The sequence below is a fragment of the Halobacillus sp. H74 genome (assembly GCF_052246715.1).
GTDB classification, from domain to species: domain Bacteria; phylum Bacillota; class Bacilli; order Bacillales; family Halobacillaceae; genus Halobacillus; species Halobacillus litoralis_A.
Map to the genome: position 1 here is coordinate 1 of NZ_JBQQCI010000005.1, position 230,686 is coordinate 230,686.

The following is a 230,686-nucleotide window of genomic DNA, read 5'->3' on the forward strand; positions in this document are numbered from 1 at the left end:
CAACAGCCTTCTAAGCTGTGGGTCGGGGGTTCGAATCCCTCCTGGGACGCTAACTAAGAAAACGCTGAAACCTTTGCGAGACAAAGGATTCAGCGTTTTTGTTTTATTGAGTGAGTTTGGGTTGTAGCAAGTGAAAAACCCCATTTGGGGCAGAAATGGGGCAGAATTTTTGGGGTTACTAATTTGGTTTTATAAAGTCGAACTGATCAAGTGCATCTACTGTGAATTTTTCGGAGACCTCGTTTTTATGCTCTTCCAAGTATCTTATGACTTTTGGTCTTAAGTCTGACATTAATTCATTGTAATCGTCTATGTAATCGCTAAAGTGAGAATGGAAATAAGATAAGAAACGCTTTTGGAATTTTTCTGTTAATTCTCCTTTGCTCTCATGTCCTGTAAATGGGTCCATTATTTTGGGAACATAAACGATGTTCCAAGGAGCTGTAAATAAAAACGGGTTTTTGGTTTTACCAAAAATATGCGACACTTGAAAGTTTCGAATGCGTTTATACTTTGAAGAAGGCTTTTCTTGCCTTGCATAACCAGTAAGTCTTTTCAATAATTTGGTTGGCTCAGCGTTATTTGTGGGGTCTTTATAAAAGTTATTATGTCCAAACAATTCTTTGTATAATTTAAGATACTGTTCAGTCCCTCTAGCATCTCTGCCATATCCGCGAACATACACTTTGTTATTACCATGATAGACATTTTCCTTTAAAATACTCCACTCAGATTTTACCTCATGGTCAGGTATTGTTAGTGTTTCTTCTATACCGAATTGAATCATTTGTTCATCGCTGATATTAAATTTCTCCATAAACATCTTGTACCCATCAATCATTTGTTATCCCTCTCCATATACCTAAGAATAGGTGTATTTAAAAAAAGGCGTGCAATCTTTGATTGCACGCCTTATAATACTATTATTTTACCATAGGATAAAGGATTATTTTCAGGAGTTTTTTTGCTGGAAGAAGACATCGAAATGTCCTGCAGCCACCTGATCCACTTCTTCAATATGGTGACCATAAATATCCATAGTGGTTCCGATTTTACGGTGCCTTACACGTTGACTAATGGATTTCGTAGGGACGTTTTGCTGAATCAAGTAAGTAACTGAGTAGTGCCGCAAATCATGGAAACGAATCTCACCGATATCATTTCGTTTCCTAAAACGGCTCCACCACTGACTGACACTATCTGGTCTCATGGGTTTACCTTCCTCGTCAGAGAATAAGAATATACGGTCAGGATCGTACCATCGATCCCTCAGCATAATATACTCTCTTTTACGCTCAGACTTAATTTTAAGTATCATTTTCAATAGCTCATTAGGAATAGCCACAGTACCGTCCATGCCATTCTTTATGGATTTGATTTTAAGTTCTCCGCCAGATAACTGTGTAAGAGACTGTTCAAATCTGATTGCTCCTTTTTTCTCAAGTATATGCTTGTCTTCTAAAGCGACTAGTTCACCTTCTCGGCATCCAGTCACAAATGCAATCCAGAACATGACTTGCTTTATATAAGGCTCCTCGGAGATGCTGCTTATCATCTTATCAATTGTGTCTTTTGTATATGCTACTGACTTCTTCCTGGTTGGAGAGGGTAGCTTAATATTCTTAGCAGGGTTATTCTTAATTAGTCCAAAGTCCGTTGCGACTGATAAAAGGCTGTTAAAGGCTTTGTAGCAGTTTCTAATAGTAGAGGGTGATAAAGGATCCTCCTTACCATCCAAACGCTTCTCACCCCGATTGAGGCCGTCAATAAAGTCAACTATGTGCATTGGCTTGATCTCAGCCAATTTCAAATGACCATATTGCGGTAGAATTCTTTTCTCAATAATATTAATGTATTCACGTAATGTCCGAGGAGAAAAATGATCTTCAGCAAATTTCTTTGTCCATTCTTTATAGAAGTCTTCTAACCTGGTATATGTGGGTCTGGTGTAATCGCCAGATAAAATCTCAGCCTCAAATTTTGCTAGCTCTTGTCTAGCTAGTGTTTTATTTTTAACCTTAATGTTTCTGCGCTCTCGAACAGCCTTTCCCTTAGAATCATAACCGGTTACTACTGATAGTCTAAAGGATCCTTTACCGCGTTTTTCAATACTTCCCATGGGAATCACCTCCATTTTATATTTTAATAGCTGAAATAATATTGGCTGGTACAATCTGAACGCCTTTTAATTTGCTCCAACCGTTCCTCACATAGCTCATAAGACACTTTAAAGTCATAAGCCCATCGATCAAGCAGCTCAGGATCATTAAGGTCATATCGCTTTATCATGTGATATGGAAGAGCAGCATAAAGACTAAAATGTCTTGCGTCACGTTCTTGAAGTTCTCGGAATGCTTCAGGCATCATTGATTGTTTGCCAACATGTCTAATTGCATGACACAACTCATGAAAAAATTGTTCTCGTTGCTGCAAGGAGTCCAAGGCAGTATTTAGAACGATTTCTCTATAGCGTCCAAAGCGAATATAGCCACTTTGCAACGGCTTGTAATGAACGAAGATTTCATATTTCATTGCAATTTTTCTTAGGCTTAAATCCACTGGATATTGGAATTTGTGTTTTATGTACCAATTAGATATCCAGTCTTCTAGGGCTGTTGTAGTGTATTGAGGGAAATTCATACTAGTCACCTTCCTTGGTGATATTATACGAACGTATGTTCTATTTTTCAATTAATATGACAAAAAAAGTGTCTGGAAATTATCCAGACACTTTTCTATCACTTTCATTTCGTAATTTTTTTAGAAGGTTTTCTGCTTTCTTTTAAGCCTTAGTAGTAGCGGATGGATATTTCAATAAACCATCATTTCTAAACTGTACATTTAAGAAGGCGCCTTTTTATGCATTAGAGGGTAACAGGAACTGTATAATGAATATCCTCCTTGTAAAATTATGTATTAATATGAACATGTTATCATACTAAGGGTGGTATCAAGCAGAGATATTTATGTATTATGAACTAATTAGATGCCCAAGCTTCAAATTCAGTAGTAGTGTATTCGGGAATTTCTTACTATCACCACCCTAAATGAGATTTTACTATCGAGTGTTCGATTATGATGGAATTGATTATGGTTGCAAAATAACCGGAAAATGTGTAAAATGTGTGCATGGATGAAAATACCGAAAGGCGGACTGGTTATGAAAGAATATATAGTCCCAAGTACTGTGAAAACTATGATTCAGGATAATGTTCCAGTTAAACTTCGGTTAGATATCGTAAAAGGGGTAAAAAAAGCATATAAAATTGTATATCAGTTAGTAGAGGATATTCCATTATTTAATTGGGAAATCGGTGAATATCATATAGGTTATTTGAAACACATCGCTGTTCAGTACGTTATTCAAAAAGATATTCAATTCGAGGATTATGAATTTAAGACCTCTATTCAGAGAAATGTACAAGGGTACCCTTACTTAGTATTGCACAATGATAATTGTGAAATTACAATTAGCCAGACTTCAAGCCCAGAAAAAATAGCTAGACCTGCATACTTTCGAGAGAAAAAGCAACAAGTTAATCAAATTCGTTTAAATTTGTTTGATGAGAATACTCAAAGTACTACTGATTCACAATCAAGCTATTTTTTGTTATCCCACGGTTACCAAACGAAGGTTCCTGAATTTATTAATTTAGGTATGCCAAACGAATATGGTTGGATAGAACGAATAAATTTGATAGAACAACCATTTATTGTTGAAGATGAGTTGGAAAATGAAGAGAAAATCAACGAAGAAACGTTGGTTGGATTTAAGGACTATTTAAAAGGAGTGGAAACAGGTGAATAGAAAGTTTACATCTGAAGTTAATTCATTTCAACCTGACAGACTAAGAGAGGCTCGTGAATCTAGAGGGTTGACTATCATTGAATTAGCAGAGGGTGTAGGAATTTCTCACCAATCAATTTCGAAGTATGAAAATGGTAAAGCAAATCCAGGCCATTTAACTCTAAACAAAATTTGTAATGAATTGAATTTCCCTGTACAGTTTATGCTAAAGTCGCCTTTGAAACGTAACGAAAAGGTTACCTACTTTCGTAGCAGAGCTAATGCCACTGTAAAGTCCAAAAAAATTCATCAATCGAGATTAGGTTGGGTTGAAGAAATATACTCCTTCATCCAAGAAATACTGCAGTTACCAGAAACAAATATACCTATTATAAATGATTCTAAAAGTTTTGAGCCAACCCCGTATGGAGAGATTGAAAATATAGCCCAAAATTTAAGAAGGCGTTTTGGAATTGGTAATGGGCCAATATCTGATGTAGTTCTTCTTTTAGAGAAGAATGGGGCGATAATCTCCAGGTCAGAGTTTGGTGATTTTCGAATTGATGCATGTTCAAAATGGAACGATACAAATCAGCGTCCTTTTATTATGTTAGGAAATGATAAGAATTCAGCAGCTAGATCTAGATTCGATATAGCCCATGAACTTGGTCATTTAATTTTACACCCAAACCTCACCTGGGCTGAATTTAATAATAAGACTAATTACAAAATTATAGAAAAAGAAGCAAATTACTTTGCTACAGCTTTTTTACTGCCATCCTCGTCATTTGGCTCTGAAATATACTCTACTTCTATGGAAAGTTTAATTAATTTAAAAAAAAGATGGAAAGTTTCGATTCAAGCTATTGCTTATAGAGCTAGGGAGTTGGACCTCATCACACCTCATCAATTTGTGAATGTAAGAAGGAGATTAGCCAAAAAAGATTGGTTACAAAAAGAGCCTTTAGATGATGCTTTGAAGGTTGAAGAACCAAGAATTTTAAAAGAAGCTATAACAATGATAATTGATCATCATGTTATCTCAAGGGAAGAATTAATCGCTACAATTGGATTATCAACCAGTGATATTGAAGTGTTGGCTAATATTCCATCTGGTTATTTAATTGAAGAACCTATAGTGGATGAGAGTGTAGTGATAAATTTTAAAAGAAGAGGGAGTAGATAATCCTTCTCCCCTCTTTTTTATGGAGTGATATAATAATGGATGTCTCTTGGACTCCTATAATTACAGTAGCTGGCGCTTTTAGCGCTGCTTTTGCTGGTCAATATTTTGGGCATAGATTCACATCCAAAAGAGAGAGAATTAATAAGGACACACACCGTTTACAATATCTGTATTCTCCTCTTGTACATAAAGTTATGGATTATTTGAATGAAGAAGGTGAGACAGCTCAATTAACTGATAATCCTTTCTTGGATGAAAGTGAAGTTTATATTAAATTAATTGTAAATGGCGACCCAAATGAATATTTTCAACTTATGAGAGACTTAATTGGGGAAAATCTAGTCTATGCAAATCAAAAATTGATAATGCTCTATGAAAGAGGAAAATTCTTCGGGGATTATAATTATGGAAAAATAAAACCAACTTTATTAGGTCCCATACATACTTTCCATTTTAGAATTGAATTTTGCAGTGAATGTCTTAGTGAGTATCTTATGATAAATGAGAGTTTAAATACTTTGTCTGTAGAAATCAAAGAAGAGGTTGAGAAGTCATACTTTTTTTGCTTAATTTTATTGATAATGTTCGAATTACGTTTACATGAATTAATATTAAATCATAGCCTTAGGGCTAAATTATTTTTAGAAGCATTGTATGAAAAGAAAGGTTATTTTGAAAAGGCTAAGTCTATATATTCAGACTTTAGGAAATTTAGCAAAGATATTAAGAACTTTAATAATATTATATTGGATGATCTAGAAGCTGATGCAAGTGAATTGATATTTAGAATTATAAAAGACTTAAAGTATTTTGAACCTGAAATAGGAGGGGTATGGGAAGAAGAATTAATTAAACATCCTATAAAAGAAGAATATATAGAAAACAAGGTACTAGAGAATTTAAAAATTCGTAAAAAATAATAGTCAAAATAAAAAACCCACGGCCATTATTATGTATAATCGTGGGTTTTTTTCATCTGGAGAACATCCTCAATTTTTACTACTATGCTTGTATCACTATCTTCATCGAGTCCATTATCAGTTAGAGTTCTAAAACCTTTTGTCGCTATTCCAATAACTTCATCGCTATCATTTAGTACTGGTCCGCCACTATTACCATCAACAATTCTTGCACTAACAATAAACCTTTCTTGGAAGGAGCCCAATTTCCCTGTCTTATAATTAAAAGTCTCTTTTAAATAGTTATCCCTATATTGCTTTATTTCTCCCGAATCTGTACCTAAAGAATCCCTTTTATTATGGTTAGGGTAACCCATAACCCTAATTTTTTGCCCGATTTCATTTTCTGTATTATAAGAATATCCATAATTAATATCAAATTCTTTCACTTTTAATATAGCTATATCTAAATCCCTATTGTATTTCACTAATTGTGCCGTTATAGAAGTATCCGAGTATCTAGATCGATGTAATCTAATTTCATAAGGGATGTCAGTATTATTTAGTTTTTTATATTCCTCAACTACGTGAGCATTTGTAATAAACCCTACTCCACTTAAGAAGAATCCCGTTCCTTGTGCACCGGGTTCTTCATAAAAAACTCCTTCGTCCAGCATTCCGCATTCAACTACGTAGGTATATAAGTTTCTTAAATCCTCTTTTGACTTGTAGGTATCAATTAATTTTTCTCCAAGTGCTTTGTTTAAACGTTTGGCTAATTTATTAAATACAGGATCTTCTTTTCCTCTAACCATTTTTAAGTAATTTAACTTTCCAACCAATAAATTTTCTATTTTTGGTGGTGATTTCAAATAGCTTTTATTATATTTATCTTCTAATATTTCTTGTGCTGGTTCTTTTCCGTATTTTTCTATACTCCTAATAATTGCTCTAATATTTCTAATATATTTTCTTCTTACATTAGGTTTTTCATTTACTGTTAGGCCTGTAACTTCCATTCTCTGATTTCTATTAGTCACTCTAGTTTTAGAATTTTTAGCAACAAATCCATTTTCATCTAAAATTTTTGTTATATTACTACTTAATTTGTATGTCCCTTCTTCTTTATATGCTAACGAGATTGGTAAGTAGTTTTTGCTAGTTGAAAATGATAAGTCATCAGCGTACCTAGTATAAATACATGAATGCTTTTTTGCCAATGAGTGCATTTCTTTATCTAACTTAAAGCAAATCATGTTTGATAATATAGGAGATGTTGGTGCTCCTTGGGGAAGAGAATTATTATAACAGCAAATATTTGCAATTGTTGTAGCAGCTACGTTAGATATACCGAAGAAACTTGCCAATATACCTCTTATTCTACCAAAGTTAATTGAATTAAAAAAATCTTCTATATCTAAATTTAATATGTAATTTTGTTTAACATGTTGTTGAGCGTTAGTCACAATGCTCTTACCGTTTATAAAACCATGGGATGTAAAACGTGGGTTGTAATGTAAAGATAGAATATGGTTGAGCTTCTGTTGCAAAATTTTTAGTGAGATATTGGGAGCGGAAATTTCTCTGAATCCACCTGTTTTTTTAGGAATCTTAAACTTTTTATACTTGTTTGGCATTTTAAACATTATATAGTGAAGGTGTTTTGGGGTTATTTCAAGAAGGTTACTTACGTCACTAAAAGTTTTTAAATTCTTAAATTTTCTTTTTATCACTTCATCGCTACATTGAAGTTCCGGTAGGCTTTCAAATTCTTGTTTCATACTGTTTCTCTCCAATTTGTAGAGATTATGGGCGGTAAATTCTACCTTTCTTTAAAACGGAAAATACGAAAAAATTAACGTTAAAATATACTATCGGAACATGCGGAATGTCCACTCAACATTTTCATACAACACTGCAGTAACAACAGTGAGAATCAATTTACCGCCCAACAATCTCTAAGATAATATTATATTATGAATTTGATTATATTTTCAACTGATTTCTTATAATTAAAATTAATGAGCACATCAACTTGATGTGCCTAATTTTTATCTATTTCTTTAGATTTCTGTACCAAATACTGAAAGTAACTCTCCAGCTCCTTAATCTGTTCAGGACTCATCGATTTCCATTTCTCAATATCGAAGAACGACATATCATCGATTTCGTACTTCTCCAGTAACCTATTTATTTCATTTAGTGAATCAAACTCGCTGCTATCCTTTGAAACTTCGCTATGAATTGAAGTCCTACCAAATAGATGATCTGTGGATACTTCAAAATAGTCTGCAATTTTCTGGAGTGTTTCATAATCAGGCTGTCTAAACCCTCTCTCGTAATTAGAAAGATTCTGGTGAGGTATTTTAAGTTTTTCAGCTAGCATTTTTTGAGTTAAATTCTCTTTTATTCTTAGATGTTTGATTCTTTCTCCTAAAGACATTACAACACTCCTTTCTATCTTAAATTTTACAGTATTCTTCAAAACGAATAAAATAATTCTTCGAAAAGTATATTTTTTATTGACATATACGAAACGAAGAATTAATATGTAGTTATAGTTCTTCGTTTCGTATATTAAATGGGAGGTGAAGATTTGAAAGTTAACGAAGCAATTAGATTCATAAGAAAGTCAAAAGGTGTGACTCAGGTCCATGTTGCGGGCAAGTTAGGGATATCTCTTCAAACCTATAATGGCTATGAGTTAGGTAGAAGACAAATAAAAGTTGAATTAATTAAAGATGTAGCAAAAGCGTTAGATGTACCAGTAGAATATTTTTTTGATCATAAATTATACGAAACGAAGAATTATTTGGGTTCTAAGGAGGTGATCTAAATTAACAGACGAACAATGACCGTGAATGAAGCAGCAGAATATCTCGGTGTATGTAAAGACACAATCTACACAATGGTCCGAACAAACGAAATACCACATTTCAGACTTCGTCGAAGAATTTTCTTCTCTCAAGAAACCATCGACGCTTGGATTAATGAACAAGAACAAAACCTCATGGAGGAATCAGAGGCTATGTAATAACTCAACTTTAGATTAGCACCATGACAACTAAATAATGGTACCTCTTTAGGTACAAAAGGAGTGCTCAAAATGAAGAAAAGCAAGGCAGCAAGGTTGATGAAAGAATCGAGAATCCAGAGTGGGAAGACCCAGCAACAACTTTCCATGGACATGTTCCAGTCAAGAGAATATGTGGCTAAGCAAGAGAACGGGGAGAGAAAGCTTACACCTTCAACAGTTCAACATTTCACTGAGACATATAACGATCCTTGGTTGGCACTGGAGGCTGCATTTGAATACACAGGTTGGGGAGTCACTCGCTTAGATGGACCAGCTGTTGACTTGCATCGTTCCTCGGTTCGAGAGAAGGCATTGGAAGAGCTGAGGGAAGCTATTGAGGCTATGGAAAATGTAAAACTCACTAAGAATCCTTCTTTCGCACAGTCTTTTGAAATACAAGACATTGAACGTTCTGCAAGAGAGCACATTGATGTGATTGGAGCATCCATTACTTATGTTGCAACGCTATGTGATCAATATGGCTTAAGTTGGAATCAACTTTGGGAGGATCACTATAGAAAACTTCAATCAAGGGGGTACGTCACGACATGAACAATTTGGACAACTACTTAGAGCGAGATGCCGGTAAGGCAGCTAAGGAAATCAGCTGTTTGTATGATCTTAAGAAAAAACAAGAGGAAGCGATTGTACAAAACGATTTCACGCAAGCCAAACTACTTGGCGCAGATATCCTTAATAGTTTGAATGAATTGGAGTTCTTAAGAGAACGCAAGATTAATCAAGACAACTTACGAAGAGTTGCGGTGGAAATGGAAAATAACGGCATCACAGTTGCGATTGTGAAGCATTCGTATGAGTAGACCTAAGACGAAGCTTGATATTACTTACATCATTTTGTTTATTGCAGCGTTTTTGTTTTTATATTTTTCAATTATTGATTAAGAAAGGAAGAGATTAATGAAGGCATTAGGTATTGTAAGAAAACTAGATGAACTTGGGAGATTAGTTCTACCGAAAGAAGTAAGAGATTCCCATGGGTGGGAGCAGGGGCAACCATTCGAAATGTTTATGGATGAAAAATCTTTAGTTATTCGACCTTATGGAAAAGAAAAAGAAAAACAGCTAGTACTCGAAGAGTTAAATCAGATCAAGAGGGAACTTTCCGGGGAATCACAGGAGACGATTCAAAAGGTGATTGATTATGTACAGAAATAAAAATAGTCACCTGGATGGCGGTCCAGATGACTAATAACAAATGAATAGTGTTGATATCCCTACTATAGCATGTCTCTTATTCTAAGGGCAAGATGAGGGCTATCAAACGACAGGTTCAGCCTGTCGTTGAGACCAGGAACGAACTCCTCCAATTTTATGTATAAATGTGTCGTCCATACACGTTCCTGGTTTCAAAGATGCGCTGGCATCAGAAAGGTGGTGAAACAATTGAATCATCCTGTGATTGATCAGATTGAAAGGACAGGTCATCCCTTTGGGATCCCTGAACCGGAACATTATGGTTTGGACGGTCTAGGGAATGAAGTGTTCGCCGGTGATGAAATTTATATATTGAACGAAGAGTTTTTCTTGAAGGAAACGCTCATGTATGAATCCAGAGAGCTATTGAAAACTCTCGGAGCAGAAGAAAAGAAGGCATAAAAAAATCCGCACAGCCATGCGGACTCTTAAGAAAGTATTTTGACAATATTATATCAGAAATTTTGAGGAGGTCCAATATGGGAGTAAAAGCACAGGTTCTTCAAAGCACAGCTGACATGGAAGAAAGAGAGTGGCTGGAGTCTCGGAGGAAAGGTATAGGGGGATCGGATGCAGCAGCTTTAGCTGGCTTTAACAAGTGGAAATCTCCAGTGGTAGTTTACATGGAGAAAGTCGGCGAAGTGAAATCAGAATCTTCCAATGCAGAAGCTGCCTACTGGGGCAATGTGATGGAGGCAACGGTTGCGCAAGAATTTTGTAAAAGGACAGGCTTGAGAGTACGGAAAAGGAACGCGATTCTCCAACACCCTGAACATGATTGGATGCTTGCAAATGTTGATCGTCTCATTGTTGGCCAAAACGAAGGGCTTGAATGTAAGACGGCTAGCGAGTATCTCAAAAACGATTGGGATGGAGAAGAAATCCCGATGGCTTACTTACTCCAATGTCAGCATTATATGGCCGTCACTGGAGCTGATGCTTGGTGGATTGCTGTTCTCATTGGTGGCAACAAATTCGTCTACAAGAGAGTGGAAAGAGACGAAGACTTGATTCAGAATCTCATTGCTCTAGAGAAGGAGTTCTGGGAAGTAAATGTTTTAGCACAGAATCCACCAGACATTGATGGGTCAGCTGCATCCGTTGATTTTATAAAAGCCATGTATCCAGATGCAGATCCAGACAGTGAAACGGAATTGGATTCAGATTCGGATAAACTGCTGAAGGCACTGGAACAAATCAAACAAGAAGAGAAAGAACTGAAGACCAAAAAGAACGAGTATGAGAATCGTTTGAAACAAAAACTAGCAACCTATGAAAAAGGTTTTACCAACCACTATGTAGTTACCTTCAAAAATCAGGAACGACGCACGGTTGACTCCAAGCGTTTGAAAGCTGAAAAGCCGGAACTGTATGAAGAGTACTCGAAGGTCAGTACTTCAAGACCATTGAAATTCAAGGAGGCTAAATAATGGCTACGAATTCCACGGCAAAGAACCATTTAGCTAATAAAAAGAATAAAAGCAATGCTCCGCAACAATCAAATAATCAGGTGAATACGATTCAAGCATATCTCAAAAAAATGGGTCCGGAGTTTGAAAGGGCCCTTCCAAAACATATGGATGCGGATCGTTTGGGGCGAATAGCAATGACCACGATTCGCCAGAATCCCAAATTGCTTGAATGCTCAATACCATCTTTGATGGGAGCTGTGATGCAAGCTGCGCAACTCGGACTTGAGCCAGGTCTGATCGGCCACTGCTATCTGGTTCCATTCTACAACGGAAAAATGAAAGAAACGGACGTGCAGTTCATTATTGGATATAAAGGAATGATTGATCTTGCTCGACGTTCCGGCCATATTGAGAGCATATACGCTCATACAGTCCATGAAAACGATGAGTTTGAATATGAACTGGGACTCCATCCCAAACTCATTCACAAGCCTTCTACGGGAGAAAGAGGAGACATGAACTTTGTGTACTCTGTCGCTCATTTTAAAGACGGTGGGTACCAATTCGAAGTCTTCAGCCGTAATGACGTGGATAAGGTGAAAGAACGGTCCAAAGCTGGAAAGTTTGGCCCTTGGCAGACCGATTATGAGGAAATGGCTAAGAAAACTGTTATACGTCGGATGTTCAAATACCTGCCGATCAGTGTGGAAGTTCAGAACCAAGCAACCCATGATGAAACGGTCAGGAAGGACGTTACAGAAGATGCTGAATCGATTTACGATCAAGAATATATTGATATTCCTACTAACGAAGAGCAGCCACCACAGGAAGAAGAGAAAGATCGATCGGATGTATCGGCAGAGAAAGCTGCTATGGATATTGAATAATGGAAAGAAAAATAGCCATCCCGCATTGTTATGTGTGGATGGCTCAAGTCAATGAGGATCCTAAAGATTTATTCAGGTCTTATGTTTCCGGCTATGTACGGAATACGCATCCAGGTTGGCAACTGGTTCGAATAGAGAAGATGTACGCAGTGATTTCAGAAAAACACGAGAGGCGGTGACAGTATGGTACGACCATTTAAAGAAGGTATTGATTACTTCCCGTTAGATATTGATATGGATCAAGATGACAAAGTCGCGATCATTGAAGCTATGCACGGCATTGAAGGTTTTGGAGTGTTAGTAAAGCTGTTAATGAAGATTTATAAAGAAGGCTATTATTATGAGTGGAACAATCGTGAACAATTACTCTTCTCGAAACGAGTTAATGTCAACATAAACCTTGTTCAAGAGATTGTTAATGATTGCATTGAGGAAGGTTTATTCGACAAAAACATCTTTAATGAGCACCGCGTGTTAACAAGTAAAGGTATTCAGCGACGTTATTTGGAGGCAGTAAAGCGTAGAAAAGAGGTTCGATTTATTGCCGATTTCTTTTTGATCCAAGATGTGAAATCAGTCCTTGGAAACTCTAAAACAGCCGTTTTATTGGTTCATGATGACGGAAACGAAGTTAATGTCAACAATAACTCGAATAATGACAGCAATAGTACACAAAGGAAAGTAAAGAAAAGAGAAAGTAAAGAAAAGGATAGTAAAGAATATCAGAGTAAAGAACTTGCGCGTGAAAAGACACCTGCTGCTGATAACGATGCTCTGGTATTCTACCAGCAAAATTTCGGCTTACTTCGGCCGAACATGTCTGAAAAGATATTGGCATGGATTGAAGACCTCAGCGATTCTATGGTGATTAAAGCCATGGAAAAGACGCTTGAGCAAAATAAGAGCAGCTGGGCATACACAGAATCCATACTCAAAAACTGGATGGACAAAGGCATCACCACTCTCGAACAAGTGGAAGCTGAGGACACTCAATTTCAGAATCAGAATAAGGCTAAGCATTTGCCTAACGGCAATAAAAACCAAGAGGTTGTACCAGCGTGGTTTAACCAGCAGCAATCCGAGAGTAAACCTAAGCACAGTATCGATTCTGACGCTCAAGCATTGAGTTTGGGTATCAGGCTGAATCGTCCTCTTGAGGATCTCCTAACAGGATCCTTGGAACGCTATGGGCTTTCTAGTGAGGATATTAAGGACGTTAAGAACGGGACCATAACTGCTCTTGAGCTTCTGCAATCAAAGTCAAAACTTAGAGCTGTTGGAGATTAGGAGGTGAGCTTATGGGTATGACGTTATCGGAAAAACAGAGGGTGAGAGAAGTTGCTGACCGTAAAGAGGACTTGAAGAACTATCTTTACCGTCGGGGTCTCACGAAAGCTCCTGATGGTCGAGATATTGAGGAATTGAGCTTGTTTACATTGGAACATGTTGCGATCACTGTGAAAGCCAATATTGCTAGAGGGCTTATTTGATACATTCGAGCGTGCGGACTCAAGTTAAAAAGGCCCGAGCAAGAAGAATGCTCAGGCAAATAAGGGTGATTTAGTTAAACTCTAATTACTTCTAAAGCCGCCGAGAGTCTATGGAGAAGGGGCTTTTCAATAAAGTCAGTAACTCCTAATGATGCACATCGATCAAGAATGTAGATATCACTAACTTCAGAACAAACAAGCACTTGTGCTATAGGGTACTTGCCGTGTAGGTTCTCTAAGCATTCTAAGCCCTGCATCTCCGACATTGAGATATCAATAAGAACTAGGTCTGGATGATAGCGATCGTACAGTGAAAGGACTTCCGTACAATAATCTGTTTCCGCCAAAACTTTATAGGAATGTCTTTCTAATATTTCTTTTAGTCTTGTCTTGTGACATGAATCATCGACTAATATTGCTGTAGGCATATCATCTTCCTTACGTCGAATAGCTTATCTATCTTTTTGCCAGTGTATATTTTCACCCTTAGTAATATCATAGCAGAACTGGTTGTTTTTGGAATATAAAATAGTGAAGAAATGTTCGTGGAAATATCCGGGGAGCAAGAAAATGGCCAATCTATGAAAAGAGAAGATGGTGCTTAATGATTCAATTTACAGTTTTAGGAGAACCGGTCGCCCAAGGAAGACCAAGGGCTGGTAAGACAAAAAGAGGTAAAACGGTCCTCTATGATCCTCATAAATCTAAGGATTTTAAACAATATGTCGGGTTAATTGCTTCTCAGCATGCTCCGTCAGACCTACTAGAAGGGCCGCTGAATGTCAGAGTGAAAGTTTATAAGCCATTGCTCAAGAGCTTCTCTAAAAAGCGTACAGCGGAGGCTGAGGCAGGGTTATACCGACCAGTGACTAAGCCTGACGTTGATAATTATGCTAAGGGAATCAAGGATGCGTTGAATAAGGTGATTTGGAATGATGATAGTCAAGTTGTCGAATTCACAATTAGCAAGTGGTACAGCTCCAAGCCGAGAATTGAAGTGGAAACTAGTGAAGTGGCTATATGAACTCTGAGGGGCTATTTACTTTTTATAGAATTACAGAGATATAATAAGCCCCTTAAAGAAATTCACACAAAAAAGCCAGAGCACTGTGCATGCTCTGGTACTAGGGTTTTCCGCATTTACGCGGAAATATTGGGCTGCTCTAAGAGAATACCCCGCATGTCGAATAATAAACAGGTAGATTTAAAAACTCATAGATATCTTAAGAAATTCTCATTGTGAGAGTAAGTAAAGGAGAAATGATGATGGAACAAATGGCATTATTTGAATCAGTAGAAATCGAAGTGCCTAAATCAGTGAAGTCACCATTGGAATGTAATAAGAAAATGAACTCACAGGCTTTCGTGGCAAATCAGAGGCTCTTTGCTGAGTACGTGAAAATGATTCAGAGGCAGCAAGGTTGCGACTGGTTTGAAGCAAAAAAGATGTTCTTTGAATTAAGAGACAAATAAAAAGCCAGAGCAAAAGCTCTGACCATAGTAACGGGGACTCTGGAACCTCACGGTATTAGAAGGGCATTTTATAGAGTTACAAATCTTCGGGTGTGAGTTCGCTATCGTTTGTCCCACATTCGGGGCACTGAATCCAAAGGATGTATGCAGATTTTTCTTTAAGGTCTTTCTCAGTAACTTTAAGAATTATCATTTCATTATGAAAACATTCCATGCACCTTTTTTGGATAAGTTGACCTGCTTGGTAGTTGCTCATGTGAAAACCTCCTATTAAAGGGATTGGAATTTGCTTCATGGTAAAGATAACTATTTTTTTATCGGAACGCAATAGTAAAAAGAGCCACTTGAGGAAGTGGGAGAAATGGAGCAAATAAAAAAGCCAGAGCTTATGCTCCAGCACAGTAAGAGGAGAACTCTACCGTATAAACAAAGTTGATATCGGTAGCCCTCCGTCATTATGGACATTTTGAAGGATAGATAGACACTTAGAAGGTTAATGGACAATTGAAGGTTAGTACGGGTCAAGTACCTATAGTGATAGCTCTTATAAAATTCCTAAAGTAAAACGCTGCTTAGTCTATTTAGCAAGGAATCAAGTTCTTGAGATAGTTTCACCACATTGTTGTAATCGGATCCGTTCAGGTATGCGTCATACATCTTCTGTCTTTTTTCTTCAATTTGTTTTTTTAAGAAGTCATGGTTACTCATAACAACCCTCCTAAACAGATTTTAAAATAATTATATCTAATTTGGATAAGAGGGTGAGCATTTAGGTGGAAAGTTCAAATAACTGTCACAAATATAGTTCATGTGGTGCCACAATAGGACAAAAAAAGCCAAGAGCAGCGCCCTCAGCTTGAATCTGACAATTCAATTATAACACGGGGGTCTGCTCTATGCGATTAAACAAAGTGCAAACTGATATTGAAAATGGAAAGCTTAACATTGAAATGGACATGCCGGAAGGGAATGCCCCGTTCTGTGTCCTATATTGCGGAGGGAAGGCAAAAATAACTACTTTACCCGATCATGGTGAGACGAAGGTGATCACGCACCAAGGGAAAGTTAAGAGGGTTAAGTTTGATGAGGGGGAAGAGTTTTAAAATGATACACTCTTCTAATATTAAACCAATTAACTACTGAAATATTGTAATAATTAACGAAGGAAATGATTACAAAATTAGAACTAATGAGACATTAAATACAATATGAAATGACAAAGTTTTTTGTGTTTATGGTATAAACTTAATCATATTAAATAATGTTTGGGGGAGTTCTAAATGAGCGATAATTGGGAGTTAATTAAGTTTTGTCTAATATTAAATCAAGAGGCTATGGCGAAAGGGTTTAAATTAGAAGTTGAAGATAATTCGATCCGCATTAACCACTCCACACTTTCATTTACCAATAAAGTGGAAAATGAAGAACAACTATATAGATTGACTGCTGATATTATTAACTGGAAATCTTGAACTTAATTACAGATAAATGTACAAGAACCTATGATTTGATGTAAGATAGGGTTATGTACATAAGACTTTTCGAAAAATATGTAATTAAGGGACGGGTATTATGCTGGTTAGTTTTACAATGAAAAATTATCGCTCATTCAAAGACGAAACAACACTTACTATGCAAACAGCTCCTTACTTAAAAAAGCATAGTGACTCTAATACATTTACTACAAGTACTGGCTTAAATTTATTAAAAAGCTCAATAATATTCGGTGAGAATGGAGGTGGGAAATCTAACATATTTGAAGGGATTTCCGCACTAAGTAAAATTTTGCTGAACTTTGGTGTTTCACCAAAATATGAACTTGAGAGTTTTAAACATAAACCATTTGCTATGGAAGAAGAAACAATAAAAAGTCCAACAGAATTCGAAATAATATTGAACATAAATAACAAAATTTTTCAGTATCATCTTTCATATGACATGGAACGTATAGTCAAAGAATCGCTGGTTTTACTTGGAAAAAACAATGATGAAACTTATTTTAAGCGTGATTACAATGTGTTCGATGAAAAATATGAATATTATTTAAGTCCTTCTGTATCTGACTACAAGGATAAGACGAGAAAGAACGCTACTTACCTATCAGTGCTTAGCCAGTTTAATGATGAGTATGCTGACGAAATATTAGATTGGTTTCAAAATAGTTTTGTTCTAATAGGGACAGATTATGACGTAAGAGAATACGAAGGGTTAATTCAAAAACTTGAAAATGATAAATTCAAAAAAAATGTACTTAAATTATTAAAAGTAGCAGACTATAATATTATTGACCTTGAAGTTAGAAGGAGTAAACATGAGTTACCGGAGAGTGTAATGGAATTTATTAAGGAAAGTAATAATAAGTACATTGAAATAACTAATCTATACACTGTTTACAAAAAGTTTGATCATCAAAATAATAGAATTGGGAGAGCTGCAATTCACTCTAATGAAGAATCTAGAGGAACTCAAAAAATGATCCTCATTGCAATTGTGCTGTTAGATGCCTTTAGAGAGGGCAAGACCTTACTAATAGATGAATTTGATAGCGCTTTTCACTTAGCTATTTCGACATTCTTACTTAAACTGTTTAATTCTAAAATTTACAACAAAAACTCTCAATTCATAATGAACACCCATGAAACCTCCTTATTAGATAATAGTATTTTAAGAGTTGATCAATTTTGGTTTGTAGAGAAAGATAATAAAAACTCCTCACAACTTTATTCGTTGTATGATTTTAACGGCACTAGTAATAGATCAAGAAGTGATATTTCATTTGCAAAAGACTATCTTAAAGGGAAATTCGGAGCACATCCAGTCATTAATGAATCGATACTTGACTATGACTTTCTTCATGAGGAGGCGGATGATTAATGCCTCTACCAAGACGAAAGAGAAAAGGTTTAAAACAGAAAGATACTATCCTGATAGTTTGTGAGGGAGAAAAAACCGAGAAACTTTACTTTGAAGGTTTGAAACAATTGTTAAATTCACCTAATGTTAAGGTGAAGGTTTTTGGTACAGGCAAGTCCTGTATGAAACTATTAGATCATGCAATAAAAAAATATGAGACTATGAAAAAAGATGCTGAAAAAATTTGGATAGTCTTCGATAAAGATGATATACGAAGAGAAGAGATCGAAAAGACTTTAAAAAATGCTAGAGAAAATGGAATTAACTATGCTTTTTCTAATGAATGCTTTGAATTATGGCTTCTATTACATTATGAACGTGTTGAAAGACATATAGGTAGGGCGGTATTGTATGAGAAAATGTCCAAATATACTGGATATAATAATTATGAAAAGAATAAAGGCAACCCAGATATGATTGATAAGGTATTACCATTTTGGGATAGTGCAGTAGAAAATAGTAAAGAATTATTTGATGATCAAAAAGACTTGTTTAAGAATCCATTTTCAAATGTACATATGCTTGTTGAAGATTTAAAAAAATGAGGTCCTAATAACCGCAGGACACAGATTGAGAGCAAAAGCTCTTAGTTTGTGTTCTTTTTTATATCTTTAAATCTTTATTTAGTTACCGATATTTAATAGGGAAGTTATAGCAAGGGGGAAATTGTTTTGAAGGGGAAAATTTTAGATGTAATATTAATAAGTGGGACTTCATTTTTTATAACTTTGTTTTATTTCCTTGCTTTAAAATCTAGAGATTTACAAGTAGTTCAATACGGAAAAGATATAGCGACGTTTAATATCACTTCCTCAATAGGTTTAGGTGCGTTGTTAATTGCCACTGTTAGTCTGATACAGAAGTCTCAGCTTAAAGGGATAAGACCGCAGATTATTACGTTTCTTAATGAGTTTGTAGGTTTTGTATTGGTTAATTTTTTATTATTGTTAGCTACATATACGGACTATGATTTTGTAATACATATTATGGTGATTGTAGCGTTAATATGTAATGTTATAATAATTATGGGTTCACGAGCTATGTTTAAACTTTTTTATTCAAAGGTAAATTAGTCTCATGAAATAAAGGGGGAGGGTATTTCCCCTCCCCCTTTATTTGTTTTTCTTTTTGATTTTTTCAAGCAAGCTTTCAGCTTCTTGATTTCTACACTTTGTCTCTTCTTTTAAAGGTATATACCTAGTAATACCATCAATAGCAGTCTTCTCAACTATATCGCCCTCGCTTACATCCTCAGTAAAATACTTCAAAGGCACATCTTTTTGTATAGTTTCATTGCCTTTTTTCAATATTACAGCAAGTTCTCCTTCGAATCGATCAATTGTGTACTTGATATTATCACCCCAGAGTAATATAAGGTCTCATCTCTTCAAGAGTTGCTGGACCAATATATTTTACGTTTAATAACTCTTCAATAGTTTGGAAAGGACCATTCGCATTCCGATAATCAATGATATTTTGAGCAATAGCTGGTCCTACCCCTTTGATGAGCTGAAGAGTTTCATGATCAGCTTTGTTTACGTTGATTGGGAACTGCGGTTCGGGATCCGGTTCAGGTTCTGGCTCCGGGTCCGGATTAACATTGGTGCCACAGCTATCATTCCCCATAAATGGGTCAGCATCTACGTTATAACTATTCCCGTTTGTAGTTACAGTGATGGTTCCGTGGTCACATGTTGAGTATAGTGTCGCACCTGCATCCCACATACGGTTTACAACGGTAGGGTTAGGATGTCCATAGCTATTAGGGCCATAAGACAGAATGCCGACTTCAGGATCCACTGCATTTACAAATGAGGAAGAAGTAGAATTCGATGCACCGTGGTGCCCCAACTTGAGAATCTCAGCTTCAACATCGTACTGCTGAATCATTTCTTGTTCAATGTCTACAGAGGCATCGCCTGTTAACATAAAATCGATTTGGTTATGAGAAACCTTCAACACAATAGAAGACTCATTGTTATCACTTGAGCTGTGCAAGCTGTTAAGTACTTTGATGTCTAGAATATCATCTAAGTTCAGTGTGTCTCCTGCTGATGGTGTTTCAAAAGGTATGTTCTTTTGGTCAATAAGAGTTAAATACTCCATGTAAGTATCAGTTGTATGAGATTTTCCACTATCTACAACTTTTTTAACATCAACTTGCTCAAGAACGTCAATTAGCCCGCCGATATGATCAGCGTCTGGGTGAGTAGCAACCATTATGTCAATACTGTCAATTCCAGAAGAAGCCAAGTAATCTACGATCTCTTCTCCAGCAGATTTACGGCCGCCATCAATTAAAATAGTTTTTCCGGAAGGTGATTCAATTAGTGTGCTATCTCCTTGGCCAACATCAAGGAAATGTACTTCCAAGTCATCTATTGAGCGGAAAGAAGGCTCAATCGTTGCTGCTAAAATCTTAGCGAATTCCGCACGCGTAATATCGTTATATGGCTTGAAGCTACCATCTGGTGTCCCGTTGATTATGTTTTGAGAATACAGATCCATAATGCTGGTTGTAGCCCAAGAGATATTTTTAGCATCTGGCACGCCATTAACAGTACCATTTCTCTTAATATCGTAGGCTCGGTCTACCATTACTGCAGCTTCAGCACGACTGATAGGATCTGTTGGCCTTACTTTATTCTCATATCCTGTAAGAATACCTTTTTCATAAGCTATTGCGACTTCATTATAGTAATATTTCCCTTTAGAGAGATCAGTGAAAGGGGGAGTAGATGTAGGGCTTGAATTAGGGAAGAGGTCACGAACAAGCATAACGGCCACTTGCGCTCGAGTAACTTTCTTTCTAGGTCCAAACGTCCCGTCCGGTAATCCATTAATTATTCCTTCATCCGTTAAGTATATGATTTCTTTCTTAGTCCAACTTACCTGGTCAAGGTCTGGGAAGCTACTAGCACTTACACTTTGATTATTGAGTGAAAATACAAATGCTAGTGAAAGCAAAATAGAAAAAAGCTGTTTCAATATTATTCCTCCTTTTTTAGTATGTTCGTTATTAAGTATAGTATAAAAATACAGTTCTTTGGCAGTAATTTGGAAATTAAACTATTAAATTATTGAATTTTTTAGTAGACTAAAGGTAGTTATTTAGAAATGGATACGTTCTACTGGCTAACCAGAGGACACAGATTGAGCATACACTGCTTGATTTGTGTCCTCTTTAGCAATTCGAGAGGATATGCCTCGTTCTTTGTCGTGTATTACGGAGGGAAGGCTAAAATAACCACGTTGCCTGATCATGGTGAGACTAAGGTCCTCAAGCCTCAAGGTAATGTGAAGAAGGTTAAGTTTGATGAGGGGGGAAGAGTTTTGATAGACATATTAAGAGAGTTCCAAGCCATAATAGGAACTTTACTAGGGGTATTCTTAACTTTAATTACAACACACTTTCTTAGGAGTACCGGTCGAGTAACTGTAAGATTGAAAACCCACCAGTTAGATTTAAGTAAGCAAGATGATATAGGAGGATTCGAGCCGGTTTATTCTTATAAAAACACAGAGAACGCACGCTTGAACTTAGTGGTTGAGTTCTATAACTCTTCTGAAACGATGAAAACTATCGATGACATAAAACTAGAATTTTTAGACAATAAAAAGAAAAGTTACTTCTCAACTAAATTGAAAGACTCCGAGACAGCTAAGAGATTAGGTGGGGGAATACAAATGGATGAAATAACTCATTTAAATCTAGAACCAAAAAGATTAGTTGTGAAAGACCTATCCCAAAGGTTTACTAGGGAAAATATTTTACTTCTACAACAAAGTGAGTACTTGGCTATAAGCTATAAAAAAAGAAAGTTAAACGGTAAGCTTTCCAGAAAAATATCAATAGATTTCAAATTTAATTAAGTTCTACCAGCTAACTGGAGGACACAGATCGAGCGTATTACACGCTTGGTTTGTGTCCTTTTTTATTTGCAAAGGAGAGGTCCAATAATGATTACATTCCATGTCCTGTTACTGTTTATCATTTTCGTCGGCTTTGTTGGTTCCATAGGATTTGGAAGAATTAATGGGTAAATTCTTCGTCCGACATACAGAAGAGGTCGTGGCGGGGCTATGAAGCAAAAATAGGAGGGGTCTTATGGATATTTGGGCAGATAAATTAATTCGTGAATATGAAATCGGTCGAAGAGGCCTTTCCGAAAAGAAGAAGAACTTCAATGATTCTGTTATGGATCGTCAGGATAAAACACTGATTAATAGCATGATGAACGGGATGTCTGAATCAATCGAATGGATGACAAAAGGCAGTGAGCCAGGTAAACATCGAGGTGCTGATAAACGCGGAATCTATCAGAAAAAATCAATAGCTGAAATGGATATGTTTCCATCGTTGGATATTGCTCCAAAAGAACGAGAGTTATCCGAAGAAGAAAAACAAGCCATTTATGATGTGCTTATTGAATTATCGCCACGCGAACGGCAATGCTTCCTGTTGCATAAGGTTTATTTTCTCACATTTAAGCAAATCTCCGAGGAATTAAAAATCGGGCGCAGTACTGTTCAAAAATACGTCGAACGCGCAAAAAATAAAATTTCTTGTCGTGCAAGTGTTGTGCAATGTTCTTAATTAGTGAAGGGGTTTTTATATAGAGCACTGATTATAGTAAGTGTTTATATGGTTTAAAGACCGAGAGGTCTATATGATATTAAGACTATATATGTTAGAAAGTGGGAGGAGATTGTCTCTTTTTATCGAATTTACTTTGTTAAAAGGAGGTGGATATTTTGGATAAAATAGAAGTAGAAAAAATCATATTGGAGCATTTAACTAATAACCAAAAAACATCGACTGATGAAATCGAAGGTGCTGTTAAAAAGGTTTTAAGGCAGAGAGGTACTATAGGCCCCCAAAGCAGACCTCAATATGGTGCCGTTTTAAAATGGGACGAGAGGATTACTGATGAAGATGCCTTACTCATAAATGAGGTTATTTATGATTATCTTTATAAACGTATTATTACTCCGGGAGTGAACAGCGATAACCTTAATCTACCTTATGTTCACGTTAGTGATGAAACAAAATTAAATAATCGGAAAGTAGAAATTAAATAATTATTTTACAAGGCATCCCACATCGGGATGCTTTTTTCATATTTACAAAGCGACAAAGCAACTAGTATAAGGGGGAAGGTGTTATGTGATGGCTAAAATGACAGAGAAGCAGAAGCGTTTTTGTGAAGAGTATTTGATAGATTTAAACGCCACTCAATCTGCTATAAGAGCTGGATATAGTAAAAAGACAGCCAGACAGACAGCAAATGAAAACCTGACAAAACCTTACATCAAGGATTACATCGACAAGCGCCTCGAAGAAATTCAAAATGAGAAGGTTGCTGACCAACAAGAAGTGCTTCAATACTATACGAGTGTCTTACGCGGAGAGGAATTAGAGGAGCATGCTTTTACTGTTACAGATAAAGAATTTGATGATGATGGTGGCATGTCGATGACCGAACGCATTGAAACCATAAAGCTTGAACCAAAGATTAGAGATCGTAACAAGGCAGCTGAAATGATTGGTAAACGATACATCATGTGGACCGACAAACAACAAGTAGAAAACGTGACTCCTGTTTTTGTTGAGGATGTCCCCGATGAAGACTGAGCAACCTAGAATCTCAATTAAACAAAAAATCGGTGTAGGCTATAACCGGTTCTGGAACAATAAACAATTTTATCGAGTTGTGAAAGGTTCTAGGGGTAGTAAGAAATCCAAGACAGCCGCACTCAATTTTATTCACCGAATCATGAAGTATCCTTGGGCCAACCTTCTTGTAGTCCGGAGATACTCAAACACTAACAAACAATCAACCTATACGGATTTGAAATGGGCAACCTCACAATTAGGGGTTGCTCATTTATTTAAGTTCAATGAGTCCATGCCTGAGATCACCTACAAGCCTACGGGTCAAAGGATATTGTTTCGAGGGCTGGATGATCCACTGAAAATAACTTCAATCACCGTTGATGTTGGCATTTTAAGTTGGATGTGGATGGAAGAAGCGTACCAGGTGGAAACAGAAGAGAAATTCAGGACGGTAGTAGAATCGATACGTGGTTCGCATCCAGCGCCTGACTTCTTTAAACAGATTACAGTCACCTTTAACCCTTGGTCCGCTCGACATTGGCTTAAAGCGATGTTCTTTGATGAAGAGACAAGAGAGAAAGATACATTCGCAACCACTACCACATTCCGAGCCAATGAATGGCTGGATGATGTGGATAGAGAAAGATATCTTGATCTTTATCGCACTAACCCCAGAAGGTCTCGGATTGTTGCTGATGGTGAATGGGGAGTCGCAGAAGGACTTGTCTTCGAAAACTTTGAGGTTCAAGAGTTTGATATTCAGCAAAAGATTAAGGAAATACAAGAGACTGCTCACGGAATGGATTTTGGTTTCACGAACGATCCGACCACAGAAGTGAGCTCAGTTGTTGATTTAGATAACAAAGAGCTCTGGATTTACGATGAGCATTATGAAAAGGCCATGTTGACCAAAGATATTTACAACATGTTAGTCGAAAAAGAACTGAAAGAAACGTATATCACTGCTGACTCAGCTGAAAAACGCTTGATTCAGGAATTAATTAACAAAGGTATTAGGCGCATGAGAGCTTCAGTGAAAGGGTCCGGCAGCATCAATCAAGGGATTCTTTTCATTCAAGGATTTAAAATCTATATCCATCCTCGGTGTGTTCATACGATTGAGGAATTCAACACGTACACCTTCGACCAGGACAAAGAAGGAAAGTGGTTGAACACACCGATTGATGCGAATAACCACATTATTGATGCTCTCCGGTATAGCCTCGAGCAATACCATTTAGGTGTTGAGAAGAAGTCCAATACCTACAAAGCAATACAGAACCTAGGATTATAGGAGGTGGTAATGTGTCAGCAGCTCAAGATTTCGAGCGAGCCCTTAACGGAGTTGAAAATACTAAGCGTCGATTCAGTCCTGAGGCGAATATTCAGTACACTTATGAGTCATTGGAAGAGTTATTGGTTAACACAAAAGACTTATCAGCAATGATCAAGCACCATATTGAGCACCAGCAACAAAGACTAAATGTATTAGATGATTACTATAAAGGTGAGAATACTTCCATTTCGGTATTGAAGCGACGTAAAGAAGATGACAAGGCAGATCACAGAGCGAGGCATAACTACGCTAAATATGTTTCTAACTTCATGCAAGGTTTTCTGGTAGGCGTTCCTATTTCTATGAACCATACAGAGGATGCAGCTCAGAAGCGTATAGATGAGGTGAATAAGACGATAGAAAGCAATGCACTGAATGCGGACTTAATTCTGGACTTGTCCATATACGGGAGAGCCTATGAGCTAGTTCACCGCAATCAAAATGATGAAACGAAAGTTTATCTATCCTCACCATTAGAGACATTCTTAATTTACGACAATACCATTGAAAAGAACATAGTCGCTGGTGTGAGATATTTCATTGTGGGCTATGGCCATGACAAGAAATTGAAGGTGCTGCTCTATACACCGACTAAGATTCACACGTTTTACACATCCAACTTTGGCGATTACAACCTTACTTTGGATAGTGACGTTGAGCACCCTTTTGGGGATGTCCCTATCAATGAACATTCCAATAATCGATTCCGGCAGGGTGACTTCGAAAACGTGCTGGACCTCATCGATTTATACGATGCAGCACAATCAGACACGGCCAACTATATGACGGACCTGAACGATGCCATGTTAAAGATTGTTGGAAATGTAGAGTTGGATCCAGAGGAAGCGAAAAAGATGAAGGAAGCCAATATCATCTTTCTAAAACCTTCAGCAAACAACTCAGAAGGAAGAGAGAGCAATGTCGATGCTGATTATATATACAAGCAATATGATGTCTCAGGGGTGGAGTCTTACAAGGATAGACTTCAAACAGACGTTCATAAGTTTACCAACACACCGGACCTAACAGATGAAAACTTCAGTGGTCAGCAAACAGGTGAAGCCATGAAGTATAAACTCTTTGGACTTGAGCAAATCCGCATTAATAAAGAGCGACTCTTCAAACGGTCACTCAATCGCAGGTATCAAATGATTGGAAATGTCATGAGTCTTGCAAGTGAAGCTAAGAAGGAAGAATTCACCGGCATCACCTATAAGTTCACGCCGAACCTTCCTAAGTCTACAAAGGAAGCTGTTGAGATGTTCAATGCTCTTGGTGGGGAACTTTCTCAGAAGACGAAACTTAAGACGATTCCAATGATTGTAGAGAATCCGGAGGAAGAAGAACAGCTTATTGAAGAAGAACGAAAACAACAGCGACAGCCATCTGGTTACATGGAGAATTGAGGTGGTTAGATGCCAGAAGGTAAGGACTACTGGATAGAGCGAGAGAAAGAAAACATCAAGCGTGAGCAGATGAAGGATGCAGAGGTCGCTGAACGACTAAGACGCATCATCAATCAAGCTCTCCGGGAAGCTGAGAAAGAGATTTATTCGTTCTATGCTAAATATGCTGATAAGAATCAAATAAGCAAGGCAGAAGCGAAGAAGCGTGTATCTGAAATGGATATCCAGGCATTCGAGGAAACAGCTGAGAGGTACGTCAGAGAAAAGAACTTCAGTGATTTTGCTAACCAAATGCTTATGACTTACAACACGAAAATGCGTGTTAATCGACAGGAACTTCTCATGATGCAGTTGAACGCTCATTTAGTCGCTATGGCTAGTGATCAAATCAATGTCTTCCAGAACTATCTTGAACAAGCAGGCGTTTCTGAGGTCGCCAGGCAAGCTGGTATTCTAGGCGCTAACATCGTTATATCTCAAGAAACGCTCCTATCTATCGTGGGAGCTTCTTTTTATGGAGCAACATGGTCAAATCGAATATGGAAAGACATGCAAGCCCTTAGAGGTGAGCTAGAAGTCGTCATCAATAATTCCATTACTCGTGGTGTTCATCCTTATCGATCAATAGCCAAAATTAAAGAGCGATTTGAAGTGACCACCTTTGAAGCGCGCCGATTACTGATAACAGAAACCGCCCGGGTTCAGACAGATGCTCAGAAACTCTCATTTGAGGCTTTAGCCGAAGATGAAGAAGACCAGGAATATGAGTTTTTAGCCAAGAGGGATGAAAAAACTTCAAAAACATGCGAAGAGCTTGATGGTAAACGATTCAAAGTAAGCGACATGATGCCTGGAATAAACGCTCCACCAATGCATCCCTTTTGCAGGTCTGGAACGATGTTGGTCTTAGGGGAATGGAGAGAGAAGTTCTTTGCTGATCGTGAGAAAAAATACATCTTGTGAGGAGAGGTTTTATGAAACAAGAAGAGTATTTAAAGTCGATTGATTATTCGTTGAAGGTTATTGCCGGTGAGTTAAGGAAGATGAACAACAGTCAGCCAAAACCCACAAAGGACTCTAAAGTCTACAAAGGGAAGCCTCCAGATGGAAGGTCCGAGAAATCTTGTCTTTGAGCAATAGACATTAAACAGGCTTGCAAAATACTATACTAGCTGGGCTTTAACCAATAGCTGAATAGTCTCATAAGCGTAAGCACTGGACGGGCTGCAATGGACTGTACGGGGCTTATTTTTTATGGAGTGAAACGTTAGCTGTTAAAGACTGGATGGGATAAGGAGAATGAAAATGACTGAATTAAAAAGTAAGCTATATCGATTGAATTTGCAGTTCTTTGCTGATGGCGACAACCAAGATGACAATAGTAACACTGACGATGACAACCAAGATGATGACAATTCAAGTGACGACAACACGAATGATAACAACCAGGATGATCAGACGTTTACTAAGTCAGACGTTGACTCAGCTATCAGTAAGGCGGTCAATACGGCTCTGAAGAATCAAGCAGCGAAGTTAGAAAAAGAGAAGCAACAAGCCATTGAAGATGCCAAGAAAGATGCAGCTGCTTACTCTAAGATGACGAAACAACAACAGCAAGATGCCGATTATCAAAAGCGTATGGAGAAGCTGGAAAATCGGGAACGCGAATTGAATCTAAAACAGCTTCGAACTGAAGTGGAGGGGGATCTGAAAGAGGAAGGGTTGCCACCAGATTTTGCTGAGTCCCTTGTAGCTATGGATGATAACGAAAAGATTAAAGAATCAATTAGCCATATTAAAAAGACCTTTGATGAGGCGGTCAACAATGCTGTTAAAGAGAAATTGAGACAAGATCCACCTCAAGGCGGTCAATCATTTAAGGAGCGAAAGTCAGCTGGTAATAAATCACGCGCTGAAATGGCTAAGAAAGCAAGAATCATATAAATAGTAGGAGGAATAGGAATGACAAAAACAAAACCATTTTTGAAACTAAATATCCAGCACTTTGCTGAACAAACCTTTAATCCAGACAATGTTATGATGAGCGATTCGAAGGACGGTACCATCCCTAAGGAGTATGGAACCCTGATTATGAATGACATGATGCAGAACTCGAAAATCATGCAGCTTGGTGTTTACGAGGAAATGAATAAACAGGAAAAAGAGTTTGATTACTTTGCTGAAGGACCTGGAGCCTACTGGGTCAATGAAGGGGAACGCATTCAAACTTCTAAAGCCACTTGGTTGAAAATCGCCATGCAGGCTAAGAAGCTTGGTGTCATCCTACCAGTGTCTCGAGAGTTTCTACAATACAGCATGACCGATTTCTTTGAACAAATGCGTCCGAAGATCAGTGAAGCTTTCTATAAGAAGTTTGATGAAGCCGGTATTTTGAATGTAGGAAACCCATTCAGTCAATCGATTGAACAATCGGTTGTAGCGGCCAATCATGTGGTGGAAGGTGACATCACGGGCGATAACATTCTTCAGTTAGAGGATCACCTTTTAGATAGTGACTTTGAAGCTAATGCCTTCATTTCTAAAAATCAAAACGCTACGGCACTCCGCCAGGCGACGGTTGGTTCCGGTAATTTAGAACAACCCATTTATGATCGTTCTAATAAAACCCTCGATGGTCTTCCTACCGTGAATCTTAAATCTTCGAACCTGCCAAAAGGAACGCTTTATGCTGGTGATTTTGATAGTCTTCATTACGGAATTCCCTTTGATATTTCTTATAAGATTGCTGAAGAGGGTACAATTTCGACCATTACAGATCAGGACGGTAATCCGATTAACTTATTCGAGCGTGAAATGGTTGCCCTCCGAGCCACTATGGATGTTGCGGTGATGATTGTTAATGACAATGCTTTTGCTAAATTGATGCCAGCTCCTGAAGTTTAATAGAGAAAGGATGAATTTAATATGCCCTATCGAGTGATTAGAGCATTCAGAGATAAAGAGAATGGCCATCATACCTATAAAAAAGATGATATTTTCCCGGTAAGTGGAGAGGAATCTCAGGAACGTATTGATTATCTTCTTAGCCCTCACAACAAATTAAAGGAGCCTCTAATTGAAAAATTGAATGAGGCTCCTAGTACTCCTAAAGCAAATTCAGGCGAGGAGGAACCGCAGGGAGATGCTCCTGAAAATGAATCTGAGGGTGAAGAGGAAAAGATTGAAGAAGGTTCTGACGATGGAGAAGGAGAAAGTGACGGCCAGACAGAGAGCGAGTTCCCTATTCACACAGGCGGTCCCTGGTATGAACTTTCTAATGGTGAAAAGATTCAGGGTAAAGAAGAAGCTGTTCAAGCTGAAGAAGATTTGAAGTGATGGTATGGCTGCTACTAAAGATAATGTAAAAACGGTCCTGGGGTTACAAGATAATCTCCAGGACAACGTTTTAGATATTATCATCCGAAACATTGAATCACGTCTCACAGTCTGGTTTAAACAGCATACTGATTTAACAACTATCCCTGATGAGCTTCAGTTCATTGTAGAAGAAATGGCGGTCAATCGTTTCAATCGTATCGGAAGTGAAGGGATGGAGTCCGAGTCTGTAGAAGGGCGATCCGTTTCATTTAAAGAGGATGACTTCAAACCTTATCTCAATATCTTGGAATCATACATTCCTAAACAAGATGGTTCCGGAAAAGTGATGTTCTTCTGATGAGATATGCAGAGCGTGTCACCTTACACCAGACCATCGGAAGTGGATATAACCCCGAAACAGGAAAGAGCGAAGTCCAGGTCGATGAAGGGGTAACGCTACCTTGCAATTCTTCGCCTGTGAGTTTGGAAAGAGTAAAGACGATATTTGGGTCCATCGAGAAGGAAGTCACCTCAGTAAGGCTCCAACGTCCATTTAAAGGTAAGGCTGATAAAGCCATGATGGACGGTAATAAATATAACGTTCTTCGACATGTGCAACATCGTTCGGAGAGCGTTTTTTATATGGAAGAGGTGAGCGCATGGAACTAGAAGGATTGGATGCATTGCTTGCCAAATTGGAGCAGATGGAAGACGGGGTCGAAGAGGATGTAAATACTATCGTCAAAAACAATACGATCGAGATGACTGGGGAAACGCAAGAGAATGAGAGAGCGCGTTTCATTAAAGGATACTGGACCGGTCACACGTTAAGGAATACGAAGACTCAAAAGCTTGGTGCTCTACATTATCGAACATTCGTAGATTCTGAGTATGCGGGGTATTTAGAATTCGGTACCCGTTATATGGATCCCACTTGGTTCCTCAGAGATGCGTTCTATAAGCAAAGGAAAAAATTCCAAGAAGATCTTGATAGACTCGTAAAGTAGGTGGATGAATGCTATCACCGCAAATTCAATTATTTAATGCAATATTCGCCGCATCGGAAAGTCTTGATTATAAGACCATTGATTATTCTCCGACGAATGATGAAAGCTTGCCTTATCCATTTGTATTTGTCGCAGAGACGAATAGTGATGATGTTATCAATAATAAGGATGTTATCACAGGAAGACTTAGACAAACGGTTCATGTCTGGGGATATGCTCATTATCGGGCGATGTTTACAGATATGGTTTATCAGCTCGAAATGAAGATGAGGCATTTAACAAGACTTAAAAACTATCACCTGGAGATTGCAGGGCTAAATTCCAATCAGATATTCGATAACACCACGACGGATAACCTGCTCCATGGAATGATTGAAGTCGAATATAAATTAACTTAGGAGGAAAAGCCATGAGTGAAATTGCAAAAGGGGTACACAAGGTTCTGTACTTCCGTAAGCTTGGGGAAGCTGCAGAAGGAGCGAAGCTTGTCTTTCAAACAGAACACTCCAAATCTTATTCCAGGGAACGTGAAAAAACGGAAACGAAGGATGGAGCTGTATCAGGTTCATCTACATTGGAAAACGAAGTGAGTATTTCAGCACTTCAATCCACAGATGATCCGACGTTTAAAATGTTGGAGGATTCTATTGTAGAGGATTTCCCTGTGGAAATGTGGGAAGTAGACCTGGCCACTAAAGAAGTGGATGACAGTGGCACTGAACCGGTAACGACGTTTGATTCTGAGTATCGTCAGGGCTACGTGACTGAATGGGAGCCAGCAAGCCCGGCTGAAGGGGATGCAACTGTTGAAGGGACATATATGACCGAAGGGACCAGGCAGAAAGGAAAGGTAACTCTTCCAGATGGTGACCTTCAGACCCTATCATATGTGTTCCACGACTTAGTTACAGATGACCCTGCGGATGATGGACTAGCACCTGAAGAACCGGCTGTATAAAGGAGAGGGAGAAAATCCCTTCTCCTATTTTTATGTCAAAAATAAAAAAACGAAGGTGGAAATTGATTTATGCATATCAACTTTAACGGGAGAAATATTCAACTTGTATTCGGATTGCGCACACTTACGGAAATTGACCGTGAATTAGGTTTCGAAATTGAGGGAGCAAGTCTTGGAGAGGGACTGGAAATGCTTATTCCTAAACTGCAAACCGGTAACATTGTGGGCCTATCTAAGATTATTAAAGCAGCATCTTCCCACGACAAGAAACCTCCAAAAACGTTTGATGAATTAGAAGAAGTATTGGATGGTATTGCGGAAAATGAAGGTTTTGAAGCGTTTGGTGAGCAGATTATTGAAGAGTTGGGAAAGCGACCTATGACCCGAAGTCTTCTACCAGACGATCTAAAAGAAGTTCAAGAGAAAGAGGAGGAACCAACCAATCTAGAGACGGTTTAACCTACGACGAAATTGTGGTCTATGCTCTCCGTAAGCTGGGCATGGAACGCTTGCGCGACGTGGAAATGATGACATTATCGGAATTTCACTATAAGTACTACGCTCAAGAATATAAGGAAATCGACAACGAATATGAGCTACACAAAATGGCATTTTTAATACGCAATGCCAAAGCAACGAAGAATGTCGGCACGGAGAAGAGTCCAAAAGAAGAGTATGTATTCAAAGAGTTTAAGGATTTCTTTGATTATGAGAATGCATTAAAGCTCATCGATGAACCTTTCGAAGAGAAAAAAGAAGAGGTGGCCACTTCTAAGCTGTCACCTGCTCAATTAGCAGTTCAACACAACAGTAGAAAGGGGTGATGAGATGGCGGAGTATTCGATTGAAGCCGAGTTAAAGGCGAATGCCAGTAAGTATAAAAGAGCGATCCAGTCTGCCAAACGGGTAACTGAAAAGTTTAAGCGTGAGTCTGAATCAATTAAAGATGCTCGCTTAGGTGCAGACACAACGCCTTTGAAAAGGAACCTGAAAAAGGCGCGTCAGATGATGAATTTGTTTTCGCGTAAGAAGTCAAAAGCCGAAATCAATGTCGGTGTCGATGACTCTGAGGCTAAACGTAAGATGGGACTCTTACAAGCCGTCAAAACAGCCCTCAATAAGAAAGTAATTATTCCGGTAGAAGTGCGAGTTAAGAGATTTCAAAAGGCTATTGGGCGAATCGCTAATACTATTGAAGCCTTCGGGACTGTGGGGCGAAATACGTTTCGTGGTATAGGGATTACAATCTCGTCTATGCTTGTACCTATTATAGCTTCTATGGTTCCAGCAATTATGGCAGTCGGTAATGCTCTTGGAGTTGTCGGTTCAGGTGCGGTTGCCATGGCTGCAGCGTTTGGAATCGCTGGTGGTGCAGCCATTGCCTATGGTGCAGCTGCGGCACCTACAATCAAATCGATTATCGATGGAACAGCCGAATCAACGAAAGAAAATATCAAAGCAGCCAAACAGCTGAATTCCCTTAAAGATGCTTGGAGTAAAGTCCAGGAAGCCATCGCCCCTCAAGTAGCCGTAGCTTTCGGTAATGCCATGGAAGGATTAGAGACAATAATTGAGTCTTTAAATCCAATGTTCACGAACATAGCAGATACCGTAGCAAGGCTATCCGAAAGATTTAACACGTTTTTCGAGTCTTCTTCAGCTCAAAGTTTCTTTGATTATCTAAACGGAAGCGCGTCTCCTATTCTTGAAAAAATAGTCAATGGGGTTACTGGATTCATAGAAGGTCTTATGAACCTTACAGTAGCTTTCGCGCCATTAACAGATTTCATGGCTCAAGGCTTTGAAGATATGGGTGGCTCATTTGCTGAATTTACTGAGAAAGTAGCTGGTTCACAGGAGTTGCAGTCTTTCATTCAATATGTGAAAGAGAATCTTCTAAAGATTAAGCAGATATTCGGTGATGTATTCCGAGGAATTATAAATTTATTCACAGCTTTCAGCGATAATAGCTCTACTATTTTCGATTCATTGTCCACTATGGCGGCGAAGTTTAGAGAGTGGTCCTCAACAATCGCTGAGTCAGATGGCTTCCAGAAGTTTATTCAGTACGTGCAGGAGAACGGCCCTAAGGTAGTCGCTCTTATCGGGAATGTCATATCGTTCATTTTCAATCTAGGCATAGCTCTAGCTCCTATGGGCGCTAAGATTTTGGAAATTGCTAATAAATTCATTAGCTGGACGAACTCCATGATGGAAAGTCACCCGATCATTGGTAAGATCATCGCTATTGCCACAGTTTTAGCGGGGGCATTTATAGCATTAATACCAAATATTTTAGCCGTAATCAGCGCCTTTCCTGGTTTAGGTGGCGCAATCATGAAAGTGTTACCTATAATAGCTCGAATTGGCGGCACCCTCATTCGGTTCGCAGGCGGTCCTATTGGTCTTGTTATTCAAGCCGTTATTTTGTTGGCTACGATTATTTATAACAACTGGGACTCCATTAAAGCCTGGACGTTGCAGGCGTGGGGCGCAGTAAAAGACTTCCTAATCTCAACCTGGCAGAAAATGAAAGCTTTCGTAATCAAATATGCTACCCTTTTGTATCTGAAAACACGTTATTATTTTAATTTGGCGAAAGCTGCTATCGAATTAGCCATGTCTAAAGTATGGAGCATAATAAAGGAAATTTGGAGCAGCATTAAGTCCTTTTTTGTCGATACGCTAGGTGGCATAGTGCGGACAGCGAAGAATAAATTCAGTGAATTTGTTGGTTCCGTACGCGATAAAATGAACGATGCTTGGAGCAAAGTAGAGAGCATTTGGGGCAAAGTTCAAGGTTTCTTTGAGGGAATCAACCTGCGTAGTGTCGGACAAAACATCATTCAAGGATTAATTGATGGTATTGGATCTATGTTCGATTCAATTAAGAGTATGGTTTCTAGAGCAGCCGACCTTGTGCCGGATTGGCTCAAGAAAAAATTAGGAATAGCTTCTCCTTCCAAAGTTACGACTCAGCTAGGTCAATTTACTGGAGAAGGAATGGTCGTAGGTGTTGGCAAGATGCTTCCTAAGATTGCTAAGAAAGCGAAAGAAATGGCCAGTGCAATTAAACCTAATAAGAAAGATATGACCCTAAATCCTGCTCTTCAGATGAAGACATCCAAAATTTCTTCTAGTCTCAGAAGTCTTAAAAGAAAGAGTGTGGGACAGGTGGAGAGTGCTGTTCATGCAGATGTACGTTTTAATAATCGACAACCGGCAAATATCAATCTTCATTTAGGTTCAAGAAACTATCGAGGGTTTGTGAATGACATATCAGACCAACAAGAATTAGAAGTAGATTTAGAGGCTGAATTTGCGTAAGGAGGTACGCTATGTACGATTTTGTGGATTTTTCAGAAGTAGGTACTAGACGTTCCTTTTCGTCTATTCAAACCATATTTAAAGGCACTAACTTAGATGGAGCATTAACCGATCAAACAGGAAAGTTTCAAACCCTAACAGTATCGGGGCGCAGTGACACGACGAATCGAATTAATACTGTTGAGATCCCTGGTAAAGATGGCTTGCTTGAGGTGGAAGGTAACACAATGAAGGAAAGAGAAATTACCGTCAAGTATCAGATTTCTGATCAAACGAATGAAGGATTCAGAAACAGATGTAATCGACTTAGTGCTTTTCTGGTTGGGTCTGGTGAAGTTGTAGAATTCACGGATGAGGATGCTCATTTCATAGGAACGGTTTCATCCAATCTCCTTCCAGAAGAAGACAGCAATACGTTGGTTGGTACTCTAACCTTCTTGTGTACGAACCCTAGAAAATATGGCAAACAGAAAGAAGCAAGCTTTAATGATGGTTATTTAACTCTGAATAATGAAGGAACAGCCTCAACAGATCCCATCTTTGAAATTGATGTCCAGGAAGATCTGACTCATATCGATTTAGTCAAACAGCTGCAGGATGACATTGAATTTATTCGAATAGGGCGACCACCTCTGGCATCTGAAAATGTTTACGAACGTGAAACTTTGGTGATGCACGATACCTGTTCGACGACCAATGGTTGGACGGAAGCAGGTTATGTAGACAGTGGTTATGTTGAAGGAAATATTGTGTCCGAAGGCGGGCGTTTCACACCGGAACTATTCGGTGGAGCAATATCTCCTTATAAATGGCAAGGTCCAAGTATTAAGAAATCTATAGGAAAGTCCTTGGATAGTTATCGATTGGATGTCTCCCTTGAAATGCAAAACGTAGGGAAAGGAACCGGGATGATAGAAGTTTATCTCCTAGATGCAGATAATAACACGGTTGCAAAAATCGGCATTGAGGATATATGGAGAACCCTTGATAAAATTCAAGCGAAATTCCAATTGGGTCCTGATGATGACGATCGATTTCATCATTATCGCGAAGCTGATTATGCCTGGGGATGGAATGACTTTAAAGGAGTTCTTAGAATATGGAGTCACGACCATTATGAAGGAGGGAATAGGAGAATCCGCCCCTACTTTGCCATTGTAGAACCAGACGGCACTCATAACTGGGTATCATCTGAGTTTATCTATATAGGTCCTCAAGGGTTGCACGACACTCCTATTACTCAAGTTCAAGTTGCATTTCGAGTTTGGGCGCCTACATCAAATAAAGCAGGCATGTTTATAGATGATATTAAAGTTTCAGAAATTAACCCTCCACCAGCTGAAGGTATTCAATATTTAGCTCTCGCTGGAGACAAAATAATTGTCGATACGGCAAAAGAAGAGATGTTATTGAATGGAGAGTCTATACGCATGGACCGTTCCTTTTGGTCGGAGTACTTTGAACTTGATCCAGGCGGCAATGTTTTATATCAATACCCAGCAGGTGCCCTGAATACTAAAGTGAAATACTCGCCGGCATATAGGTAGAAAACACAGTCCCCAAAGGGGATTTTTTTAATGGAGGTAAATAGATGAGAAAGGGAGCTCAAATCCATGTTACGGACAAGAAAACAGGATCCTTCCTAGATACACTTTCGAATAAGAAGAAAAATGTCTTTTGGGGAGATGAGCACGAGAGAGCTTTGAAAAACAACGCAGAAACTTTTAAATTCGTTACACTGCCAAATGCAAGAGCTGCTAAATATCTGCACGGCCGAAATCGATTATTAATTCCAAATGAAGATAACCGTCTTCACGAATTTATCATTCGTAATATAAAGCAGAACCGTAAGGAAAGGCAGGTTCATTCGGTTGCTTCCTTTACCGAATTGAAACGAGGTAAACCCATCATGCCTGGTACTTACACAGGGGCTACGCTCAATACAATGATGGACCATGCGTTATTTGGGACTCGTTGGACGCGAGGGTTTACGGAGTATGCCGGAACAATGGAATTTACGATAGAAGAGGTCATTACTCCTTATGATTTATTAAGGAAGATTGCTTCTGAATTTGATAGGGAGCTTAAGTATTACATTGAGGTGGATGATGGAAACAACGTCATTGCTCGAAAGGTTGATGCTGTGGAAAAAGCGGAGGAGTGGAGAGGCAGAGAAATCACTTCTGGGAAAGATTTGATCAACGCGGAATGGGAAGAAACCAATGCCGATGTTGTTACAGCTTTATATGGTCTAGGACCAAAGCGTGCGGATGGTTCAAGAATTATCGTTGAAGTAAGAAACGAAAAAGCTCGACAAGTCTGGGGTATCGACGGAGAACATGAATGGGCCATCCATATTATAGATTCTGAGAATGAGGACATGACCGAGGAAGAAGTGAGGAGTTATACCAAACAAGAATTAGATAAAAGGATAACTGCGAAAGTTCAATATACAGTTGATGGGGCAGATTTAGAGTATATTCTAGGTCGTTCTCATGAAAAAATTCGATTAGGGGACCGCCTATGGATTAAAGCAACGGAATATAAACCTGCGCTATATCTGAATGCTCGAGTCATCAAGATTATTAGTCCAATTACAGATCGAAGTAAGAAAAAATATGTGCTGGGTGAGTATATCAGATATCAAAAAGAAGACTTGTCATCTTTGAAGAAGTCCCTTCAAAAACAAATCGAAAAGAAAGCAAGGGTGGTATTTTCAAACACACCACCTCTAGATAAAAATGTCATCTGGATTGATACTTCTGGTGAGAAAAACACCGCAAAGGTCTTTAACGAGAGCAGCGAATTATGGGAAGCCGACAGCATGAAAGGACCTAAAGGAGAACGCGGTCCCCAGGGTTTGCAGGGGATTCAGGGAGAAAAAGGTGACCAAGGAATACAAGGACAGCCGGGAGAAGACGGCCAACCAAGTTATACACATATTGCCTACGCAAATAGCTCAGATGGATCCGACGGTTTTTCTGTAGGGGACTCGACAGGTAAAACCTATATCGGTATGTATGTGGATTCGAATTCGACCGATTCAAATACACCGTCTGATTACGTCTGGTCGAAAATTAAAGGGGAAAAAGGTGATCAGGGTGTTCCTGGGCCGGAAGGTGACGATGGTCAAACGCCGTATTTCCACACCGCATGGGCTGATAGTGAGGACGGTTTTGTTAACTTCTCCACCACTGTCGCAACTGAGCGTGATTACATCGGTACCTACACAGACTATACGCAGCCGGACTCGAATAACCCGGAGGATTACAAATGGACAAAGATTAAAGGGGAGAAGGGAGAAAAAGGTGAGCAAGGCCCTGAAGGCATTCAAGGTCCGCAGGGTATCCCGGGGGAAGATGGAACAGACGGTCAAACGTACTGGACTTGGATAAAGTACGCGGATGACAGTTCGGGAAATGGTATGGCAAATTATCCAGACGGAAAAGAGTATATCGGTATCGCGCACAACCAAACGACTTCTACTGAGTCTACGAATCCTGCTGATTACACCTGGTCGAAGATTCTAGGCCCTCAAGGTCCGACTGGCCCAGAGGGTGACCGTGGACCTACTGGACCCGAAGGGCCACAGGGTATCGAAGGACCTCAGGGACCAGACGGGCAGCCCACCTACACATGGATACGTTATGCCGATGATGCTCAAGGAAACGGCATGTCTAACTTTCCGGATGGTAAAAAGTATATTGGGATTTCTTCGAATCAATCTACTCAGACCGAGAGTAGTGACCCGGATGATTATACGTGGGCCTTGTACGAGGGTCCGAAAGGGGATAAGGGTGATGAAGGTCCTAAAGGCGACAGAGGTTCTCAGGGAGATACCGGCCCTCAAGGCGCAACAGGTCCTGAAGGCCCGCAAGGGGAACCTGGGTTCCGGTTGAACTGGACGACGACTGGTGGTGTCACTGTTGACAACCAAAACCGATTACGTCGTTCATCTGGCTCTGGGTGGGATTCTCAAGCCTTCTCAGCCGAGTCTTATAAAGATGGAGCATTCCTAGCGTTCAAGGTCTATGATCCTAACGGGCGTTTCATGTTTGGGTTAAACACAGACCCCACGACGAACGACTCGTATAGCTCTATCGACTATTGTTTCTACATTCGGAGTAACGGTGAGTTTAATGTATATGAAAGTGGAAACTCCCGGGAGTCAACGGCAACGGTAACCAAGGGAGACGTATTTGCTATCACGTATGATAATGATAAAGTACGATACTATCATAATGGTTCTCTTTATCGTGAAGTAAATGCACCTTCTGGCCAGCGTTTTTATGTTGATTCCTCATTCAACTATACGCATCCAACCTACCAAGTGTACGACCTTTACTTCTCTCCCCTTGGAGCCAAAGGGGATAAGGGAGAAACGGGTGCACAAGGTCCTCAAGGAGATCGAGGTCCACAAGGCCCAAACATCGTAGACAGTACAACAGAAATAGAGGCGAATGTAATCAGATCCAACCATATCAGCGTTTCAAGCCTTGCCGCCATCACTGCCAACTTAGGATATGTTACAGCTGGACGTATTCTTTCCAATTCAGTGATAGACGTCAAAACTGATGCTAAGATCGGCAAAGTTTTGGAATTAAAATATGATGAAGCATCAGACAACACCGCCTACATTCGTTTTGTTGACCAGTACGGAATAACCGCAGCGAATATAGCCTTTGATAAAAGCACAGATTCCTTAAGACTGTTCGCCATAAATGGAGTAGCTATTGAGAACGGCGTTTATACACCGTCGTTATCTTCCTATGGATCTTCAGGTGACATCGAGGTAAGAGCTCCCTTGGAAACGAATAAGTCCGAAGCAGCCAAATGTGGGATTGGTAGCTATGATCCTAGCTCAAGTACAGGAACACAGTTCGCGGGTTCTTTTGTGAAATTTAAGATCAAAAAAACCTATGTCCCTTCCTCGGTCAATCTTACTACCGTCAGTTCCTTTGGAGCTGATGCATTTGTGGCTGATATAAGCGAGGATGGCTTTTGGTTATATCTCAAATCCACAAGGACAAGTCAAGGATATCGTTACTGGAGAGGGGTGTATGAGGCATGATCAAGAGTGTGAAAAGTACTGTGATTACGAATGAATGCTATAGGTGCGGAAAAACAAACATTACAGATGTTGAAGGGAGAGTCGTTCCATGGAACAGCGAATTCCAAGAATGGGAATCCTTTCGAATATCCTGCCAATGTGGGAACAAAGAAATCTTAAATCTGAACACTCCTTTGGAAGAGGCGGATTTAGATCAGGAAGAAGAAAGGGAAGTTCAAAAACAGTTCATTAGAGAGATAATAAAAATGATTCGTCAGGACTTCGTAGAGTAGAGAGCGATCAAAAATTATATATCTAGGTATAAACCTATTTCTTAGTTAATTCCACTTTTCAACCATACCAACTGATAGATTCCCTCATATGTAAAGTTAAGGGGGATGATTATTTGCCTTGTTAATTATCGGGGAAATTAGAATATATAGTATGAGTGGTGGAGTTGTAAATTTTGGAGATTCATTGTATATTGCTCCAGAAAATATAAGTATATCTAGGTTTGGTGATGGAGCGGTAGATGGAAGTCAAGCCACCTCCCCAGCTTTGAACACTGGTACTGGCCAAGCAGTTACAGATCCAAATATAACATAGAAGTTAAAGGTTCTAGAATAATGTAATTGATTAAAAAATAAACAATTGAGTGGCTCACCATAATGGTGAGCCACTTTTATTTAAAATAGGAGAGGACTATACCTCTTCGAATTTAATGATGTTATTGAGGGGGTCAATTATGGAAGGACAATATGTGACACGTGAAGAGTTTAGCAGGTTGGACGATAAGGTGGATGAATTGCAGAAGGAGCAAACACAAACCAAACAAAGAGTCCGTCACGTCGAGCAGAAGTTAGACAAAATTGAAAGTAATACAACGTGGATTTTGCGCCTGATTTTAGGCGCTTTTATTTTGGGCATTTTAGGTTTGGTATTCAAATCACCTGACCAGGTGACATCTTTAGGAGGGCTCATTTATGGAAAATGAAATCATGACGCAAGTGTTGTTGTTTGCTACAGTTATCAGTCCTTTTGTGGTTGGATTCTTGGAGGTTGTAAAGCGATTGGCAGCTTTACCTAAAAACTATATTCCACTGATTGCTGTAGTTATTGGAGTGGTTTTAGGGGCTGTCGCTTATCCGTTTACAGACATGGATGTGACGATGAGGTTATGGGCCGGAGCTGGTGCAGGATTGTCAGCAACCGGTCTTTTTGAGTTGGTGCAAAAACGTAAGGGTCATACCAAAAAAATTAAGGAGGATGCTTAATATGGGGCGTGTAAAACTGCAATCGCTTCTTAGTCGATCGATCAGGAACATGGGGGAAGTTCATTCATCTGTTAAAGATAAAGCTATTCTCATCGTCAGAAAAGCATATTTTGAGGGGATCAACGTTCAAATAAGTTCAGGTTTCCGTTCTTTCGATCGTCAAAGAGAGTTGTTTAATCAGGGGCGTTATGGGAACTCGGGCAACATCGTTACTCATGCGGAACCAGGGCAATCTGTTCACAACTATGGTTTGGCCATCGATTACTTTCTCACCACTTGGGATGGATCCACAGCTAAGTGGACTGTGAACAATGATTGGAAACGCATTGCTGAAATCGGTAAGTCCCTTGGGTTCTCTTGGGGAGGTGATTGGAAATGGAAAGACTATCCTCATCTTGAGCTCACTGGTGGGCTATCCTGGAGAGACTTGAAAGCTGGAAAACGACCTGACCACCTCTTGAATAAAGGGACTACTCAGGAAGGACATTCGGGTTACGAATCCTACAAAACTCAAAAGGATTTAAAAGACGCTGGCTATAATCTTTCGGTCGATGGAATCTTTGGTCCGGAAACCGACCGAGTGCTACGGAAGTTCCAGAAAGAGCACGACCTTGAAGTTGATGGTCTCTATGGGCCAAACACGAAAGCCATGGTGGACAAGGTAAAGAAGGGTTACGTTGCTGCAGATAAAATAACAGAGGAGGAGAAACAGATGGAGAAAAACTTGAAAGAAACAGGATTTAAAGACGTAGAAAAAGATTCACTCTTACAGAAAGAGATAACAAAGGCTAAGAAAGCAAGAATAACTGTAGGTGTCGGAAATGATTTATTCAAACCAGACCAAAAGGTTACACGGGCTGAGGCAGTAGCTTTTGCTGTTCGTGCAGTAGAATCTGCAACTGGACAGGAAATAAAAATCTAATTGTTCAAAAGGAAGCCATTAGTGTGGCTTCCTTTTGATGTATATTGTTTGATTTATCTTTTGTTATTGATCAGGAAGAGAATTTTTTAAACTTTGAGCTACTTGGCTATTTTGAATATTTTGTCCCGCTTGCTGTACCCCACCATTACGATTCATTCTATTCATTCCATACATAGCTGCTGCTCCAATTGCTCCTGCTGCCCCTAATGCTAGCCAAGAATTTCTTCTGCGTCCCATATTTATCATTCCTTTTCAGTAAATTGGTTAAAGAAAGTACACGTCTATTTTGCCGCGAACAAAGTATTTTATTTTGGTTTATTTAGGAAGGACCATATGTATGATAAATGAATTTCTGTAGATATTAGAGGGTGAAATAGGAGGTGGAAAAATGAAGTTTAAAGTAACTTTTTTGTCGTGTTTATTACTAACCAGTGTTTTGACCGGTTGTGCAGTTAACGAACAACATGAACCAGAAGATATTAATTACGAACCAACTCGTTATGATCAAAGGGATCGTATGGATGATGGTAATGGCGGTGATATGGGACCGGACTTTAACACTCCAAATGTCGATAGAGATGAACAGGAACCTGATCTTGGTGAAGAACCTTCTGAAGAGAGAAACAACAATAACAATGACAATAATAACAACAACCGAGAAATGGATGAACGCTTAAGGTAAGTCGGTAAGTGAAATAGTTGTATTTAAAGAAAATCAAGTGTGACTGGTTCTATAACTAATTAAAGACTAGAAATTGATCGCTCTAAACACACCAAACTGGAAATGGTGAATAAAATAATAATGTGGTTCCAACATTCCGAAGAAAAATTCATCTGGAACCTCCTTCTATATTAGCCTATATGTGCGAACGTGCCTCGCCTTCCTCCAAAGGCGGGGCTATTTTATTTAAATGGTTAATGACGAAAATTACATGAGGATCTTTTAGATGTAAAATAGCAGCCCGTCCAATCGGATAGGCTGCTTTCATGTTGAATTTCTAATGTTCATCCTCGGGCAGATAAAATTCGTCTACAATTAAATCTCCTTGACCAAGCCCCTCTAAGTATCCTTCATACGTAAGTACTTTCACTTTCAGACGGTTGATTTCATAATCTTGATCCCCGAAATGCATATAGATCTCATTTAAAAGCTGGCGTACCTCCTCATTTAAGTCTTGCTTCGCTAATACTTCTTGCCACTTGTCCATTTTTAGCACGGTTTTATTCATAACTTTTCGCCTCCTTATTCTATAATCGTTAAAAAGGAGGGTTTTGGTGTCATTTTTTTCGAAATTAATTTTAAAAAATTTTCTATGTTAATTTTTGACCCATTTATTAATGAATAAAATTAATACTTAATAGCTTGGTTAGTCATGATCTTAATTAAAGTAAGATGAATAATCCAACTATCGAAGCTAAGATTCCACCAACCCGATTTGCAATTAATGCAAGTTCACTAGGCTCAGCATCACGTAGTTGCCAACCAATTTCTAAATACCAAGCTGATTGTGGGAATAGCGCGCCTAATAAACCGAATATAATGATTACTATACCTAGTGGATTGCCAGAAGAATTATTATTAGATGTAGCACCCTCATTTATTTGCTCATATTTATCAATAGCCTCTTCAGCCAATTCGATCTCTTCCATAGTAAATTCCACAGTGCCACTACCAAGCCCCGTACTTCCTGTTTTTTCATAAAAATATTTATGACCATTTTCGAATTCAACTTCATAACTGTAACCATTAGAGTGTTTCTCAAAGAATACCTTTACTACCTCTCCATTCGATAATTTAATCTCTTCTGGAGATTCTGCTGATGTATTAATGGGGATGAAAAGGCTGAAAAATATAATTACAATTACTTGAAGGGTAAGTCTCATTAATCCACCTCCTTCAGAAGATTAAAACTTAATATAGTCTGTCTATATCTAATTTACGCAGGCAAGTCAAAAAAGTTTCATAATTGAACAACCTGTTTCGTTAGTTGTGTAATTTTTGGCTTACTCATATATAAGCTCGAAATCCTTTACATCATCACTAAACTCCACAGGGATTCCCATAAAGTTCATGGAAAGGATAGCGGGGTCTCCATTTACATCAAGCACAGGGTGTAACATCATCTGTTTTTCCAACCACTGTTCATTCATTTTTATTTTATGAGAATAATCATTTTGGAAAATTGCCAGTTCCAGATCCTTAAAAGTCAGCATGTTAACTCCTCCATTTTCCAGTTTACTTCTAATAATGTTGTGATAACATATATAATAACAGAACAAACGTTCGCATTAAAAAGAGGTGACTATAAATGATGGGAATATTGAATCGAGCTGTAGATACTAAGAAAAGTCTTGAGATGATCTATGTAGATGGGAAAGGGAATATGACTCAAAGGAAAATCTGTGTTGTAGAAGTCCGTGAAAATCAAATCCTCGCTTATTGTTACAGTCGTAATCAAGTACGCTTATTCAGTAAAGACGGAATTCTCTCTGTGTACCCTTGGAAGGAAAGGAAAGGAGCAATTAATGGATAATCGCAATCGTGACCGAGGGACAATCAAATGGACATCACTAATGTTGCCTGAACATGTGGAGATGATTAAGAAAGTTTGGAAAGAGGATGAGCGAATTGAAAAGCCTATTTTAGATGAGCAGCAGTTAGAGGAGATTGGACTTACATTGCAACGTGTAATGTCGGATAATGAACCAGTAGTTGTTAAATATCATAATGGCTTTAGTTTCAGTGAAGATAAAGTCAAGGTGTTGCAGATTGACCTTAACGGTCGAAAAGTGAAATGTATAACTGTGAGGGATAAATTGCATACCTCATTTAATTTTGATCAGATTATGGAAGTAACGATTTTATGAGCTTGATACTGTGGAACCATAAGGTGTACATTATAATGTAGAAACTCGACATAAAAATAGGCATTTGGGGCAGAAATGGGGCAGAATTTTATTATTACTGCCCCATTTCTAATTGTATATATCATTTTAAATCCTTAAGAACGTTGACTTAATAGTAATTAAACCAGTATGAGCGTGTGCTATCCAACCTACACCAACAGCCTTCTAAGCTGTGGGTCGGGGGTTCGAATCCCTCCTGGGACGCTAAATGAAAAAACGCTGAAACCTTTGTGAGACAATGGTTTCAGCGTTTTTTATTTTGGTAGTACGTGGGCAAGAAGAATGGGGAGGAGACAGCCATTTTGTGCGCGAAATTACACGCCTACATGGCAAAGAGCTCTACTTGAAGCTTCCGCCAGTAACTTTTCGATCATGTTTTATTGTAAGTGTCAGCATAATAATGCTGAAGATTGTAGAAAGCAAGGTGCTCCCTATAATCATCCAAATAACTGTGCTCGTTTTGTCATCCATAAAAAAGCTCCTATTTACATTGATGGTTAGTAACATCTGTATTTTAGTTCAAGATTATACTTTCACAAATACAATAAAATATTCTTCGCATTTTTAGAAACATTGCAGATAAATAATTGTTCAGTGATTAAATGGATAGAGAGTAAAAAAGCTGCACATGGTAGATGGTACACGGGCGGGTATAACGGAAGCCCATTCTGATGGGAAATGATTCCAATGATTTTTTTGAATTATCCAAAGAATTTCACCCCAAAAAGGGTATATAACTTTTGGGGGTGGAATTATTACTGACCTAGAATTAGAAAAAAAAATTGAACAAATGAGACAAGAGATGCACAAACTCTTTCTCGAAGATCCTCAAAACCCCCAGGTAGTTAAAGTTTCGCAATCGTTAGATAAGCTCTTGAATGAGTTTAATCGCCGAAAAATTGCTCAAAAGAAGAAATAGGTAAATCAGGGGGAAAAGCAATTTGTTCGAATACGATGGCGAGTGGAAAGCCACCCCACATAGGTGAATCTATACACTTACAACAAAAAAGTGTGGCTTTCCCCTTTGCTGCTTATGATTTTCTAACTTCTAGGTCAGGAAATTATTGTTTCTACTAACGAATGGTTGAAGTGTTTCAGGATATTGCCTTACTTTCATCTGATATCTTTTTGGAAGTTTTTACGAAGTGCCATATGTACCTTTTTAAATGATATTCCAGCTTTTGAATTTTATGGTGGAATAGTGAAAGGGAAAGGTGAAAAATTTTTCCCAACTCACAATATGTAAATAAAAACACTAAGCGTGGACCATTCATATCTTAGTCTTATAAAGGAGTGGTTCTAGTGCTGGCGTTTACGTATATACTCTTAGGGATGTTCTTTTGTTTTTTTCAAAAAGAACCCATCCATCATAATAAAGAAGAACAGACATATTATATGTTTTTCTTACTAGCTTGGTTGTTGCTTTGGCCGATATTCCTCATAAATAAGATCATCAAAGGTAAATAAAAGCATGGGATGTGGAATTTAACTCTCATATCTTCCGTCCATTCCTCACACAATAAAGATGGCTTCATGCAAGCCAAGCGATTTGAGGAGTGGTCATGATGGAGAAGAAAAATGTCCAATGGTTGCCGATAGTCGCTTCCATCGGTATTGGGGCAGCTACGTATAGCATGATGACAGGGCAGGCAGGCCAGTTACAAAATGTCATACCAAGTCTAGCTAAGATGTCGGGGCAACGACAAAATAATCAAACCTCTAGTCAATAATAAAAAGCGGGCAGTCTTAATGACTGCCCGCTTTTCCCATCTAAAAAACGTTACCTGAAAAGTAACGTTTGGTGTATTTCATGTATGTAAGTTTTTCAAAGGCAATTCAATCGATCTTTTGTCAATTTCTTGAGTAATTAAGTGAACAAATTCATCATCTAACTGGAGTTTGACTGACTCCAAGTACGTTTCAAGTAGGGTTTGATCATCAAGCAGTGACAAAACGATACATCTCCTTAAGTGTTTAATTCGGTGAAATTTTATTCACATTTACTAATTCTAACAAAAAAAATTAATTCATCATGAGTCTAAAGTCCTGTTTTGGGGAGGTTTATACATATTCAGATATTATTTTAAAATAAAAGTCAGGGAAGGTGTAAAAACATGTCAGCTCATGTCCTTATCGATCATAAATTGCAGGAGGTGGAATAAGATTTAGTCGAAGTGAAAGTGCATTTCATTGTATTTCGTCTGAATATACTTTAGTATATCCTAATAAGCTAAGTGTCCATAGGTTTGAAATGGGCGGTTTAGGGTAACAATGAGGGGAGTATAAACTTCAGGGAAGGGTGTCTTATGGAAAATAATAACGGGAACATAGTCATGTTCCCAAAGTGGAAAATAACACTTGAACGAGTGGGTCTTGAGGCTTTAAAAGAGAAGCGGTATAAAGAAGCTGCAGAAGCCCTGGAACCTTTAGTCGAATATGATGTCGCTAGTCATGATGTGCTTACTGGATTATTGATGAGTTGGATTGAACTGGGGAAATATAATCAAGCGGAAGAGTTATGCCAAGAACAGATGAAAGAGGCTATTGAACAGTACTATCACTATTTACATATTTATATAACTATTTTATTCCAAAGCAATCGATACCAGGAAATTGTGGACCTGTTGGATGAAGTTTTTGAATCTGAGGAGATCCCCCATCAGAGCCGTACTCAACTTTGGCAGATGTATGAAGTGAGCAGAAAGTTGATGGAAGACCATAAAAGAGAAAAAGGGAATAAACTTTTCAGTGATTTCACTGAAGCATTGGAAACTGATGACATACATAAGCAGTGGCAAGCCTTGGAACAATTAAAGAAGCAGGAACCGGATAGTCATTTGAACTATTTTGAAACGATGCTCGGTAAAGAGTCGGTTCACCCGATAATAAAGTCTTCCATTATTGAGTGGTTTAGAGATAGTGCTGTGGACCATAAAGTCATGCTGACGAAGTTCGGTCAACAAATTGAAGTCATCCCAGCGGATTTGACTAAGCTGCACTCCGATTACATTATTAAACAAATCCAAATGCGTCTTGGGCAGATAGAGCAAAGTAACCCGACAATGTATGAGATGATTGACCAGCTTTTATATCACTACTGTTATGTAAGGTACCCGATTTTTCCTAATGAAGAAGAGGTGCCAGTCCTCGTTGAAGCATTGAAGCAGCTTGGCCATGGTTATTTGCAGACTCCATTTAAACCGAATGAGGGTATAGCGGGTGTGGAAAAGTATAAAGAAGAAATCGAGTTGTGTGAACATCACTATGTGTTGATTGTCGGTGAATAAGTTCCAATGTTGACCATGCCTTGAAAGGCTATAGGAATATGTTATAATGTAGTGGTTGCAAAAGAGATTCGTATGTAGAAGAGTCATAGAATCATCAAAACATCGTCTTATGGCGAAAATGAATGAATAGATGTTGGAGGGAATTTTTTATGTCAGCAAAATGGGAAAAGCAAGAAGGCAACACAGGTACTTTAACAGTAGAAGTACCAGCAAGTGAGTTCGATAAAGCACTTGACCAAGCCTTCAAAAAAGTCGTACAGCAGGTTCAAGTACCTGGTTTCCGTAAAGGGAAAGTACCTCGTAAGTTGTTCGAACAGCGCTTCGGAGTGGAATCACTTTATCAAGATGCTCTTGATATCATTCTTCCACAAGCCTACACAGATGCTGTAGACGAATCAGGAATTGAACCTGTGGATCGCCCAGAGGTTGACGTTAAGCAGATTGAAAAAGGTCAGGATCTTGTTTTCACTGCTGAAGTAACCGTTAAACCTGAAGTACAACTTGGGGAGTACAAAGGTTTGGAATTTGAAGAAGTAAGTACAGAAGTTACAGAAGAAGATGTTCAAGCTGAATTGACACAAATGCAAGAACGTCAAGCGGAGTTAGTCGTCAAGGAAGAAGGAGAAGTTGAGAACGGCGATACAGTCGTTATGGACTTTGAAGGTTTCGTTGATGGTGAAGCATTCGAAGGCGGTCAAGCTGATAACTACTCCCTTGAAGTAGGGTCTGGTTCATTCATCCCTGGCTTTGAAGAACAGCTTGTCGGTAAGAAAGCAGGAGAGGAAACAGACGTTACTGTTACATTCCCTGAAGAATACCATGCTGAAGATCTTGCTGGTAAAGAAGCTACTTTCAAAGTCAAGCTTCACGAAGTAAAAGGAAAAGAACTTCCAGAGCTTGATGATGAATTTGCTAAAGATGTCGATGAGGAAGTTGAATCTCTTGAAGAGCTTAAGACAAAGACTCGTGAACGTCTTGAAGAACAGAAGAAAACAGAAGCAGAAAACAACAAGCGCGATACTCTAGTAACAAAAGCTTCTGAGAATGCAGAAGTAGAAGTTCCTGACGCGATGGCAGACACTGAACTTGATCGCATGGTCCAAGAGTTTGAACAACGTCTGCAAATGCAAGGAATGACGAAAGATATGTACTTCCAATTCACAGGTCAAGATGAAGATGCTTTGCGCGAACAGATGAAAGAAGATGCTTCTAAGCGCGTGAAGACGAACTTGACACTTGAAGCAATTGCTCAGGCTGAGAATGTTGAAGTATCTGATGAAGATGTGAATGCAGAGCTTGAAAACATGGCTGGCATGTACCAGACAGACGTTGCTCAACTGACTCAGATGCTTGGTGGCAATACGGACATGATTAAAGAAGATCTGAAAGTTCGTAAAGCGATCGACGTTCTAGTTGCAAATAGTAAATCTGAATAATAAACTAAGAAGACAAGGTGCGGGAGTGCCTTGTCTTCTCATATATTTCTCTGTTACAAAGTATAAGGGAAGAGTTTTATGGGGAAGATGATTGATACTTCTCGTGGTTTTTACATACAATAGTAAGGGTGTACAAATGTTTGACTTATCGGGTCCATATCTACATAATGAGGTTGATGCAAAAGAAGTTTCGCACACCTCTAAAAGGTATTGCTTTTTTGTTTGCTGTTAATTTGGTATGATGAGCAAAAGAAACGGAAGCGTTAGCGTCATATCACGAAACTTCAGTCGCAACGATTGCGTCATTATATTAAGGGGTGAAACGTATGTTTAAATTTAACGATGAAAAAGGACAACTGAAGTGTTCTTTTTGCGGTAAAAGTCAGGAACAGGTCCGCAAGCTTGTCGCAGGTCCTGGTGTTTATATATGTGATGAATGTATTGAACTATGTACGGAAATCGTTGAAGAGGAATTAGGTAACGAAGAAGAAGTGGAATTCAAAGAGGTCCCTAAACCTCAGGAAATCCGCGAAATCCTCAATGATTATGTAATTGGTCAAGATCAAGCGAAGAAAAACTTATCTGTCGCCGTTTATAACCATTATAAACGAATCAATGCAGGGGTTAAGAATGATGATGTCGAACTGGCGAAAAGTAACATCCTCATGCTGGGACCTACAGGTAGTGGTAAAACATTGCTTGCCCAAACATTGGCTCGTATTTTGAATGTACCGTTTGCGATCGCAGATGCTACATCTCTAACGGAAGCTGGCTATGTCGGGGAAGATGTGGAAAACATCCTTCTTAAATTAATTCAATCTGCGGACTATGACGTAGAGAAAGCTGAAAAAGGAATTATTTACATTGATGAAATCGATAAAGTAGCCCGTAAATCAGAGAATCCATCAATTACAAGAGATGTGTCAGGTGAAGGTGTTCAACAAGCCTTGCTTAAAATTCTGGAGGGTACTCAGGCAAGTGTCCCTCCTCAAGGCGGACGTAAGCATCCTCATCAAGAATTTATACAAATTGACACGACGAATGTCTTGTTCGTCGTAGGTGGAGCTTTCGATGGTATCGACCAAATCATCAAACGGCGTCTTGGCAGGAAAGTCATCGGCTTTGGTTCTGAACAAGCAGCTGATGAGGAAGAGAAAAAAGAATTGCTTACAAAAGTACTTCCTGAAGACTTGTTGAGCTATGGCTTAATTCCGGAGTTCATCGGTCGTCTTCCGGTTATCGGCAGCCTTGAACAACTGGATGAGGAAGCTCTTGTGGAAATACTCACTAAACCGAAAAATGCACTTGTTAAACAATATCAAAAGCTCTTCCAAATCGACCATGTCGAGTTAGAAATGGAAGAAGAAGCACTTCGCGAAATTTCGCGCTTGGCGATTGAACGTAAGACAGGTGCCCGCGGCCTTCGCTCAATCATAGAAGGGATCATGCTTGATGTTATGTATGAGCTTCCTTCTCGTGATGATATTGAGAAATGCATTATCACGAAGGAGACAGTAACAGCGGAAAACGGCCGTCCTAAGCTTGTTTTGACGGATGGAACTGTCGAAGATGAGAATAAAGAATCTCCTAAAGAAAGTGCATAAAACACTTTCGGTGGATTCTTTCTTGAGAAGCCGTGCTACAAGTACATGTAGCGCGGCTTCTGTTTTATAAACGATTGTATTTAAACGGTACCAGATTCTTTACATAAGCATGAAAGGTATTTTTCTGCTCATAATATGGATATCCTTTCTATGATTCCCCTTGGCGCTAAGGTGTTAAGGGATTTCGGTGTTGGCATCTATTGGTATCGTTTCGTTTACTTTCCAATCACATTTATATATGATAATAATACGTATTTGCATTAAACGGAGGTGCAAGTGATGACAGACAAACAAAGAAAAATGATGCCTCTACTTCCTCTCAGGGGATTGCTTGTGTATCCATCGATGGTTCTCCATTTGGATGTAGGCCGTGAAAAGTCCGTCCAGGCATTAGAACAATCGATGATGGATGATAATGAAATCTTTCTTGTATCACAAAAAGAAGTAAATATTGATGAGCCGTCACACGAAGACCTTTATACTGTTGGGACCGTAGCACGTGTTAAACAAATGGTCAAACTCCCGAATGGGACTAACCGTGTGTTGGTAGAGGGGCTTTATAGGGCAAGTATAGAAAAGGTGACTGATGGAGAAGAGTTCTATCAGGCCGATATTCTCCAGTTTGAAGATGAACATGGGGATGGAAATGAAGAAGAGGCTCTTATGCGTACTTTGATGGATCAATTTGAAAAGTTTGTTAAAGTTTCCAAAAAAGTAAGCAAGGAAACTTATAATACCGTTTCAGACATAGACGACCCCAGTCACTTAGCTGATATGGTTTCTTCTCATTTACCAATCAAGTTGAAGGATAAGCAAATGATGCTGGAAACAAGAAATGTCAAGGAGCGTCTGCAAAAGCTGATTGATATGATTGGTAATGAACGTGAAGTATTGCAAATCGAACAAAAGATCGGTCAAAGGGTAAAAAAATCGATGGAAAAGACCCAGAAAGAATACTATTTACGTGAACAAATGAAAGCAATACAAAATGAGTTGGGCGATAAAGATGGTAAATCGGGAGAAGTTGCTCAACTGAAAGAAAAGATTGAAGAAGCAAGTATGCCTGAACGTGTGGAAGAAGTAGCATACAAAGAGTTGGGGCGTTATGAGAAAGTACCTCAGAGTTCAGCAGAAAGCTCTGTGATTCGGAATTATATCGAATGGTTAGTGTCACTTCCTTGGTCGGAAGAAACAGAAGATAATTTAGATGTAAACCATGCCGAAACGATATTGGACGAAGATCATTACGGCTTAGAAAAAGTGAAAGAACGAGTATTAGAATATTTAGCTGTTCAAAAGTTGACACAATCCATCAAGGGGCCGATTTTATGTTTAGCAGGCCCTCCAGGAGTAGGTAAAACATCCCTGGCTAAATCAATTGCCCGTTCTATCAACAGAAAATTTGTCCGGATTTCAGTGGGTGGAATAAGAGACGAAGCGGAAATACGCGGGCACCGTAGGACTTATATAGGGGCTATGCCCGGCCGGATTATTCAAGGCATGAAACGAGCGGAAACCATCAACCCGGTATTTTTATTAGACGAGATAGATAAAATGGCAAGTGATTTTCGTGGTGATCCTTCTTCAGCCATGTTGGAAGTTTTAGATCCTGAACAAAATGGTACGTTCAGTGACCATTTCATTGAAGAGCATTATGACCTTTCTAAAGTGATGTTCGTAGCCACAGCTAATAACATCTCTAATATCCCTGGTCCATTGAGGGATCGTATGGAAATTATAACAATCGCCGGCTACACAGAAGTTGAAAAATTACACATTGCGAAAGAGCACTTACTTTCTAAACAAGTAAAAGAGAACGGTTTGAAAAAGAACCAGATTCAGTTGCGAGATGAAGCTCTACTTAAGTTAATTCGCAGGTATACGAGAGAAGCAGGTGTACGTGGGTTAGAGCGAGAGCTGGCAAGTTTGTGCAGAAAAGCAGCTAAGATTATCGTCGCAGGTGAAAAGCAACGGGTCGTAGTAACTGAAAAACAGTTGGAAGAACTATTAGGTAGACCGAAGTTCCGTTATGGACGGGCAGAGCTTGAGGACCAAATAGGGACAGCAACTGGGTTAGCCTACACAACAGCAGGTGGAGACACTTTATCGATCGAGGTATCGATTTATCCAGGTAAAGGCAATTTGACTTTAACGGGTAAATTGGGAGATGTAATGAAAGAGTCAGCACAAGCCGCTTTCAGTTATATCCGCTCCAGAGCGAAAGAATTGAATATTGATGCTGATTTTGTAGAAAAAAACGATATTCATATTCACGTACCTGAAGGAGCTACCCCAAAAGATGGGCCATCTGCTGGAATCACAATGGCTACAGCGCTGGTTTCGGCTCTGACGGGGCGTCCTGTACGTAAAGAAGTTGGAATGACAGGGGAAATCACTTTAAGAGGCAGAGTACTGCCTATCGGAGGTCTGAAAGAAAAATCCTTGAGTGCTCACCGGGCTGGGCTGACGAAAATCATCATCCCAGATCAAAATGAGAAAGATTTAGATGATATCCCGGAAAGCATCCGGGAAAATTTGACTTTCGTACCTGTAAAACACTTGGACCAAGTATTAGAACAAGCATTAGTGGAGGATGTAAATGAAGGTTAATTATGCAGATATCGTCATCAGTGCGGCGAGTAAAAAGCAATATCCTAAAGCACCGATTCCAGAAATCGCGCTTGCGGGAAGGTCTAATGTGGGGAAATCATCTTTCATCAATCGGATGATTCAACGAAAGAATTTGGCCAGAACCTCATCCAAACCGGGAAAGACCCAAACACTAAACTTTTATATCATTAATGATAAGTTTCATTTTGTGGACGTCCCTGGTTATGGCTACGCCAAAGTTTCTAAAAAGGAACGGGCTAAATGGGGAAGGATGATGGAGGAGTATTTTGCAGAACGTGACCAAATCAAAGCGACTGCACTCATCATTGATATTCGTCATAAACCTACAGAAGATGATAAGATGATGTATGATTATTTAAAACATTTCGAGCTCCCTGTCATGGTTATAGCCACCAAATTGGATAAAATCAAAAAAGGCCAACGACACAAACAGGTGAAAATGGTTCGTGAAGTATTGGAAATGGAAGAAGAGGATACCCTTATCCCATTTTCTGCTGAGACAGGAGAAGGAAAAGACGTAGCCTGGCGGACAATGCTTTCTCACCTTAACATGTAAAGGTCTGTTATATAGAATATAAAAGTAGATTCTTTAAGATGTGAAAGCCACTTCTCGCAATGAGAGGTGGTTTTTTTATACATGAATAAGCATATTTTGTGCATATTAATACAAATCAAGATTATTTTTAAGAAATTTCGTGTATTTGTAAGGAAGGGCAAGTATTAGATCCTCCAGAGGGTGTGTTTACATTATTTTGACTATATTTGACTCCTCTTTAATTTTGGGAATAATTAGATAAATCTATATAATTTAAAGTGTCGCTATTATTACAGAAAGATGACAAACCTATGAAGGGAAGAGTTTAGTGATTATGAAGAAGTATTTATTAATGATCACCCTTAGTATTTTAACTATTTTTGCACTTGCCGCTTGCGGAAGCAGCGAAGATGATGGTGAAACAACAGGAGATAATAATGAAGATACGACAGAAGGGTCAGCAGATAAGGAATATAATTTAGTTGAAGATGGGAAATTTACTTTTGCTGCATCTGGAGAGTTCCGACCATTCAGTATGACAGATGCTAGCGGAGAAATGACCGGCTACGACATTGACGTTGCGAATGCAATTGCTGAAGAGCTTGGTTTAGAGCCCAATCCCCAAAAACAGAAATTCGCCAGTATTGTGGAGGGCGTAAAGACTGAACGTTTCGATGCAGCAGTTGCCAGCCATACCATTACTGAAGAACGGCAAAAGGAAGTCGACTTCTCCACACCATATTATTACTCAGGAGCTCAAATCTTTACTCGTCCTGATAGTGATGTTCAATCTCTTGAGGATTTAGAGGGTATGGAAATTGCCATTTCAAAGGGTTCTACCTATAGCAAATACGCTGAGGAAGTAACCGACAATGTAAAAACATATGACAGTGATGTCGTAGCTTTGCAGTCTTTAGCTAAAGGACGTCATGATGCAGTCATCACAGACTTCCTGACAGGTAAAGAGGCTTCAGGTGAAGGTCTTGAAATCGAAGCAAAAGAAATGATTGAGCGTAGTGAGCAGGCGGTAGCCGTATCTAAGGAAAACGAAGCATTACTGGAAGAAATCAATGCAGCTCTAGATAAACTTCGCGAGAATGGAACTCTTACTGAAATAAGTGAAGAATACTTCGGAGAAGATATTACGACCGTTCCTGAATAAAGTCGCTGTTTTAGAAGAGAACGAAGTCAAAAGAGTGCGCAGCTGCGTACTCTTTTTTGACCTTATGGAGGAGTTGAAGGGAATTGTATTTAAATTTTATTAACTTTTGGGATTCGTTAGTAAGCAGCCGGGGGATTTTCTTCGAGGCTGCCCAGATGACGTTGGCATTGACTGCTGTTTCTATTTTTATTGCGATTTTTATCGGTTTAATGTTTGCATTTATGAAAATCTCAAAGATTAAACCACTGGAATGGATCGCAAATATTTATATCTATGTGGTCCGCGGAACTCCTTTGATTGTGCAAATCTTTGTGTTCTATTATGGGCTTACTGAAATATGGATGATCAGCGGCTTCTGGTCCGTAGCTTTAGGACTAGCTTTCCACAATGGTGCCTATATAGCTGAAATCTTCCGAGGTTCCATCCAATCAATTGGAAAGGGCCAATCAGAAGCGGGTCGTTCGGTAGGGATGAGCAGAACATTGACGATGCGCCGTATTATATTGCCTCAAGCTTTCCGTCGCGCATTGCCTCCTTTGGGGAATCAGTTTATCATTGGTTTGAAGGATTCGTCTCTTGCCGCCTTTATCGGGGTCTCAGAGATATTCGCCGTAGCTACAACACAAGGTGCGAATACATTCGACTATATGACCTGGTTGCTCGTGAGTGCTGTATGGTATTTGATTCTTGTATTCATACTGACTCTTGCTGTCGGTATGATTGAGAAGAAAATGGCTGTAAGTGATTAATAGAGGAGGAAATTATTTTGGCAGAGCAAATGATCCATGTAAATAAATTAAATAAATACTTCGGTGATCTGCACGTACTCAGGGATATTGACTTTCATGTAGAAGAAAGCGAAGTTGTCGTACTTATCGGAGCTAGTGGTTCTGGGAAAAGTACGATGCTCCGCTGCCTCAATTTTCTTGAAATGAAAAATAGTGGCGATCTATTTATCAAAGGAAAAGAAGTGGACCCAAAGAAAGACAATTTAAATGAAGTACGTCAACAAATCGGGATGGTTTTCCAACACTTTAACTTGTTTCCCCATAAAACAGTTTTAGGTAACGTGATAGAAGCGCCAATGCAAGTGAAAAGAACTCCAAAAGCCCAAGCAAGAAAAGAAGGGAAAGAATTACTTGAAAAAGTCGGCTTAGCTGAAAAAGCAGATGACTACCCTTCTCGATTATCAGGTGGACAGAAGCAAAGGGTTGCCATTGCTCGTGCCCTTGCGATGAAACCTGAAATCATGTTGTTCGATGAACCCACATCAGCCCTGGACCCTGAACTTGTCGGAGAAGTATTACAAACGATGAAAGATCTTGCCCAGGAAGGGATGACCATGGTAGTAGTTACACATGAAATGGGCTTCGCTCGTGAGGTGGCAGACCGAGTTGTTTATATGCACGATGGTAAGATCGTTGAGACAGGAGCACCTAAGGACATCTTCGAAAACCCTCAAGAAGAGCGTACGCAAGCATTCTTAGGATCTATATTATAAAAGGGATAAATGACCATGTTTCCACTTTCCTATCCCTTTAAGAACCAAAAAAGGAGCGCGACATTCACTGTCGCGCTCCTTTTATTTTTTCTTCAATAAATAAATTCCAAAACCGATTATTACAAGCGGCCAAAAACTCTCAATTAAATCGAATATCTGTTGGACCCATAGTAACCACATTGGAGTGGTAGGTGTAAACAAGGCAAATAAACCGAGCCCTAATAATATAAGTGCTGGAATCAGGTTATGTTTTGTTTTCTGATAATGCAAAAGAAAAGCGATGCCAATGATCAGTAAGTAGGACGCCCAATGGTCGATCCAAAAGAGGAAGTGCTGTACTGCTAAGAAATGGAGACCGAATCCGAAGAGCAGAGCACCTGTGAAAAGGTTTGTGTAATCCTTAGCAATATAGCTATGTAAAAGAAATGAGCCGCCGATAACCAAGATCAGCGAGGGCCATGAGTAAAATGGACTCAACTCGGGTATATTGAGATGACGAAGGAAAAAATAGGCACCTAATCCGATTAGTAAAAAACCGAGTAATGAATTTTGCTTGTTCAAAGTGATCACTTCCTGACTGACATGATTTCCAATCTCGTTTCCTTGCGCTTTGCGCCTTGTTTTGATATATTACAATCGGATTATAATTAAAAGTGTTTCTAAATTGTTCGTTATGATTTATTATTCAATGTAATCTTATCCTATCATAACAGTTTCAAAACCTGTTCATATTTCAATAAAAAAATTGTCGGGATTTTGTGCTATAATAATGGATAAGTGCTAAGTGTTGAACGTTAAATGGGGGTAGATGAAATGCATATTTTAGCTGTTGGTCTTAATTACAGAACAGCCCCTGTGGAAATTCGGGAAAAGCTCACATTTTCTGAGGGTCGCCTGGAAGAAGCTATGTCACAGCTTAATACACAGAAAAGTGTATTGGAGAATGTGATTATTTCTACATGTAATCGTACTGAAATTTATGCCGTCGTGGACCAGCTCCACACTGGCCGTTATTATATTAAGCAATTTTTAGCAGATTGGTTCAATGTCGAAAAGGATCAGTTTTCTCCTTTTCTCTCTATTTACGAAACGGACGGGGCGATTGAACATTTGCTTCGTGTGACCTCAGGGCTTGATTCCATGGTTCTAGGAGAGACGCAGATTTTAGGACAGATGAAACAATCTTTTCTCCGTGCTCAAGAAGCGGGCTCCACAGGTACGATTTTCAATCAATTGTTCAAACAATCGGTTACAATGGCAAAGAAAGCCCATAAAGAAACGGAGATTGGAGATAATGCGGTTTCTGTAAGCTATGCAGCTGTAGAGTTAGCTCGCAAAATTTTCGGAGATTTAGTCCACAAGCATATCGTAATTCTTGGGGCTGGAAAGATGGGGGAGCTTGCTGCTAAAAACCTGCATGGTTCAGGTGTGCGGAAAGTTTCTGTCGTGAATCGTACGTTGACGAAAGCCCAACAGGTAGCAGACCAGTTCAGTGGAGACGCCAGAACAATGGACGAGTTGGAAGATGTTTTAAGTGATGCTGATATTGTCATTAGTTCCACAGGAGCCTCGGAATATGTTATTACACGGGAGCTGATGGAACCGATTCACCGTAAACGAAAAGGGAAGCCTTTATTTTTCGTGGATATAGCTGTTCCCAGGGATTTGGATCCAGCAATGGAAACGCTCGAAAGTGTCTTTTTATATGATATCGATGACCTGCAGGGAATCGTCGATGCGAATTTAGCTTTACGTAAACAGGCAGCAGAAGAGATTGAAGTCATGATTGAAGCGGAAATCGTTGAATTCAAACAATGGCTCCAAACCATCGGTGTTGTTCCTGTCATATCAGCTTTGAGATCAAAAGCTTTAGGTATTCAAAATGAAACGATGAAGAGTATTGAACGTAAAATGCCAGACTTATCTGACCGTGAACGGAAAGTACTCAATAAACATACGAAAAGCATTATTAACCAAATGTTGAAAGAACCGATCTCTCAGGCTAAGGAGCTGGCTGCCCAGCCTGACTCAGAAGAGTCCTTGCGCTTATTTACTCAGATTTTCGGTATTGAAGAACAAGTTGAAAAAGAGGTAGAAGAACAGGAAAAGAAAAGCAACGTGACAGTGAAACACAGTTCAGAGGCAAGTGAACCTATTTCGATCATCAACCCCATGGTCAATTCATAAGGGTGGACATGTAAATGCTTGAATTCAAATGGGTTTATGAACTCATTCTATTCCTCTACGGGCTCAGTCTAATTGGATACTTCATCGACTTTGTACAAAATAACCGGAAGGCTAATATTGCTGCCTTCTGGTTACTTAGTATGGTCTGGATTTTACAAACGTTTTTCCTGTTATCTCAAGTGTTCATTAAAGAAAATTTTCCGATTATGACGGTTTATGACGGACTTTATTTTTACGCGTGGATTCTGGTTACGTTTTCTTTGATCATCAATAAATTGTTCCGGGTAGATTTTCTTGTCTTTTTCACTAACGTAGTAGGGTTTCTAATTATGATTATCCATATATCGACAAGAGCACAAAACATTTTAGATAATCGTGGTGTCGCTCTAGTCAATGAACTCTTAGTGATTCATATCAGTTTAGCCATCGTTTCTTATGGCTTTTTCACATTATCGTTCATTTTCTCGATAATGTATTTACTGCAGTACCGGCTTCTAAAAAAGAAAAAGTGGAATGCAAAGCTGTTTCGGCTGGGAGATTTGACGAAGCTCGATCATTTTTCTTACATTGCCGTCATTCTGGGTGTTCCTTTACTGCTGATTGCGATTATACTTGGAGTTGTCTGGGGGTATGTATCAACAGACGTATTCTATTGGTATGACTCTAAGACTCTGGGTTCTTTGTTGGTATTAACCGTTTATATCATTTATCTGATATTGCGTGTCGTCAAGGGTTATCAAGGAAGAGCCATTTCGATTTTCAATTCAGCTGCGTTTCTATTTTTATTAATTAATTTCTTTTTATTCGGTTCATTATCTAATTTTCATTTCTAGTAATTGAGGAGGAACTCATGTGAGAAAAATCATCATTGGTTCACGTAAAAGTAACTTGGCCATCACTCAAACAGAATGGGTGATAGAACAGCTGAAAAATATCGACCCATCTTATGAGTTTGAAATTAAGCGGATTACTACGAAAGGAGATCAAATCCTGGATGTTACGCTTTCAAAAGTGGGTGGGAAAGGTCTTTTTATCAAAGAAATAGAACAAGCCATGTATGATGGTGAAATTGATATGGCCGTCCATAGTATGAAGGACATGCCTGCAGTGGTGGCTGAAGGACTGACTGTTGCTTCTGTACCGATCCGCGAAGATCACAGGGATGCCTTTGTATCGAATGATGATGTCCGGTTGAAAGACTTACCTGAAGGCAGCATAGTAGGGACAAGCAGTTTGCGTCGCGGTTCTCAAATCAAAGCTGTCCGGCCAGACCTTGAGATCAAGTGGATTCGTGGGAATATCGACACACGTCTTAGAAAGTTAAAGGAAGAAGACTATGACGCCATCATACTTGCAGCAGCAGGTCTTAAAAGGATGGGCTGGGATGATAACCTCGTCACCGAATATTTAGAGCCTGATGTATGTGTTCCTGCTGTCGGGCAAGGTGCCCTGGCGATTCAATGCCGTGAAAATGATTCTGAGCTTAGAGACTTCCTCATGAAGCTTAATCACGAATACACACAAACCACCGTAGCAGCTGAACGTAAGTTCCTCCATGATTTGAATGGAGGGTGTCAGGTTCCAATCGGGGGATACGCATATCGTCAAGGAGAAGAGATCACTTTGAATGCATTAGTAGGTACCCCGGATGGCAAAACGATTCTTCATGAAACAGTGACTGGAAAAGATCCATTAGCAGTGGGGAAAGAAGCAGCTGATCGACTGAAGGCTCAAGGCGCACAAGAAATCGTCGATGATGCCAAAGAGGAGTATGGACAATAATGAATGCATTGCAAGGGAAGAGCATTCTCATTACGAGAGAAAAATCCCAGGCAGAGCCATTTACTGAACTGATTGAAGGGCAGGGAGGGGTCGTATATCAGGCTCCTCTATTGACCTTCCAATTGAATGACTCAGGGTCTAATCGTCAGATCCTCTATCATCTTCACGACTATTCTTGGGTTTTTTTAACAAGCTCTAATGGCGTGAAGTTTTTTTTCGAGCTGCTGAGTAATAGTGATGTTGCTGTTCCGGCGCACCTTCGCTTTGCAATCATAGGAGAAAAGACAGAACAAATGTTGATTCAACATGGTCACAGGGCTGATTTCATACCAGAGCGTTTCAATGCTTCATCAATGGTGAGTCAGTTTTTTGAACGGTATCCACGACCTGGGAAGCTCCTATACATACGAGGCAGCCGTTCAAGGGATGTTATACCAGGGTCCTTTAAGGAGAAGGGCGTTTTTTTTCAATCCATTACCGTGTATGATACGCTATTAGTAAAAGATGAACACGAACAAGTAAAGGGCTGGCTTGAAAAAGACATTCTTGATGCTTTGACTTTCACAAGTCCATCAACTATTCATGCATATATGTCAATTGTAAGAAATATAGAACTGAATGGGCTTGACCTGCCATGTTTTTGTATAGGCCCGACCACTGCTGAAACAGCTAGGCGTTATGGTTTCAAACATGTCTTTACCCCGGAACAATATACTGTGGACAGCATGTTTGCCCAACTTGTCCATTACTTTTCATATGAAGGAGAACGATAACGATGAGAGACATAAACTTTAAGCGACACCGGCGTCTGCGCAGAACAGAATCAATGAGAGCGTTAGTAAGAGAAACGCACCTTCGTACAGAAGATTTGATTTTCCCTATCTTCGTGCTTGAAGGAGAAGGAGTAAAAAATCCAGTAGCTTCTATGCCTGGTGTTCACCAAGTGACATTAGACTATTTAAATGAAGAGATGGAAGAACTCGTGGATTTAAATATCCGCTCTGTCATTGTGTTCGGGGTGCCTAATGAAAAAGACGAAGTAGGTAGTCAAGCTTATCATGAAGATGGAATCGTTCAAAGGGCCATCCGTCAGATAAAAGAGGACACGCCATCACTGACGGTGGTTGCTGATACCTGTCTTTGCCAATATACAGATCATGGCCACTGTGGAGTTGTACGTGAAGGAGATATCGCAAATGATGAGTCCCTATCCTATATCACGAAAACTGCTGTCACTCAAGCACAAGCAGGAGCAGACATCATTGCTCCTTCTAATATGATGGACGGCTTCGTTGCTGCCATCCGTAAAGGGCTGGATGAAGCAGGATTCAGCCATGTTCCGGTCATGTCTTATGCTGTGAAATATGCTTCCTCATTTTATGGTCCATTCCGTGACGCTGCTCATAGCTCCCCACAATTCGGTGATCGTCGCGCCTATCAAATGGATCCATCAAATCGTCTTGAAGCGATTCGTGAAGCAGAGTCAGATGTAGACGAAGGGGCGGACTTTTTGATTGTTAAACCAGCTTTGGCCTACCTTGATATCATGAGAGAAGTGAAAGATCGGTTTAATTTACCATTAGTCGCTTATAATGTGAGCGGAGAGTATTCGATGATCAAAGCAGCTTCTCAAAATGGATGGGTCAATGAGCAAGAAATCGTCCTTGAAAAACTGACAAGCATGAAACGGGCTGGAGCAGACCTGATTATCACTTATTTTGCTAAAGATGCAGCACGTTGGCTGAATCAATAAACGATACTCAATGGTTAGAAAGGATGCGTGGTTATGAAAGATTTTAAACGTTCTTCAAATGCATATAAAAAAGCAGTAGACTTAATGCCTGGGGGAGTGAATTCACCTGTTCGTGCATTCACTTCAGTAGAAATGGATCCGATTTTCATGGAAAAAGGTTCAGGTTCGAAGCTTTATGACGTGGATGGAAATGAGTATATCGATTATGTCCTGAGTTTTGGACCTTTGATTTTAGGTCATGCAGATGAAAAGGTGACAGAGTCGTTGAAGCAAGTCACTGCTAATGGGACGAGTTTCGGTGCGCCGACAGAAATAGAAAACCAACTTGCTGAACTTGTAAAAGAGCGGATACCTTCAATTGAAATGTTACGTATGGTCAATTCAGGTACAGAAGCGACGATGAGCGCGTTGCGAGTGGCCCGAGGTTATACGGGCAGGGACAAGATTTTAAAATTTGAAGGCAACTACCACGGCCATGGGGATTCTTTGCTGATCAAAGCAGGTTCAGGTGTAGCAACACTCGGTCTCCCCGATTCACCTGGTGTACCAGAATCAATTGCCCAAAATACGATTACAGTTCCTTATAACGACCTTGAAAGTGTGCGCTATGTATTTGAAGAATTCGGTGATGACCTTGCAGCGGTCATTATTGAACCAGTTTCCGGTAATATGGGAGTCGTCCCACCGAATGAAGGCTTCCTTCAGGATTTACGACAGCTTACGGATGACAATGGGACTGTGCTGATTTTTGATGAAGTCATGACAGGCTTCCGTGTTGGTTACCATAGTGCTCAAGGCCACTTCGGTGTTACCCCGGACATGACCTGTCTAGGTAAAGTGATTGGCGGTGGACTTCCGGTCGGTGCTTATGGTGGCAAACGTGAAATCATGGAGCGTGTAGCCCCGGTAGGAGATATCTATCAGGCTGGAACTTTATCAGGTAATCCTCTTGCGATGACCGCTGGTTACGAGACGATTTCAGCAATGACCAAAGATGCTTATGCAGCGATCAATAGGAAAGTGGATCGTCTTATTGAAGGTTATCAGCAAGCAGCTGAGAAGCATGGAGTTCCTTTGACAGTAAATCGTGCGGGTTCCATGGTCGGTTTCTTCTTTACAGATGAACCTGTGACTAATTTTGAAACAGCAAACCAATCCGACTTAGCAATGTTCACCCGCTACTTCCAGGGGATGGTTCAGGAAGGTATTTATTTGCCTCCTTCTCAATTTGAAGGTTTGTTTTTATCAGTCAAGCATTCAGATGAAGACATTGAAAAGACAATTGAAGCGGCAGAAAAAGTATTCTCCACCATTAAATAAGAAAAAAACGCATGGAGTTTGAACTCATGCGTTTTTTTTAGCTTCTATATTGACTTGATGTATATAACTCCAACCTCCGCATAAGGTGATAATAGAGAATAGTTTTTATGATCTTAGGGAGGGGACTAAAAATGCAAAACAAACAAAATGTATTTTCATTTTATTTAGATGAATCGATATGGTTTAAGGAAGGACAGGGAGTACGTGAGTTGATAGGAATATCGCTTGAGCCCGAAATAACCATTGAAGAGCTGGGGGATGAAGTACGGCTGAAAGGCACAGTGGAACTGGCCGGCGAATATATACCGACTGGAGAAGCTTCCAATCAAGAGGATGGGTCATACGCTCAGTCTGTACGGGTTATGGATCATGTAGAGCCTTCCGAAGAAGGGGTTCACTTGTTTACGCATGCCTTCCCTGTGGAAATCACGGTTCCTTTAGAAAGAGTTTCAAATTTAGAAGATGTATTGATCGATATTGAAAGCTTTGACTATGAACTACCTGCAAATCGTCAACTTCGGCTGCATGCCCACTTGAATATCAATGGAGTAGAAGAAAAGCAGACGCCGGCAGCCAATCCGCATGACTTCGATGAGTCTGCAGGGGTTGGACCAGTCAACATGGAAGTGCCAGCTCAAGAAGATCGCCCAGTTTTTCCAGAACGTGAAGCACCGGTATTTCGGATTAACGACGAAAATGATGCTGGAAATCCAAATGATCAGGATGATGATGAAGGTGGGAGATGGCTTTATAAGAAAACGCAAAGCTTTCCTGAGTTTTTTGGCCATGCCCCTGATATGCATCAGCAAAGCCCTCCACCCGAAGAGAACTCCTATGAAAATACTGATAACTGGGGGGAAGTGAAGGTTGAAGATATGAATCCTTCTTCTTCTGAATCTGTTTCATCACGAGAGAGCGCAGAAGCCCCAGGAGGTATGGACGGGATCAAGCAGATCTTTAAGCATCTGTTCCCGAACAGAGAAGAAACGTACACTCAAATGAAGATGTATATTGCCCAGGAAGAGGAAACCATGTCCTCTATTGCTGAGAAGTATGACGTTTCTGTAAAACAGTTGGAGCGCGTCAATGATTACGCAGAAGATGTTTCTCCTGGACAAATCGTTTATATTCCAAGTTAAAGCCATTTATATTTGAAGGCAAGGAAGATACCCAACACCAGACCCAACAGGAAAATATCGAAGGTAGTGGGGAAAATAAGGGTTCTGATCGCTTGGAAAATTACGATTGGCAACATCGATTTTTCAATGACATAAAGCCAGTTTCTACACCATGGTGGCAAACGGTAACGATAAAAGCGGCTCACTCACAGCACCTCTTTTCTGACAGATTCAAGGATGGCTCCTGGATATTCGTCCAGGGGCTTTTGTGCATTTTTTGATCCATAGTTGACTAAATGAGTCATTTCTATATACAATATGTAATATAGTCTTTATACGTGAAATGCTTAGATAGGGAAGAGTACGTGAACAATTCCTTCAGAGAGGAAAACATTTGGTGAGAGTTTTCCAGGAACCCTGTTGATGGAAGGTCGCCCTTGATGCAGCTTCTTTGAACAATGAAGTAGGAGAAGCCGGTTAGAAGCCGTTATCTTAGTCGAGTGTACAGGAGTGATTCCTGTAAATTAAGGTGGTACCACGGAAATGAATCCCTTTCGTCCTTTTTTGGATGGAAGGGATTTTTATTTTGATAAAGAAAATAGAAGGAGGAAGGTCGAAATGAGTCAAGAAGATCTTTCGATGCCCACGAAATACGATCCTGCCACAATTGAAAAGGATCGGTATCGATATTGGGTAGATGGTAAATTTTTTGAAGCTACAGGTGACAAGAATAAGGAACCTTATACAATCGTCATTCCGCCCCCGAATGTGACAGGTAAACTTCACCTTGGTCATGCATGGGATACGACATTGCAGGATATCCTTACTCGTGTGAAACGAATGCAGGGCTATGATGTATTATGGCTTCCTGGTATGGACCATGCAGGGATTGCAACTCAAGCGAAAGTGGATGCGAAACTGCGTGAAGAAGGGGTATCACGTCACGATCTTGGCCGTGAAAAATTTCTTGAAAAGTCGTGGGAATGGAAGCATGAATATGCGAAGTTCATCCGCGCACAGTGGGAAAAAATGGGCCTCGGATTAGACTATTCCCGTGAGCGCTTCACACTTGATGACGGCTTATCTGACGCTGTAAAAGAGGTTTTCGTCACCCTTTATGAAAAGGGGATGGTTTATCGCGGAGAATACATCATCAATTGGGATCCCGCCACTCAAACGGCGCTTTCGGATATTGAAGTAGAATACAAAGATGTCCAGGGTGCATTTTATCACATGCGATACCCGTTGAAGGACGATGAAGGCACCATTGATATCGCGACCACTCGTCCAGAAACAATGCTTGGTGACACAGCCATTGCTGTACATCCAGAAGATGAACGCTACAAACATTTGATTGGTAAAAAGGCTGTATTACCCATCATCGGCCGAGAGATCGAAATTGTCGCTGACGATTATGTGGATATGGACTTCGGCTCTGGTGCGGTGAAAATCACCCCTGCCCACGATCCTAATGACTTTGAAATCGGAAACCGTCATGACTTAGAGCGAGTTCTCGTTATGAATGAAGACGGATCCATGAATGAAAACGCTGGAAAATATAAGGGTGTGGATCGGTTTGAGTGTCGTAAACAAATCGTCAAAGATCTTCAAGAACAAAGCGTTCTTTTTGAAATTGAAGACCATATGCACTCTGTAGGGCATTCTGAACGTAGCGGGGCAGTTGTTGAGCCTTATCTATCCACTCAATGGTTCGTCGACATGAAGCCACTTGCAGATGCCTCCATTGAATTGCAAAAGGGTGAAGACAAGGTCCATTTCGTGCCTGATCGCTTTGAAAAACCATACTTACATTGGATGGAGAACACACGTGATTGGTGTATTTCCCGTCAACTATGGTGGGGGCACCGGATTCCAGCTTGGTATCATAAAGAAACCGGTGAGGTTTATGTTGGCAAAGAAGCACCTGAAGATCTGGAAAACTGGAAACAAGACGATGATGTTCTAGATACTTGGTTTTCTTCTGCCCTATGGCCATTTTCGACTATGGGCTGGCCTGATGAGCAAAGCGAAGATTACCAACGCTATTTCCCGACCAATGTACTTGTTACAGGCTATGATATTATCGGTTTCTGGGTCAGTCGGATGATTTTCCAATCGCTCGAATTCACTGATGAGCGTCCTTTTGAAGACGTATTGATTCATGGCCTTGTCCGTGATGCGGATGGACGTAAAATGAGTAAATCGTTAGGCAACGGTGTTGATCCGATGGATGTCATTGATAAATATGGAGCTGATTCACTTCGTTATTTCCTATCCACTGGTTCTTCACCAGGGCAGGACTTGCGGTTCCATTGGGAAAAAGTAGAATCTACTTGGAACTTTGCCAATAAAATATGGAATGCTTCCCGGTTCGCACTGATGAATATGGGTGACTTGAAATTTGAAGATATCGACCTTTCTGGTGAAAAGTCAGTTGCTGATCAATGGATACTCACTCGGTTGAACCAGACGATAGAACAGGTGACTACCAATATCGATAAATACGAATTTGGAGAAGCCGGTCGTCACTTGTACAACTTCATATGGGATGACTTCTGTGATTGGTATATTGAAATGGCGAAACTTCCTTTATATGGCGAAGATGAAGGGCGTATATTAACAACACGGTCAATTCTCGCCTATACACTGGACCAAATCATGCGTATGCTACACCCATTTATGCCATTTATTACTGAAGAGATTTGGCAGCACTTGCCTCATGAAGGGGAGTCGATCACTCAGGCGGCATGGCCGGAAGTACGTGAAGATTTCCATAATGAGCAAGCGGTCCAGGAGATGGAACGCCTCGTGTCCATTATTCGATCAGTCAGAAATATCCGGGCTGAGGTAGATACACCAATGTCTAAAGAAATTCAGTTAATGATCCAGACGAAAGACGAAGCAGTGTTGAATGAACTTGAGAAAAACCGTGATTACTTGGAGCGGTTCTGTAATCCAAGTGAATTGACGATGGCTACGGACATTCAGGCACCTGAAAAAGCAATGTCTGCTGTTGTAACTGGAGCAGAGCTGTATCTTCCATTAGCAGGGCTGATCAACATTGATGATGAAATCGAGCGCCTTGAGAACGAATGGAAGAAATGGGATCAGGAAGTAACACGCGTCCAAAAGAAACTTTCCAACCAGGGTTTTGTCAGTAAAGCACCAGAGCATGTAGTTGAAGAAGAACGTGAAAAAGAAACAGACTATCTTGATAAACGTGCGAAAACAGAAGCACGCATCAAAGAGTTAAAAGCATAATCGGTATGGGAGGGTATTCTGCGGAGTACTCTCCCATTTTTGAAATGAGGGATGAATTGATGAACTACCAAGATGCAATTGACTGGATCCACTCAAGAGAGAAATTCAAAGTAAAACCTGGGTTAAAGCGAATGTCGTGGATGATGGAAAAACTGGGTCATCCAGAAGCAAAACTCCGTGTCATCCATATCGCTGGTACAAACGGTAAAGGATCAACGGTTTCTTTTTTGCGCCACTTGCTCCAAGCACAAGGCTATTCAGTTGGCACGTTTACGTCTCCCTATATAGAAAAATTCAATGAGAGAATCAGTATGAACGGGCTGGCGATTTCCGATGAATCCCTTGCTCTCCTTGTAGAAAGAATGAAGCCTTTAGCTGAAGAACTGCAGCGTACACCATTTGGGGAACCAACAGAATTTGAAATCATCACAGCTATGGCGATGGTTTATTTCTCACACCAGCATTTAAATTATGTTCTGATTGAAACGGGCTTAGGAGGAAGGTATGATTCGACCAATATTGTAACGCCTATCCTTTCAGCTATTACGAATATTGGTCTTGATCATATGAACATCCTCGGGTCCACGATAGAACAGATTGCAGAAGAAAAAGCTGGAATCATTAAAAAAGGGGTCCCTGTTGTGACAGGAGTCAAGCAAGCGGAGGCTTGGAAAGTCATTCACCAGCAAGCTGAAAAATGTCATGCAGATTTGCACACCTTAGGAAAAGAGTTCTATGTTGAACATAGCGGAAGCATTCCTGATGGAGAAGTATTCTCATTCAAGAATAAAGAATATGCTACAGACGAATTGTTAAGTTCTATGAAAGGCCGACATCAAGTAGAGAACGCTGCATTGGCACTCCAGACAATGGAAATTATGAAATCTCAAGGTGTGCTCATAGATCGTAGCCTGTATGGAGTTGGAGTCAAACAGACAACTTGGCCCGCACGATTTGAAAAAGTGATGAACACGCCTTTGACTATCATCGACGGTGCTCATAATGAAGAAGGGACTCGAGCCCTTGTTGAGACAGTGAAAAGTCACTACGACGGCAAAAAAATCGCTTTAGTATATGCCGCTTTAGAGGATAAACCCGTCAAAAAAATGTTGAAACAACTGAGTGATATAGCAGATGTGGTTTATGCTACGACCTTTGATTTTCCGAGGTCTTTATCTGCCCCCGACTTAGCTGAACTTTCCCCCATTGAAGAGACTTTTGCAGTATCGCAATATTCTGAGGCGATTGAACTAGCTGCAGAAGAGGTGGGACAAAATGGTGTATTATTGATCACAGGCTCCTTATATTTCATCTCAAATGTAAGGAAATATTTTGAATCAAGAGCAACTCTATGATAATATGTTAATGTTCTGAATTTTCAAATGGTAAAAAAGTCTTAAATATATACAGGGCTAAGGGATGGGGTGGTGAGGTTGACGAAGGGGAAAATATTAATGGTGTGGCTCACATGGATATTCGTGTGGCCGGTCAGCCTCTATGGACTTTACACATGGCTGGATCCTGTTGTCTCAGGTAACACAGTTGAAATCCTTTCATTTATCATTCTTGCGTCCATCGTCGCTTTGTTTCCTTTACAGATAGGGGACAACCCTGTATTTTTCACTCATGGTATCGCGTTTGCAGTATTTCTATACTATGGATTGTTCATTGAAATCATTGTCTCGCAGATAGCCATCTTCGCATTGATGGCTAAAATGAGGGTAGGAAAAAGTCAATCCCATCGCATACCGATCAATCTTCTTATGTTTTTACTCATCTCTGTCGTCTCAGCACTGATTTACTATGGTTTAGGCGGCACACATGGGGAAGCAGCAGTGGACAGCATTACAGATGCTGTTCCAATAGTATCATACGCTCTTTCTCAATTGGTCCTTAACCAATTTACCATCAAGGTGGTCGCTAAAGTACTATATAGGAAGAAAGTGAGCTGGTTAGATAAAGGTTTGGTTTGGGAGATGATGACAGCATGTCTTGTCCTTCCGATCGGCTTCGTGCTGTACATGGTTTTTTCTGAATTCGGAGTAAGCGGCATTTTCTTTGTCGGAATTCCGTTTATTTTCATATCTGGTATGCTGATGCTTTATCACAATAGTAATCAGATCAATACATATCTGAAAGAGACAAGTAAAATCGGCCATGAATTGACAGGTGAACTAGGTGTGAAAGAAGTCCTGGATATTTTCGTTGACAGGCTCAGTAAATTACTGCCAGTTGATTATATCTTTGTTTATGATGTTTGTTCTCCAAAAAAGATGGATTTGATCCGATTCTTCGACCGTTCAGGCGAAATCTATTTCCCTGACATTCAGTTGAATAAGGGAGAAAGTATTAGTGGTAACACATGGAAAGATGGAAATAGTGTGTTCTTTAAGAAAAAAGCTGAGTGGTCGCATCTTGAAAACCGTTTTACACCAGATCATGCAGAAAGTGTACTTTCTGTTCCCATTGAAAGAAAAGGTGAAATCGTCGCTGTCATTTCGATTTATTCTAATAAAAGAAGGGCTTTCCTACAGTTTCAGTTTATGATCCTGAACATTTTAGGGAACTATTTAGGTGTCGCCATAGACAATGCGCGTCACTATGAAAAGACCAAAGCTGAAAGTGAACGCTGTGCCTTGACGGGTTTGTATAATTATCGTTACTTCGAAGATTATTTAGAAGGAGTGTTCACAACTTGGCAAAATGAGCACCCAACCGAACCCATCTCTCTTGTTTTACTAGACATCGATCATTTCAAAAAAGTGAATGATACGTATGGACATGGAAGCGGAAATGAAATTTTATCAAATCTGGCAAAAAGACTTGAAAATGTAGCGGGAAGTGAAGGTACTCTTGCCAGATATGGAGGGGAAGAGTTTGTTCTATTACTTCCATATTACGATGCTCCTGCTTCAAAACGTGTCGCGGAACAAATTCGGTCCAGTATTTCTGAAGAGCCTTTTACTTCTTATGAACATATTTTTGATGATCGGTCGCCTGTTTCGATTTCTATTACGGCAAGTGTCGGGGTGGCTACCTATCCTGATCACTGTGAGGAAGCATTGGATCTCATACGCCAGGCGGATCGTGCTATGTATGTCGGTGCGAAACAGAAAGGACGTAATAAAGTGGCTGGTTATGAAGAAATGGTACAAACTGTTCAATGATTTTCAATTGGACAGTTTTTTTGTGTCTAAAGTATAGTTTTTTGTCGGATAATTACAGGACAAAGACCTATATTTGCGTTATAATTTAGCCAATAGGTGAAAAATGGAGGAGAAAGTTAATGTCGAATTTTGCTGATGAGAAAGGGTATTCCCTTGTAGAAGTGATCGTTGCAATGGCATTACTTTTAATCGTCTTTATCGTATCGACTCAGATTGTCATGAATACAATGGCCCAATCAGAGAAGATCGACAAAGGTTTTACTAGTACGGAGGTTGCCGACGGAGTCCTTACTATTTATCAATCGAAGTCACTGGATGAACTGAAGAGCCAATTAAATTCGGATGTTAATGTCGATATCGCGGATTTATTACAAGTCGAAAACCCCTCAAGTGTAGAAGGTTATACCGCAAGTGTAAAAGTTACATACCCTGACTCTATGGATCTCAAAAACCATTTACTCAAAGTAGTTGTAACAGTCGAATCTAATATAAATCGAACAGAATTAGAAGGATATGTAGAATTATGAGATTGAACAATGAAAAGGGCTTGACACTCGTAGAAGTATTGACCGTCCTTAGTCTATCCATGATTGTGATGATTGCTGCTTATCAGGCATTTTTTTTCATTACTAATTCTATTGAAATGTCTGCTAAAAAAACTGAACTCAGGAAAGAAACGAATATCATAACTTTAAGCTTAGAAAACTATTTGATCAATGTCGATTCTATTGAAAACGATAGTGGAAAAAGTACTTTTACAAAATTCACAGGCTCTATTACTCGCTTGAATGGAATGGATGAAGAAACAACTGCTTTTACATACATCGAAGAAGAAGTCGTTATCACAATTGATGAGGGTAACCTTTACATTGATGGCGTCCAGCAAAATGCAAGTGATATGAACTTATCCAATACAACATTCGAGTTGAATGGAAATAAGTTGACAGTGAATCTTGAAATAATGAAAGAAAATACAAATGAACGGTACAGCCTGGTGAAAATTTTCAGACTAGGGAATGGCTAACTTATGAATTTCTCCTTTCTAAAAAGACAAGATGGTTATGTCCTTATCACTGTCTTAATCATGTTTACGATCTTCAGTATATTAGGTTTGAGCTTAATGAGTTATACCATTGGATCCTATCAATTTACTAAAGCCAATACTGACTTTGTTGAAACGAAGTCCGATGCTGAAATGAAAGCGCAAGAAGCTCACGCTCGTATTCTCCAAGGCGTGGAAGAGATCAATACAAATCTTTCAAACGGAACGCTTGATTTAGACAGCGTAATTAATCGTATCGATGGTGTTGTAAATGAAGCCAGAACTCAGTTGGGACAAGAAGGAGTGCTAAAAGAACAAGTACTTAAAGATGGTTCTAACGGTATTTTTTTGGAGCGCCTTGATATTGAGGTAGATGTAGAAGGTTCGAATAAAAGGTGGGTCCGAACGTTTACCATTTCGACGATCGCCGATGTCTTCCGTTATAGTGCAGTGACTCCTGGCGATTTAATTTTGAATGGTGCTTCTTATCTGCAGGGGGATGTTCAAGTGGGAAGTGATCTTTTTATTGATGATCACGGATATTTCACTTCAGGTTATAGGAAGTATTGGGTCCAGTCATTTTATCCAGGTATTGAGGGGGATTTAAGAGTGGTGGGCAACTATTATCAAAAATCTCAAGATAGAAGAACCCATAAATTCAATCCAACATCTGAAAATTTAAACCGATACTTTAATATAGCTCCGAGAGCAATCAGTGATACAACTACTATTGAGCCTTTACAGGTAGAAAGACTGATTAACGAAAAAAGGCACAACGATATCAGGCATGGAAGTGGCTTCTATGAAGTGTCCGGGAATAAATCAATGGATGGTACTTATAGCCAGGACCTTGCTATTAGAGACTATTATGATTGTGGGTTTTATCGGGAAAGAAGATGCTGGGATCCTGCCAGTCTTGAAATAAAAAACTCACAGGATGCTCATGTAAAAGGAGATTTACTTGTAGAAGGTGATCTTAAGGTGTATGGATCACTTAAAGTAGATGGTTCTATATATATTGAGGGCGAAGCAGAGCTTGAAGGCGACATAAGACTGGATAACAATCAATTCATTTATATTGATGGCGAAACAGAGATTGATAATTTGAATTTTAATGGTTCGATGTATATTGACGATTATTTATATATCAATGGCGATGTGAATACAAATGGGACGATTTATACGAGGTCAGGTGGAAGAGTTGAGGGGATGGAAAATGATTCTGGAACTATAGTCGTTCTGAGTGAGGGGCCTTTAACGATAGCGAATAATAACTTATACACAGAACCAGACTCACCGGACCTGCAGGAAATGAATGCTTTCTTCTATACGAATAGTGACCTGGAAATGTTCGGAGTGGGTTCAAACCTCGTTATCAATGGAGGGATTTATGGTGAAAATATTGTGATGAATGCAGTGAAGGGTAAAACGAGAAAAGGTGGATATTATTATAATTCACACTTCAGGGTCTATGATTTATGGTTCGAAAGAGGCCAGGACGATTTGTCGATCCATCAATCACGTTTCCAAATCAATTATAAAGAAGAACTCATTTTGAATCCGCCTGAAGGTATTCCTACAATCGAAAAAATTACGGTTAAGGAAATTGATTCCCATTACTATGAAAACTGATGGAAGGAGGTAAGCAATGGTTGATTTAATTGTATGGGTTTTTGTAATCATAGTCGCTTTTATTGCCTTGAAATATGTACCAATGAATATGGCGAAAAAGGGTAAGTTGGTGGTGTGGCTCAGCGGGTGTCTCGTTAGCTCAATGGCACTGCTTGCTGCAATTACTTACACTTTTTGGATCGGGGTATTGGCCGCCCTGTTACTAAGTTTAGTTCTGTCCATATTCATGCAAAATAGAATCTCTCCTGTTCCCGCAGATACTAAAGAAAATCTTGGGATGGAGGAGATTACAGCAATGGAGAATTCTTCGACTGAAGTAAAAGGATTTGAAGAATTCGACCACGTAGATGATTTAGAATTTGAAGAACCTACACCCTTGGTAGAAAAACACGAAGAATCATCATCCGATGTTGGTCAAAAAGAATTCGAGGAAGAAGTCGAAGCGGATGTCAATCCTCAGAGAAAAGATGAAGACCCGGAAAATATGAAGGGGAATGATTCTGACCTTAGTGAATCATCGGCTGCTATTGAGTTGCCTCCTGAAGATGAGATGGAAGAGATAGTGACATATCCTCATACAGATAGTGAAAGCCTGGAAGATTATAAAATAATAGGTGAAATATACGATAATAACGAGCAAATTGAAACATCGGGAGAAAGCCTTCTTCCAGAAGAGGAATTGGCAGCCAGCAGGTCAAAAGCAGAGACCAATATTGGGTCTAGTAATGAAAAAGTATTCGAAGGTGAGTATGAAAATCTTGAAACTGAGTCTCAAGGAAATCTGAATCTTGAAGAACAAGGGATCGATCTTGAATCAATGAAACCGGAAGAGAAATTAGCGGCAAGTAGAGAGTTGGGAGAGGTGGCACCAGGAGGAAAGGAAGCAGATAATGAAGCAGAAGTCACCGAAGAAGAACTGATTGCTGAACGAAATAAGCAATTAAATGACGCCATTGATTTTACTATGAAATATGAAGAAGAGTTTGAGGATATGGAATTGGAGGAGAAAGAGAATTCTCGTGATGGAAAAAACTTCACCGAAGATATTTCCGAGGAAATGGATTTGAGTAAACAAAGTATTCAATCGGAAGAGTTGGACGAAATCAATATTGATCTGCCGGTCAATGATTGCAGTAGTCCTGCCGATATAGAAGATGATGGAGATAGTCTCCTTTTAGAGGAGAAACATAAAGATTCGTTAGTAGCTGATGAAGATCTCCGGAAACAATTGCTTGATGTGATGATTGAAAAAATATCTTATATGGAAAAGCAGTTAGAACCTGACCAATACGAGGAGTATATTAAAGCGCATTTATCTAGCAATCTACCAGACTTGGAGTATTATTCAATTGCGCAATATTTGTTGAAGTTTTACATGAAACAGGGGAAAACAGATGTCATGAGTGTATTCGTAGAAGTGTTAATTGAAAAAATGGCTCCTTATCCGCTGATTTTAGATGAGTTGAACTATTTACGTCACAAACAAGTGATTGATACAAAATAATGAATGGGTGTGTAGTTACATATGAAAAGAAGTGTAGAAATTATCGGTTTTCCAATCATCAGTATTTCCGATGGAGAAGAAATTGGACGAGTCAAATCAATCGTTGTCAATCCTGAGAAAGGCTCCGTAGATTTTTTGACAGTTGAACACGAAGATTGGCAAGTGAGTGTAAAAGCGATTCCTTTTCAAAAAATCATCGGAATCGGCAAGTATGCGATTACTGTGGAGAGTCAACATTCCATATTAGACCTGAATGAAATACCTATCGCAAATCAATTGATCAATAAAAAGGTTTCCATAAACGGAGCGCAAGTGATGACGCGTGTGGGAGAACTGGTGGGGGAAGTTAAGGAGTTCTATGTAAACGAAAAAAATGGCCAGGTCCTTTCTGTAGATCTTTTTACAGAACATGAACAAATCGTTGAAGTCTCTTCCGACTACATCATTACTTATGGAGAGAAATTATTAATCCTTAACGAAGAATTTATATCTGGTGATGTGTTAATGGAAGAAACTGAAAAAAGTTTGCAAGCACAACCAGAAAAGAAGACTTTTAACTTTACAGCTAACCAGAACCGTGTGGATGACCTCGATCGTAAACAAGAGGAACTGTTAGAAGGAAAGCAAGCCACCAAAAACATCGTCAATGCCCATGGAGAGACTGTAGTGTCGGAAGGAACCATGTTGACAAAGGCTGAAATTGATGAACTGAAGCAATACGGACCAAGTGTAATGGTTGAGCTTAGTATGAGCGTTAAATAAAGGATGGTCTGTAAAGGAAGTGCGTATGTATGAGGCAACCGTTTAACCTGAGGCTTATTTCACTGATTGTACTCGTTGGAATGTCCATGTTCCTTTTTTCCATAGGCAGTTCAGCAGCAATACAATACGTAACAACAGGCCAACATATACTTCCGGAAAATACGGTAGTAGCTTCTATTGACCTTTCCGGAAAAAGCCGGGAAGAAGCAATCCAGCAAATTAGCGAGAGAACTGATGAATGGAAGGAAAACAGTGAACTGGTCGTGAATTTGGATGGGAAGAGTTTGAAAATAAATCCAGAGGTCATTCAGTTTAATGTAAAAGCCTCTATCGAGCAAGTGTTAGAAACAGGCCATGCTGATTTGATCGTAGAGCTCGACGAAAGCTATATTCCGGAATTGAAAAATCATATGGGTGAGCAATTAGCCGGTGAATTTTCTGAACAACGATTTATTGAGACATTGAAGAATGATGCCCGTCAGTTACCGGATCATGCTCTTGAATACAATGCCTATACTTTTGTAAAAACAGATGCAGATTCCTTATACAAGGAAATAGGCGGGTTCACTCTTGAAGTGCCAGAAGGAGTGGATATGGAAAGAGTCATAGAGATATTCAATGATTCAGTCGTTCCTCAAGGCAGAACTTTCTCATACCTTGAATTTCTTAATGAAGAGGGAGTATATGATGAGACTTCACTGAACGTTCTTGCCTCTTCCGTATATGGAGCAAGTTTAAAAGCGGGTTTAATCATTCAGGAAAGGCATATCAGTCACAGGCTACCTGCGTATGCACAAATCGGTTTAGAAGCGACTGTAGAATTGAAAAAGCATCAGGATTTGAAGGTGTACAACCCATTTTCTAATGAGTACAAGCTATCTGTGGATGTAGAAGGTTCTAAGCTAACTGTTAAGTGGCTCGGCTACCCGACCAATTCTGATTTTCATTTGAAATTCAGTGATGTCGAAAAGATTTCTCCTAAAACCATCATCCAATATTCTTCACTTGTGACTGAGGGTCCTTACAATCTCCTGCAGGAAGGGGAAGACGGGGAAGTCGTGTCTGTTTTTCGTCTTGATCGTTCTTCTCAGGAGGGCGTGGAAGAATTTATTTCTGAAGATTACTACCCCCCTGAGCCGCGAGTGGAAGAACATTCGTCTATAACAGATGAGGGGTCAGTCCAAGGTGGGGCAAATGATAGCGACAATCCCTACGAGGGCAATCCAAGCGGTCCGGGGAGCAATGGTGAAGCAGATTCTTCTGGTTCGGAAAACGGGGAATCACCAGACGCCAGAAATGGTTCCGCAAAAGAGAATGTTTGGGAAGAAGTCCCTGAAAGTGAAACGAAGTGACTGTTTAAAAAAGGATGTGCCCAAAGTGATTAAGAGAAAGCGTTTAGGAGATCTATTAAAAGAAGCAGGCATCATAGAGGAAAACCAGGTTCAAGAAGCTTTACAATTGAAAAAAGCTGAACAAAAGCTTGGGGACGTTCTCGTTGAGAAGGGTTTCGTAACTGAAAAACAGTTGATCGAGGTATTGGAATTCCAATTGGGGATCCCTCACGTGTCTCTCTTTCACTTTCCTATCGATCCCAGTGTCATAACAATTGTAAGTAAAGAATTTTCTTTGAGAAACCTGCTTGTTCCTATTGAGCGAAAAGGGGAAGAGTTGACCGTCGCTATGGCAGACCCTATGGATTATTTCTCCATTGATGATTTGAAAATATCGACAGGCTTCAAAATATCACCAGTCATCGCAACTAAAAATGAGATCTTGCAAGCAGTGAATCGTCACTATAATTTAAATGACACAGAAATTGATGAAGAAGTGAAAGACGCTGACGAAGCTCCTGCCATTAAACTCGTGAATCAATTATTGCAGGCTGGTGTCCAACTGAAATCAAGTGACATCCATATCGATCCCCAAGAGTCCAGGGTTTTAATCCGCTATAGGATAGATGGAGTACTTAGAACTGAAAGAACACTGCCCAAATCATATCAAAACAGTTTAATCGCCCGTGTGAAAATTATGGCCAATTTAAATATCACAGAAACACGTCTCCCCCAGGACGGACGGATAAAGACCAATGTTGACAGGGCACCGGTTGATTTAAGGATCTCGATTTTACCTACTGTTTACGGGGAGAAAGTCGTGATCCGTATATTAGATTTGTCAAATGCTTTAAGTACCATAGAAGATTTAGGCTTCAATAAAATCAATGCTCAAAAGTATAAAGGGCTGATTGAACAGCCCTCTGGACTGATATTGATCACAGGTCCGACCGGGTCGGGGAAATCCTCAACCCTCTATGCATCCTTAAATCGGTTGAATACAGATGATGTGAACATAATTACTGTAGAGGACCCTGTCGAATATCAAATCGAAGGCCTGAACCAGGTACAAGTGAATGCTTCCATCGGTCTTACCTTTTCAAAAGGATTGCGTTCAATCCTGCGTCAAGACCCGAACATTGTCATGGTCGGGGAGATAAGGGACTCTGAGACAGCGGAAATTGCTATTAGAGCTTCTTTGACCGGCCACCTTGTCCTGAGTACATTACATACCAATAGTGCGATCGCCACTATACCTCGTCTCTTTGATATGGATATTGAACCATATCTGGTTGTGTCTTCATTATCAGGTATCGTTGCTCAAAGATTAGTCAGAAAGATATGCAGAGATTGTCGCCGTGCGTCCAAGTTAACAGAAATGGAAAAAAAGCATTTTCAAAAACGTGGGATGGAAGCAGAAACGATCTACAAAGGTGAAGGCTGCAACAGCTGTCAAAATACTGGCTATCGGGGGCGTATGGCGATTCAAGAGGTTTTAGTCATCGATAACGACATCCGCCATATGATGATGAACAATGGAAGTATGGACCAGGTCCGGAGGTATGCGTTGAAAACGGGTATGCTTTTCCTATTGGATGATGGGCTGTTGAAGGTGAAGCAGGGAATGACCACATTAGAAGAAGTGCTGCGCGTTGCAAAAGTAGATTAGTGGGGTGTCGGATGTATGCAAGACAAATTTGATAAGCTCTTAACTGCTGCCAATGAATATGGAGCTTCTGATATCCATTTGACAGTTGGAGTACCACCGATTTTCCGGATTCATGGTGATCTTAAAAAGTATGGCAAACAGACGTTGAAACCGGAAGATACAGAAGGTATGACCAAAGCAATTCTTACTGGGGACCTCTTAGCCCAACTTGAAGAGACAAGGGAAGTAGACGTATCTTATGGAATTTCAGGTGTGTCACGGTTCCGGATCAATATTTATTATCAACGTAACTGCCTTTCTATGGCGGTAAGGGTTGTACCACGGGAAATTCCTTCCATTGAAGAATTGTACATGCCAGAGGTTCTTAAAAAAATCAGTACATATGCTCAAGGTCTGGTTCTTGTTACAGGGCCGACCGGCTCAGGGAAGTCAACGACTCTGGCATCGATCGTAGATTACATCAATCAAACTTCACGTAAACACATCATAACTTTAGAAGACCCGATTGAATACACGCATAATCATAAAAACTGTATTGTGGACCAACGGGAGGTCGGCTTTGATACTCGTAACTTTGCCAATGGATTGCGCTCATGTCTGCGACAGGATCCAGATGTGATACTAGTCGGAGAGTTACGTGATTTTGAAACGATTTCCACAGCACTGACGGCAGCAGAAACAGGCCACCTTGTTCTTGGGACGTTACACACGACGAACGCTCCTGACACGATCGATCGGATCATCGATGTTTTTCCACCGAATCAACATGGCCAGGTCCGGGTTCAATTGGCAAACGTTTTGAAAGCCATCATATCTCAACGGCTATTTCAAAGAGTTGACCGCAAAGGGCGGAGAGCGGCCGTAGAAATACTGCTCAACACATCGGCGGTCAAAAATTTGATTCGCAATGAAAAAATCCATCAAATTAAAAATGTGATCCAAACATCAAAAGCTATCCATATGCAGACGCTGGAGATGTCCATCAATGATTTATTGGCTGAAAATCTGATTGATGAGCGGGACGCTGCCCCGTATTTGAAGGAAGGGGGAGCTTAGTCCGTGCCATATTATACTTACCAAGGCCGTAATCCTTTAGGGAAAACACAAAAAGGCAGGCTGCGAGCGAATTCCAGAAAAGAAGCTGTTTCAACCTTGAAAGAAAAAGGGATTACGATTTCAGATATCAAAGAATTGGACAGTATTTTCTTGAAAGATATTCAAATTGGCAAACCGGTGAAACCAAAGGACTTTGTCATCTACTTGCGCCAATTCGCAACCCTGATCCGAGCGGGCATATCACTATTAGAAACCACAAGAATCCTTGCAAAACAATCGAGTAGTCGTGCGATGAGTGAAGCCTTGCAAGATATCGGGGAGCAGTTGGAGAGCGGCAGGTCATTTTCTGATGCGGCTAGCTCCCACCCTAAAATTTTCACAAACCTGTTCATCAACATGGTCCGGGCAGGAGAAGTGGGGGGTAATTTAGAGGAGATCCTCGAGCGTTTAGCGGCATATTACGAGAAACAGTTTGATACGCGCCAAAAAATTATCTCTGCTCTCACCTACCCATTAGTCGTGGGAATTATCGCAATCGGCATCGTAATTTTCCTGTTAACCTTTGTGGTACCGAGATTTGCCAGTATGTTCGATTCTTTAGGGGGAGAGCTTCCTCTGATTACGCAAATGACATTGAACATGAGTCAGTTTTTTCAGCAATTCTGGTATATAGCTCTGCTTATTCCAATTCTTATCGTAACTCTTTATAAACTTACCATTATGAAAAATGATGATTTTCAGTACTTCATGGATCATTTGAAACTGCGCATACCTATTTTCGGGCCTCTGCTCCAAAAAGCTGCTCTTGTGAGAATGACCAGTACGCTCAGTTCTTTGATCAATAGTTCTGTGCCCATTTTACAATCCCTGCAAGTGACGCAGCGAGTCGTCGAGAACAAAGTGGTCGAAAATGCGATCGCGAACAGTTACAGATCATTAGAAAAAGGCAACAATCTATCAGATCCACTGCGGCAATATACTATTTTTCCGCCCCTTGTCATCCAGATGATGGCCGTAGGTGAAGAGACTGGTTCGCTTGACTACATGTTGTCTAAAGTGGCTGAGTATTACGAATCGGAGCTTGATTATACGACAGAGCGGCTGAAAACATTGATTGAACCCTTGATGATCCTGACATTAGCTGTCGTAGTCGGCGGCATAGTAGCAGCCATTGCCATTCCGATGTTTTCTATTTTTGATACGATCAATTAACTTTAGAAAAGAATATTCAAATTTGCTAGTTTCCAAGACAGGTATCCTTTATAATGAACATAGGTAATAATGCTAGTGAAAAAAGTATTACATATTCAATGGCATTTATACGAAAGTACTACAAAAGGAGAGAGGCAAATGAAGAAATTGAGAGAGTTGTTGAAAAATGAGAAAGGTTTCACGTTGATTGAGCTTTTGGCTGTTATTGTTATTTTGGGAATTATTGCAGCGATTGCTGTCCCTGCGATTGGTAACTTGATTGCGAGCACGGAGGATGATGCGCATGAATCGAACGCACTGTCTTTACTAGAAGCAGCCCGTTTAGCGAATGTCAGTGGCGTTGCACTAAATAATGAAGCAGGTGGAAGTGGTGAAAGAGGATATACAGCACAGAATCTTGTGGGTAGCGGCTTTTTAGATGCTGTACCTCAAAATCCTGAAACTGACAGCGCTTACGACTCAGCTTTTGTAGTGGTAGAAGAAAATGATGGTAGCTTTACTTATAGTGTAACGATAGGTGGGACTGATATAGAGGGGGACACTAAGTCTGACTTAACTGCTGCTACTGAGTAATGTTCAGCAATGTTTTATTAATAGACCCCGGAAAAACGGGGTCCCCCCTTATAACCTCAAAAGGAGAAAAAAATGAACGCAATTCTACCTTTATACATATTCATAAGCGGAACCATCTTAGGGTCCTTTTTCAACGTCGTCGGTCTGCGATTACCTAAAAAAATCAATTTCACTAAATCACGCTCCGCATGCCCTCACTGCGCCACAACTTTACAAGCTCGAGATCTCATCCCACTAATTTCATTCCTCTTATCCAAGGGTAAGTGCAGACATTGCGAAAGCAGGATTTCAATCGCTTATCCGATTGTTGAACTAAGTACAGGGATTTTGTTCTTGTCTGCTTATATGCATTTGGGAATATCTTATCCTTTTTTAGGTGCTTGTCTGCTCATATCCCTTGCTATCATAGTGACCGTGGGGGACTTGAAATATATGATTATTCCTGACCGTCTCCTTCTGTTTTTTGCAGGTATGTTCATCATTTACCGTTTCTTCTATCCACTTGAACCCTGGTATGTTTCAGTATTAGGAGCTCTTACCGGTTTCGGTTTGATTATGCTTATCATTGTTGTAAGTAAAGGCGGGATGGGAGGAGGAGATATGAAACTGTTCGGTATCCTGGGGATATTATTAGGTGTCAAAATGACCCTGCTTACTTTTTTCCTGGCTACCATAATTGGAACAATTGCCAGTCTTCTGCTTCTGGGGTTTAAAGTAATTGGTCGAAAAGATCCATTTCCCTTTGGTCCTTCCATCATGCTGGCATCTATCATCAGTTATCTATATGGTTATGATCTTCTCAATTTTTATTTTGAAACTTTTTACATATAGGAGGGACTACTGTTGTTCAATCTTTTCAAGGTGAAAGGTCGTTTGAACTTCATTATCAAAAATCATTCGATCCGTTATGTGCATAGTAAATCATCCAATATCAATCAAATCGAACAAACGGGAGAGATCATCCTTCCATACCACGTAATGGAGGATGGGAGAATCAACGATTATAGAGAGTTCACCTCCATCATTGAAGATTTTATTGAAAACAAGGGGTGGAAAAATAAATCCTTGTACTTCACCGTGCCTGATCATTCTGTAGTTATCCGCCCATACAAAGTACCCGCGACATTGAAGGCGGATGAGATCAAAGGCTATCTTTATATGCAACTTGGTGAAACATTACATTTGCCTTTTGAAGACCCTGCTTTTGATTACAGCATCCTTGAAAATGGTGAAAAAGAAACAGAGCTTCTGCTGTTTGCCTATCCGGAAGAACAGATACGAAAGTTAGAACAAGTCTTCAAGGATGCTAAGCTGAAACCGAAAGCGGCTGATATTAGTGCTCTCTCTGTTTACAGGTTTTACGAGCATTTAGGAATGGCAGCAAAAGAAGAGCCCCTCCTATTAATTGATTGGAATATGGATGGGTGTGTGTTGACAGTCTTTAAAGAACATTTGCCAGCTTTTATCAACCACACTAAATGTCCTTTAGCATTGAATTTGTGGAAACGGGAAAATGGCCGATACATATGGCAGGGCGATGAAGGGGATCCTTCTGATTTTACTTATGATCAAGTGAATGAGATAGAAAGGATCATGGATTTCTATCGATTTTCTCTCATGAACGGAGAAGCAGGAGTATCAAAAGTATTATTAACAGGTGATTGGCCAGAAAACGAGCGTGCGCTGTCTCTGCTTGAAGAAAAGGCGATTCATGTAGAAACCTTAATGGAACCGAGCTTATTCATAGAAACAGAACATCCGGTTTCAGTAGAGTGTGTAGATGCAATCGGATTATCGATTAAGCAGTAGTGGAATTGGGGTTGAATTGTATGGTAGTAGAAATAAACTTACTTGAACAAAAAGAAAAAAGAAATATACTGCCTTTTATAATTCTAGGTTTCTTTGTGCTTGTCTCTTTAATCATTGTTGTGACACTTGGGTTTCAAAGGTCACAATTAGTTGCACAAACAGAAGCGAAGGAAGAAAGAATCCAACAGATACAACAAGACCAGGAAAAATTCACTCAACCTGTAGACAATGAAGGAACGGAGAGGGATCAATTGAAAGATTCCCTTGATCAATTAAAGGCTACCATTGTTCCAACCATTCCTTTTGTAGAAAGATTAGTATCTCTTTTGCCTGAGCGTGGGTTTTTTGAGTCCTTTACTTTAACGGGGGCCTCTGAAGTAACAGTAGTTGCAAGGTTTGATACGATACAACAGGCTGCGAAATTCACAAACACATTGAATCAAGAATCCGTTATATTGAATGTGGAACTTGCAAGTGTCGAAACGAGTGTGGTGGATGAAACAGAGGATCTATATGATTATCAACCAAGATATATTGCTAGTTATTATCTTGTCTTAAATGAATCAACGCTCCTCTCAGAGAAGGGGTTGAGTGAATGAAGATGGAATGGAATCGCTTGAGTATCCTTTCACTTCTGTTTGGTATGTTACTTTGTTTTTCAATAGCCTTTTTCGGTATCCAGGTTATTGTTCATCCCTTGCAGCAAGAGGTGAAAGAAAAAGAGAAGGTGGTAGGACAAGAGGAGAAAGTTCTTTCAGCTATCGAAGAGAATAGTAATGAGAGTGAAAGGGACTTACTTCTAACTTCCCGTACGATTCAGCAGCAGTTACCTGTGGTTCCACTCTTAGATCAATTATTGATCGGGTTGGACCGTGCTGCGAACTCATCAACCAGCTTAATCACCAATATCGGTATTTCAGATTCCGAGTCGATCATCTCTCTCGCTGATGAAGAAGTCGAAGGGTTGGAAGAAGAGGATGGAGAGGAAGAAGAGTTAAAACCCGAATCAGAAGAGAGTGAAGCTCAACAGTGGATAGAGGGCTTACATACCTTGCAATTTTCAATTGATGTTACGTCTGAGAACTATAGTGAGATGATGAAATTCATGAAAGAAATACAATCATTACCAAGAATCACACAGATAGAATCCATACAATTCGAGGCACCTGATAATGACAGTGAGTTAGGCTATTCGATTTTATTGAATAGTTATTATCAGCCTTTATATGCGGGCTTAGCAAATGAAGCACCTCAGTATCATTATGGCGGAAATTCAGACAAATTGAATCCTTTTTCGATTGAGCAATGGCAAGAGGGTACTGGGAGTCTGAATGAAACTGATGAAGCTGAAACTGATGAAACATCAGAAAATGCAAAGCAAGAAGAGGATACAGAGGAAGACGGCAGTGAAACGGAAGAGCAGCTTTAAGCCGAATTTGTCGAAGTAGTACTGACAAATTTCAGCGTAGTTTTCATCACACCTGTGATAGGGTTGGGACAAACCTAGCAGGAGTGATTAATCCATGGATTCCAAAAAGAAAATATCAATTTCATTCCGAAATGAACATCAGAAAGATTCGAAACGGGAAGTTGTAAGGACGCAAAGTGAACAAGCGGCCGCCGCTGAAGAGAAAAAGGACGAGCAGCGGCCGTCCACTCCCGTTTACCAGCTTCCTTTGAAAAAGAAGAAAAAGCAGTTCTCTTCTTTTAAACCATTGATTGCGACGTCGCTCACTGCTTTATTCGTAAGTCTTGGACTCGGTTTTCTGCTCTTACGCATGTTCGTATCGCTGACAGATGATACCTCCATGGGCAGCCAGGCAAATGACACCATGCCAGTTACGAGTCCTGGTGCACAGCAAACCGCAGAAAAGAGTGCAGATTCGCTTCCCGAAGGTTCTCTTCAAACATTTAACGCGTATATAGTCCAGGCAGGGGCTTTTTCTACAGAAACGAAAGCGTTGGAATGGAAGAGTCGTTTGACAGCTCAATCGGTTTCTTCTGTTGTATGGGAAAGAAACGGGCAATTTTATTTATACGTAGGGAGCGGGGCTACTAAACAAGAAGCAGACCTTATTGCAAGCGAACTGGCGGCTGAAAGCATTGAAACATATGTGAAACCATGGGTAGTAAATGTAGAAAAGCAGGTACCGGATAAGGTTTATCAACATTTAGATGCTCATTCACTAGGAGACTTTTCAGAAAGCGATCGACAGAAAATACTGGAAGAAATCGGCAAAAAAACACCACTTGCGCAAGCTCTCTCGGAATGGGAGGCACAAGACGATACGAACGTTAATTGGTTGAAAGTTGCAAAATCGCTTGAATAAACGATACTTGTACGATCCATGGATAGAAAAGGGAGTTTCTTTAAATAGTACTCCCTTTTTTATTTGGTTTCTTTTATGAAACTGGTGCTTTGCTTTACCCTGGTATTATATGAATTCTTGTAAAATAGAATTAACCCCATGTGAAGAAAGGATGTCTTTAGAGTGTGCAACTTAGTTTTAGGTTCTCAATCACCAAGAAGAAAAGAATTGTTGGAATTGGCTGGGTATCGTTTTGTGGTAAGAAGCTCAGAAGTGGAGGAAGTTATTGAAGAAGGTATGACTCCTGAAGAGGCGGTCCTTCATTTAACACAGGTGAAAAGTGAATCGATAGAATTATTAGAGGATGAGGTTTTACTCACTTCTGACACTGTTGTTTCAGTTGATGGGCGAATTTTAGGGAAGCCTGAGAACTTTTCTGATGCCCGTTCTTATTTGCAACAACTAAGTGGGCGGACACATGAGGTGTTCACAGGAGTTTATCTGCGGACAAATGAGGAATCATGTACGTTTTTTGTACGAACAGATGTTACTTTTTATGACTTGTCAGACAACGATATTGAGTGGTACTTATCAACAGGTGAAATTTGGGATAAAGCAGGTGCTTATGGTATTCAGGGGAAAGGAGCCTTGTTTGTAGAAAAAATTGATGGAGACTATTACAGTGTAGTCGGATTGCCGATTTCCAGGGTTTCCCGTGAATTGAGAACATTTCACGTTTCTTCAGGCTGATTTCTTTTGCATGGGGAATCAGTTGGAAAGGAAGATGGAAAATTTGTCTCAAACAAGCATCATGATCAAGGATGTGCCGAGAGAAGATCGTCCCAGGGAGCGTCTTTTAGATTTGGGTGCCACCCATTTATCGAATCAAGAACTTCTTGCGATTTTGTTAGGGAGCGGTACTAAACAGGAATCAGTAATGGAACTTGCCAACCGTTTATTGGTTCATTTTGAGGGGATCGTATTACTGAAAGATGCGACAATTGAAGAATTGACGGCAATCAGAGGAATCGGTGTGGCGAAGGCTGTATTGATCATGTCCGCAATTGAAATGGGAAAAAGAATGCAGAAAATGAAACCGGTTGAAAGGTATATGATCAGAAGTCCGGAAGATGGAGCCGACTTCGTCATGGAAGAAATGCGCGGCTTGAAACAAGAACATTTTATCTGCTTGTTTTTAAATACGAAGAATCAAGTGCTTCACCGACAAACGATCTTCATTGGCAGTTTGAATGCTTCCATCGTCCACCCCAGGGAAGTTTTTAAAGAGGCTGTTAAACGCTCAGCTGCCTCAATCATATGTGCCCACAACCATCCCTCAGGAGACCCGACACCTTCTCAAGAAGATATCCAAGTGACAAGACGTTTGAAAGAATGTGGAAAAATGATCGGAATCGAATTGCTCGATCATTTAGTGATCGGTGACCGGAAATTTATCAGCTTGAAAGAAAAAGGATACCTGTAATGTTTCTATGATTTCCCTGATGCTTACCAGAGTGTGAGTTCTGTTTAATGATCAATCCTATAAGAGCGTATGAACTTAAATACTAACAGCAAATCCCTTCTCTTTATAAATCAGATAGAGAAGGGATTTTATTTATTATTTATATCGAATTCTTCCATATGCATTCATTTAATTTTACTGATTCACAAAATTGCATCATGAAACCTAGGGAGATTAAGGTTAATTGTAGAAAGTGTTATTTTGTGGTCTGCGTAACTGGCAGCGTAAATGCAAGCTATTAGTTACGTATATTGAAAGGTGAGAAATCTGGAAACTTCACATAAATCTCATAAAAAGAAGAAATGAATGAGTATTATAGAAGCTATATACACTCATAAGGGGATAAGAGTTGCTCAACGTATCGAAAGCTGAGGAGGACGAACTTCAAAAAAACGAGCATATGATAGTTGTACCACTATCTATTTTTGTGGATTTTTCGTATAATTGAATAGATGGAATAGAAAGGCGCCATTTATAGGAGATTTCTTATAAATTGGCGCTTCTTCTAATCATGATAATAATGGGGATGCTTAACCCGCCTGAGAGAAAGCGGGCTTTTAGAAAGGAAGATATTATTGGGGATTTTTGGATTCTCTCAAGATTTAGGAATTGATTTGGGAACTGCGAATACACTAGTCTTTTTAAAGAATAAAGGGGTCATTGTAAGAGAACCCTCTGTAGTAGCTAAAAATACTCAAACCGGTGAAATTGAGGCCGTTGGTAATGATGCAAGGAACATGATCGGCCGTACACCAGGCTACATAAATGTCATCCGTCCGATGAAAGACGGAGTGATTGCTGATTATGATACAACAGCTCAAATGATGAAATATTATATTAGGAAGGCACTCAAAACAAGGTCGTCTTTCGCTAGTAAACCGAATGTAATGGTCTGTGTACCCTCTGGAATTACGATGGTGGAAGAAAGAGCAGTCATAGATGCTACCAAGCAAGCAGGGGCAAAAGAAGCATATCCGATTGCTGAGCCTTTTGCTGCCGCTATTGGAGCAGGGCTTCCTGTATGGGAACCGACCGGAAGTATGGTAGTCGATATTGGGGGAGGAACTACAGAAGTAGCGATCATCTCCCTCGGCGGAATTGTCACAAGTCAGTCCATCCGTATTGCGGGGGATGAAATGGATGATAGTATCATCCAACATGTCCGTAAGCGTTACAATCTGATGATCGGGGAACGTACCGCTGAAGAAACGAAGATGGAACTTGGTGGAGCAGGAGAAGTGAACGAGATTGACGAAATGGATATTAGAGGACGCGATTTACTTACAGGTCTCCCGAAAACCATCACAATCAAAAGTGATGAAATTGTAGGTGCTATGAAAGATACCGTCGATTCCATCATTGAAACCGTGAAAAATACATTAGAAAAAACACCTCCAGAACTGGCTGCTGATATTATGGAACGCGGCATAGTTTTGACTGGGGGAGGCGCATTGCTCAAGAACATCGATACAGTCATCAGTGATGAAACAAATATGCCGGTATTTATAGCCGACGAGCCTCTCGATTGTGTGGCCATAGGTACAGGTAAATCTTTGGAATACATCCATCATTTCCGCTCTCAGCCAAATGTGGCAAGTCGAGCTAAAATGGAGTAGGCGAGTAAGTTATGCCTTCATTATTTCGTAGAAAAAGACTGATGGTTGTATTGGTAGGTTTTATTTTACTTGTTGCACTGATCGGCTTTTCGATCCGTGATCGGGATTCGTTAAGCACTCCTGAGAAATTCCTGCAAGATTCAGTCGGTTGGATGCAGACGATCTTCCATAAGCCGGTAAGTCTTGTAGATAATACGATAGAAAATATTCAGGACATGTTCGAAGTCTATGAGCAGAATCAAGTATTGAAAGCTCGATTATCTGAGTATAAGGGAGTCATACAAGATAATCAGCGCTTGAAAAGTGAAAATAGTGAGTTACGTGAGACTTTAGAAAAAACGGAAGGTTTGAGCGACTATTCGCCGATTCAAGCGACAGTAATCGCCAGAAGTTCTGATCGATGGTTTGAGCAAATGACGATAAATAAAGGTGAAGAGCATGGTATTGAAAAAGATATGGCGGTTATGACGAGTGACGGACTGGTCGGTAAGATTAAGTCTGCAGGCGCATTTCATTCTACTGTGCAGCTTTTAAGCGGCTTTGATCGTTCGAATAAAATTTCTTCTTGGGTAGTCCGGGAAGGTCAGGATGAAGCATTCGGCTTGATTGAGGGTTACGACGATGAAACAGGACAACTTCTTTTGGAGGGCATCAAACTTGAAGAAGAACTTAAACCTGGAGACACAGTTATTTCTTCTGGATTGGGCGGAGTTTTTCCGAGTAACCTTCGAATCGGTACAGTCGAAGAAGTGACGAATGATCAGTTCGGCCTGACCAAAACGGCATATGTCGAGCCTTTTGCTGATTTGTTCGATATTAATCATGTGATGGTTGTGGATCGTGCTGAGGAAACAGTAGAAGACAAAAGTCCAAGTGAGGGCGATGAATAATGAGTCGTTATGTAATTGCTCTGATTTGCTTGTTTCTTCTTGTCATGCAAGGGATGGCAATGAGCATGTTGCCAGCAAACCTAGTTTATTCTGATTTGTTGATCACCCCTCACTGGGTATTGATTTTTCTTTTTATCATCGCTATATTTTTTGATAGAGATGAGACCTATCACGCGGTCTGGTATGGTCTTGCCTTCGGTTTACTGATTGATGTAGTCTACACAGGTGTGTTGGGGGTTTATATGGTGACCTATGCACTTGTTATCTATATCATTCATGGCATAAATAAATCGCTTCATGCGAATTTCATAGCGGCCTCTTTACTGGCCATTGTGGGAGTTGCGTTGGCAGATACGCTGTTATATGTCATTTATTCCTTTGTGCAAATTACTTCTTTGTCTTGGGGAACGTACGCTTTGTTAAGGTTATTACCGACCTTGGCAGCGAATATGATTTTTTTCATCCTGCTTTACCCATTAGTGAAGGAGCGCGTCCACTATTGGTCTGAGGAAATCAATAATGCTTAGAATGATGGAAATGTCTAAGGTTTGAGGTGAAAGCCTATGGCGGCAAATGGTCAGAAAATCATGATAAAGGGGACAAGGGATGGATTGACGTTGCGTTTAGACGATCAATGCTCTTTTGACTCCATAATAAAAGAGTTGCAAGAAATGTTGGCACAGAATGGAATCACTGACGAACAACCAATGATTCGTGTAACGATTCAATTGGGGAAACGATACTTGACTGAAGACCAAAAAGAAGAACTTGCTTCTGTTGTTCGTGAGAAGCAAAAGCTCGTGGTCGACCGTATTGAATCAGAGGTTCTTACTAAAGATGAGGCCCTGGAGTGGAAAGAAAATACGGAAATCACACCAGTGGCCAAAACGATAAGGTCAGGGCAATTGGTAGAAGTGCGTGGCGATTTATTACTGATCGGTGATGTTAATCCTGGTGGGCAAGTGAATGCCACAGGTAATATCTTCATCATGGGCAGCTTGAGAGGGATTGCTCATGCAGGTTATGAAGGGGATAAAAAAGCTGTGGTGGCCGCATCTTATATGCAGCCGAGCCAGTTGAGGATTGCAGATCAATTGAGTCGTTCACCTGACTATGAGTCGGAAGGCGTCTATATGGAATGTGGATTCATAGATGACACACATGAGAAAATCCGAATTGAGCGCTTACAAGAAGTTGTGAAAATCAGACCGGATCTCGTAAGTTTTGAAAGGAGAATGATCAATGGGTGAAGCGATAGTGATTACCTCCGGAAAGGGAGGGGTTGGGAAAACGACAACTACTGCCAATCTGGGGACCGCTTTGGCCTTACAGAATAAAAAGGTTTGTCTCGTTGATACTGATATCGGTCTCAGAAACCTTGATGTTGTAATGGGCCTGGAAAATCGCATCATATATGATATCGTGGATGTAGTCAATGAGCGATGTAAAACAAAGCAGGCTTTGATAACAGACAAGCGGTTTGACTGCCTTCATTTACTTCCGGCTGCCCAGACTTCGGATAAGTCGGAAGTAACACCTGAAGGAGTCAAAGCTATTGTAGATGAGCTGAAACAGGACTACGATTACATTGTCATCGATTGTCCTGCTGGTATAGAGCAAGGCTATAAGAACGCTGTGGCAGGGGCAGATAAAGCGATCGTCGTGACGACACCTGAAAAATCAAGCGTGCGTGATGCTGATCGCATCATCGGTCTTCTGGAACAGGAAGAAATCGAGTCGCCAAAACTGGTCATCAATCGTATACGTAATCACATGATGAAAAGTGGCGATATGCTTGATGTAGAGGAAATCGTCAATGTACTTAGCATTGATTTGGTTGGAATCGTCATCGATGACGATGCTGTCATTAAGGCTTCTAATAGTGGTGAGCCAGTAGCCATGAAGCCGAATTCAAAAGCTTCTCTGGCATACCGTAACATCGCGAGGCGTATTTTAGGGGAAACGGTACCCCTTATGAACCTTGATGAAAACAAAGGCGTATTCGCCAAAGTGAAACGATTCTTCGGGATGCGGACTTAATAAAAGAGCAAGGACCTGTCATTACTGTGGCAGGTCCTTTTTGTATTCCTGGTATTTATAAATATTTTGCCAGGGATGACCAGAAGCCTGCGCTTTTGTTCAGGGCTGATTATCTTTACTTCTGATAAAAGAATAATATTTCGTACCCTCGTCCCATAGACTGATAGAAAAAGACGGGAATAGAGAGGGGATTAATTGTGAAAAGAAATATACGCGACGTACGAAAGAATATAGCAGATCGTAAAAAGAGGAAAATTAATGGACAAGGGTCTAATTCTCCTCCAAGTTTTTCTCCCCCCCAAGATGAAGAGATGCATGGATACCCTCCATTAGTAACAGGGTATGGAAAGAAAAAAGAACCGATAACACAAACTTCAAAGGGAACGAGCCACTTTGCGTGGCAATTGCTCTTAGCTGTAATGCTCTTTGCTATTGTAGCTTTAGGCAAAAATACTGACTTTGCTTTATTAAATGGACCAGGAGATTGGGCGGCAAGTCAAATGCAAGAAGAATTTCCCTTTGCCAAAGTGACGACATGGTACAGCGATCGTTTTGGAGACCCTCTTCAGGTGATTCAGCCGGAAAATGAAGGAGAACAAGAGGCTTTGGCGATGCCAGTCAATGGTACCGTGACTACTTCTTTTCAAAAGGATGGAAAAGGAATTATTATGACCACTGAAAACGATTCGCAGGTCAAAGCTATTCGTGCCGGAACGGTGATTTTTGCGGGCAATGATCCAGACACGTCCAAGACGGTAATCATTCAACATGAAGATGGCAGCAAAACCACCTATGGCTATTTATCGTCGATTGACGTTCATTTATACGAGCATGTGCAAACAGAGAATGCATTAGGTTCTGTGAAACCGGAAGAGGGGCAGGCGGCTGAATTTTTCTTTGCGATTGAGAAAGACGATACTTTCTTAGACCCAGTACAGGTCATTAAAGTGAATGAAGGTTCTTAAATTACGAGAAACCATTCATATTCACCCCCTTTTCTTTTTGCTGGCCATCTCTGCATTTTTAACAGGTGCGATCTATGAATTTATCGTTATATTTTCAATCGTTTTCATCCATGAACTTGGACATTTTTTGGTGGCTAAACATTATAACTGGCGGATAACAAAGATGGAAATATGGCTCTTCGGTGGTGCGGTGGTCAGCGAAGAGCACAACACGCGTCCATTTAAAGAGCAAGTCCACGTCATACTTGCAGGTCCGTTTCAGCATGTTTGGATTTTCGTTCTGCTCTTCATCATTCAATTTACAGCAGGTCCGCATTCTTTAATCTCAACGGCTTTCTTTTACAATGGCATCATCCTCCTCTTCAATCTTCTACCGATTTGGCCTTTGGATGGAGGGAAGCTTCTCTTTTATATCTCCAATCAGCTATTAACTTTACGTCAGAGTCAAATGGTCACTCTGATGTTTTCGCTGGGGATCATGTTTATCGCTGGTGGGTGGCTGTTTCTGGAAAGCCGCTGGACTCTTGCAACAATACTTCTCACCGCTTTTTTGTTCATTGAAAATGGTTTGGAATGGAAGAGGCGCTCCTATACACAGATGAGATACTTACTTTATTGTGCTTATCAAGAGCGTCCCCCAATGAAAACGAAATATATTAAAGTTGAACAAGACACGCTTGTCAGGGATGTTTTGAAGAATATCCGCTGCAACTGCCATCACAAGTATGTCTTGAAACAGCCGCCTCGTTTCTATATAGTAGATGAACAAGAGTGTCTTCGAGCTTTCTTTGAAAGGAAGCAGGCTCAGCTTAGAATTAGAGACATTCAAAAAGTCGCTTTATAATGAGGGGTTTTATGAGGAAGCTGTTCATACATACAAAAACAACTGAAAAGACTGGTGTGGTCATTGAACAAGGGAAAATCCAAGAATATGTGGTAGACCGGCCCGGAGTGAAAGTGATTTCGGGCGCTATTTTTTGTGGGAAAGTCATTCGTGTCGATCATGGGTTGCAAGCTGCCTTTATCGATATAGGTGTGGGGCGGGAAGTCTTTTTGCGAAAAGAAACCATTCCTTGGTGTGAAGATGAAATTTCCTCAGCAGTGAAGGTTGGGGAATTTTTGTTTGTTCAGGGGATTAAAGAAGCAATTGGTCATAAGGGAGCTCAGGTTTCTGCAGACCTTACTATCCCCGGGCTTTATGTTATATATCAACCTTACGGGAATAAAGTATCACTTTCAAAAAAGCTGGGAGCTGAATCGAAAGAAAAACTAGAAACGGCCATCCGTCCTCTTTTGGGAGGCATGGAAGGTGTAATCATCAGAACAGCGGCTGATGTAGCCGATCTTACCGTAGTTGAAGAAGAACTCTTATTATTAAAAGAACAGTGGGAAGAAATTATAAAAGGCAATGACAAAAAGACGGGGCTGTTATGGTATGAGCCTCTCCTTCCGAATCAGCTGATGAGAAGATACCCTATCTCCTCAATGGAAAAAGTAATCGTGGACGACGCGAGTGTCGCGCAATACTTGAAGAAGCAATTTCCGACAGCATCTGCAAATATAGAGTGGAAAAAGAATGGTTCACAGGAAATGCCTATCTCTATAAATTCACTTGAGGAGCAGATCACGGAACCGATTGTGGAGCTTGATAATGGTATACAGATAGTCATCGATCATACGGAAGCGATGACCGTCATTGATGTGAATAGTCACAAATATAAAGGAAAGGCTTTCTCTAACTATCAGGCGTTTCAAGTAAATAAGGAAGCTGCTGAAGAAATCCAGCGGCAAATTCGATTAAGAAATATTTCCGGAATTATTATCATCGATTTTATCTCTATGAAAGATTCTTCTAAAGAAAAACATCTGCTTTCTGAAATGAAAAAGCTATTGAAAAAAGATGTTGTCAAAACGACTGTATTTGGAATCACACGTTTGGGTTTATTAGAAATGACCAGGAAAAGGGATTGGGCGAGTCCGGTTTCTTTATTGGCTGAGAAGCGGGAGTCATCTTTCACAAAGGAAACATCGGTTTATCGTCTTGAACGCGATTTATTGGAAGCTTCGTCAAGCGAAGCAGAAGCTTATCTGGTTGCTGTCCATCCAGACTTGAATGATATAAAAAAACAATTGCTTTCTGAGCCGATCTCTAGTAAAATTCCACAGGAGCTGTTTGTTAGACAGGATTCTACAATCCAGAGCTATCAAATAGAGCTTGGAGGGTCTTTGGACATGATCCGGGATGCTGTTCAGCGCCGCGGATATCATGTTGACAACTTGTTTTGATTTGTGGTAACATTATTTTGTTATTCTAGTAGCACTCCGTGGCTACAACCGCGCAGAACAGGTTTTTAAACCGATTTCCGGTACCTGAATGGCGAGTCTTAGTAAATTGAGGAGGTGCAAGTATGTACGCAATTATTGAAACTGGTGGTAAACAAGTGAAAGTTGAGAAAGGCCAGGAGATTTACGTTGAGAAAATGGACGTAGAAGCTGGGGGTTCTGTTACTTTTGACAAAGTTCTTTTCGTAGGTGGAGATAACACGAAAGTGGGCGCTCCTTTTGTTGATGGTGCTTCTGTAACGGCTAAAGTTGAGAAACAAGGCCTTCAAAAGAAATTGACTGTCTTCAAATATAAGCCTAAAAAGAACTACAAGCGTAAACAAGGTCATCGTCAGCCATACACGAAACTTGTCGTTGAAGATATCAACGCGTAAGGGTCGTAACGGATGATTAATGTATCTATGTTTCGCTCACAAGGTTCCATCACAGGCTTTGAAATATCCGGACATGCAGAGAGTGGTCCTTATGGACATGATCTCGTCTGTGCAGCCGTTTCAGCTGTGTCTTTTGGGACAGTGAATGCCATTGTGAGCCTATGTGAATTCGAACCTCATGTTGAACAGGGCGGAGAAAGTGGTTACATAAAAATCACTTTGCCGGATGATCTCAATAAACCGGATCATTCGAAAGCTCAGACCCTTTTAGAAGGCATGCAGGTGTCATTGGAAACGATTGAACATGATTACGATCAATATATTAAAATTTCCCATCGATAAGGAGGTGAAGACTCATGCTACGTCTTGATTTGCAGTTTTTCGCCCAGAAGAAGGGTGTAGGTAGTACAAAAAACGGCCGTGATTCCGAGTCTAAACGTCTTGGAGCTAAACGTGCAGACGGACAACAAGTAACTGGTGGTTCTATCCTTTACCGTCAACGCGGAACTAAGGTTTACCCAGGTGCTAACGTTGGCCGTGGTGGAGATGACACATTATTCGCGAAAGTGGATGGTGTCGTTAAATTCGAACGTTACGGACGTGACCGTAAAAAAGTCAGCGTTTATCCTGTAGCACAGGAAGCGTAAGTCAATAAGTTCGTGTAGCCATAAAAGCCGCGCTTTGCTATTCGCAGAAGCGCGGCTTTTTTATATCCAATGCTGCTTTAATAAATAGATGAAGCAGTCTATCTAAGAACACAGTCTTATAGTAAAGTAAGACAGAGCAGTGTCTCTTCTTAAAAATATATTTTCGATGAAATGCGCTCCGTTTATGGGGTAGATTTTTTGTTTCCTTGAATTTTTGCTATACTTTTTATTATTATGGGTGAACGAGGGAGCTGAAATGATGGATGAAAAAGAAATCATTGCACTACTCAGACATAAGCGTCATGACTGGATGAATCAAATTCAACTGATTCAAGGCTATGCTTCATTAGGAAATCAGGATCGATTAATGGTACAAATTGAAGAAGTGAAAGAGGAGGCGGAAGAAGAGCGGAAATTGTTGAACAGTGATGCTGAACAGTTCCCCCTCTGGTTGTTTACATTCAATTGGGTACATAGGTCATACCGAATCAGGTATTTCTTGAAAGAAGAAGTTGATTTATCCCGTCATGATCATAAGCTTAAAGCTTATGCAAAACGGATGCTGGAACTGATGGATGGGCATATAGAAGAAGACGAACTTTATGAAGGTACAGTTACGATTTATGTAGGTGGACAAGCTGCAGTGGGGATGAGTTGGGAATGGGATGGCCCTTTCCGTCATCCAGCTGACTTGAAAAAGAAATTAAACGAAGAAGGATTCATTGCAACAATATTTGATAGTAGAGAACTTTCTATCGAGATGACGATAGAATGAAGAGGTGAATGGATATGTTTGTCGATCAGGTCAAAGTATTTGTAAAAGGCGGCGACGGTGGAAATGGTCTAGTTGCTTACCGTCGTGAAAAATATGTGCCAATGGGTGGTCCAGCTGGCGGCGATGGCGGCGACGGTGGAAACGTCATATTTGAAGTCGATGAAGGTCTTAATACATTAATGGATTTCCGTTATCAGCACCATTTTAAAGCAGCTAGAGGGCAAAATGGTATGAATCAGAAGCAGCATGGTAAAAATGCTGAACCACTGGTAGTCAGCGTGCCACCAGGAACTATAGTCAAAGCAGCTGATTCGGATAAAGTGATTGCTGACTTGACTGAGCACAAGCAGCGAGCTGTTATTGCCAAAGGGGGCCGTGGTGGTCGCGGGAATGCCCGTTTTACAAGTGCGCGTAACCCGGCGCCTGAAATTGCTGAAAATGGCGAACCAGGAGAAGAATTGGATGTAGTCGTGGAATTGAAGTTGTTGGCGGATGTCGGATTAGTAGGGTTTCCAAGTGTAGGAAAATCGACATTATTGTCTGTAGTCACCGCAGCTAAGCCCAAAACTGCAGATTACCACTTTACAACCTTATCTCCTAATTTGGGGGTTGTAGAAAGTCAGGATCAACGTAGTTTCGTTATGGCTGACTTACCCGGATTGATAGAGGGAGCTCATGAAGGGATAGGCCTTGGGCATCAATTCTTACGACATGTAGAGCGGACAAGATTATTACTTCACGTCATAGATATGTCAGGGATGGAAGGCCGCGATCCTTATGAAGATTATGTGACCATCAACAATGAGTTATCTTCTTATGATCAGCGTCTTGAAAACCGACCGCAGATTATTATTGCGAACAAAATGGATATGCCAGACTCCGAAGAACACCTTCAATTTTTCAAAGAACAATTAGGCGATAAAGAAGTAGAGATTTATCCTATTTCTACTTTGACAAGAGAAGGTATAGATGAATTGTTATATGCAGTAGCCGATCTTCTTGATCAGATTCCGAAGCAAGAAGAGCAAGTGGAGGAAGTCGACGAACGCGTTATTTACAAGTATGAAAAAGAAGAAGCGCCATTTAAAATCACGCGTGCAGATGATGGAGCCTATGTTTTATATGGTGAAAAAATCGAATCCTTGTTTAAGAGAACAGACTTCTCAACAGATCAATCCATCAATCGATTCGCCCGTCAAATGCGAAGCATGGGTGTGGATGAAGCGCTTAGGAAACGCGGCGCTAAAGACGGCGATACTGTTCGACTGCTTGATTACGAATTTGAATTTGTCGATTAACGAGGGGAGGGACCGCTATGGCGGATTATAATGAAAAGTTTTATTTAGTCCGTAGTGATATTCTCCCTGAGGCAATGATGAAGACGATAGATGCTAAAGCGCTGCTCGAAAGGGGCAAGGTGGAATCGATTTTTGATGCTGTCCAACAGGTCGGCTTGTCACGAAGCGCTTTTTATAAATACCGGGATGCAGTCTTTCCCTTTCAGGCGATGGTGAAAGAACAGATGATTACTTTATTCTTCCATTTGGAGGATAGAAAAGGGACATTGTCGAACTTGCTGTTGACAGTGGCAGAATCAGGCTGCAATGTCCTTACGATTCATCAAACCATCCCTTTACAAGGGAAAGCGAATGTCACCCTTTCCTTGAATACCTCGGGAATGGTTGATAGTATAGAGAAACTTTTGCAGCAACTGCATAAGTTAGACTTTGTCGATCGGGTAGAAATATTAAGTACAGGAGCTTAACTGGAGGGGAAATCATGTCGGAACAAAAGATAGGATATTTAGGGCCAAAAGGTACTTTTACTAAAATGGCAGTCGACGCCCTTTTTGATGGAGGGTCCTATGTCAGCTATGATAATATTCCTGCTTGCTTGGATGCAGTAGAAAGTGGAGAAATAGGTACGGGGGTTGTACCATTAGAAAATGCAATTGAAGGCTCGGTTCATTTGACCATAGACTATTTAGTTCACCAGGTCAGCCAATCCATCATTGCAGAACTTACGGTTCCCATTAAGCAACATCTGCTGGTCCATAATCAACATCACGGGGAAGAAATTGAAAAGGTATATTCTCATAGTCATGCTATTGCCCAATGTCATCAGTATTTGCACAAAAACTATCCTGGAGCGGAATTAGAATATACAGCTTCTACAGGAAAGGCGGCTGAAATCGTTGCTTCCGTTGGTCCTGGGGTAGCAGCAATCGGAAATCACCTGGCCGCAGAAGAAAATGGCTTGAAGATGTTGGATGCTGAGATTCATGATTATGACAACAACCACACACGGTTTGCTGTCGTTCAAAAAACACCCCATACATTGAAAGTGAAAGATCATCCTGTCAGCAAGCATAAGACGACGGTCATGGTCACCCTGCCAAAGGATTATGTAGGGGCATTGCATCAAGTCCTGGCGGCGTTTGCCTGGAGAAAAATGAACTTATCCAAAATTGAGTCAAGACCAATGAAGACGGGTCTTGGCAACTATTTCTTCTTAATAGATGTAGACCAACCATACGATCAAGTCCTGTTTCCTGGCGTTCAGGCAGAGCTTGAGGCGTTAGGATGTCAGCTGAAGGTCCTCGGTACTTATCCAAGTTACCAAATTGACGTTCCGACGCCTGTCCAAAAAGCATAATTAATATGACCCCTGAATCCTGATATAAATTGGGATTCAGGGGTTTGTTTATATTTTTTGAAAAATATTATAGGCTTTTTCATCAATCTTTCGGTTTGTGTTGCATAGAGTGTTATGAAGCTATTATTGTCTTATCGTTTCTTAGAATCACAGGAAGGGAGTTGCAGATGTGAGAATTCACATTGTACAAAAAGGAGATACACTCTGGAAGATAGCTAAAAAGTATGGGGTCGACTTTGAAGAGTTGAAATCTGTAAATACCCAGCTTTCCAATCCTGATATGATCATGCCGGGTATGAAAATCAAAGTCCCTCAAGGAAAAAAACAAGTGAAAAAAGAAGCGCCTAAACAAACAGCGAAAACACCGAAGAAGGAAATGCCTTCTGCTCCACCTTATAAAGATACTTCACCAAAACCGATTCCATCCATTAAAGAGGATGAGAAGAAGCCCGTGAGTAAAGGGGTCATGGAAAAACCGATGCAGCCGATGCAGCCAATGCAGCCGATTAATATGAGCATGCCGATTTCCATGCCAAGTATCGATCAGCAAATGCAAAATTATTATACAACATTCCATTTACCTCAAATGCCGATGCCACAACAACCGAAAGAGGAAGTGAAGGGCGAGGCATCAAAAGAAGAGGTCAAAGGAGAACAGTATGCACCGATGCCGCAGCAATCACCAATGCCGCAACAGGCACCAATGCCACAGCAATCACCCATGCAGCAGGCGCCGATGCCTCAACATCAACAACCATATGGGCAGCCAATGCAGCCTCAGCTCATTAATACTGATTTCTATTGCTGTCCGCCCCACCATGTCATGATGCCAATGCATATGCCGATGCATCAGCAGCCAATGCACCAGCCCATGGCTCAACAACCGATGCAGATGTGGGAGGATGATGATTCAGGAGATGACATGGTTCAGGGCGCCCAGTCAGATTCGGACTGTGGTTGTGGAGAAGGGCAGGGGCCTCAAGCATATGGCCCGATGACGGGATATGGACCACCGCATGGTTTTCAGGCACCCTGGCAGCAGCCTCACCATGGACCGATGCAACAGCCGATGGGATGGGGGCAGCCACCACAACAAGGATGGGGCCCACCGAACCCACAAATGGGAGGGAGTCAACAACCACAACAAGGATGGGGTCCGCCGAACCCTCAGATGGGATGGGGGCAACAGCCTCAACAAGGATGGGGTCCGCCAAACCCTCAAATGGGACCATGCGATCCGCAACAAATGGACCAAGGATTTCCACAGCCTTGGAGGGACGATGATGTAGATGAAAGCTGAACGACGGAAGGGCGATTCATATACGGATCGCCTTTTTCATTGGCTGCAAATGGAAGAAAAGCTGCCTATTGAATATGAAAAAACGATTAAACCCAAGGTATATAAAATCCGTTTTCAGAATAAGCCATTCATATTGAAAGGGTATCGAAGGTTACATGTCATCCAGCAGCAAATAGAGTTTTTTCAACATTGGAATTATGCATATAAAATTGCCGCCCGACCTTTTCCGTTTGAAAATGGTGTGTACACGAAAAGTAAGTTGGGATGTGATTGGTCTTTGTTCGAAAGAGTAGAGGGAAGGCATGCAGAATTTGACAATCATAATGATCGCAAGAAAGCCGTTCAAATTCTTCACCAATTCCACCGGACGACCAAGGGAATTGCGGTACTTTCTATCCCAAAAGACCCTCTGTATGTGAAATGGGAAAAACGGCTTGAGCACTTTGAAGAAACGAGAGATATCTTCTCAGACTTCAGAAAAAAAGGGATGTACCAGGAATTGAGGTCTTGTATGATGGACCGTCTTGAAAAGTTTTCGGCTCACCCCTGGGGGGAGATTGAAGAAAAAGCCTGGGAAAATCATGAGTGGCTGCATGGGGATGTGGCACATCATAACTTTATCATCAGTCCTGACAAAAGCATCAAGTTAATCGATTTCGATCTTTTGCATACAGGGCCGAGGATTTATGATCACATTCAATTAGCACAAAGATTTCTTCCTTATGTAGAAAGCCAGCGGTCTACCTTACTTAAATATTTTCCCCATATAAAAGACCGCGAAATTTGGTGGGAGGGAGTCCTGGTCCCTGCTGATTTATTAAGGGAATGGCTTTATGGATATAGACAAAGTTTAAGGGAAGAATCCACTCTCATCCGTCACATTCGTAAATTGGAGAAATCGTGGGAGACCCGGAAGAAGTTTGTCCGATATGCTGAACATATGCTATGATTATATATCATATGTGTGAAAGGATGAGCAATCCGGTGGAACAAAATGTGAACAAGATAATATCATGGCTTCAAGAACAGGTCGAACAAGCGAATGTAGATGGACTGCTAGTGGGTGTCAGTGGCGGAATCGATTCTGCAGTTGTAGCGAATTTAATTAAAAGAGCATGCCCTGAAAGCTCTCTGGGAGTCGTCATGCCTTGTAAAAGCCAATCAGATGATCAAAAACATGCAACAAGTGTTTTAAGAGCATGTGGTCTACCTTCCATAACGGTGGATTTGACCGAAACGCACGAAGTGATGTTTTCGAACATACAACAGCAATTGAAAAGCACCAATCAACTCGATGAAAACCAATTGAAATTGGCTGATGCAAACTTGCGAGCGCGCTTGAGGATGAGCACACTTTATACGGTGGCGACCAATCATAAATATTTAGTGGTAGGAACAGATAATGCTGCTGAATGGTACACTGGCTATTTTACAAAGTATGGAGATGGAGGCGTGGACCTTGTTCCACTTGTGAATCTTACTAAAGGGGAAGTCCGTGAAATGGCTGAGTATCTTGGTGTCCCTGGTGAAGTCATTCATAAACAGCCAAGTGCAGGTTTGTGGGAAGGTCAAACAGATGAAAATGAGATGGGAACTAGTTACGCGAATATCGATCGTCACCTTGAAGGGAAGGAAATCCCTGAGAAAGACCGTGAAATCATAGAAGCCATGCACAGACGTTCGGCTCATAAACGACAGCTACCCCCTGCTCCTCCTAAATAATCATGGCGAATATTGCCAGACTAAAACATTCTTCTTGGACCCATAGTAAGGGTAAAAGGAGAATGTTTTTATGTGGAAAATAATATTTATGTATTTAATGGTTTGTACAACCTTGTTAGCTTGTCAAGCTGAAGATACAGCTGAACCAGAACCTAAAGAAGAGGAGTCCTTTTATGAACCTTTGGAATACAGAGCGGATGAAGGCGTACAAAGAAGAGGGAAGATTCCAACTGGGAAAGATAGTTATTTTAAGCGGACAGCAGAGGAAGAATTTAGAAATTCCCGTTATAATCAAACGAACCGCTCTCATGATAATGACTTTAATAACGAAGATGCAATGGAAATCGTTGAGAAGGTTCATGAATTAGAAGAGGTGACAATGGCCCAGGCTTTTTCCACGGATGATCATGTATATGTAGCCGTTATGGTTAATCCTTATGATAGAAGAGATCAATCTGTTCCAGAGAAGATCCAGACAAAGGTTGAAGAGTTGACCGATAAAAAAGTGACGATCTATACAAACAACAACAATTGGGATCATATGAAAGATTTGAATAGCCGCTTGAAAGCATCTCAAGCTCCGGATCGGCTTAAAAACCAAATCAGGGATTTCTTCAAACAACAGTAGAAAAGCTCTTCTTTTAAGGCAACTGGGGATTATGATATATTGAAGTAGAAAAGATTTGCTTGGGAGAGGAGAATGTCCATGGCTGGCCATTCAAAATGGAGTAATATCAAGCATCGGAAAGGTGCTCAAGACAAAAAGCGTGGAAAACTTTTCATGAAGCTTGCCCGTGAAATTTTTATGGCAGCGAAACAAGGTGGGGGAGATCCGGATACGAACCCTCCTTTGCGTATAGCTGTCGATAAAGCGAGATCCAACAATATGCCGAATGACAACGTGGATCGTGCAATTAAGAAAGCCACGGGCGATTTAGATGGTGTCAATTATGAAGAATATACGTACGAAGGGTACGGGCCCGGCGGTGTAGCCGTCATGGTAAAAGTGTTGACGGATAATAAAAACCGTACAGCGGCGGATGTCCGACATGCTTTCAATAAAAATGAAGGGAATCTTGGGGAGAATGGTTGTGTAGCATTCATGTTCAATCGTTCAGGCTACCTGGTCATTGACCGTACCTCGATGGAAACTGACGAAGAATCACTTATGCTGGAGGCTATTGAAGCAGGAGCAGAGGAAATGGAAACAACAGCCGAAAGGTATGAAATCTATACAGAGCCTGAAGCCTTTTCAGATGTCAAAGCTTCCTTAGAAACAAGTGGGTATGAGTTCGTTACAAGTGAAGTGACGATGATACCCGAGACTTATACCGAACTTGATGAAGAAGGCGTTGAAAAAATGCTTAAATTGATTGATATGCTTGAAGATAATGATGACGTGCAGGAAGTCTATCACAATCTTGATGCCGATGAATCGATTCTGGAAAAATTAGCGTAATTCCCCTTTTCTATGATAATAACTTCTGTTTCTGGACACACTAGGAGCAGAAGTTATTTCTGTTAGGGGGAATGATCATGAAGAGGTGGTTGTTGGTAGCGGGGGCAGTCATGGGCTTGTTAGTTTTAAGTTGGGCATTTGTTTCAAACTCCCAACCAGAGCCTTTAGCTGCTGAAGACAACTCTACACAGCGTATAATCCAAGGGAAAGGCAGTCAGAGTACAGACACTGTCAAAACTCTCGTGAAGCCTGAACCTTTGAAACTTAAGGTGATATTAAGAGAACATTATATAGACGGTGTAACAGAGACAACCAAAAAAGAAGAAACCATTTGGTCCATGATGGATTTCTGGGCCACTTATGAAGATTGGACGGTAGAAGAACAGCATATAGATACAGTAGTCTTCCAAAGGCATGTAGAAGATATTTCTCCACTGACGAAGCAGCAAGGTTACTTCGGGCTGACAGAGAATGGAGAACTAGCTGTTTTTCAAGGTCTGCCGGATAATGGGAAAGTGATGGAATCCTTCAAGCCTATTCCTGTTAAACCTTTAGAGTCCAAACGGGAAAAAGAATTGGAAACAGGAATAAAAATCAAAGATCAACGGCATTTTGAGCAAGTTCTCCAACAATACTCAGATGAAGGCGAAGTATAATCGACGAAACAGCCACAGATGAAAAGTGGCTGTTTTTGTTGTGGTCCACTAAGAAGCATTTCCCGGGTACTGAGGCTGAAAGTTCCTTGACATGATTATGGGCGAACATGTGCTTGTATGTTACAATATTAAGGATAGAATAAAGGTTAGAGAGGATTACTTTAATGATTAGTTATGTGAAAGGTCAGTTGACGACCATTGATGAGGGGTCGGTCATTATAGAAACGAATGGTATTGGCTATGAAATCTTATGTGCCAACCCTTTTCATTTTCAAGATGCTTTAAACAATGAAGTGAAAATACATACATACCATTATATTAGAGAAGATAACCAGTCTTTATATGGTTTCAAGAAAAAAGAAGATAAGCAGCTATTCGCTCAATTGCTAAATGTATCAGGAATTGGTCCGAAAGGTGCGCTCGCCATACTTGGAACGGTGAGCGTACCTGAATTCGTTTCAGCGATTGAGCAAGAAGATGATAAATATTTGACGAAGTTTCCTGGAGTCGGGAAGAAGACAGCACGGCAGATGATTCTCGATTTGAAAGGTAAACTGGTGGTTTGGTTACCAGATGAAGAAAATGAGGATACACTGTTCTATAAAGATGATTTACCTTCAAATGAAAAGCGTCAACGTGTAGATGATGCCATTGAAGCGCTGAAAGCCTTAGGTTATACCGATAAAGAAGTAAAATTTGTCAGGACTGAACTTGAGAAAGCAAACAATGGAAATGTGGATGATTATGTTCGCCAAGGCCTGCAACTGCTGATGAAAACCTAAGAATAAGGAGGGTTATAGGTGGAAGATCGTATGATATCTGGTGAACAACAAGAAGCTGATCAGGATATTGAACTAAGCTTACGGCCGGAAAGACTCAATCAGTATATTGGTCAGCATCAAGTGAAAAACAACCTTCGTATTTTTATAGAAGCAGCAAGGATGCGGAATGAGCCTCTCGATCATGCTTTGTTGTATGGACCACCTGGTTTGGGTAAGACAACCCTTGCATCAATTATCGCAAATGAAATGGGTGTGCAATTTCGTACCACTGCAGGACCGGCTATTGAAAGAGCGGGAGATTTGGCCGCAATCCTATCGTCATTAGAACCCGGCGATGTTCTCTTTATCGACGAGATACACCGTTTGCCACGCTCAGTTGAAGAGGTTCTGTATCCTGCAATGGAGGATTTTTGTTTGGATATCGTAGTAGGAAACGGTCCGAGTGCTCGTTCCGTCAGGCTGGATTTGCCTCCTTTCACTTTAGTCGGAGCTACGACTAGAGCGGGTTTACTTTCAGCCCCATTAAGGGATCGCTTCGGTGTCCATAGTAGGTTAGAATATTATGAAACCGATGCATTGTGTTCTATTGTGGAAAGGACAGCTGAAATTTTCCATGTCGATATTGATTATGATGCAGCAGTGGAAATAGCACGGCGTTCGAGAGGGACCCCGAGAATTGCCAATCGTTTATTGAAGCGTGTCAGGGACATTGCTCAAGTTAAGCGAGAAGATGGCATTTCTAAAGAAACCACTCAAGAAGCCCTTAAAATGCTTCAAGTCGACGATGAAGGACTTGATTTTATTGATCACAAATTGCTTAAAGGGATTATGGACGGCTTCCAAGGCGGTCCCGTCGGTCTGGATACGATCGCAGCAACGATTGGAGAGGAATCTCAAACAATCGAAGATGTATATGAACCATTTCTGCTGCAGATCGGGTATATCCAAAGGACGCCACGCGGCCGGGTAGTGACCCCGAAAGCTTATGCCCATTTCAATAGGGAGGTGCCTGGCTCTTGACGGGGTTTGGTAAAATCTTTATTGTTATAGGGATTGTGTTTATTGTGATCGGATTGTTATGGAGTATTTTTGGCAAACTACCTGGTGACTTAAGCATTAAAAAGGGCAATGTCACTTTTTACTTTCCTATTATGACTTCGATTATAGCAAGTATCGTTCTTTCATTGATTTTTCTCTTATTCAGGAAATTTTGAGAGGACGGATTTCTGTGCGCGCAACATAGGTGCATGTACTTATGGATTATCCAGCATCAGCGCTAGCCCTCCGCAATCGTAAGCAGACTCTTGATCGAGTAAGACTTGTCATCTCAATGTTGTTCTGCGTAAGTAACTGGGGGGAGAACGTGGCGCTTACTTTTTTATCTTAAAATAAGCTAGGAAGAATAGGGGATTTATATGGATATTAAGCAGTATGATTTTGAGCTGCCTGAAGAGTTGATTGCACAAGTGCCCTTAGAAAATCGCTCTTCTTCTCGTCTTATGGTTTGTAATAGGCGAACAAATGAGATTGAACACCGGCACTTTTCTCAGATCACGGAATATTTGAATTCCGGCGATTGTCTTGTGTTGAATGATACGAGAGTTTTGCCCGCCCGCTTATATGGTGCAAAAGAAGATACCGGCGGGAAAGTTGAAGTTCTATTGCTCCATCAAACAGAAAAAGATGAATGGGAAGTACTTGTCAAACCTGCCAAAAAGGTGAAGGTGGGGACTCGCATAGTGTTCGGAGAAGGTCAATTGACAGCTGAATGTACAGAACTTCAAGAGCATGGCGGCCGTAAAGTGAAATTCAGCTACGGTGGGATTTTTCTTGAGGTACTGGACTCCTTAGGTGAGATGCCACTCCCTCCTTACATTAAAGAACAGCTTCCAGATCGTGAACGTTACCAAACGGTTTACGCGAAGGAAGAGGGGTCGGCAGCTGCCCCCACTGCAGGTCTGCATTTTACAGAGGATCTCCTGGAAGAGCTGCAAGCAAAGGGAATTGAAATAGCTTATCTGACCTTACATGTAGGGTTAGGTACTTTTAGGCCAGTGAGTGTAGACAATGTCGAAGAGCATGATATGCATGCAGAATTCTATCAATTGAACCAGCAAACGGCAGATCAACTGAATGAAGTGAGACAGCGTGGGGGCAGAATTATTTCTGTCGGTACAACGTCTACGAGAACTCTCGAAACCATTATACGCGATCACGGTACATTCACGGCAGCGAGTGGATGGACGGACATTTTCATTTATCCTCCACAAACACTGAAAGCGATCGATGGGCTTATTACGAATTTCCACTTACCAAAGTCAACGTTGATCATGCTCGTCAGTGCATTCGCTGGGCGGGATTTCATTTTAGAGGCATACCGAAAAGCTGTAGAAGAAAGGTATCGTTTCTTCAGTTTTGGAGATGCGATGTTCATTACATGATGTTGAAGATCAAAAGTCAGAAAGGGTAGAAAAAATGGCAGTAACCTATGAGTTGATAAAAACATGTAAGCAGACAGGTGCCCGTTTAGGTAAAGTGCACACACCCCACGGGTCATTCGAAACCCCGATGTTCATGCCGGTGGGGACTTTGGCAACTGTTAAAACAATGAGCCCTGAAGAATTAGAGCGGATGGGAGCTCAAATCATCCTATCGAATACCTATCATCTCTGGCTTCGTCCTGGGGAGGACATTGTACAGGAAGCTGGTGGATTACACGATTTCATGAATTGGAATGGATCGATTTTGACTGATTCCGGTGGCTTCCAGGTGTTCAGTTTGAGTGACTTGAGAGAGATTGAAGAGAAAGGTGTCCACTTCCGTAATCACATTAGTGGGGAAAAGCTTTTCTTATCGCCTGAAAAAGCGATGCACATTCAAAATGCTTTAGGTGCAGACATCATGATGGCTTTTGATGAATGTCCTCCTTACCCGGCAGAACACAAATATATGAAACAATCTGTAGAACGGACGAGCCGTTGGGCTGAGAGGTGCCTTGAAGGGCATCAGCGCCCTGATGCTCAAGGGTTGTTCGGTATCATTCAAGGCGGGGAGTATGAGGACCTTCGTCGTCAGAGCGCCCAGGATCTAACTTCAATGGACTTCCCTGGCTATGCTATCGGTGGTCTGTCTGTTGGAGAACCCAAAGATGTGATGAACCGCGTGCTTGATTTCACGACTCCATTGCTTCCAACACAGAAGCCTCGTTATCTCATGGGTGTAGGGTCACCTGATTCATTGATAGATGGGAGTATTCGCGGGATTGATATGTTTGATTGTGTTCTGCCAACAAGGATTGCCCGCAATGGAACACTTATGACATCTGAAGGCAGATTGGTCGTACGTAACGCGAAGTTTGCCCGTGATTTCCGGCCGATTGATGAAAATTGTGATTGCCATACATGTCGGAATTATAGTCGCGCCTATATCCGCCATTTAGTAAAAGCGAACGAAACTTTCGGTTTCAGACTTACGACTTATCATAATCTTTATTTTCTGTTAAAATTAATGAGGCAAGTGCGTGAGGCCATTAGAGAAGATCGACTCGGTGACTTTAGAGAAGAATTCTTTGAGCAGTATGGTTTCAACAAACCAAATGCTAAGAACTTTTAGAAAGGGGGAAAATAAATGGATACATTAGTAGGATTATTACCTATTATTCTAATGTTCGTCATTTTCTATTTCCTGTTGATTCGACCTCAGCAAAAGAAACAGAAGAAGGTCCAACAGATGCAGTCTGATCTGCAAAAGGGTGATAGAATTATCACAATCGGAGGAATGCACGGTACGATTCATGCTATAGATGAAGGTACGCTTGTTGTTTCTGTACAAGACGGTACACAAATGAAATTCGACCGCTCTTCCATCCGAGAAAAGCTGAACCAGGATTAAAGAGCAATCCCGTTACATTTATTTGTAACGGGATTTTCTGTATTTCTCATCTTTTCACCGTTCGTCTTGGTAAATTTACACCGATCATTCCACCTAACCACGCTGCAAGCACTAATCCACCAAAATAACTGAGTTGTGGTAAAGAGACCAGCTGGTTCTCAAAGATGATTTGGAATAAGATCATTGCACTTACAAAAATGAGTCCAGTCATACCTCCAGATAACCATCCCTTTTGTTCTCCTTTGTACGCCGCGAGCATGCCCCCGAATGCAAGGATACTGATGCCTGCAATCAATGCCATTTGATTGAGCGTTTGATATTCCACCCCGGTAAACCTTAGTAATAAAGCCAATACCCCTGCGAAAACAATCATGAGAATGAAGATAGAACCTATTCCATACCCTAAAACTCCCTGTAATAAATTTTTCATATCATACCCCCTAAAAAGCTTGTCTTTAAAACTATATGCATCAATTCTATTGTTATAGAAGCAGATATTTTCCTTTTTACTTGAATAGATATAAGTAAAGTCCGTGTAAAAGGGGAAGATCTATGTCAACTGTACTTGCATTGCTTATATTCGTGGCTAGTTATGTACTGATTATGACTGAAAAGTTGAATCGGGCTCTTGTGGCCATAGCAGGTGGCGTACTTCTATTGGTAACTAAAGTTTATGCATGGGAGGAAGCTTTTGGGTTCATTGATTGGGAAACAGTCGCATTGTTATTTTCGATGATGGTCCTTGTATCCATCACAAAAAAGACGGGGATATTCACCTTCATGGCGATCCGGTTGGCTCAAATGGTACAAGGCCGTCCTGTGCCATTACTGATGGTAACTGCTTTATTCACAGCAGTCGGTTCGGCTTTTTTGGACAATGTTACGACAGTCCTTTTATTTGTTCCTGTACTTTTGTCTCTGGTCGAACGTTTGAAACTTCCCGCTTTTCCGTATTTAATTACAACGATTTTCAGTTCGAACATCGGAGGTACAGCTACATTGATCGGTGACCCACCTAACATCATGATCGGACAAGCCGTTGAGCATTTCAGTTTTGTTTCTTTTTTATACCACCTCGGTCCAGTAGTGTTGATTATTTTTGTAGTAGTTATTGGCAGTACGATTCTGTTGTTCAGAAAAAGCTTGAGCTATGATGAAAAGCTGGCTGCTGCATTAATGGAGATGGATGCCAAAGAACATTTGAAAGTTTCCCGACTGCTTGTTCAGTCAATATCCGTCTTACTCCTTACAATCACCGGTTTTATGATGCACCCGTTCATTCATATGGACATTACTACGATTGCAGTAAGTGGAGCGTTGCTGTTGTTATTCTTGTCTGAGAAAGAGTTGGATGTCGAGCATGTGTTTCAGGAAGTAGAGTGGGTCACTTTGTTCTTCTTCATGGGACTTTTTATGTTAGTAGGAGGCCTGGAAACCGTTGGAGTCATTGATGAATTGGCCAGGGGCATGGTCTGGATTTCAGGAGGTGACATGCCTGTTACATCACTGGTCATGTTATGGAGTGCAGGAATATTGTCAGGCGTTGTAGATAATATTCCGTTTGTGGCAGCCATGATTCCGGTGGTGCAGGAACTGCAAGGGTATGGCATGATGAACGTCGATCCAGTGTGGTGGTCATTAGCCCTTGGTGCATGCCTTGGAGGGAACGGAACATTAGTGGGTGCTTCGGCTAACGTCGTTGTTGCAGGTTTAGCGGCAAGTCATAATCAACCCATTCCTTTTTTGAAGTTTTCCTTTTACGGTATCCCAGTATTATTATTATCTCTGCTAATTTCCACGGTTTATGTGTGGTTCCGCTATTTACTCCCCTTCCTCTAATAAATTTAACAAAATAGGTGATGTTAACAAGAGGCAAACCTTTAAGGAAGGTTGTGGATGGATGTGCTTGTACTTTCCGTCATGTTTCGTACTCTTATCACCTATTTAATCATCTTGCTCGTATTCCGGTTTATGGGTAAACGTGAAATCGGCGAATTGAGCGTCATGGACCTGGTTGTTTTCATTATGCTCGCAGAAATTGCTGTCTTTCTAATCGAAAAACCAGATGCCCCTATATGGCAGGCGATTGTACCTATGGCTATATTACTGACCATTCAATTAGTCAGTGCGTGGGTCTCTTTGAAAAATCAACGATTCCGTAATTGGTTTGATGGAAAGCCCTCAGTGATCATTAAACATGGGAAAGTGGATGAGCATGAAATGAGGCGGCAGCGTTACAATTTTAATGATCTGCTTCTTCAGTTACGTGAACACGGAATTCAACAAGTCGATGATGTAGCCTACGCGATTTTAGAACCCTCTGGTAAACTCTCCGTTTTTGAGAAAAAAGAAAATGGGTATTCTGATTATGCTGTCGTACTTATCGCTGATGGAAAAGTTCAATATAGCGGTTTGAAGACGATTCGCAAACATAAACAATGGCTGTTAAACGAAGTTCGTAAACACGGGTTTCAGTCGTTTGAGCAAATATCCTTATGCACCATTAATGATCAAGGAGAAATAAAAATCGATGAAAATAATGAATACACATAAAAAATAACCGCAGGAGGCGGTTATTTTTTATGGAATAAGCGATTCCAGGGAATTAATTTCCATTCTTCCTTACTTAGCAATTTGAATAGGAACAACAGGAAGATATAAAGCAGGGAAAGAGCGATCCCCATTGTTAACAGTTGTGATAAAGGTTTGCTGGCAAGTAACCAGTGATGTTTCCATTGAAAACCGATATAGCCAGTGATGCCTATAACCATTATGAATTTCATGAACATCTGAACCGGAAAGGAGACCACTTTATATTTCATCAAAACTCCTAAATGTAATAATGTTACGATGACTACACCCACAACCATGGCTATGGCCACGCCATGAATACCGAATTCCGGACGCGAGCTTAAACTTACTAATACTGCAAATTTAATGATTGCTCCTATCAGCGTATTCCACATTGCCGGTCGGGCAAGGTCCAAGGCTTGCAGGGTTGCTTGCAACGGTGTTTGGATATAATGAAGCAGAAAGAATGGTGCCATGAATTGCAGCATGAATGACGCGTGACTTGTCCCATATACGGTCGTTAAGATAACGGCAGGGAAAATCATGAATACGATGGTGATCAAACCGCCGGAAGCAATAGATAAACGGATCGACTGCATAATTCTGTACTGTATGGTCTCATATTGCCCTTTGGCTGCCGCTTCACTAATCGATGGGACTAAAGCAATGGATAAAGCGTGTGTCAAAAAGGTAGGCAAAAACAATAGAGGCAGGACATACCCAGTCAGTTCTCCATATTGTTTAGTGGATTCGATTGCTGCTATACCAGCGAACGCTAAACTTTGTGCCACAAGTATCGGCTCAAAGAAATACGTTACTGAACCAATGAATCTGCTGCCTGTGGTCGGAAGTGCAATCGTCATCAGCTCATTCAATGTCCGGCGTCCTTCACTTAAATGTTTTTTCCAGGATTTTCTGAATCGGAAACTCTTATGAATATTGAACTGACGCAGCATATAGAGCAGAGATATGAATTCTCCTAAAACAGCGGAGGCCATTGCCCCGGCTGCGGCAAACTCGACGCCATAAGGGTAGAGCATTTTCGTAAGGAAAATGACTGATCCTATACGTACAACTTGTTCAATCACTTGTGATAATGCTTGTGGTTTCATATTCTGTCTGCCCTGGAAATACCCTCTTATGACAGATGAAACCGCGATGATAGGGATGATCGGTGTGACGGCCAAAAGTGGGTATAGGGCCCTCGGATCTGTAAGGAAGAAGTTAGCGACTATGGGTGCAAGTAAAAAAAGTCCGATCGTAAAGAGAATACTCAGTGTACCAGTCACGGCTAAGGAAACGACAAGGATGCGCTTGATTTTACTCTCATTCCCTGTAGCCTCGGCTTCGGAGACCCGTTTCGAGATTGCGACGGGTAAACCGAACTGAGTAATAGTGATAGCCAGAATCAATGTAGGCAGGGCCATCATGTAAAGGCCGACTCCTTCTGGCCCCATGACTCGAGCTACGACGATCCGATTGATGAACCCTAATAATCGAGTGATCAGTCCAGCCGCTACGAGGATGAGAGCCCCCTGCAGAAAAGTTTGTTTTGACATATGTTTAATCCGCCTTCTCAAAGAATTAAAATTCAGCTACAATGAATTATATGCGTGAAGATGGACAAGGCATGACAAACGATTATGGGAAATGACTAGAGTGAGGAGCAGCTAAATGGAACAATATAAAAATGTCAGCGGATGGCGGAAAGAAGTGGCACTTGTATTGAGGAGTAAGGTAGAAGAATTTCACCTCTTAGGTTATAAGAGGGCTACTGAGCGAGAGTTGTGGGATTGCTTAGTAAAAAAAGTGTGGAAAGACGATACGGAAAAAAGGCTTTACCAAGTGGTCCAGGACATTTTTCACCTTTCCACGCACACCTATACCAGTTACTTGACGACGGAAGCCTATCAGAATGACGATTTGCTTGCTTCCCTTGAAGCCCTCAATAATTCAACGGATTAGTTGTATCTGGTCTGTAAGGTTCTTTATTGACAGGCTTATTGTTGCGAAAAGAAAAAATAGTAGTAGAATAGGTACGGGGATTGGTTCCTTGATCCTGTAATTGAATTTATACATAAATACGTTACAAGCGGTTAGATATGTCGCATGTGTCAACACATAAAGGAGGAAGAAACAGGTATGGTGAAACGAGGGCGGATCGTCGCCTTTTTCATTGTAGTCTTATTACTAGCGGCTACGATTGGGACGACCATTACAGGTGTAACAAAAGATATTAAATTAGGACTGGACTTGCAGGGTGGCTTCGAAATCCTCTATGATGTCGAACCACTGAATGAGGAGCAAGAGGTTAATGAACAGGTGCTGGAAGCGACAGCTGAATCATTAAGTGAGCGTGTCAATACATTAGGAATCAGTGAAACAAACATCTCCATTGAAGATCAGGGGAGAATACGTGTCCAGCTTGCTGGTGTGGAAGATCAACAAACAGCAAGGGAACTCCTGTCTACGACTGCTGAGCTCTCTCTGCGCGGCACGGATGGAAAAGAATACATGGATGGGTCTGATTTAGTTGAAGGAAGTGCACAGCAATCTTTCAATCCTGATACGAATGAACCTATCGTGACATTGAAGGTGAAAAGCGCTTCAGAGTTTTACGATGTCTCTGAAGAGATCTATAATACACCGGATGATCCGAGTACGCCATATCCTGACGATTTATTAGTGATCTGGCTTGATTACAATGAAAATACATCATTTGCTGAAGAGTATGGCAAGGAAGATCCTGCCTACATTTCAGCACCATCTTTCCGGCAGAACGGGCCAATCCGGAGTAATTCGATTCAAATCAGTGGGGACTTTACCGTTGAATCAGCTAAACAGCTGGCAGATATTCTGAATGCAGGCTCCTTGCCGGTCAACTTGGAAGAGACCTATTCGACCTCTGTAGGGGCACAATTCGGTGAGCAGGCGATGAACAAGACGATTCTTGCTGGATTTATCGGTATTGCAGCGATTTTCATATTCATGATTGCTTACTATCGTTTCCCCGGCATCATCGCAACTATTACATTGTCTGTCTATGTCTATTTGATACTGGTCGTGTTTGAGCTTATGAACGGTGTCCTTACGCTGCCTGGTATCGCTGCATTGATTCTCGGTGTTGGTATGGCGGTGGATGCGAATATCATCACATATGAAAGAATTAAAGAAGAGCTTAAGTCAGGGAAGACTTTACTCTCTGCTTATAAAGCCGGGAATAAACGCTCACTATCTACGATTTTAGATGCGAATATCACAACCTTGATCGCAGCGACAGTACTCTTTATCTTTGGTACAAGCTCGGTCAAAGGTTTCGCCACGATGTTGATTGTCAGTATTTTAGTCAGCTTTATCACTGCGGTATATGGGACCCGGTTATTCATGAGTCTATGGGTGAAGAGCCGTTACCTGAACAAACGTCCTAAGTGGTTTGGTGTGAAACCAGAGGATATTCATAACATCGAAGACGGAGCCGAGGTGGAAGCGACATTTGCCAAGCGTAAATTTGACTTTGTCAGTTTACGTAAGCGTTTCTTTGCTATATCGATTATCTTAGTGTTGGCAGGAGTATTGGCTCTCGCTGTATTCCGCTTGAATCTAGGCATCGACTTTTCTAACGGTTCACGCGTTTCGATTTTGTCTGATGGGAATATCAGTGCTTCCCAAGTTGAGGAAACATTGGAACAGGAGTTTAATGTGAACCCTGAAAAAGTGATCATCTCAGGGGACAATAACGAAATTGCAGTTGCCCGTTTTGATGGGGAGTTGGAAAAAGACACAGTTGGTGAAATTCAAAGCTACTATGAAGAAAAATATGGAAACACTCCGAACATAAGCACGGTTTCACCAATTATTGCTAAGGAACTAGCAAAAAATGCAGCACTAGCTGTCTTGTATGCATCGATCGGAATCATCATTTATGTGACGATCCGATTCGAGATTTTCTTTGCTTTGACAGCGATCATTGCATTATTACATGACGCCTTTTTCATTATTGCGTTCTTCAGTATTACAAGGCTGGAGTTTGATATAACGATCATCGCTGCTATCTTGACCATTGTCGGTTATTCCGTCAACGACACCATAGTAACCTTCGACAGGATCAGGGAAAACTTGAGAATGAAGAAGAAAGTCAAATCATTCAAAGAGCTCGCGCAAATTGTCAATGACAGTTTGATGCAAACCTTAGCACGTAGTTTCAATACTGTTATTACGGTAATATTCGCAGCAGCTATGCTATTATTCTTTGGAGCATCATCAATCACGAACTTCTCTTTCGCTCTTGTAATCGGATTGATTGCAGGTACGTATTCATCCTTGTTTATTGCCTCACAACTGTGGTTGGTCTGGCGTGGACGTAACATCAAGGATAAACCGATCAACTATGTGAAAAAGAAAAAAACAGACGGCCCGCAAGTGTAAATCCATGGGATGAAATCAGGCTGCTTGAATCCTGAGAAATAAGAATGGAAATTTATCGTTAGAGCGTTATCTCGTTGAATAAACGATTCAGTGAAAGGACCTTACCTTAAAGATGGTAAGGTCCTTCTTGGTTAGACAGCCCTCATCAAGGGTATATAAATAAAGATCATCTATTTTTTCATTCAGAAAGGAGAGGCTCAAAGTGAAAGGCCAAACATACCTTATCCTGGCATTCATTTTTGCTTTATTGATTGCTATTTTTGCTGTCATCAATGTCGACCCTGTACAGGTTAATTACTTATTCGGATCGGGGGAGGCACCTTTGATCCTTGTTATTTTGATTTCAGTCTTGTTAGGTGGCCTGGCGACGGCTTCTGTAGGAGCTGTACGATATTTTAAATTGAAGCGTGAAAATCGTACTTTAAAAGAAAAATCTTCTGCCGATACCCCTACCCCCTCTTCTCCCGCGTATGCAGAGGAAAATCGTGATCAAACAGAAGAGACGGCAGATGAAGATGATTCACCTCCAAAGGTGACATGATTGAGTTTGCTACCCCTGGGTCGCTCTTGTATAATAGACGGGTCAGGGGTGAACTTATGATACAAAGTAAGATGAAATGGAATTTTACATATAGGGAACTTTCTCAAACATCGGAAGGATTAGCTGGTGTGACACCACTTACCCGCCAATTGCTTGAGAAAAGAGAAATCTATGATGCGCAGACAGCGGAGAGTTTTTTGCATCCGTCTTTAGATGATTTACACGATCCATTTCTTATGGAGGGGATGGAGAAGTCTATTTCCCGTGTCAAGGAGGCAATCGCGCAGGAGGAACCGATATTAGTTTTTGGTGACTATGATGCTGATGGTGTCAGTTCAACAACTTTGATGGTAGAAGCTTTAAGAAAAGCAGGAGCAGATTGCGATTTCTATATTCCTAATCGCTTTACAGAAGGATATGGACCGAACGAAGCAGCGTTCCAATTTGCCAGTGATTCAGGTTACGCTGTAATCATAACTGTCGATACAGGCATCGCTGCGATACCAGAAGCAGCATTTGCCAAAGAACTTGGTATTGATTTGATCATAACGGACCACCATGAAGTTCAGGAGGTTCTTCCGGAAGCATTTAGTATCATTCATCCGAAAACGTCTGCGGATTACCCATTTCAGGAACTGGCTGGTGTAGGCGTCGCTTTTAAGTTTGCTCAAGCTTTGCTTGGCCGCTTTCCGAAAGAGTTTCTCGATCTCGCAGTGATAGGTACGATTGCTGATCTTGTTCCATTGAAGGGGGAGAACCGGATTTTAGCAGCTGTTGGTCTCCAAGCAATCTCTCGCTCCAACCGACCAGGTATACAAGCTTTAAGAGAGGTTTGTTCCATTGAAGGGGACGTGAACGAAGAAACGATTGGATTCACAATTGGTCCGCGTCTCAATGCTGTCGGCCGTCTTCAAGATGCTTCTCCAGCCGTGGATTTATTATTATCCGAGAGTCTTGAAGAAGCTAAGGAAATCGCTGCTTTCATCAACCAATTGAATCAAGAACGGCAGAAAATCGTAGCGGCTATTGCCAAAGAGGCAGAAGAGATGGTTATGAATCAGGAAGGCGATACAGATAATGTGATAGTCGTAGCTAAAGAAGGCTGGAATCCAGGTGTGTTAGGAATTGTTGCTTCTAAACTGGTAAGGCAATTTGATCGTCCTTCCATTGTACTTGCGATAGACCCTGAAAAAGGTGAAGCGAAAGGTTCGGCACGAAGCATTGCTGCCTATGACCTCTTTGCAAATTGTATGGAAGTCCGTGGACGATTTTTGCATTTTGGAGGACACGCACAAGCTGCGGGAATGACACTCAAAGTTGAAGAAATCGAAGGCTTGAGGAGAGATTTGATTCAGCTTGCTGAGGAAAAACTTTCAGAGGATGATTATCAGCAAGTCCTGGAAGTAGAAACTACAGTAGCATTAGAAGATATTTCTTTAAAACAAATTGAAGAAGTGGACCAGTTACGTCCGTTCGGTATGGGGAACCCTAAACCACTGTTTCATCTTAAACATACACCTAAAGAAGTCCGGCTGATTGGAAGTAAAAAAAATCATTTGAAATTCCAATTCCAAAGTGAACAAGCACGTGTCGATGGAATTGCCTTTGGAATGGGAGGTCTCTATTCTCAACTTTCTCCGCAGGCCACCTTGGATCTTGTAGGAGAGTTGGGTATCAATGAGTGGAATGGGCGGAAAAACTTGCAAGTTATGATTAAAGACATAAGAGTAGACGAGTGGCAGTTGTTTGATTATCGTGGATCGAAACACATAGAAAAGCATCTTGTCATACCTCCTGCAGAGTCGTATACGGCGGTCAGTTTCCGTAATCAAACAAAAGCTCCTTTAGACTTACCGGTTTTCCGAGCGGAAGATTTGCCTAATGAAGGTGATATGGATGGTCTCCTGCTCATAGACTTACCGCAAACCATGAGTCAATTGAGTGAACTGTTAGAACGTGTACAGGTGAGAAAGGTATTCGCCTGCTATCATTTGGAAGAAAGCACCTTCTTAAAAACCTGGCCTTCGAGAGACCACTTCAAATGGTTTTATGGTATGCTATTGAAGCGTGGGAGTTTCAACATAGAGAAGGAGAGTGATCTTCTTGCCGATCGCAAAGGATGGGATCGTTCTATGGTGGAATTTATTTCAGAGGTGTTTTTTGAACTGGACTTTGTTAAAATAAAGAATGGGATTATTACGGTTGCATCACAACCTTCACAAAAGGATTTGAATGAATCATCGCTTTATCGTGAAAGAGAAGAACAACTTCAAATGGAGCGAACGTTATACTATTCCACATATAAAGAATTAAAAGATTGGTTTGATCAACATCTGAACCAACCTTCTAAGCATGTCAAGGAGGAAGTAGTTTATGGATTATAAAGAACATATCGCGATCGTTGAGGATTGGCCAAAAGAAGGGGTACAATTTAAAGATATCACCCCATTGATGGATAATGGCCCAGCCTTTAAAGCAGCGGTCGATGAAATTGTAGAATATGCAAAAGATAAAGAAATTGATATTGTTGTAGGCCCTGAGGCGCGTGGCTTTATCGTCGGGTGTCCAGTCTCTTATGCTTTGGAAATCGGATTTGCTCCGGTCCGTAAAGAAGGGAAACTGCCGCGTGATACCATCAAAGTCGATTATGGCTTAGAGTATGGAAAAGACGTGTTGACCATTCATAAAGATGCAATCAAGCCAGGTCAACGTGTGTTGATCATTGACGACTTGCTGGCTACGGGTGGTACGATTGAAGCGACCATCGATCTTGTCGAGCAGCTGGGTGGAGAAGTTGCGGGTTGTGCTTTCTTGATTGAACTCACTTATTTAGATGGGCGCAGCAAGCTGAATAACCATGATGTGCTAACTTTAATGCAATACTAATAATGAAAGAGTGCCCTTATCAAGGGCGCTCTTTGTTTTACAGGTAGACGAAAAGTTTTTCGCTTTACAAGAGAAACGCTTTTTTTGATAATAATAACCAAATAAACTTTGGGAAAGTTTTAAAGAAACTAGGGTGATTGAATGGCGAAAGATACAGTTCTAACTGCAGAAGAAGTCATAGAACAAGCAAGCCAGTATTTGAATGAGTCGGATCTGGCCTTTATTCGTCGTGCTTATGAATTCGCTGAACATGCGCACAGCAATCAATTTCGTAAATCTGGTGAGCCTTATATTATCCACCCCATACAAGTTGCAGGGATACTTGTGAATTTAGAGATGGATCCAGAAACGATTGCTGGAGGATTTCTTCATGATGTTGTAGAGGATACGGAGGTCACACTGGAGGAAATAGAGAAAGCGTTCAGTGAAGAGGTGTCCATGCTTGTAGATGGAGTAACGAAGCTGGGCAAAATCAAATATAAATCTAAAGAAGCACAACAGGCAGAGAACCACAGAAAGATGTTCGTAGCAATGGCTAAAGATATGCGTGTCATTTTGATCAAGCTTGCCGATCGCTTACACAATATGCGGACGCTGAAGCACCTGCCTGCTGAGAAACAACGTCGCATTTCCAATGAAACACTGGAAATATTCGCACCGTTAGCCCATCGTCTGGGTATTTCGACCATCAAGTGGGAACTGGAGGATACAGCCCTTCGTTATTTGAATCCTCAACAGTATTATAGAATCGTACACTTGATGAAGCAGAAAAGAAACGAGCGGGAGCATTACATCGAAGAAGTGATTGATGAGATTCATCAGCAGTTGAAAGAGGTCAATATTGAGGCAGACATGAATGGTAGACCGAAGCATTTGTACAGTATCTACCGTAAGATGGTGCTGCAAAATAAACAATTCAATGAAATCTATGACTTGTTAGCCGTTAGAATTACAGTGAACAGCATTAAGGATTGTTATGCGGTCCTTGGAATCATCCATACTTGCTGGAAACCGATGCCGGGCAGGTTCAAAGACTATATTGCAATGCCTAAGCCTAATCTTTATCAATCCTTGCACACTACAGTCATCGGGCCAAAGGGTGACCCTTTGGAAGTTCAGATTCGTACTCATGAAATGCATGAAATCGCTGAGTATGGGATTGCTGCCCACTGGGCTTACAAAGAAGGAAAACAGACTTCTGAGCAAACGTTTGAAGAGAAATTGACCTGGTTCCGTGAAATCTTAGAATGGCAAAGTGAAACGCATGACGCTGAAGAGTTCATGGAGTCACTTAAAGTAGACTTGTTTTCTGATATGGTGTATGTATTCACTCCAAAAGGGGATGTCATAGAGCTTCCGTCTGGTTCTGTACCCGTAGATTTTGCTTACCGCATCCACACAGAGGTGGGGAATCAAACCATCGGCGCCAAAGTGAATGGGAAAATGGAACCTCTGGACTATGTGCTGGATACTGGTGACATTGTAGATATCATGACATCAAAACATGCGTATGGTCCATCAAAAGATTGGATCAAGCTAGCGCAAACCTCTCAAGCAAAAAACAAAATTAAACAGTTTTTCAAAAAACAGCAAAAAGATGAAAATATTTCAAAAGGTAAAGAACTTGTAGAACGTGAAATCCGCAATTTCGGTTTACAGCCAAAGGATGTCTACTCGACCGATAACTTGAATCGTGTTTCTGAGAAATTCAACTTTGCCAACGAAGAAGACATGTTTGCAGCTGTAGGTTATCAAGGGATTACAGCAGCTCAGATTGCTACACGTTTGACAGAGAAAATCAGAAAGCAAAAGAAACAAGCGCAGGACTTAGAGCAAACCCTTGCTGATGTGAATACAACAGAAATAAAAACACCACCAAAGACCAGCAAGAAAGATTCCGGCGTCAGAGTTGAAGGGGTAGACAATCTCCTTGTCCGTTTGTCGAAATGCTGTAATCCAGTTCCGGGTGACGACATTATCGGCTATATTACGAAGGGGAGAGGCGTATCCGTACACCGTACTGATTGTCCCAATGTACAAACAGAAGAAGCCCAAACCCGACTGCTGCCAGTCAAATGGGAAACATCCGTTACGGATTCTAAACAGTATCACGTAGACTTGGAGATCTGGGGTTACGATCGAAGAGGTTTGCTAAATGAAGTATTGCAAGCAGTGAACGAAACGAAGACGAATATCACCGCTGTATCCGGCAAGTCCGACCGTAATAAGATGGCGACGATCCATATTACGATTTTGATTCAAAACACGAATCATTTACGGAGAATTGTCGAACGTATCAAACAAATTCAAGAAGTGTACACGGTTCGTCGTGTCATGCAATAGTTGAAAAAGGGGATATTATCATGAAAGCAGTCGTCCAACGTGCGGTGGATGCTTCCGTAGTTGTGGAAAATGAATCTATCGGAAGCATTGATTGTGGCCTCGTGGTATTGCTAGGTGTTACCCATGAAGATACCGAAGAGGATGCCCGTTATTTAGCCAAGAAAATTCCTTACCTTCGTATTTTTGAAGATGAAGATGGAAAAATGAATCGCTCGCTTGTCGATATTGGCGGGCGCATGTTGTCGATTTCTCAATTTACTTTGTATGGTGATTGCCGAAAAGGTCGTCGGCCGAATTTCATGCAAGCGGCTAAGCCTGCTGAAGCTGAAGAACTTTATATCAGCTTTAATGATATGGTAGTGTACGAAGGTGTAGAAGTAGAAACAGGGGAATTCGGAGCAATGATGAATGTTCAATTAACGAATTCCGGTCCTGTGACTTTGATTATTGACAGCAAAGAACGATAACGTAAAAGCGGCTCAGGGAACCTTATCGTAAAAGGTTTAGTAATCTGCTGGGGATACAAATAATTTCAGAAGTAATTTAAAGTACAGCTTGACATTTAGTTGAGTGAAGCTATATGATAGTAATCAATTCTAAAATGAATCGAATAAAACCATTGAGGGAAAAAGTAATCAGTATCCATACGACCAGAGACAGAATGCCTTAGGCTGGAAGCATTCATTCGTGCTGCACTGATGAAAGACGTTTCTTAGGTTCTGCATCGAACTTCACAGTAGGTGCAGACGTTCACAGGCGTTAACTGTTTTGAGCGGGAGCAGCAATGCTCCAATCAGGGTGGCAACGCGGGTTTAGTCCCGTCCCTTTTCCGATCGTCGGAAAAGGGACGGGACTTTTTTTATGAGAAATGATGGTTTAAATCTTAAGGAGGAGATTGAATGAATATCAACGCCCCGAGAGGTACACAGGACATTCTTCCAGGTTCTTCAGAAAAATGGCAATTTGTTGAACGACAATTAGCGGATTTATGCCGCCGTTATCACTATAAAGAAATCAGGACACCGATTTTTGAGCATACAGAACTTTTTCAACGTGGTGTTGGAGATAGTACAGATATTGTTCAAAAAGAAATGTATACATTTGAAGATCGCGGGGGAAGAAGCGTTACGTTAAGACCTGAAGGTACAGCTTCAGTTGTTAGATCTTATGTGCAAAATAAAGTGTACGGGCTGCCGAATCAGCCTACAAAGTACTTTTACATGGGGCCGATGTTTCGGTATGAACGACCTCAACAGGGCAGACAGCGCCAATTCATCCAGTTCGGGATAGAAGCTTTAGGCAGTGATGATCCAGCCATTGATGCAGAAGTGCTGTCTCTAGCATTGAATTCATATCGTGAGCTTGGTCTGCAGTCATTGAAATTGGTATTGAATAGTTTAGGGGATAAGGAGAGCAGAGAAGCCCACAGGCAGGCTCTTATCCGTCATTTCGATCCATATAGAGATGAACTTTGTTCTGATTGTCAAGTGCGGTTGGATCAAAACCCGCTGCGCGTACTCGATTGCAAGAAGGATAGAGATCACCCGGCAATGGAGACGGCGCCTTCGATCCTGGAATATTTGAACGACTACTCCAGAGATTATTTCGATAAAGTGAAAGAGTACTTAGATGTGATGGGTATTCAATATGTGATTGATCCCAACTTAGTAAGAGGATTGGATTATTACAATCACACTGCTTTTGAGATTATGAGCGAAGCAGAAGGATTTGGTGCTATCACTACGTTAAGTGGCGGGGGACGTTATACAGGTCTGGTGCAAGAGGTAGGCGGCCCTGAGACTTCAGGAATCGGATTTGCTATGAGTATTGAACGTTTATTGATGGCTCTGGAAGCAGAAGGTATCGAATTACCGCTGGATGACGGTTTAGATTGCTATATGATCGCTATGGGTGAAGAAGCCGATAAAGTAGCTGTCAGGCTTACCGATCAATTGCGAGGTGCCGGCGTACAAGTAGATAAAGATTACCTTGGCAAAAAGATGAAAGGACAGTTTAAAACAGCAGATCGGCTAAATAGTAGATATGTCCTCGTATTAGGAGCGGAAGAGTTAGGAAACCAAGTGATCAATGTCAAAGAGATGGCATCCGGAGAGCAGAAAGAAATATCCCTTGATGCGATCATTGATTATATGAAAGAACAATTAGCAGGAGGCGAATGATATGGAACGAATCAACTGTGGAACATTACGAAGAGAACATTTGGATCAGGAAGTCACCCTCAAAGGATGGGTGCAAAAACGACGCGACTTAGGTGGATTGATTTTCATTGATCTGAGAGATCGTTCCGGATTAGTCCAGGTTGTATTCAATCCAGAAACATCTGGTGAAGCTTTGCAGACAGCAGAGAATGTTCGGAGTGAATATGTATTGGAAGTAAAAGGGGTAGTAGTAGCCCGTGACCCTCAAACAGTGAATTCAAACTTGGGTACAGGGGATGTGGAAGTCGCTGCACAGGGCTTGACAATTCTTAATAAAGCGAAAACGCCCCCGTTCATGATTGAAGAACAATCAGAGGTTTCCGAGGATCTTCGTTTGAAATATCGCTACCTGGACTTGAGACGCAAAGAGATGCAGGAAACTTTCAAACTTCGTCATCAGACGACGCAGTCGATCCGTAACTTCTTGAATGAGGAAGAATTCCTTGATATGGAAACACCGATGTTAACGAAGAGTACACCGGAGGGCGCAAGGGATTACTTGGTGCCTAGCCGTGTACATGAAGGAGAGTTTTATGCTCTTCCTCAATCTCCGCAGCTTTTCAAACAGCTTTTGATGATGTCCGGGTTTGAAAAATATTATCAAATCGCCCGCTGTTTCAGAGATGAAGATTTACGTGCAGACCGCCAACCAGAATTCACTCAGGTTGATATCGAAACTTCTTTTCTGTCTAAAGATGAGATCATGACGTTGACAGAGCGGATGATGAAACGAGTGATGAAAGAAGTGAAAGGTCTGGAAATTGAAACACCTTTCCTACGCATGCCATATGAAGAAGCTATGGAAAGGTTCGGTTCTGACAAACCGGACACCCGCTTTAGTCTTGAGTTGGTGAATATATCTGAGGATGTAAAGGATTCTGGGTTCAAAGTATTCAGTGGGGCCGTATCTTCCGGCGGGCAAGTGAGTGCCATCAATGTTCAAGGAAAAGCGGATGATTTTTCGCGTAAAGACATTGATAAAATGACGGAAGATGTGAAGGTATATGGAGCTAAAGGTCTAGCTTGGTTAAAAGTAAAAGATGGTGAATTCAATGGTCCGATCGCCAAATTCTTCTCAGAAGAAGAAACAGCAGCTTTGAAAGGAAAGTTGTCTGCTGAAGAAGGGGATTTACTCCTTTTTGTTGCTGATAAAACATCGGTTGTCCAGGATAGTTTAGGAGCGCTGCGCCTGAAGTTAGGAAGGAGATTGAATTTGATTGATGAATCACAGTTCAACTTCCTTTGGGTTACAGATTGGCCATTATTCGAGTACGATGAGGAAGAGGGACGCTATCACGCGGCTCACCATCCTTTCACAATGCCTGAAGGTGGAGACATAAAGCAGTTGAAGCGGAACCCTGAAGATGTGCACGCTGAAGCCTATGATATTGTGCTTAACGGATATGAACTAGGTGGAGGGTCTCTTCGTATCCACCAAAAGGAAATTCAACAAGAAATGTTTGAAGTGCTCGGCTTTAGTCAGGAAGAGGCGAATGAACAGTTTGGGTTCTTACTGGAAGCACTTGATTATGGTACTCCGCCCCATGGGGGAATAGCTTTCGGATTAGATCGTTTAGTTATGCTGCTGGCTGGACGTACGAATTTACGTGATACAATTCTTTTCCCTAAAACAGCTTCAGCAGCTGACCCGATGACGAATGCCCCAGGGCCGGTAGATAAAGCTCAATTGGATGAACTTCATCTGCAGTTGAAGTTAGCTGAGCAGTCTGGATCAGATATTTAAAACTGGTGTTTACTTCTTGATAAGCTTATTTTTATATGCTATGATTACCTTACAAAATTAAAGAAGCCAATCCTGATGTGTACGTTGTTCGAATGTACGTTTTGACCGAACATTTTTGAAACGGGAGCCTGGGTTTCCACACGGAATGCACGCCTCTTAACCATCACTGATGGGAGGACGCAAGAAGTGTGGAACAGGGCACCCACCTGCCTGGAGCGGGTTCAAAACTCATGATACGACGGCACAATTGGGATTGGTTTTTTAATTTATGCTTTTTACATAAATAAACGAAAGGAGTTTTCCGTTAAATGGAAAACTCCTTTCGTTTTGTATGAATGTTGTTTATCGAGCGACGTTTTCCAGGTTTCCATTCTTTTCCATTAGGAACTGTGGTTTATAATTTTGGTCCTGCTCGTCTAACATCACCATTTTTCTGGCCCGATCCATAATCTGGATGAGAGCTTGGTAGTCTTCTGTCATGGACTCTAATTGGCTGTTCAAATATTTGTTTTGTTCCAGTAATTCCTGGTTCTGCATCTCTAATTGGGAAAACTGATGTTGGATGTTCCCGGAAGCTGTCGTTTCCTTTTGTAAGGAAGTTAAAAATTCAATGACATCTTCTAACTGAAGCCCCGAATGACCTGTTTCTTCCTGCTGTATGACAGGTGCCTTACTCGGTTCAGGTAATAAAATGTCTTCTTCTTGTTTTTCAGCCTGATAAACAACTGGCTTGTGCTGTCGTTGCAAAAGGGGCTGCTGTTTCGCTTCATTCCGTTTTTTCTCTTTACGCTGTTTCTTCGCGAGTTCTACAGCTTGTTCATACTTTTGACGAACTTCTGCATTCCAGCGAAAACCACACGCTGCTGAAGTCCTGTTAAGAATATCACCGACTTCCTCAAACGCCAACAATTGTGTACTGCCTTCACGGATGTGCCTAAGCACTGTTTCAGCCAGCAATAAATCATCTTCATGAGACCATGCATCTTGCCTTACTTTAGGCATATTCACCACTCCTATTTAATTTTGAAAGATAATAGTTTGTCAGATTTAGTAGTAGTGTAGCCAAGTAGGCATGGAAATATACTCAAGTAGATTTTTGTTTTTTGATTTTACTATGAACCTGTTCTAACGCTTGTTCAAATTTACCTGTTCGTTTTGGCTCGTAATACTGTCGGTTCTTTATACTGGATGGGAGATATTGCTGATCCACCCAACTATTATCATAATTATGAGGGTATTTATATTCTAGCCCACGGCCAAGCGTTTCTGCTCCTTTATAATGAGAGTCTTTTAGGTGGGCAGGAACTTCACCGCTCTTTCCATTTCTTATATCAGATAATGCAGCATCCAGTGCTTTATAGGCACTGTTTGACTTTGGAGACAGTGCAAGTTCGCTCACAGCCACGGACAAGGGAATACGGGCTTCAGGGAAGCCGATTCTCTCGGCCGCTTCTACTGCTGCCAAAGCTCTTGGTCCTGCTTGGGGGTTAGCTAGGCCGATGTCTTCATATGCAATTACTACTAATCTCCTTGCAATACTGTCGAGGTCCCCTGCTTCAATCAGTCTCCCCAAATAGTGTAGAGAAGCATCTACATCGCTTCCGCGGATGGATTTTTGAAATGCTGACAAGACATCGTAATGAGCATCTCCATCTTTATCATGGGAGAAGCTCTTCTTTTGCATACATTCTTCAGCAACTTCTAATGTGATGTAAACAAGTCCATTCTTATTTTCGGGTGTAGAATAAGCGGCAAGTTCTACCCCGTTTAAGGCAGCGCGTAAATCCCCATTTGCGGATTGAGCGAAATGTTCAAAAGCATCTTCAGTCATTTCAATCTCTATATTACCGAGGCCATTTGTTTTATTTCGTAAAGCCCGTTGTAAAGCTTCGCGAATCTCCTCTTGGGTCAGGCGGTAAAGTTCGAACAAGTGGCAACGGCTGCGAATCGCAGGGTTAATGGAATGGTAAGGATTGCTTGTGGTGCAGCCAATCAATGTCAAGCGGTTGCTTTCCAGATGTGGGAGGAGGAAATCTTGTTTCGCTTTATCCAGACGATGGACCTCATCAAGAATCAAAACAAGCTGTCCATGCATTTTCGCTTCCTCTACAGCTATTTCCATATCTTTCTTTTTATCAGTCACAGCGTTCAGTGTTTTGTGAGGAATCTGCAGACTTTTTGCCAGGGCAGTTGCCATCGATGTTTTGCCTGTTCCAGGAGGGCCGAAAAGAATCATCGACGCTAATCTTTCCGCTTTGATCATACGATGAATCGTCTTTCCTTCAGCTACTAAATGGGATTGACCGATTATTTCATCTATATTGGATGGACGCATACGAAATGCGAGTGGTTGTTGGTTCATTGTTCAGTCTCCTTTAGAACGTTATGAATGTAGCGTAGAATGATTTATGTGAAAATGCAAGAGACTTGCCATTCATGCTATAATAGCGTTTGGTATAATAGAGAGAGGAGGATGTCTATGCGCTTGAATAGTAGGAAAAAGCGTGAAGTTATGCTTCGCTGGAGCTTTTTCTGTATTGGCTTAGTCATCCTTGGACTTGGGATTTCCATGACGATGCAAGTGAAAGAATTCGGAATTGGGCCATGGGATGTTTTCCACTATGGATTGTTTTTGAAGTTTGGTTTGACTGTTGGCTCATGGGCTATCATCGCTGGGCTTGTGATTGTTCTAGTGAGTGCATTTATACAAAAAAGGATTCCGCAGAGCGGGACAATATTGAATATGGTTTTTATTGGTGTGTTCATTGATTTTTTTAATTGGATTCTACCAGAACCAGAGACCTTTGTTATGCAATCGTTTATTTTTATATCAGGTACATTTGTAATTGCACTTGGAATCGGCATTTATGTAGCACCTGATATCGGTGCAGGACCTCGGGATAGTTTAATGTTATTAATAACGGATGCTACCGGGTGGAAAGTGTCCACAGTAAGGAATGGAATCGAGATTCTTGTAGCTGTCCTGGGGTTCTCCCTTGGGGGGCCTGTAGGGATAGGGACCGTCTTCATCGCCTTGTTTCTAGGCACACTGGTCGGGTACACGCTTCCCCTGGCTAAAAATAGTCTACAGTTTCTAATAATGAAAGGTGAAATGTATGAAAATATCTACCAAAGGCCGTTACGGGCTGACCATCATGATTGAGTTAGCAAGGAAATTTGGCGATGGCCCGATTTCTTTAAAACAGATTGCACGTGATAACGAATTGTCCGAACATTATTTGGAGCAGTTAATCGCTCCCTTAAGAAATGCCAGTTTAGTCAAAAGTGTCCGTGGTGCATACGGCGGCTATATGCTTACCAAAGCACCACATGAAATTACTGCAGGGGATGTCATCCGTGTATTAGAAGGACCGATCACTCCTGTGGAAGGAATAGAAAACGAAGAACCAGCCAAACAGGCATTATGGAAAAGGGTTCGGGACGCAGTGAAAGATGTATTGGATACAACTACACTTGAAGACTTGAAAGACCATGTTGACGATCAAACGCAAGATGAGTATATGTTCTATATCTGAAAAATCGGAGGTGAAAAAATGAAATCCATCTATTTGGATCATGCCGCTACTTCACCTGTCCACCCTAAAGTGGTGGAAGCAATGGTCCCTGTTTTGGAGGAGGTATACGGAAACCCTTCAAGTGTCCATCAATTCGGGAGAAAAGCAAGACGTATTTTAGATGAGGCACGTCGTCGAATCGGTCAGAGTCTGCGGGCGAATGAAAAAGAGATTGTGTTCACAAGTGGGGGAACAGAAGCGGATAATTTAGCTGTTATCGGCACAGCCCGTGCGAACGAACACAATGGAAAGCATATCATTACCACCTCCATAGAGCATCATGCTACATTACATGCAGTCGAATATTTAGAGTCACAAGGATTTGAAGTGACCTACCTCTCTGTGGATGAAAAAGGACTGGTGAAAGCAGAAGATGTGGAAGCTGAGTTGAGGGAAGATACGATCCTTGTTTCCATTATGATGGTAAATAACGAGACAGGTGCGATACAGCCTGTGGAGTCTATTGCTGCATTGCTTAAAGGCCATCAAGCCTATTTTCATTCGGATATCGTCCAAGCCTATGGATTGATGGAGATTGACGTCACGCAAACAGGTATCGACCTTATGGCTGTTTCAGGCCATAAAGTCAATGGACCTAAGGGAATCGGTTTTCTATATGTCCGAGATGGCACAGTGATGGAGTCACTTCAGTATGGTGGGGAACAGGAAAGAAAACGGCGGGCAGGTACGGAGAACATTCCAGCTGTGAAAGGATTGCAGGTGGCAGTTGAAGTTATGGAAGAACAGCGTTCCGATTATAAAGAAAAATATCTTCAATATAAACGGCTGTTTTTACAAACACTCCAGGATGAAGCTGTGGAATTCGGTGTGAATGGTTCAGAAAAGAACACAATCGAATCCATCGTTAATATCAGTTTTCCAGGTATGAATGTTGAAACATTACTGACAAACTTTGATTTGTCCGGCATCGCCGCCTCCAGTGGGAGTGCCTGTACGGCAGGATCTGTGGAGCCTTCCCATGTATTGACGGAAATGTTCGGCTCCGACAACCCCAGGACCACAAATTCAATTCGTTTCAGTTTCGGACTGGCGAATAATGAGGAAGATGTGATCGAGGGAGCAAAAAGGGTCAGTCAGATCATCAAACGATTGACTGCATAAAGGAAGGTGAAATAAATGAAAGAACCAAAAGATACACGAGTAGTGGTAGGAATGAGCGGAGGCGTTGATTCATCCGTTTCGGCTCTTTTACTCAAAGAGCAAGGCTATGATGTAGTCGGAATTTTCATGAAAAACTGGGATGATACAGATGAAAATGGCGTTTGTACCGCCACGGAAGATTACGAAGACGTGATTCGTGTCTGTAACCAGTTAGACATTCCTTATTATGCGGTGAACTTCGAGAAGCAATATTGGGATAAGGTGTTTACGTATTTTCTTGATGAATATAAAAAAGGAAGAACCCCTAATCCTGATGTCATGTGTAATAAAGAAATCAAGTTCAAAGCTTTCATGGATCACGCGATGTCACTAGGAGCAGATTATTTAGCGACTGGTCATTATGCTCAAGTACGGGAAAATGAAGGCACATATGAAATGCTGCGAGGGGTCGATCATAATAAAGATCAGACCTACTTCTTGAACCAGCTTTCTCAGGATGTGTTAGCAAAAGTGATGTTTCCGTTAGGACACCTGGAGAAAAAACAAGTGCGTCAGCTTGCCGAAGAACACGGTTTAGCAACCGCCACGAAGAAAGACTCAACAGGAATCTGCTTTATCGGTGAGCGCAATTTCAAGGAATTTTTAGGTGAGTACCTGCCTGCGCAGCCAGGAAATATGGAGACGTTGGATGGAGAGGTTAAAGGGAAGCATGATGGTTTGATGTACTACACTCTCGGTCAACGCCAAGGGCTGGGGATAGGCGGTGCAGGAGATCCTTGGTTCGTTGTTGGAAAAAATGTCGAGGACAATGTTTTATACGTCGGCCAAGGCTTTCATCATGATGCGCTCTACTCTGACGGTCTGATCGCTTCCGAAGCGAACTGGACGAAGGGAGAAGCACCGACTGGATCATTTGAATGTACGGCGAAGTTCCGTTACCGTCAGGATGATAGCGGGGTTACCGTCCATCCATTAGAAGATGGGCGATGGAAAGTGTTGTTCCATGATGCGGAACGTGCTATTACTCCAGGCCAGGCTGTAGTTTTCTATGATGGGGAAGTATGTCTTGGTGGTGCGACAATTGATATCGTACTCAAGGAAGATGCTGCAGTCACTTACGTCGGTTGATCATTAAAAGTCATGTCCTTTTAGCCTGGGCATGACTTTTTTAATCTTAATGGTTAACGTTAACAAACCGGGAATTTTAATAGTAATTGGAAGGGGTCCATGATGGATAAATTGAAGCAGGGAATCGAAGAGATGCAAAACCACAATTATGAAGAAGCTGCAAAACTTTTTACAGAGGCAATTGATGAGAACCCGAAAGAGCCGGTAGGGTATATCAATTTCGGGAACTTGCTGACACACATGAATGATTATGAAAGGGCCGTACGCTTTTTCAATCGCGCTATAGAATTGGATGAAAAAGCCGCCACAGCTTATTATGGGTTAGGAAATGTTTTGTATGAGCAGGAAAAATATACAAAAGCCCAAGAACAATTCATGTTTGCGATCCAGAATGGCTTGGATGAAGCAGATGTGCATTTCATGTTAGGAATGACATTCATCCATCAAGAGTACGTCAAATTAGCTCTTCCCTATCTTTTACGTGCGGCAGAACTTGCACCTGAGGATATAGATATTCAATTTCAATATGGTCTTTGTCTCGCCCAAAATGGGCAAATCAACGAAACTGAAAAGGTGATGAAGCATGTGCTACAATTGGAAGAACAGCACAGTGATGCGCACTACAACCTGGGAGTCGTAGCACTACATCAAGAAGAAGCGAAAAAAGCCTTGGATCATTTCACGAAAGCTTTGGAAATCCAGCCTGATCATATGTTGGCTGCTCATGCGAAAGGTCAAGTTGAACAAGCCTTAAATGAGTAGAATGAAGGAGAACGATGAACATGACTCAACAATCACTCTTTGATGAATCGAATGAAGAACGTCCTTATGTTAAAGGGGAATTGGGGCGGATGATTTTTCACAATGAATCCGAGCATTTTTCTATTGCCACTATTAACGTCAAGGAGACAAATGAAGCGTTTGAAGAGAAAAGCCTTGTGATCAAAGGTCATTTTTCTCCTCTGGAAGAAGGCGAAACCTACATCTTTTATGGAGAGTTCAAAAACCATAAAAAATTCGGCTTGCAGTATGAAGTAGTCATGTATAATCGTGTTCTTCCTGAAACTAAAGATGGAATAGTCTTGTATTTATCGAGCGATCTTTTTCATGGAATCGGTAAGAAGACAGCCGAACGTATCGTAGATGAGCTTGGTGAACAGGCGATTTCGCGTATTTTAGAAAATAGGGACGTGTTGGATACGGTACCTAAGCTGGCGAAGGAGAAAGCGGATCAACTTTATCAATCCTTGAAAGAACATCAAGGCTTTGAGCATGTGATGATACACCTGTCTCAGTATGGATTCGGTTTAAAACTGGCTCAAAAAATATATCAGGCTTTCCAGGATAAAACGATGAATATTATTGAAGAAGACCCTTATCAGCTTGTCTTTCATGTGGAAGGATTCGGTTTCCACCGGGCGGACGAAATGGCAAGGATGCAAAACCTTTCCCATGACCATCCTACAAGAATCAGAGCGGCATGTCTTTATATTATGCAAAAAAGTATGAGCTCAGGCCATGTATATTTGCCGACTGAAGAATGTCTTGTCCAGGTTGAGCAGCTGTTGAATCAGGGGTTGGATCCAACCATTTCATTTGATCAGCTTTCTGAGCAAGTGATTCATCTGGGCGAAGAGAAATTTATTTACATTGAAGAAGACCGTCTTTATCTTCCCTCTCTTTACTTTGCAGAAAATGGATTTTGCAGCCATATCGAACGGATTATAGAAGAAGGAGTCGAAGTAGAGCATACTCAAGCAGATTTGATGAAAATCATCGGACAACTGGAAGAGGAAGAATCGATGAGCTATGGTGAGGACCAATTCAATGCCATTGAAAAAGCTCTCCATTCAAAGCTTATGATATTGACAGGCGGCCCCGGGACAGGAAAGACTACGGTTATAAAAGGAATTATTCAAACGTATGCCGAACTCAATGAAGAATCGATCGACCCAGAAGAGTATGACGGGGAGAAACCTTTTCCCTTCATTTTAGCCGCTCCGACAGGGAGAGCTGCAAAAAGGATGACCGAGTCTACAGGTTTGCCTGCGAGTACAATACACCGCTTGCTCGGCTGGGATGGCCATGATTCTTTTGAACGCAACCAAAACAACCCTTTAGAGGGTAAAGTGTTGATCGTAGATGAATTTTCAATGGTGGATATATGGCTTGCGAATCAACTATTTCGAGCCATTCCATCAGATATGCAAGTCCTGCTCGTAGGTGATGAAGACCAACTGCCTTCAGTAGGACCTGGACAAGTGTTGGCAGATCTCCTGGCCTCGGGACAACTTCCGTCGATTAAGCTGACTGAAGTGTATCGACAAAAGGAAGGTTCGAAAATCATCCAGCTTGCCCATGAAATTAAAAATGATGTGTGCTCACCTCAATCTCTTGTTAAAGAACATGATTTCAATTTTATTCCTGCAAAAGAACATCAATTGAGTGAACTAGTCACTAATATAGTAAAAAAAGCAATCGATAAAGGAATCGATTTGAAGGATTTGCAAGTGTTAGCACCTATGTACCGCACAGAGGTAGGGATTCATAAACTCAATCAACATATCCAACAGACGATCAATCCTAAGAATAAGCAGAAAAGAGACCTGACTTACTATGATGTCACTTATAGAAAAGGTGACAAAGTGATCCAATTGGTCAATCAACCAGAAGATGGAGTATACAACGGAGATATTGGTGAGATTGTTGCGATTTTCCGTGAAGAAGAAAACGTCGATAATGTGGAGCAAGTCGTGATAGATTTTGATGGTAAAGAGGTTGTGTACCCAAAGAAAGATTTAAATAATGTCATGCACGCTTATTGCACTTCCATCCACAAATCTCAAGGTAGTGAATTCTCTATCGTGATTTTACCTGTCGTACGCAGCTACCGTCGCATGCTCAGGAAAAACCTTCTCTATACAGCGATTACACGTTCCAAACAGTCCTTGATTATTTGCGGAGATCGGGAGGCTTTCCTGGATGGTGTCGGTACAACAGATACAAACTCAAGATATACCAGATTGAAAGAGAAACTCCAGGAAGATTCTTCGCCAGAGGTTGAGGAGGAAGAGGAAGAACAGCTTTCCCCCTATGATTTCATGTAAAGGAGAATAAGAATGCCCCACATATTAGGAATGTCTGGTAGCACAATATTATCCAATCCGGAGCAGTTTTCAGAGTTATTTCAAGAAGGGCTCTCACATATTGAGATTGGTGAATTTCCCGATGATCGTGCTTTTCAAAACTTCCTCCAACTGAAGAAAAAACATGGGGGAAGTTTCGGGGTTCATTCTCCCTTGCTAAGAGGCAATAGTAAATATGATTTGATAGAAGAAGTAGCGATGCCACCTGAAAAAGCCCGAAAACTCTTTGATGAAGAAGCAGCAGAGCTGGCTCGAGCTGGAGCTGATTATATGCTCGTCCATTTTCCGTATTTCAAAAATACAGCCATTGGACCTGCCAAACAGATTGAAGAAGGACTTGAATTTTTACATAATGTGCAAGAAACGTACGGTATCCCTGTAGTTTGTGAACCTAAATTAGGGATCCATCGCTCGGCCAAAGGTATTCAATACTTACATGAGTTTCCTTCATCCTTGTGGGAAAAGTATGGATTAAGCGTTTGCATTGATATCGGAGATTATCAGATGGCCGTTGGAGAAGAGTGGCGAACTTACATAGAACCGCTTCTTCCATTCACTAAAGTTGTTCACTTACATAATGTTCGCTTGCAAGAAAATGGCTATATTTGGGTTCCGATCCATCCGAAGCTCGAACACACAGAAGGAGCGTTTGAAATGCAGCGATGTCTGGAGTTACTGGCTTCTGGGACGGATAAATATTTTATATTTGAGCACACACCTCATACAAACCCATCAAAAAAAGAAGTATCTGAAGGCATCCAATGGGTGCGGGACCTCCTCAGCTAATGTATGAGTCCAGTTCTCATGGACATACTAATTGGTAAAAAAAGGAGTATGTTTCATGAGGTGCCCGAACTGTAACAATAAAAATCTTGGAAAGATAGGAAATGAACAATACTATTGCTGGAACTGTTGTTTGGAACTGTCCATTGAAGATGGGAAAATGAATATTAATCAAATTGAGGAAGATGGCAGCTTGAGCTCGTTGAATGATATTTTCTACCAACAGGGGTCCTGAATTTAAATGACAGACCGTTCTACAAAATGGTTACGCAGGTTCACCATCTTCTTCATTACTTTGCTCTCTCTTCTGCTTCTCGCATGGCTTTTCCCGTATTATGACCATGTTCTGCTTATGATAGGAAGAGTGTTGCTGCCTTTTCTATTAGCTCTTGTATTATCTCTATTGCTGCATCCGCTTGTGAATGGTTTGGAAGTTCTCGGTTTTAAGAGGATACTTGCTATTCTGTTCATTTTCGTGATTTTCTTTTCGTTGATCAGCCTGGGAATTTACAAAGGATATCCAAAATTATTGGAACAACTTAAACTATTGAATGAACATCTTCCGCAACTCTTCCAGTCCTATCAAGAGTGGACCAAACAGCTCTATGCGCAGACGGAGAGATTGCCTGATGGTATTCATCACCAGCTTGATGATCGCTTTTCTCATTTTGAACAATGGTTGAGCTCGAGAGTGATGGCGATTTTTTCCGGTCTTAATGGAATCTTCAACATGATTGTCTTACTAGCCGTTGTTCCGGTCATGACTTTTTACTTTCTTAAAGATTACAAGAGTATTGGGAAGATGATTCTCAGCATTCTGCCTGCAAGGTGGCATGAGGAAGCCAGAAGGCTCGTAAAAGAGTTGAATCAGTCTTTGGGAGGCTATATCCGTGGTCAATTATTGATCAGCCTTTTTGTAGGGGTATTGGCCACGATCGGCTTTTGGATTATAGATTTGCCATACCCTCTTGTATTAGGATTGATTGCAGGGATAACCAATATCATCCCTTACTTCGGTCCTTTGTTAGGGGCAGGTCCAGCCTTGGTTGTAGCGGTAACCGTATCCATCCAAACCCTTGTTTTCACTTTGCTGATTGTAGTGATCATCCAAATGATTGAAGGAAATTTCCTATCTCCTTATATCATGGGGAAGAGCATACACATCCACCCGCTGTTTATTATTTTCGCTTTACTGGCAGGAGGAGAGATAGCTGGTATAGCAGGACTGATATTAGCCGTGCCTGTACTCACTTGTCTGAAAGTGATTGTTTCTGAAATCCGTACTGGACGCCTGAATATTGACAGATGAAGAACAGTTATCTATAATAACGCATATCAAAGACTATATGAACGAAGAAACATGATGAAGGAAACGAGTAGGCAATGGTTCCATGATCAGAGAAGTATGTTCTTGGCTGAAAAACGTACTGCATGATGATTGCTGAACGCTATTCCGGAGTGCGGTTAACACCCGCCGTAGTTATGCCACGTTACAGGTGATTTGAGATGATAGGCGCCAGACGTCTATAATCAGGGTGGTACCGCGGAACTGAAACTCCCGTCCCTGCCGTTTTACAGGCAGGGACGGGAGTTTTTTCATCGTCTACGAAATGGATAGTGAATCACTTTTCTAGAGGGTGTCATCCAGTTCCAGCGCCTCCCCCCTCGAGTCTTGGCCCCACACGAGGTGGGGTCGTTCGGCTAAGATTGCAACAGGACGTTGCAATCTTAGCCGAACTTCACCTTTCCCTCTCTGTGACAAGTAACGTCACGGCGAGTTTTGTCTTAAGCTTGTCGGGGGTCTTGGGTATTTTAAATCTAATCTTCGTTCAGGACGGTCTATTTAAAGGGAAATTTTAAGGAGGATACTGATATGAAAACATTAACATCAGCAGAAGTGCGCCAAATGTTTCTGGATTTTTTCAAAAATAAAGGACATAGTGTTGAACCGAGTGCATCCTTAGTTCCACATGAAGATCCGACATTGCTGTGGATCAACAGTGGTGTGGCAACTTTAAAGAAATATTTCGATGGACGAGTAGTTCCTGAAAATCCCAGGATTGTGAATGCGCAAAAATCCATCCGCACAAATGATATTGAAAACGTAGGGTTCACAGCACGTCACCATACGTTTTTCGAAATGTTAGGTAATTTTTCGATTGGGGATTACTTTAAAGAAGAAGCGATGGAATGGGGATGGGAGTTTCTGACAAGCAAAGATTGGATCGGCTTTGACCCAGTCAAACTTTCTGTCACTGTCCATCCTGAAGATGATGAAGCCTACAACATTTGGAAAGATAAAATCGGTGTGGATGAAGAACGCATCATCCGAATTGAAGAAAACTTCTGGGATATCGGCGAAGGGCCAAGTGGACCCAACACTGAAATTTTCTACGATCGGGGAGAAAATTTCGGGAACGATCCGCAAGATCCGGAACTTTATCCTGGAGGGGAAAACGAACGGTATCTCGAGATTTGGAATCTTGTTTTCTCCCAGTTCAACCATAATCCAGATGATACGTACACACCGCTTCCGAAGAAGAATATTGATACAGGGATGGGGCTCGAACGCATCGTTTGTGTCATTCAGGAAACGGAAACAAACTTCGAGACAGACTTGTTCAAACCGATTATCGAAGCAGCTGAGAAAATGACTGATCACAAGTATGGGGGAAGTGTAGAAGGGGATTCCTCTTTCAAAGTAATAGCTGACCATATGAGAACCGTGACATTTGCGGTTAGTGATGGAGCATTGCCTTCGAATGAAGGTCGCGGATATGTATTAAGACGTCTTCTGAGAAGAGCGGTTCGTTTCGCAAAACAAATCGGTATTGATGAACCGTTTATGTATAAGCTTGTTCCTGAAGTTTCCAATATCATGGTCGACTTTTATCCTGAAGTGAAAAAGAAAGAGGCATTCATTCAAAATGTGATCCAAACAGAGGAAGAGCGTTTTCATGAAACATTGAATGACGGCCTGCAAATATTATCCACTATCATGAAGGAAGAATCGAATAAAGGCAGCAATGTGTTCCCTGGTACGGAAGTGTTCCGTCTTTATGATACTTATGGTTTCCCGAAAGAACTGACTGAAGAATATATCGGGGAAGCGGGCTTCAAGATTGATGAAGAGGGATTCCGACTAGAAATGGAAAAGCAGCGTGAACGTGCCCGTAATGCTCGTCAGAAATCGGATTCCATGCAGATCCAAGACGGTGTTCTTGGTGATGTGCAAGTGGAAAGCTCCTTCATTGGATATGATTGTCTGAAGACCGAAGCTACAATTGTTGAATTGATTAAAGGGAAAAACTTCAGTGATCATGCAGATGAAGGGGACACGGTTTATTTATTCTTGGATGAGACACCTTTTTATGCGGAAAGCGGCGGACAAGTGGCTGATCGAGGCTATATCAAGACTGAAGATGCTTCTGTAGAAGTTACAAATGTGCAGAAAGCTCCGAATGGCCAGCACATGCATGAAGCTGTGGTAAGACAGGGAACGATAGCTAAAGGAGCTAAGGTCGAAGCGGAAGTAGATCAACATGGGCGTTCTTTCATCGTGAAGAATCATACAGCCACCCACCTATTGCACCAGGCTCTCAAAGATGTCTTAGGAGAACATGTCAATCAAGCAGGGTCGCTTGTTACCCCTGACCGATTGCGCTTTGATTTTTCCCACTTCGGATCGGTTACAAATGAAGAAATGGAAAAAATAGAATCGATTGTCAATGAAAAGGTGTGGCAGTCGATTCCGGTAGCAGTTGAGTATAATTCCATTGAAGAAGCAAAGGAAAAAGGAGCTATGGCTTTATTCGGTGAAAAATACGGAGATACTGTCAGGGTCGTCCAGGTAGGAGATTACAGTCTGGAGCTTTGCGGAGGGTGTCACGTTCTGAATACAGCGGAAATCGGACTTTTCAAGATTGTCTCTGAAACTGGTATTGGTGCAGGCACAAGAAGGATTGAAGCTGTGACAGCCAAAGATGCTTACCTTTATATGAATGAAAAAGAACGACTGTTGAAACAGGCAGGGGAATGGTTGAAGACCAAACCTGAACAAATTCCTGAACGGATCAATGTCCTGCATAAAGAAATGAAGAATTTACAGAAGGAAAATGATTCTTTGAGTGCGAAGATTTCTAATATGGAAGCTTCCAATATTCTTGATGAAGTGGAAGACATCAATGGTGTAAAACTCCTCGCCAAACAAGTGGATGTCAAAGACATGAATGCACTCCGTTCCATGGTTGATGATTTGAAACAAAAACTGGAATCAGGAATCATTCTGTTAGCAGCCCCTAACGGAAATAAAGTACAGCTGATTGCAGGAGTATCCAAAGATTTAATAGAAGAAGGATACCATGCGGGTCATTTGATAAAAGAGGCAGCCACCCGGTGCGGGGGCGGCGGAGGCGGTCGTCCTGATATGGCCCAAGCTGGTGGGAAAGATGCTTCTAAGATCCCGGAAGCATTGCAATATGCTAGAGAATATGCCAGCCAAAACGCTTGATTTTTCCTATAGGCGATTTAGGTATATAATAGAGTAAATACTAATGAGTGCGAGGTGACTGTAATGAGCTCAATGGATAAGACGATGAGGTTCAATTTTTCTGAGGAACCATTTGATCAAGATGTTCAATCTGTACTGCTTTCTGTGCACGCCGCCCTACAAGAGAAAGGGTACAACCCGATTAACCAGATCGTCGGGTATTTACTATCGGGCGACCCTGCTTACATTCCTCGTCATCAAGATGCAAGGAATTTGATCCGTAAAATTGAACGAGATGAATTGATTGAGGAATTGGTAAAATTTTATATTAAAGAGAATAAAGAGGGCATTGAATGAAGAAGATAGGATTGGATGTGGGCGAAAAAACCATTGGCATTGCCATATCAGATGCTTTTGGCTGGACTGCCCAGGGTCTCAAGACTTTGAAATGGGATGAGCGGAATTATGAAACAGCGAAAGAACCGCTCAGAGAGGTCATCCGTGATCATGAGGTGACTGAAGCCGTTGTCGGTTTTCCGAAGAATATGAACGGAACCGTCGGCCCTCGTGGAGAAGCCAGCCAGGATTTCGCCGGATGGATTGAAGAAGAGTTTCATCTCCAAACACACTTGTGGGATGAGAGACTTACGACGATGGCTGCTGAAAGAGTTTTACTTGATGCAGATGTCAGTCGTAAAAAAAGAAAAAAAGTAATTGATAAAATGGCAGCGGTTATGATTCTGCAAAGTTATTTGGATTCGAAACAATAAGGAGGATGTCTGACATGGCATTAGAAAAAGAAGAACGTATTATTATCCCTGATGAAAATGGGGAAGAGCACTTATTTGAAGTATTGTTCACTTTTGACGTTGAACAAACCGGACATTCTTACATCGCAGTAATTCCAGCAGAGCAGAAAGAAGGGGAAGAGGTCGAAGTTTTCGCTTTCCGTTATGAAGAAAAAGGAAACGAAGAAGACGATTTAGCCCTATTTCAAATCGAATCAGACGAAGAATGGGAAATGGTAGAAGAAATGCTGAATACTTTGACAGATGAAGATTTAACCTGATAGTAAAAAGCCTGCAGCTATTGCTGCAGGCTTTTTACTATCTAAGAACCAAAAAGATCAACCTGTCGATCTGTCTTGCTCCACGTACCGGATCAACTTGTCGGGGAGGGAAGAGTGTTTGGCTATTGCTTCTTTCTGCTTTGATAAAAGGAAGGTTTGAAAATGGTGATTCCTGTAGAAAATTACATGAATATGTAGAAAGGTACTTTTATTTTGTAGTATAATGTAGCGGATGAAAGGGGGAAGTCTGTTGTCTAACTCTGATTTTAAAAACCAATATAAAAAAAGATTAAAGACGAGAATAGAAGAGGCGAGTACGGTTCGTAAAATTGTCGCGATTATACTTACTGTCTTAGTTCTTGTACTCGTTATCGGAGGATTATCAGGTTATTTCTATGTGAAATCTGCCTTAGAACCTGTGGATCCAGACAATGAAAAACAAAAAAACGTGGAGATCCCATTAGGTTCTTCCACTTCTCAAATTGCTTCAATCCTTGAGGAGAATGAGATTATAGAAGATGATATGATTTTCCGTTTTTACACGAAGTTCAAAAACGAATCAGGATTTCAGGCTGGTAACTATCAATTCACCTCTTCGATGACTATCGATGAAGTCATCGAAACATTGAAGACAGGGAAATTGGTTAAAGATCCTGCTTTAAGAGTCACAGTTCCTGAAGGTCAAACGCTAAAACAAATCGCCGATATTTTTGCTGAAGACCTGCCGTTCACGGCTGAAGAGTTTATGGAAAAGGTAGACGATGAAGAATATGTGAAACAATTGATGGAGCAATATCCAGAATTACTGAAAGAGGATATCCTGGGCGATGAAATCCGTCATCCTCTGGAAGGATACTTATTTGCATCTACTTATGATATCTATGTCGAGGATCCAAGCATCGATCAACTCGTTAAAAAAATGTTGGATCAAACGCAATCCGTTGTCCTTCCTTATATAAATCAAATTGATGGACTTAATGGAATTGAAAATGTCCATGACTTGATAACGATGGCTTCTCTTCTTGAAAATGAAGCAAGGACTGCAGAGAGCCGTCAGAAAATCTCAGGGGTTTTCCAAAATCGATTAGATGAAGAAATGATGTTACAAACAGATCCGACAGTTGTCTATGCTAAAGGAGAGGGGCATCAAGCGAAAGTCACCTATAATGATTTGGAAGTCGATTCTCCTTATAACACTTATCAAGTGGAAGGTCTTCCAGTCGGGCCGATTTCGAACTTCAATAAAAACTCTCTTCAAGCTGCAGCTGAGCCGCTTGAACATGATCTGTTATACTTCCTTGCAGACAGTGAAGGCGAAATTCATTATGCAGAAACATTAGAAGAACATAACAAGTTGAAAGAAGAACATATAAATTAATTCTTATTTTTTGAAGGAATGTGAAGAACAACTCGCATTCCTTCTTTTTTTTATGTTAAAATAATGGGGTTGTAAAATTGATGTAAATATTATGTGAAGGGATGAACCTTGATGAAGCAAGAAGACTACTTACAATCATTGCTTTCAGAGCCTTCCAAACCTGTAAAAGATATGGAATCTTATGCGAAAGAGCACAGTGTGCCTATCATGGAACCATTGGGGATTGATTTCCTCATGCAGCTCCTCCGGATTCAAAGACCCGATAATATTCTTGAAATCGGTACAGCGATCGGGTATTCAGCCCTTCGTATGTTGGAAGCATGTCCAGAGTGCACGATCACGACGATTGAAAGAGATGAAGAAAGATATAAAGATGCATTAGAGAATATTAAGGAATGGAAAGCGGAAGCTCAGATCACAGTGCTTCATGGAGATGCCCTGGAAGTAGTAGACAAAGTGAAATCTCGTGGTCCTTTTGACGTATTGTTTATCGATGCTGCGAAAGGAAAGTATGAACAGTTCTTTCATTTATATACACCTCTACTTACAGAAGATGGAGTCATCATTTCTGATAATGTGCTATTTAAAGGCTATGTAGCCGATGATCAGGCCGCAACTCCACGAATGGCGAAAATCGCCGGTAAAATCAGGGATTTTAATGAGTGGCTGGTTCGTAACCCTCATTATCACACAACGATCATTCCAATCGGAGATGGAGTAGCCATCACGAAGAAGAGACCACAACAGGATTAAGGTTTCATATAGATCTATCCATATGAATGAAAGGAGCTCCTAAAGCATGAATGACAAACCAGTAGTTATCGGTGTCGCGGGTGGGACTGGATCTGGAAAGACAAGCGTGACACGTTCCATCATCCAGCGCTTCACGGATAAAACTTTATTGATGTTAGAACAGGATTATTATTATAAAGATCAGAGTCACCTTCCTTATGAGGAACGTTTAGAAACGAACTACGACCACCCGCTGGCTTTTGATAATGACCTCCTGATCGATCATTTAGAACAATTAATTGAACAAAAAGCAGTAGAAAAACCGGTCTATGATTATAAAATGCATACCCGGTCAAATGAAACCATTCATGTGGAACCGAAAGAGGTCATCATTGTGGAAGGAATTCTCGTATTAGAGGATGAACGTCTCCGAGACCTGATGGATATCAAGGTGTTTGTTGATACGGATGCTGATGTAAGGATCATCCGCAGAATGATGCGTGATATTAACGAGCGAGGTCGTACATTGGACTCTGTCATTGATCAATACATCAATGTCGTTCGGCCCATGCACTTGCAATTCGTAGAACCTACGAAGCGATATTCAGATATCATCATACCTGAAGGTGGACAAAACCACGTAGCCATAGACTTGATGGCGACGAAAATACAAACGGTGCTGTATGAAAAAGGCCAAACAGTAAGCAGAGAAAATAGTTGAAATACTAGCGGAAATCTGGCATAGTTTTCAATAGCAGTTCTAAAATATCATGTCCTCGGGTAAAGTATAGTAAATTGTTAATGAGCGTACAGGCCGTACTGCTCATTTCCTATATTAAGGACATCTCATTCTTTCTTGTACTAAAGGAGTGTTTACGGATCATGGCAGAAGAAAAAAGTTATTATATGACTGAAGAAGGTAAACAAAAGCTAGAAGAAGAATTGCATCATTTAAAAACTGAACGACGTAAAGAAGTAGTAGAACGCATAAAAATCGCACGTGGATTCGGGGACCTTTCCGAGAACTCAGAATACGACGCAGCAAAAGATGAACAAGCTTTTGTCGAAGCACGGATCACACAGGTAGAGAACATGATTCGCAATGCTGTTATCATTGAAAATGATAATGAAAACCCTGATACGGTGACATTGGGTAAATCCGTTACGTTCCAAGAGCTTCCTGATGGCGATGAAGAAACCTATAAGATTGTCGGAAGTGCTGAGGCGGATCCATTCGAAGGCAAAATTTCCAATGATTCTCCAATGGCTCAAAGTCTCATTGGCCATGTGGTTGGCGATCAAGTGAAAGTGGCCACACCAGGTGGGGAAATCGACGTAAAAATTGTAACCGTAGATTAAATAATTGTGATGATAAAAAGACAGGGGCTCCCTGTCTTTTTTCTTCGCTGCGGGTATCTTTTGCAATGTAAGTTACATTTCTTATTCTTTCCTGGTGCTGTTTTCAAATTATATGCAAAATAAAAATCGACGTTATTCTTATAGAAGTTAGGTGATGTTCTGGAGATCAGAACCTAACGGATTCCTATGGAAAAGAGTAAGGACCATGGGAGGATTGGTCGGTGAACTTTCTTCATGTATAATATATTGCGAGTCAAAAGGAGGAGAATAGAAATGAATGAAAAACATACATCCAAGTCCCGTGCGAACCGCTTTGAGAAGAAAAGGCGCAGCACGAAATGGTTGACTTGGCTTATACCTGCAGGAAGCGTCTTGGCAGTATTATTCATTTCCGTATTGATCTTCGGGGGAGATGACCAAAAAGGTCAAGCTCAAAAGTCTGAAGAAACACCAAGTGTAGAAAATGAAACGGAAGATGACCAAAATAACCAGGATGCTGGAGAAGAGGAAACGCAATCGTCTGATTCAGCAGATGAAAATAAAGAAGAGCAGGAAGAACAAAGCGATAAGCAGAAAGTTTCACTAGAAGGTTTTGAAGAATTGAAACCTATTGAAGATGAAGAGGGATTGAAAATCGAAAAGAGTGAAGATCCCAATGTAGAACGTGTCGTTACGAAAGACTGGTCTGTCGTAGCAACAGAGCAGGAATTAAGCGGCGAACACCGGATCACTTATAAAGAAGGATCAAAAGACTATCAGGAACTTTTACAAGCCGTCAGGAATGCTGTAGGCTTGTCTGAAGACAATATCATCTATTGGTGGATCGGTAATGGCGGAGGACCAAACAAAGCAGTAGCGACCGTCTCAGACAAAAATGAAACAGGTTATCTCCGCGTCCACGTCGAATGGGTCGATGGACAGGGGTATAAACCTGTGAAACTTGAAGTATTGAAAGAAAAAGAAGTGAATCGTTAAGAGAGGGAGTTTCACATGACAGTTGGAATCATTGGAGCAATGGATGAAGAAATTGAACGGTTGAAAAGTGAAATGATCGTAACCACAGAAAGTGAAGTAGCAGGAAGTCTGTTTATCGAAGGGGATCTGCTTGGGAAAAAAGTTGTACTCCTTAAATCTGGAATCGGAAAAGTCAATGCTGCCATGTCTACTACCATCCTTCATGAAAGGTATGATATAGAATCCGTCATCAATACGGGATCCGCAGGTGGTTTTGCTAATGACTTGGAAGTAGGTGATGTTGTCATATCAAGTTATGTGACACACCATGATGTGGACGTCACTGCTTTTCAATACGAATATGGGCAAGTCCCGGGTATGCCTGCCATGTATCCAGCTGATGAATCCCTGATTCAAAAGGCTATGGAAGCTGTGAAAGGAACAGATACTACCGCTGCAAGGGGGCTCATCGCTACAGGTGATTCCTTTATGCAGGAACAAACAAAAGTGGACTTTGTCAGAGGTAAATTCCCCAAAATGATCGCAGCAGAAATGGAAGCGGCGGCGATTGCACAAGTTTGTCATAAATACGGGACGCCCTTTGTAGTAATCCGCGCTTTATCTGATATCGCAGGAAAAGAATCGTCTATTTCCTTTGAGCAGTTCCTGCCGAAAGCAGCGGAAAATGCCGCTCAAATGATCATGAAAATGGTGCGAACTCTCAATTAGCAACAATTCCCACCGAATCTTGCATCTATTTATGTTACGATGAAAAATGTGCAGGAGGTGGGATAAGGTGAAATCTACCGAATGGATGAAAAAGAAAATAATAGACTACAAACGTTTTATTATGACATTGCTGATTTTCAGCAGCTATTTATATATTGGTACATTGATCAGTATTTATGAATATCACACGAATGCTCATCTTTATCTTTACCCGGTTATCGCTTCAGCCTTGATCACTTCATTGATCATGACTATGAAGATAAGAAAATGGCAAAAGGGTACAGCCGAGGAATAAAACCACTCAGCCACTGCAATCTATAAAAAGATGGTAGTGGCTTTTTTTAGCTTTTTTTTCCTTGTTTGCTCTGTTTATAAAACTCATGAAAAATTTTCATTAATGCTCTTTTTTCAATTCTTGAAACATAACTTCTTGATATCCCCAGCTCTTTAGCTATTTCCCGCTGCGTCTTTTCTTCGGTCTGATTCAGTCCGTAACGGAAGATGATAACCTCTTTTTCCCTTTCATCAAGGACCGTGATGAAGTCTTTTATTTTTTCAAGTTCCATATGGAGTTGGATTTCCTCTACAATATCCGTGACATCTGCTTGAAGGATATCCAATAAATTAAGCTCATTGCCCTCCTTATCGTGTCCGATAGGGTCTTGGAGGGAAACATCCTTATTCATCTTTTTCGTTGATCTCAGGTGCATGAGAATCTCATTTTCGATACATCTCGCTGCATAGGTGGCGAGTTTCGTTCCTTTTCCAGTGGAATAGCTCTCGATGCCCTTAATTAATCCGATGGTCCCGATAGAAATAAGGTCTTCAAAATCTTCTTTTGTATTTTCGAATTTCTTGACAATGTGAGCGACAAGTCGCAGGTTGTGCTCGATCAATTTGTTACGTGCATCGTGACTCCCTTCTTGCATCAATTGGAGCTGTTTAGCTTCTTCTTCTGAAGACAGCGGGTTAGGAAACGCTTGGTTTTTCACATAAGACATGAAAAAGAGGGACTCTTTAAAGAAATATAGGATGGAAGCGATCAGGCTGCTCATGGACGCACCTCCTCATGGATTAGGCAATGGCCTACAACATACTTATGTGTCAGAGAGGCTGTCTGTGCTTGTCTGTAAATAAATATAATAATCATATCCACAAAAAAATGCCTCCATTCTTTGGAGGCATTAAAAACGGTCTATTGATCAGGTGCTTGTCTTTTTTGCTCTTCTTTCAGCACTTCTGCGTATTCATCTTTCACACTGTTCTCCCAAAGAGGCACACCACTGCGATATGCTGCTCTTGAGATCATGTGGCCGGAAACAGGAGCCGTCAACAGTACGAAAAGAATTCCAAGTAACAATTTACCACTGACGATGTCATGTTCGACATATAGGAACAAGAAGGCCCCTATCATTATACCGGCTACTCCGAGTGTGGAACTTTTTGTAGCGGCATGAAGACGTGTGTAAACATCTGGGAAACGCAGGATGCCAATCGAACCTGAAATAAGGAAAAAAGTGCCCATCAGTAAGGACAAGCAAATGATGATGTCGAAAATTAAATTAATCCAAGTCCCGCTCAATGATAACACCCTTTTCTAAGAATTTCGCCAAGCCGACTGTCCCGATAAACAATAAAATCCCTATCAAGAGGACGACATCATTGAACTTAGTCGTAACGAGCAGGATGGCGATCAATCCTGCAATAGCCATCAAATTCACACCGATGATATCTAAAGCAACGGCTCTGTCCGGATTTGTGGGGCCGATGGTTGCACGGTATAACAGCATTATGATTGAAATGGCGACCGCGACGATGGAGATAGTGGCTGATAATTCAATCAACTTTTGAGTGACATCCAGAATTTCATCCATTTAGCGTGTCACCTCCATAATTCGTTTCTCGAAAGTGTTTTTGATTTCACTCACAGACTCTTGAACATCTGGCATGTCCATAGCATGTATGAAGATCTTTGTATGATCTTCACTGACAACGACAGAAAGAGTGCCAGGTGTCAACGAAATCAGATTAGCAAGTAAAGTGATTTCAAAATTGGTTTTTACATCAATCGGCAACGCGAAAATCCCCGGCTGCATATTCATTTTGGGTTTATATACATGCTTCACGATGTCAATGTTTGAGAGAACGAGCTCCCTGATAAATAATAAAATAAGCTTGAAAAACCGCCATGCACGTTTCATATAAAATGAATCCGGTACGAACCGCTGTAAAAAGAACAGCAAAATAATACCTAAGATATATCCAACTAAGAAAGTAGTGAAGTTGTACGTTTCACTCAGAAACATCCACATGATTGCAATAACAATGTTTAATACAATTTGTAAAGGCATCAGCTTCTACTCCTTTAACACAGAATCAATGTAGATTTCCGGATCCATCAAATACTGAGCGATCGATTCGATTGTCGGGAAGAACAACTCGGCTCCGACACCTAATAGAACGGATAATGTCAACAATCCAGCTGCAGGCCAGGCCATCCGTGAACCCTTCTTCTTTCGCTCGGGGATCGGTATATCCATTTTTTCGCCCCAATAACCACGGATGAAGATGCGCATCATGGAGAATAAAATTAGTAAGCTGGAAATCAAAGATACGATGACGATCATGATTTCCTCCTGCCCTAAACCTCCACGAATTAGCTGGAGTTTCCCTATAAACCCACTGAAGGGCGGGATACCGGCTAATACGAGAGAAGCTATGAACATCAACCACCCAAGGACAGGGTAATGATGGATCAGTCCACCCATCTTCCTCAAATCAGATGTGCCTGCGACATACGCGGTTGCCCCGACAAGTAAGAAAAGAACTCCCTTGATAATCATGTCATGGACCAGGTAATAGATGGTTCCGCTAATGGATACTTCTGTAAAAATACCAATCCCCATCAGCATGAAACCCACTGCAGGAATAATGTTATAAGCTACGATCAGCTTAATGTTATTCGTAGATAATGCACCGACTACACCGAAGATCATCGTAAATGCTGCCAAATAAATGAATAAGGTGTGAGTCAATGGCACCTCTTGATTAAATATTAAAGTGAACGTACGAAGTATCGAATAGACGCCTACCTTAGTAAGCAGGGCACCGAACAATGCTGATACAACCGGGTTCGGTGAAATGTATGGACGAGGCAGCCAATAGTAAAGCGGAAAAACCGCAGCTTTTGTCGCAAACACGAAAAAGAATAGAATCGCAATGGTTGTCAAGACCCCTTGTTGTTCTACCTCCTGGACACGTTGAGCAACCTGGGCCATATTGACGGTCCCTACAACTGAATAAAGAAAAGCGATAGTTGTAACGAACAACATGGAAGAAAACAAGTTGATCAGCACGTATTTAATGGATTCACGAAGCTGTGCTTTTCCATTCCCCAACACGATTAAACCATAGGAAGCCATGAGAAGGACTTCAAAGAAAACAAATAAGTTGAATAGGTCTCCTGTTAAGAAGGCGCCGCTCACACCTGATATTAAAATAAAGAAGAAACTATAGAAATAGAACGATTCTTCTTTATCAGAAAGAGATTGAGGTGCGAAGAAAACACAAGCGACTGCAATGATGTTCGTTGTCAAAACAAGCGTCATCGCAAGTAAGTCACCGACAAGAACAATCCCGAATGGTGCCGACCAGCTACCTACTTCTAAAACAATTGAACCTTCTTGCTGTACTTGAAAGAAAACCCAGCCGACAACAAGTAGATTGACAATGGCAATAAGTTTAGAAATGGTTCGGACGATGGATGTTTTTTTGTGTATGAATGCCACGAAAATGCCGGCTAATAGTGGCAATAAAATTGGTAATACTGCTAAATTACTCATAATCGTTACCCCTCAATTGTTCCATATTATCGGTACCATTGATTTTAGCTGCCCGATAAGCTAATACGAGTAGAAGACTAGTAACACCGAAACTTATGACGATCGATGTCAAAATCAAAGCTTGCGGGAGTGGGTCTGTATAATTTTCGACACCTTTCGTCAATACCGGTGGAGCGCCCGTTTTCAGTCTTCCCATCGTTAGGATGAAGAGGTGGGCCCCATGGGAAATGAGGGCCGTACCGATGATAATCCTCAATAATTGTTTTTGAAGGAGGTTATAGACACCTGTTGTGAAAAGTAGACCGGCAAGTACGGCCATGATGATTTCCATATTTTATTCCTCCCCCTTAGACTTTCTCAATCGAATCAGGGCAAAGATCGCCATCGCAGCGAGTCCTAATACGACGATCTCGAATAATGTATCCAAGCCACGGAAATCGACAAGAATAACGTTAACAATGTTATCTCCCCCTCCAAGTTTGTAGGAGTTGTCTATGAAGTATTGGGAGATTGGATCGAAAAACTTGCTGCTATGTGATGAAATGGCGACCATCGTCATCATTGCACCGAAACCAATAGATATGATCAGGTTCAATGCTTTCGTACTCATAGGCTCATCTTTTTTCTTAAGTTTAGGTAAGTGATAAAAGACGAGTAAGAATAAAGCGACAGTTACAGTTTCCACAATCAATTGAGTGAGAGCAAGGTCAGGCGCCCGGTATAAGACGAATAACATGGATAAGCCGTAACCGACGACGCCTAAAATCAAGATTGCTGCAATACGATTATTCGTCAATACGGTACCGATTGCAGCAATAACCATTGTTACAGCTACCAGAATTTCAGGAGCAGTGATTTGAGCCACATTTGATGTATCAATTGTAAAGCCACCGGTTACTGCCATAAAAGCGAACGTAATGATAATAATCGCAGCTAATATCAAGCGCATATAACGGCCTAGTGATCCATTCATATAACCTTTTGTAATGGTGGCAGAGTAGCTTTCAATCCGATCGACAGCTCCATCGTAAACCTTGTTCATGCTGAGAACTCCCGGAACTACCCGGTATACCGGTTGCCAGATCTTTCTTGATAGGGCAAGAATCGTACCGAATACGACGACGGCCAGCGACATTATAAACGGTGGGATGAATCCATGCCAGAAATAAATATCTTTCGGTTTTAAGCTTGCCCCGTTCACAGCATCAGCAGCATGGGCGATAAATGAACCATTAACCAAGTTCGGAAATATACCGATGATGATCACCCCTGCGACTAAGATGATCGGTGAAACAAGCATACCCCAAGGAGCTTCATGAGGTTTCTTCGGCAGCTCGTCTAATTGAGGCTTGCCGCGGAAGGTTCCGAAAAAGAAATACATCGAATAAACGAATGTGAATATGCTTCCGAATACAGCTAAATATGGAATAGCCGATTGCAGGAAACCTGAAATATCGGTGCCTGCAGATTCAAGGTGTAAAGAAGCTTCAAAGAACATCTCTTTACTATAGAAACCATTCAAGAATGGTAAAGGGACACCAGCCATTGAAAACGAAGCAAGGACAGCTAGAGTCGCTGTCATAGGCATATAAGTCATTAACCCGCCTAGTTTACGTATATCTCTTGTGCCAGCTTCGTGATCGACGATTCCTGCAATCATAAACAGACTTCCTTTGAAGGTTGCGTGGTTTAAAATATGGAAGACCGCACCGAAGAGAGCAGCTTCCGTGCCGAATCCAAGCATGGCCATGATCATACCTAACTGACTGATGGTAGAAAAGGCAAGTATACCTTTTAAGTCTGTTTGACGCACAGCCATGTAGGAGCCCCAGCATAAAGTTACAATACCTGCTGAAGATACAATGATGAAAAACCATTCATTAGCCGATAGCATAGGTGAATAGCGGGCCACTAAATAAAGACCTGCTTTTACCATTGTCGCTGAGTGTAGATAGGCACTGACAGGGGTCGGTGCTTCCATTGCGTCAGGTAACCAAATATGAAAAGGGAACTGCGCTGACTTGGTAAAAGCTCCAAGCAATAGTAAACCGAGTATTAAGGGGAAATACTCACTATTCAGAATCAGTTGCTGTTGATCAATCATTCCTTGAATACTTGTCGTATTTGTGAGCACACTCATGAAGATGAGAGCCCCTAGTAGACTCAACCCTCCGAAAACGGTGATGAGCATTGATTTCAAGGCACCATATCTGGATTCTTTTTTGTAATTCCAAAAACCGATCAACAAGAAGGAAGAGAGCGATGTAAACTCCCAGAAACTATAAAGTGCGAATATGTTATCTGATAAGACGACCCCGAGCATAGATCCCATAAAAATGAGAAAGTATACATAAAAATGTCCCAGTTGCTCCGATTTATGTAGGTAAAAAATCGAATAAAAGGCAACTAGGGCGCCAATTCCACTAATTAGAAGTACGAATAATAAGCTTAAACCATCAAGGTGGAAGACCATATTCATATCCAATGAAGGAATCCATGAATACTCCTGCACGACGGGTTCAAACCCTGTCCCTAAAAAACGGGCAAAATAAATAAAAATAACCGCAGGCACGATAGTTACAAAGAAACCTGGGTGAAGTTTATCTTTCCATTTGCTTAAGAATGGAATGAAAATAGCAATGATAAAAGGCAATAATACAGCCACCAACATGTGGAATGTTCCTCCCTTGACTTATGTTTCATCTATCTATGGATTAGGATGATCGAAATGATGTATTCACCCAATTGTAATCAAAAAGAGGGTGATTGTTCAACTGTGGCAATCCAGATAAGTCGCTGGGCAGTCACCATTTAGTCTTCCCATATAAATAAGAAGAGACACATCATTTCGAAAAATAAAAAAGTCGCAAAAAAAATCTCGTCTGCTTCTATCAGACGAGATTTTGTGTCGATTAAAGTAAATATGTGTCATTTTTGAGGTTAGTCAACCGACTTGGAAGATGTAGTCTTCTATAAGATGCTGGATGGATCGTTTTTGGATTTCCCTTTTGATTTGGTCTATGAATTCTTTAGAAAGGTTGAGTTCAATGGCTTTGTGGTAAGATTGTATAAGTAGGGAATCAGATAATTGCTTCATGCCGCTGTCACACATGTGACAGTCACCTCCCGGGTAATTGAAATCTATGAACGAGACAAATTTAATGTATTCTTACCTTATCATGACCTTAAATTCGCCACAATATGGAAGTTATCTACAAGAAAATGTAGATAACTTTTGGGAAAAGTTAATTAATTGAGTGATAACAAAGGTGTTACTGTGTGGAAAATGTGTATAAACTTATCCACAGCCTATTTTTGTCAGTATTTGTCGAACGATTTTTGTTCTTTTATGAGCGAGTTTTAATTGACGAAAAGTTTGAATCAGTCTGAAAATATGACATTTTTACAAGTTGAACCGTTTAGTTAGTGAATGAGCTGCTTTCATAAATTCAGACACTTTTTGAAACATGCCGTAATTTTGTATATGATGGTGAAGGAGATTTTGCCGTTGTATGAAGAGATGGAGTGAATGAATATATGTTAAAAAAATTTCTACCAAATGAACATGTTCCCAGTGTATTTGACATTGACCCGAACGAATTGAAAGAAAAAGGGATAAAAGGAGTAATTACTGACCTTGATAATACCCTGGTCGCCTGGGATGTGGCAGATGCAACCGAAGATATAAAAACATGGTTTCAAAAAATGAATGATCATGGCATTCAAGTGACGATCGCCTCAAATAATAAAGAAGCCCGCGTCAAACTATTTTCTGAGCCATTGGACACGACTTTTATATATAGTGCTAGAAAACCATTATCCAAAGCCTTTAAAAAAGCTCAAAAGAAGATGGAGCTTACCAAGAGTGAAATTGTTGTAGTCGGGGATCAACTTCTTACAGATGTATTAGGTGGGAATACTGCCGGATTTTATACAATCTTAGTTGTACCTATTGTAGAAACAGATGGATTTATAACAAGGATCAACAGGAAGATTGAACGGAGAATATTGAATTGGATGAGAAGAAAAGGGAAAATAACATGGCAGAGGAGAGATCAATAATGGCAGATATACAATGCCAGGGTTGTGGTGCAGTTATTCAAACAACCAATCCAGAAGAAGCGGGCTATGCACCTGCATCGGCACTGGAACGAGAAGATATCATATGTAAACGTTGTTTCCGGTTGAAACATTATAATGAAGTGCAGGACGTGCCATATCAAGATGATGATTTCTTGGAAATGTTGAATCAAATCAGTGAAACAGATGGACTGATCATCCAGTTGGTGGATATTTTTGATTTTAATGGTAGTTTCATTTCAGGATTGAAAAGATTGACAGGCAATAACCCTGTTGTGCTTGTAGGAAACAAAATGGATGTATTACCGAAATCGGTCAATCCGGGAAAGGTGAAACATTGGTTGAGACGTTCTGCCAAGGAAAATGGATTGGATGTGGAAGATGTTTTCCTGATCTCGGCTGAAAAGAACCAGGGTATCGAAGAGCTGTCTCAAGCAATCGATCGTTACCGAAAAGGCCGGGATGTCTATGTAGTAGGAACGACCAATGTGGGGAAATCAACTTTCATCAACACATTGATTTCAAATACTTCAGGAGAGAAGGATGCAATCACAACCTCTTACTTCCCTGGGACCACCCTCGGTTTCATCGATATACCCCTGGACGAAAAGAGTTCCTTGTTTGACACTCCAGGTGTGATTCACCGCCACCAAATGGCTCATTACGTGTCAGATAAGGATTTGAAATTGATTACACCAAGAAAAGAAGTGAAACCGAAAGTGTATCAGCTGAATGAAGGTCAAACCCTTTATTTCGGAGGACTGGCAAGACTTGATTTTGCCTCGGGTGAACGCAGTTCTTTTGTTTGTTATCTTTCAAATGAGATGAATATTCATCGAACGAAAATGGAAAAAGCAGATGAACTTTATAACAATCATGTCGGAGAGTTGTTGTCACCACCTGATGAAGAGTCATTAGCGAAATTACCTCCATTAAAGGGCCATACCTTGAAAGTAAGGGAAGATAAGATGGATATTGTATTCTCAGGATTAGGATGGGTAACTGTTCCGGAAGGGGACGTAACCGTAACTGCATATGTACCTGAAGGTGTGAAAGTATCCTTGAGAGAGTCTTTGATATAGGAGGGGATCATTTGTACAAACTAGGTTTAATCGGCTACCCGATCGGTCATTCATCATCTCCTTGGATTCATGAGCAATTAATGAAGCAGCAAGGGGTCCAGGGGAAATATGACTTGTTGGAAATTCACCCAGATAAATTCGATGAAGAGATTTCATCATTAAAAGAAAAAGGACTGGATGGTTTTAACGTTACGGTTCCTTTTAAAGAAAAAATCATTCCTCACCTGGATGCCATCGATGAAAGTGCTCTCCACCTTGGTGCTGTTAACACAGTAAAACGTACGGAAAATGGGTGGATCGGATATAATACGGATGGGAGCGGGTTTGTACACTCCTTGAAAAACCGCTTCCCTGACATTTTCCAAAGTGGTTCAAAAGCTCTCCTTTTAGGTAGTGGTGGAGCTGCAAGAGGTATTTATGAAGCTTTGACTGGATCAGGGATGGATTCTGTAGATATAGCGAACAGAACGATAGGCAGAGCTGAGGAAGTGATTGAACAAATCTCTTCCCGAGCACAAGCTGAGGCCCTGACATTAGCAGAAGCAGAAGAGTCGTTGGGCAGCTATGACCTTGTGGTTCAAACTACCACTGTAGGGATGAGTCCAAATGATCAGCAAACCATTATACGCCTGAATCGCTTGACAAAAGGGACGGTTGTAAGCGATATTGTTTATCGACCGATGAAGACGAAATTTTTAAAGGAAGCTGAGATAAATGGGGCGAGGGTCCATTATGGACACGAAATGTTGTTGCAGCAAGCCGTGTATGCATTTAAGATATGGACAGATACAGAACCTGAGGCTTTGCCCCTGCTCGATAAATTCGAACAAAAATTGAAAGGGGTATAGGATGTTAACTAGTAAACAGAAGAAGCATTTGCGGAAAGCCTCCCATAATGTACAACCGATCTTCCAAGTAGGGAAGGCTGGCGTTAATGAGAATATGACAACACAGATTAATGAAGCATTAGAGAAAAGAGAACTTATCAAGGTAAGTGTCTTACAAAACTGCTTCGAAGATAACAATCAAGTAGCTGATGAGATCGTTGAAGCCACTGACGCTCATATTGTACAAGTAATTGGAAACACGGTTATCCTTTACAAAGAATCTGAAGAAAACAAACAAATCGAATTACCGTAAAGGAGAGGCGATATGAATAGAGTCGGAATACTCGGGGGTACTTTCGATCCACCACATCAAGGTCATTTAATTATGGCTGAGTATGCTTTAGAAGAAATGGACTTAGATGAGGTTTGGTTTATGCCCTCCTTTATCCCCCCTCATAAGCAGGAATCTGCTACGGATGCGAATGCCCGTTTGAAAATGGTCGAATTGGCGACCAAGGATCATCCTGAATTCAGGGTTTGTGATGTTGAATTAATGAGAAAAGGTACATCATATACGGTGGATACCATGACTTATTTAAAACAGCAATACCCTGAGCTCGCCTTTTACTTTATCATTGGAGGCGATATGGTGGAGCACCTATCGAAATGGAACCGAGTTGATGAATTGCAGCAAATGGTTGAATTCATAGGTGTTGTGCGCCCAGGTTATGAGTGGAGTGATGAGATTCCTGTCCACTTCATAGATATTCCATCTATAGATATCTCTTCGACAGTGGTCAGGGAGAGGGTAACAAGTGGGAAGAGCGCCCGGTATTTGATTCCGGATGCAGTCGATTCCTATATAAAGGAGCATCACTTGTATGGAAATAACTCGTGAACAAGCTTTAGAGTATGTTCGTCCCTTTTTGAAAAAGGAAAGGTATGAACATACGGTGAGAGTGACGGATGAAGCAATAAAGCTGGCAGAACGCTTTGGAGCGGATGTCAAGAAAGCGGAAACCGCTGCAGCCCTCCATGACTATGCGAAATATAAGCCTCGGGACCTGATGAGACGGTGGATCCAGGAAGATCGGCGCTTACCTAAAGATTTATTGGATTATCATCATGAACTATGGCATGGTCCAGTAGGTGCGTTAATGTTGGAACGTGAAATCGGTCTTGATGATGGAGATGTAATATCAGCGATTTCCTGTCATACTACAGGAAAAAAACATATGGCAAAACTGGAAAAAGTAGTGTTTTTAGCTGATTACATCGAGCCTGGCCGGGATTTCCCCGGTGTTCATGAAGTTCGTGAAATTGCAGAAACTAACCTGGACAAAGCCTGTTCTTTAGCATTGAAGAATACGATTGTTTTTTTGATTCGTATGGAAAGAACCGTTTATCCGGACACGTTCCATGCATATAATGATTTAATATGATCTTTTGATCATGGTAGATAGAGATAGGAATGAAAAGGGAGGAAACCCATGGAAAGTAAAGAATTAGTGACCCTAGCGGCACAAGCATGTGATGAAAAGAGAGCGAATGATATTGTTGTTTTAGATATGGCAGAAGTATCCTTGATTGCAGATTATTTCTTGATTTGTGAAGGGTCTAATGAGCGACAGGTGCAAGCGATCGCCAGAGAATTGAAAAATCAAGCAGAAGAAAATGGGATTGATGTTAAACGTATGGAAGGATTCGAACAAGCGCGGTGGATTTTAGTGGATTTAAACGGAGTCGTCTGCCATATTTTCCACAAGGATGAACGTCATTATTACAATCTTGAGAGACTTTGGGGTGACGCTTCCTCAGTAGCCGTAGAGGGGCTTGAAGGTTAAGATGAGTTATGGTGAGATGGCTTTGGTTTATGATCGGCTGATGAAGGACGCACCTTATGATCTCTGGGTGGAGTTTACGAAGCAAATGATCGGGGATTATCAGCCTGATACCCGTACAATTCTTGATATAGGTTGCGGTACAGGTGAAATTACTCATCGGCTACAACAAATTGGCTTTCAACTGACAGGGGTGGATTTATCCTCTGATATGCTGACAGTCGCCCAGCAAAAAGACCCTCGTGCGAATATTCAATGGCTCAAGCAGGATATGACGAACCTGGAAGGCTTGGACCAATTTGATTGTGTCATCAGCTACTGTGATGTTTTCAATTATTTAGTCGAAGAATCCCAGGTGAAATGCGCGTTTGAGAATATATATGACGCCCTTCATTCTGACGGTTTGTTCTTGTTTGACGTCCATTCTTTAGAGCATATTCATAATGATTTGAGTGGTGCAACATTCGCGCAGGTCCACGACGATTTATCCTATGTATGGTTTTGTGATCCTGGTGAAGAAGATAACAGCATCGTCCATGATTTGACCTTCTTTGTGCAATCAGGGGAAATTTATCAACGATTTGATGAAGTTCATCACCAACGTGGGTATATGCTAGATGATTTGAAAAACTGGCTTGAAGACACAGGCTTCTTGATTCAACAAATCAGTGCTGATTTTAACAGGCATTATTCCACAGAGGGAGAGCGTTGGTTGTTTGTCTGTAAAAAATAATGTGTGAGAAAGAGTCCGGTTATAACCGGACTCTTTTTTAATATCAGTAACAAAAAATACTTCCAGCCTGGCATCTTATGCTACATCTGTCATATTCAGTTCTGCACCTAGTCCCGCGAGGCTTAAAGACCATCCGAAGAGTGAAAGACGAGAGCTTCACTTTACGACTGTCTTAAGCTTGTGGAGGTTGAACGAAGTCCTTCTATTTTTATTTAGCAGGATTTTCCCAGTTTTTGTCGAATAAGATTATTGTAAGTCAATGTTCTTTTTATCTTCTTTATGTTTGTTCTGTGTCGCTTGAAACATTTTGTGAAACAGTGGCCCTATGTGATCCTCAAGTGCCTGTAAACCTTCTCCTGTCACTCCGCCTTTTACTGTCACCTTCTCCATCAATTCATCTAACGTCATGATTCTTTGTGAGAGCAGCTCTCCCAGTCCAATCATCATATTTTCTGACAATGCCGTCGCTTTTTGTTCAGGCAGCCCAGCGACATCCCCCGCTGCTTTAATCCATTCGCTCAGTAAGTAACTGATGAACGCAGGACCGCATGAAACAATATCAGATGCCACTCGTATATGCTCTTCTTCCACCTCGATAGGAGTGGAGATCTGTTGAAAAGTAGTGAGAAGTAATTGCCGGTATTTTTCATTGATTCTGGAACCGAAAGTGAACAAGCTGACTCCTGCCAATGCATGATTGGTAATGGAGGGTACGATTCGTGCGACTTGACATGGTGTAGCTTTTTCGAGTTGTTTTACCGCTACGGGACTAGTGATGGATACAAGGCACTGATTTTCTGTCCAATCTTCTTTTAGCGAGTCAATGATGTCTTTATAATGATGTGGTTTTACACAAATGAAGAGAATTTCGCTTGTCTTTTGAAGCGATATCAGGTCTTTGGCTACATTTAAATTTGGAAATTCTTCTTGAAGATCTTCCGCTTTTTTCAATGTTCTATTATAGATCGTTAAATCATGAGCGGGAATGGCCCCGCTTTTGATAAGACTGGTCGTAAGCATACTCCCCATATTCCCAGTTCCGATGATTCCCCATTTCATTGGAATCCCTCCCTTTGTGATTACCTATATATCCTTATTCTAAAAAAATGGAAATATGAAAGAAGGTTACTTTCATGAACCTAGTCAAAAAATATGGGTGGATATTAGCCATTATATTGATTGCAGGTGTCATTTATTTGCAAACCCCTCGATCGGAAACGAGTAAAGTTGTCAATCAGCAATCAGACTTTCATAAAGCTGAAAATGAAGTGAAGGATCCAGAAATCATGAAAGTCGATGTGAAAGGTGAGGTCGTCCGTCCGGGTGTTTATTCAGTTCAATCGGGGACGAGGGTGGATGATGTTATTAAAGAGGCAGGAGGGTTGACGTCAAAGGCTGACGCCTCAAGCGTGAACCTGGCACAAAAGCTTCAAGATGAAATGGTGATCCATGTGACATCTTTGATCATGAATGGAGAAGGCAGTCCCAGTCAGATTGATGTGGCTAGCACAAAAATAAGCATCAATCGAGCAACAGCAGATGAGATTGAATCTTTGAATGGCATAGGTCCGTCTAAAGCTGCAGCAATTGTCCAATATAGAGAAGAGAACGGTCCTTTTTCATCAGTAGAGGATTTAGTGGAAGTACCTGGTATTGGAGAAAAAACGGTAGAAGCCTTCAAGGATAAGATCCGTGTTCCGTGAGTATTTGACTGAATTCCAAGTGCAGAGTACACTAAATGAAAAAAGCAGGGGGATACATAATGGAACGTATTTCGTGGGACCAGTATTTCATGGCACAAAGTTATTTGCTTAAATCAAGAAGCACCTGTCAACGGCTCGCTGTAGGAGCCGTTATCGTAAGGGATAAAAGGATGATTGCCGGTGGTTACAATGGGAGTGTCTCTGGAGGAGTACATTGTATTGATGAAGGGTGTTATGTCGTAGAGGGGCATTGTGTCCGTACAATCCATGCAGAGATGAATGCTCTCCTGCAATGCTCTAAATTCGGTGTCGCTACAGAAGCTGCTGAAATATACGTGACTCATTTCCCTTGTCTTCATTGTACAAAAGCAATCATCCAAGCAGGCCTCAAAGCAGTATACTACAGTGAAGATTATAAAAATGATCCGTATGCGATTGAACTCCTGCAACAATCTGGCGTAAGGATGCAAAAAGTACCGGTAGAGATTGAGCCTATGCAAATCGAACAACAACAGGTGGTAGCTCAATTATTAAGGAAACTGGAAGCGTATGACGACCCTGATTTTCAAAAGTTGAATGAAGAAGCGGAACATTTATTCCGCAATACCGAATAAGTGTTCATGAAAGGATTCTGGCACATCCCCGCACTGGCCTTTGTGCTGGGCGGGGTTGCTGCCATTCAAACAGGATGGTCATTTTATGTACTTCTAATGATGGTTCTATTGTGGATATCTTTGTACCATAAGCGCCTTGCCCTTTTTATGGTGATCCTCTTATTTTTTGTGTTTGGTTGGCACTATTTACCCTCTCCTTCAGAAACAAAACCTTCTTCAAGCTTTTCTGGAGCAACTATATCCTCAGTCATAGAAGAAACCTCTCACACCTTCCAGATGATACTGAAACATGAAAGTGGTGAAAAGTTCCAGCTGGTTTACTATAAAAATGAGGATCAGGACCAGAACGTTCCTCCTGATTGGCATCACGGAGCTGTTTGTAATGGTTTCGGAGATGCAGAGCCTTTTGCCCGTGCGACAAATCCAGGTCAATTTGATTATCGTGTTTATATGTTAAACAAAGGGGTGCACAGTCGGATAATATTAGATGATGTCGAAGATCTCCATTGTGAAGGAAGATCATATCTCAGTTACTTGAATGTGTGGAGAGATCAAGTAATGAGAAAAGTGAAGGCCACTGTTTACCCGGGTTCTTATGGTTGGATAAAAGCGCTTATATTCGGGGAAACGGATGAGTTGAATGAGGATACCATCGATTGGTTTCGGGAATTCAATTTGTCTCATATTTTAGCGATTTCAGGGTTGCACGTAGGATTGACAATTGGCAGTCTTTACTTTGTCATCTATAGAATGGGCGTCGGAACTCGCAGGCAAGCCCAGTTTTTTGTTCTCCTTCTGTTACCTGTTTACGGTTTTCTTGCTGGGGCCGCACCTTCAGTTATTCGAGCCTCCCTCATGGCATTGATTCTGCTCTTACTAACATTAATCAACCGGAAAATCCCTCTCACAGATATCCTCTCGGTTGTTGCGTTCTTACTTCTTTTGTTAAACCCCTTCTATTTTCATCAAATCGGTTTTCAATTTTCTTTCCTGGTGACTTTCAGTTTGATCCTGTCACTTTCTATTTTTAAACAGTATGAAAGTACATGGATGCAGTCTGTTGTCATCAGTCTTGTCAGTCAATTTTCTATTTTAGCTTTACAAATTCACTATTTTTATGAAATTCAGCCTTTTTCTCTATTCGTGAACCTCATTCTCGTGCCTTATTTTTCATTTATTGTCATTCCGGTTGTATTGATTTTGTTTATTTCCTGCTTGGTTCTTCCTGTATTTTCTTATTCTCTTTCCTTCGTACTAGTCGAGGGCCATGAGAAATTGCTGTCAATGATTCAGGTGGGGACCCGATTCCTTGATTTTCAGTGGGTAATCGGTGAAGTTACTCCCATTTACATCTTTTTTTATACAATCATCTTTATCTTCATGATGAAATGGTGGGGAGAGAGAAAACACGGCTTAGCTTTTTTTGCTGGGGTGTCTGCTGTAAGTGTTTTGATACTTTATAGTGCTTCCCCTTACTTATCACCTAAAGGAACGGTTACGATGCTTGATGTAGGCCAAGGAGACGCTTTTGTAATCGAACTCCCCTACAGGCGTGGAGTGATTATGGTGGATGCGGCTGGGCCGCCGGTATTTAACGAAAATCAAAAGAAAACCGCAGACCAGGTGATTCTGCCTTTTCTAAAGTCGAAAGGCATCGATCACATGAATGCTATGTTCATTTCTCATCAAGATTCCGACCATAGTGGAAGCGCCCCTTTTATCTTAAATGAAATCGACGTCGAACAAATTATTGTGAGTCAATATTATGTAAGTCAATGGAGCGGAGAGGATACTCTTCGTGTAGAAGCAGGTGATCGTATTTCGGTTGCCGGTCATGTTTTTCATGTTCTTCATCCTGGAGATGACCAAGGAGAACCGAATGATAATTCTTTGGTTCTGGATAGCATGATTGGGGGTAAGAGATGGTTGTTCACCGGAGATATCTCCACGAAAGTCGAGGATATTATATTAAAAAAACACTCTTCCTTATGGGTGGATGTATTGAAAGTAGGGCATCATGGAAGTCGAACTTCGACCTCTCGTGCATGGGTGGATCGTCTTAATCCTGAAATAGCCTTGATCTCAGCTGGAGTGGATAACCGATATGGGCATCCGCACGCCGAAGTGACTGAACGCTTAGAAAAGCGAGGGGTTTTGCTATTAGAAACAAACCGACACGGAGCTGTCCAGTTCATTTTCTCTGGGCAAAGTGGAACGTTTTCTCCTTATTTCCCGTATAATGCGAGCAGAGAATAAAAAAAGACTGCCAGGACAGCAGCCTTCAGGTTTTGTATTCATTATTGTCCGATAACTGAAAATACGACTCCGATAAAGAAAATGACGAAGAAGAAAACAAATGAAAATACAAACCCTAACCCAGAGTCGATCACGTCATTAGTTTTGGATTGAATATCGTTTTTGAACTCGTTCATTGTTACCCCTCCTATATCAATTACTAAGTATAGTCCATTCTCAAGCAAAAATCTACATTCTTGTCGAAGGAAATCAAAATTCATCCCCAATTCATAGCATTCCCACACCTAGCAAGACTTGTCACATATAATTATTTCAGAAGCGGTCAAACTAAACGCAAGAGAGGAACAACATCGTCCTCTCCAAAAGCTTCCGGGGCTTTTGGAATGGCGTTTATATAGATGGTTCATACGGCGACGGCAGGTCACTATTTTGACAGATGTCTTATTGCGACATAAAATAGTGACACTGACTCCCCTTTACGGGGTCGCCGTATTCTTTTTTATGAAGGAAGGAAATAACCTTTATGGTCAATGTAAAACAATCACAGGTATATTTATTATATGGAGAAGAATCATATCTCATACAAGAGAATAAGAATAAAATCATAAAACAAACCTTGAAAAAAGAAGATCGAGAATTCAATGTTTCTCAATATGACTTAGAAGAAGTTCCAGTGGAAGATGTCGTCACAGATGCAGAAACTTTCCCTTTTTTAGGGGATGGAAAAGTTGTTATTGCTTTTCACCCTGTTTTCTTAAAAGCTAAGCCGGATAAACTGTCATTCGAGCATGATGTTGAGGCACTGCTTGAATACATCCAAAATCCTGCTGAATACACGGTCTTAGTAATAGTTGCCCCATATGAGAAGTTGGATGAACGGAAAAAAGTTTTCAAGCAATTGAAAAAGCATGGAGAAGTGATCAACTGTCAACCCGTTAAAGAATGGGATATCGACAAGTGGATCCAAACTCTTGCGAATGAACTACATATTACAGTCCCTGAAGAAATTCATGAATTGTTCACTCAAGAAATAGGTGCCAATTTGATGGCATTGAGGAAGGAAATGGAAAAACTCGCCCTGAATGTTGGTGAAGGTGGTGTCGTAACCAAAGAATTGGCTGAACAACTGCTTTCTCATAGTGCGGAAGCTTCTGGCCTCAAGCTGGTGGATGCAGTTATGGAAAAAGACTTAGGAAGAGCGATACGTATTTATAAAGACTTGGAAAAGTTGAATGAAGAGCCGATCGCGTTAACTGCTTTATTGGCTTCTCAGTTCCGCATTATCAATCAGGCAAAAGTATTGAAACAAAAAGGTTACGCACAAAATCAAATGAAAGGTTACATCAAAGCACACCCGTATGTAATAAAAATGGCTATGAAACGGGAGCGGTTTTTTACAAATCAAGAATTGAACCAAATTATAGAACAGCTAGCAGAAACGGATTATACACTGAAACAGGGGAGAATGGAGAAATCTCTAGCCTTTGAAATGCTGCTTTATAAGTTGATTCACATTAAACAAAATCAACCGATTACTTCTTGAAGGAATTGCTATCCTTCATGCTCTTGGTCAGAAAAAATGATCAACTATGCTTATTACAGATAAAAAGAAGCCCTACTCATCTGAGTAGGGCTTCTTTTACATGAAAAACGATCCGTTCAAAGGGAAGGATCGTTTGTTGGTCATAAATCACAAATTAATTATAATGCGTTAACTAATTTAGTTAGGCGAGATTTTTTGCGGTCCCCGTTATTTTGTGGAAGGGCACCACGTTGAACAGCTTTGTCGATTTTCTTAACAGCTGTAGGAAGGGCTTCTTTCGCACTCTCTACATCCTTGCTTTCAACAAGCTTTTCTACACGTTTAACGGCTGTACGCATATCAGATTTGAATGCTGCGTTCAGAGAACGAGCGTCATCGTTCAAACGTACACGTTTTTTCGCTGATTTAATATTAGGCATAGTTTCACCTCCTAGGTAAAAACAAAAGACTCATTCATATCGAACAAGAGACATTTTACCAGAGCGGAGAGCCGTTTTCAATACTTATGTGTATCCTCTTCGCTGATTTGCATAGTTTCAACCTAAATGGGAGAAGATGGTTTTAAGGAGGTCGAAGCGTATGGAAGAACAATTCAAATACACATTAAGAACAGACCTGGCGCTTGAGGCTCAGGAAATGAATGTCAAAGATGATCCTTCCTCTTCAGATTCAGATGGTGTCCAGGTACGCGAAAATGAAAAAAATGATATAAAAATTACTTATGTAACGGTTGATGAAGCAGGTGCCGAACGCATAGGGAAGAAGGCTGGCCATTACGTTACACTTGAATCCTTAGCCATTCGTAAACAGGATACGGATTTACAGGCCAATCTGGCGAAAAGCGTATCTTCCCAACTCCGTCAACTTTTGAATGAATGTGGGATCAAGGATATGGATCGTGGATTGATCGTAGGTCTTGGAAACCATAATATCACCCCGGATGCTTTAGGCCCTCTTGTTACAGAAAAAGTATTGGTGACAAGTCATTTATTCGAGCTTCATCCTGAAACAGTGGCAGAAGGGTACCGTCCTGTTTCAGCTGTCACACCAGGGGTGATGGGCGTGACGGGGATTGAGACGAGTGATATGGTACACGGAATAATTGAAGAAACGAAGCCAGACTTCGTTCTTGTCATCGATGCTCTTGCTTCTCGTTCGATCAATCGTATCAATGCTACCATTCAACTTTCTGACACGGGGATTCACCCAGGGTCAGGCGTTGGTAATAAACGAAAAGAAATCAGCCGCGAAACTTATGGAATTCCTGTTATTTCGATCGGTGTACCTACAGTCGTAGATGCGGTGACGATAACAAGTGATACCATCGATTATGTCCTGAAACATTTCGGTCGGGAATGGAAGGAAAAGGATCGGCCATCCAATGCTCTCTCACCGGCTATGAATCCATTCGAAAGAAAAACTTTGACCGAAGAAGATCACCCCAATGAAGAACAAAGCAAGGCTGTTTTAGGGATGTTTGGACAATTAGAAGATACAGAGAAGAAACAGTTGATCAAGGAAGTTCTCACACCGCTGGGGCATAATCTGATGGTCACGCCAAAAGAAGTAGATAGTTTTATCAAAGATATGGCACATGTAATTGCCACGGGAATCAATGGTGCATTACATCCAGGAGTCGAAGATGGAGAAGCCCAATCGTACTCCCGCTAAAACTTAATAGAGGTCGGTTCTATTAAAATCCTCTCTTTCATACCATTTACTAGATAGAGTATGAGGAGAGGATTTTTATGTCTCAATACCCGAAATGGAAGAAGAATCGGACGAGTTATATGAAACAAGGGACAGGATGGGCCATCATAGCGATCACGGTTCTGATTTTATTATTCATTGGTATCGGTATATTAACCGGGGCGAAAACGACGTACCGGCTTTATTCCGATACGATCCAGGAGTGGACGACTAAGCTTGAAGGGAGTGCTTTTCTTTATTTGTTTGAAATGGAAAACCGTTCTTTCAAGGATGCTCACCCAGAGGGCAACCGCATACCTGGTTTAGGGACATTATCTTTTCAGCTTCTTACAAGCCTAACGCCTAATGACCCTCGAAGTCTTCTAGGGAGAGAAATCCCCGGATTATCTTCCTACAACAGTCAAATCATCATCGCTGGGGAGGGGACGGACTATTCAACGCTCCCTATCGAATCGGAACCTCCGATGATTGTCGATGAGAGGGGAGAAGTGGGAGATGTTGAGGAAGAGAAAGAAGATAAAGAAGATAAAGAAGATAAAGATCAAACGGAGGAGAAACCATTAGGAGAAGAGGATATTTATATTTTTCACACCCACAATACCGAATCCTTTTATCCTCACCTCCCGGACAAATCTACAGCTTATGACGGGAAAGTGAATATTACTCTTGTCGGTGAACGTTTAGGGGAGAGTTTAGAAGAAAAAGGAATAGGAACCATCGTGGATAAAACAGATATTGCTTCACTACTGAATGAAAAAGGGATGAAGCATTATCAATCATATGATGCCATGCGGCCTGTAGTGGAAGAAGCAATTAGTCAAAATGATGGACTCAAATATTTCTTCGACCTTCACAGGGATTCTATTTCAAGGGAACATACGACGACAACGATCAACGGCAAGGAATATGCCCGCTTCGCATTCGTTATAGGTGCTGAACATCCCAAATACGAACAAAATTTAAAGTTCGCCTCAGAGCTGCACCAACGTCTTGAAGATAAATATCCAGGAATAAGTCGTGGTGTCATTACTAAAAAGGGAGCAGGTGTAGATGGAGTTTATAATCAGGACTTACACCCCAATGCAATAGTGATTGAATTCGGTGGTGTGAATAATCACCTTGATGAACTATACCGTTCCGCGGATATCATGGCTGAAGTATTCAGTGAATATTACTTTGAAGATGAAAAAGTAAACTCAGAATCATAAACAGTGGGAGGGGTACAAATGAAGTGGATTGCAGGTGTTTTATTAGTGGGAGCGGTTTTTATAGCAGGAGCTTTCTATGGTATAGATAAAAATAGTGAAAAAACGGAAGAGGAGCCGGTAGTCGTAACCACACAGCCAGAGCCAGATCCTGAGCGAAGGGCTGGACAAAAACCTGAAAAAGAAGCGATAATAGAAAATTCTGCTGAGAACCACTGTGCCCCCCCGTATATAGAAGATGAAGTTCCATGGATTTCAAGGCTGGCTGGTGGAGTAGGGGAAGGGATAGCAGTCAGTTTCAATGGAGTAATCGTAGTCCTTTCCGAAATGATTCAGTCCGGGTCTTCTTAAAAACAGAAGAACTGGGTGTTTAGAGAGGGGGGTGCTTGAACTGTAGGTGGAGCATATCTTTGTTAAAGATTGTTATTTCACATACCGCTCAAAAACACCCTCTGCACTAAACATTGAATAATCTTACTAGTATTGCTATAATCAACCTAGATATTTGTGTCGAATTCAGTAGGAGTGATTTAAGTTGACAACAGAATCAAAACAGCAGAGGGTCCGCAATTTTTCGATTATCGCCCATATCGACCACGGGAAATCGACACTTGCTGATCGTATTTTAGAAAAAACAAAAGCGTTGACTCAAAGGGAAATGAAAGAACAATTCCTGGATGCAATGGATTTAGAACGTGAACGTGGAATTACGATTAAGTTGAATGCAGTTCAATTGAACTATGAAGCCAATAGTGGAGATGATTATACCTTTCATTTAATCGATACTCCAGGACACGTCGACTTTACATATGAGGTTTCCCGGAGTTTAGCAGCTTGTGAGGGGGCAATCCTCGTTGTCGATGCAGCCCAGGGGATTGAAGCACAAACGTTGGCGAATGTGTATTTAGCACTGGAAAATGATTTGGAAATCATTCCGGTTATCAATAAAATTGACTTGCCAGGCGCAGATCCAGAACGTATTAAACAAGAAATAGAAGATGTCATCGGAATCGATGCTTCGCATGCCATCCTTGCTTCCGCTAAAGAAGGGGTGGGGATTGATGAGATTTTAGAGCGAATCGTAACAGATATCCCAGCTCCAGATGGAAATGCGAATGACCCGACAAAAGCATTGATTTTCGACTCCCTTTACGATTCTTACCGCGGTGTTGTCGCGTATACTTGTGTGCGGGAAGGCTCCATCAAGATCGGGGACAAAATTCGGATGATGGCAACCGGGAAAGAGTTTGAGGTCAACGAGCTAGGCGTCTTCCGCCCGACTCCAACTCCTTTGAAGGAATTGAATGTCGGAGATGTTGGTTATTTGACTGCTTCCATCAAAAACATTGGAGACAGCCGCGTCGGTGATACAATTACACTGGCAAATAATCCTGCAGCTGAACCACTCCCTGGGTACAAAAAGATGAACCCGATGGTTTTCTGTGGGATGTATCCGGTGGATGCGAATAAATACAATGATTTAAGGGATGCATTAGAGCGGTTAGAACTCAATGATTCTTCCCTTCAATATGAAGCAGAAACCTCTCAGGCTCTCGGTTTCGGTTTCCGTTGTGGATTCTTAGGAATGCTTCACATGGAAATCATTCAAGAGCGGATTGAACGTGAATATAAAATTGATTTGATTACGACAGCACCTAGTGTCATTTATAAAGTGACGATGACGGATGGAACAGAAGCGAATGTTGATAATCCGTCTATGATGCCTGATAACCAGAAGCTTGATGAAGTCCAGGAGCCGTTCGTTAAAGCGACAGTCATGGTCCCTCACGATTATGTCGGACCTGTAATGGAAATTTGTCAGCGCAAACGTGGCAATTTTATGGATATGCAGTATCTGGATGACAATCGTGTCAATATTGTTTATGAAATTCCGCTATCCGAGATTGTCTATGACTTCTTCGATTCTCTGAAGTCACAGACGAAAGGTTACGCTTCTTTTGATTATGAACTGATCGGTTACCGGGTTTCTAATTTGGTGAAAATGGACATTCTCTTAAATGGAGATACCATTGATGCCTTATCCTTTATTGTTCACCGTGATTTTGCATATGAACGCGGCAAGCTCATTGCAGACAAATTGAAAGATTTGATTCCGAGACAGCAATTTGAAGTGCCCGTCCAAGCAGCAATCGGGACTAAGATTGTCGCCCGTACGACCATCAAAGCGATGCGCAAGAACGTACTGTCTAAATGTTATGGGGGGGATATCTCCCGTAAGCGTAAACTCCTTGAAAAGCAGAAAGAAGGGAAGAAACGCATGAAGATGGTCGGTTCAGTAGAAGTCCCGCAAGAGGCCTTCATGTCTGTCCTTGATTTGAATGAAGACTAAACACATGTTAGACAGGGCAAACCGCAGGAGATGATCTCTTGCGGTTTTCCTTATGAAAGGTGGAACATCAATGAAGATCCCATCCGCTTATATACACATTCCTTTTTGCCAACAAATTTGTCATTATTGCGACTTCACTAAGTTCTTTTATAACGAGCGCTTAGCTGATGAATATATGGAAGCATTAGAAAATGAAATCCATACCTATATTCCCGAGGAAAAAGCACAGGTACGTACTATTTTTGTGGGTGGCGGGACACCGACGGCTGTTAATCACAGCCAGCTGAAAAAATTACTGCAAATGATTGATGATCACTTCGATCTTGCCAGTTGTGAAGAATATACATTTGAAGCGAACCCGGGAGATCTAGATCTTGAAAAAGTCCGTTTGCTCAAAAATTATGGCGTGAATAGAATATCTTTAGGTGTGCAGGTTTTTGATGATGAAATGTTAGAAAAAATCGGCCGCGTCCACAAAGTGAAGGATGTTTACACTAATATCGACCGTCTCCTTCAAGTCGGATTATCCAATATCAGCATCGATCTTATGTATGCTCTTCCAGGTCAAACTGTAGAAGATTTTGAAAAGACAATTGATGAAGCCATGCAATTCGGTTTACCGCACTACTCTTCGTATTCTTTACAGATTGAACCGAAAACTGTGTTTTACCAACGTTATAAAAAGGGTACGCTGATCAAGGCTCCTGAAGAAGATGAAGCGCTAATGTATGAGCTCTTACAGCGGAAACTATCTGCAGCAGGGGCGGTTCAATATGAAATCAGCAACTTCGCGAAACCCGGGTTTGAAAGTAAGCACAATCTGACATACTGGAATAATGAGTATTATTACGGAATCGGAGCAGGTGCACATGGCTATCTTCCTGGCAAAAGGACGATCAATCTTCGTCCGCTTCCGGCTTATGTAAAAAAAGCTACTTCCGATGGTATTCCGATTCTTCATGAAGAGCCAATAGGAATAAAGGAAGAGATGGAAGAGCAGATGTTTCTCGGATTACGTAAGACAGAAGGGGTTCTTACCGATCAATTTTATCGTAAATACGGACAAACGATTGTCGATGTATTCGGTCATGCTCTGAGTACTCTTAAAGAGCGTTCTTTAATCGAAGAAAACAGCGGCTATATCCGTATGACTCCAAAGGGGCGGATGTTAGGAAATGAAGTGTTCCAGGAATTTTTGCTGGATGATTAAAAAAAGAGAGGTTTATCCGTTGACATCCCCGACCCCATTTGATAATTTATTATTAGATTTAGCACTCACTACATACGAGTGCTAACAGAGGTGATCATCGATGTTAACAGAGAGACAATTGCTCATTTTGCAAGTCATTATTGATGATTTCATTTTGACCGCCCAGCCTGTTGGCTCGCGGTCGATATCCAAAAAAGAAGCCGTGACATTCAGTTCGGCAACGATTCGGAATGAAATGGCTGATTTAGAGGAGTTGGGCTTCATTGAGAAGACACACTCTTCATCAGGAAGGGTCCCTTCTGAACAGGGGTACCGCTTCTATGTAGATCATTTACTTTCACCGTTGCGTCTTTCCAGCCAGGAAATTGTGACAATACGTGATGCTTTCGCTGATAAAATGATGGAATTTGAAAGAGTCGTGCAAAAATCAGCGGGAATATTGTCTGATTTAACGAACTACACCTCCATCATCTTAGGTCCGGAGGTGTTTGAGACAAAATTAAAGCAATTGCAGATTGTTCCTTTATCTGATCAATCTGCCATCGCGATTCTTGTCACAAATACCGGCCATGTGGAACATCGGGCTTTTAATGTGCCAATTGAAATCAAAGGCGAGGATTTAGAAAAAATGGTGAATATCCTGAACAGCAGGCTTCAAGGTGTTCCATTGGTGAAACTGCATGAAAAGCTTTATTCTGAAATTAATGACTTGTTGAAGAAACATACAAGTCAACATGAAGAAGCGTTCTCTTATTTACGTGCAGCTCTCGTGGATGACCACCCCACTAAGCTTTACATCGGTGGTAAAACAAATATTTTGATGCAGCCCGAGTTCAGGGATTTGGATAAGGTGCGCTCACTGTATGCGACTATCGAACAAGAGAGTGAGATGGCTGACTTATTACGGTCAGGTGAAGAAGGAATCCAAGTGAGGATTGGGCAGGAGAACCCATTTGATGCCATGCAGAATTGCAGTTTGATAACGGCTAGTTACCAGCTTGGAAATGAGCAGATTGGTACAATTGCATTGTTAGGGCCGACTCGCATGGAGTATAACCGGATGTTTTCATTGATGAATGTTTTATCTAAGCATATGACGGACACATTTCGTGGTTGGTATTAGAATTGCGGAACACAAAATAGGGTGGGGACAAGTTCCCATCGCTTCTTTTTGTCTATTGCTTTTTCAGGTTATCGATTCATGTTATAGTCAGTAACGGTGTAATGGAAAGTAGGAGGTGGAAGTCGTGGAAGAGAACAAGCAAGAAATCATTGATGAAAAAGATGAACAAAACCAAAGTGAAGATGATTCACAACAGGACGTAGTAGAAGAGAATGGTGAGTTCGAACAACTACGTCAAGAAAAAGAAGAAATCAACAATCGATTGCTTCGTCTGCAAGCGGATTATGATAATTTCCGCCGCAGGACCCAAAAGGAAAAGGAAGCGGATCGGAAATATAGATCGCAAAGCTTAGTAGAAGAGTTGATTCCTGCATTGGATAACTTCGAAAGAGCTTTACAGGTGGAAGTGGATGGCGGATCAGCCAAGAATTTCGCAGAAGGAATGAAAATGGTCTATGACCAATTCAAAGCTGCACTAGAAAAAGAGGGTGTAGAGGAGATTCCAGCAAAAGGCGAAGAATTTGATCCCCACTTGCATCAAGCGATTATGCAAGTCGAAGATGAAAATTATGATTCCAATATCGTAGTAGAAGAATTACAAAAAGGGTATCGCTTAAAAGATCGGGTCATCCGCCCGTCTATGGTGAAAGTGAACCAATAAAAATTGTTTTATAGAATGTAAAGGAGGATATTTAACCATGGGTAAAATCATTGGTATTGACTTAGGTACAACAAATTCTTGTGTAGCAGTAATGGAAGGTGGAGAATCCAAAGTTATTCCGAATCCGGAAGGCAACCGCACCACTCCATCAGCTGTTGCATTCAAAAATGGAGAGCGTCAAGTAGGGGAAGTTGCTAAACGACAAGCGATTACAAACCCGAACACGATCCTTTCCATCAAACGTTACATGGGTACAGATCACAAAGTGGAAGTAGAAGGTAAAGAATTCACACCTCAAGAAGTTTCTGCAATCATTCTACAGTATATTAAGAACTATGCAGAAGATTACCTTGGGGAGACAGTTGATAAGGCTGTTATCACTGTTCCGGCATACTTCAACGATGCGGAGCGTCAAGCTACCAAAGATGCTGGTAAAATCGCCGGCCTGGAAGTTGAGCGTATCATCAACGAGCCAACGGCAGCAGCACTAGCTTACGGTATCGATAAAGAAGACCAGGATCAGACAATTCTCGTATATGACCTTGGTGGAGGTACATTTGACGTATCCATCCTTGACATCGGTGACGGTACTTTTGAAGTTGTTTCAACTGCAGGTGATAACCGCCTTGGTGGTGACGACTTCGACCAAGTCATTATCGACCATATGGTAGCTGAATTCAAAAAAGAAAACGGCATTGATCTTTCCCAGGATAAAATGGCGAAGCAACGCTTGAAAGATGCTGCCGAAAAAGCGAAGAAAGATCTTTCTGGTGTAGCTCAAACACAAATTTCCCTTCCATTTATTACAGCAGGTGAAGCTGGACCGCTTCACTTGGAAATGAACTTGACTCGTGCGAAATTTGAAGAGTTAGCTTCTGATTTGGTAGAGCGTTCTATGAAACCGACGCGTCAAGCACTTAAAGACGCAGGTATGAGTGCAAGTGACATTCATAAAGTCATCCTTGTCGGTGGTTCTACACGTATCCCGGCAGTACAGGAAGCGATTAAGAAAGAAACTGGTAAAGATCCTTCTAAAGGAGTTAACCCTGATGAAGTAGTAGCGCTTGGTGCGTCAATCCAGGGCGGAGTCCTTCAAGGTGACGTCAAAGACGTTGTTCTTCTTGACGTAACGCCACTTTCTCTTGGTATTGAAACAATGGGTGGCGTAACTACTAAATTGATCGAACGTAATACGACAATTCCTACAAGCCACTCCCAAGTGTTCTCTACGGCTGCTGACAATCAGACAGCAGTAGACATCCATGTCCTGCAAGGGGAACGTGAGATGGCTCAAGATAACAAAACACTGGGTCGCTTCCAGTTGACGGATATCCCGCCAGCACCACGTGGTGTGCCTCAAATCGAAGTCAGCTTTGACATTGATGCGAACGGCATTGTTAACGTCCGTGCAAAAGACATGGGAACGAATAAAGAACAATCCATCACAATCAAGTCTTCTTCCGGCCTTTCTGATGACGAAGTAGAAGAAATGGTACGTCAAGCCGAAGAAAACGCAGAAGAAGATAAGAAGAAGCGTGAAGCGATTGAACTTCGTAACGAAGCAGATCAGCTGATTTTCACTACAGACAAGACGATCAAAGATCTTGGTGAACAAGTAAGTGAAGATGAAAAACAAAAAGCTGAAACAGCGAAAGAAGAACTTCAGACAGCACTTGAAGGTGAAGACCTTGATGTGATTAAAGAGAAGAAAGATGCACTTCAAGAACAAGTGCAGGCACTTTCTGTGAAACTTTATGAGCAAGCACAGCAACAAGCCGAAGCCGAACAAGGGCAAGAAGCTGGCAGTGAAGAAGAAGAGGTCGTTGACGCGGACTATGAAGAAGTAAACGAAGACGACAAGAAGTAAGATAAGGTAGAAAAGAAAAGTCAAAGTCAGGTTCTTCTTGACTTTGACTTTTTTCTTAGTGTAGGCGTGCCCTGAAGGTCCTGTTGTGTAAGTGGATATCTTTGCCCAACAAGTCCTGCTGGGCATTTGCCTCTCTCTATCTTCAATGATAATATAAACGTTATGTAATAGCGTCCGGGAGAGTGATCGACAAGTGAGTAAACGTGATTTATATGAAGTTCTTGGAGTATCCAAGGATGCTTCAAAAGATGAAATTAAAAAAGCTTATCGTAAATTAGCACGCAAATACCACCCTGATGTAAGTGAAGAAGAGGATGCTTCTGAAAAGTTCAAAGAAGCAAAGGAAGCTTACGAAACACTGAGTGATCAACAGAAACGTGCTCAGTACGATCAATTCGGCCATGCTGGTCCGAATCAAGGCGGCTTTGGCGGCTTCGGTGGCGGAGCTGAAGATTTCGGTGGTTTCGGAGATATTTTCGATATGTTCTTCGGTGGCGGAGGCCGACGCCGTGACCCGAATGCTCCACGTAAAGGTGCTGACCTTCAGTACACGATGACATTACAATTCAATGAAGCAATTTTCGGTAAAAGCACTGACATTGAAATCCCGACTGAAGAGTCTTGTGAAACATGTGATGGATCAGGTGCTAAACCAGGTACATCACCTGAAACATGCTCCCATTGCCAAGGAAGTGGACAAATTAACCAGGAACAGAATACACCATTTGGCAGAGTGGTGAATCGTCGTGTATGTCACCATTGCCAAGGAACTGGGCAGTTCGTCAAAGATAAATGTAATACTTGCGGTGGCGATGGCCGCGTGACGAAACGCAATAAGATCCACTTGGATATTCCGGCCGGAATTGATGATGGACAGCAGATCCGTGTCCAAGGTAAAGGGGAAGATGGAGTGAATGGTGGGCCAGCTGGCGATTTATTTGTTGTCATCCGCGTCCAGCCTCATGAGTTCTTCCAGCGCGAAGGCGACCACATCTTTTGTGAGATTCCGTTGACATTCACTCAAGCAGCGCTTGGAGATGAAATCGAAGTACCGACGGTTCACGGTAATGTGAAACTTAAAGTACCTGCGGGAACACAAACCGGTAAGACATTCCGCATGAAAGATAAAGGAGCTCCGAATGTTCATGGCCGTGGACAAGGAGATCAACATGTGAAGACAAAGGTCATTACACCGAAGAACTTGACGGAACGCCAAAAAGAATTGTTGCGTGAGTTTAATGATATTAGTGGTAATGAAGCGACAGAAGAACAACATGGCAACTTTTTTGAGCGTATGAAACGTGCGTTCAGAGGAGATAGCTGAAGTTTGTAAACAAGTGTCTGTACGAATTGGTCTGCAGGGTTTTTCGAACTGAATCTCCCGTTCCATCGTACAGGCATTTTTTTCATCCACAAATATATATTCCAGTGAAAAGGGTGGGATCATAAATGAAATGGTCTGAAGTTTGTATCCATACAACGAGTGAAGCGATAGAACCTGTCTCTAATATCTTCCATGAATCAGGCGCAAGTGGGGTAGTCATCGAAGATCCTCAAGATATGAAACGACAGAAAACGAAGCTTGGTGAAATTTACGAATTAAATCCAGATGATTATCCAGCAGAAGGGGTATATGTGAAAGCCTACCTCCCATTAAATAGCTTCCTAAATGAAACAGTTGATGGTATTAAACATTCCGTCACTAATTTGAAGGAGTTCGGTATAGATATCGGGCATAACGAAGTATCCATTAACGAGGTTCAAGAAGAAGATTGGGCTACCTCATGGAAAAAATATTACAAGCCAGTGAAGATCTCTGAGAAAATTACGATCATCCCGACATGGGAGGATTATACTCCAGTTTCCAGTGACGAAATCATTATTGAAATGGACCCAGGTATGGCGTTCGGTACAGGAACCCACCCGACAACCGTTCTAAGCATACAGGCTTTGGAACAATACATGGAAAAAGGGGACACCGTATTGGATGTTGGCGCAGGTTCAGGTATATTGAGTGTCGCTTCCGTCCTGCTTGGTGCTGAACATGTTCACGCATATGATTTAGATGACATAGCAGTATCAAGCACAAAAAACAATGCTGCATTGAACAATGTGGAAGGCAAAATCACCGCTAAGTTGAATGACCTATTAGAAGGTGTGGATGGAGAAGCGGACTTGATCGTATCCAACATCCTTGCCGAGATCATTGTTAAATTTACAGATGATGCTTATCGTCTCATTAAACCCGGGGGCTACTTCATTACTTGCGGCATTATTTCAGGCAGAAAAGAAATGGTCCGCTCCCGATTAGTTGAATCAGGATTCGAAATTGTGGAAACGAATAAAATGGAAGACTGGGTCAGCATTATTGCTAAAAAGCCGGAGTGACTGCTATGCAACGATATTTTATAGGTGAAGAACATTGGGGGGATCGCAAGGTTACTATTTACGGTGAGGACCTTCATCATATTTCCCGGGTGATGAGAATGACCTCCGGGGATCAGTTGATCGGAATTCATCCAGATGAAGGACCTGCCCTCTGTAAGATTTTAAATGTAAATGAAGATGGTGTCGAGTGTGCGGTTTTAGAATGGCTGGAAGAGGATAAGGAACTTCCCATCCAAGTGACGATTGTCGCCGGCTTGGGAAAAGGGGATAAGCTGGAACACATTGTTCAAAAGGGGACAGAGTTGGGTGCTTTTGAATTTATTCCTTTTCAAGCTGACCGCTCTGTTGCAAAGTGGGATAAGAAAAAGGTGCCAAAGAAAATCCAAAGGCTCCAGAAAATTGCTAAAGAAGCGAGTGAGCAATCAGAGCGGAGTCACGTTCCAGAGGTTTGTACAGTTCATACCTTACAGCAGGTGTTTCAGTTGAAGGATCGATATCACTGGTGGCTATATGCATACGAAAACGAAGCAAGGAAAAAGGAACATCAATCTCTTGCCACAAGACTGAAAATGGTACGGCCCGGGGAGAAGGTCATCGTCATTTTCGGACCTGAGGGGGGATTTTCAGACAAAGAAGTTTCCCAACTGGAAGAAAAAAATTTCCTTTCTGTCCGTTTAGGACCGAGGATTTTACGTATGGAAACAGCACCATTATATTTTTTATCCTCCCTGTCGTATGTTTTTGAAGAAGAAAGATAGGTAAGTGGTACTTTGAGAAGGTGTGAGCACAAATGTATTCGCATTCATGCTGGTTTCATGCTATGATGGATGAGATGTACGAACAACTTAACGATGAAGGGACGATCCAATTATGGAACAAAACTTAGCAAAAATGATTGACCATACACAATTAAAACCAGATACACAGAAAGAGAAAATCACTCAAATTTGTCAAGAAGCTAAAGAGCACAGCTTCGCTTCTGTTTGTGTGAACCCTCATTGGGTCGAGTATTGCCATGAATTATTGAAAGATACAGACGTTAAAGTTTGTACGGTCATCGGTTTTCCTTTAGGTGCCACAACTAAAGAAACGAAAGCTTTCGAGACAAAACAAGCGATTGAAAAAGGGGCGACAGAAATCGACATGGTAATTAATGTCGGTGAGCTTAAGTCTGGAAACAAAGAGCTCGTTCAACAGGATATAGAAGCTGTTGTCCGTGAATCAGAAGGTAAAGCAATTGTAAAGGTCATCATTGAAACCTCTCTTCTTGACGAAGAAGAAAAAGTCACAGCTTCTGAACTTGCAAAGGCTGCAGGTGCTGACTTTGTGAAAACATCTACGGGTTTCTCTGGCGGAGGTGCAACGGTGGAAGACATCAGCCTGATGCGTAAAACTGTCGGTCCTGAGATGGGTGTCAAGGCTTCTGGCGGCGTTCGTGATTATGAAGGTGCTAAAACAATGATTGAAGCAGGTGCGACTAGAATCGGTGCAAGTTCTGGAATTGCAATCGTAAATGGTGAACAAGGAACATCTGATTATTAAAATGGAAGATCAGAGCTATCTGCTTTAAGAAGCAGATAGCTTCTTTATGAGCAAGGGAATTAATAACATTTCTTCATCTGGTCCTGAAAATAATCTTTCAGGTTTTATAAAACTGTAATATCCCTTTACTTCGGGCATTCTACATTGGTCGAATTAGATGAAAAAGTTAAAAAACCACCGTTTGTTGCTTCTTTTATCTATAAAAAAAGTTGACCATATCTCATGCATATAATATAATTGTCAAAGGTATGGGGGGTTCCCATACAAGAGAAACAGTTTTGTTTGCTTCGGAGGGAGGGAAATTAGCATGTCAAAAACAACTCGCGTTCGTAAAAACGAGTCTCTTGAAGATGCTCTTCGTCGCTTTAAGCGTGATGTATCAAAAAGTGGTACATTAGCGGAATATCGTAAGCGTGAATATTACGATAAGCCTAGCGTACGCCGTAAGAAAAAGTCTGAGGCGGCTAGAAAGCGTAAGTAATCTAAGAGGGTGTTGAAGAGATGACAATCACAGACCGTCTGACCCAAGATATGAAAATCGCTATGAAAGCTCGTGACAAGGAAAGACTGTCTACGATCCGTATGGTGAAAGCTTCTATGCAGAATGAAGCGATCAAGTTGGGAAAAGACTCATTATCTGAAGAAGAAGAATTGACTGTTTTATCTCGTGAGGTAAAACAGAGAAATGATTCCCTCCATGAATTCAAAGAAGCTGGACGTGAAGATCTTGTAGAAGGACTCGAACGTGAAATTGAGATTTTACAAGTATATATGCCGAAACAGCTGACAGATGAAGAACTCAGGCAGATCGTTCAGGAAACGGTCCAGGAAGTAGGAGCTACTTCTAAGAGTGACATGGGTAAAGTCATGAGTGCCGTCATGCCTAAAGTAAAAGGCAAGGCCGACGGAACCAAGGTCAATAAGCTCGTTCTTCAGCAATTATCTTAAATATAAAGACCTCTCTTTTAGAAGAGAGGTCTTTTTATATTATTTTGAAACCTACATACACCTTCAATCGTATAGTTATTATTCGATGGGAAAGATATCAAATGAGGGGGTGAAAGCTGGATGAAAGGTACTTGGCGCCTCGGCATGTGGTTGACAGTAATTTTTGTAGCGGGTGCTTTATCGGTATTTCAACTATATTCAACAGCTCAAGCGGACGGCAAGGGAGATACTGTGTATGTTATTCCTGTAAAAGATACTGTTGAGCGTGGGATGGCTGCCTTCTTGAAAAGAACTACAAAAGAAGCCAGGGAAAATAATGTCGATCATATAATATTTGAAATTGACACTCCTGGTGGCCGTGTCGATGCTGCTGGAGACATTGGGGAGATTTTTCAAGGACTCGATATACCAAACAGTGCTTTTGTTACGAGCAGGGCCTATTCCGCAGGTTCATATATCGCTTTGAATGCGGATGAAATTTATATGAAACCTCAAGCTACGATGGGAGCTTCGGGTGTGATCAATTCAGATGGTACAGCTGCTGATAAGAAGGCCCAGTCAGCTTGGATATCCTCTATGGTTGCTGCTGCTGAATCTAATGGACGTGACCCGCTCTATGCCAGGGCTATGGCAGATAGCAGTGTTGATTTACCTGACTATGGAGCAGGAGAAGGAGAATTTCTTACTCTTGGCCCCAGCGAGGCGGAAGAAGTCGGCTATGCAGAAGGAATCGTAGATGATCGTAACGAATTACTTAATGTGTTAGGGATGTCTGAAGCAGAAATAGTTGAACAAAACCCTACTTTTTCTGAAAATGTAGCCCGTTTCTTAACAAACCCCGTCGTCATACCGATATTACTTTCGATTGCGAGCATTGGACTTGTGGTAGAATTGTATTCACCGGGTTTCGGTATTCCAGGTACGATGGGAGCACTTTCACTAGTCTTGTTTTTTTACGGGCATATTGTTGCGGGTCTCGCAGGGTATGAAGCAATTATTTTGCTTGTTTTAGGTATTGGTCTTGTTGTTGCTGAGTTCTTTTTACCCGGTGGCATCGCTGGAATTGCCGGGATCGTGGCGATTGTATCATCGCTCATGCTTTCTTCCGCTGATATGGGGCATATGGCTATGAGTATAGGGATCGCCTTGCTGGTGACCATAATCGTATCGGTCATCCTATTTAAGACTCTTGGTATGGAGAGAGGTTTCTTCAGGCATATCATATTACAGGATTCCACCTCATCGGATAAAGGTTATGTTTCTACGATTAATCGTTTAGAATTGATTGGGATGGAAGGAGAAACCCTGACTCCTTTACGTCCTTCTGGAACGGCAGACTTTGCTGGTGAACGATTGGATGTTGTAACAGAAGGCGGATTCGTCGGAGTACATCAAAAGGTCAAAGTCATCAAGGTAGAAGGTTCTCGTATCGTTGTACGTGAATTGAAAAAAGTTGAACATGAGGAGGAAACAGAGTGACACTTCAAGAATTAATGCCAATTATTATTATTGGTGTCATTATTATTGTATTAGCAGTGTTATTTACATTCATACCGGTCATGCTTTGGATCAGTGCTTTAGCGGCTGGCGTGAAAATCAACATCTTTACATTGGTGGGAATGCGTTTAAGACGTGTCATCCCTTCCCGGGTTATCAACCCATTGATCAAAGCCCATAAAGCAGGCGTCAATGTTGATACGAACCAATTGGAAAGTCATTACCTGGCAGGGGGTAACGTCGATCGCGTGGTCAATGCTTTGATTGCAGCTCAGCGTGCGAATATCGAGTTGAGCTTTGAACGTTGCGCAGCGATTGATTTAGCTGGTCGAGATGTTTTAGAAGCTGTCCAGATGAGTGTAAATCCAAAAGTGATTGAGACGCCATTTATTGCGGGTGTTGCGATGGACGGTATCGAAGTGAAGGCGAAAGCACGTATTACGGTACGAGCGAATATCGACCGACTTGTCGGTGGTGCCGGTGAAGATACAGTCATCGCCCGTGTGGGTGAAGGGATTGTATCCACCATCGGTTCTAGTCAAAATCACAACAAGGTTCTTGAAAATCCCGATCGTATTTCCCAAAATGTCCTCGGTAAAGGATTAGACGCCGGCACAGCATTTGAAATCCTTTCAATCGATATTGCCGACATCGATATCGGTAAAAACATCGGAGCCATCTTGCAAACCGATCAGGCTGAAGCGGACAAAAATATTGCTCAAGCGAAAGCCGAAGAACGTCGTGCGATGGCGATCGCTCAAGAACAGGAAATGCGAGCTCGTGTTCAAGAAATGCAAGCCAAAGTTGTTGAAGCAGAAGCACAGGTTCCGCAAGCACTTGCAGAGGCTCTGCGTTCTGGAAAAATGGGTGTCATGGATTATATGAACTATCAGAATATCAATGCAGACACTGACATGAGAAACACCCTTGGCAAGATGTCTGATGAAGACAATGAAGGTGAAGAAAGTTAATCCCTTAACGGATATAAAGGAGAGTTTTCATGGGAGAACTTTTTGAACTAGTGTTCAGTAATTTTCTTATTCTCGCTGCAATCATAGGTGGAATCATCAGTTGGTTCAGTGGTATGTCGAAAGAAAAAGATACGAAAAAGGAGTCGGAAAAAAAACGTACTCCTAGGCCTTCTACTTACCCTAGCGGGCCAGGCTCGGATGCTCCTCCAGAGCGGACGATGAAGACTGGAGAAGACCGTCTGAAGGAATATTATGAAGAAAAGAAGAAAAGGTCGGAGGAGTTATCTGGAGGAAATCAAGAAACCGATCCGATCAATGCTTATTCTTACGATAATCCAGAAGATGACGCTCACACTGTCAGGGTTCATAAGGATAAAGGCAGAAAGGATGCTGCAAGCCGATTGATTGAAAACGGCCCTCTTATAGAGAGTGCAAAAAAATGGGATAAGAAACGTTTAGCTGAAGGAATATTGATGGCTGAAGTGCTTGGTCCGCCTCGCGCTCATAAGCCTCACAGTTCTCATCCTCGAAAAAGATAACGAAACGCACGAATTGTAGTGATACAATTCGTGCGTTTTTCGTATAAATAAAAAGAGGGGAGGGCTTCACATGTCAAAATGGCAACAGCAAATCCGAGCATGGATCGGTCGTTACTTCGATTTGCCATCAGATGTCATGTTGGATTTACCTAGAATAACCACTATCGGGTCCATCCACGTGTACATAGAAAACCATACTGGCCTCCTGCACTTTTCTGATAGTGAAGTCAGAATTCAATATAAAAAGGGTCAAGTTCGTATCCTCGGTAAAGATTTAGGTGTAAAAATGATGTTGAAAGAGGAGCTTCTTCTTGAGGGAGAGTTGAAATCAGTGGAATTTTTACCTGATTCGGAAGGGGGATGAGGTCATGAAGAATCAACATGATTTCTTTCACGGAATCATGACCGTCCAAGTAGAAGGGAAATTGATTGAACCATTTCTGCAAGCTTGTACAAGGCGAGGCTGTCAGATTACCGACTTGAAGAGGATCGATGAGTCGGCTGTTATTATGTCCATTCGTCTGAAAGATTGGACGGTACTGAGGCAGATAAGAAAAAAGTACCGCTGCAAATTGACCATTAAGTCCGGTAAGGGTGTCCCTTTTTTATACAAACATCTGCTTCGAAAGGTATCTTTATTAGTTGCTTTTTTTGCTGCAATTGCCGTTATTTTCTTACTTGCTAATACACTCTGGTCCATTAAGGTGGAGGGACTGACGCCTGAACTAGAGTCAAATGTTGAAGAAAAATTGAATAGTTATGGGGTTTCTCCTGGAAAACTAACCATAGGGATGAGTGATCCTAATGAACTTCAACAAAAACTGCTGGATGATATTCCTGACCTATTGTGGATCGGAGTGAAGAAACAGGGGACAAGCTATCACCTGTATGGTGTGGAGAAGACGCGTCACGATACAGACATGAACAAGAAACCTTCTAATCTGGTAGCATCGAAAAAAGGGATGGTCGTTGAAACTTTCATCAAAAAAGGACGGCCTATGGTATCTGTTTATGATGTCGTAAAGAAGGGACAGGTGCTCGCTACAGGGCAGTTAGTCGAGGAGGAGAATGTCTTTGTTCACTCTGATGGAGATGTAATTGCAGAAACATGGTATAAAGTAGAACAAAACCTCCCGATGAAACAAGTCATGCGTTTGACAGATGGGACAGTGGAAAGTGAGTATCACTTGCAAATCGCTGACATTAAATTGCCTATCTGGGGGTGGTGGAGAGGGAATGAGGGGAGGTTCCGGGAAGAGACATTTGTTTCTGATTGGAAGTTATTCGGTATCCGAAGCCCACTCAACATTAAAACGACTGATCATTATTCTGTAGACCCTAAAGCCTATGAATCTTCAAAGAAAGAACTTGAAAAACTAGGGGTTGCAACGGCAAAAAGGAGTTTACAGCAAGAGTTGGATGTGGACGCTGAGATAAAGGAAGAAAAAGTTTTGCACCTGGGTGAGGAGAATGGTAAAGTAAAATTAATCCTATTGTACAAAGTTCATGAAAACATTGCAGTGACAAAGTATATAAGTCAAGGAGATTGAGTATGCCAGAAGATATGAAAAACATGGACATCCAATTAGATAATACAACAGAAGCGCTAGCCCTGTTCGGGACAGAAGACCGGAACCTCAAACAAATTGAGGAACAGCTGCAAGTCACGATCATTTCTCGTGGCGAACAGGTGCGTGTAACCGGACAAGCGGAACATGTCAAGTTAGTTGAAGACATTCTGCTAAGTGTCCTTGCGATTATCCGCAAAGGTTTGACGATTACAGAACGAGATGTCGTTTATGCTGTCGAGCTTGCTAAAAAAGGGAAAATCAATCAGTTTGAAGCATTATTTGAGGATGAGATCACAAAAAACTCCAAAGGTAAATCCATCCGGGTGAAAACACTCGGTCAACGTAACTACATCGCTGCAATTAAAAACAATGACCTTGTGTTCGGGATCGGCCCCGCAGGTACGGGGAAAACTTACCTTGCTGTCATCATGGCTGTCAATGCATTGAAAAATGGTGATGTCAAAAGGATCATACTTACACGTCCAGCGGTTGAGGCTGGAGAGAGTTTAGGTTTTTTACCAGGAGATTTAAAAGAAAAAGTAGACCCATATTTGCGTCCTTTATATGATTCATTGCATGATGTCTTCGGTGTAGAGCACACAACGAGACTGATTGATAGAGGGACTATTGAAATAGCTCCACTTGCTTATATGAGAGGGCGTACACTTGATGATGCATTCGCCATCCTGGATGAAGCACAAAATACGACCCCTGAACAAATGAAAATGTTTTTGACCCGTTTAGGTTTTGGATCCAAGATGATTATCACAGGGGATATCACACAAGTCGATCTTCCTAAAGGTGTGAAGTCCGGTTTGCGTGTCGCTGAAGAGCGATTAGGTAAAGTGAAGGGGTCAGCCTTTATCCATCTCGATCAATCCGACGTAGTCAGACACCCGCTCGTACAGCGAATCATTAACGCATACGAAGGTGAAAATAAATAGGGCCCATACTGGTGGGCCTTATTTCATATCCGTTATTGGAATAATTTGTAAGGGAGTGTATAGCCATGTTGGAACGCTTCAGCAAGAAATTGCAGGAAATGAGGCTGCACAGTTCAAAAGTAGTTTTAGCACTACCAGCCCTTGTTGTAGCTGTCTTCTTTTTTGTGCTGGCGGCTTCCAATGTTCATACACAAACATACAGCCTTGAAAAATATAGTACAGCACCTGAGACAATTCGTTCCCCGATCACAATTGAAAATGAAAAAAAGACGGAGCAGCAAATAAGAGAGGTCACTCAATCTGTAGATGATCGATATTCGATTTCGGAGGATATTACAGAAGAAAGGGTCTCTATGGTTCGTGAGGTCTTTGAGGTCGTAAAGGAAACGGAATATGATGCTGAGGAGCAATCAAGTACTGGGGAGCAGCTGTTGAAAGTAGAATCTTTATTAGATGAAGATATCACCCGGGGGCTGCCTTCTGGTGTTTATGAGCCACTTTTATCTGCCAAAGCTGAAGATTTAAAAGCAAGTGAGGACTTCCTTGTTACAACACTACATAATTACTTCCAGGAAGGCATTCGGACAGCTCGATTAGATGATGCAGAACGGCGGTTGAAATTAAAAGTTCAATATTCCAAACTTCCTGAAACACTGAAGCAGGTTACCTCGGACATAGGGGCGTTCGCATTAGTGGAGAATGCTTTATATGATCCGCAACAAACAGATGAGGCCATCAAAGCAGCCGCCACACAAGTTGAACCGGTCATGCTGCGTGCGGGTGAGGTGATCGTGAAGCAAGGCTCTACTATTACAAACGATGTCTACGATGATCTTCAATTGACAGGCCTATTGGATGACCAGCATAATGGTCTTCCTTTTTTCGGATTAGCATTATTTTCACTCTTATTGGGGATGATGATTTATATTGAAAGTTTGCGGGCGGTGAAGGAGTCTCATTTGACTTTGAGACACCTCACCATTGCAGCGTTCACATCTTTATTCATCATTGGTTTGATGAAGATATTCAGTCTTTATGGCAGCGCTGATCAGCCGGTTCACTATCTTGTCCCCGCCGTAGCCGGAGTCTTCCTGATTAAAATCCTTTGTCATGAACGTCTTGCTCTAGTGCTTTCGGTTGTATATGCACTGATGGCATGCATTTTGTTCAATGGATACTTGTCTGGGGCTTTGAATGCGACAGCGGGAATGTATTTATTATTATCGCAACTAGCGGGGATTTTCTTCCTGACCAAAATGAAAGATCGCTTGTCCATAGTAAGAGCTAGCGCAGGGGTGGCCTTTACTAATATATGTGCTCTGTTATTCTTTTTATTCATGTCTTTTGAAAAGTATTCATGGACAGAAGTACTTCTTTACTGTGGCTATGGATTCAGTGCAGCCTTTCTGGCAGCTGTTTTGACATTAGGATTGCTGCCTTTCTTTGAAACAGGGTTCGGAGTCTTGTCGGATCAAAAGTTATTGACACTTGCCAATCCTAATCATCCTTTACTTCGTAAGATATTGACAGAAGCGCCAGGGACTTATCATCATAGCGTCATGGTCGCTAATTTAAGTGAATCAGCCTGTGAAGCTATCGGAGCCAATGGGCTTTTAGCTCGGGTGGCAGCTTACTATCATGACCTTGGTAAAACGGTTCAGCCCCATTATTTCATAGAAAATCAAATGGGCTTGAAAAACCCTCATGATTTTATAGATCCAGAGCAAAGTGCTGAAATCATTATTAACCATCCTTACGACGGGGCAAGGATGCTGGAAGATGAGAAACTTCCGAGTGAAATCGTTGATATAGCTAAGCAGCATCACGGGACCACATTGTTGAAGTTCTTTTATTATCAAGCAAAAGAACAGAATGAACGTACCCTGGAGAAAGATTACCGTTATCCTGGGCCCAAACCACAAACAAAGGAAGCGGCTGTTGTCTGTGTTTGTGATTCTGTTGAAGCTGCGGTACGGTCTTTGAATCATCCGACGGAAGAGAAAATTAAAGCGATTGTACACTCCATTATCGAGGATCGTTTACTTGATGGTCAGTTTGACGATAGTCATTTAACGTTTAACGAAATAAAAAAATTGGAACATGCTATATGTGAAACATTGCATGGGATATTCCATTCTCGAATTGAATATCCAGAAACGAAACCTTTAGTCAGGGAGGCAAAATAATGATAACCATCGATTTTCAAGATGAAACCAATTCAGTAGATGAAGCTTTTGTAGACTTGATTCAACGCATCATCCGATTTGCAGGGGAAAAAGAAGGTCTCAAAGGGGACTCGGAAGTGTCTGTAAGTTTTGTCGATAACAGTGAAATCCAGGAGATTAATCGGAATTACCGGCAAAAAGATGAACCTACAGATGTGATCTCTTTCGCTATGCAGGAATTAGGCGATGGAGAAATGAATATCCTGGACGAGAACATGCCCGTAATGCTTGGAGATATTGTCATATCAGTCGATAAAGCAAAAGACCAGGCAGAGGAATATGACCATTCATTAGAAAGAGAGCTTGGATTTCTGGCTCTGCATGGCTTTCTGCATTTGCTTGGATATGATCACCTGAACGAAGAAGATGAAAAAGCAATGTTCGGGAGACAAGAGGAAATCCTCCATGAGTTCGGATTACAAAGATCGTAAATATAAGAGGATGGTCGGCTTCAGTTTTGCCTTGAACGGGCTCAAAGAAGTTTATAAATCGGAGCGGAATTTCCGCATACACCTTCTGATAACGGTATTCGTTCTTATTGCCGGCTTCCTCTTATCTATATCCGCTCTCGAATGGATAGTGGTCACTCTGGTTATATCAATTATTTTGTCGTTGGAAATGGTCAATACGGGGATAGAGAAATTACTGGACCACTTGGCTCCGGAGCATCATCCAGCCATAGGAACGGTCAAGGATATTACCGCAGGAGCTGTACTTGTTGCAAGTATAGGATCTGCTTTAATCGGGATCGTTATTTTTTTACCGAAAATCCTTTCTTTGTTCTAGTTACATGAAACAAGTGTGATTATGTAGTAGAATGGATAAGAACGATCGTTCAAGTAATCATTGGAGGAACAATTTATGACAGAGAATTTCAAATCAGGATTTGTCACAATCGTAGGTCGGCCAAACGTGGGGAAATCTACGTTCATGAACCGTGTCATCGGTGAGAAAATCGCAATTATGAGTGACAAACCTCAAACAACCAGGAACAAAATTCAGGGAGTTATGACCGACGATGAATCTCAGATCATTTTCATTGATACTCCGGGAATCCATAAACCCAAACATAAACTGGGCGACTATATGGTTAATGTCGCAGAAAACACCTTGAATGGAGTAGATGCTGTTCTCTTCATGATCAATGCTGAAGAAGGCTATGGGAGAGGTGATCAATTCATATTGGATCGGCTCCAGCGTGTGGATCAACCTGTCTTCTTGATTATCAATAAAATTGATAGAGTACACCCGGATGAGTTATTACCCTTAATTGATCAGTACAAAGAAATGCTTGACTTCGAAGAGATCATTCCCATTTCAGCTCTTGAAGGAAATAATGTCAATCACTTGATCAGCATTTTAAAAAGAATGCTTCCAGAAGGACCTCAGTTTTATCCGGAAGACCAGATCACTGATCACCCGGAACGTTTCGTCATCAGTGAATTCATCAGAGAGAAGGTCCTGCATCTGACTCGGGAAGAAATTCCTCATTCAATTGCTGTAGTCATTGAAGGGATTGAGCCAAGAGAAAGTTCAAATGCTGTTTATATCCAGGCTGCGATTATTGTTGAACGCAAATCTCAAAAAGGCATCATTATCGGTAAGCAGGGCAGTATGTTGAAAGAAGTCGGGAAAAGAGCGAGGAAAGACATTGAATCATTACTTGGAAGCAAGGTCTTTTTAGAGCTTTGGGTGAAAGTGCAAAAAGACTGGAGAAACAAGCAAATCCAATTGAGTGACTTTGGTTATCGCGAAGACGAATATTAAGGATTGGAAAAAATTAAGCCTTATGAATTCGGGGAGAGGAAGCATCCTAAAAATGTAACTTGTTTAGTGATGATAAGAAAGGCGGTGTTTCTTGTGCGCGACAAACTTTCATGGAATGTTTTCAGTCAAACGGGTAATGTGGAAACATATTTATTGATGAAAGAGTTGGAGTCTCAAGATCAACAGTCTCAAGAGCAAAGTGCTTCCTCACCTGAACGAATACCTATGGATGATTTGAATCCTTAAATAGAGCAGGTGAGCCCTTTGTTAGATAAGGTGGAAGGTATTGTCATCCGAACGACTAATTATGGTGAAACACACAAAATCGTTACGATGATGACGAGAGAAAAAGGGAAAATAGGTGTGATGGCTCGAGGTGCAAAAAAACCTAAGAGCCGAATGTCTTCAATCACACAACCGTTTATCCACGGCACATTTCTCATTCATATAGGGTCCGGGTTGGGATCGATGAGCCAGGGGGAAATGCTTTCCTCATTAAGGTCAATTCGCGAAGATATCGTGAAAACCGCATATGCTTCATATATTGCAGAATTGACAGATAAACTCATTGAAGAAAAACAACCGGACCCTTTTATTTATGAACAATTGCTGCAAACATTGGAATGGATTCACGAAGGAAAAGATCCAAATATCCTGACGATGATGTATGAATTGAAGATGTTCAAAAAGGCAGGATTTGCTCCTGTGGTGGATCACTGTGTTCAGTGTGGAAGTCAGGATGGCCCTTATTCTTTCTCCATGTCGGAGGGAGGTCTCCTGTGTTATCGTTGTAAGCAGAGAGATCCCGAAGCATACGGTTTACCTGAACCGTTACCAAAACTTCTGCGTGTTTTTTTACATATGGATGCCAAACGTCTCGGTCAAATCACCATGAAAGAAGAAAATAAAAAATTATTGCGTCAAATCATGGATGAATATTATGATCGTTACGGTGGATATTTCCTTAAATCCAAGAAATTTTTGAAACAACTTGACCTCTTCACTGATTAATGTTTGACATTTTTACAGGAGTTAGAGTATGATTTTATTACTAAATAACGTGTTGTGACGAAGGAAAGTAGTAACTGCCTCCCGTATTCTACAAGCGAGCTTGTTATGGTGGAAGACAAGTGTTTACGGATCAGTGAAGGCATTCCGGAACAACTTTTCAAAGGGGCTTCTTGGTAAGATCAGGAAGCAATTAGGGTGGAACCGCGGAGATCCCGTCCCTATGTCTATTACAGGCGTAGGAACGGGGTCTCTTTGTTTTCTACGCACAACGATCAAGGAGGAAAATCATGAATATTCAAGAAATGATTTTAACACTGCAAAACCATTGGTCCAACCAGGGGTGCTTGTTGATGCAGGCGTATGATACAGAAAAAGGGGCAGGGACAATGTCGCCGATGACATTGTTGCGCAGCCTGGGACCTGAGCCTTGGAACGTAGCTTATGTCGAGCCTTCTCGCCGTCCGGCAGATGGACGTTATGGTCAGAATCCCAACCGTCTATATCAACACCACCAGTTTCAAGTAATCATGAAGCCTTCACCAGATAATATCCAGGAACTATACTTAGATTCTTTACGTGCTTTAGGCATCGACCCTTTAAAACATGATATCCGCTTTGTAGAGGATAACTGGGAAAACCCTACCCTGGGGGCCGCTGGTTTAGGTTGGGAAGTATGGCTTGATGGCATGGAGATCACGCAATTTACGTATTTCCAGCAAATCGGTGGGTTGGAAGCACGCCCGGTATCTGCTGAGATCACTTACGGATTAGAACGGTTAGCCTCTTATATCCAGGACAAGGAAAACGTTTTCGAATTGGAATGGACAAATGGGGTTACTGTTGGAGATATCTTTACACAACCAGAGTATGAACACTCTGTTTATACATTTGAAGCTTCAGACGAGGATATGTTATTCGAATTATTCTCCACTTATGAGAAAGAGGCCCAACGGATCATGGAACAAGGGCTTGTGTTCCCTGCTTATGATTATGTACTTAAATGTTCTCACACCTTCAACCTTTTAGATGCTAAAGGCGTCATCAGTGTGACAGAAAGAACCGGATATATAGCACGCGTAAGAAACCTGGCAAGAAAAATCGCGAAAACATATGTGGAAGAAAGGGAGCGCATTGGCTTCCCAATGCTGAAGAAGGAGGAAAGCAACCATGAGTAAATCCGTATTATTTGAACTAGGCGTAGAAGAACTGCCGGCCCGTTTTATTGACGATGCGTTAAAACAGTTACAGGAGAAAACGGCCGATTGGCTGAGTGAAAACCGGATTCCTTATGGTGAAGTGAAAGGCTATGCGACACCAAGGCGTTTGGCAGTAAAAATTACGGCTGTGGAAGAAAAGCAGCCGGATATTGAAGAAGAAGCTAAAGGACCTGCCAAGAAAATTGCGTTAGATGATAATGGGGATTGGACAAAAGCGGCGATTGGGTTCTCTAAAGGTCAAGGAAAAGACGTAGAGGATATTTACTTTAAAGAAATTAAAGGGACAGAGTATGTTCATGTAAATAAGTTCATTCAAGGTGCGCCTACAATGAAACTTCTTGAGGGTTTTGGTGACATCTTACTTGGTTTGACATTCCCGAAAAACATGCGATGGGGAAATCGCGAGCTTCGATATGCACGACCGATTCGCTGGCTTGTTGCTCTTTATGGAGAAGAGGTCATTCCTTTTTCAATTGAAAATGTTTCGACTGGAAAGACGACTTTTGGTCATCGTTTCCTTGGTGGGACGGCAACTGTCAACGATCCCGATCAGTATGAAGATGTGCTGAAAGAACAATCAATAATTGCTTCTGTGGAAGACAGGAAGAAGACCATTTATGATCAATTGAAACAATTAGAAGCAGCAAATAATTGGAAGTTAATCATCGATGAAGATCTCTTAAACGAAGTCACACATCTGGTAGAATACCCAACGGCTTTCAGTGGTTCTTTTTCAGAGGAGTTTCTTGAAGTACCAGAAGAAGCACTAATCACTTCTATGAAAGAGCATCAACGTTACTTCCCTGTCCGCTCGGACGATGGCGTTTTGCTCCCTTACTTTGTGGGTGTTCGAAATGGGGATGACCAGCATTTGGATACGGTAGCTAGGGGAAATGAAAAAGTATTGAAAGCACGATTGAAAGATGCGCAGTTCTTTTATGAAGAGGATCAGAAAGGGTCCATCGATAAAAAAATGGAAAAGCTTTCACGTATGGTTTATCAGGAAGAGCTTGGAACGCTAGCGGATAAAGTTAAGCGGATCGTAGCTATAACTGGAAAACTGAGTGAGTGGTTGGAATTGGATGAACCTGAGAAGCAAAAGTCCCTACGTGCAGCTGAAATATGCAAATTCGATCTTGTCACACAAATGGTAGATGAATTCACTGAACTACAAGGTGTAATGGGAGAGAAGTATGCTCGTATTTTCGGAGAAGATGAAGAGGTAGCAAAGGCTATCAATGAGCACTATATGCCTAGACAAGCAAATGGACAGGTACCGACAACACCGATCGGCTCTATAGTCAGTATCGCCGATAAACTTGATACAATAGTCGGAAGTATTTCAATCGGCATCATTCCTACAGGGTCTCAAGATCCCTACGGGTTAAGACGCCAGGCACTGGGAATTTTACAAACCTTGAATAAGCAGCAGTGGCCAATACCTGTGGAGAAATTGATCGATCTTGTTCACCAGTTCTATTTTGAACTCCAATTGCCTACGCGCTCGGAAAAAGAGGTTGATAGTGATTTGCATGAGTTCTTCCGCGTCCGTGCTGCTTATCTATTAAAAGAAAGGAATATTGACCCAGATGTGGTAGAAGCAGTTCTGTCGCAGGGTATCGGTATTTATCCGAGAACAATTCTGAAAGCAGAATTGTTAGTAGAAAAACGTCAGGATCCATCATTTAAACCGGTCCACGAAGCTCTTGGGCGGGCCTTGAAATTGGCGGAAAAAGCAAACGATGATAAAGTATCTCCAGGTCTGTTCGAAAATGATCAAGAAAAGAAATTATATGAAGTTCATCAGTCGATCAGAGAGGAATATTTGTCATATCTTATGGACGGGCATCCCTCTGAAGCGCTTGACTTATTAGCTGAGCTTTCAGAACCGATCCATAGCTTCTTCGATGCGACGATGGTTATGGCAGAAGATGAAAAGGTGCGTAATAATCGTTTAGGTTTGCTGAAACAAATCGCTCAAGATGTGTATGTATTTGCAGACTTAAATGCAATCGAGTGGAAACAGCAGTTTTAAGACTCCTTCTTTTACCCGTTAATAAAAATGAGCTATAATGAGAAATAGTATGTCACAGTCAGTGATCAGGGTGGTGAAAGATTGGAACTCTCTAATCGACAAGAACAAATTATCCAAATTGTAAAAGATAATGGTCCGATAACCGGTGAGAACATTGCAGATCAATTGAATTTGACACGTGCTACTCTGCGTCCCGACCTTGCTATATTGACAATGGCAGGGTATTTGGATGCTAGACCGCGTGTGGGTTATTTTTTCACGGGAAAGACCGGGTCTGAGTTATTCACAGAAAAATTGAAGAAGTTCAAGGTAGATGAATATCAGTCCCTGCCGATCGTCGTAGAAGAAGATGTATCTGCTTATGATGCTATTTGCGCCATGTTTTTGGAGGATGTCGGTACATTATTTGTGACAAATGAGAAGTCCCACTTAGTTGGAGTACTTTCACGAAAAGACCTTTTAAGAGCGAGTATCGGTAACCAGGATTTGTCATCTGTCCCTGTTCATATCATTATGACAAGAATGCCGAACATCACGATTTGTAAACCAGAAGACCTCTTGTTAGACGCTGCACAAAAGCTCATAGAGAAACAAATTGATGGTTTGCCTGTAGTAAACCCCGCAGAAGAAGGTTTGGAAGTAGTCGGCAGATTAACGAAAACCAATATAACGAAAGCTTTGGTGGAGCTTGGCCGGGATCGTCACCTATAAGCTGCAAAGACCGGAGGAGGGTGAAAATGGAGAAACCTTTAATTTATGTACTATCAGATTCAGTAGGAGAAACTGCTGAGCTCGTCGTAAAAGCTTGTCTCAGTCAATTCGATGATGGCCCTTTTGATTTGCAGCGTATTCCATATGTCGAAGATAAAGGGACAATCAACGAAGCAGTCCTCCAAGCGAAAGAACATAGCGCTATGATCGGTTTCACGTTAGTTGTGCCAGAGTTCAGACAGCACCTAATATCTGAAGCGAGAAAAAACAATATTAAATGTGTGGATATTATGGGACCGATGATGGAATTGATGGAAGACCATTTGAAAATCAAGCCTCGTTTAGAGCCGGGGCTTGTTCATAAATTGGATGAGGATTACTTTAAACGTGTAGAAGCCATTGAATTTGCAGTCCGCTACGATGATGGACGTGATCCTAGAGGGATTTCAAAAGCGGACATCGTATTAATAGGAGTTTCCCGAACATCGAAAACACCTTTATCCCAGTACCTTGCCCATAAACGATTAAAAGTCGCTAATGTTCCTATAGTACCAGAAGTTCATCCCCCGGCTGAGTTGTTCAGGGTTGATCCTGATAAGTGTATTGGTCTTAAAATCAGCGCCGAAAAGCTGAACGATATCAGGAAAGAAAGACTGAAGTCATTGGGACTTGGTGATCAGGCAAGCTATGCGAATATCAACAGGATCCAACAGGAAATTGACCATTTCAACCGTGTAGTGGAGCGCATAGGATGCCCAGTCATCGATGTTTCAAATAAAGCGGTGGAAGAGACAGCAAATGTAATTATGAATAAATTGCGTCAAGATGCTCAAGAATAGTACAAATTAACGAAAGTCGCGCTATGGTTAAGCGCGACTTTTGTTGGGAAGAATGAAATTAAATGAAATTGGATATAGCATTAACGGGAGGAATGTATTATAATATCTATTTGTGGTAAAAATCCTTTTAATGAAGGGTTTGTCCTTGTTCAGAACGCAACATCCATCAATTCTTGCAGGTATCGACTTTTCAGAATAATAAAACATTCGTTTTTTAGGAGGATTCTACCGCTTATTGTAGAAATACTGATACTATGCCAAAACTAAATGTGAAGGTCTGGGTAGATGCAGATAGTTGTCCTGTGCAAAATGAAATCGTTGAAGTGTGTAACCTCTATGAAATACAACCTCAATTCATTGCGACAGTCAATCATTACAGTCCAGTAAAATCAAATGAAGGATGGACTTTTGTCGATGATGGATCACAATCAGTAGACATATACATCCTCAATCAAGTTCGCTTTAATGATATCGTCATCACACAAGATCTTTCCTTAGCCGTGTTATTAACATCCAAAGGGGTTTACGTATTAACACCACGAGGTAAACTGGTTAAAGAAAATGATGCTGATAATATTATGAATCAAAAATTTATCCGGCAGCAAACAATGAAGCGTCGGAAAAAGTGGAAAGGCCCATCAGCTTTTACCAACAAAGATGGTGAAAGATTTCGCTCGGCTCTCCAAGATTTGTTGTCAGATGTTGAAGGAATTTAGTCTTTAATCGAGAATAATTGAGTAGTATGGTGATCAAATGGCTGGACACATACCAGATGAAAAAGTGGATGAAATCAGAACGTCATCGGATATTGTCGAAGTGATCGGCGATTATATCGATCTCAAGAAACAAGGCAGAAACTATTTTGGTCTTTGTCCCTTCCATGGGGAAAACACTCCTTCTTTTTCCGTTTCTCAAGATAAGCAGATTTTCCATTGCTTTGGTTGTGGAAAGGGAGGGAATGTTTATACCTTCCTAATGGAGATGGAAGGCTTCAGCTTTGTACAAGCGTTGAAACAATTAGCGGAGCAATCGGGTATCGAGCTTCCGGAACAAATGACAGATGAAGGTCCGGCAGAAAGAAGTCAAGAATCTCAATCGATGTTGGAAGCCCATCAATGGCTCACCAAATTATATCATCATTTGTTAAAGAATTCCAAAGAGGGGCAGGAAGCTTATCAATATTTGGTGGATCGAGGCTTTACGGATGAAACGATTCAAAAGTATCAGATTGGCTTTTCGCCGAATTCAAAAGACTTTGTCGTCACTTTCCTCGAAAAGAAAGGCTACCATCCACAAACGATGGTCAAGGCGGGGCTGCTCAGTACGAACGATCATGGAGACTACGCGGACCGGTTCAGAGGACGGGTTATCTTCCCGTTAAGAAATCACCTCGGAAAGACTGTGGCATTTGCAGGGAGATCCATAGGAGAACAAGAACCGAAGTATTTGAACAGCCCTGAAACGGAGCTTTTTCATAAGGGAAGGCTGCTTTATAATTTCGATCTGGCACGTTCAGCGATCAGAAAAGAAAAGTCTGTATTACTCTTTGAAGGTTTCGGCGATGTCATAACAGCAGATCAAGCAGGTATTCATAATGCTGTAGCAACGATGGGAACAGCATTATCCAGTTCTCAGGCAAACCTTTTAAAAAGGTATGTCGAACAAGTCATTATTTGTTATGACGGAGACCGTGCAGGCATAGAAGCTGCGGTCAAGGCGGCGAAATTGGTTAAGAGTATCGGATGTCAAACCTATGTTGCAAGAGTGCCAGACGGACTCGATCCTGACGATTTCATTCAAAAGAATGGGGGAGAACGATTTCGTCGGGAAATCATCGATACAAGTGATACGTATATTTCATTCATGATGAGCTACCTTCGCAGGGATTATAATCTTCAATTAGAAGGAGATCGGATCACATATATCGAAAAAGTATTACAAGAGATCGCCGTTCTCGATCGTGCTGTTGAAAGAGAACATTACCTCAATGAATTGGCAGCAGAATTCAAGATGGCCCTGGATACTTTGAAAGAAGAAGTGCAGAGAATCAGAGGTAAAAGCGGTGTAAAGGATAATGAGACCAGGAACCGATATACTAATCATACGAGAAAATCATCGGTCCAGAATAAATTACTGCCAGCCTTTCACAATGCAGAAAGGAAACTGATTGCATATATGTTGAAAGATCCTTATATTGCTGATAAAGTTCAGGAGGAAATAGGCGGTGCTTTTAATATAGAAGATCATCAAGTCATCGTAACCCATCTTTATGCATATTATGAAGACGGTAATGAATCGGATATCAGTCAGTTTGTGGAACTGATTGAAGACCCTGCTGTGAAAAGTCTAGCTATAGAGCTTGCGATGGCTCCCATCAGCGAAGAGGTCTCTGATCAAGAAATCAATGATTATATTTCATGGATACGAGCGGAATATTGGGATCTTACCGACATCAAAAATCTCGAAGCTGAATTGAAAAAAGCAGAGCAGCAGAAAGATCCTATCAAAGCAGCAGAAATTGCCATGGATCTTATCAAGCGAAAAAAAGAGCTGAAAAACAACTAGGTATAGTTTGTATAGATTGTTGGAAGGAGGGGGACTTATGGCAGATAAGAAACAACAGCCATCACGTTCTAAAGAAACAACTGAAAATCAGAGTGAACTGACACTTGAGCAAGCAAAAGAGCAAGTGTTGGAGATTGGGAAAAAACGCGGAATCCTAGCCTATGAGGAAGTGGCAGAAAAACTCTCCAGTTTTGAATTGGATTCAGACCAAATGGATGAGTTTTATGAGCACCTCAATGAGCAAGGGGTAGAGGTGATCGGAGACTCAGATACAGATCCGAGTATGAAACAATTGAATAAAGAAGAAGAATTCGATTTAAACGATTTGAGTGTACCACCTGGTGTGAAGATTAATGATCCAGTCCGCATGTACTTGAAAGAAATCGGCCGTGTCAACCTTCTCGCTGCTAAAGATGAAATCAGTCTGGCTCAGCGTATTGAGAGTGGTGACGAAGAAGCGAAACGCGATTTGGCAGAAGCTAACCTCCGTCTAGTAGTAAGTATTGCTAAACGTTATGTAGGCAGGGGGATGTTGTTCCTGGACTTGATCCAAGAAGGGAACATGGGGCTTATCAAAGCCGTAGAGAAGTTTGATTATCGTAAAGGTTATAAGTTCAGTACTTATGCAACATGGTGGATCAGGCAAGCCATCACCCGTGCGATAGCTGACCAGGCCCGTACGATCCGTATCCCCGTACACATGGTGGAAACAATTAATAAATTGATTCGGGTGCAGCGTCAACTCCTACAGGACCTTGGACGCGAACCGACACCAGAAGAAATTGCTCAAGACATGGACCTTACTCCTGATAAAGTCCGTGAAATATTAAAAATCGCTCAAGAACCAGTTTCTTTGGAAACACCTATTGGTGAAGAAGATGATTCTCATCTCGGTGATTTCATCGAAGACCAGGAAGCAACCTCTCCTTCCGATCATGCAGCATACGAATTGCTGAAAGAACAACTGGAAGATGTGTTGGATACGTTGACTGATCGTGAAGAAAATGTTCTGCGTTTGCGTTTCGGATTAGATGATGGCCGCACCCGTACTCTGGAAGAGGTTGGAAAAGTATTTGGAGTCACACGCGAAAGAATTCGCCAAATTGAAGCTAAGGCTCTTCGTAAACTGAGACACCCAAGCCGAAGCAAACGTTTAAAAGACTTCATGGAATAACTATCTTCCTACTCAGGACCCCCTTATCGTTTGGTATTCATTCGGGTGGGTGTCCTGAGTTTTATCTTTGTTGCTGGAGGGTGCTATGAAAGATGACCGTACGAGGACCATTATCAGCGAAATTCATTATTGGAAAAATAACCGCTTATTACCAAGTGAATATTGCGATTTTCTTTTAGCATTGTACACAAAAGGAGATGGGGAGCACGTAGAAGAACGAGAGAACTCCCAGGCGAGTTCGCCTCTTTTTTTCTATCTGAGTATCAGTCTCACTTTATTTGTGGTACCCCTTTCATTTCTTGTCATTTATTTTACTGAAATGGGCATCATAATGCAAACAGGGCTTTTGTCGAGTTTTGTAATCATTACAGGGTTTCATTTCTGGTGGTTAAGAGCTAAGAGGTCGGAATGGTCGTTCCTGCCTTTGATTGTTACATTACTGACAATGCTCCTTCTATCCATCCATATCGTCCAGTATTTCTGGCAAAATGAAGTTGCCTTATACATAGTCATGGGCGTTCACTTTTCTTTGTGGGGCTTTCTTGGCTGGACATGGAATGTGAGAACCTTGCTCATATCTGGTTTGATAGGATTTTTGATACTGTTTATATATATTGTTTTATAAGTTTTCACATGTTATCTCTTTAATAAGTAACGGATTTCAAGTAAAATAAATATAGTCGAATAGACACGAAAAATTCATATTGAGGGAATACATAAGGAGGTTGCAACTAATGAGAAAAAACCCTGTGATTCCATTCGCAGTGATTGCTGTACTAGGTATTATTGTCATGATTATCGTATCTTCAGCTGGTATCAATCAGCGCGAAGCCATCCAGAATGAAGAAGAAGGCGGAGGAGAACAAGAAGAAACGGTAGATGCGAGCCCGGAAGAATTGTTCCAAAACCAATGTGCTACCTGCCATGGTGGAGATCTTAGTGGAGGAAATGGGCCAAACCTTCAAGAGGTCGGAAGTAAATACTCTGCGGAAGAAATCAAAGATATCATAGTCAATGGTAAAGGTTCTGCTATGCCTGCTGGGCTTTATACAGGAGAGCAAGCGACTAAATTGGCGGAGTGGTTGGCAGAGAAAAAATAAGACCTTATAAGAAAAGCTTTCTGTTCACTTCAGAAAGCTTTTCTTTTTAATGAGAGGATTTTTAATATGAATGTAAATCAATTATCAAAACGGCTGACACTAGTGGCAGAATATCTGCCTCATGGCTCCCATTTTGCTGATATAGGGTCTGATCATGCCTATTTACCCTGCTATGTCTGCTTAAGGGATCCAGAAGCACAGGCAATCGCAGGAGAAGTCAATCAGGGGCCTTATAATAGTGCCCGTCAAGAAGTGGAAAAACATGAACTTCAGGATAGGATTGATGTTCGCCTTGGTAATGGACTTGAGGTAGTACAAAAGGATGAAGTCGATCAGATTGTCATTGCAGGAATGGGCGGCCCCTTAATCAGAGATATATTGGAAGAGGGAAAAGATAGACTTACCTCCGTAGAGAGAATTATTACGCAGCCGAACATTGATTCAAAATCGGTTCGACAATGGTTTTATAAGAATGACTATGAACTTGTGAGCGAATCAATCGTGGAAGAGAGCGGCCATATTTACGAAGTTTTAGCAGCTGAAAAGGGTTACCCTTCACGCCCCTACCATAAAGAGAGCATAGAGAAAGAAATGTGGTTAGGTCCATTTTTTTTAGCAAGCCCTTCAGAAACGTTTATCCAGAAATGCCAGGAGGAACTGAATAAAAAGGAATACATCCTAAGGCAAGTGAAGCTGGCAGTGGAAGTCAGTGAGAGCAAAATGGATCGTCTTCAGCAAGAAATAAGATGGTTGAAGGAGGTTATTGAATTATGAAACAGCAATCGATCGCGCAGGAAATCATTAAACAGTTTGAAGAATGGTCCCCTAAGCATTTAGCTTATGATTGGGATAATGTCGGTCTTCAAGTAGGTTCTCTAAACAAACCAGTGAAAAATATCATGGTGACACTGGATGTATTAGAAAATGTCGTAGATGAGGCAATAGAAAAGAACGTTGACTTAATTATCGCTCACCACCCATTATTGTTCGTGAAATTGAGCCAGATCAATTTGAATACGCCTAAAGGAAGGATAGTCCAGAAGCTGATCAAGCATGATATCACTGTATATGCAGCACATACAAATTTAGATATAGCACATGGCGGTGTCAATGATGTCATGGCAGATCTATTAGGCTTGAAAAATCGAAAGCCTCTTATCAAATCAGGTGAGGACAAGTTAGTCAAACTGACGGTTTTCGTTCCTGAAGACCATGCCGATGCGGTTAGAAATGCGATCAGCGAGGCTGGAGCGGGTCATATAGGTAACTATAGTCACTGCACATATCAATTGTCCGGCCAGGGTACGTTCCAACCAGAGAGTGGTACAGATCCGTTTATTGGAGAACAAGGAGAACTTGAAGTCGTTGATGAAAAGAGAATTGAAACCATTGTTCCTAAATCAGATTTGGCGGGTGTATTGAAGGCGATGGAAGCAGCTCACCCTTATGAAGAAGTTGCCTATGATCTTTATCCTTTATTGAATGAAGGAGAGTCGCTTGGTGCTGGAAGGGTCGGTACACTCCCTGAACCTGTGCAGTTGGAGAAATTTATTGGTCAGATTAAAGAAGCTTATGAGATCCCATCAGTTCGCGCAAGCGGTGATCTTACAAAGATGGTGAAAACTGTTGCTCTCCTTGGTGGCAGTGGAGAGAAATATATCCATGCAGCTAAACGGAGCGGGGCAGATGTTTATATTACTGGGGATATGACTTTTCATATAACTCAAGATGCAATGGAAATGGGTCTGGCTGTCATAGACCCGGGGCACCATGTCGAAAAGGTCGTATGCCCTAAGGTGAAGGATTACTTAGAAGAGCATTGCAATCAAAATGGACAATTGAATATTCTTATTTCAGAATCAGATACAGAACCGTTCAAAATGGTATAATGAAAAACCACAGATTTACAAGGTGAGATGCTAAAAGCCTTGTATATCTGTGGTTTTTTTGTATTTGATACCACCATTGAATGGCATCCTTGCGTGAAGAAAGCCAGACTGCCCCCAGCCTTATTACGTTCTATTCGCTTTCTTTTTGGTTTTGACTCTAGGAAGAATCTTTTTCTGTTCTACTTTAGATTCGCGAATCCATGTGTCTTCATTTTCATGGTCAAAATGCTCAATGAATTTAATTACTTCTTTAGTGATAGGGGTTGGTGTGGAAGCGCCGGCTGTAACGGCAACTGTTTCGACACCTTCCAACCAATCAAGATGGATTTCGGTGACGTCTGAAATACGGTAGGCCGTGGTTCCTGCTTTTTCTTTGGAAACCTGAGCAAGGCGGTTAGAATTGTTACTTTTCGGGTCGCCTACGACGAGAGTCAAGTCAGCTTTTCCGGCTTGTTCAGACACTGCTTCTTGTCGGACTTGGGTGGCCATGCAAATTTCCTGCTGTTTCTCTAACTGAGGAAATTTTTCCTTCGCTCTCTCCATCACATCATAGACGTCCCATTGACTCATGGTTGTCTGGTTTGTGATCATCAATTTGTCATGGGCAATCTCAAGCTGGTCCACATCCTCTTCTGTTTGAACGAGGTGGACTTTGCCCGGGGCTACACCCATCGCTCCTTCAGGTTCTGGGTGGCCTTTTTTCCCTACATAAATGATTTCATATCCTTCTGCTACTTTCTTTCGAATCAAGTTGTGAGTGTTCGTAACGTCAGGACAGGTCGCATCAAGGACAGTCAAACCTTTAGCTTTGGCGCGTTCCTTCACTTGCGGAGATACACCATGTGCAGTGAATATAACTGTGCCATCATTGATTCCTTCTAACATGTCATTACGATTCTTCCCATCAACTGTGATGATTCCTTCCTCTTCGAAAGCATCTGTAACATGGGTGTTGTGGACAATCATCCCTAATATATATATCGGGCGAGGTAGATTCGGGTCTTTCGCTGCGTTCTGGGCAATGACCATAGCGTCTACTACACCGTAGCAATAACCGCGAGGGGCGATTTTAATGACTTCCATTCTTTAACGTCCTCCTCTTTATCCAATCCAATAACTTTTAAGATATCATTATCATTATAAAGGCTAAAGGGAAAGATGACAAAGAAAGCAGATGTTAAAATAACGATATCGTGCAATTTTTCCCTGCCTCTATTATAATAGGGAAGGAACATTTTATTTAAAAGGAGAACGGTTATGAGTAAGCATAAATTTGAACAATACGCCATTACCCCTACAGTCAGTAAGATTGTGGGAGGGCTGGGCTTTCAAGAACCAACACCTATTCAGAAACAAGTATTACCACCTGCATTGAGAGGAGAAAGTTTGATCGGTCAATCTCATACAGGTTCAGGGAAAACACATGCCTTTTTACTTCCATTATTAAATCAGTTGGAAGAAGCCATCAATTCAGTTCAGTTTGTCATTACAGCACCGACGAGAGAGCTTGCCATTCAGATTCAAGATGAAGTGAAAAAAGCGATTGAGATAGCTGGAAAAGAAAATGTATGGCGCTCCAAGCTTCTTATTGGTGGTACGGACAAGCAAAAAATGGTGGGCAAACTAGCGTCAATGACTCCACATATTGTAGTCGGCACACCAGGAAGAATATTAGATATGGTTAAAGAAGAAGCCATTGATTTATATCATGCCAAAGCATTCGTTTTGGACGAAGCGGACCTAATGCTTGATCTGGGTTTCATTGAAGATGTCGATCAAATTCTTGTGCGGATGGACCAAGAGGTACAAATGATGGTCTTTTCTGCAACGATCCCGGAAAGGTTACAGCCTTTCCTGAAAAAGTATTTGACGAATCCGACTCATATAGAAATTGAGGATGACAAACCTTCGCCTGAATCGATGGAACACCGTTTGATTCCATTGCGCCATAAAGAGCCTGCGGACATTATCATCGATATATCCAAAGCTATCCAACCCTATTTGGCCATCATCTTTACAAATGGAAAAGAACACGCGAACAGGCTAGCAGACCAATTGATGGACAAAGGTTTGGAAGTTGGGCTTTTACATGGCGGCTTATCTCCGAGAGAGCGTAAACGGATGCTTAAAGAATTGCAAAGCCTTCGTTATCAATACATCGTAGCCACGGATCTCGCATCTCGAGGAATTGATATTCAAGGTGTCAGTCATGTAATTAATGCCCAAATGCCTAAAGAGGAAGAATTCTACGTTCACCGTGTAGGTCGTACTGCCCGTGCAGGATTACAGGGCACTGCCATTAACCTTTATAAAGAATCAGATTTACCTTTGATACAGAAGTTAGAAAAGAAAGGTTTATCGTTTGATTTTTATGAGGTGAAAAATGGAGAATGGAAAGAAGTCAACTCCTACAATGAAAGACAAACAAGAGAGCGCAGTGCCTCAAGTGAAGAGAAAAAGGCGAAGCAAATGGTACGTAAACCGAAGAAAGTCAAACCAGGTTACAAAAAGAAAATGAAGCAGGAAGCAGATCAGAATTTGAAAAAGATGAAACAAAACCGTTTTCGTAAGAAGTAAGGAAGGAAAGGGATTTTATGTTGAAAATCGGTTCACATGTATCGATGAAAGGGAAGAAAATGCTTCTAGGGGCCAGTGAAGAAGCTGCCTCATATGGTGCAGGGACATTCATGATCTATACGGGAGCCCCTCAAAATACTAGACGTCGCCCGCTTGAAGAACTGAATATCGAAGCAGGCACTGAACATATGAAAGAACATGGCATGGAGGATATCGTCGTCCATGCTCCTTATATTATTAATATCGGAAATACTACAAAACCAGAGACTTTTCAATTAGGTGTCGACTTTTTACGTAATGAAATTGCCCGTACTGAAGCGCTGGGTGCGAAACAAATCGTGTTGCATCCTGGTTCCCATGTCGGTCAAGGAGTAGAAAAGGGAATTCCGAAAATCATTGAAGGGTTAAATGAAGTCTTGCACAAAGACCAAAATGTCCAAATCGCCCTTGAAACGATGGCTGGAAAAGGATCGGAGATAGGGAGAAGCTTTGACGAACTTGCCCAAATTATCGATGGTGTGACAATGAACGAAAAACTTTCCGTATGTATGGATACATGTCACATCCACGATGCAGGATATAACGTCGTAGAGGATTTTGACGGTGTACTGAATGAGTTCGACAAAATTGTTGGACTTGACCGTTTGAAAGTGATTCACGTAAACGACAGCAAGAATGCTCAGGGCGCAGGAAAAGACCGACACGAAAACGTTGGTTTTGGGCACATCGGGTTCAAGGCCCTTCATCAGGTCATTCACCATCCGGCATTAAATGATCTGCCGAAGATTCTTGAAACTCCATATGTCGGAGAGGACAAGAAAAACAAAAAACCTCCATACCGGTTTGAAATTGATATGGTTAAAGAAGGAACTTTCGATGAAAACCTAAAAGATAAAATCATGGAGCAATAATCGGATGTGAAAACGCCTTTGTAGTTCCGCCAACCATAAATTGAGATATTAATATGCACAGAAAAAAGCAGGAAGGTTCAGCTTCCTGCTTTTTTCGTCTGGGAAATGGTGTTACATGAGTGCCAAACCTCTCGAGGTCTTAAGCAATCTCTTTGCTGTGGCAAAAACCGCCACTTCAAAGATTTACTTAAGCTAGTTGAGGCTGGTCAAGCACTTGCGCTTTTGTTTATTTCAGCCAATCTTCCACACCATACTCCTTCGCGATCTTCATAAGTAATTGATTCACTGATCGTGCTGTATCTTTTGAAGTGATACTCGCAAGTTTCTTCAGCATTCTCTTCCGGCCCTCTGGATCAAAGGGGTTCTCCTTATTCTTCTTCAAAGCTTTCACAATGGCTGCGGCTTCTTGTTCGGATATAGAAATGCGGTACTTTTTACTATAAAAAAGTAATTCATTTACGGTTAGTTGTTTCAACTTTTGGGTAATGAACTGTTGTGCCACATTTTTCATTGGCTTATACTCCCTCTCTCCTTATTTAGTACACCATATGAAAAGTGAGAAGGATATGTGTTTTTAAAAAATCATGTGATTGAGTATATCAATTGAAATACACCAGGCAATACTTTAGTGTAAGCCAATGGGTCCAAATGGGTACTGCTCAAAAGTGCCGATTTTGCAGGGACAGCGAAGGAGTGAATGAAATGAATGAGAATCCTTTTTTAAAGAAAACGGGTTTAGCGATGCTGCTCGTTGCAGTAACGTTCTTTACTGTGCACCAATGGAACCAGAAAGAGGAAAAAACTTTAGCTGAAAAGAATCAGCAATTAGAAAATAAGAACGAAAAGCTTGTCACAGAAAATGATCGATTAAAGTCAACCAACGATTATTTGAAAGGGCAGCCTGTGGAAACAAGCGAGAAAAATGGATATCACACATGGCCTGCTATAGAAAAGAAGGCAGAACAACTGGTCAAAGATAGTGATGGAGAATTCAAAAAGTCATGGGCGATGTATTTAGTGAGGGAGTCCAAGCGTTATGAAATCGATTCCTCTCTCGTTTACGAATTGTTAAAAGTGGAAACGGGGGGAACGTTTGATCCAGAGCTTGTAGGGCCTGAGACAAAGTATGGACACGCTTATGGAATGTCCCAGTTCATGAAGAATACTGCTCCATGGATTGCTGATATGGCTGACTTACCTTATGAAGATGAGCTTTTATTCGATCCTTATTATTCCATGCAATTATCATTAGTTTATTTAGATTTTCTTAAAAGCAAGTATGAAAATTGGGACGAAGCTTTAACGGCTTATCATCGAGGGATGGGTGGTCTAGAGCAATACAAGGAAGAAAATGGGCATGCTGAAAGCTGGTATGCGGAAGAAATTCAAGAAAAAGCAGACACTCATACAACAGTAGCTATAGCTAAGTAAGCTTCTGTATTACCAATTAAGTAATTCAGTTATAGGGCGAAACCACATTTCGGAGTCCCTTATCTGGATTATTTTTTATCCAAATGGTAAAAAAAACCTTCCCATCAACTTCCTGATGTAAATGGAGATAATCTTCACATACTAATCATGATTCTCCAAACAGAAAGGGAGGTTTTCGTATGTATGATCCGAAAAATCCTGAAGAGAATCAGGAAACAGAAAAAGCTCCACAGCATGGTGATGAGATAGAACAAGTGCACCATGAATCGATGGATGAAGAAGTTCACGAGGAGCCAACAACTGAGCAAGTAATTAATGAAGCCTTTGATACTATGCAGGAACAAGATTTCAGAAGGGAAGAGGGCTATGATCAAGTAGAAGCAGTCGATGATCATGGTCGCGGACCTAACCAACCTGTATACGGAGATAGTTATGAAGAAGAATTCGCTCAAGAAGCGGCAGTCGGCCGTATAGATGAGCCTATGCACAATGAAGAGCAGGAAACGACGATGGAGGACAACGTAAACGCTGGAATGGGATGGTTGGGATTAACAGCAGCTATCCTATCCTTTTTCTTCGCTCCGTTGATCCTGGGTGCAGCTGGCATAATCTTAGGAATCGTTGGAAAGCGACGTGGAGCAGATACTCTTGGGAATATGGCGATTATCGTCAGTATAGTTTCTATCGCTTTTTCCTTATTCTTCGCACCGTTTTATAACTTGATTTAATTATTTTGCCGGAAGTATCAAAAAAAGGGCGGACCATTATGGTCCGCCTCTTTTTTTTAGGATTGTTTTAATTTTTCTTTTTCAAGTCGTTCTTTTTCATAATGTTCTTCAGCCAGTTTGTCGACTTCTTTTTTCAGCTCTTCTACCATAATATCTTCTGGAACCTTACGGATAATCTCACCATGTCTGAATAGGAGTCCTTCACCACGAGCTCCGGCGATTCCGATATCCGCTTCACGTGCTTCTCCCGGGCCATTGACGGCGCAGCCGAGCACAGCTACTTTTATGGGTGCTTTGATGTTTTGAATATATTCTTCGACTTCATTAGCGATGGAAATCAGGTCGATTTCAATTCTGCCACAAGTAGGACAGGAAATCAATGTAGCTGCATTGGAAGCGAGACCATATGATTTGAGAAGTTCTTTTGCCACTTTAACTTCTTCCACAGGGTCCGCACTTAAACTGATTCTGACAGTATTCCCGATGCCTTTACTCAAAATCGCGCCTAGCCCTGCAGCGCTCTTCACTGTACCTGCGAAAAGCGTTCCGGATTCTGTAATGCCGAGGTGGATCGGATACTTGAAAGCAGCCGCCGCTTTTTCATAGGCTTCGATAGCCAATTTAACATCTGAGGCTTTCAAGGATACAATGATATCATGGAAGTCTAAATCCTCAAGAATCTTGATATGGTGCAAAGCACTTTCAACCATTCCATCTGCAGTCGGATAGCCGTACTTTTCAAGAATGTGACGCTCAAGTGAGCCCGCATTTACACCAATACGAATCGGGATTCCCTTTTCCTTCGCAGCTTTTACAACTGCCTCTACCTTTTCACGCTTACCGATGTTTCCAGGGTTGATCCTGATTTTGTCGGCACCGCCTTCAATGGCTTTCAATGCTTTTTTATAATCGAAGTGAATGTCTACGACGAGTGGGATATTGATGCGTTTTTTGATTTCTGGAATTGCATCAGCCGCACGGTCATCCGGACATGCCACACGGACGATTTGACAGCCAGCTTCTTCTAATCGTTTGATTTCAGCTACTGTTGCTTCCACATCGTGTGTTTTCGTTGTAGTCATGGATTGGATGACGACCTCATCCGCTCCACCTATCGTTACGTCCCCGACTTTGACGGGACGAGTATCTTTTCTGTGTGTAATTGCCATTTAGAATCGCTCCTTTATATTTTCACAAAAAGGTATGCAAGATGTTTTTCCAACCTTCATTATAAGGGCTATCTTCTCAAATGAGAAGTCAAGTCACTTAAATAAAAACGTTCACACTTAAAATTAATGTGAATCGGACTCAAATATGTATAAATTATATCATGAGACATTGGTGAAAAAAATTAATAATGTTTGAAACAAACCGCCACCTTTGCACGTACATATAGTATTCAGGGAGAGGATGTGAAACCCCGTGTTTTCTTATGATTGGATTGCTTTATTCATCACTTTATTAGGAACGATGTTTTTGATTGGTGAATTATTAGTTAATATGCGTGGCTTTTTCGCTTTGATCGGTTTTGGTTTCATTACTGTATATTTTTCAAGTTACCTTGCTACAGATATGTTTATTGTTATGATGCTTGTCTATTTTCTCGGTATCGTTTTAGTAGTGATCGATGGAAAACTGATTAACGATGGTACACTCGCCACTATTGGCGGTGTAACAATGATTATAGCTGTAGGTTTCAGTGCCCCGAACTGGGTAGCAGGGATGTATAGTGTCATTGGTGTCATCCTTGGCGGTGCAGCGTCTTTACTTTTTTTGAAGGTGTTCAAGCGGAGGCAGATGTGGACGAAAATGACGTTAAACGATCAACTTTCTTCAGAAATGGGCTACAATTCGATGAAAGAAACTTACCAATTTCTAAAAGGAAAGATTGGTAAAGCCAGGACTGATATGAGACCAGTGGGAACAATTCAAATCGAAGGTGAAGATTACAGTGCTGTCTCCAATGGTCAGTGGATTTCAAGGAATGACAAGATAGAAGTTGTATCAGTGGATGGAACAAGAATACTGGTCAAAAAAATCGAGGACAACTAAATCACTGCATTGCTGGACATCATTACTTGGTTGTACAACCAAGTAATGATGTTTTTTTATATAAAACCCAAGTATGGAAATCGAGAGCGCATAAACCCTTTCCAGTTCCAACGCCTGGCCATGTTTATATTATTTTACGAAGGAGATATTGATAGAGAGGGTCTTCTTTAGTTATCACTGATACAGTCTTTTTCAAATATTACTAATTCTCAGTATAATATGAACTTTATGAGGGTATTAGGGGAATGTAAATTTAATGTTAAGATTCATTATTAGCCTTTACAACAATAAATCCATCGTTAATAATGAATGAGGTGTTTTAAAGAGAAATAATTTGTAGAATCTTGGATGAGGAAAGGGTGGAGAGTAAATTGGATATCGATGTGCAAAAGATGATATTTGAATTCATCGGTGGGCTGGGTATTTTCTTGTTCGGCCTTAAATACATGGCTGATGGATTACAAAGAACAGCTGGGGATCGGTTGAGGGAACTATTGGACCGTTTTACGCGAAATCCATTAATGGGTGTGATCGCAGGTACAGTTGTTACAGTATTACTTCAAAGTAGTAGTACCACAACCGTGTTGACAGTCGGTTTAGTTAACGCCGGGTTTATGACATTCAGACAAGCAATCGGCGTCATCATGGGTGCAAACATAGGTACGACAATGACAGCATTTATCATCGGTTTTGATATTAAAGCATATGGACTTCCTATACTTGCAGTTGGTGCGTTCTTATTATTCTTTTTCAAAAGTAAAAAAGTGGCGAACATTGGACAAACATTGTTCGGTTTTGGTGCGCTATTCTTCGGCTTGGAGGTTATGAGTGGAGGGATGAAACCTCTTCGGTCAATGCAAGCCTTCCAGGATCTTACCGTAAGTATGAGTGATAATCCTATTTTAGGAGTTATTGTTGGAACACTGTTTACAGTAATCGTCCAAAGCTCGAGTGCGACGATCGGTATTCTGCAACAGTTGCTGGGAGAAGGTTTGGTTGATCTTCAGGCAGCCATACCAGTACTTTTTGGTGACAACATCGGAACGACCATCACAGCTGTCCTTGCTTCAATCGGAGCAAGTGTAGGGGCGAAGCGTGCTGCTTTTGCCCACGTAATATTCAATGTGCTCGGCGCAACTGTATTCTTGATTCTCCTGGTTCCTTTCGAAAGATATGTGAATTGGCTGCAAACAAGTATGAATCTGGAGGCGGAAATGACCATCGCCTTTGCACATGGTTCTTTCAATTTAGCGAACACAATTGTACAATTTCCATTTATCGCTGCCCTGGCTTGGGTTGTAATTAAACTTGTCCCAGGGGATGATTCTCTCATCGATCATAAACCTCAGCATCTGGACCCTATATTTATTGAACAATCTCCATCACTCGCTTTAGACCAAGCGAAAGAAGAAGTGATCCGCATGGGAGAGTATGCATATAAAGGACTGGAAGAAACAAGCCTGTATCTGAATAATAAACAACAGAAACATTCTGAAGTGGCGATGCAGATTGAAGATGCATTGAACAACTTAGATCGGAAAATCACCGATTATCTGGTGGATTTATCGCAGGCATCTTTATCTGATGAAGAGAGCCACAAACACTCTGCATTGATGGATTCTGTCCGTGACTTAGAGCGTATTGGCGACCACTTTGAAAATATCATTGAGCTTATCGATTATAAGAACTCTAATAAAGTCAATCTTACTCCACAGGCGTATGAAGATTTGAATACGATGTTTGACCTGACATTAATGACAGTGAAGCAAGCAACAAAAGCTCTTGAAAATATGAGCAGAGAAGAAGCGTTAGCTGTCGTTCAGAAAGAAAATGAATTGGATCGAATGGAACGCAGCTACCGTAAGAAGCATATTATCCGATTGAATGAAGGTGTATGCTCAGGACAAGCTGGCATCGTCTTTGTCGACATGATCAGTAACCTGGAGCGTATCGGTGATCATGCGGTTAATATTGCAGAAGAGGTGCTTGGAGAAAAAGAAAGCTTATAATTAATTCACAGAAGGCGGATGTTTTACATATCCGTCTTCTGTGTGATTTTCTTTGAAAAATCCTTGAAACCTTCACGGCAACATGCTATATTATTTTTGTCGCTATTTTAGATAGCAAAAAACTTATTGACGAAAAAATGGATAAGTGGTATATTAATAAAGTCGCTTAAGAGCGATTCTTAAAATATGGCGGTGTAGCTCAGCTGGCTAGAGCGTACGGTTCATACCCGTGAGGTCGTGGGTTCGATTCCCTCCACCGCCACTATCATTTACATATTTGAAACATGGCGGTTGTGGCGAAGTGGTTAACGCACCGGATTGTGGTTCCGGCATTCGTGGGTTCGATTCCCATCAGCCGCCCCATGTGGACCCTTAGCTCAGCTGGTTAGAGCTATCGGCTCATAACCGATCGGTCGCAGGTTCGAGTCCTGCAGGGTCCACCACATTTTCATACGGAGGAGTACCCAAGTTTGGCTGAAGGGAGCGGTCTTGAAAACCGCCAGGGGCTTTACGGCTCGCGGGGGTTCGAATCCCTCCTCCTCCGCCATATACATATACCTTACCGTGTGTAACTTCTTTAACGCATGTTATGAAGTGAAAAATAATTATGGCTTCACCGAAATCACTTGCAACGAGACAAGCACAGAACACCTTCGAATCATCATCAAGACCAGATAAAGTGCGAAAGTAATGTGAAAAATTTTATCTTATCATGGCTCGGTAGCTCAGTCGGTAGAGCAACGGACTGAAAATCCGTGTGTCGGCGGTTCGATTCCGTCCCGAGCCACTTTTTAAAAACAAGCCAGCTGGCTTGTTTTTTTTATGTTTGAAATTTGAAAGTAAGGGAATTCTTAATAGCGGGAGAGAAGTTCTTCTCTTCTGATGCAAAAAATTTGCAAGTCATTTTCCGGTTTGATAATGTAAAGTGAGAAGCAGTTGCTTCTGGTTTTACATATTAATTTAAAGGAGGAGTTACATTATGGCTAAATTTGAACTACCAGAACTACCTTACGCTTATGATGCGCTAGAACCAACCATCGATAAGGAAACAATGAACATCCACCATACGAAACACCACAATGGTTATGTCACGAAACTGAACAACGCGCTTGAGGGTCATGCAGATCTTCAAGACAAATCATTGGAAGAGCTGCTTTCCAATAACCTTTCAGTTGTACCTGAAGACATCCGTACTGCTGTACGTCGTAACGGTGGCGGTCACGCAAACCACAGCCTTTTCTGGACAATTATGTCCCCGAATGGCGGCGGTGAGCCAACAGGTGATCTAGCAACGCAAATCAATGATGCCTTCGGAAGCTTTGATCAATTCAAAGAGAAATTCGAAGAGACGGCTAAAGGTCGCTTCGGTTCCGGTTGGGCTTGGCTTGTAGTCAATAATGGAAACCTTGAAGTAATCGATACACTTAACCAGGATTCACCGATTATGGAAGGTAAAACTCCAATCTTTGGTCTTGATGTTTGGGAGCATGCTTATTACCTGAACTATCAAAACCGTCGTCCAGATTACGTTTCAGCATTCTGGAATGTAGTGAACTGGGAAGAAGTATCCAAGCGTTTTGACGCTGCTAAATAAGAGTAAACACTGATTAGAGAGGTGCGGGTAAAATATCCGTACCTCTCTTTTTTGTATATCTCCTTTTGTTCTGACAAGACTAAGTATGAACAAAAAGGAGACATGAGTATGGTGAGTAAGCTGCGAGCGTGGCTCAGCCACGAAAATGTATCAAAAGATTTATTGTTGTTACTTCTCATTGGAGGCTTATACTCCTTAGGAATTTTCCTATCCAGTACATTCGTGAATATTTATTTATGGAAGCAATCCAATAGCTATACGGATATCGCTTTATATAATTTAAGTATATATGTGTTGCAGCCGTTGACGTTCATTTTTGCGGGAAAATGCGCTAAGCGTATCGATCGTGTCATAGTTTTGAGAACAGGGGTCACTGTTTTATCTTTGTTTTTTTTGACCGTATTGATTGTAGGGGAGCGTGCGGCTACATTTAACATTATGCTTGGTTCGTTACTTGGGATAGGGTATGGGTTTTATTGGTTGGCCTATAATGTCCTGACTTTTGAAATTACAGAACCTGATACAAGAGATTTTTTCAATGGGTTTTTAGGAGTTCTTCAATCATTTGGAGGGATGTGTGGTCCTCTTTTGGCTGGATACATCATTTCCCGGTTAAATAATTTTACAGGGTATACGGTCATATTCACCATTTCATTTGTTATGTTTATTGTGGCTGTTCTTGTCAGTTTAGGTTTATCCAGAAGAAAAGCGAAAGGGAATTTTTCTTTTCGACGGATTATTAACGAACGGGAAAATAATCCGAACTGGAGACGTATTCTGAATGCACATGTCGCCCAGGGTTTTAGAGAAGGAACTTTTTTGTTTGCTGTTTCTATATGGATTTTCTTGATGACGAAGGATGAATTGTCTCTAGGTGTCTTCAATTTGGTTTACTCAGGATTCTCATTTTTGTTTTTCTTTCTTGTCAGCAGATGGGTCAAGCCGCGTCGTCGTAAAAAAGCAATATTCATATCAGGTTTAGCACTGTATTTGAGTGTAATTATTTTGCTTTTCAGTGACACGATGACTATGTTATTGATTTATGGGGGCATCGCCGGAATCTTTTTCCCGCTTCTGTATGTGCCGTACGTTTCATTGACGTATGATGTCATCGGGAAATCATGGAATGCTGCAGAAATGAGAATCGAATATATAGTGGTGAGGGAAATTTTCCTCAATTTTGGACGTGTGCTGTCTATTATTGTTTTTCTGTTGGCTATTACGGTCATCCCACCCGAAACAGGGATTCCATATATTTTGCTTCTTGTCGGCGGAGGCCATTTCCTGATTTACTTTTTCATCAAGGGTATCGATACGAAAATTCCTCCTGCGAGTCATAATTGAAACCATTCTCCCATGAGCTTCGTCTATCCTATAGTAAAGAAAAGATGCTATAATGGATAAAGGATTTTTAATGAAGGAGAGGAGTTCATGGGAAAGAATAAAAAGAATAAACATAAACAAAAATCACACCTTCCTTTCCGGCTGAACGTGGTGTTTTTTGTTGTGTTCCTATTGTTCGCGGGGATTATTTTACAGCTCGGTGTCGTTCAAATTCTCAATGGGGAAGAAGCTCAGGATGAAATTGACCGGACAGAAAATACGACCACCAGCATTCCTGTCCCTCGTGGGGAAATGTATGATCGATATGGACGAGTGATGGTTGATAACCAACCACTATACTCGATTACATATACACCGCCAAAAGGTGTACAGCCTGATGATAAACTTGCCCTCGCAGAGGAATTGTCGCAATACATTGATATGGAATATGAAGATAAGTTGACAGATAGAGACTTGCGGGAATATTACTTCTTGAAAAATGAAAAAGAAGTACGATCACGTATCGAAGACGAGGATACTTCGAATCTCGATAATGGAGAAGTGTATCAACTTCAATTGGACAGCATAACAGATGAGGAAATCTCAGGTTTTGATAGTCAGACTAAAGAGATCATCGCAATCAAGAAAGAATTGGATCAAGCCTATGCGCTTGCTCCACATGTTGTGAAAAATTCCAACATTTCAGAAAAAGAATATTCAACAGTTGCTGAAAATTTAGCAAAACTTCCGGGCATCAACGTAACCTCAGACTGGGAAAGGACATATCCCTACGATTCACTCTTCCGTAGTTATATCGGGAATATTACATCAAGAGAGCAGGGTGTTCCGCGTGATCAGCTCGATTATTTCATGTCTTTAGACTATAGTCGGAATGATCGTGTCGGCACAAGTGGTCTGGAACAGCAATATGAAGAGGTCCTGCGAGGGACGAAGGAGAAAGTTCAATACGAAACAGATAAGAATAACAATGTTATCAACTCTAAAGTGATCCGGGAAGGTCAACGTGGGAAAGATATCGTTCTTTCAATTGATGTAGAGCTTCAGAAAAGAGTGAATCAAATTCTTCAGGATGAATTACTTAAAGCCATCAGTAAAGCCCCTGGAGAGAACCGTAATTTAAAGAATTCTGTTGCCGTTGTGTCCAACCCGAATACAGGAGAAATCCTCGCGATATCGGGCCAGACTTATAATCGAAATCCTGAAGAAGGAGAATCACGTTTTTCAAATACTTCACACCAGGCAGTTTATAACGCATACACTCCAGGCTCTGCTGTGAAAGGGGCGACGATTTTAACCGGTCTTCATGAAGGGGCGATTTCTCCAGGTACCAGAATCAACGATAAGAAAATCAAAATCGGAAGCGATGCTTCTAAAGGTTCCTATACACCGAATATCGGCGTAGTCAATGATATTCAAGCATTGCAGCAATCGTCCAACGTTTATATGTTTTTCTTGGCGATGTATTTGGGTGGCGAATATGGCAACAGATATACTATGCCGAGTTTATCCTTGAAAGAAGGAACATTTGAGAATTTCGTCTATAATTTCAATCAATTCGGTTTAGGTGTTGAAACAGGTGTGGATTTCCCTTATGAAGGGATTGGAGTAGAAGGAGGTCCGATTAGTAAACCAGGTCAGATCCTTGACTTTTCAATCGGCCAGTTCAGTACGTACACCGCCCTGCAGTTGAATCAATATGTGTCAACGATTGCAAACGGCGGAAAAAGATTAAAACCCCGACTAGTGAAAAGTATTCATGAACCATCCATCACAGATGATTTGGGAGCTGTTTATAAAGATTACTCTCCACAAGTCCTGAATCAATTGGAGATGGATCAATCTTACATTGAACGGGTGCAGGAAGGTTTCAGACAGGTCTTCCAGACGAGCCAGGGGACAGCGAGCAGTGTTTTTTCGAAAGAACCATATGCTCAGTATCGGATGGCAGGTAAAACGGGAACAGCTGAGGTAACACAGTATAAACCGGACGGAAACGGTGGTACAACCATAATAAAAAACTTACTAAATAAGACTCTTGTCGGTTATGCACCTTATGATGATCCTGAGATTGCCTTTTCCATTATTACACCTTATTTAGGTGATCAGGCAACAAGTACGTTCAATGTAAGCAATAACATCGGAGCCAGGATTGGTCAGGCTTATTTTGAATTGAAAGAGCAGCGAGCAGATAAAGGAATCGAAATGAACAATAGTGAGGAAGCAGAAGAAGAGGAGTGATACGATTTGTATCACTTCTCTTTTTTTTGGTTAGTAGTGCGGGGTTAGTGGTGTTGAAGAAGCAATGGCTTTTTACAAAAATCCAAAGTTCGTAAATTATTCTACAAAAAACTTCAATTTACAAAACCTTAACGTTTAGTTCATATGTGATTAAAACTCTCCCTTTAGTATAGAAAATGTGAGTTGGCCAAGCCGTCAACGACAAATACAAATGATGATAATAGGGGGAGAAAGGAATGAAAGCTTTAAAGAATTCAGCACTGATGTTTGCATTTATCCTGGTCCTGGGAGTACTGGCAGCATGTGGTGGCGGATCTGAAGAAGGATCAGCTACTGAAGAAGATAACGGTTCAACAGATGGTTCTGAAGACGTCTCCGGAGCAATCGCTATCGATGGTTCATCAACCGTTTTTCCAATTATGGAGAGCTTGACATACTCTTACAATCAGAAGAATCCTGACGTGAACATCACTGTGAATGCCTCAGGATCTGGTGGTGGATTTAAAAAAGCTACTGTTGGTGAAATTGATCTAAGTAATGCTTCTCGCCCGATTAAAGAAGAAGAAAAAGCGACAGCTAAGGAAAATGGTATTCAGCTGGAGCCACTAGAACTAGCTTATGATGGTATATCTGTTGTGGTTAGCCAACAAAACGATTTCGTTGAAGAGCTTACGATTGAACAATTAAAGCAGATTTTCTTAGAGTCTTCGGAGGCAACCATGTGGTCCGATATTAACCCTGAATGGCCGGAAGAGGAAATTAAAATCTTCAGCCCTGGTCATGATTCCGGTACTTTCGACTATTTTAATGAAGTAATTCTTGAAGAAAAACCGATGAGAGAAGGCGAAAATACGACATTATCTGAAGACGATAACGTTCTTGTACGGGGAATTAAAAATGACCCTAATGCAATCGGATTCTTCGGTTATGCCTACTATGCGGAAAATAAGGACAGCTTAAAAGTTCTTGGTATTTCTGAAGATGGCAAAGAAGCTGTAAAACCAAATGGTGAAACAATCCAGGATGGTTCTTACAAACCATTATCCCGGCCCCTATTCACTTATGTGAATGTGGACTCTTATAAAGAGAAACCACAAGTCAGAGATTTTGTTGAATTTACTTTAAAAAATGCAGGTAAAGCTGCTGAAGAAGTTGGTTATGTAGCATTACCTGAAGAAAAATATCAAAAACAGCTTGAAACAGCTCAAAGCTGGGCTGAATAATTGAACATGAAAACTTAACGAGGAGGGTGAGACTGTTACTGGTCTCACCTTGCCTTATGGATGAGAGGAGTTTTAAGGATGGGCAAAGGTTTAGAGGGAAAATCGATTGATGTCCAACAGATGATTGAAGAAAATAAAAACAGTAGAAGTATTGGAGAGATAATAGAGAAAGTCATCCCATACTTCCTGCTTCTGTGTGCTGCTGTAAGTGTGCTCACTACAGGCGGTATTCTTTTTACTTTACTGAGAGAATCGATCGTTTTTTTCTCAGAAGTAAACCTCATTGATTTTTATACTGGAACACAATGGTCTCCATGGTCAGGTGAATTTGGTGTTGCCCCTTTGATTGGTGGTACTTTACTCATCACATTGATTGCTACTGTTGTAGCGGTACCATTGGGCTTAATGTCAGCCATTTTTTTGAGTGAATATGCAAACGACAAAGTAAGGCGTGTAATTAAACCTGTGCTTGAAGTATTAGCAGGAATACCGACTGTCGTTTACGGTTATTTTGCTTTAACGTTCATTACTCCAATGTTTCAATCGATCATCCCTGACTTAGGTATATTCAATGCTTTAAGTGGTGGGTTCGTAGTCGGAATCATGATCATCCCGATGGTTGCCTCTTTATCAGAAGATGCGATGAATTCTGTTCCTAATGCACTGCGCGAAGGTGCCTATGGATTAGGAGCTACGAGGTTGGAAGTTGTGTTCAAAGTTGTACTTCCTGCAGCATTCTCCGGAATTGTAGCATCTATTGTATTAGCTATTTCCCGTGCAATCGGAGAAACAATGATTGTAACCATTGCTGCCGGAGCCACACCTAATCTGACTTTCAATCCTACAGAGTCCATTCAAACGATGACAGCATTCATAGTACAAGCGGCGACAGGTGACACAACGTTCGGCTCCACGATTTATTATAGTCTGTATGCTGTGGGTCTGACTCTATTCATCTTCACTCTTGTGATGAACTTGATTGCACAATATATTTCACGCAGGTTCAGGGAGGAATATTGATGTTTGGAAAAAATGAACAATCGATCAAGAAGCGAATGGAAGGAAGAGTGATTGCGAATAAAGCGATGATGGTTTTATTCGGATTAGCTACTACTGTCGGTCTTGTGTTTTTAGTACTGCTCTTTTACCGTGTATTGACTCAAGGAATTGGATATATAAGTTGGGAGTATATTTCAAACTTTCCTGCTCCTTATCCTGAAAAAGCAGGAATTTATGCTGGTTTAATTGGATCTATTTTCTTAATGGTTATCGTTGCAATCTTTTCCGTCATTATCGGGGTTGCTACGGCAGTCTATTTAGAAGAATATGCACCGAAAAATAAGGTTACTGAATTTATAAGGGTAAACATTCAAAACTTAGCAGGTGTACCATCTATAGTGTTTGGACTCTTGGGATTAACGTTTTTCGTTTATATGTTCAACTTCGGTTATACGTTAATAGCTGGTGGTCTGACAATGGCTTTATTGATTCTTCCTGTCATTGTCGTGGCGGCGCAGGAAGCCGTTCGTTCCGTACCCGGAGAAATCAAAGAAGCTTCGTATGGTATGGGAGCTTCAAAATGGCAGACGATTGCCCGCGTAATTCTGCCAGCGGCGATACCGGGGATCCTGACAGGAACCATTATTGCACTTTCTCGTGCGATCGGTGAAACAGCTCCATTAATCATTGTGGGAGCTGCAACGGCCATCTATACGCTGCCAGATTCGTTATTAGCAAAATATACGGTTATGCCTATTCAGATATATAACTGGACAGGTCGACCGCAGGAAGAATGGCAATTTGTCGCAGGAGCTGGAATCATAGTATTGCTAGCGGTTCTGCTGCTTATGAATTCAATTGCTGTGTTCATCAGGAATAAATATCAGCACCGTCTTTAATTTGGATGAGGAGGGTTTCATAATGAATAAAGTTATGGAGAAGAAACCGAAAGTTAGTGGTGACAAGGACAATCGAATGACAACAAATAGTCAAATGAAACCAAATCAAGTGGAAAATATCATTGAAGTGAACGACTTGAATTTGTGGTATGGATCTGATCAAGCTCTTTATGAAGTGAATATGAAAGTGCCGCAAGAACGTGTGACAGCAATCATCGGTCCATCTGGATGCGGGAAGTCGACTTTTCTGAAGACATTGAACCGTATGGTCGAAATGGTTCCTATCGTGAAAACTTCCGGATCGATCAAATATCGCGACCAAAATATTTTCAGCAGCAAATTCAAAGAAGAATACTTGCGTACAAAAGTCGGGATGGTTTTTCAAAAGCCCAATCCGTTTCCGAAATCAGTCTATGATAACGTAGCCTATGGTCCAAGAATCCACGGCATTAAGAAAAAAGAGGTTTTAGACCAGATTGTCGAAAAGAGTTTGAAAGATGCTGCGATTTGGGAGGAAGTGAAGGATCGCCTTCATGAAAATGCTTATGGTTTATCCGGTGGACAGCAGCAACGTGTATGTATTGCCCGTGCTTTAGCTGTTGAACCTGATGTCATTCTCATGGACGAACCGACATCTGCATTAGATCCAATTTCTACAGCAAAGGTAGAAGAACTGGTTCAAGAACTTAAGAAGAAATATAGCATCATTATCGTTACGCACAATATGCAGCAGGCTGCCCGTATTTCAGATAAGACAGCTTTCTTCTTAAATGGTGAACTGATTGAATTCGCAAATACTGATGACTTGTTCCAGAACCCTCAAGATAAACGAACAGAAGACTATATCACGGGACGTTTCGGTTAAAATAACATTTCAGGGGGAAGTCTCATGTCCATTCGAGCTCATTTTGAAGAAGAACTAAATGATTTGAAAGAACAGATCAAACAATTATCTATTGATACAAAAGAATCTTTGGACGCTGCTATTCACGTCCTTTATGCAGCAGATGTAGAAGGTGCCAAAAGGATTATGGAAGAAGATAGCATCATTGATCAAAAGGAAGAGAAAATTAATGATGATGCGATTTTGATGTTAGCCAAACAACAACCTGTAGCAAGGGATTTGCGTAGAATCATTATTGCAATAAAAATATCTTCAGACTTAGAGAGGATGGCTGATCACTCTACGAATATTGCCAAAGCGACCATTCATCTCGGGAAGAGTCATGGAATAGAAGTTACTCCAGATTTGAAGCAGATGGCGATTATGGCAATGGACATGGTGGACCTTGCTGTCAAAGCTTTTGAATATGAGGATATTACTTTGGCAAGTAAACTGGCAGAGTTGGATGATGTCATCGATGAAAAGTATGGGTCGATTGTAAAAGAAATGCTGGAACTTACAGCTGTGAACCCTGAACAGATTCAGCACATTATGCAAATGGCTTACATTGCCCGTTATATCGAGCGTTTTGCAGATCATATCACGAATATTGGTGAGAATGTCTTTTATTTGGTCAAAGGTAAAACGTACTATTTAAATAATTAAAGCATGAAAAAGCTTGGATCATTCAGATCCAAGCTTTTTTCCATATCGAAAGCTATTTAGACGTAATAGCTTCAGCAATTTCTTGATGGGTCATTTCTGAATTCAGAGTTGCTTGTCCTATTTGGATAAATCGACTGTAGTCATTTTCTTTCATGAAGGTTTCAAAAGCATTGGCATCATCGATAATATTAGCTTGTTGCAGCTTTTGGCTGATTTCTGTTGAGTTTGTCCCACTCACAATATCGATAGAAAAAGTGACAAGGGTGCTCTTTTCTTTTTCCTTATCGCTCGATGAAGCTGTAGTTTGTTGCTGAGCTTCCCATTCTTCATTGCTTACAACGTGGTACCCGTCTTCTTCTAATTGAGAAATCATTTCTTCTGTCCCAGGGGATTTTTCCTTCACCTCAACAGAAGGCTCTTCTGAATTCCAATAGGTGATTCCGACAACTATGGCAGCAGTTAATAATCCTATAGAATAAGAACGGATCAAATGCTTCATTATTGGACACCTTCACTTTTTTGCTGTTGGACCAATGAGTGAACGTCATGTTCGCTCAAATTCGTCTGTTTAGCTATGTAATGAAGCTTATATCCTTTTTTATACATAGAAAGGACCGTGTCTACAAGAGGTAACTGTTTTGGTGTTTCTGGCTTGGGAGCAGGCTGTTTCATGATTTCTTCTGTTAAATCTTCTGCTAACAGCTCTTCTTCCAAAACATTCATCTTTTTCTTCATCTGATAATTGTTTTGCATCATCGTCATCGACACCTGCTCAATTTGGCTTTCAATCCCCTTCATACGATCATTCATGAAAAAAGAGAGAATGAATAAAACGATGGCAACGGCTGCAATTGTTCCTAAAGCATATAACAAATTGATCACTCCTTATTTGTTCCACGTTTATTTATATCATAGATATACTTGCATGGCTATGGGACTTTTCATAGGTTTTACGTGAATATCCACTTGAAAGGGGACAGTGTTTTTGTTATTATAAACAAGTCTGATAATGTGGATAAGACAGTGAAAAGATTGATTAGGAGGAATAATGATGCGCGTAAACATTACACTTGCTTGCACTGAAACTGGTGACCGCAATTATATTAGTACAAAAAACAAGCGTAAGAACCCTGAACGTTTGGAGCTTATGAAATATAGCCCACGCGTAGGGAAACACACGCTTCACCGTGAAACTAAGTAAAACAGTAGGATTATTTCCTACTGTTTTTTTCTTAGGAATTGATAAAATAACAGTTAGTGGATTTTAAGCTTGTGGAGGCTGACGGGGCGATTTCGCATGTGATTAACTCAGGCTCTTGAGGGCATCCCCCTCATTCTGGGTAAAAGAGGGCCTATCGTTTTCTGTTGAACCAATACAAAGAAGGATTTTTATATAACTATTCCTATACATAAAAACGGGGTGGAAATATGGACAAAACGGAATGGAGATTCGTCGGTAAAAACATCCTGCAGAAAATAACACTTAAAGATAAACAAAAGATGGAATCTGTCATGTATGCCCACTTATTCGACAGTCCCCTTTGGAAGGAAGCTGACGTTGTAGGGGTGACGCTGTCCCAATCACATGAATGGGCGACAGAAGATATCATTGAAGAAGGATGGAAGGCAAATAAGATCATCGCAGCTCCTAAGTGTATTCCTGAAAATAAACAAATGCAGTTCTACCAGCTCGATGATTATAATCAATTGGAAAAGGTGTACTTTGGTCTGAAAGAACCTGATCCGGAGTGTTCTGAGAAAGTGAATAAAGATGATATCGACCTCCTGCTTGTACCTGGGTTATTGTTTGATGAGCGAGGCTACAGGATCGGGTATGGTGGGGGTTATTATGATCGGTTTATTGAAGGATACCTTGGAAAAACAGTGATGATTGCTTCTGAGAAACAAAAGCAGTCAGGTCTTCCTGTAGAAGAATTTGACCAAAGAGTAGAATATGTCCTGACTGAGAATGGAATACGTGCAACATACACTTTTTAACAAAACGTTCATAATTTTTCTATGAAATGTGAATTACTGAGCAAACCTTCGCAGTATAATGGGAGTAACTTAGTAAAGGAGTGGTGATGATGGAGCATGTGAATCGAGTCGCATTAATTGGCACAGGAGCGGTAGGTTCCAGTTATGCTTTTGCACTTTTGAACCAAGGTGTTGCGGATGAGTTGGTTTTGATTGATTTACACAAAGACAAGGCTGAGGGTGATGCGATGGATCTGAACCATGGCTTAGCTTTCGCCCCGGCCAATAAGAAAATCTGGTTTGGAAGTTATGAAGACTGTGAACTGGCGGACATTGTGGTAATTACGGCAGGTGCTAATCAAAAGCCCGGTGAAACACGTCTCGATCTACTTGAAAAAAATACTGCAATATTCAAAACCATTGTAGAATCTGTCATGCGAAGCGGCTTTGATGGTATTTTCATCGTAGCGACCAATCCGGTTGATATTTTGACATATATGACAAGGGAATTTTCTGGACTGCCGGTGAATAAGGTGATCGGTTCGGGTACGATTCTTGACACCGCTCGTCTAAGGTTCCAATTAAGTGAATATTTTAATGTGGATACAAGAAATGTTCATGCTTATATTATGGGAGAGCACGGAGACTCCGAACTTCCGGTTTGGAGCCATGCCAATGTGGGAGGACGGTCAGTATTCGATCGCATCCAAGACCATCCGGATAAGTACGATATTACAGATTTAGATACCATTTTTGAACAAGTGAGAGATGCAGCTTATCATATTATTGAGAGAAAGGGTGCTACTCATTATGGTATTGCTATGGGACTTGTAAGATTAACAAAGGCGGTCCTCCATAATGAAAATGCAGTATTGACGATTTCTGGTTATGTGAACGGTTCATATGGCGTTGATGACTTGTACATTGGTGTTCCGGCGATTGTGAATCGTAAAGGGATTACTGAAATTATCCAACTCGATTTAAATGAAGAAGAAAAGGGGAAATTCACCGAATCTGCCTCTATCCTGAAAACAACGATGGAGCCTGTGCTGAAGAAGTATTTGAATAAGGATCCACAGGCTGGCAAAAAATAACCCCATCTAACGAAATGAGGTGGGTGAAATGCGTCAATTACTCCGGTGGGGGTTGATTATAAGTACTGCAGGTGTGTCTTTATATAAATATCGCTATAAAGCATTGGATATTGTAACAAGAATTCCAGCACTGCGAAAAGTTTTCGTTCGACTCTCCATGAATATTCCATGGGTCAGGCAAAAATTTCTTTCACAAATGTTTCGTGGTCGTTAATGTATTAACAAGCTGTCAGGCTAACATCTGACGGCTTTTTCATCGTATAGTGAGAGGGGCAATTCGCTATATGATTGCTCTTAAGCTTGAGGAAGATAACTTCGACTTCTGAAAATACAAAGTGTGTGTTTTTTATAAAGCTGATGGATGGTTCTGCTGGATGTGAAAATGGTATGATGTTAGGCGTGAAGGGGGAAGAAGTGTGTTCATTCAGCAAGAGTTTTACTTATGGAAATTGACATACGATCTTGTTATCGGCCAAGATTTTCAAGTATTGCATATGAATACGGAAGAAGGAGAAGTGTGGCTCGAGAAAGATTCCAAATGGAAAACCCATGTCGTTCGCCTGAAGCATAAACAGATCAACTGGAGAAGTGAGCTGAAAAGAGATGTAGAGGCCACTTATAAACAATTGAAAAATAACCGCCAGCTTTTTCGTGGCGGGAAGAAGATCCACTTACATAGTTTATATATATCCTCCCATCCACCGGTAGATGAATGGGAGGATATTACGGAACAGCTTCCGGATTCAAAAATACCTACAAGGCTTTATTACTTATCTGATAGCAATAAAGATAAAGAGAAGTCACGTTTCTACGATACAGTTGGTTTGAAGGAACCATTGATTGATCAACACATCAATGAACAAGAAATGGAAGCGATGATTCCTTATATTAAACAACAGGTCGTCAGTCAGGATCGAAATCAGAAGAAACGAATGCAATCTTTATTTGAGTTCGGTAAACCGAGAATAACCTATGTTTTATTGATGTTGAATATACTGATCTTTACGTATGTGGAGTGGAAGGGGGACAGCACCTCTGTTCTTACCCTGATTGAATTTGGTGCAAAATACAACCCTGCCATTATATCTGGGGAATGGTGGCGGATCGCAACATCCATGTTTTTGCATATTGGTACTTTGCATTTGTTGATGAATATGTTTGCGTTATTTTATTTAGGTACAGCTGTGGAGAAGATTTACGGCACTTGGCGTTTTTTCGTCATTTATATGCTGGCTGGTATCTTCGGCGGGGTGGCAAGTTTCATGTTGAATCCCCATGTGGCCGCTGGTGCTTCAGGTGCAATTTTTGGTTTGTTTGGTGCGCTCCTCTATTTCGGGGTTCAGCATAAGCGTTTGTTTTTCCGGACAATGGGGTGGAATTTATTATTTATTATCGGCTTGAATATCGTCTTTGGATTACTTGTCCCTCAAGTGGATAACGGAGCCCATATGGGAGGATTGATAGGTGGCTTCCTGGCTTCGGCACTTATTAATATGCCAGGGCAAAAAAATAAAAAGCTGCAGACTTCAGCTTTCCTCCTATATCTTATAATACTGGGAGCAATGGTCTTAATGGGGGCGACCAGCATCTTTAATGGCGAGCAGACATTATCTCAAGTCCAGGAAACTCAAGAACTCAATCAAAAGGAAGCCTATGATATTGTCATAGAAAAGACGACAGCCGCCCTCGATGATCCTGGGGCGTATGAAGCGGAGTTACTGTTTAATCGTTCCTATGCTTATTATCAAACAGAGGAAATCGATCGAGCACGTGAAGATTTACATGCAGTCATCGATCTTGCTCCTGATATGGCTGAGGCACATTATAATTTAGCTCTTTTATACCAGAGTGAAGGTGAATTGGAAAAAGCGGGTGAACATGCCGCTAAAGCCGTTGACTTGAAACCAGACCAGGAGGATTTCCAAAATTTAAATAAAGAATTTCAATAGTACTGGATCAGTTGGTGTTTCTTGCCGGTGTCATCTTCATACAGGACCATCAAATGTTTACCGTTTTTATCAAATAAGATGAGAGGAATGTAGCTTTGGATCGGGTGGGATGACTTTGTATCACTGATTCCAAGTATATAATTTTTATAGAGACCTTCCCACAGTTGGCCTTTGATCCTTGCAAAATTTTCTTCTGTTGTGCCAGGGAAGGTTTTTTCTTTAAAATCTGCTAATTCGGTCAACGGAACTAAGGTGTAGTTATCTTTTTGGATTTGATAATGTGTCAGCAATTCTTCCCATTGAGCTTCAATTTGCTGTGTAATGGTATGATCAAGCCTTTCTTTCCACTCTTCTTCTTCAGGATCTGAAGGTTTTTTGAAGGCAGTAGTACTGGAATGTGGGGAATCTATGACATATAATTCATCTTTTGAAGTTTCTTGAATACTTTTGATCGGGTCATCGCCTTCATGAATTTCTCCATGATGGAAAGAGATCGCCTGGTATTTTTGGCTATCTTCTCCATGTATGCTCGTCTCTTTTTTTATTTCAGAAACGTTTTCTTCCCATTTACTCACAACACCTTTAAGGCGTCCGTTCACATATAAAAGAGACACGTCTTGTCGCAAATACATAGGGCGGTCACTTTCAGAAGAGACGTCCCAAAGGACCTCGTATTCATCCGCATCTTCTTGTGCTGAAAAATTTAACGTGGTTGCAAACTTGCTGAAACCTCGTTCTTCATCTAAAGGAAAATATTTGACCACAGATTCTTCCTGAAAATATTGTGTGTATAAGGCTATGATAATGGCTAAGGCTAACGGACCCAATACCCAGAACAACCAAACTTTTTTCACGTTATCCTCTCCTTAAGCTTCCTTTCTTTCTGACGGGTATGTATACAGATAGATATGATAGATCTTTCTTGGACATGCAAGGGAATTCAAGAGAAAGAGGCTTCTCATGTTTCGACGTATGTTTTCTTCTATTTAGAAAAAGCTAAATGGTAGCAGGCAGCAGGGAGGGAACGTCATGGAAGAACAGCTTTTGTTTGATAACTATGAGAAAAATGTCTCCTACATGCGGGAAAGACTTGGTGTGGATGAAAGTTTTGATATGATCCATTTAGACTTGGTGTATGCAGGAAGAGGCATGTCGCTATTTCTCGTGGATGGGTTCGTCAAAGATGAGATACTGCATTATTTGATGAAATTGCTTTCTCGTTTAGATAAAGAACAGCTTGATCCAGATCCCTTAGAGCAATTGTTGAAAACGCACTTACCCTATGTGGAGCTGGATGAACAAAAGGATTTGAATAAAGCGGCTGATAATGTGTTAGCCGGCCCAACGGCTCTTCTTGTTGAAGGTGTAGATAAGATCATCATGATTGATGCCAGGACTTATCCAGTCCGTGGACCAAAAGAGCCTGATTTAGAAAGAGTTGTTCGTGGGTCAAGAGATGGTTTTGTTGAAACAATCGTATTCAACACGGCTTTGACGAGACGACGGGTCAGGGACAGATCATTACGGATGGAATATCTTAAAATCGGACGTCGTTCACAAACCGATGTGTGCTTGTGCTATTTGAAAGATATTGCGGAGACGGATCGGATCGAACACTTACAGAGAGTTTTGCAGGAAATCGATACAGATGCTCTGCCAATGGCTGAAAAGACAATCGAAGAATATATAAGTGGTCAGCATTGGAACCCTTATCCAGTGGTTCGCTATACTGAAAGGCCGGATACGGCAGCGGCTCACCTTTACGAAGGACATATATTGATCATCATTGATGGATCACCGAGTGTGATGATCACGCCAGCGACTTTTTGGCATCACCTCCAGCATGCGGAAGAATATCGCCAAAAACCACTTGTAGGAGCATACCTTCGCTGGGTTCGTTTTTTTGCATTTTTTGCATCGATTTTCATTTTACCTTTATATTTTCTAGTATCAAAACAACCTGTCCTCCTTCCGGAAAATTTATCCTTTATCGGCCCTTCAGAAGCGGGGACCATCCCATTGATTGTCCAGTTTCTAATTGCCGAAGTTGGAATTGATATGTTGAGGATGGCAGCCATCCATACGCCTTCCTCTCTCGGAACCGCTTTGGGTTTGGTGGCCGCTATATTAATCGGTCAAGTGGCTGTAGATGTAGGATTGTTCTCAAGCGAAGTCGTCTTGTATTTAGCATTAGCTGCTATTGGAACTTTTGCTACTCCAAGTTACGAAATAGGTCTCGCAGATCGAATATCAAGGCTTGCTTTATTACTTGTCACAGGCTTGTTCGGTGTAAAAGGTTATGTGATCGGGGTCACCTTCTGGTTGCTTTACCTATCTCACATGCAAACATTTAAAACGCCTTATCTATGGCCGTTCATGCCATTTTCCTGGAAGCCATTGAGAGATGTCTTGATTCGGTCCCCTATTCCGCTTAAAAACAGAAGACCTGCCTTTCTTCATCCAAAAGATCCTGACCGATGAACGGTCAGGGTTTTTTTGCGTTTTCAATCTAGTTATCTATTGGTATAATAAGAGAAGGTGATGTGACGTGAAAACAATTTATGATGTACAACAATTTCTGAAGAAGTTCGGTACGATT

Annotated in this window: 250 protein-coding genes, 5 tRNA genes, 1 other RNA gene, 2 pseudogenes and 4 other annotated features (1 of these 262 cut by a window edge); of the genes and pseudogenes, 220 read left to right on the plus strand and 38 right to left on the minus strand. The window is 41.0% G+C overall.

The window, feature by feature from the left end; all coding sequences use genetic code 11:
• Positions 1 to 178: 178 nt before the first annotated feature.
• The 3 genes from ACTWPX_RS12165 to ACTWPX_RS12175 form a co-directional block, all read right to left on the minus strand.
• A complete protein-coding gene (locus ACTWPX_RS12165) occupies positions 179 to 841 on the minus strand; it encodes a hypothetical protein (RefSeq protein ID WP_443120000.1) in 663 nt (220 codons plus the stop codon).
• A gap of 111 nt (positions 842 to 952) precedes the next feature.
• Positions 953 to 2,119 (minus strand): tyrosine-type recombinase/integrase, encoded by a 1,167-nt coding sequence (locus ACTWPX_RS12170; RefSeq protein WP_443120001.1) that lies wholly within the window; start codon positions 2,117 to 2,119, stop codon positions 953 to 955.
• Positions 2,120 to 2,142: 23 nt separating this feature from the next.
• The gene (locus ACTWPX_RS12175; RefSeq protein WP_443120002.1) at positions 2,143 to 2,640 is read right to left on the minus strand and encodes an ImmA/IrrE family metallo-endopeptidase; all 498 of its coding nucleotides are present in this window, start codon (positions 2,638 to 2,640) and stop codon (positions 2,143 to 2,145) included.
• Between the two features lie 520 nt (positions 2,641 to 3,160).
• Between ACTWPX_RS12175 and ACTWPX_RS12180 the strand changes: the two genes are divergently transcribed.
• From ACTWPX_RS12180 to ACTWPX_RS12190, 3 genes are read left to right on the plus strand one after another with little or no spacing between them, the layout of a single operon-like run.
• The gene (locus tag ACTWPX_RS12180) at positions 3,161 to 3,808 is read left to right on the plus strand and encodes a hypothetical protein (RefSeq protein WP_443120003.1); all 648 of its coding nucleotides are present in this window, start codon (positions 3,161 to 3,163) and stop codon (positions 3,806 to 3,808) included.
• On the plus strand, positions 3,801 to 4,973 hold the full coding sequence (locus ACTWPX_RS12185) for a helix-turn-helix domain-containing protein (protein ID WP_443120004.1): 1,173 nt from the start codon (positions 3,801 to 3,803) through the stop codon (positions 4,971 to 4,973). Before ACTWPX_RS12180 ends, ACTWPX_RS12185 begins: the two co-directional genes overlap by 8 nt.
• A gap of 35 nt (positions 4,974 to 5,008) precedes the next feature.
• Complete coding sequence (locus ACTWPX_RS12190; protein WP_443120005.1) at positions 5,009 to 5,893, plus strand: hypothetical protein; 885 nt, start codon at positions 5,009 to 5,011, stop codon at positions 5,891 to 5,893.
• 29 nt (positions 5,894 to 5,922) lie between these two features.
• Here the strand turns inward: ACTWPX_RS12190 and ACTWPX_RS12195 are convergent, their stop codons facing one another.
• Together ACTWPX_RS12195 and ACTWPX_RS12200 are read right to left on the minus strand one after the other, a co-directional pair.
• Positions 5,923 to 7,653 carry a reverse transcriptase domain-containing protein gene (locus ACTWPX_RS12195; RefSeq protein WP_443120006.1) on the minus strand — a complete coding sequence of 577 codons (1,731 nt, stop codon included), beginning with the start codon at positions 7,651 to 7,653 and terminating at the stop codon, positions 5,923 to 5,925.
• A gap of 263 nt (positions 7,654 to 7,916) precedes the next feature.
• Positions 7,917 to 8,315 carry a helix-turn-helix domain-containing protein gene (locus tag ACTWPX_RS12200; protein ID WP_443120007.1) on the minus strand — a complete coding sequence of 133 codons (399 nt, stop codon included), beginning with the start codon at positions 8,313 to 8,315 and terminating at the stop codon, positions 7,917 to 7,919.
• A gap of 153 nt (positions 8,316 to 8,468) precedes the next feature.
• Between ACTWPX_RS12200 and ACTWPX_RS12205 the strand changes: the two genes are divergently transcribed.
• The 11 genes from ACTWPX_RS12205 to ACTWPX_RS12255 all read left to right on the plus strand — a co-directional run bounded on the left by ACTWPX_RS12205 (position 8,469) and on the right by ACTWPX_RS12255 (position 13,952).
• Complete coding sequence (locus ACTWPX_RS12205; RefSeq protein ID WP_443120008.1) at positions 8,469 to 8,708, plus strand: helix-turn-helix domain-containing protein; 240 nt, start codon at positions 8,469 to 8,471, stop codon at positions 8,706 to 8,708.
• Positions 8,709 to 8,906, plus strand: coding sequence for a helix-turn-helix domain-containing protein (locus ACTWPX_RS12210; protein WP_443120272.1), 198 nt, complete (start codon positions 8,709 to 8,711; stop codon positions 8,904 to 8,906). It abuts the gene before it with no gap.
• 72 nt (positions 8,907 to 8,978) lie between these two features.
• Positions 8,979 to 9,500, plus strand: a complete 522-nt coding sequence (locus ACTWPX_RS12215; RefSeq protein WP_443120009.1) for an XRE family transcriptional regulator — start codon at positions 8,979 to 8,981, stop codon at positions 9,498 to 9,500.
• Positions 9,497 to 9,769, plus strand: coding sequence for a hypothetical protein (locus ACTWPX_RS12220; protein WP_443120010.1), 273 nt, complete (start codon positions 9,497 to 9,499; stop codon positions 9,767 to 9,769). The genes ACTWPX_RS12215 and ACTWPX_RS12220 overlap by 4 nt, the downstream gene beginning before the upstream one ends.
• 97 nt (positions 9,770 to 9,866) lie before the next feature.
• A complete protein-coding gene (locus ACTWPX_RS12225) occupies positions 9,867 to 10,124 on the plus strand; it encodes an AbrB/MazE/SpoVT family DNA-binding domain-containing protein (protein ID WP_443120011.1) in 258 nt (85 codons plus the stop codon).
• Positions 10,125 to 10,343: 219 nt separating this feature from the next.
• On the plus strand, positions 10,344 to 10,565 hold the full coding sequence (locus ACTWPX_RS12230; protein ID WP_443120273.1) for a hypothetical protein: 222 nt from the start codon (positions 10,344 to 10,346) through the stop codon (positions 10,563 to 10,565).
• Between the two features lie 77 nt (positions 10,566 to 10,642).
• Positions 10,643 to 11,593: a YqaJ viral recombinase family nuclease gene (locus ACTWPX_RS12235; RefSeq protein ID WP_443120012.1), complete on the plus strand. Its 951-nt coding sequence runs from the start codon at positions 10,643 to 10,645 to the stop codon at positions 11,591 to 11,593.
• Positions 11,593 to 12,462 carry a recombination protein RecT gene (gene recT, locus ACTWPX_RS12240; RefSeq protein WP_443120013.1) on the plus strand — a complete coding sequence of 290 codons (870 nt, stop codon included), beginning with the start codon at positions 11,593 to 11,595 and terminating at the stop codon, positions 12,460 to 12,462. The genes ACTWPX_RS12235 and recT overlap by 1 nt, the downstream gene beginning before the upstream one ends.
• Positions 12,462 to 12,641 carry a hypothetical protein gene (locus ACTWPX_RS12245; RefSeq protein ID WP_443120014.1) on the plus strand — a complete coding sequence of 60 codons (180 nt, stop codon included), beginning with the start codon at positions 12,462 to 12,464 and terminating at the stop codon, positions 12,639 to 12,641. The genes recT and ACTWPX_RS12245 overlap by 1 nt, the downstream gene beginning before the upstream one ends.
• Before the next feature lie 4 nt (positions 12,642 to 12,645).
• The gene (locus ACTWPX_RS12250) at positions 12,646 to 13,749 is read left to right on the plus strand and encodes a Lin1244/Lin1753 domain-containing protein (protein WP_443120015.1); all 1,104 of its coding nucleotides are present in this window, start codon (positions 12,646 to 12,648) and stop codon (positions 13,747 to 13,749) included.
• An 11-nt stretch (positions 13,750 to 13,760) separates the two neighbouring features.
• A complete protein-coding gene (locus tag ACTWPX_RS12255) occupies positions 13,761 to 13,952 on the plus strand; it encodes a hypothetical protein (RefSeq protein ID WP_443120016.1) in 192 nt (63 codons plus the stop codon).
• 74 nt (positions 13,953 to 14,026) lie between these two features.
• Here the strand turns inward: ACTWPX_RS12255 and ACTWPX_RS12260 are convergent, their stop codons facing one another.
• Positions 14,027 to 14,380: a response regulator gene (locus ACTWPX_RS12260; RefSeq protein ID WP_443120017.1), complete on the minus strand. Its 354-nt coding sequence runs from the start codon at positions 14,378 to 14,380 to the stop codon at positions 14,027 to 14,029.
• A gap of 176 nt (positions 14,381 to 14,556) precedes the next feature.
• Between ACTWPX_RS12260 and ACTWPX_RS12265 the strand changes: the two genes are divergently transcribed.
• Complete coding sequence (locus tag ACTWPX_RS12265) at positions 14,557 to 14,976, plus strand: RusA family crossover junction endodeoxyribonuclease (protein ID WP_443120018.1); 420 nt, start codon at positions 14,557 to 14,559, stop codon at positions 14,974 to 14,976.
• Positions 14,977 to 15,218: 242 nt separating this feature from the next.
• Positions 15,219 to 15,425 (plus strand): hypothetical protein, encoded by a 207-nt coding sequence (locus tag ACTWPX_RS12270; protein WP_443120019.1) that lies wholly within the window; start codon positions 15,219 to 15,221, stop codon positions 15,423 to 15,425.
• Between the two features lie 76 nt (positions 15,426 to 15,501).
• On the opposite strand, the gene ACTWPX_RS12275 is transcribed toward ACTWPX_RS12270, so the two are convergent.
• Together ACTWPX_RS12275 and ACTWPX_RS12280 are read right to left on the minus strand one after the other, a co-directional pair.
• On the minus strand, positions 15,502 to 15,681 hold the full coding sequence (locus ACTWPX_RS12275) for a hypothetical protein (protein WP_443120020.1): 180 nt from the start codon (positions 15,679 to 15,681) through the stop codon (positions 15,502 to 15,504).
• A 299-nt stretch (positions 15,682 to 15,980) separates the two neighbouring features.
• Positions 15,981 to 16,133, minus strand: a complete 153-nt coding sequence (locus tag ACTWPX_RS12280; RefSeq protein WP_443120021.1) for an aspartyl-phosphate phosphatase Spo0E family protein — start codon at positions 16,131 to 16,133, stop codon at positions 15,981 to 15,983.
• 188 nt (positions 16,134 to 16,321) lie between these two features.
• Between ACTWPX_RS12280 and ACTWPX_RS12285 the strand changes: the two genes are divergently transcribed.
• The 5 genes from ACTWPX_RS12285 to ACTWPX_RS12305 all read left to right on the plus strand — a co-directional run bounded on the left by ACTWPX_RS12285 (position 16,322) and on the right by ACTWPX_RS12305 (position 19,411).
• Positions 16,322 to 16,528: an XtrA/YqaO family protein gene (locus ACTWPX_RS12285; protein WP_443120022.1), complete on the plus strand. Its 207-nt coding sequence runs from the start codon at positions 16,322 to 16,324 to the stop codon at positions 16,526 to 16,528.
• Between the two features lie 177 nt (positions 16,529 to 16,705).
• Positions 16,706 to 16,897, plus strand: a complete 192-nt coding sequence (locus tag ACTWPX_RS12290; RefSeq protein ID WP_443120023.1) for a hypothetical protein — start codon at positions 16,706 to 16,708, stop codon at positions 16,895 to 16,897.
• 118 nt (positions 16,898 to 17,015) lie between these two features.
• Positions 17,016 to 18,299 (plus strand): AAA family ATPase, encoded by a 1,284-nt coding sequence (locus tag ACTWPX_RS12295; protein ID WP_443120024.1) that lies wholly within the window; start codon positions 17,016 to 17,018, stop codon positions 18,297 to 18,299.
• Positions 18,299 to 18,883 carry an RloB family protein gene (locus tag ACTWPX_RS12300; RefSeq protein ID WP_443120025.1) on the plus strand — a complete coding sequence of 195 codons (585 nt, stop codon included), beginning with the start codon at positions 18,299 to 18,301 and terminating at the stop codon, positions 18,881 to 18,883. The genes ACTWPX_RS12295 and ACTWPX_RS12300 overlap by 1 nt, the downstream gene beginning before the upstream one ends.
• A 126-nt stretch (positions 18,884 to 19,009) precedes the next feature.
• Positions 19,010 to 19,411, plus strand: coding sequence for a hypothetical protein (locus tag ACTWPX_RS12305; protein ID WP_443120026.1), 402 nt, complete (start codon positions 19,010 to 19,012; stop codon positions 19,409 to 19,411).
• Positions 19,412 to 19,450: 39 nt separating this feature from the next.
• Here ACTWPX_RS12305 and ACTWPX_RS12310 read toward each other — a convergent pair whose 3' ends face one another.
• Both ACTWPX_RS12310 and ACTWPX_RS12315 read right to left on the minus strand, forming a co-directional pair.
• Positions 19,451 to 19,711 (minus strand): DUF3006 domain-containing protein, encoded by a 261-nt coding sequence (locus tag ACTWPX_RS12310; RefSeq protein ID WP_443120274.1) that lies wholly within the window; start codon positions 19,709 to 19,711, stop codon positions 19,451 to 19,453.
• The gene (locus ACTWPX_RS12315) at positions 19,695 to 21,326 is read right to left on the minus strand and encodes an S-layer homology domain-containing protein (RefSeq protein WP_443120027.1); all 1,632 of its coding nucleotides are present in this window, start codon (positions 21,324 to 21,326) and stop codon (positions 19,695 to 19,697) included. The genes ACTWPX_RS12310 and ACTWPX_RS12315 overlap by 17 nt, the downstream gene beginning before the upstream one ends.
• Before the next feature lie 129 nt (positions 21,327 to 21,455).
• Between ACTWPX_RS12315 and ACTWPX_RS12320 the strand changes: the two are divergent.
• The 26 genes and pseudogenes from ACTWPX_RS12320 to ACTWPX_RS12445 all read left to right on the plus strand — a co-directional run.
• A pseudogene (locus ACTWPX_RS12320) lies at positions 21,456 to 21,650 on the plus strand (XtrA/YqaO family protein); the annotation flags it as partial.
• A gap of 21 nt (positions 21,651 to 21,671) precedes the next feature.
• Positions 21,672 to 22,211, plus strand: a complete 540-nt coding sequence (locus ACTWPX_RS12325; RefSeq protein ID WP_443120284.1) for a hypothetical protein — start codon at positions 21,672 to 21,674, stop codon at positions 22,209 to 22,211.
• 235 nt (positions 22,212 to 22,446) lie between these two features.
• Positions 22,447 to 22,935 carry a sigma-70 family RNA polymerase sigma factor gene (locus ACTWPX_RS12330; RefSeq protein WP_443120028.1) on the plus strand — a complete coding sequence of 163 codons (489 nt, stop codon included), beginning with the start codon at positions 22,447 to 22,449 and terminating at the stop codon, positions 22,933 to 22,935.
• Positions 22,936 to 23,093: 158 nt separating this feature from the next.
• A complete protein-coding gene (locus ACTWPX_RS12335) occupies positions 23,094 to 23,420 on the plus strand; it encodes a hypothetical protein (protein ID WP_443120029.1) in 327 nt (108 codons plus the stop codon).
• Positions 23,421 to 23,508: 88 nt separating this feature from the next.
• Positions 23,509 to 23,973, plus strand: a complete 465-nt coding sequence (locus tag ACTWPX_RS12340) for a terminase small subunit (RefSeq protein ID WP_443120030.1) — start codon at positions 23,509 to 23,511, stop codon at positions 23,971 to 23,973.
• Positions 23,963 to 25,249, plus strand: coding sequence for a PBSX family phage terminase large subunit (locus ACTWPX_RS12345; RefSeq protein ID WP_443120031.1), 1,287 nt, complete (start codon positions 23,963 to 23,965; stop codon positions 25,247 to 25,249). The genes ACTWPX_RS12340 and ACTWPX_RS12345 overlap by 11 nt, the downstream gene beginning before the upstream one ends.
• 11 nt (positions 25,250 to 25,260) lie before the next feature.
• A complete protein-coding gene (locus tag ACTWPX_RS12350) occupies positions 25,261 to 26,697 on the plus strand; it encodes a phage portal protein (RefSeq protein ID WP_443120032.1) in 1,437 nt (478 codons plus the stop codon).
• 9 nt (positions 26,698 to 26,706) lie between these two features.
• The gene (locus tag ACTWPX_RS12355; protein ID WP_443120033.1) at positions 26,707 to 27,660 is read left to right on the plus strand and encodes a minor capsid protein; all 954 of its coding nucleotides are present in this window, start codon (positions 26,707 to 26,709) and stop codon (positions 27,658 to 27,660) included.
• Between the two features lie 11 nt (positions 27,661 to 27,671).
• A complete protein-coding gene (locus ACTWPX_RS12360) occupies positions 27,672 to 27,830 on the plus strand; it encodes a hypothetical protein (protein WP_443120034.1) in 159 nt (52 codons plus the stop codon).
• Positions 27,831 to 28,002: 172 nt separating this feature from the next.
• Positions 28,003 to 28,641, plus strand: coding sequence for a DUF4355 domain-containing protein (locus tag ACTWPX_RS12365; RefSeq protein WP_443120035.1), 639 nt, complete (start codon positions 28,003 to 28,005; stop codon positions 28,639 to 28,641).
• Between the two features lie 18 nt (positions 28,642 to 28,659).
• Positions 28,660 to 29,601, plus strand: coding sequence for a phage major capsid protein (locus tag ACTWPX_RS12370; protein WP_443120036.1), 942 nt, complete (start codon positions 28,660 to 28,662; stop codon positions 29,599 to 29,601).
• Positions 29,602 to 29,622: 21 nt separating this feature from the next.
• Positions 29,623 to 30,033: a hypothetical protein gene (locus ACTWPX_RS12375; protein ID WP_443120037.1), complete on the plus strand. Its 411-nt coding sequence runs from the start codon at positions 29,623 to 29,625 to the stop codon at positions 30,031 to 30,033.
• Positions 30,034 to 30,037: 4 nt separating this feature from the next.
• Positions 30,038 to 30,373 carry a phage head-tail connector protein gene (locus ACTWPX_RS12380; protein WP_443120038.1) on the plus strand — a complete coding sequence of 112 codons (336 nt, stop codon included), beginning with the start codon at positions 30,038 to 30,040 and terminating at the stop codon, positions 30,371 to 30,373.
• 301 nt (positions 30,374 to 30,674) lie between these two features.
• Positions 30,675 to 31,022, plus strand: coding sequence for an HK97-gp10 family putative phage morphogenesis protein (locus ACTWPX_RS12385; protein WP_443120039.1), 348 nt, complete (start codon positions 30,675 to 30,677; stop codon positions 31,020 to 31,022).
• An 8-nt stretch (positions 31,023 to 31,030) separates the two neighbouring features.
• The gene (locus ACTWPX_RS12390) at positions 31,031 to 31,420 is read left to right on the plus strand and encodes a hypothetical protein (protein ID WP_443120040.1); all 390 of its coding nucleotides are present in this window, start codon (positions 31,031 to 31,033) and stop codon (positions 31,418 to 31,420) included.
• A gap of 11 nt (positions 31,421 to 31,431) precedes the next feature.
• The gene (locus ACTWPX_RS12395; RefSeq protein WP_443120041.1) at positions 31,432 to 31,980 is read left to right on the plus strand and encodes a phage major tail protein, TP901-1 family; all 549 of its coding nucleotides are present in this window, start codon (positions 31,432 to 31,434) and stop codon (positions 31,978 to 31,980) included.
• Between the two features lie 69 nt (positions 31,981 to 32,049).
• Positions 32,050 to 32,439 carry a tail assembly chaperone gene (locus ACTWPX_RS12400; protein WP_443120042.1) on the plus strand — a complete coding sequence of 130 codons (390 nt, stop codon included), beginning with the start codon at positions 32,050 to 32,052 and terminating at the stop codon, positions 32,437 to 32,439.
• A gap of 41 nt (positions 32,440 to 32,480) precedes the next feature.
• Positions 32,481 to 32,804, plus strand: coding sequence for a hypothetical protein (locus tag ACTWPX_RS12405; RefSeq protein ID WP_443120043.1), 324 nt, complete (start codon positions 32,481 to 32,483; stop codon positions 32,802 to 32,804).
• 4 nt (positions 32,805 to 32,808) lie between these two features.
• Positions 32,809 to 35,307 (plus strand): phage tail protein, encoded by a 2,499-nt coding sequence (locus ACTWPX_RS12410; protein ID WP_443120044.1) that lies wholly within the window; start codon positions 32,809 to 32,811, stop codon positions 35,305 to 35,307.
• Positions 35,308 to 35,318: 11 nt separating this feature from the next.
• Positions 35,319 to 36,854, plus strand: a complete 1,536-nt coding sequence (locus ACTWPX_RS12415) for a distal tail protein Dit (RefSeq protein ID WP_443120045.1) — start codon at positions 35,319 to 35,321, stop codon at positions 36,852 to 36,854.
• Positions 36,855 to 36,898: 44 nt separating this feature from the next.
• A complete protein-coding gene (locus ACTWPX_RS12420) occupies positions 36,899 to 40,378 on the plus strand; it encodes a phage tail spike protein (RefSeq protein WP_443120046.1) in 3,480 nt (1,159 codons plus the stop codon).
• Positions 40,375 to 40,650, plus strand: a complete 276-nt coding sequence (locus ACTWPX_RS12425) for a hypothetical protein (RefSeq protein ID WP_443120047.1) — start codon at positions 40,375 to 40,377, stop codon at positions 40,648 to 40,650. The genes ACTWPX_RS12420 and ACTWPX_RS12425 overlap by 4 nt, the downstream gene beginning before the upstream one ends.
• Positions 40,651 to 40,768: 118 nt before the next feature.
• Positions 40,769 to 40,963, plus strand: a complete 195-nt coding sequence (locus ACTWPX_RS12430) for a spore germination protein (protein ID WP_443120048.1) — start codon at positions 40,769 to 40,771, stop codon at positions 40,961 to 40,963.
• Between the two features lie 139 nt (positions 40,964 to 41,102).
• On the plus strand, positions 41,103 to 41,351 hold the full coding sequence (locus tag ACTWPX_RS12435) for a hemolysin XhlA family protein (protein WP_443120049.1): 249 nt from the start codon (positions 41,103 to 41,105) through the stop codon (positions 41,349 to 41,351).
• Between the two features lie 4 nt (positions 41,352 to 41,355).
• Positions 41,356 to 41,631, plus strand: coding sequence for a holin (locus ACTWPX_RS12440; RefSeq protein ID WP_443120275.1), 276 nt, complete (start codon positions 41,356 to 41,358; stop codon positions 41,629 to 41,631).
• Between the two features lies 1 nt (position 41,632).
• Positions 41,633 to 42,553: a D-alanyl-D-alanine carboxypeptidase family protein gene (locus ACTWPX_RS12445; RefSeq protein WP_443120050.1), complete on the plus strand. Its 921-nt coding sequence runs from the start codon at positions 41,633 to 41,635 to the stop codon at positions 42,551 to 42,553.
• Positions 42,554 to 42,616: 63 nt separating this feature from the next.
• On the opposite strand, the gene ACTWPX_RS12450 is transcribed toward ACTWPX_RS12445, so the two are convergent.
• On the minus strand, positions 42,617 to 42,790 hold the full coding sequence (locus tag ACTWPX_RS12450; RefSeq protein ID WP_443120051.1) for a hypothetical protein: 174 nt from the start codon (positions 42,788 to 42,790) through the stop codon (positions 42,617 to 42,619).
• A gap of 151 nt (positions 42,791 to 42,941) precedes the next feature.
• Between ACTWPX_RS12450 and ACTWPX_RS12455 the strand changes: the two genes are divergently transcribed.
• Positions 42,942 to 43,235 (plus strand): hypothetical protein, encoded by a 294-nt coding sequence (locus tag ACTWPX_RS12455; protein ID WP_443120052.1) that lies wholly within the window; start codon positions 42,942 to 42,944, stop codon positions 43,233 to 43,235.
• Positions 43,236 to 43,551: 316 nt separating this feature from the next.
• Here ACTWPX_RS12455 and ACTWPX_RS12460 read toward each other — a convergent pair whose 3' ends face one another.
• The 3 genes from ACTWPX_RS12460 to ACTWPX_RS12470 all read right to left on the minus strand — a co-directional run bounded on the left by ACTWPX_RS12460 (position 43,552) and on the right by ACTWPX_RS12470 (position 44,767).
• Positions 43,552 to 43,782, minus strand: coding sequence for a hypothetical protein (locus ACTWPX_RS12460; RefSeq protein WP_443120053.1), 231 nt, complete (start codon positions 43,780 to 43,782; stop codon positions 43,552 to 43,554).
• Between the two features lie 154 nt (positions 43,783 to 43,936).
• Positions 43,937 to 44,437, minus strand: a complete 501-nt coding sequence (locus tag ACTWPX_RS12465) for a DUF6199 family natural product biosynthesis protein (RefSeq protein ID WP_443120054.1) — start codon at positions 44,435 to 44,437, stop codon at positions 43,937 to 43,939.
• Positions 44,438 to 44,557: 120 nt separating this feature from the next.
• Positions 44,558 to 44,767: a hypothetical protein gene (locus ACTWPX_RS12470; RefSeq protein ID WP_443120055.1), complete on the minus strand. Its 210-nt coding sequence runs from the start codon at positions 44,765 to 44,767 to the stop codon at positions 44,558 to 44,560.
• Positions 44,768 to 44,862: 95 nt separating this feature from the next.
• Between ACTWPX_RS12470 and ACTWPX_RS12475 the strand changes: the two genes are divergently transcribed.
• Together ACTWPX_RS12475 and ACTWPX_RS12480 are read left to right on the plus strand one after the other, a co-directional pair.
• Positions 44,863 to 45,087, plus strand: coding sequence for a hypothetical protein (locus ACTWPX_RS12475; protein ID WP_443120056.1), 225 nt, complete (start codon positions 44,863 to 44,865; stop codon positions 45,085 to 45,087).
• Positions 45,080 to 45,421 carry a YolD-like family protein gene (locus ACTWPX_RS12480; RefSeq protein ID WP_443120057.1) on the plus strand — a complete coding sequence of 114 codons (342 nt, stop codon included), beginning with the start codon at positions 45,080 to 45,082 and terminating at the stop codon, positions 45,419 to 45,421. The genes ACTWPX_RS12475 and ACTWPX_RS12480 overlap by 8 nt, the downstream gene beginning before the upstream one ends.
• 378 nt (positions 45,422 to 45,799) lie before the next feature.
• Here the strand turns inward: ACTWPX_RS12480 and ACTWPX_RS12485 are convergent, their stop codons facing one another.
• Positions 45,800 to 45,931, minus strand: coding sequence for a hypothetical protein (locus tag ACTWPX_RS12485; RefSeq protein WP_443120058.1), 132 nt, complete (start codon positions 45,929 to 45,931; stop codon positions 45,800 to 45,802).
• A gap of 310 nt (positions 45,932 to 46,241) precedes the next feature.
• Here ACTWPX_RS12485 and ACTWPX_RS12490 point away from each other — a divergent pair, with 310 nt between their 5' ends.
• Positions 46,242 to 46,379 carry an aspartyl-phosphate phosphatase Spo0E family protein gene (locus ACTWPX_RS12490; RefSeq protein WP_443120276.1) on the plus strand — a complete coding sequence of 46 codons (138 nt, stop codon included), beginning with the start codon at positions 46,242 to 46,244 and terminating at the stop codon, positions 46,377 to 46,379.
• 646 nt (positions 46,380 to 47,025) lie between these two features.
• Positions 47,026 to 47,190 (plus strand): hypothetical protein, encoded by a 165-nt coding sequence (locus tag ACTWPX_RS12495; protein WP_443120059.1) that lies wholly within the window; start codon positions 47,026 to 47,028, stop codon positions 47,188 to 47,190.
• Positions 47,191 to 47,268: 78 nt separating this feature from the next.
• Here the strand turns inward: ACTWPX_RS12495 and sda are convergent, their stop codons facing one another.
• Positions 47,269 to 47,412 (minus strand): sporulation histidine kinase inhibitor Sda, encoded by a 144-nt coding sequence (sda, locus tag ACTWPX_RS12500; protein ID WP_443120060.1) that lies wholly within the window; start codon positions 47,410 to 47,412, stop codon positions 47,269 to 47,271.
• A gap of 354 nt (positions 47,413 to 47,766) precedes the next feature.
• Here sda and ACTWPX_RS12505 point away from each other — a divergent pair, with 354 nt between their 5' ends.
• The 8 genes from ACTWPX_RS12505 to ACTWPX_RS12540 all read left to right on the plus strand — a co-directional run bounded on the left by ACTWPX_RS12505 (position 47,767) and on the right by ACTWPX_RS12540 (position 57,616).
• The gene (locus ACTWPX_RS12505) at positions 47,767 to 48,747 is read left to right on the plus strand and encodes a tetratricopeptide repeat protein (protein WP_443120061.1); all 981 of its coding nucleotides are present in this window, start codon (positions 47,767 to 47,769) and stop codon (positions 48,745 to 48,747) included.
• 149 nt (positions 48,748 to 48,896) lie between these two features.
• Entirely contained in the window at positions 48,897 to 50,183 is a 1,287-nt protein-coding gene (gene tig / locus ACTWPX_RS12510; RefSeq protein ID WP_443120062.1) for a trigger factor, read from the plus strand.
• Positions 50,184 to 50,509: 326 nt separating this feature from the next.
• On the plus strand, positions 50,510 to 51,787 hold the full coding sequence (clpX, locus tag ACTWPX_RS12515) for an ATP-dependent protease ATP-binding subunit ClpX (RefSeq protein WP_443120063.1): 1,278 nt from the start codon (positions 50,510 to 50,512) through the stop codon (positions 51,785 to 51,787).
• A gap of 279 nt (positions 51,788 to 52,066) precedes the next feature.
• Positions 52,067 to 54,397 carry an endopeptidase La gene (gene lon, locus ACTWPX_RS12520; protein WP_443120064.1) on the plus strand — a complete coding sequence of 777 codons (2,331 nt, stop codon included), beginning with the start codon at positions 52,067 to 52,069 and terminating at the stop codon, positions 54,395 to 54,397.
• Positions 54,387 to 54,974 carry a ribosome biogenesis GTP-binding protein YihA/YsxC gene (gene yihA / locus ACTWPX_RS12525; RefSeq protein ID WP_443120065.1) on the plus strand — a complete coding sequence of 196 codons (588 nt, stop codon included), beginning with the start codon at positions 54,387 to 54,389 and terminating at the stop codon, positions 54,972 to 54,974. Before lon ends, yihA begins: the two co-directional genes overlap by 11 nt.
• 313 nt (positions 54,975 to 55,287) lie before the next feature.
• Positions 55,288 to 56,115 (plus strand): transporter substrate-binding domain-containing protein, encoded by an 828-nt coding sequence (locus ACTWPX_RS12530; protein WP_443120066.1) that lies wholly within the window; start codon positions 55,288 to 55,290, stop codon positions 56,113 to 56,115.
• Positions 56,116 to 56,213: 98 nt separating this feature from the next.
• Positions 56,214 to 56,864 (plus strand): amino acid ABC transporter permease, encoded by a 651-nt coding sequence (locus ACTWPX_RS12535; RefSeq protein WP_443120277.1) that lies wholly within the window; start codon positions 56,214 to 56,216, stop codon positions 56,862 to 56,864.
• 29 nt (positions 56,865 to 56,893) lie between these two features.
• On the plus strand, positions 56,894 to 57,616 hold the full coding sequence (locus ACTWPX_RS12540; protein WP_443120278.1) for an amino acid ABC transporter ATP-binding protein: 723 nt from the start codon (positions 56,894 to 56,896) through the stop codon (positions 57,614 to 57,616).
• Between the two features lie 81 nt (positions 57,617 to 57,697).
• On the opposite strand, the gene ACTWPX_RS12545 is transcribed toward ACTWPX_RS12540, so the two are convergent.
• Positions 57,698 to 58,177, minus strand: coding sequence for a LiaI-LiaF-like domain-containing protein (locus ACTWPX_RS12545; RefSeq protein WP_443120067.1), 480 nt, complete (start codon positions 58,175 to 58,177; stop codon positions 57,698 to 57,700).
• A gap of 252 nt (positions 58,178 to 58,429) precedes the next feature.
• Here ACTWPX_RS12545 and hemA point away from each other — a divergent pair, with 252 nt between their 5' ends.
• From hemA to yajC, 54 genes and pseudogenes are all read left to right on the plus strand, one after another.
• The gene (gene hemA, locus ACTWPX_RS12550) at positions 58,430 to 59,803 is read left to right on the plus strand and encodes a glutamyl-tRNA reductase (RefSeq protein WP_443120068.1); all 1,374 of its coding nucleotides are present in this window, start codon (positions 58,430 to 58,432) and stop codon (positions 59,801 to 59,803) included.
• A 14-nt stretch (positions 59,804 to 59,817) separates the two neighbouring features.
• Positions 59,818 to 60,636, plus strand: coding sequence for a cytochrome c biogenesis protein (locus ACTWPX_RS12555; RefSeq protein ID WP_128526298.1), 819 nt, complete (start codon positions 59,818 to 59,820; stop codon positions 60,634 to 60,636).
• A gap of 19 nt (positions 60,637 to 60,655) precedes the next feature.
• Positions 60,656 to 61,585: a hydroxymethylbilane synthase gene (gene hemC, locus ACTWPX_RS12560; protein WP_443120069.1), complete on the plus strand. Its 930-nt coding sequence runs from the start codon at positions 60,656 to 60,658 to the stop codon at positions 61,583 to 61,585.
• Positions 61,585 to 62,358, plus strand: coding sequence for a uroporphyrinogen-III synthase (locus tag ACTWPX_RS12565; RefSeq protein WP_443120070.1), 774 nt, complete (start codon positions 61,585 to 61,587; stop codon positions 62,356 to 62,358). The genes hemC and ACTWPX_RS12565 overlap by 1 nt, the downstream gene beginning before the upstream one ends.
• A 2-nt stretch (positions 62,359 to 62,360) precedes the next feature.
• Positions 62,361 to 63,338 carry a porphobilinogen synthase gene (gene hemB, locus ACTWPX_RS12570; RefSeq protein ID WP_443120071.1) on the plus strand — a complete coding sequence of 326 codons (978 nt, stop codon included), beginning with the start codon at positions 62,361 to 62,363 and terminating at the stop codon, positions 63,336 to 63,338.
• A gap of 33 nt (positions 63,339 to 63,371) precedes the next feature.
• Entirely contained in the window at positions 63,372 to 64,658 is a 1,287-nt protein-coding gene (hemL, locus tag ACTWPX_RS12575; RefSeq protein ID WP_443120072.1) for a glutamate-1-semialdehyde 2,1-aminomutase, read from the plus strand.
• Between the two features lie 131 nt (positions 64,659 to 64,789).
• Positions 64,790 to 65,797, plus strand: coding sequence for a stage VI sporulation protein D (gene spoVID, locus ACTWPX_RS12580; protein WP_443120073.1), 1,008 nt, complete (start codon positions 64,790 to 64,792; stop codon positions 65,795 to 65,797).
• A 318-nt stretch (positions 65,798 to 66,115) separates the two neighbouring features.
• Positions 66,116 to 66,341 (plus strand) — a binding site (T-box leader).
• 53 nt (positions 66,342 to 66,394) lie between these two features.
• On the plus strand, positions 66,395 to 69,037 hold the full coding sequence (locus ACTWPX_RS12585; protein WP_443120074.1) for a valine--tRNA ligase: 2,643 nt from the start codon (positions 66,395 to 66,397) through the stop codon (positions 69,035 to 69,037).
• Positions 69,038 to 69,096: 59 nt separating this feature from the next.
• Complete coding sequence (locus tag ACTWPX_RS12590; protein ID WP_443120075.1) at positions 69,097 to 70,392, plus strand: bifunctional folylpolyglutamate synthase/dihydrofolate synthase; 1,296 nt, start codon at positions 69,097 to 69,099, stop codon at positions 70,390 to 70,392.
• Between the two features lie 99 nt (positions 70,393 to 70,491).
• A complete protein-coding gene (locus ACTWPX_RS12595) occupies positions 70,492 to 72,204 on the plus strand; it encodes a diguanylate cyclase (protein WP_443120076.1) in 1,713 nt (570 codons plus the stop codon).
• A gap of 119 nt (positions 72,205 to 72,323) precedes the next feature.
• The gene (locus ACTWPX_RS12600) at positions 72,324 to 72,731 is read left to right on the plus strand and encodes a PulJ/GspJ family protein (RefSeq protein ID WP_443120077.1); all 408 of its coding nucleotides are present in this window, start codon (positions 72,324 to 72,326) and stop codon (positions 72,729 to 72,731) included.
• Entirely contained in the window at positions 72,728 to 73,228 is a 501-nt protein-coding gene (locus ACTWPX_RS12605) for a PulJ/GspJ family protein (protein ID WP_443120078.1), read from the plus strand. Before ACTWPX_RS12600 ends, ACTWPX_RS12605 begins: the two co-directional genes overlap by 4 nt.
• 96 nt (positions 73,229 to 73,324) lie before the next feature.
• Positions 73,325 to 74,878 (plus strand): polymer-forming cytoskeletal protein, encoded by a 1,554-nt coding sequence (locus ACTWPX_RS12610; RefSeq protein WP_443120079.1) that lies wholly within the window; start codon positions 73,325 to 73,327, stop codon positions 74,876 to 74,878.
• Between the two features lie 16 nt (positions 74,879 to 74,894).
• Positions 74,895 to 76,382 carry a hypothetical protein gene (locus tag ACTWPX_RS12615; protein WP_443120080.1) on the plus strand — a complete coding sequence of 496 codons (1,488 nt, stop codon included), beginning with the start codon at positions 74,895 to 74,897 and terminating at the stop codon, positions 76,380 to 76,382.
• 21 nt (positions 76,383 to 76,403) lie between these two features.
• Positions 76,404 to 77,144 carry a PRC-barrel domain-containing protein gene (locus ACTWPX_RS12620; protein WP_443120081.1) on the plus strand — a complete coding sequence of 247 codons (741 nt, stop codon included), beginning with the start codon at positions 76,404 to 76,406 and terminating at the stop codon, positions 77,142 to 77,144.
• A 29-nt stretch (positions 77,145 to 77,173) separates the two neighbouring features.
• Positions 77,174 to 78,496 (plus strand): VanW family protein, encoded by a 1,323-nt coding sequence (locus ACTWPX_RS12625; protein ID WP_443120082.1) that lies wholly within the window; start codon positions 77,174 to 77,176, stop codon positions 78,494 to 78,496.
• 25 nt (positions 78,497 to 78,521) lie between these two features.
• Positions 78,522 to 80,144 (plus strand): GspE/PulE family protein, encoded by a 1,623-nt coding sequence (locus tag ACTWPX_RS12630; RefSeq protein ID WP_443120083.1) that lies wholly within the window; start codon positions 78,522 to 78,524, stop codon positions 80,142 to 80,144.
• A gap of 15 nt (positions 80,145 to 80,159) precedes the next feature.
• Entirely contained in the window at positions 80,160 to 81,200 is a 1,041-nt protein-coding gene (locus ACTWPX_RS12635; RefSeq protein ID WP_443120084.1) for a type IV pilus twitching motility protein PilT, read from the plus strand.
• Positions 81,201 to 81,203: 3 nt separating this feature from the next.
• The gene (locus ACTWPX_RS12640) at positions 81,204 to 82,412 is read left to right on the plus strand and encodes a type II secretion system F family protein (protein ID WP_443120085.1); all 1,209 of its coding nucleotides are present in this window, start codon (positions 81,204 to 81,206) and stop codon (positions 82,410 to 82,412) included.
• A 138-nt stretch (positions 82,413 to 82,550) separates the two neighbouring features.
• Positions 82,551 to 82,985 carry a prepilin-type N-terminal cleavage/methylation domain-containing protein gene (locus ACTWPX_RS12645; RefSeq protein WP_443120086.1) on the plus strand — a complete coding sequence of 145 codons (435 nt, stop codon included), beginning with the start codon at positions 82,551 to 82,553 and terminating at the stop codon, positions 82,983 to 82,985.
• 72 nt (positions 82,986 to 83,057) lie between these two features.
• Complete coding sequence (locus ACTWPX_RS12650; RefSeq protein ID WP_443120087.1) at positions 83,058 to 83,816, plus strand: prepilin peptidase; 759 nt, start codon at positions 83,058 to 83,060, stop codon at positions 83,814 to 83,816.
• A gap of 12 nt (positions 83,817 to 83,828) precedes the next feature.
• The gene (gene pilM, locus ACTWPX_RS12655; RefSeq protein ID WP_443120088.1) at positions 83,829 to 84,794 is read left to right on the plus strand and encodes a type IV pilus biogenesis protein PilM; all 966 of its coding nucleotides are present in this window, start codon (positions 83,829 to 83,831) and stop codon (positions 84,792 to 84,794) included.
• 20 nt (positions 84,795 to 84,814) lie between these two features.
• Positions 84,815 to 85,393: a hypothetical protein gene (locus ACTWPX_RS12660; protein WP_443120089.1), complete on the plus strand. Its 579-nt coding sequence runs from the start codon at positions 84,815 to 84,817 to the stop codon at positions 85,391 to 85,393.
• Positions 85,390 to 86,223, plus strand: a complete 834-nt coding sequence (locus ACTWPX_RS12665; RefSeq protein ID WP_443120090.1) for a hypothetical protein — start codon at positions 85,390 to 85,392, stop codon at positions 86,221 to 86,223. Before ACTWPX_RS12660 ends, ACTWPX_RS12665 begins: the two co-directional genes overlap by 4 nt.
• A gap of 94 nt (positions 86,224 to 86,317) precedes the next feature.
• Complete coding sequence (locus ACTWPX_RS12670; RefSeq protein ID WP_443120091.1) at positions 86,318 to 87,124, plus strand: SPOR domain-containing protein; 807 nt, start codon at positions 86,318 to 86,320, stop codon at positions 87,122 to 87,124.
• Positions 87,125 to 87,286: 162 nt separating this feature from the next.
• The gene (locus ACTWPX_RS12675) at positions 87,287 to 87,853 is read left to right on the plus strand and encodes a Maf family protein (protein WP_443120092.1); all 567 of its coding nucleotides are present in this window, start codon (positions 87,287 to 87,289) and stop codon (positions 87,851 to 87,853) included.
• Positions 87,854 to 87,887: 34 nt separating this feature from the next.
• Positions 87,888 to 88,586 carry a RadC family protein gene (gene radC / locus ACTWPX_RS12680; RefSeq protein WP_443120279.1) on the plus strand — a complete coding sequence of 233 codons (699 nt, stop codon included), beginning with the start codon at positions 87,888 to 87,890 and terminating at the stop codon, positions 88,584 to 88,586.
• Positions 88,587 to 89,200: 614 nt separating this feature from the next.
• Positions 89,201 to 90,241: a rod shape-determining protein gene (locus tag ACTWPX_RS12685; protein ID WP_443120093.1), complete on the plus strand. Its 1,041-nt coding sequence runs from the start codon at positions 89,201 to 89,203 to the stop codon at positions 90,239 to 90,241.
• A gap of 11 nt (positions 90,242 to 90,252) precedes the next feature.
• Entirely contained in the window at positions 90,253 to 91,131 is an 879-nt protein-coding gene (mreC, locus tag ACTWPX_RS12690) for a rod shape-determining protein MreC (protein WP_443120094.1), read from the plus strand.
• Complete coding sequence (gene mreD / locus ACTWPX_RS12695; protein ID WP_128526326.1) at positions 91,131 to 91,658, plus strand: rod shape-determining protein MreD; 528 nt, start codon at positions 91,131 to 91,133, stop codon at positions 91,656 to 91,658. Before mreC ends, mreD begins: the two co-directional genes overlap by 1 nt.
• Before the next feature lie 36 nt (positions 91,659 to 91,694).
• Positions 91,695 to 92,381 carry a septum site-determining protein MinC gene (gene minC, locus ACTWPX_RS12700; protein WP_128526327.1) on the plus strand — a complete coding sequence of 229 codons (687 nt, stop codon included), beginning with the start codon at positions 91,695 to 91,697 and terminating at the stop codon, positions 92,379 to 92,381.
• Complete coding sequence (gene minD / locus ACTWPX_RS12705; protein WP_128526328.1) at positions 92,374 to 93,171, plus strand: septum site-determining protein MinD; 798 nt, start codon at positions 92,374 to 92,376, stop codon at positions 93,169 to 93,171. Before minC ends, minD begins: the two co-directional genes overlap by 8 nt.
• Before the next feature lie 197 nt (positions 93,172 to 93,368).
• Positions 93,369 to 94,136 carry a peptidoglycan DD-metalloendopeptidase family protein gene (locus ACTWPX_RS12710; RefSeq protein WP_443120095.1) on the plus strand — a complete coding sequence of 256 codons (768 nt, stop codon included), beginning with the start codon at positions 93,369 to 93,371 and terminating at the stop codon, positions 94,134 to 94,136.
• Positions 94,123 to 94,980: a site-2 protease family protein gene (locus tag ACTWPX_RS12715; RefSeq protein ID WP_443120096.1), complete on the plus strand. Its 858-nt coding sequence runs from the start codon at positions 94,123 to 94,125 to the stop codon at positions 94,978 to 94,980. Before ACTWPX_RS12710 ends, ACTWPX_RS12715 begins: the two co-directional genes overlap by 14 nt.
• Positions 94,981 to 94,991: 11 nt before the next feature.
• Positions 94,992 to 96,422: a ribonuclease E/G gene (locus ACTWPX_RS12720; RefSeq protein ID WP_443120097.1), complete on the plus strand. Its 1,431-nt coding sequence runs from the start codon at positions 94,992 to 94,994 to the stop codon at positions 96,420 to 96,422.
• 36 nt (positions 96,423 to 96,458) lie between these two features.
• Positions 96,459 to 96,531, plus strand: a sequence feature (ribosomal protein L21 leader region).
• A gap of 13 nt (positions 96,532 to 96,544) precedes the next feature.
• Positions 96,545 to 96,853, plus strand: a complete 309-nt coding sequence (gene rplU / locus ACTWPX_RS12725; RefSeq protein WP_128526332.1) for a 50S ribosomal protein L21 — start codon at positions 96,545 to 96,547, stop codon at positions 96,851 to 96,853.
• Positions 96,854 to 96,865: 12 nt separating this feature from the next.
• Complete coding sequence (locus ACTWPX_RS12730) at positions 96,866 to 97,195, plus strand: ribosomal-processing cysteine protease Prp (RefSeq protein WP_443120098.1); 330 nt, start codon at positions 96,866 to 96,868, stop codon at positions 97,193 to 97,195.
• A 14-nt stretch (positions 97,196 to 97,209) separates the two neighbouring features.
• Positions 97,210 to 97,500: a 50S ribosomal protein L27 gene (gene rpmA / locus ACTWPX_RS12735; protein ID WP_035546444.1), complete on the plus strand. Its 291-nt coding sequence runs from the start codon at positions 97,210 to 97,212 to the stop codon at positions 97,498 to 97,500.
• Positions 97,501 to 97,759: 259 nt separating this feature from the next.
• A complete protein-coding gene (locus tag ACTWPX_RS12740; protein WP_443120099.1) occupies positions 97,760 to 98,275 on the plus strand; it encodes a Spo0B domain-containing protein in 516 nt (171 codons plus the stop codon).
• A 14-nt stretch (positions 98,276 to 98,289) separates the two neighbouring features.
• The gene (obgE, locus tag ACTWPX_RS12745) at positions 98,290 to 99,573 is read left to right on the plus strand and encodes a GTPase ObgE (protein ID WP_443120100.1); all 1,284 of its coding nucleotides are present in this window, start codon (positions 98,290 to 98,292) and stop codon (positions 99,571 to 99,573) included.
• Positions 99,574 to 99,590: 17 nt separating this feature from the next.
• On the plus strand, positions 99,591 to 100,040 hold the full coding sequence (locus ACTWPX_RS12750) for an ACT domain-containing protein (RefSeq protein WP_443120101.1): 450 nt from the start codon (positions 99,591 to 99,593) through the stop codon (positions 100,038 to 100,040).
• A gap of 14 nt (positions 100,041 to 100,054) precedes the next feature.
• The gene (pheA, locus tag ACTWPX_RS12755) at positions 100,055 to 100,930 is read left to right on the plus strand and encodes a prephenate dehydratase (protein WP_443120102.1); all 876 of its coding nucleotides are present in this window, start codon (positions 100,055 to 100,057) and stop codon (positions 100,928 to 100,930) included.
• 169 nt (positions 100,931 to 101,099) lie between these two features.
• Positions 101,100 to 101,247 (plus strand): annotated as a pseudogene (safA, locus tag ACTWPX_RS12760) (SafA/ExsA family spore coat assembly protein); the annotation flags it as partial.
• Between the two features lie 972 nt (positions 101,248 to 102,219).
• A complete protein-coding gene (locus tag ACTWPX_RS12765) occupies positions 102,220 to 103,179 on the plus strand; it encodes a phosphotransferase (RefSeq protein ID WP_443120103.1) in 960 nt (319 codons plus the stop codon).
• 35 nt (positions 103,180 to 103,214) lie between these two features.
• Positions 103,215 to 103,952 carry an NAD(+) synthase gene (gene nadE, locus ACTWPX_RS12770; protein ID WP_443120104.1) on the plus strand — a complete coding sequence of 246 codons (738 nt, stop codon included), beginning with the start codon at positions 103,215 to 103,217 and terminating at the stop codon, positions 103,950 to 103,952.
• Between the two features lie 70 nt (positions 103,953 to 104,022).
• The gene (locus ACTWPX_RS12775; protein ID WP_443120105.1) at positions 104,023 to 104,580 is read left to right on the plus strand and encodes a YhcN/YlaJ family sporulation lipoprotein; all 558 of its coding nucleotides are present in this window, start codon (positions 104,023 to 104,025) and stop codon (positions 104,578 to 104,580) included.
• A gap of 78 nt (positions 104,581 to 104,658) precedes the next feature.
• Complete coding sequence (locus ACTWPX_RS12780) at positions 104,659 to 105,411, plus strand: YebC/PmpR family DNA-binding transcriptional regulator (protein WP_443120106.1); 753 nt, start codon at positions 104,659 to 104,661, stop codon at positions 105,409 to 105,411.
• Positions 105,412 to 105,488: 77 nt separating this feature from the next.
• A complete protein-coding gene (locus tag ACTWPX_RS12785) occupies positions 105,489 to 106,067 on the plus strand; it encodes a BofC C-terminal domain-containing protein (RefSeq protein WP_241655885.1) in 579 nt (192 codons plus the stop codon).
• A 164-nt stretch (positions 106,068 to 106,231) separates the two neighbouring features.
• Entirely contained in the window at positions 106,232 to 106,849 is a 618-nt protein-coding gene (ruvA, locus tag ACTWPX_RS12790; RefSeq protein WP_128526343.1) for a Holliday junction branch migration protein RuvA, read from the plus strand.
• Between the two features lie 18 nt (positions 106,850 to 106,867).
• Complete coding sequence (gene ruvB / locus ACTWPX_RS12795) at positions 106,868 to 107,869, plus strand: Holliday junction branch migration DNA helicase RuvB (protein WP_443120107.1); 1,002 nt, start codon at positions 106,868 to 106,870, stop codon at positions 107,867 to 107,869.
• Positions 107,866 to 108,063 (plus strand): DUF2905 domain-containing protein, encoded by a 198-nt coding sequence (locus tag ACTWPX_RS12800; RefSeq protein WP_443120108.1) that lies wholly within the window; start codon positions 107,866 to 107,868, stop codon positions 108,061 to 108,063. Before ruvB ends, ACTWPX_RS12800 begins: the two co-directional genes overlap by 4 nt.
• Positions 108,064 to 108,264: 201 nt before the next feature.
• Positions 108,265 to 109,290 carry a tRNA preQ1(34) S-adenosylmethionine ribosyltransferase-isomerase QueA gene (gene queA / locus ACTWPX_RS12805; RefSeq protein ID WP_443120109.1) on the plus strand — a complete coding sequence of 342 codons (1,026 nt, stop codon included), beginning with the start codon at positions 108,265 to 108,267 and terminating at the stop codon, positions 109,288 to 109,290.
• 34 nt (positions 109,291 to 109,324) lie between these two features.
• The gene (gene tgt, locus ACTWPX_RS12810) at positions 109,325 to 110,461 is read left to right on the plus strand and encodes a tRNA guanosine(34) transglycosylase Tgt (protein WP_128526347.1); all 1,137 of its coding nucleotides are present in this window, start codon (positions 109,325 to 109,327) and stop codon (positions 110,459 to 110,461) included.
• Between the two features lie 15 nt (positions 110,462 to 110,476).
• Positions 110,477 to 110,740, plus strand: a complete 264-nt coding sequence (gene yajC / locus ACTWPX_RS12815) for a preprotein translocase subunit YajC (RefSeq protein WP_128526348.1) — start codon at positions 110,477 to 110,479, stop codon at positions 110,738 to 110,740.
• Positions 110,741 to 110,786: 46 nt separating this feature from the next.
• Here the strand turns inward: yajC and ACTWPX_RS12820 are convergent, their stop codons facing one another.
• Positions 110,787 to 111,170 (minus strand): TIGR04086 family membrane protein, encoded by a 384-nt coding sequence (locus ACTWPX_RS12820; protein ID WP_443120110.1) that lies wholly within the window; start codon positions 111,168 to 111,170, stop codon positions 110,787 to 110,789.
• Between the two features lie 122 nt (positions 111,171 to 111,292).
• Between ACTWPX_RS12820 and ACTWPX_RS12825 the strand changes: the two genes are divergently transcribed.
• Together ACTWPX_RS12825 and ACTWPX_RS12830 are read left to right on the plus strand one after the other, a co-directional pair.
• Positions 111,293 to 112,579, plus strand: a complete 1,287-nt coding sequence (locus ACTWPX_RS12825; protein ID WP_128526350.1) for an ArsB/NhaD family transporter — start codon at positions 111,293 to 111,295, stop codon at positions 112,577 to 112,579.
• Between the two features lie 57 nt (positions 112,580 to 112,636).
• Complete coding sequence (locus tag ACTWPX_RS12830) at positions 112,637 to 113,293, plus strand: DUF421 domain-containing protein (RefSeq protein ID WP_443120111.1); 657 nt, start codon at positions 112,637 to 112,639, stop codon at positions 113,291 to 113,293.
• A 20-nt stretch (positions 113,294 to 113,313) separates the two neighbouring features.
• On the opposite strand, the gene spoVB is transcribed toward ACTWPX_RS12830, so the two are convergent.
• A complete protein-coding gene (spoVB, locus tag ACTWPX_RS12835; RefSeq protein ID WP_443120112.1) occupies positions 113,314 to 114,870 on the minus strand; it encodes a stage V sporulation protein B in 1,557 nt (518 codons plus the stop codon).
• A gap of 115 nt (positions 114,871 to 114,985) precedes the next feature.
• Here spoVB and ACTWPX_RS12840 point away from each other — a divergent pair, with 115 nt between their 5' ends.
• The 10 genes from ACTWPX_RS12840 to ssrS all read left to right on the plus strand — a co-directional run bounded on the left by ACTWPX_RS12840 (position 114,986) and on the right by ssrS (position 127,727).
• Positions 114,986 to 115,276, plus strand: coding sequence for a post-transcriptional regulator (locus ACTWPX_RS12840; RefSeq protein ID WP_443120113.1), 291 nt, complete (start codon positions 114,986 to 114,988; stop codon positions 115,274 to 115,276).
• Between the two features lie 177 nt (positions 115,277 to 115,453).
• Positions 115,454 to 117,736 carry a protein translocase subunit SecDF gene (secDF, locus tag ACTWPX_RS12845; RefSeq protein ID WP_443120114.1) on the plus strand — a complete coding sequence of 761 codons (2,283 nt, stop codon included), beginning with the start codon at positions 115,454 to 115,456 and terminating at the stop codon, positions 117,734 to 117,736.
• Positions 117,737 to 117,938: 202 nt separating this feature from the next.
• A complete protein-coding gene (locus tag ACTWPX_RS12850) occupies positions 117,939 to 118,277 on the plus strand; it encodes a LapA family protein (protein ID WP_443120115.1) in 339 nt (112 codons plus the stop codon).
• Positions 118,278 to 118,333: 56 nt separating this feature from the next.
• Entirely contained in the window at positions 118,334 to 120,661 is a 2,328-nt protein-coding gene (recJ, locus tag ACTWPX_RS12855) for a single-stranded-DNA-specific exonuclease RecJ (protein ID WP_443120116.1), read from the plus strand.
• Positions 120,651 to 121,163: an adenine phosphoribosyltransferase gene (locus ACTWPX_RS12860; RefSeq protein ID WP_128526357.1), complete on the plus strand. Its 513-nt coding sequence runs from the start codon at positions 120,651 to 120,653 to the stop codon at positions 121,161 to 121,163. The genes recJ and ACTWPX_RS12860 overlap by 11 nt, the downstream gene beginning before the upstream one ends.
• A gap of 141 nt (positions 121,164 to 121,304) precedes the next feature.
• Positions 121,305 to 123,506: a RelA/SpoT family protein gene (locus ACTWPX_RS12865; protein ID WP_443120117.1), complete on the plus strand. Its 2,202-nt coding sequence runs from the start codon at positions 121,305 to 121,307 to the stop codon at positions 123,504 to 123,506.
• A 20-nt stretch (positions 123,507 to 123,526) separates the two neighbouring features.
• Positions 123,527 to 123,973, plus strand: coding sequence for a D-aminoacyl-tRNA deacylase (gene dtd / locus ACTWPX_RS12870; RefSeq protein WP_443120118.1), 447 nt, complete (start codon positions 123,527 to 123,529; stop codon positions 123,971 to 123,973).
• A 143-nt stretch (positions 123,974 to 124,116) separates the two neighbouring features.
• Positions 124,117 to 124,335, plus strand: a binding site (T-box leader).
• 70 nt (positions 124,336 to 124,405) lie between these two features.
• Positions 124,406 to 125,686, plus strand: a complete 1,281-nt coding sequence (hisS, locus tag ACTWPX_RS12875) for a histidine--tRNA ligase (protein ID WP_443120119.1) — start codon at positions 124,406 to 124,408, stop codon at positions 125,684 to 125,686.
• 1 nt (position 125,687) lies between these two features.
• Positions 125,688 to 127,469 carry an aspartate--tRNA ligase gene (gene aspS, locus ACTWPX_RS12880; protein WP_443120120.1) on the plus strand — a complete coding sequence of 594 codons (1,782 nt, stop codon included), beginning with the start codon at positions 125,688 to 125,690 and terminating at the stop codon, positions 127,467 to 127,469.
• A gap of 66 nt (positions 127,470 to 127,535) precedes the next feature.
• Positions 127,536 to 127,727: non-coding RNA, 6S RNA (gene ssrS, locus ACTWPX_RS12885), on the plus strand.
• A gap of 84 nt (positions 127,728 to 127,811) precedes the next feature.
• On the opposite strand, the gene ACTWPX_RS12890 is transcribed toward ssrS, so the two are convergent.
• The gene (locus ACTWPX_RS12890; protein ID WP_443120121.1) at positions 127,812 to 128,471 is read right to left on the minus strand and encodes an RsfA family transcriptional regulator; all 660 of its coding nucleotides are present in this window, start codon (positions 128,469 to 128,471) and stop codon (positions 127,812 to 127,814) included.
• Between the two features lie 82 nt (positions 128,472 to 128,553).
• Entirely contained in the window at positions 128,554 to 129,831 is a 1,278-nt protein-coding gene (locus ACTWPX_RS12895) for a replication-associated recombination protein A (protein ID WP_443120122.1), read from the minus strand.
• Between the two features lie 117 nt (positions 129,832 to 129,948).
• On the opposite strand from ACTWPX_RS12895, the gene ACTWPX_RS12900 reads away from it, so the two are divergent.
• The 20 genes from ACTWPX_RS12900 (at position 129,949) to ACTWPX_RS12995 (ending at position 148,228) form a co-directional block, all read left to right on the plus strand.
• Complete coding sequence (locus ACTWPX_RS12900) at positions 129,949 to 130,632, plus strand: YczE/YyaS/YitT family protein (protein WP_443120123.1); 684 nt, start codon at positions 129,949 to 129,951, stop codon at positions 130,630 to 130,632.
• On the plus strand, positions 130,586 to 131,005 hold the full coding sequence (cymR, locus tag ACTWPX_RS12905) for a cysteine metabolism transcriptional regulator CymR (RefSeq protein WP_128526365.1): 420 nt from the start codon (positions 130,586 to 130,588) through the stop codon (positions 131,003 to 131,005). The genes ACTWPX_RS12900 and cymR overlap by 47 nt, the downstream gene beginning before the upstream one ends.
• Before the next feature lie 18 nt (positions 131,006 to 131,023).
• Complete coding sequence (locus tag ACTWPX_RS12910) at positions 131,024 to 132,166, plus strand: cysteine desulfurase family protein (RefSeq protein ID WP_443120124.1); 1,143 nt, start codon at positions 131,024 to 131,026, stop codon at positions 132,164 to 132,166.
• A 15-nt stretch (positions 132,167 to 132,181) separates the two neighbouring features.
• Complete coding sequence (mnmA, locus tag ACTWPX_RS12915; RefSeq protein ID WP_443120125.1) at positions 132,182 to 133,294, plus strand: tRNA 2-thiouridine(34) synthase MnmA; 1,113 nt, start codon at positions 132,182 to 132,184, stop codon at positions 133,292 to 133,294.
• A gap of 102 nt (positions 133,295 to 133,396) precedes the next feature.
• On the plus strand, positions 133,397 to 134,056 hold the full coding sequence (locus ACTWPX_RS12920; RefSeq protein ID WP_443120126.1) for a tetratricopeptide repeat protein: 660 nt from the start codon (positions 133,397 to 133,399) through the stop codon (positions 134,054 to 134,056).
• Between the two features lie 20 nt (positions 134,057 to 134,076).
• Entirely contained in the window at positions 134,077 to 136,401 is a 2,325-nt protein-coding gene (gene recD2 / locus ACTWPX_RS12925) for an SF1B family DNA helicase RecD2 (protein ID WP_443120127.1), read from the plus strand.
• A gap of 12 nt (positions 136,402 to 136,413) precedes the next feature.
• A complete protein-coding gene (locus ACTWPX_RS12930; protein ID WP_443120128.1) occupies positions 136,414 to 137,226 on the plus strand; it encodes a TIM barrel protein in 813 nt (270 codons plus the stop codon).
• A gap of 55 nt (positions 137,227 to 137,281) precedes the next feature.
• The gene (locus ACTWPX_RS12935) at positions 137,282 to 137,458 is read left to right on the plus strand and encodes a hypothetical protein (protein WP_164908601.1); all 177 of its coding nucleotides are present in this window, start codon (positions 137,282 to 137,284) and stop codon (positions 137,456 to 137,458) included.
• 6 nt (positions 137,459 to 137,464) lie between these two features.
• The gene (locus tag ACTWPX_RS12940) at positions 137,465 to 138,532 is read left to right on the plus strand and encodes an AI-2E family transporter (RefSeq protein ID WP_443120129.1); all 1,068 of its coding nucleotides are present in this window, start codon (positions 137,465 to 137,467) and stop codon (positions 138,530 to 138,532) included.
• Between the two features lie 45 nt (positions 138,533 to 138,577).
• Positions 138,578 to 138,792 (plus strand) — a binding site (T-box leader).
• Between the two features lie 304 nt (positions 138,793 to 139,096).
• Positions 139,097 to 141,733, plus strand: coding sequence for an alanine--tRNA ligase (gene alaS, locus ACTWPX_RS12945; RefSeq protein WP_443120130.1), 2,637 nt, complete (start codon positions 139,097 to 139,099; stop codon positions 141,731 to 141,733).
• Between the two features lie 63 nt (positions 141,734 to 141,796).
• Positions 141,797 to 142,069 carry an IreB family regulatory phosphoprotein gene (locus tag ACTWPX_RS12950; protein ID WP_128526373.1) on the plus strand — a complete coding sequence of 91 codons (273 nt, stop codon included), beginning with the start codon at positions 141,797 to 141,799 and terminating at the stop codon, positions 142,067 to 142,069.
• Positions 142,066 to 142,482, plus strand: coding sequence for a Holliday junction resolvase RuvX (gene ruvX, locus ACTWPX_RS12955; RefSeq protein WP_443120131.1), 417 nt, complete (start codon positions 142,066 to 142,068; stop codon positions 142,480 to 142,482). Before ACTWPX_RS12950 ends, ruvX begins: the two co-directional genes overlap by 4 nt.
• A 14-nt stretch (positions 142,483 to 142,496) precedes the next feature.
• Entirely contained in the window at positions 142,497 to 142,781 is a 285-nt protein-coding gene (locus ACTWPX_RS12960; RefSeq protein WP_128526375.1) for a DUF1292 domain-containing protein, read from the plus strand.
• Positions 142,782 to 143,031: 250 nt separating this feature from the next.
• Positions 143,032 to 144,159 (plus strand): endolytic transglycosylase MltG, encoded by a 1,128-nt coding sequence (gene mltG / locus ACTWPX_RS12965; RefSeq protein ID WP_443120132.1) that lies wholly within the window; start codon positions 143,032 to 143,034, stop codon positions 144,157 to 144,159.
• Positions 144,160 to 144,270: 111 nt separating this feature from the next.
• Positions 144,271 to 144,912 (plus strand): O-methyltransferase, encoded by a 642-nt coding sequence (locus ACTWPX_RS12970; RefSeq protein ID WP_443120133.1) that lies wholly within the window; start codon positions 144,271 to 144,273, stop codon positions 144,910 to 144,912.
• A gap of 46 nt (positions 144,913 to 144,958) precedes the next feature.
• Positions 144,959 to 145,612 carry a uridine kinase gene (gene udk / locus ACTWPX_RS12975; protein ID WP_443120134.1) on the plus strand — a complete coding sequence of 218 codons (654 nt, stop codon included), beginning with the start codon at positions 144,959 to 144,961 and terminating at the stop codon, positions 145,610 to 145,612.
• Between the two features lie 161 nt (positions 145,613 to 145,773).
• Positions 145,774 to 146,250, plus strand: a complete 477-nt coding sequence (gene greA, locus ACTWPX_RS12980; protein ID WP_128526379.1) for a transcription elongation factor GreA — start codon at positions 145,774 to 145,776, stop codon at positions 146,248 to 146,250.
• A 273-nt stretch (positions 146,251 to 146,523) separates the two neighbouring features.
• Entirely contained in the window at positions 146,524 to 147,225 is a 702-nt protein-coding gene (locus tag ACTWPX_RS12985; RefSeq protein ID WP_443120135.1) for a DUF1510 family protein, read from the plus strand.
• A gap of 15 nt (positions 147,226 to 147,240) precedes the next feature.
• Positions 147,241 to 147,933: a 5'-methylthioadenosine/S-adenosylhomocysteine nucleosidase gene (gene mtnN / locus ACTWPX_RS12990; RefSeq protein WP_443120136.1), complete on the plus strand. Its 693-nt coding sequence runs from the start codon at positions 147,241 to 147,243 to the stop codon at positions 147,931 to 147,933.
• Between the two features lie 67 nt (positions 147,934 to 148,000).
• Entirely contained in the window at positions 148,001 to 148,228 is a 228-nt protein-coding gene (locus ACTWPX_RS12995; RefSeq protein WP_128526382.1) for a YrhC family protein, read from the plus strand.
• A 46-nt stretch (positions 148,229 to 148,274) separates the two neighbouring features.
• Here the strand turns inward: ACTWPX_RS12995 and sigK are convergent, their stop codons facing one another.
• The 8 genes from sigK to ACTWPX_RS13035 all read right to left on the minus strand — a co-directional run bounded on the left by sigK (position 148,275) and on the right by ACTWPX_RS13035 (position 154,887).
• Positions 148,275 to 148,988 carry an RNA polymerase sporulation sigma factor SigK gene (sigK, locus tag ACTWPX_RS13000; RefSeq protein ID WP_128526383.1) on the minus strand — a complete coding sequence of 238 codons (714 nt, stop codon included), beginning with the start codon at positions 148,986 to 148,988 and terminating at the stop codon, positions 148,275 to 148,277.
• A gap of 140 nt (positions 148,989 to 149,128) precedes the next feature.
• A complete protein-coding gene (mnhG, locus tag ACTWPX_RS13005; protein ID WP_128526384.1) occupies positions 149,129 to 149,515 on the minus strand; it encodes a monovalent cation/H(+) antiporter subunit G in 387 nt (128 codons plus the stop codon).
• Positions 149,496 to 149,807, minus strand: coding sequence for a Na(+)/H(+) antiporter subunit F1 (locus tag ACTWPX_RS13010; protein WP_443120137.1), 312 nt, complete (start codon positions 149,805 to 149,807; stop codon positions 149,496 to 149,498). The genes mnhG and ACTWPX_RS13010 overlap by 20 nt, the downstream gene beginning before the upstream one ends.
• Positions 149,808 to 150,284: a Na+/H+ antiporter subunit E gene (locus ACTWPX_RS13015; RefSeq protein ID WP_443120138.1), complete on the minus strand. Its 477-nt coding sequence runs from the start codon at positions 150,282 to 150,284 to the stop codon at positions 149,808 to 149,810.
• A 6-nt stretch (positions 150,285 to 150,290) separates the two neighbouring features.
• Positions 150,291 to 151,775, minus strand: coding sequence for a Na+/H+ antiporter subunit D (locus tag ACTWPX_RS13020; protein WP_443120139.1), 1,485 nt, complete (start codon positions 151,773 to 151,775; stop codon positions 150,291 to 150,293).
• On the minus strand, positions 151,768 to 152,106 hold the full coding sequence (locus tag ACTWPX_RS13025) for a Na(+)/H(+) antiporter subunit C (protein WP_443120140.1): 339 nt from the start codon (positions 152,104 to 152,106) through the stop codon (positions 151,768 to 151,770). Before ACTWPX_RS13025 ends, ACTWPX_RS13020 begins: the two co-directional genes overlap by 8 nt.
• 3 nt (positions 152,107 to 152,109) lie before the next feature.
• Entirely contained in the window at positions 152,110 to 154,446 is a 2,337-nt protein-coding gene (locus tag ACTWPX_RS13030) for a Na+/H+ antiporter subunit A (RefSeq protein ID WP_443120141.1), read from the minus strand.
• A 273-nt stretch (positions 154,447 to 154,719) separates the two neighbouring features.
• The gene (locus ACTWPX_RS13035; protein WP_443120142.1) at positions 154,720 to 154,887 is read right to left on the minus strand and encodes a sporulation histidine kinase inhibitor Sda; all 168 of its coding nucleotides are present in this window, start codon (positions 154,885 to 154,887) and stop codon (positions 154,720 to 154,722) included.
• 425 nt (positions 154,888 to 155,312) lie between these two features.
• Here ACTWPX_RS13035 and ACTWPX_RS13040 point away from each other — a divergent pair, with 425 nt between their 5' ends.
• From ACTWPX_RS13040 to ACTWPX_RS13075, 8 genes are read left to right on the plus strand one after another with little or no spacing between them, the layout of a single operon-like run.
• Positions 155,313 to 155,837, plus strand: coding sequence for a YqeG family HAD IIIA-type phosphatase (locus ACTWPX_RS13040; protein ID WP_443120143.1), 525 nt, complete (start codon positions 155,313 to 155,315; stop codon positions 155,835 to 155,837).
• Complete coding sequence (gene yqeH, locus ACTWPX_RS13045; RefSeq protein WP_443120144.1) at positions 155,837 to 156,937, plus strand: ribosome biogenesis GTPase YqeH; 1,101 nt, start codon at positions 155,837 to 155,839, stop codon at positions 156,935 to 156,937. The genes ACTWPX_RS13040 and yqeH overlap by 1 nt, the downstream gene beginning before the upstream one ends.
• 11 nt (positions 156,938 to 156,948) lie before the next feature.
• A complete protein-coding gene (gene aroE, locus ACTWPX_RS13050; RefSeq protein ID WP_443120145.1) occupies positions 156,949 to 157,785 on the plus strand; it encodes a shikimate dehydrogenase in 837 nt (278 codons plus the stop codon).
• Between the two features lies 1 nt (position 157,786).
• A complete protein-coding gene (yhbY, locus tag ACTWPX_RS13055) occupies positions 157,787 to 158,077 on the plus strand; it encodes a ribosome assembly RNA-binding protein YhbY (RefSeq protein ID WP_443120146.1) in 291 nt (96 codons plus the stop codon).
• 12 nt (positions 158,078 to 158,089) lie between these two features.
• A complete protein-coding gene (locus ACTWPX_RS13060; RefSeq protein WP_443120147.1) occupies positions 158,090 to 158,662 on the plus strand; it encodes a nicotinate-nucleotide adenylyltransferase in 573 nt (190 codons plus the stop codon).
• Positions 158,646 to 159,206 carry a bis(5'-nucleosyl)-tetraphosphatase (symmetrical) YqeK gene (gene yqeK, locus ACTWPX_RS13065; RefSeq protein WP_281975937.1) on the plus strand — a complete coding sequence of 187 codons (561 nt, stop codon included), beginning with the start codon at positions 158,646 to 158,648 and terminating at the stop codon, positions 159,204 to 159,206. Before ACTWPX_RS13060 ends, yqeK begins: the two co-directional genes overlap by 17 nt.
• Before the next feature lie 48 nt (positions 159,207 to 159,254).
• Positions 159,255 to 159,608 (plus strand): ribosome silencing factor, encoded by a 354-nt coding sequence (gene rsfS, locus ACTWPX_RS13070; protein WP_128526395.1) that lies wholly within the window; start codon positions 159,255 to 159,257, stop codon positions 159,606 to 159,608.
• Between the two features lies 1 nt (position 159,609).
• A complete protein-coding gene (locus ACTWPX_RS13075; RefSeq protein WP_443120148.1) occupies positions 159,610 to 160,338 on the plus strand; it encodes a class I SAM-dependent DNA methyltransferase in 729 nt (242 codons plus the stop codon).
• 246 nt (positions 160,339 to 160,584) lie between these two features.
• Here the strand turns inward: ACTWPX_RS13075 and comER are convergent, their stop codons facing one another.
• Entirely contained in the window at positions 160,585 to 161,397 is an 813-nt protein-coding gene (comER, locus tag ACTWPX_RS13080; RefSeq protein WP_443120149.1) for a late competence protein ComER, read from the minus strand.
• A gap of 74 nt (positions 161,398 to 161,471) precedes the next feature.
• Here comER and ACTWPX_RS13085 point away from each other — a divergent pair, with 74 nt between their 5' ends.
• Genes ACTWPX_RS13085 through ACTWPX_RS13095 form a run of 3 tightly spaced genes read left to right on the plus strand, consistent with a single transcriptional unit; the run spans position 161,472 to position 164,911 of the window.
• A complete protein-coding gene (locus tag ACTWPX_RS13085; RefSeq protein WP_443120150.1) occupies positions 161,472 to 162,041 on the plus strand; it encodes a helix-hairpin-helix domain-containing protein in 570 nt (189 codons plus the stop codon).
• 59 nt (positions 162,042 to 162,100) lie between these two features.
• The gene (locus ACTWPX_RS13090) at positions 162,101 to 162,655 is read left to right on the plus strand and encodes a ComE operon protein 2 (protein ID WP_128526398.1); all 555 of its coding nucleotides are present in this window, start codon (positions 162,101 to 162,103) and stop codon (positions 162,653 to 162,655) included.
• A 6-nt stretch (positions 162,656 to 162,661) separates the two neighbouring features.
• Positions 162,662 to 164,911, plus strand: coding sequence for a DNA internalization-related competence protein ComEC/Rec2 (locus ACTWPX_RS13095; protein WP_443120151.1), 2,250 nt, complete (start codon positions 162,662 to 162,664; stop codon positions 164,909 to 164,911).
• Positions 164,912 to 164,952: 41 nt separating this feature from the next.
• Here the strand turns inward: ACTWPX_RS13095 and ACTWPX_RS13100 are convergent, their stop codons facing one another.
• Positions 164,953 to 165,087 carry a YqzM family protein gene (locus tag ACTWPX_RS13100; RefSeq protein WP_128526400.1) on the minus strand — a complete coding sequence of 45 codons (135 nt, stop codon included), beginning with the start codon at positions 165,085 to 165,087 and terminating at the stop codon, positions 164,953 to 164,955.
• Positions 165,088 to 165,434: 347 nt separating this feature from the next.
• Between ACTWPX_RS13100 and holA the strand changes: the two genes are divergently transcribed.
• Positions 165,435 to 166,454, plus strand: a complete 1,020-nt coding sequence (holA, locus tag ACTWPX_RS13105; protein ID WP_443120152.1) for a DNA polymerase III subunit delta — start codon at positions 165,435 to 165,437, stop codon at positions 166,452 to 166,454.
• Positions 166,455 to 166,612: 158 nt separating this feature from the next.
• On the opposite strand, the gene rpsT is transcribed toward holA, so the two are convergent.
• Entirely contained in the window at positions 166,613 to 166,873 is a 261-nt protein-coding gene (gene rpsT, locus ACTWPX_RS13110; RefSeq protein ID WP_128526402.1) for a 30S ribosomal protein S20, read from the minus strand.
• A 160-nt stretch (positions 166,874 to 167,033) separates the two neighbouring features.
• Between rpsT and gpr the strand changes: the two genes are divergently transcribed.
• The 37 genes from gpr to ACTWPX_RS13295 all read left to right on the plus strand — a co-directional run bounded on the left by gpr (position 167,034) and on the right by ACTWPX_RS13295 (position 203,513).
• The gene (gene gpr, locus ACTWPX_RS13115) at positions 167,034 to 168,125 is read left to right on the plus strand and encodes a GPR endopeptidase (RefSeq protein ID WP_281975943.1); all 1,092 of its coding nucleotides are present in this window, start codon (positions 167,034 to 167,036) and stop codon (positions 168,123 to 168,125) included.
• Positions 168,126 to 168,202: 77 nt separating this feature from the next.
• On the plus strand, positions 168,203 to 169,372 hold the full coding sequence (spoIIP, locus tag ACTWPX_RS13120) for a stage II sporulation protein P (protein ID WP_443120153.1): 1,170 nt from the start codon (positions 168,203 to 168,205) through the stop codon (positions 169,370 to 169,372).
• An 18-nt stretch (positions 169,373 to 169,390) separates the two neighbouring features.
• On the plus strand, positions 169,391 to 169,720 hold the full coding sequence (locus ACTWPX_RS13125) for a hypothetical protein (RefSeq protein ID WP_443120154.1): 330 nt from the start codon (positions 169,391 to 169,393) through the stop codon (positions 169,718 to 169,720).
• Between the two features lie 184 nt (positions 169,721 to 169,904).
• Positions 169,905 to 171,719, plus strand: coding sequence for a translation elongation factor 4 (gene lepA / locus ACTWPX_RS13130; RefSeq protein ID WP_443120155.1), 1,815 nt, complete (start codon positions 169,905 to 169,907; stop codon positions 171,717 to 171,719).
• Between the two features lie 70 nt (positions 171,720 to 171,789).
• A complete protein-coding gene (gene hemW / locus ACTWPX_RS13135) occupies positions 171,790 to 172,929 on the plus strand; it encodes a radical SAM family heme chaperone HemW (RefSeq protein WP_443120156.1) in 1,140 nt (379 codons plus the stop codon).
• A 100-nt stretch (positions 172,930 to 173,029) separates the two neighbouring features.
• The gene (hrcA, locus tag ACTWPX_RS13140) at positions 173,030 to 174,052 is read left to right on the plus strand and encodes a heat-inducible transcriptional repressor HrcA (RefSeq protein ID WP_443120157.1); all 1,023 of its coding nucleotides are present in this window, start codon (positions 173,030 to 173,032) and stop codon (positions 174,050 to 174,052) included.
• 124 nt (positions 174,053 to 174,176) lie between these two features.
• The gene (gene grpE, locus ACTWPX_RS13145) at positions 174,177 to 174,713 is read left to right on the plus strand and encodes a nucleotide exchange factor GrpE (protein WP_443120158.1); all 537 of its coding nucleotides are present in this window, start codon (positions 174,177 to 174,179) and stop codon (positions 174,711 to 174,713) included.
• 37 nt (positions 174,714 to 174,750) lie between these two features.
• A complete protein-coding gene (gene dnaK, locus ACTWPX_RS13150; RefSeq protein WP_443120159.1) occupies positions 174,751 to 176,580 on the plus strand; it encodes a molecular chaperone DnaK in 1,830 nt (609 codons plus the stop codon).
• A gap of 193 nt (positions 176,581 to 176,773) precedes the next feature.
• Entirely contained in the window at positions 176,774 to 177,904 is a 1,131-nt protein-coding gene (gene dnaJ / locus ACTWPX_RS13155) for a molecular chaperone DnaJ (protein ID WP_128526411.1), read from the plus strand.
• A gap of 125 nt (positions 177,905 to 178,029) precedes the next feature.
• The gene (prmA, locus tag ACTWPX_RS13160) at positions 178,030 to 178,968 is read left to right on the plus strand and encodes a 50S ribosomal protein L11 methyltransferase (protein ID WP_443120160.1); all 939 of its coding nucleotides are present in this window, start codon (positions 178,030 to 178,032) and stop codon (positions 178,966 to 178,968) included.
• Positions 178,969 to 178,973: 5 nt separating this feature from the next.
• A complete protein-coding gene (locus ACTWPX_RS13165) occupies positions 178,974 to 179,726 on the plus strand; it encodes a 16S rRNA (uracil(1498)-N(3))-methyltransferase (protein WP_443120161.1) in 753 nt (250 codons plus the stop codon).
• 112 nt (positions 179,727 to 179,838) lie between these two features.
• On the plus strand, positions 179,839 to 180,510 hold the full coding sequence (deoC, locus tag ACTWPX_RS13170) for a deoxyribose-phosphate aldolase (protein ID WP_443120162.1): 672 nt from the start codon (positions 179,839 to 179,841) through the stop codon (positions 180,508 to 180,510).
• Positions 180,511 to 180,817: 307 nt separating this feature from the next.
• Positions 180,818 to 180,991, plus strand: a complete 174-nt coding sequence (gene rpsU, locus ACTWPX_RS13175; RefSeq protein ID WP_008638284.1) for a 30S ribosomal protein S21 — start codon at positions 180,818 to 180,820, stop codon at positions 180,989 to 180,991.
• Between the two features lie 20 nt (positions 180,992 to 181,011).
• The gene (locus tag ACTWPX_RS13180) at positions 181,012 to 181,458 is read left to right on the plus strand and encodes a GatB/YqeY domain-containing protein (RefSeq protein ID WP_128526415.1); all 447 of its coding nucleotides are present in this window, start codon (positions 181,012 to 181,014) and stop codon (positions 181,456 to 181,458) included.
• A gap of 120 nt (positions 181,459 to 181,578) precedes the next feature.
• On the plus strand, positions 181,579 to 182,937 hold the full coding sequence (locus ACTWPX_RS13185; RefSeq protein ID WP_128526416.1) for an NfeD family protein: 1,359 nt from the start codon (positions 181,579 to 181,581) through the stop codon (positions 182,935 to 182,937).
• A gap of 14 nt (positions 182,938 to 182,951) precedes the next feature.
• Positions 182,952 to 183,926 carry a flotillin-like protein FloA gene (gene floA / locus ACTWPX_RS13190; protein WP_164908639.1) on the plus strand — a complete coding sequence of 325 codons (975 nt, stop codon included), beginning with the start codon at positions 182,952 to 182,954 and terminating at the stop codon, positions 183,924 to 183,926.
• A 29-nt stretch (positions 183,927 to 183,955) separates the two neighbouring features.
• On the plus strand, positions 183,956 to 184,465 hold the full coding sequence (locus ACTWPX_RS13195; RefSeq protein ID WP_443120163.1) for a hypothetical protein: 510 nt from the start codon (positions 183,956 to 183,958) through the stop codon (positions 184,463 to 184,465).
• A 70-nt stretch (positions 184,466 to 184,535) separates the two neighbouring features.
• The gene (gene yqfC / locus ACTWPX_RS13200; protein ID WP_128526419.1) at positions 184,536 to 184,829 is read left to right on the plus strand and encodes a sporulation protein YqfC; all 294 of its coding nucleotides are present in this window, start codon (positions 184,536 to 184,538) and stop codon (positions 184,827 to 184,829) included.
• Between the two features lie 4 nt (positions 184,830 to 184,833).
• On the plus strand, positions 184,834 to 186,015 hold the full coding sequence (gene yqfD, locus ACTWPX_RS13205; RefSeq protein ID WP_443120164.1) for a sporulation protein YqfD: 1,182 nt from the start codon (positions 184,834 to 184,836) through the stop codon (positions 186,013 to 186,015).
• Between the two features lie 2 nt (positions 186,016 to 186,017).
• Positions 186,018 to 186,980 carry a PhoH family protein gene (locus tag ACTWPX_RS13210; protein ID WP_128526421.1) on the plus strand — a complete coding sequence of 321 codons (963 nt, stop codon included), beginning with the start codon at positions 186,018 to 186,020 and terminating at the stop codon, positions 186,978 to 186,980.
• 65 nt (positions 186,981 to 187,045) lie between these two features.
• Positions 187,046 to 189,166 (plus strand): HD family phosphohydrolase, encoded by a 2,121-nt coding sequence (locus ACTWPX_RS13215; protein ID WP_443120165.1) that lies wholly within the window; start codon positions 187,046 to 187,048, stop codon positions 189,164 to 189,166.
• On the plus strand, positions 189,163 to 189,636 hold the full coding sequence (gene ybeY, locus ACTWPX_RS13220; protein ID WP_443120280.1) for an rRNA maturation RNase YbeY: 474 nt from the start codon (positions 189,163 to 189,165) through the stop codon (positions 189,634 to 189,636). Before ACTWPX_RS13215 ends, ybeY begins: the two co-directional genes overlap by 4 nt.
• Complete coding sequence (locus ACTWPX_RS13225) at positions 189,611 to 189,991, plus strand: diacylglycerol kinase family protein (RefSeq protein WP_443120166.1); 381 nt, start codon at positions 189,611 to 189,613, stop codon at positions 189,989 to 189,991. The genes ybeY and ACTWPX_RS13225 overlap by 26 nt, the downstream gene beginning before the upstream one ends.
• Before the next feature lie 75 nt (positions 189,992 to 190,066).
• Complete coding sequence (era, locus tag ACTWPX_RS13230) at positions 190,067 to 190,972, plus strand: GTPase Era (protein ID WP_443120167.1); 906 nt, start codon at positions 190,067 to 190,069, stop codon at positions 190,970 to 190,972.
• Between the two features lie 93 nt (positions 190,973 to 191,065).
• Positions 191,066 to 191,218, plus strand: a complete 153-nt coding sequence (locus ACTWPX_RS13235; protein WP_241655886.1) for a YqzL family protein — start codon at positions 191,066 to 191,068, stop codon at positions 191,216 to 191,218.
• Positions 191,219 to 191,236: 18 nt separating this feature from the next.
• On the plus strand, positions 191,237 to 191,983 hold the full coding sequence (recO, locus tag ACTWPX_RS13240) for a DNA repair protein RecO (RefSeq protein WP_128526426.1): 747 nt from the start codon (positions 191,237 to 191,239) through the stop codon (positions 191,981 to 191,983).
• A 287-nt stretch (positions 191,984 to 192,270) separates the two neighbouring features.
• Complete coding sequence (gene glyQ / locus ACTWPX_RS13245) at positions 192,271 to 193,158, plus strand: glycine--tRNA ligase subunit alpha (RefSeq protein ID WP_128526427.1); 888 nt, start codon at positions 192,271 to 192,273, stop codon at positions 193,156 to 193,158.
• Positions 193,151 to 195,235, plus strand: coding sequence for a glycine--tRNA ligase subunit beta (gene glyS / locus ACTWPX_RS13250; RefSeq protein ID WP_443120168.1), 2,085 nt, complete (start codon positions 193,151 to 193,153; stop codon positions 195,233 to 195,235). Before glyQ ends, glyS begins: the two co-directional genes overlap by 8 nt.
• 81 nt (positions 195,236 to 195,316) lie before the next feature.
• On the plus strand, positions 195,317 to 195,946 hold the full coding sequence (locus ACTWPX_RS13255; RefSeq protein ID WP_443120169.1) for a helix-turn-helix transcriptional regulator: 630 nt from the start codon (positions 195,317 to 195,319) through the stop codon (positions 195,944 to 195,946).
• A gap of 26 nt (positions 195,947 to 195,972) precedes the next feature.
• Positions 195,973 to 196,785: a pyruvate, water dikinase regulatory protein gene (locus ACTWPX_RS13260; protein ID WP_443120170.1), complete on the plus strand. Its 813-nt coding sequence runs from the start codon at positions 195,973 to 195,975 to the stop codon at positions 196,783 to 196,785.
• 254 nt (positions 196,786 to 197,039) lie between these two features.
• A complete protein-coding gene (locus ACTWPX_RS13265) occupies positions 197,040 to 197,501 on the plus strand; it encodes a YaiI/YqxD family protein (protein WP_443120171.1) in 462 nt (153 codons plus the stop codon).
• A gap of 37 nt (positions 197,502 to 197,538) precedes the next feature.
• Positions 197,539 to 199,350, plus strand: coding sequence for a DNA primase (gene dnaG / locus ACTWPX_RS13270; protein ID WP_443120172.1), 1,812 nt, complete (start codon positions 197,539 to 197,541; stop codon positions 199,348 to 199,350).
• Positions 199,351 to 199,387: 37 nt separating this feature from the next.
• A complete protein-coding gene (gene rpoD, locus ACTWPX_RS13275) occupies positions 199,388 to 200,524 on the plus strand; it encodes an RNA polymerase sigma factor RpoD (RefSeq protein ID WP_128526433.1) in 1,137 nt (378 codons plus the stop codon).
• 85 nt (positions 200,525 to 200,609) lie between these two features.
• Complete coding sequence (locus ACTWPX_RS13280; RefSeq protein ID WP_443120173.1) at positions 200,610 to 201,149, plus strand: hypothetical protein; 540 nt, start codon at positions 200,610 to 200,612, stop codon at positions 201,147 to 201,149.
• 109 nt (positions 201,150 to 201,258) lie between these two features.
• Complete coding sequence (gene cccA, locus ACTWPX_RS13285; protein ID WP_443120174.1) at positions 201,259 to 201,624, plus strand: cytochrome c550; 366 nt, start codon at positions 201,259 to 201,261, stop codon at positions 201,622 to 201,624.
• A 66-nt stretch (positions 201,625 to 201,690) separates the two neighbouring features.
• Positions 201,691 to 202,398 (plus strand): tRNA (adenine(22)-N(1))-methyltransferase, encoded by a 708-nt coding sequence (locus ACTWPX_RS13290; RefSeq protein ID WP_443120175.1) that lies wholly within the window; start codon positions 201,691 to 201,693, stop codon positions 202,396 to 202,398.
• Complete coding sequence (locus tag ACTWPX_RS13295) at positions 202,395 to 203,513, plus strand: Nif3-like dinuclear metal center hexameric protein (RefSeq protein WP_443120176.1); 1,119 nt, start codon at positions 202,395 to 202,397, stop codon at positions 203,511 to 203,513. Before ACTWPX_RS13290 ends, ACTWPX_RS13295 begins: the two co-directional genes overlap by 4 nt.
• A gap of 123 nt (positions 203,514 to 203,636) precedes the next feature.
• On the opposite strand, the gene ACTWPX_RS13300 is transcribed toward ACTWPX_RS13295, so the two are convergent.
• Entirely contained in the window at positions 203,637 to 204,596 is a 960-nt protein-coding gene (locus tag ACTWPX_RS13300) for a 4-hydroxy-3-methylbut-2-enyl diphosphate reductase (protein ID WP_443120177.1), read from the minus strand.
• 174 nt (positions 204,597 to 204,770) lie between these two features.
• Here ACTWPX_RS13300 and ACTWPX_RS13305 point away from each other — a divergent pair, with 174 nt between their 5' ends.
• Both ACTWPX_RS13305 and ACTWPX_RS13310 read left to right on the plus strand, forming a co-directional pair.
• A complete protein-coding gene (locus ACTWPX_RS13305) occupies positions 204,771 to 206,090 on the plus strand; it encodes a DEAD/DEAH box helicase (RefSeq protein WP_443120178.1) in 1,320 nt (439 codons plus the stop codon).
• Positions 206,091 to 206,107: 17 nt separating this feature from the next.
• A complete protein-coding gene (locus tag ACTWPX_RS13310) occupies positions 206,108 to 207,001 on the plus strand; it encodes a deoxyribonuclease IV (protein ID WP_443120179.1) in 894 nt (297 codons plus the stop codon).
• Positions 207,002 to 207,227: 226 nt separating this feature from the next.
• On the opposite strand, the gene ACTWPX_RS13315 is transcribed toward ACTWPX_RS13310, so the two are convergent.
• A complete protein-coding gene (locus ACTWPX_RS13315; RefSeq protein WP_443120180.1) occupies positions 207,228 to 207,512 on the minus strand; it encodes a DUF2624 domain-containing protein in 285 nt (94 codons plus the stop codon).
• 191 nt (positions 207,513 to 207,703) lie between these two features.
• On the opposite strand from ACTWPX_RS13315, the gene ACTWPX_RS13320 reads away from it, so the two are divergent.
• Together ACTWPX_RS13320 and ACTWPX_RS13325 are read left to right on the plus strand one after the other, a co-directional pair.
• Positions 207,704 to 208,432 (plus strand): transglycosylase SLT domain-containing protein, encoded by a 729-nt coding sequence (locus tag ACTWPX_RS13320; RefSeq protein WP_443120181.1) that lies wholly within the window; start codon positions 207,704 to 207,706, stop codon positions 208,430 to 208,432.
• A gap of 179 nt (positions 208,433 to 208,611) precedes the next feature.
• Complete coding sequence (locus ACTWPX_RS13325; protein WP_128526442.1) at positions 208,612 to 209,160, plus strand: nucleoside recognition domain-containing protein; 549 nt, start codon at positions 208,612 to 208,614, stop codon at positions 209,158 to 209,160.
• A 56-nt stretch (positions 209,161 to 209,216) separates the two neighbouring features.
• Here the strand turns inward: ACTWPX_RS13325 and ispG are convergent, their stop codons facing one another.
• Positions 209,217 to 210,329: a flavodoxin-dependent (E)-4-hydroxy-3-methylbut-2-enyl-diphosphate synthase gene (gene ispG, locus ACTWPX_RS13330; protein ID WP_128526443.1), complete on the minus strand. Its 1,113-nt coding sequence runs from the start codon at positions 210,327 to 210,329 to the stop codon at positions 209,217 to 209,219.
• Positions 210,330 to 210,582: 253 nt separating this feature from the next.
• Here ispG and ACTWPX_RS13335 point away from each other — a divergent pair, with 253 nt between their 5' ends.
• From ACTWPX_RS13335 to phoU, 15 genes are all read left to right on the plus strand, one after another.
• Complete coding sequence (locus tag ACTWPX_RS13335; protein WP_443120182.1) at positions 210,583 to 211,212, plus strand: NfeD family protein; 630 nt, start codon at positions 210,583 to 210,585, stop codon at positions 211,210 to 211,212.
• Positions 211,213 to 211,583: 371 nt separating this feature from the next.
• Positions 211,584 to 213,221 (plus strand): Na/Pi cotransporter family protein, encoded by a 1,638-nt coding sequence (locus ACTWPX_RS13340; RefSeq protein WP_443120281.1) that lies wholly within the window; start codon positions 211,584 to 211,586, stop codon positions 213,219 to 213,221.
• 188 nt (positions 213,222 to 213,409) lie between these two features.
• Positions 213,410 to 213,483 (plus strand) — tRNA-Met (locus ACTWPX_RS13345).
• Positions 213,484 to 213,508: 25 nt separating this feature from the next.
• A tRNA-His gene (locus ACTWPX_RS13350) sits at positions 213,509 to 213,584 on the plus strand.
• Between the two features lie 3 nt (positions 213,585 to 213,587).
• Positions 213,588 to 213,664, plus strand: a tRNA-Ile gene (locus ACTWPX_RS13355).
• A gap of 11 nt (positions 213,665 to 213,675) precedes the next feature.
• Positions 213,676 to 213,768, plus strand: a tRNA-Ser gene (locus ACTWPX_RS13360).
• 167 nt (positions 213,769 to 213,935) lie between these two features.
• A tRNA-Phe gene (locus tag ACTWPX_RS13365) sits at positions 213,936 to 214,008 on the plus strand.
• Between the two features lie 192 nt (positions 214,009 to 214,200).
• The gene (locus tag ACTWPX_RS13370) at positions 214,201 to 214,815 is read left to right on the plus strand and encodes a superoxide dismutase (protein ID WP_128526445.1); all 615 of its coding nucleotides are present in this window, start codon (positions 214,201 to 214,203) and stop codon (positions 214,813 to 214,815) included.
• Positions 214,816 to 214,923: 108 nt separating this feature from the next.
• On the plus strand, positions 214,924 to 216,159 hold the full coding sequence (locus ACTWPX_RS13375; RefSeq protein ID WP_443120183.1) for an MFS transporter: 1,236 nt from the start codon (positions 214,924 to 214,926) through the stop codon (positions 216,157 to 216,159).
• Between the two features lie 87 nt (positions 216,160 to 216,246).
• Positions 216,247 to 218,397 (plus strand): peptidoglycan D,D-transpeptidase FtsI family protein, encoded by a 2,151-nt coding sequence (locus tag ACTWPX_RS13380; RefSeq protein WP_443120184.1) that lies wholly within the window; start codon positions 216,247 to 216,249, stop codon positions 218,395 to 218,397.
• 236 nt (positions 218,398 to 218,633) lie between these two features.
• The gene (locus ACTWPX_RS13385; protein WP_443120185.1) at positions 218,634 to 219,620 is read left to right on the plus strand and encodes a PstS family phosphate ABC transporter substrate-binding protein; all 987 of its coding nucleotides are present in this window, start codon (positions 218,634 to 218,636) and stop codon (positions 219,618 to 219,620) included.
• 78 nt (positions 219,621 to 219,698) lie between these two features.
• The gene (gene pstC, locus ACTWPX_RS13390) at positions 219,699 to 220,640 is read left to right on the plus strand and encodes a phosphate ABC transporter permease subunit PstC (protein WP_443120186.1); all 942 of its coding nucleotides are present in this window, start codon (positions 219,699 to 219,701) and stop codon (positions 220,638 to 220,640) included.
• The gene (gene pstA / locus ACTWPX_RS13395; RefSeq protein WP_443120187.1) at positions 220,640 to 221,518 is read left to right on the plus strand and encodes a phosphate ABC transporter permease PstA; all 879 of its coding nucleotides are present in this window, start codon (positions 220,640 to 220,642) and stop codon (positions 221,516 to 221,518) included. The genes pstC and pstA overlap by 1 nt, the downstream gene beginning before the upstream one ends.
• A 76-nt stretch (positions 221,519 to 221,594) precedes the next feature.
• Positions 221,595 to 222,383 (plus strand): phosphate ABC transporter ATP-binding protein PstB, encoded by a 789-nt coding sequence (pstB, locus tag ACTWPX_RS13400; RefSeq protein ID WP_443120282.1) that lies wholly within the window; start codon positions 221,595 to 221,597, stop codon positions 222,381 to 222,383.
• A gap of 24 nt (positions 222,384 to 222,407) precedes the next feature.
• Positions 222,408 to 223,067 carry a phosphate signaling complex protein PhoU gene (gene phoU / locus ACTWPX_RS13405; protein ID WP_443120188.1) on the plus strand — a complete coding sequence of 220 codons (660 nt, stop codon included), beginning with the start codon at positions 222,408 to 222,410 and terminating at the stop codon, positions 223,065 to 223,067.
• A gap of 52 nt (positions 223,068 to 223,119) precedes the next feature.
• Here the strand turns inward: phoU and ACTWPX_RS13410 are convergent, their stop codons facing one another.
• Positions 223,120 to 223,566 carry a hypothetical protein gene (locus tag ACTWPX_RS13410; protein WP_443120189.1) on the minus strand — a complete coding sequence of 149 codons (447 nt, stop codon included), beginning with the start codon at positions 223,564 to 223,566 and terminating at the stop codon, positions 223,120 to 223,122.
• Entirely contained in the window at positions 223,566 to 223,940 is a 375-nt protein-coding gene (locus ACTWPX_RS13415) for a hypothetical protein (RefSeq protein WP_443120190.1), read from the minus strand. Before ACTWPX_RS13415 ends, ACTWPX_RS13410 begins: the two co-directional genes overlap by 1 nt.
• Positions 223,941 to 224,118: 178 nt before the next feature.
• On the opposite strand from ACTWPX_RS13415, the gene rpmG reads away from it, so the two are divergent.
• The 4 genes from rpmG (at position 224,119) to ACTWPX_RS13435 (ending at position 228,087) form a co-directional block, all read left to right on the plus strand.
• Positions 224,119 to 224,268, plus strand: coding sequence for a 50S ribosomal protein L33 (rpmG, locus tag ACTWPX_RS13420; protein ID WP_035509116.1), 150 nt, complete (start codon positions 224,119 to 224,121; stop codon positions 224,266 to 224,268).
• A gap of 227 nt (positions 224,269 to 224,495) precedes the next feature.
• Positions 224,496 to 225,065: a 5-formyltetrahydrofolate cyclo-ligase gene (locus tag ACTWPX_RS13425; RefSeq protein ID WP_443120191.1), complete on the plus strand. Its 570-nt coding sequence runs from the start codon at positions 224,496 to 224,498 to the stop codon at positions 225,063 to 225,065.
• Positions 225,066 to 225,151: 86 nt separating this feature from the next.
• Positions 225,152 to 226,138, plus strand: coding sequence for an L-lactate dehydrogenase (locus ACTWPX_RS13430; protein ID WP_443120192.1), 987 nt, complete (start codon positions 225,152 to 225,154; stop codon positions 226,136 to 226,138).
• A 416-nt stretch (positions 226,139 to 226,554) separates the two neighbouring features.
• Positions 226,555 to 228,087 carry a rhomboid family intramembrane serine protease gene (locus ACTWPX_RS13435; protein ID WP_443120193.1) on the plus strand — a complete coding sequence of 511 codons (1,533 nt, stop codon included), beginning with the start codon at positions 226,555 to 226,557 and terminating at the stop codon, positions 228,085 to 228,087.
• Here the strand turns inward: ACTWPX_RS13435 and ACTWPX_RS13440 are convergent.
• A complete protein-coding gene (locus ACTWPX_RS13440) occupies positions 228,081 to 228,941 on the minus strand; it encodes a hypothetical protein (RefSeq protein WP_443120194.1) in 861 nt (286 codons plus the stop codon). The genes ACTWPX_RS13435 and ACTWPX_RS13440 overlap by 7 nt on opposite strands.
• A gap of 175 nt (positions 228,942 to 229,116) precedes the next feature.
• Between ACTWPX_RS13440 and ACTWPX_RS13445 the strand changes: the two genes are divergently transcribed.
• On the plus strand, positions 229,117 to 230,568 hold the full coding sequence (locus ACTWPX_RS13445) for a spore germination protein (RefSeq protein ID WP_128526459.1): 1,452 nt from the start codon (positions 229,117 to 229,119) through the stop codon (positions 230,566 to 230,568).
• A gap of 67 nt (positions 230,569 to 230,635) precedes the next feature.
• Positions 230,636 to 230,686, plus strand: the start of a protein-coding gene (locus ACTWPX_RS13450) for a YqgQ family protein (RefSeq protein ID WP_443120195.1). Its footprint extends 186 nt past the window's final position; the window shows 51 of its 237 coding nt (coding positions 1-51); it begins with the start codon at positions 230,636 to 230,638; the stop codon falls past the right edge of the window.

Coding starts and splice junctions, on each gene's coding strand:
- ACTWPX_RS12165 (WP_443120000.1), bottom strand. CDS start 841: ATGATTGATGGGTACAAGATGTTTATGGAGAAATTTAATATCAGCGAT.
- ACTWPX_RS12170 (WP_443120001.1), bottom strand. CDS start 2,119: ATGGGAAGTATTGAAAAACGCGGTAAAGGATCCTTTAGACTATCAGTA.
- ACTWPX_RS12175 (WP_443120002.1), bottom strand. CDS start 2,640: ATGAATTTCCCTCAATACACTACAACAGCCCTAGAAGACTGGATATCT.
- ACTWPX_RS12180 (WP_443120003.1), top strand. CDS start 3,161: ATGAAAGAATATATAGTCCCAAGTACTGTGAAAACTATGATTCAGGAT.
- ACTWPX_RS12190 (WP_443120005.1), top strand. CDS start 5,009: ATGGATGTCTCTTGGACTCCTATAATTACAGTAGCTGGCGCTTTTAGC.
- ACTWPX_RS12195 (WP_443120006.1), bottom strand. CDS start 7,653: ATGAAACAAGAATTTGAAAGCCTACCGGAACTTCAATGTAGCGATGAA.
- ACTWPX_RS12200 (WP_443120007.1), bottom strand. CDS start 8,315: ATGTCTTTAGGAGAAAGAATCAAACATCTAAGAATAAAAGAGAATTTA.
- ACTWPX_RS12215 (WP_443120009.1), top strand. CDS start 8,979: ATGAAGAAAAGCAAGGCAGCAAGGTTGATGAAAGAATCGAGAATCCAG.
- ACTWPX_RS12220 (WP_443120010.1), top strand. CDS start 9,497: ATGAACAATTTGGACAACTACTTAGAGCGAGATGCCGGTAAGGCAGCT.
- ACTWPX_RS12225 (WP_443120011.1), top strand. CDS start 9,867: ATGAAGGCATTAGGTATTGTAAGAAAACTAGATGAACTTGGGAGATTA.
- ACTWPX_RS12235 (WP_443120012.1), top strand. CDS start 10,643: ATGGGAGTAAAAGCACAGGTTCTTCAAAGCACAGCTGACATGGAAGAA.
- recT (WP_443120013.1), top strand. CDS start 11,593: ATGGCTACGAATTCCACGGCAAAGAACCATTTAGCTAATAAAAAGAAT.
- ACTWPX_RS12245 (WP_443120014.1), top strand. CDS start 12,462: ATGGAAAGAAAAATAGCCATCCCGCATTGTTATGTGTGGATGGCTCAA.
- ACTWPX_RS12250 (WP_443120015.1), top strand. CDS start 12,646: ATGGTACGACCATTTAAAGAAGGTATTGATTACTTCCCGTTAGATATT.
- ACTWPX_RS12255 (WP_443120016.1), top strand. CDS start 13,761: ATGGGTATGACGTTATCGGAAAAACAGAGGGTGAGAGAAGTTGCTGAC.
- ACTWPX_RS12260 (WP_443120017.1), bottom strand. CDS start 14,380: ATGCCTACAGCAATATTAGTCGATGATTCATGTCACAAGACAAGACTA.
- ACTWPX_RS12265 (WP_443120018.1), top strand. CDS start 14,557: ATGATTCAATTTACAGTTTTAGGAGAACCGGTCGCCCAAGGAAGACCA.
- ACTWPX_RS12270 (WP_443120019.1), top strand. CDS start 15,219: ATGGAACAAATGGCATTATTTGAATCAGTAGAAATCGAAGTGCCTAAA.
- ACTWPX_RS12275 (WP_443120020.1), bottom strand. CDS start 15,681: ATGAGCAACTACCAAGCAGGTCAACTTATCCAAAAAAGGTGCATGGAA.
- ACTWPX_RS12280 (WP_443120021.1), bottom strand. CDS start 16,133: ATGAGTAACCATGACTTCTTAAAAAAACAAATTGAAGAAAAAAGACAG.
- ACTWPX_RS12285 (WP_443120022.1), top strand. CDS start 16,322: ATGCGATTAAACAAAGTGCAAACTGATATTGAAAATGGAAAGCTTAAC.
- ACTWPX_RS12290 (WP_443120023.1), top strand. CDS start 16,706: ATGAGCGATAATTGGGAGTTAATTAAGTTTTGTCTAATATTAAATCAA.
- ACTWPX_RS12295 (WP_443120024.1), top strand. CDS start 17,016: ATGAAAAATTATCGCTCATTCAAAGACGAAACAACACTTACTATGCAA.
- ACTWPX_RS12300 (WP_443120025.1), top strand. CDS start 18,299: ATGCCTCTACCAAGACGAAAGAGAAAAGGTTTAAAACAGAAAGATACT.
- ACTWPX_RS12330 (WP_443120028.1), top strand. CDS start 22,447: ATGGATATTTGGGCAGATAAATTAATTCGTGAATATGAAATCGGTCGA.
- ACTWPX_RS12340 (WP_443120030.1), top strand. CDS start 23,509: ATGGCTAAAATGACAGAGAAGCAGAAGCGTTTTTGTGAAGAGTATTTG.
- ACTWPX_RS12345 (WP_443120031.1), top strand. CDS start 23,963: ATGAAGACTGAGCAACCTAGAATCTCAATTAAACAAAAAATCGGTGTA.
- ACTWPX_RS12355 (WP_443120033.1), top strand. CDS start 26,707: ATGCCAGAAGGTAAGGACTACTGGATAGAGCGAGAGAAAGAAAACATC.
- ACTWPX_RS12360 (WP_443120034.1), top strand. CDS start 27,672: ATGAAACAAGAAGAGTATTTAAAGTCGATTGATTATTCGTTGAAGGTT.
- ACTWPX_RS12365 (WP_443120035.1), top strand. CDS start 28,003: ATGACTGAATTAAAAAGTAAGCTATATCGATTGAATTTGCAGTTCTTT.
- ACTWPX_RS12370 (WP_443120036.1), top strand. CDS start 28,660: ATGACAAAAACAAAACCATTTTTGAAACTAAATATCCAGCACTTTGCT.
- ACTWPX_RS12375 (WP_443120037.1), top strand. CDS start 29,623: ATGCCCTATCGAGTGATTAGAGCATTCAGAGATAAAGAGAATGGCCAT.
- ACTWPX_RS12380 (WP_443120038.1), top strand. CDS start 30,038: ATGGCTGCTACTAAAGATAATGTAAAAACGGTCCTGGGGTTACAAGAT.
- ACTWPX_RS12385 (WP_443120039.1), top strand. CDS start 30,675: ATGGAACTAGAAGGATTGGATGCATTGCTTGCCAAATTGGAGCAGATG.
- ACTWPX_RS12390 (WP_443120040.1), top strand. CDS start 31,031: ATGCTATCACCGCAAATTCAATTATTTAATGCAATATTCGCCGCATCG.
- ACTWPX_RS12395 (WP_443120041.1), top strand. CDS start 31,432: ATGAGTGAAATTGCAAAAGGGGTACACAAGGTTCTGTACTTCCGTAAG.
- ACTWPX_RS12400 (WP_443120042.1), top strand. CDS start 32,050: ATGCATATCAACTTTAACGGGAGAAATATTCAACTTGTATTCGGATTG.
- ACTWPX_RS12405 (WP_443120043.1), top strand. CDS start 32,481: ATGGAACGCTTGCGCGACGTGGAAATGATGACATTATCGGAATTTCAC.
- ACTWPX_RS12410 (WP_443120044.1), top strand. CDS start 32,809: ATGGCGGAGTATTCGATTGAAGCCGAGTTAAAGGCGAATGCCAGTAAG.
- ACTWPX_RS12415 (WP_443120045.1), top strand. CDS start 35,319: ATGTACGATTTTGTGGATTTTTCAGAAGTAGGTACTAGACGTTCCTTT.
- ACTWPX_RS12420 (WP_443120046.1), top strand. CDS start 36,899: ATGAGAAAGGGAGCTCAAATCCATGTTACGGACAAGAAAACAGGATCC.
- ACTWPX_RS12425 (WP_443120047.1), top strand. CDS start 40,375: ATGATCAAGAGTGTGAAAAGTACTGTGATTACGAATGAATGCTATAGG.
- ACTWPX_RS12435 (WP_443120049.1), top strand. CDS start 41,103: ATGGAAGGACAATATGTGACACGTGAAGAGTTTAGCAGGTTGGACGAT.
- ACTWPX_RS12440 (WP_443120275.1), top strand. CDS start 41,356: ATGACGCAAGTGTTGTTGTTTGCTACAGTTATCAGTCCTTTTGTGGTT.
- ACTWPX_RS12445 (WP_443120050.1), top strand. CDS start 41,633: ATGGGGCGTGTAAAACTGCAATCGCTTCTTAGTCGATCGATCAGGAAC.
- ACTWPX_RS12450 (WP_443120051.1), bottom strand. CDS start 42,790: ATGGGACGCAGAAGAAATTCTTGGCTAGCATTAGGGGCAGCAGGAGCA.
- ACTWPX_RS12455 (WP_443120052.1), top strand. CDS start 42,942: ATGAAGTTTAAAGTAACTTTTTTGTCGTGTTTATTACTAACCAGTGTT.
- ACTWPX_RS12460 (WP_443120053.1), bottom strand. CDS start 43,782: ATGAATAAAACCGTGCTAAAAATGGACAAGTGGCAAGAAGTATTAGCG.
- ACTWPX_RS12465 (WP_443120054.1), bottom strand. CDS start 44,437: ATGAGACTTACCCTTCAAGTAATTGTAATTATATTTTTCAGCCTTTTC.
- ACTWPX_RS12470 (WP_443120055.1), bottom strand. CDS start 44,767: ATGCTGACTTTTAAGGATCTGGAACTGGCAATTTTCCAAAATGATTAT.
- ACTWPX_RS12475 (WP_443120056.1), top strand. CDS start 44,863: ATGATGGGAATATTGAATCGAGCTGTAGATACTAAGAAAAGTCTTGAG.
- ACTWPX_RS12480 (WP_443120057.1), top strand. CDS start 45,080: ATGGATAATCGCAATCGTGACCGAGGGACAATCAAATGGACATCACTA.
- ACTWPX_RS12485 (WP_443120058.1), bottom strand. CDS start 45,931: ATGGATGACAAAACGAGCACAGTTATTTGGATGATTATAGGGAGCACC.
- ACTWPX_RS12495 (WP_443120059.1), top strand. CDS start 47,026: ATGGAGAAGAAAAATGTCCAATGGTTGCCGATAGTCGCTTCCATCGGT.
- ACTWPX_RS12505 (WP_443120061.1), top strand. CDS start 47,767: ATGGAAAATAATAACGGGAACATAGTCATGTTCCCAAAGTGGAAAATA.
- tig (WP_443120062.1), top strand. CDS start 48,897: ATGTCAGCAAAATGGGAAAAGCAAGAAGGCAACACAGGTACTTTAACA.
- clpX (WP_443120063.1), top strand. CDS start 50,510: ATGTTTAAATTTAACGATGAAAAAGGACAACTGAAGTGTTCTTTTTGC.
- lon (WP_443120064.1), top strand. CDS start 52,067: ATGACAGACAAACAAAGAAAAATGATGCCTCTACTTCCTCTCAGGGGA.
- yihA (WP_443120065.1), top strand. CDS start 54,387: ATGAAGGTTAATTATGCAGATATCGTCATCAGTGCGGCGAGTAAAAAG.
- ACTWPX_RS12530 (WP_443120066.1), top strand. CDS start 55,288: ATGAAGAAGTATTTATTAATGATCACCCTTAGTATTTTAACTATTTTT.
- ACTWPX_RS12540 (WP_443120278.1), top strand. CDS start 56,894: ATGATCCATGTAAATAAATTAAATAAATACTTCGGTGATCTGCACGTA.
- hemA (WP_443120068.1), top strand. CDS start 58,430: ATGCATATTTTAGCTGTTGGTCTTAATTACAGAACAGCCCCTGTGGAA.
- ACTWPX_RS12555 (WP_128526298.1), top strand. CDS start 59,818: ATGCTTGAATTCAAATGGGTTTATGAACTCATTCTATTCCTCTACGGG.
- ACTWPX_RS12565 (WP_443120070.1), top strand. CDS start 61,585: ATGAATGCATTGCAAGGGAAGAGCATTCTCATTACGAGAGAAAAATCC.
- hemB (WP_443120071.1), top strand. CDS start 62,361: ATGAGAGACATAAACTTTAAGCGACACCGGCGTCTGCGCAGAACAGAA.
- hemL (WP_443120072.1), top strand. CDS start 63,372: ATGAAAGATTTTAAACGTTCTTCAAATGCATATAAAAAAGCAGTAGAC.
- spoVID (WP_443120073.1), top strand. CDS start 64,790: ATGCAAAACAAACAAAATGTATTTTCATTTTATTTAGATGAATCGATA.
- ACTWPX_RS12585 (WP_443120074.1), top strand. CDS start 66,395: ATGAGTCAAGAAGATCTTTCGATGCCCACGAAATACGATCCTGCCACA.
- ACTWPX_RS12590 (WP_443120075.1), top strand. CDS start 69,097: ATGAACTACCAAGATGCAATTGACTGGATCCACTCAAGAGAGAAATTC.
- ACTWPX_RS12595 (WP_443120076.1), top strand. CDS start 70,492: ATGGTGTGGCTCACATGGATATTCGTGTGGCCGGTCAGCCTCTATGGA.
- ACTWPX_RS12600 (WP_443120077.1), top strand. CDS start 72,324: ATGTCGAATTTTGCTGATGAGAAAGGGTATTCCCTTGTAGAAGTGATC.
- ACTWPX_RS12605 (WP_443120078.1), top strand. CDS start 72,728: ATGAGATTGAACAATGAAAAGGGCTTGACACTCGTAGAAGTATTGACC.
- ACTWPX_RS12610 (WP_443120079.1), top strand. CDS start 73,325: ATGAGTTATACCATTGGATCCTATCAATTTACTAAAGCCAATACTGAC.
- ACTWPX_RS12615 (WP_443120080.1), top strand. CDS start 74,895: ATGGTTGATTTAATTGTATGGGTTTTTGTAATCATAGTCGCTTTTATT.
- ACTWPX_RS12620 (WP_443120081.1), top strand. CDS start 76,404: ATGAAAAGAAGTGTAGAAATTATCGGTTTTCCAATCATCAGTATTTCC.
- ACTWPX_RS12625 (WP_443120082.1), top strand. CDS start 77,174: ATGAGGCAACCGTTTAACCTGAGGCTTATTTCACTGATTGTACTCGTT.
- ACTWPX_RS12635 (WP_443120084.1), top strand. CDS start 80,160: ATGCAAGACAAATTTGATAAGCTCTTAACTGCTGCCAATGAATATGGA.
- ACTWPX_RS12645 (WP_443120086.1), top strand. CDS start 82,551: ATGAAGAAATTGAGAGAGTTGTTGAAAAATGAGAAAGGTTTCACGTTG.
- ACTWPX_RS12650 (WP_443120087.1), top strand. CDS start 83,058: ATGAACGCAATTCTACCTTTATACATATTCATAAGCGGAACCATCTTA.
- ACTWPX_RS12660 (WP_443120089.1), top strand. CDS start 84,815: ATGGTAGTAGAAATAAACTTACTTGAACAAAAAGAAAAAAGAAATATA.
- ACTWPX_RS12665 (WP_443120090.1), top strand. CDS start 85,390: ATGAAGATGGAATGGAATCGCTTGAGTATCCTTTCACTTCTGTTTGGT.
- ACTWPX_RS12670 (WP_443120091.1), top strand. CDS start 86,318: ATGGATTCCAAAAAGAAAATATCAATTTCATTCCGAAATGAACATCAG.
- radC (WP_443120279.1), top strand. CDS start 87,888: ATGGAAAATTTGTCTCAAACAAGCATCATGATCAAGGATGTGCCGAGA.
- mreC (WP_443120094.1), top strand. CDS start 90,253: ATGCCTTCATTATTTCGTAGAAAAAGACTGATGGTTGTATTGGTAGGT.
- mreD (WP_128526326.1), top strand. CDS start 91,131: ATGAGTCGTTATGTAATTGCTCTGATTTGCTTGTTTCTTCTTGTCATG.
- minC (WP_128526327.1), top strand. CDS start 91,695: ATGGCGGCAAATGGTCAGAAAATCATGATAAAGGGGACAAGGGATGGA.
- minD (WP_128526328.1), top strand. CDS start 92,374: ATGGGTGAAGCGATAGTGATTACCTCCGGAAAGGGAGGGGTTGGGAAA.
- ACTWPX_RS12715 (WP_443120096.1), top strand. CDS start 94,123: ATGAAGGTTCTTAAATTACGAGAAACCATTCATATTCACCCCCTTTTC.
- ACTWPX_RS12720 (WP_443120097.1), top strand. CDS start 94,992: ATGAGGAAGCTGTTCATACATACAAAAACAACTGAAAAGACTGGTGTG.
- rplU (WP_128526332.1), top strand. CDS start 96,545: ATGTACGCAATTATTGAAACTGGTGGTAAACAAGTGAAAGTTGAGAAA.
- ACTWPX_RS12730 (WP_443120098.1), top strand. CDS start 96,866: ATGATTAATGTATCTATGTTTCGCTCACAAGGTTCCATCACAGGCTTT.
- rpmA (WP_035546444.1), top strand. CDS start 97,210: ATGCTACGTCTTGATTTGCAGTTTTTCGCCCAGAAGAAGGGTGTAGGT.
- ACTWPX_RS12740 (WP_443120099.1), top strand. CDS start 97,760: ATGGATGAAAAAGAAATCATTGCACTACTCAGACATAAGCGTCATGAC.
- obgE (WP_443120100.1), top strand. CDS start 98,290: ATGTTTGTCGATCAGGTCAAAGTATTTGTAAAAGGCGGCGACGGTGGA.
- ACTWPX_RS12750 (WP_443120101.1), top strand. CDS start 99,591: ATGGCGGATTATAATGAAAAGTTTTATTTAGTCCGTAGTGATATTCTC.
- pheA (WP_443120102.1), top strand. CDS start 100,055: ATGTCGGAACAAAAGATAGGATATTTAGGGCCAAAAGGTACTTTTACT.
- ACTWPX_RS12765 (WP_443120103.1), top strand. CDS start 102,220: ATGAAAGCTGAACGACGGAAGGGCGATTCATATACGGATCGCCTTTTT.
- ACTWPX_RS12775 (WP_443120105.1), top strand. CDS start 104,023: ATGTGGAAAATAATATTTATGTATTTAATGGTTTGTACAACCTTGTTA.
- ACTWPX_RS12780 (WP_443120106.1), top strand. CDS start 104,659: ATGGCTGGCCATTCAAAATGGAGTAATATCAAGCATCGGAAAGGTGCT.
- ACTWPX_RS12785 (WP_241655885.1), top strand. CDS start 105,489: ATGAAGAGGTGGTTGTTGGTAGCGGGGGCAGTCATGGGCTTGTTAGTT.
- ruvA (WP_128526343.1), top strand. CDS start 106,232: ATGATTAGTTATGTGAAAGGTCAGTTGACGACCATTGATGAGGGGTCG.
- queA (WP_443120109.1), top strand. CDS start 108,265: ATGGATATTAAGCAGTATGATTTTGAGCTGCCTGAAGAGTTGATTGCA.
- tgt (WP_128526347.1), top strand. CDS start 109,325: ATGGCAGTAACCTATGAGTTGATAAAAACATGTAAGCAGACAGGTGCC.
- yajC (WP_128526348.1), top strand. CDS start 110,477: ATGGATACATTAGTAGGATTATTACCTATTATTCTAATGTTCGTCATT.
- ACTWPX_RS12820 (WP_443120110.1), bottom strand. CDS start 111,170: ATGAAAAATTTATTACAGGGAGTTTTAGGGTATGGAATAGGTTCTATC.
- ACTWPX_RS12825 (WP_128526350.1), top strand. CDS start 111,293: ATGTCAACTGTACTTGCATTGCTTATATTCGTGGCTAGTTATGTACTG.
- ACTWPX_RS12830 (WP_443120111.1), top strand. CDS start 112,637: ATGGATGTGCTTGTACTTTCCGTCATGTTTCGTACTCTTATCACCTAT.
- spoVB (WP_443120112.1), bottom strand. CDS start 114,870: ATGTCAAAACAAACTTTTCTGCAGGGGGCTCTCATCCTCGTAGCGGCT.
- ACTWPX_RS12840 (WP_443120113.1), top strand. CDS start 114,986: ATGGAACAATATAAAAATGTCAGCGGATGGCGGAAAGAAGTGGCACTT.
- secDF (WP_443120114.1), top strand. CDS start 115,454: ATGGTGAAACGAGGGCGGATCGTCGCCTTTTTCATTGTAGTCTTATTA.
- recJ (WP_443120116.1), top strand. CDS start 118,334: ATGATACAAAGTAAGATGAAATGGAATTTTACATATAGGGAACTTTCT.
- ACTWPX_RS12860 (WP_128526357.1), top strand. CDS start 120,651: ATGGATTATAAAGAACATATCGCGATCGTTGAGGATTGGCCAAAAGAA.
- ACTWPX_RS12865 (WP_443120117.1), top strand. CDS start 121,305: ATGGCGAAAGATACAGTTCTAACTGCAGAAGAAGTCATAGAACAAGCA.
- dtd (WP_443120118.1), top strand. CDS start 123,527: ATGAAAGCAGTCGTCCAACGTGCGGTGGATGCTTCCGTAGTTGTGGAA.
- hisS (WP_443120119.1), top strand. CDS start 124,406: ATGAATATCAACGCCCCGAGAGGTACACAGGACATTCTTCCAGGTTCT.
- aspS (WP_443120120.1), top strand. CDS start 125,688: ATGGAACGAATCAACTGTGGAACATTACGAAGAGAACATTTGGATCAG.
- ACTWPX_RS12890 (WP_443120121.1), bottom strand. CDS start 128,471: ATGCCTAAAGTAAGGCAAGATGCATGGTCTCATGAAGATGATTTATTG.
- ACTWPX_RS12895 (WP_443120122.1), bottom strand. CDS start 129,831: ATGAACCAACAACCACTCGCATTTCGTATGCGTCCATCCAATATAGAT.
- ACTWPX_RS12900 (WP_443120123.1), top strand. CDS start 129,949: ATGCGCTTGAATAGTAGGAAAAAGCGTGAAGTTATGCTTCGCTGGAGC.
- cymR (WP_128526365.1), top strand. CDS start 130,586: ATGAAAATATCTACCAAAGGCCGTTACGGGCTGACCATCATGATTGAG.
- ACTWPX_RS12910 (WP_443120124.1), top strand. CDS start 131,024: ATGAAATCCATCTATTTGGATCATGCCGCTACTTCACCTGTCCACCCT.
- mnmA (WP_443120125.1), top strand. CDS start 132,182: ATGAAAGAACCAAAAGATACACGAGTAGTGGTAGGAATGAGCGGAGGC.
- ACTWPX_RS12920 (WP_443120126.1), top strand. CDS start 133,397: ATGGATAAATTGAAGCAGGGAATCGAAGAGATGCAAAACCACAATTAT.
- recD2 (WP_443120127.1), top strand. CDS start 134,077: ATGACTCAACAATCACTCTTTGATGAATCGAATGAAGAACGTCCTTAT.
- ACTWPX_RS12930 (WP_443120128.1), top strand. CDS start 136,414: ATGCCCCACATATTAGGAATGTCTGGTAGCACAATATTATCCAATCCG.
- ACTWPX_RS12935 (WP_164908601.1), top strand. CDS start 137,282: ATGAGGTGCCCGAACTGTAACAATAAAAATCTTGGAAAGATAGGAAAT.
- ACTWPX_RS12940 (WP_443120129.1), top strand. CDS start 137,465: ATGACAGACCGTTCTACAAAATGGTTACGCAGGTTCACCATCTTCTTC.
- alaS (WP_443120130.1), top strand. CDS start 139,097: ATGAAAACATTAACATCAGCAGAAGTGCGCCAAATGTTTCTGGATTTT.
- ACTWPX_RS12950 (WP_128526373.1), top strand. CDS start 141,797: ATGAGCTCAATGGATAAGACGATGAGGTTCAATTTTTCTGAGGAACCA.
- ruvX (WP_443120131.1), top strand. CDS start 142,066: ATGAAGAAGATAGGATTGGATGTGGGCGAAAAAACCATTGGCATTGCC.
- ACTWPX_RS12960 (WP_128526375.1), top strand. CDS start 142,497: ATGGCATTAGAAAAAGAAGAACGTATTATTATCCCTGATGAAAATGGG.
- ACTWPX_RS12970 (WP_443120133.1), top strand. CDS start 144,271: ATGAAGCAAGAAGACTACTTACAATCATTGCTTTCAGAGCCTTCCAAA.
- udk (WP_443120134.1), top strand. CDS start 144,959: ATGAATGACAAACCAGTAGTTATCGGTGTCGCGGGTGGGACTGGATCT.
- greA (WP_128526379.1), top strand. CDS start 145,774: ATGGCAGAAGAAAAAAGTTATTATATGACTGAAGAAGGTAAACAAAAG.
- ACTWPX_RS12985 (WP_443120135.1), top strand. CDS start 146,524: ATGAATGAAAAACATACATCCAAGTCCCGTGCGAACCGCTTTGAGAAG.
- mtnN (WP_443120136.1), top strand. CDS start 147,241: ATGACAGTTGGAATCATTGGAGCAATGGATGAAGAAATTGAACGGTTG.
- sigK (WP_128526383.1), bottom strand. CDS start 148,988: ATGAGCAGCCTGATCGCTTCCATCCTATATTTCTTTAAAGAGTCCCTC.
- ACTWPX_RS13010 (WP_443120137.1), bottom strand. CDS start 149,807: ATGGATGAAATTCTGGATGTCACTCAAAAGTTGATTGAATTATCAGCC.
- ACTWPX_RS13015 (WP_443120138.1), bottom strand. CDS start 150,284: ATGCCTTTACAAATTGTATTAAACATTGTTATTGCAATCATGTGGATG.
- ACTWPX_RS13020 (WP_443120139.1), bottom strand. CDS start 151,775: ATGAGTAATTTAGCAGTATTACCAATTTTATTGCCACTATTAGCCGGC.
- ACTWPX_RS13025 (WP_443120140.1), bottom strand. CDS start 152,106: ATGGAAATCATCATGGCCGTACTTGCCGGTCTACTTTTCACAACAGGT.
- ACTWPX_RS13030 (WP_443120141.1), bottom strand. CDS start 154,446: ATGTTGGTGGCTGTATTATTGCCTTTTATCATTGCTATTTTCATTCCA.
- ACTWPX_RS13035 (WP_443120142.1), bottom strand. CDS start 154,887: ATGTGTGACAGCGGCATGAAGCAATTATCTGATTCCCTACTTATACAA.
- ACTWPX_RS13040 (WP_443120143.1), top strand. CDS start 155,313: ATGTTAAAAAAATTTCTACCAAATGAACATGTTCCCAGTGTATTTGAC.
- yqeH (WP_443120144.1), top strand. CDS start 155,837: ATGGCAGATATACAATGCCAGGGTTGTGGTGCAGTTATTCAAACAACC.
- yhbY (WP_443120146.1), top strand. CDS start 157,787: ATGTTAACTAGTAAACAGAAGAAGCATTTGCGGAAAGCCTCCCATAAT.
- ACTWPX_RS13060 (WP_443120147.1), top strand. CDS start 158,090: ATGAATAGAGTCGGAATACTCGGGGGTACTTTCGATCCACCACATCAA.
- yqeK (WP_281975937.1), top strand. CDS start 158,646: ATGGAAATAACTCGTGAACAAGCTTTAGAGTATGTTCGTCCCTTTTTG.
- rsfS (WP_128526395.1), top strand. CDS start 159,255: ATGGAAAGTAAAGAATTAGTGACCCTAGCGGCACAAGCATGTGATGAA.
- ACTWPX_RS13075 (WP_443120148.1), top strand. CDS start 159,610: ATGAGTTATGGTGAGATGGCTTTGGTTTATGATCGGCTGATGAAGGAC.
- comER (WP_443120149.1), bottom strand. CDS start 161,397: ATGAAATGGGGAATCATCGGAACTGGGAATATGGGGAGTATGCTTACG.
- ACTWPX_RS13085 (WP_443120150.1), top strand. CDS start 161,472: ATGAACCTAGTCAAAAAATATGGGTGGATATTAGCCATTATATTGATT.
- ACTWPX_RS13090 (WP_128526398.1), top strand. CDS start 162,101: ATGGAACGTATTTCGTGGGACCAGTATTTCATGGCACAAAGTTATTTG.
- ACTWPX_RS13095 (WP_443120151.1), top strand. CDS start 162,662: ATGAAAGGATTCTGGCACATCCCCGCACTGGCCTTTGTGCTGGGCGGG.
- ACTWPX_RS13100 (WP_128526400.1), bottom strand. CDS start 165,087: ATGAACGAGTTCAAAAACGATATTCAATCCAAAACTAATGACGTGATC.
- holA (WP_443120152.1), top strand. CDS start 165,435: ATGGTCAATGTAAAACAATCACAGGTATATTTATTATATGGAGAAGAA.
- rpsT (WP_128526402.1), bottom strand. CDS start 166,873: ATGCCTAATATTAAATCAGCGAAAAAACGTGTACGTTTGAACGATGAC.
- gpr (WP_281975943.1), top strand. CDS start 167,034: ATGGAAGAACAATTCAAATACACATTAAGAACAGACCTGGCGCTTGAG.
- spoIIP (WP_443120153.1), top strand. CDS start 168,203: ATGTCTCAATACCCGAAATGGAAGAAGAATCGGACGAGTTATATGAAA.
- ACTWPX_RS13125 (WP_443120154.1), top strand. CDS start 169,391: ATGAAGTGGATTGCAGGTGTTTTATTAGTGGGAGCGGTTTTTATAGCA.
- hemW (WP_443120156.1), top strand. CDS start 171,790: ATGAAGATCCCATCCGCTTATATACACATTCCTTTTTGCCAACAAATT.
- hrcA (WP_443120157.1), top strand. CDS start 173,030: ATGTTAACAGAGAGACAATTGCTCATTTTGCAAGTCATTATTGATGAT.
- dnaK (WP_443120159.1), top strand. CDS start 174,751: ATGGGTAAAATCATTGGTATTGACTTAGGTACAACAAATTCTTGTGTA.
- prmA (WP_443120160.1), top strand. CDS start 178,030: ATGAAATGGTCTGAAGTTTGTATCCATACAACGAGTGAAGCGATAGAA.
- ACTWPX_RS13165 (WP_443120161.1), top strand. CDS start 178,974: ATGCAACGATATTTTATAGGTGAAGAACATTGGGGGGATCGCAAGGTT.
- deoC (WP_443120162.1), top strand. CDS start 179,839: ATGGAACAAAACTTAGCAAAAATGATTGACCATACACAATTAAAACCA.
- rpsU (WP_008638284.1), top strand. CDS start 180,818: ATGTCAAAAACAACTCGCGTTCGTAAAAACGAGTCTCTTGAAGATGCT.
- ACTWPX_RS13180 (WP_128526415.1), top strand. CDS start 181,012: ATGACAATCACAGACCGTCTGACCCAAGATATGAAAATCGCTATGAAA.
- ACTWPX_RS13185 (WP_128526416.1), top strand. CDS start 181,579: ATGAAAGGTACTTGGCGCCTCGGCATGTGGTTGACAGTAATTTTTGTA.
- floA (WP_164908639.1), top strand. CDS start 182,952: ATGCCAATTATTATTATTGGTGTCATTATTATTGTATTAGCAGTGTTA.
- ACTWPX_RS13195 (WP_443120163.1), top strand. CDS start 183,956: ATGGGAGAACTTTTTGAACTAGTGTTCAGTAATTTTCTTATTCTCGCT.
- yqfC (WP_128526419.1), top strand. CDS start 184,536: ATGTCAAAATGGCAACAGCAAATCCGAGCATGGATCGGTCGTTACTTC.
- yqfD (WP_443120164.1), top strand. CDS start 184,834: ATGAAGAATCAACATGATTTCTTTCACGGAATCATGACCGTCCAAGTA.
- ACTWPX_RS13210 (WP_128526421.1), top strand. CDS start 186,018: ATGCCAGAAGATATGAAAAACATGGACATCCAATTAGATAATACAACA.
- ACTWPX_RS13215 (WP_443120165.1), top strand. CDS start 187,046: ATGTTGGAACGCTTCAGCAAGAAATTGCAGGAAATGAGGCTGCACAGT.
- ACTWPX_RS13225 (WP_443120166.1), top strand. CDS start 189,611: ATGAGTTCGGATTACAAAGATCGTAAATATAAGAGGATGGTCGGCTTC.
- era (WP_443120167.1), top strand. CDS start 190,067: ATGACAGAGAATTTCAAATCAGGATTTGTCACAATCGTAGGTCGGCCA.
- glyQ (WP_128526427.1), top strand. CDS start 192,271: ATGAATATTCAAGAAATGATTTTAACACTGCAAAACCATTGGTCCAAC.
- glyS (WP_443120168.1), top strand. CDS start 193,151: ATGAGTAAATCCGTATTATTTGAACTAGGCGTAGAAGAACTGCCGGCC.
- ACTWPX_RS13260 (WP_443120170.1), top strand. CDS start 195,973: ATGGAGAAACCTTTAATTTATGTACTATCAGATTCAGTAGGAGAAACT.
- ACTWPX_RS13265 (WP_443120171.1), top strand. CDS start 197,040: ATGCCAAAACTAAATGTGAAGGTCTGGGTAGATGCAGATAGTTGTCCT.
- dnaG (WP_443120172.1), top strand. CDS start 197,539: ATGGCTGGACACATACCAGATGAAAAAGTGGATGAAATCAGAACGTCA.
- rpoD (WP_128526433.1), top strand. CDS start 199,388: ATGGCAGATAAGAAACAACAGCCATCACGTTCTAAAGAAACAACTGAA.
- ACTWPX_RS13280 (WP_443120173.1), top strand. CDS start 200,610: ATGAAAGATGACCGTACGAGGACCATTATCAGCGAAATTCATTATTGG.
- cccA (WP_443120174.1), top strand. CDS start 201,259: ATGAGAAAAAACCCTGTGATTCCATTCGCAGTGATTGCTGTACTAGGT.
- ACTWPX_RS13290 (WP_443120175.1), top strand. CDS start 201,691: ATGAATGTAAATCAATTATCAAAACGGCTGACACTAGTGGCAGAATAT.
- ACTWPX_RS13295 (WP_443120176.1), top strand. CDS start 202,395: ATGAAACAGCAATCGATCGCGCAGGAAATCATTAAACAGTTTGAAGAA.
- ACTWPX_RS13300 (WP_443120177.1), bottom strand. CDS start 204,596: ATGGAAGTCATTAAAATCGCCCCTCGCGGTTATTGCTACGGTGTAGTA.
- ACTWPX_RS13305 (WP_443120178.1), top strand. CDS start 204,771: ATGAGTAAGCATAAATTTGAACAATACGCCATTACCCCTACAGTCAGT.
- ACTWPX_RS13310 (WP_443120179.1), top strand. CDS start 206,108: ATGTTGAAAATCGGTTCACATGTATCGATGAAAGGGAAGAAAATGCTT.
- ACTWPX_RS13315 (WP_443120180.1), bottom strand. CDS start 207,512: ATGAAAAATGTGGCACAACAGTTCATTACCCAAAAGTTGAAACAACTA.
- ACTWPX_RS13320 (WP_443120181.1), top strand. CDS start 207,704: ATGAATGAGAATCCTTTTTTAAAGAAAACGGGTTTAGCGATGCTGCTC.
- ACTWPX_RS13325 (WP_128526442.1), top strand. CDS start 208,612: ATGTATGATCCGAAAAATCCTGAAGAGAATCAGGAAACAGAAAAAGCT.
- ispG (WP_128526443.1), bottom strand. CDS start 210,329: ATGGCAATTACACACAGAAAAGATACTCGTCCCGTCAAAGTCGGGGAC.
- ACTWPX_RS13370 (WP_128526445.1), top strand. CDS start 214,201: ATGGCTAAATTTGAACTACCAGAACTACCTTACGCTTATGATGCGCTA.
- ACTWPX_RS13375 (WP_443120183.1), top strand. CDS start 214,924: ATGGTGAGTAAGCTGCGAGCGTGGCTCAGCCACGAAAATGTATCAAAA.
- ACTWPX_RS13380 (WP_443120184.1), top strand. CDS start 216,247: ATGGGAAAGAATAAAAAGAATAAACATAAACAAAAATCACACCTTCCT.
- ACTWPX_RS13385 (WP_443120185.1), top strand. CDS start 218,634: ATGAAAGCTTTAAAGAATTCAGCACTGATGTTTGCATTTATCCTGGTC.
- pstC (WP_443120186.1), top strand. CDS start 219,699: ATGGGCAAAGGTTTAGAGGGAAAATCGATTGATGTCCAACAGATGATT.
- pstA (WP_443120187.1), top strand. CDS start 220,640: ATGTTTGGAAAAAATGAACAATCGATCAAGAAGCGAATGGAAGGAAGA.
- pstB (WP_443120282.1), top strand. CDS start 221,595: ATGACAACAAATAGTCAAATGAAACCAAATCAAGTGGAAAATATCATT.
- phoU (WP_443120188.1), top strand. CDS start 222,408: ATGTCCATTCGAGCTCATTTTGAAGAAGAACTAAATGATTTGAAAGAA.
- ACTWPX_RS13410 (WP_443120189.1), bottom strand. CDS start 223,566: ATGAAGCATTTGATCCGTTCTTATTCTATAGGATTATTAACTGCTGCC.
- rpmG (WP_035509116.1), top strand. CDS start 224,119: ATGCGCGTAAACATTACACTTGCTTGCACTGAAACTGGTGACCGCAAT.
- ACTWPX_RS13425 (WP_443120191.1), top strand. CDS start 224,496: ATGGACAAAACGGAATGGAGATTCGTCGGTAAAAACATCCTGCAGAAA.
- ACTWPX_RS13430 (WP_443120192.1), top strand. CDS start 225,152: ATGATGGAGCATGTGAATCGAGTCGCATTAATTGGCACAGGAGCGGTA.
- ACTWPX_RS13445 (WP_128526459.1), top strand. CDS start 229,117: ATGGAAGAACAGCTTTTGTTTGATAACTATGAGAAAAATGTCTCCTAC.